This window comes from Streptomyces sp. NBC_00122, from assembly GCF_045160845.1.
Taxonomy (GTDB): domain Bacteria; phylum Actinomycetota; class Actinomycetes; order Streptomycetales; family Streptomycetaceae; genus Streptomyces.
The window spans coordinates 6,542,137-6,768,331 of record NZ_CP108191.1; the positions used below are offsets into that span (position 1 = coordinate 6,542,137).

Consider the following 226,195-nt stretch of genomic DNA (forward strand, 5'->3'; position numbering starts at 1 on the left):
CTGCTGCGGCTGGGCGAGAGCCGCCGGCCGGCCTGGCCGACCGCCTCGATCCGGACCCTGTACGTGCCGGACCGGTCCGCCGACCTCTTCGTGAAGTTCAGCCTCGACGTCCGGATCACCAACGACGTGCGCCGGCTGTGGCGGCACGACCTGCTGAAGCTGCGCCGTACCGACGCGGCGGTCGAGGCCGGCTTCGCCGCGCTGCGCCGGGCCGGTTCGGGAGCGGCCTGGCTCGCCGACCGCGGCTACCGGACCGCCGGCTTCGCCTTCGAGCAGCTCGCGGTGCTGGTCCGGGACGGCTTCCACGACGGGCACGCGCACGCCGCGCCCGGGGCCACCCCGCTGCTGGCGGCCGCGCTCGCCGAGGGCTACGCCGGAAGCCCGCTGGCGGGCACCGCCGACCCGGCCGCCTGGTGGCGGGCGTACCTGCGCCAGGTCGTGCCGCCGGTGCTGGAGCTGTTCGCCCGCCACGGTGTCGTGCTGGAGGCGCACCTGCAGAACAGCCTGGTCGCCGTCGACGCGGCGGGCATGCCGGTGCAGGCCCTCTTCCGCGACGCGGAGGGGGTCAAGCTGCTGCCCGACCTGGACCGCGCGGCGGCCTGGCAACGGCTGGTCTACTGCCTGGTGGTCAACCATCTGGCGGAGATCGCGGGGACGCTGTGCGAGCGGCATCCGGACATCTCCGCGCTCGTGTGGCCGGCCGTACGGGAGGAGTTCGTACGCTACGACACCACGCGCGGCCTGCCCGAGATCGCGCAGCTGCTCGCCGCCCCCGCCCTGCCCGCCAAGACCAACCTGCTGCTGCGCTGGACCCGTGCCGACGGCGCGGACGCCCGCTACCTGCCGCTGCCGAACCCGCTGCGGGGGTGAGGGGAGGGTGAGTAACCGGCCAAGGTGGTGCCCGGACCGCGTCCCGCTCTCACATAGAGGTATAGACCAATGCTACGTTGGGCGGGCAGACCGCGCAGTCCTTGACCACCCGTCAGAGGAGAAGCCATGCCCCCCTCCCCATCGCGGGGCGGCGGCCCGGCCGCCATGCCCAAGTACCTGCGGATCGCCGCGGCGTTGCGGCAGGAACTCGACCGCGTCGCGCACGTCCCCGGCGGCAGACTGCCCTCCGAACGCAGCCTGGCCGCCCGCTACCAGGTCAACCGGCAGACCGTCAGGGCCGCGCTCCGGCACCTGCGCGAGGACGGCCTCGTCGTCACCGGCCGCCGCGGCACCCGGTCCGTCGCCGTGGACGCCGCGGCTGCCGCACCCCTGTCCGCCCCCGTCCCCTCCCCCCTCCTCGCGCAGAGCTGGCTCACGCTGGTGACCGTGCCGCCCTCGCTCGCCGCGCTGCTCGGCATGAGCGGCGGGGAGCGCACCCTCGTCCTGCACCGGCGCGAACGCGGCCCGGCGGGCGAGGCGCTGCGGCACGCCGTCACCTACCTGAGCCCGGGCGCCGTCGCGCGCAGTCCCGAACTGGCCCGCTACCGCGACCGGCCGGCGCCGGTCCGCGACGAGGACCTGGACCCGCTGTACCACTGGCTCGACCGGGCCGCGGGGGACGGCCGGGTCGCCGAGACCCTCACCATGACCCGCACCACGCATCCGCCGGCCGCCGCGTCGCAGGCCGGCGGCCTGACCGTGCGCCGCACCCTGCACGACGCCTCCGGCCGGCTGCTGGCCGTCACCGATCTGGCCTTCCCCACCTGGGACCGGCTGACCTTCCACCGCGACCCCGAGCGCCCGTACTCCGTGAAGGGCTCAGAAACGCAGGGCCCATGAGTCGATGTAGCCGGTGTTGCCGCTCCGCGTGTCGAACACGCGCAGTCGCCAGACCCCGTTCGCGGTCCTTGAGGACGCGTCGATCGCGATGACCACGGTGTAGTCGGTCTCGATCCACGCCTCCCACTCGTCCTTGACGGGGTATGCCGTGCCGTCCGGGGCGATCACGTCGATCCGCAGGTCCCCGACGTCCGGATGCCTGACGGCGATCTCGACGTCGAGGTCCGCCGGGGCCGTACCGGACACCCCGCTCACGGTGATGGGGGAGTCGACCGTCGCCTGATCGGCCACCGGGTAGTCCGTGGTGTTCGCGAACCGCCGACCCGGCGGCCGCTGCGGTGAACCGCCCGCGTAGAGCAGCCGGTTGGCGGAGCCCGGGCCCGGGTCGATGACCGATCCGGTGCTGGCGTAGGCGGTGAGGGCCGCGCCGACCTGGGCCGGGGTCGCCGTCCGGTGGGTGGAGAGGTGGAGCGCCGCCACCCCGGTGACGTGCGGGGTCGCCATCGAGGTACCCGACATGGTCGTGTACCAGTCGTCGGAGAAGTACGCGGCCGACGAGATGGAGTCCCCGGGGGCGAACAGGTCGACCAGAGGCCCGTAGTTGGAGTAGGAGGCGCGGTGGTCGTAGTCGCCGACCGCCCCTACCGTCAGCGCCGCCTGGACCCGGGCGGGGGAGTGGCCCGAGGCGTCGATGTCCTGGTTGCCGGCGGCCACCGCGTAGGTGATCCCCGAGGCGATGGAGTTGCGGACGGCGGCGTCCAGTACGTCGTCGGGGTCCCCGCCCAGGCTCATGTTCGCCACCGCAGGCTTCGCCGCGTTGCGCGTCACCCAGTCGACGCCCGCCACCACCTGCTCCGTGGTGCCCTGGCCCGTGTAGTCGAGCACCCGGACCGCGACGATCTTGGCCTGTTTGGCGACCCCGTGCGTGGAGCCCGCGACCGTACCGGCGACATGGGTGCCGTGGCCGTGGTCGTCCTCGGAGCTCATGTCGTCGTCGACGGCGTCGTAGCCGTAGGAAGCGCGCCCGCCGAAGTCCTCGTGCGTGATGTGGACGCCGGTGTCGATGATGTACGCGGTGACGCCCTGCCCGGCCGAGTCCGGGTAGGCGTAGGCGGCGTCCAGCGGGAGACGCCGCTGGTCGATCCGGGACAGACCCCAGGAGGGCGGGTCCGGCTGGGTGGCGTCGAGCTTCAGCGTCCGGTTCTGCGCCACCTCGGCGACGGCAGGGTCCGCGGCGAGCCGCCTGGCCTGCCGCTCCGTCAGCTGTGCGGAGTACCCGTTCAGCGCGGCGTCGTACGTGCGGCGGATCTTTCCGCCGGAGCGTTCGACCACGCTCCGGCCCCGCGCGGTACGGGACGTCGCGCGGGCGGGGTCGAGGAGGACGAGGTAGCTGCCGGCGACGGCTCCCGGCGCGCCCGCGTAGCGGACGGACCCCTCCGGCGGACTCGCCGCCGAGGCCCCGGTGTGCAACCCGAGCGCGAGCGCGGCGGCCAGCGCGAAGGCGGCGCCGCAGCGCCGCCATAAATGCGGTCTCGTGTTCATGTGGCCAAGGCTGGGGCCGTTGCGGAGCAGGGCACAAGGGGGCCGGGGGCTGCTGGGGCGGGAGTGCGGAATGTGAGTGCGGGAACGGGCCTAAGCGTCGCTTAGGAGGGCTCCGCCAAGAGGTCCGGGACCGGAGCGATGCCCAGGAGCTCGGTGGCTTCCGCGTCGCTGATGTCAGGAGCCGGCGGCGGAGCGTCGGGGTCCGCGGAGGCGCCGGTCAGCAGGGCGAGCAGGCCGGCCACTTGGACACCCGCCTCGGCCGGGTGGCGGAAGACCGCGCCCGGGGAGATGTCGTACCGATTGCGTCGGCCGTCGCGGACGCGCCGCAGATATCCGTCCGTCTCCAGGTCGGTGACGATCGTCTGCACGGTCCGCTCGGTCAGTCCGCACACGGCGGCGACGTCCCTGAGCCGCACGGCCGGGTCCCGGGCGATGGTCACCAGAACGCGGGCGTGATTGGTCAGGAATGTCCAGTTTTGTCGCTGAGACATGCTCCCCATGCGGTCATGATGCGATACGCGATTCATGTGATGCAAGACGTGAAATGCATTTCCGGTAATTCTTGACGTACGACCAGAAGCGGTCCACCATCTACGGCAGTCAAGGTCCCGCGCCGCAAGCCGACCAGCCCAAGGAGCGAACCCCCATGCCGGTCCCTGCCCCGTCCCCCCATACCGCCACCGCCTCCGCGGCACTCCCCACCCCCCGTCGGAGCGCCGAAGCGGCCCGCCTCGCGGGCCTGCCCCGGATCGACGAGCCGCGCGAGGTGGCCCCGGCGGACGCGAGGGAGCTGTCGAAGGTCTTCTTCCGGCGGCTGCGCGAACTGACCGAGGGCACCGCGGAGTACCAGTACGTCCGCAACACCCTCATAGAGATGAACGCCTCACTCGTCCAGTACGCCGTGCGCCGCTTCCGCAACCGCGGCGACGGTGGTGACATGGACGACATCGTCCAGGTCGGCACCATCGGCCTGATCAAGGCCATCGACCGGTTCGACCCGGCCCGCGAGAACGAGTTCTCCACGCTGGCCATGCCGTACATCACAGGCGAGATCAAGCGGCACTTCCGCGACACCTCCTGGGCCGTCCGCGTCCCGCGCCGGCTCCAGGAGCTGCGCATCGACATCGCGAAGGCGAAGGAATCGCTGACCATCGAGCTCGACCGCTCGCCCACCGTCGCGGATCTCGCCGGCCACCTCGGCCTCTCGGAGGAGGAGGTCATAGAGGGCCTCTTCGCCGCCAACGGCCACACCAGCGGTTCCCTGGACGCCCCGCAGGCCGCGCACTGCGAGTACGGAGGCGGCCGGACGGAGGGGCAGACCCTCGCCGACGTCATGGGCGAGGAGGAGCCGGCCATGGAGCTGGTCGAGGACATCCAGACCCTGGCGCCGCTGCTGGAACAGCTCACCGACCGCGAGCGCCGGATGCTGCGGATGCGCTTCGGCGAGGAGCTGACACAGGCGCAGATGGGCGCCGCTCTCGGCATCTCGCAGATGCAGGTCTCGCGCCTGCTGACCCGGCTCCTGCAGCACCTGCGTGCCTCGATGCTGACGGACGAGCCGGAGGGCGCGGGCGCCGGACACACGTGAGGTAGATCACCTTTGCGTTTGCTCAGGTGAATACAGGGCACGAGCGCGGCTGGAGCGGAACCGTGCTCTCCGGCACATGGTGACGGAGAGCACGGCGCACGCGGGCGGATCCCGTCCCGCTCCACGGCCCGCGCCGGCCCGTCCGGCGCGCGCCGTACCCGTACGACCCGCGAGGTACATGTGTCCACGCTCCAGGCCGAGCACGTCTACAAGGTGTTCGCGAGACACCGCGACGACCAGGCGGCCGCGGTCCGCGCGCTCGAGGCCGGCACCAGCCGCGACGAGCTGCGCGCCGACGGAACGACGGCCGCGGTGATCGACGCCTCGTTCCGCGTCGAGCCGGGACAGATATTCGTCGTCATGGGTCTGTCTGGATCCGGCAAGTCCACGCTGCTGCGCATGCTCAACGGGCTCCTGGAGCCCACCTCGGGACGCATCCTCTTCGACGGCGAGGACCTCACCGCGCTCAGTCCGCGCGAGCTGCGCCGCGTACGCGCCACCAAAATCAGCATGGTGTTCCAGCACTTCGCGCTGTTCCCGCACCGCGACGTCCTGGAGAACGCCGGCTACGGACTGGAGGTCCAGGGCGTCCCCCGGGCCGAGCGCGAGCGCCGGGCCGCCGAGGCCCTGGCGCTGTGCGGGCTCGGCGGCTGGGAGAAGTCCTGGCCCGACGAGCTCTCCGGCGGCATGCAGCAGCGCGTGGGTCTGGCCCGCGCCCTGGCCACCGACGCCGACCTGCTGCTGATGGACGAGTCGTTCAGCGCCCTCGACCCGCTGATCCGCCGCGACATGCAGGACCAGCTCCTCGAACTCCAGCGGCGGCTGAAGAAGACGATCGTCTTCATCACCCACGACCTCAACGAGGCCATGCGCCTGGGCGACGGCATCGCCGTCATGCGCGACGGCCGCATCGTCCAGCAGGGCACCGCCGAGGACATCCTCATCCGTCCCGCCGACGAGTACGTCGCCTCCTTCGTCCAGGACGTGGACCGCTCGCGCGTGCTCACGGCCGACGCCGTCATGGACGAGGCGCCCGCCGGGGCGGACGCCTGCGGCTGCCCCACCGTCAGCGCCGGCACCGCGCTCGCCGACCTGTGCGCGGTCAGCGCCCGGGTCCCGCACCCGGTCGCCGTCACCGACGAGGACGGCGCCGTCATCGGCTCCGTACCGAAGGACCGCCTCGTCGCCTTCCTCGGTGACGAACAACGGCCCCCGATGGCCTGTGCGGAGGTGGCCGCCTGATGCCCCGCCTACACCTCGGCGCCTGGGTCGACAGCGGTGTCGACTTCCTCCAGCGCCACCTGTCCTGGCTCTTCGACGCCATCAGCGCGCTCGTCACCGGCCTCTACGACGGCATCGACGCCGCGCTCTCCGCCCCCGCCCCGCTGCTGTTCGCGGGCATCCTCGCGCTCGCCGCCTGGTGGCTGCGCGGGCTCCTCGCGGGGCTGCTGGCCTTCGCCGGCCTCGCGCTCGTCGACTCCGTCGGGCTGTGGTCCGAGGCCATGTCGACGCTGTCGCTGGTCCTGGTCGCCACCCTCGTCACGCTGTTCTTCGCGATCCCGCTCGGCATCTGGGCTTCGCGTTCCGACCGGGTCAGCGCCGTCCTGCGGCCCGTCCTGGACTTCATGCAGACCATGCCGGCCATGGTCTACCTCATCCCCGGCATCATCTTCTTCGGGGTGGGCGTGGTGCCCGGCATCATCGCGACCATCATCTTCTCGCTGCCGCCGGGCGTACGGATGACCGAGCTCGGCATCCGCCAGGTCGACGCGGAGCTGGTCGAGGCGGCCGAGGCCTTCGGCACCACCCCGCGCGACACCCTGGTCCGCGTCCAGCTGCCGCTGGCCCTGCCGACCATCATGGCGGGCGTCAACCAGGTCATCATGCTCGGCCTGTCCATGGTCGTCATCGCCGGCATGGTGGGCGGCGGCGGACTCGGCGGTGCCGTCTACCGGGCCATCGGCAACGTCGACATCGGCCTCGGCTTCGAGGCGGGCGTCTCCATCGTCATCCTCGCCATGTACCTCGACCGGATGACCGGGGCCCTCGGCCGCCAGGTCTCCCCGCTCGGCAGGCGCGCCCTCGCCAAGGCGCGGGCCGCCGCCACCGGCGCGGCCAAGGTGTGGAACCACCGCCCCCGGCCCGCCTACGCCGTCACCGGCGCCGTCGTACTCGCGCTCGTCGCGGGCGGGCTCGGCACCTTCGGCGGCTCCACCGCCGAGGGCGGACCGGCCGGTGCCGCGAACATCGGCAAGGGCCGCACGGTCTCCATCGGCTACATCCCCTGGGACGAGGGCATCGCCTCCACCTTCCTGTGGAAGGAGCTCCTGGAACGGCGCGGCTTCAAGGTCGACACCAGCCAGCTGGAGGCCGGCGCCCTCTACACCGGCCTGGCCGGAGGCCGGATCGACTTCCAGACGGACGCCTGGCTGCCCGTCACGCACGCCCAGTACTGGGAGAAGTACGGGAACAAGCTGGAGGACCTCGGTTCCTGGTACGGCTCCACCTCGCTGGAGCTGTCCGTGCCCTCGTACGTGAAGGACGTGCGCTCGCTCGCCGACCTCAAGGGCCGGTCCGGGGAGTTCAAGGGCCGGATCATCGGCATCGAGCCGAGCGCCGGCGCCATGTCCATCCTGAAGGACAAGGTCCTGGGCGAGTACGGCCTGGAGGGCGAGTACCAGGTCGTCGACGGCTCCACCCCCGGCATGCTCGCCGAGCTCAAGCGGGCCTACGACAAGAAGGAGCCCGTCGTGACCGTGCTGTGGTCCCCGCACTGGGCGTACTCCTCCTACGAGCTGACCAAGCTGGTGGACCCGAAGGGCGTCTGGGGCAAGGGCGACGGCATCCACACCCTGGCCCGCGAGGGCTTCGCCGCCGACGAGCCCGACGTGGCGCGCTGGCTGCGGTCCTTCAAGCTCACCGAGGAGCAGCTGACCGGCCTGGAGGCGAAGATCCAGGACACCGGGAAGGGCAAGGAGCAGCAGGCGGTCCGTGCCTGGCTGGCCGAGCACCCCGAGGTCGACAAGCTGCCCTGACCTCGAGGCGCACCGGCGCGGGCGGGGGACCGGCAGGCGCGCGCCCGGCCGGGCGCGGGACCGTACGAGGTTCCGCGCCCCGCCGGCGCTGCCCGCCGGTGCCGCCCTCCGGCCTGGTGGCGGCCTGCGGCGGGTGCGGTTGATCACCAAGTGCCCGCAAGTGGACCGGAATCCTCCTGCAGACCACACCTCTGACCAGCCGGAACTCTGGACGATTCGCCCGTGCGGCGGAGAGCCGCTCCATGGCACAGTGCGGTCAGGCCAACCGCACGACCAGGGAGCGTCCATGCGCGATCAGCACTCCACGCCGCTCGCCGCCGCACCCGGGTGCCGCGCGCAGCCTGCCCCGCTGCCCCGCTGTCCGGTGTGCGCGGGGATGCCGGAACGCATCTCGTGGCGACAGCGGCCGGGACAGCCGGTGGTGCTGGCCTTCGACCCCTGCGGTCACCGGTGGACCTCACCGGCCCCGCCGGTGCTGGCCGTCACACCGTGAGGAAGGCGGCGATGCGCTCGGCGAAGGCCTCCTCGCCGACGATCTCGATGCCGGCCTCCTCGGCCTTGGCCACCTTGCCACCCGCCTTCTCGCCCGCCACCAGCAGGGTCGTCCGCCCGGATATGCCGCTCGCCGACTTCCCGCCCGCCCGCTCGATCAGCTCCCGCACCTTGTCGCGGGTGTCGTACGCCGCCAGCGCGCCCGCCATCCGACCGGTGACCACCACGGTCTGACCGGCCAGTGGTCCCGGCCCGGCCCCGGCCCCGGCCCCGGCCCCGTCGCCGTCCCCTGCGGCGGCGGGTACGGCCTGCGGCTCCGTGAGGTTGACCCCGGCGGCCGCGAGCTTGTCGATGACCGGCCCCAGCTCCGCGACCTGCGCGACGATGGCGGCCGCCTTCGTGTCGCCGACCAGCTCCACCCCCGTCATCGCGGCCGCGTCGGCGGCCCGGACGGCCTCCATCGTCCCGAAGTGCCGGGCGATCCGCCGGGACATGCCCCGCCCCGTGCCGACGATGCCGAGCGCGCAGAACACCCGGGACAGCGGCCTGCCCTTCGCCGCCCCGATCTGCTCGACCAGCTTCGCCGCCCGCTTCTCGCTCCCGGCGGCCTGGGCGAGCCGCGCCTCGTCGAGGGTGAACAGGTCCGCCACGTCCCGGACGTGACCGGCCTCGACGAGCGCCCGTACGTACTTCTCGCCCAGGCCGTCGATGTCGAGCTGGTCCCGTCCGGCGGCATACAGGATCGCGGCGATCCGCCCGCAGTCGGCGGGCTGCGCGCAGCGCCACCGCTCCTGCGACCGGTCGATCTCCCCGGCGCAGCCCGGGCACACGGCCGGCGGCTCGATCGGCCGCTCCGCCCCGGTGCGCAGCTCGACCACCGGAGCCTCGACGCGCGGGATGACGTCCCCCGCCTTGTACACGGTCACGATGTTTATCTAGGGTTGTCAAGTGGTTCTCCAGCTCAGGCCCATAGAGCCGAATGAGGCACATGAGGGACGAGGCTGAGAAATAGGTTTACTCTGAGGTAGGCAGGGGCGTCTGCCCCAGCCGTCGCCGGACCACTCCACCGAGCAGGGCCATCGGCCCGGCTCTCGGACATACACTCGCCCCATGACGACTGATCGGCTCGTCGACACCCTGCTGTCCTGGGCGATGGACGAGAGTGGAGGCGACACCACGTGTCACCTTGGCCCCAACATCGGTGTCTCTCCCGTCCGGTTGCCGATGCCTGACGAATCTGCGGTTCAAGACGCCATTCGCGGATTGGTATCCCGGGGATGGGCCCACGTCGGTCCTCGCGAGCGCAACGCTGCCGGCGACATCGTCTTCTACACCTTGACATCCGCTGGTGTGCAGGAAGCCGAGCGACGTCGGAGGGCCCTCGGCAGCCGACGCGACCGCTTGGTCTATGCCGAGAACGCAGTTCTCACCTGGGTGTTCGAGACGGCCGAACCTGGCTGCCCGGTGGAGCTCATCGACTTCGTCAACTCAAACGAAAATTCCTTCTACGGCAGCCCACTGACGGCCGACGAGGTCCGCGCGGCATCGAGCAACCTGGTCGGGATGAAGATGCTCAGCGCGACCGGTGGGCCGCTGACCGGTGTCTGGCTTCAGCCCGAAGGGTATTCCTGCGCGATGTCAGGCCAGCCGGTCCGTAGCTACGTCGAGCCGAGAGCTCAACATTTCGAACAACACGTCCACCCAGGTGCTGCGGGAGCACAGGGCATCGAAGTCACCCAGAGGGCGGTCGAGTGGGAACCTGAGGGCTCATGACGGTCGACGACACAGCGGACGTGATGCTCGCCTGGCTCAGCAGCCACACCAATCGCGACGTCGGCAAGTGCGTTCCGCTGGAGGAGTTCGCCGGCAACGAGGAGCCGCTCGTTCAACGGGCTCAGGAAGCAGCCCGGCTGCTTGAGGAGCGCGGCCATGCTGAGGTGTTGGAGACCCTCGGCTGCGTGGCTGTTTCGATCACCTACAGGGGTTTGCGCGAGGCGGATCGGATTGTGGCCGAACGCGGTGACCACGGTGCGCGATTCGCCTACGTTCTGGATCGGTTGGTGTCACAGGCATTTGCCTCACCGGACGGCGTCGTCCCGCTTCAGACGTTCATCGCGACCACGATGTACCTGGGTGAACACCCGGAAATTGCGGTGATCTTGCGTGCAGCACGAAGTCTTCGCGACTACGGCCTGGCGGTGCTAACGCCCGCTGATGGCCACCACAAGACCCTGACACTGACCTCGCGCGGCGAGCACTGCGCAATGTCCGGACAGAAGGTGAACCAGTACGTGAGCGAGCAGACTCCCGCACCCGCGGGCCCGGTATTTACTCAGAACGTCTACGGCGGTACGGCCGCTCAGGGCGTGAACGTGACCCAGAACGTAGGCGTGCAGGCCGATCAGCTGGCCGACCTAGTGCGGCAAATTCGTGGGCTCGCCCCGACGCTCCCGCAGACCGATCAGGAGGACTTCCTGGTCGACGTTGAGGTGCTCGAGGACACGGAGCAGGCCCCTCAGGCACGCCTGAGCGCTGGGCAGCGGATCATGCTTGCGCTGAACGCGGCCCCCGGAGCCCAGGCGATCACCGCGATGGTGGGGCAGGTGATCGGTGCGCTCGGAGGGTGAAACCGCCGTGCACGGTCTCCCACTCTGAAACAACCGACGGTCGGCACCCGTTTCAGGGGTGTCGGCCGTCTGCCATGTGCGCAGAGAGGATTTTCTGAGGAATCCTTGCCTTCCACTAACCAGTCCCCCTGAGCCAGCCGTCCGTCGCGGCGTGGCTGACGGCGTGCAGGAGGGCTGTGCCCTCAGCCCGGAGTCCTCGGTGCGCCGCGCAGGGGCCATACGAGCACTCCGTTCACGATGCCCGAGCCGGGGTGCGGAGGAAGGCTGACGGCTGGCACCGCCTCGAGGTGCCAGCCGTCAGCCTTGCCTCTCAGTGCGCAGAGATTCCGTGAAACCGTCCCCTTCGGTCCCGTTAGTCCCGTCAGTCCCTCACTCGCGGTCGATCGACCAGGGGGTTGGCGAGGCTGAGCTGGCCGTTCATCGCGGCGAAGCTGTCCGCGTCGAGGAGAGTCGATGCGATGCGCAGCTGCGGGTCGGCGATCTCGTCGATGTCGTGCCAGGCGGCGCCGGACACATCTTCGGTCTGGAATTCACCGACGTCCGCGGTGGTGCGGAAGAGAAGGCGGAAATCGAAGTGCTGGTAGGCAGGCTCCTCCTTGTCGGGTCGGCGTCGATGGGGTGGCCGTCGATGTGGAGGGGGGTGGCTGTGCAGGGTGATGACGTGGGGCGGGATGTCGGGTTCCTCGATGAGCTCGCGGCCGGCGGCCTGGAGGAGGGTGCCGTCGGACGGTTCGAGGTGGCCGCCCTTAACGGGGCCTTCACGGGCAGATGCCGCTCCCGGTCCTGAGGTGTCTCAGAGGATCACGCTCGGCCTGCTGAGGTGGCTGTCCCCGGCTGCCCTCACAAACTGCGGCTGTTCTCCGCCGTCGCCCGAGTCGTCATGGCAGCTGGCGGTCTCCGCTCGCAGCGAGTTGATCGACGATTGTATCGAAGTGCCGGCCTCATCCTGGTGACGTCACGCCAACAAGATCCGAAGCGCCCGGTCCGACCCTAGCATCCTCACTCGTCCGGGCTATCTGAGGATGACTGTCACAGGGCCTGGCACATATCGTCGGCGTAAGTGACCGTACGCCACCTGAATGAGCCGATCACGAAGGATGAGCAGTCACGGCGACGAGATCGAAAGCAGGCCCAGAATCGCCAACCACCTTGCGAGTTAAGGCAGGCTGCGTCTCGAATCCGATGTCACTCGTGTTTGGGCCTCTTGAACGACGAGGCACCCGTTAGCGTGCCACACCGAAAGCAAGGGAACCGAAATGACAGACATCAATCAGCTCGTCGACGCATGCAGGAACGGGGCAACCAAGATGCGGCCAGTTCTCCCTCTTGGCCAGGCACTCTCCATTGGTTCCATCGGTTTTCTCGAGGATCACGCTTTTCGCTATCTGGGAACCGTGGAGACGCTTCTAGGAAAGAACACGGGAACCCCGATCCCTGGCGGCGGAATTTCCAGTTTTTACACGACTTCAAAAGACGGGTACTATAATAAAATCTACGCTTCAGGGGCAACCTCGGAGACCTTTGGTCAAATCGTCGGCGCCAACGCTGCGATCGAGCTCACGTTTGCGGGAGAGTCCGCCTTCATGCTTTCAGCGAAAAATATTACTATCCATACCATGGCGGACCCTGCCACGCTGCTTGCCGAAATTCTTAAGCGATACAAGACGGAAGCGTGGGAAAAGAGATATTGCCTAGTTTATCAGGTTGGAGTTGCAGCCAGCTATACCGCGGTGCTAGCTCGCCAGAGCGGCGCGAAATTGCTTCTGGGCGCTGACGCATCGTTCGGACAGGGAGATTTTTCCGTGGCCGACGCAGCGGCAGGCGCTCGCTTTGAACGTCAAATTGGCGCACTGGATCACGTTGTCGGCGCCAAAGATATCCCCGCCTTCTTTAGCGCGTATCGCGTGAAGGAGCGGTTCTTTAGATCGAATATCGTAAAGAGCGCAAGCGCTTTGCCGCCGAACGCTCCATCTGGCATCATTGCGCAGAAGCTGGAAATTACGGAAAATCCGTTCGAAGAAGCATGAGGGCCGTGGCCCCGCTGGACCGGCGGCATGACTCAGCTTTGGTGATGCGTCGTTACTCTGGGGCGGCCGTCTTCGACGGGCAGATGCACTCTGCTACCAGCGGAGTACTCCCACCCCGGGAGGCTGGCGACCAGGTGTTCGAGCCGCTCCTCGTCGGCGTCGACGATCAAGACGTCGCTTCTTGAAGCTACGACGGAGACAGCGGGCGAGCTCTTGATCCGGTCCAGATCGCCCGGGGGCGGATCATCGTCGCCAACGTAGTAGAGAAGGTAGTGGGGCATCAGGTGGCCTCCGCAGTCGCGCCTCATGCGCCTATGAGGCCTGTCCCCTCAAGGTCCATAGAGAATCCAAGGGTAACAGCTCGCCGTCGAAGTTCCGCAAGAGTCTTGTCTGCACGAGTCGGGGTCCGTGCCTCGTAAATCCATCCGGTTTCGCTGAGTACGCACGCTGCCAGGCCGGCGACGACAGGAGCGGCCTGGGAGGTACCGTCAAACACACCCCAGGCATCGTGCTTACTGGGGCTGGGGAGGGTAGAGATCACTCCGACGCCCGGTGCGATGAAGTCATGGGGCCTAACGCAGTTGGAAAACAATGCCACGAAGTTGTCCGGGTCGGGCTTACCTGGGGGAGGCCCAGCAGCGGATGCAGAACTTGTTCCACCAGGGAAAGTGCCATGCCTCCCGAGCGCCCCAACGGCCACTACGCCCTCTATCGAGGCGGGAAAGGCCAAAGGTCCACGGCCATTGTTCCCCGCTGCTCCTACTACGATAACTCCTTCGGCGATGGCTCGCCTGATTCTCCGCGATATATATGGCGCATTATTTTCGAACTCGATTGACAGATTTATTATGTCGCATTTGTCAGCCACTGCGTCGTCTATCGCCGCACCGATGTCATAAGGGCCAGCCGAAGGCTCCCGCTCAATGTAGATTCGGTAACTTCGGAGAGTGGCGCCCGGAGCGACTCCCAACCATGCGCTGTCGCCATTGGCGGCAATGATCCCTGCTACATGTGTCCCGTGTGGCGATCCTTCAATTGCCGTCCAGGGTCCGCGAGAATCATAATCGTACCCGTATCCGCCTTCCACTTTCAGGGCGGGATTCGGGCCGACTCCAGTGTCAATGATGCCAACACGGACACCACTACCAGCTGACGGCGCATAGGGATTGTAGTAATGGCGAAGCACATCAACGTGGCCCGCACTTATAGGGGTGACATCAACGTCTACGCGTCCGCTGTGCACCACCGGTGGGCGGGCACACCAAGACCAGTGCCCCGGAACGGGAGCGACCCAGAGTTCGCGGAGTTCTGATCCTGTGATGTTTAGCTCGGCCATCCCGTTAACGTCAGTAACTTGGGCATCAACCGTTTCGTCGGCCATTTTCCCTCTGACGACTGCGCCCGAGATCCCCCTACCGTTGGCGCTCGACCTAACTCGTACCTTCACGTACTCATTTACTGCCGTATTGTGCAGCAAGTATCTCTTCATTGCTGGAGGTTGCACCGAAGCGGGATAGGCTGGAACATCTTCGTAAATCTCGAAGCCAGCGGAACGGAGGCGCCACACTACATCCGATGAAGCCTCGACGAGAGCCGCGTCACCAGGTCTACGCGCTACGACGCATAGGCCTCTTTGTTCTTCTCGGGCTAGGGCCTCAAAAAGGACACCCGTGGATGTTTCTTTATTGCCACTCTCAGGACTCTCGTCCAGAATGTACCGTTGAGGGCCAGGGCGTGGTCCATAGCGGGTCATGTGAAAAACATCTTCCCGCCCGTGGCTAGGGGCGCCTGCTTGACGGAAGCCCGTGTGGCTGCGATCCGCCTTCAGATTCTGTCTTGGTGCGGGATGTTTCAGCTGCGGCGGTTGGGAGGCCACCGCTCGGGTGCGGACCCTGGAGTTTCGGCCACGAGCAGGACTGCGAGAGGCGAGGCTGTCTACCAAGTCTGAAGCCCATTCCGGCTTGTCGACGACCAGGGTCTCGGTCGTGAGCAGCAGGGAGGCGATGGAAGCAGCGTTCTCCAGCGCGGAGCGGGTGACCTTGACCGGGTCGATGACGCCGGCCTTGACCAGGTCGCCGTACTCGCCGGTGGCGGCGTTGAAGCCGTTGCCCTTCTCCAGCTCGGCCACCTTGGAGACGATGACGTAGCCCTCGTGGCCGGCGTTCTCGGCAATCCAGCGCAGCGGCTCGACGACCGCGCGGCGGACGATGGCAACGCCGATGGCCTCGTCGCCGCTCAGGCCGAGGTTGCCCTCGAGGACCTTGGCGGCGTGGACGAGCGCGGAGCCACCGCCGGAGACGATGCCCTCCTCGACCGCGGCGCGGGTTGCGGAGATGGCGTCCTCGAGGCGGTGCTTCTTCTCCTTGAGCTCGACCTCGGTGACGGCGCCGAGCTTGATCACACATACGCCGCCAGCCAGCTTCGCAAGGCGCTCCTGGAGCGTCCCGCGCTCCCAGTCGGAGTCGGTGTTCTCGATCTCGGCCTTGATCTGGGCGACGCGGCCCTGGACGTCCTCGGACTTGCCGGGGCCATCCACGAGGGTCGTGTCGTCCTTGGTGACCGTGACATAGCGGGCGGAGCCCAGCACGTCCAGGCCGACGTGGTCGAGCTTGAGGCCGACCTCCTCAGAGACGACGGTGGCGCCGATGAGGACCGCTATGTCCTGCAGCAGCGCTTTGCGGCGGTCACCGAAGCCGGGGGCCTTCACGGCGACGGCGTTGAAGGTGCCGCGGACCTTGTTGACGACCAGGGTCGACAGGGCCTCGCCCTCGACTTCCTCGGCGATGATCAGCAGCGGCTTGGAGGAGTTGGTCTGGATGACCTTCTCCAGCAGCGGCAGCAGGTCCTCGATGGACGAGATCTTGCCCTGGTGGATGAGGATGTACGGGTCGTCGAGGACGGCCTCCATACGCTCCTGGTCGGTGACCATGTACGGGGAGAGGTAGCCCTTGTCGAAGGCCATGCCCTCGGTGAACTCCAGCTCCAGGCCGAAGGTGTTGGACTCCTCGACGGTGATGACACCGTCCTTGCCGACCTTGTCCATCGCCTCGGCGATGAGCTCGCCGACCTGCTGGTCCTGCGCGGAGAGTGCGGCCACGGCGGCGATGTCGGACTTGTCCTCGATCGGGCGGGCGGTCGCCAGGAGCTCCGTCGAGACGGCCTTGACCGCGGCGTCGATGCCCTTCTTCAGGGCGGCCGGGGAGGCGCCGGCGGCGACGTTGCGCAGGCCCTCGCGGACCAGCGCCTGGGCCAGCACGGTGGCGGTGGTGGTGCCGTCACCCGCGATGTCGTTGGTCTTGGTCGCCACCTCCTTCACGAGCTGGGCACCCAGGTTCTCGTACGGGTCGTCCAGCTCGACCTCGCGGGCGATGGTGACACCGTCGTTGGTGATGGTGGGGGCGCCGAACTTCTTGTCGATGACGACGTTGCGGCCCTTGGGGCCGATCGTCACCTTGACCGTGTCGGCAAGCTTGTTGACGCCGCGCTCGAGGGCGCGACGGGCGTCCTCGTCAAACTTCAGGATCTTCGCCATAGGAACATTGGCCCATCCACTGTGGACTACGATGCTGTGGCCCAAAAACACGCACCGACAAGGTGGCGATTGCCTCACCCTGGTGGCACAGACGGCATAGTGACCACCTGATATCCATGCCCACCTACAGGTACATTCGACCACCAGCGGGGTAGCTCTGCTACTTGACAGTTCAGCCGCCGCGTGTACCAGCACCGCACCCGCCTGGCGGCCCTGGACGCCCCCGAGAGGACCAGATGGCTGTATCTATCCCCACTCACGAGCCCCAGGGCCGCCAGACCGCCATTCAGGACGCTCTGATCGCCGATACCGCCCTGGCCAGGCGACGGACCGCGGCGATGATGCGGCAGAAATACGGGCCAGCCGCCACTGGCCCGACCTCCAGACGGCTCTGGAACCGGTCTGGGCCGCGTTCGGCACCGGCCACACCGCAGCCGTCGCCGAGACTTCCACCCGCGTCATGCTGGACCTGCTGGGCTGGCCAGGCCGGGTGCTGACCGCAAGCCCGTTGCCCGCCCGACCCGAGCGGTCCCAGCGGCTCGCCGACCTCACCGACCAGGCCAGGGCTGCCGCGTATCTGTGCGGGACCGGCGGGATGACGTATCTCGACCCCGCCGCGTTCACCGCCCGCGGTATCACCGTCGCCCCGTTCCTGCCCCCGGCCTCCGGCATCTGGGTCTCCGCCCGGCGCGTCACCTCCCTGTGGGCCCTGGCCCACTTCGGCCCCGCCGACCTGGCCGCCCGGCTCATGACCGTCACCGGTGCCCCGAGCCCACTTCAGGCCGCCGCCTGAGCACGTATCTCTGTACTTCTCCCTTCCCTCGAGGGGGTAAGTGCAGAGATACGTGCTCAATCGCGTACGGATTTCGGTCTCAGGCCGGGGCAGGGCCCGCGTTCTCGGCCCGGATCATCCGCCGCAGACTGGACCGGGCCGCCGCCAGGTCTTCCTCGGCCTCCCGCAGGGTCTCTTCCAGCTCGGCCCTCTCCTGCCGCAACCGGTCTTTCTCGCCCACCAGGGCATCGTTCTGGCGGGTCAGCTCATCCACCCGTGCCACCAACTCCGCAGTGCCGACCTGGTCGAGCTGCTGACCCAGCTGCCTCCGCAGAGCGGCCTTCAGCTGGTCCCGCTCGGCCCGCAGGGCGGTGACCTGCTGCCGCGACAGCTCCAGGTCTGTCTGCAAACTGGCCGTACTCGGCGACAGCCCCGCCCCGGCCGTCCTGCGGGGCTGGCCCTCCTGCTTCTTGCGGGCGGCCTCGATGTGCTCGCGCACCCCCTCCGCATAGACCAGCCAGTTCGACACTCCGGCTGTCTTGGCGACGGCCGCGAAGGTGACCGTCTCGCCGCGGGCCGCCATCTGGTCCACGATCGCAAGGACCTTGGCCCGCTTCTCCCGGCTGTCCTTGCGGCGCGAGGCGGCCAGAACTTCGCTGGGAGTGCGCTTGGCGGTCACGCGCTCGGCTCCCGGCGGTTGATCACGGTCAGCGGCAGCATGGTGCGGCCCATGGCCGCCCTGGTCTTCCTCAAGACCTTCACCGACTCCATCAGTTCCTCGCGTTCCTGCTCTGGCAGCTTCTCGACCTGCTTGCGCATGTTCTCAGCGATCTGCTTGAACGAGTCGATCTGGTCCTGCAGATTGCGGACGACGTACTCCGCCGTGCCCATCGCCACCGCGGTCTCCTTGTCTGCCTTCAGGTCCCGGATCTGGTCTTCGATCGACGCAAGGTAGGACGGGTCGGGACGGTAGAAGCCGCAGCCGGCGCACTGGAAACGGATCGGGCAGGCATGGCCGCCTGCCTTCACGTTCGACGGCTCGACGCACCCGCCGAACGGCACCGCCACCGACCGCAGCTCGTAGGCCGAGTTCGAAGACATCGGTGCCGGATTGCCGTGCCGGTCCACGACATGCAGGCGCATCGTCTTGACCGCCTCCTGCTTCCGTTTCAAGGACACCTTGTAGTACCGGGCCGTGGTATCGGCGCTTTTGTGATCCATGAGCTCTTTGAGTACGTCGATCGGGACGTTGGCGTCCGCGTGTCGCTGAGCGTAGGAGTGTCGGAACGCGTAGGGGAAGATCTTGTTCTTGTCGAACGGGACGGGCAAGCCGTCCAGGCCAGTCCCCTCCGAGTCGAGTCTGTCGATGGAATGAACCCACTGGCGCATCGCTCGGGCGAGATAATTCGACGTCAGGTGAGGGTACTTACTGCCGTCGGATATGGCGGGGAACAGGTAGTTCTCGCTTCGCCTGGGCGTGGCCAGCCCGTCTCGACGGGCGGCCCAGCGCTGGATGTCCTCAGCGGTGTCCCAGGTGATCGGCAGCCGTCGCTTCAGCCGCTTGCCCTTGTAGTTGTTCCAGATCAAGAAGACGTCGTTGCCCGCGAACTCCAGGCAGTCTCGTTGCAGGCTCACCACCTCCCACGGCCGCCTGCCGGTGTCCCGAAGGGCTCGGTAGACCGCCTGAAACATGGCCGCGATGTCGTCTTCGGCATAGCCGCGGTAGGGAAAGCCGATGCCGAAGCTGTCCAGATGGTCATCGAGTTGGCGGATGACCGATTCGGGGATGGCCTTGCCGATCTCGTCCTCGTTGGACTCCTCCCGGATGATCCGCAGCGACTTGTGCCGGCCGAAGGTGCGGTGGAGGTCGTTCAGCAGCCCGGCCCGGCGACCAAAGTCCAGGACGTTGTGCAGCATGGACAGGCAGTCCGCCCGATGCTTGCTGGCGTGCAGGCTGCCGTCCCTCTTGGTCATGCCGCGAAAGCCCTCTACGACCAAGGTCATCTCCGCAAACCGCACCTGACTCGGGTCCAGTCCTCCACCAGGCTGACGGTGTAGGACTGTGGACGTCAGGACGCATGCCTCCATGTGACGGCGGAAGCGGCTGCTGTCCGGCTGGGTGGACCGGGCCCACTCCATCAGCGCATCCCGTAGCCACGGCTGCTTGATGACTGTGAAATCGACCTTGCCCGACCGAGAGCCCGGCCCAGAGCGCCCCGGACGGTGGCCGATCGGCCCGTGCACGGCTTTCATGTCCCAGATCAGCTTGTCGGTGGGCTTGATCCCCGTGAACTGCTCGCGTCCGCGCTCGATGATCCAGGCGATGTCCCGGATCATGGCCGTGCGGTTCGATACTTCGGGCCACCCGGCGGGAGAGAATGTCTCGGGCTTGGCGGTCAGCAGGCATTCCACTCCGGCGAGTTCCTTGACCACCGGGCGGATCGCGGAAGGCTGCACCATCAGTGTACGCAGATCGCGTTGCTGAAGCGCGTAGAGCACCTCCAGCCTGACCACGTCACTCAACGGCGCCAACGAGAATTGGTGGCTGGCTAGGTAGGGCGTTGTGTGCTCGATCCAGTTATCCAGGTCCGCGGCCTTCGCGATGCCCCTGTGCTTCGACCACCATTGGTAGTGGATCCGGCACAGAGCCGACTTCAGGGTGACCTGTTCAAGGGGACAACCAGCCACCGTGCAGTCCGGCCAGGCATCGAGTGGTTCGGCGACATCGCGGACCCACTCCTCAAGCGTCCCGTCGAATGGCCGCCGCTTGTCCGCCGCCCGACTGGCCTTGATCCACTGGACGCTGTGCCCGCGACACAGACCCTTGGAGTGCAGTTCGCGCTGGCACCGCGCGCCGTCCCGCTCGACGGTGCAGCGCATCGCCCGCAGGCAGATTCGGTTCCGGTTCGGCCGGTAGGTGGCTCTGAATTCCTGCTCGGTGAGCCCGCTGAGCCGGAAATGGTCCTCGCAGGACTTGCACCGCCGGTTACGGGCCTTGTGAATCACCGGGCATGCATCGATGATGCACGGCCATGCCACCGTTTTGTCACTGGTGAGATCGCCGGTGAACAGCCATGATCCGGCGTCCCACTCGCCTGCCCGCCAGTCCTCCAGCAGTTGCGACTTCAGCCAGGCCACCCAGGCGTTCAGGTCGGGTGTGGGTCGGCAGCCGGGCAGGTCGATGACCTCCGCGAGGTTCCCGTTCACGCCAGGCCCTGGCCCTTCTGGATCGCCGCGACGCGTTCGACGGCCTCCCGCTTGTCCTCGTCCGTCGCGTGGACGTAGGGCTCCATCGACGACTCCGAGACGTGCCCCATTAGGTTCTTCACGACATCGCGCGGCACCTTGTTGCGGACCCAGGTGGTTGCCGCGGTGTGCCGCAGCATGTGCGGGCGAGCCGCGAAGCCTGCTTGCTTCGCTAGCCGGTTGAACAGGTCCTTTGTGTTGTGGTAGGTCATCGCGCGGCCCAAGGGGCCCTTGAAGAGGTTGACGAACACCATGTCGGTGTCGGCGGCCTCGGCCACCTTGTCCCGCTCGAAGACGTAGTCCGCGTAGAGCGTCACCAGCTCGGCTGTCACCGGGATCCACCGCGGCATGCGGGCCTTGGCCAAAGCACCGTTGGAGTTGCGCCGCCGCCGAACGTGGACGTGCGGACCGGCGGCCTGGCAGCCGAGCCCGGCCGAGTTCGACAGGAAATGCATGTCCTCCCGCCGCAGTCCCAGAGCCTCACCGATCCGGACGCCGGTCCCGGCCAGCAGAGCCACCAGGAAGCGGTCCCTGGCATGCCTGGTCAGTCCGATGAGGGTCGTGAACTGCACGGGGTTCAGCCATTCGTAGCCCTCAACCGCGACCTCGAACTTGATTGCCTTCGTCCGCACCGTGCGGAACTGCCCCTCCTCGCCCGGGTCATAGATCGGCGGCAGATAGGACAGGTACTTCTGCTCGGACAACTGAGCGACCATCTCCGGCAACACCCATCCCTGCTGAGAGCAGAACTGAAGGAACCCGCAGACTGTCGTCATGATCGCGTTCGCGGTCCGCTTCTGCCGGAACCGGTGCTCCGTCGACTTCCTGGCGCTTTTCGCCGGAAGTGGCTCGTCCACCAGCCAGTGCAGGAAACGGGCCAGCCATGGCAGACCGGGCTTCCTCCAGTCCAGACCGTGGTCAGCGCAGTACGACAGATACAAGGCAACCCGAGGGGCGTACGTGCGCTCGGTGTTGATCGACCGGTCCGCCATCCGAAGGCTCGCCAGGTAGGCGCACGCCTCCACATGCAGTTCGTACGCCGAGGAGACCACCACCCACGACACGGAATCGTCGCGGGGGGAGACAGCGCGTTCGGCCGTGTACCGAGGAGGCATAGCGGCGAACGTATCAGACGTGACAGACACCTAGTAGATACCTCTCAGAGACATAAGAATGAGCCCGCAGCACTCATGTGCCAGAGGCTGTATGACTCCTATTGATAACGGTGTCGCCGAGGCGCAGCCCGCGGCGCTCGATGTCGGCGGGGTTGTGGAGCGTGGCGTGCCTGACCACCGAGCCGTCTATCTCCACCGGTTCGAGGACCGCGGTGGGCGCGAGCACCCCCGTGCGCCCCACCGACCAGGTCACATCGAGCAGCCGGGTACGCCGCTCCACGGCCGGCAGCTTGTAGGCGGTCGCCCAGTGCGGGTGGCGCGATCCGGTGCCGACCGCGGTCTGTTCGGCCAGGGCGTCCAGCTTGACGACCACCCCGTCTATCCCGAAGGGCAGCCCGGCGCGGAGCGCGGCGATGCGGTCGACCTGCTCCTGCACTTCGGCGAGCGTGGCCACCACGGCCAGACCGGCGGGGGTGGCCGCCGCGGTCTGGACGCCCGCCCGCGCGACATGGGCCATGACCTCGGAGTGGCTGGTGCCGGGAAGGGCGCTGCCGCCGTCGAGTTCGACCGCGCCGAAGGCCCAGAAGGTCATCTCCACCGTGTACGGGCGCCCCTTGGCACGCAGCGTGCCTGCCGCGCCGTTGCGGGGATTGGAGAACGGGCCGGCCCCGTGCTCGGCACGTATCGCGTTGGCCCGCTCGAACTGCTCAGCCGTCAGCAGGACTTCGCCGCGCACCTCGAAGGAGGCGTCCGTGGCCAGCTCCCTGGGCAGCCCGGCGATCGTGCCGATCGCGTGCGAGACGTCCTCGCCGCCGGTGCCGTTGCCCCGGGTGACGAGCTGGACCAGCCGGCCCCCGCGGTACCGCGCGGCCAGCGAGGCCCCGTCCAGCTTCGGTTCGACCGCGTACCCGCCCATGACCGGGGCCCCGAGCCGCCGGAGCACCGAGGCCTCCCAGTCGAGCAGGTCCTGCGGGCTGAACACGTTGCCCAGCGAGAGCATCGCGGCGGTGTGCGCCACGTCCCCGGCAGGTACGGCCCCGCCCGCCACCTTCCCCGTCGGTGTGGCGGGGTCGGTGTGCTCCGGGTAGCGCTCCTCGTAGGCCTTTATCAGGCCGAGGAGGAGGTCGAACGAAGCGTCGTCCAGGGCGGATTCCCCGGAGCCGTAGTACGCGGCCGAGGCCCTCAGGGCGGCGCCGATCGCGTCGGCGTACTCGTCGCGGTCGGCCAGGGCGGGAGCGGTGGTCGTCGTCATGTCCTGATCTTCGCGCAGGGGTCTGACAACGGCCCTGCGACGGCGGGTGCGTGGACGCGGTGGTGCGATGTGCATAAAGATGCTTGATGGGGTACGACTTCGAGCATCTTCCTTCAGGAATTCCCGGCGGAGCGCTATCTTGCCAGGTGCATGCCAAAGCGGTGTGTCCGCGATCCGGACCGCACGAGGAGCTGCCCCATGAGACTGCCAGGCATCCCCAGGACCCCAGGACGCCAGGGCCGCCCGGCCCGCACTCCCCGGCGGCGGCGCATCCCCGCCGCCCTGCTCGCCGCCGCCCTCGCCGTCGGCGGCCTGTCCGCCGCCGGACCGGCCGCCCCGCCCGCCGCCGCGTCCCCCGCCGCGCCCGCGGCCACGGCGGGCAACGTCACCGGCTTCAGCCAGGCCGGGAACACCTTCACCGTCACGGCCTCCAGCGGAGCCAAGGCCCGTGTGGTCGTCGCCCGCGCCGACATCTTCCGGCTCTGGCTCTCGCCCGACGGTGCCTTCACCAACGACCCCGCCGGCAGCGACCTCGCCCCCACGACCGACTTCGGCTCCGTCACGACGAACTGGGCCGACGCGGGCACCTACTACCGGATCACCACCGCGGCCCTGTCCATCCGGGTCAACAAGTCGCCCCTCCAGTTCTCCGTCTACCGGGCCGACAACACCACCCCCGTCTGGCAGGAGACCCAGCCCACCAGCTGGACCGGCAGCCAGACCACCCAGTACCTGGCCCGGGGGGCGGACGAGCAGTTCTACGGCACCGGCCTGCGCCTGGGCGAATGGGCGCTGCGCGGCAAGACCGTCCCCGTCGCGGTCGACAACAAGTGGCGCGAGAACACCAACGCCAGTCCCGCCCCCTTCTACATGTCGACCAACGGGTACGGCGTCATGCGCAACACGTGGGCGCCGGGTTCCTACTCCTTCAACGCCCCCACCGCCCTGACGCACGACGAGAAGCGCTTCGACGCCTGGTACTTCACCGGTGACTCCCTCAAATCGGTGCTCGACGCGTACACCGACGTCAGCGGCAAGCCGTTCATGGCGCCGATGTGGGGCTTCGAACTGGGCAACGCCGACTGTTTCAACGCCTCCAACCCCGACTACCAGGGCGACCACAACCGCGCCCGCCACCAGACCACCCCCGACGTCGTCGGGTACGCGGCCGACGCCCGAGCCGCCGACATGCCCTCGGGCTGGTTCCTGCCCAACGACGGCTACGGCTGCGGCTACACCGCGCCCCTCAAGTCGACGGTGGACGCGCTGAAGGCCAAGGGCTTCCAGACCGGTCTGTGGACCTCCACCGGCCTCGGCTCCATCGCCGACGAGGTGGGCACGGCCGGGAGCCGCGGCGTGAAGACGGACGTGGCCTGGATCGGCAGCGGCTACAAGTACGCCTTCAACGGGGTGCAGCAGGCCGTCGACGGCATCGAGAAGAACTCCGACGCCCGGCGCTACGTCTGGACCGTCGACGGCTGGGCCGGTACCCAGCGCAACGCCGTCGTGTGGACCGGCGACACCTACGGCACCTGGGACGACATGCGCTGGCACGTCCCCGCCATCGCCGGCGCGGGCCTGTCCGGCATCAACTACGCCTCCGGCGACGTCGACGGCATCTTCGGCGGCAGCCCCAAGACGTACACCCGGGACCTCCAGTGGAAGGCCTTCACCCCCGCCTTCATGACCATGTCCGGCTGGGGGGCGGTCAACCCGGCCGCCGGCTACCAGGACAAGCAGCCCTGGCGCTTCGCCGAGCCGTACCTCTCCATCAACCGCAAGTACCTCCAGCTCAAGATGCGGCTGATGCCGTACCTCTACACGATGAGCAAGGCCGCCAACGAGACCGGCGTGCCCAGCACCCGTGCGATGGTCCTCGAATACCCCGACGACCCGGTGGCCCGCGGGAACCTCACCAGCGGCCAGTTCATGGCCGGGGACTCCCTCCTGGTCGCACCCGTCGTCTCCGACACCGACGTCCGGGACGGGATCTACCTCCCCGCCGGCACCTGGACGGACTACTGGACGGGCCGTACCTACGCGGGCCCGGGCTGGCTGAACGGCTACCGCGCCCCGCTGGACACACTGCCCCTCTTCGTCAAGGGCGGCGCGATCGTGCCGATGTGGCCGCAGATGAACTACACCGGTGAGAAGCCGGTCTCCACCCTCACCTACGACATCCACCCCCGCGGCAACTCCTCCTTCAGCCTCTACGAGGACGACGGCCGCACCCGCGCCTACCAGTCCGGGGCCTACGCCCGCCAGCAGGTGGACGTCACCGCCCCGGCGGCGGGATCCGGCACCGTCACCGTCTCCGTCGGAGCCTCCACCGGCAGCTACACCGGCAAACCGGCCTCCCGCGGCTACGAGTTCACCCTTCACGTGGCCTCCGCGCCCACCGGCCTCACCGCCGACGGAGCCGCACTGACGCGCCTGACCTCCAAGTCCGCCTATGACGCGGCCACGTCCGGCTGGTTCTTCGACCCCTCCGACCGCTCGGGCGTCCTGTGGGTCAAGACGGGTACGAAGACGGGCGCGTTCAGCGTCTCGGCCACCGGCACCGGCATCCCGCCGGCGGGCGCCCTGCCCACGTCCGCCCCCATCGCCCAGTCGGGCTGGTCCCTGGTCTCGGCGGACAGCCAGGAGAGCAGCGCCGAGAACGGGGCCGCCACCAACGCCTTCGACGGGAACCCGGCCACCCTGTGGCACACCGCGTGGTCGTCCGCGAAGCCCGCCCCGCTCCCGCACGAGATCCAGATCGACCTCGGGGCCCGCTACGCGGTGGACGGCCTCGGCTACCTTCCCCGCCAGGACGGCGGGGTCAACGGCCGCATCGGCGGGTACGAGGTCTACGTCTCCGACACCACCGCCGACTGGGGCTCACCCGTGGCGAGCGGCACCTTCGCCGACACCGCCGCGGCCAAGACCACCGCCCTGTCCGTGAAGAGCGGCCGCTACCTGCGCCTGAAGGCACTCACCGAGGCCGGTGCCCGCGGCCCGTGGACCAGCGCCGCCGAGATCACCCTCACCGGCCGCCCGGCCCCGTTTCCGGCCGACGCCACCCTCGTCAACGCCGCCTCCGCGAGCTGCGTGGACCTGCCGCACAGCGCCACCACTCCGGGCACCGAACCCACCCTCTACACCTGCCACGGCGGCCCCAACCAACGCTGGACCCTCCAGTCCGACGGCCGCCTCACCGGCCTCGGAGGCGTCTGCCTGGACGCCGCGAACGCCTCCCGCGTGAGCATCCGGACCTGCGACGGCAGCGCCGGCCAGTCCTGGCAGGCGGGTCCCCAGAGCAGCCTGCGCAACGTCGGCCAATGCCTCACCCCGGCCGGTGCCGCCACCGCCAACGGTACCGTCCTCACCCGCGCCGCCTGCGACAACACCCCCGCCCAGCGCTGGACCTTCACTCCCTGACCGCGCTCACCCGCCGAGCACGGCCTGGCACTCCCGCCAGGCCGGCTCGCTCAGCAGACCCCGGAACCGGCCGAAGAGGGAGAGCAGTTCGCCGCCCCACGCCTCCCGGAAGGCGGGGTCGGTCCGCGCGAGATCGAGCTCGTTGGCGGCGGACAGCTCGGCGAAGTCCCGGCGCAACTGCGGGGCGGGGGAGTGGACGAGGCCGGTGAACCGGTCCCGTACGGCCGACTCCCCCTCGCCGAGCACCGGATAGGACGCCGCCCGGTCGAAAGAGGCGTAGAAGTACACGACGGCCTCGGCCTCGGCGCCGATGACCGCGGCCAGTTCGGCCCGCCGGGCGACCGGCAGCAGGGCGGTGGCGAAGCCGTCCGTCCCGTAGAACGCGTGGCACAGGCCGGCCTGTTGGAGCGCGGGCCGTGCTCCCCAGGCGGCGAGCAGCTCCCGTACGCGTCCCAGGTGGGCGAGGAGGGTTCCGCCGGGATGCGCGACGCGCTCGGCGCCGAGCTCCCGGAGCCATGCGACGGCTTCGTCCGGCACGGGACACGTCCCTTCGGGGGGTGGTGGTGGGTCGGCACCCGTCCCCGCCGTCGCCTGGGGTCCGGACCGTGGCGACGGCGGGGACGGGTTGCCGCCCGGGCCCTGCACCGATCTTGATCCAGCCCAAGTCCCAAGTCAATCCACCGATTTGCTCCCCACATCCAAGGGATACCTTGGATGTCGTGACCCTCGACGATCTCCGCGTGTTCGTGGCCGTCTGCCGCGCGGGCAGCCTCAGCGCCGTCGCCCGCGACCTCGGCCGCACCCAGTCGGCCGTCAGCCAGCACGTCCGCCGCCTGGAGAAGCAGACCGGCGCGAGCCTCCTGGAGCGCCACGCCCGCGGGGTCGTGCCCACCGAGGCGGGCCGCATCCTCCAGGCAGCCGCCGCCGACGGCATCGCGGGCCTCGATGGCGCCCTGCGCCGCCTGGACGACCTCGTACGGGGAGGAGGCGGCTCGGTGCGCGTCACCACCGGCGCGACCACCGTGCGGCACTTCATGTCCGAGGCCGTCGTCACCTTCCGCCGCCGGCACCCCGAAGTGAGCCTGGAGTTCCAGACGGAGAACTCCAGCCGCAGCTGTTTCGACGCCCTCGCCGCCGACGACCTCGACCTCGCCTGGATCACCATCGGCGCCCCGGTCCGCGGCATCGAGCAGCGTCCCGTCATGGCACTGCCCTGGGTGCTCGCGGTCGGCGCCGACGACCCGCTCGCCGCCCGCGCCCGGATCGACCCCGCCGACCTCGCCGGAATCCGCCACATCCGGCTGCCGGAGAACTCCGCCTCCCGCGCGCACCTGGACGCGGCCTTCGCGGAATTCGGCATCCGGGTGAGCTCGGACACCAGCGTCGCCGACTGGGACACCGCCCTGCTGCTCGCCGAACTAGGCCTGGGCCACGCCGTCGTACCCGCGCTGCCAGGCTGGCGGGTCCCCGGCACCGACGGGCCGCTGCGCCTGGTCCCCGTCCCCGGCCTGCCGCCCCTCAAGGTCGGCTGGGCGGTCCGCCGCTGGGCCGCCCTTACCCCGCTGGCCCGCGGCTTCGCCGACGAGGTCGCCCGCAGCTGCACGGCCCGCGCCGCGGCCGGGCAGGAGTGACGCCGGCAGCAGCCCCGCGGCGGCCAGCAGGGCCAGGGCCGTCGGCGAGGAGCCCGTCACCCCCGCGCCCGCGGCGACGGCGATCCCGAGGGCCGGGCCGATGTTCGCGGCCGTCTGCTTGAGCCCGCCGACCACACCCGCGTACCCGGCCGGGGCCTCCCCGACCACGGTCCCGGTGGCGGTGACCATCACGGTGGTGAACCCGGCGCCGAGCAGCGCGAATCCGAGCGCCGAGGCGGGCTCGGCGTCGAGCATCGCGATGCCGAGCACGACCAGCGCGGTACCGGTCAGCGCGGTCGGCCGCGGTCCCTGCCGGCGCGACGCCAGCCCCGCCACCGGCGCCCCTGCGACCATCAGCGCGGTCAGCGGCAGCACCCGCAGCCCGGTGTCGAGCGGGTCCAGCCCCTGTACGTCCTGGAGTCGGAAGGTCGCCGTGAACAGCGTGCCGAACAGCCCGGCGGAGACGGCGAGCAGTAGCGCCATCGAGGCCGCCACCGGCCGCGACCGGGCCACGGCGGGCGGTACGAGCGGCAGCGCGGCGCGCCGCTCGCGGCGCAGGAACAGGATCCCGAGCACGGCGGCGCCGCCGAACCCGAGCAGCGTCGGCGTACCGGTCCAGCCGTGCGCCGGCACACCGACCAGCGCGTGCACGAAGACGGCGAGGGACGCCGCCAGCAGGGCCGCGCCGGTGAGTTCGAGCCGCCCGGGCTCCGCGCGGGGCGGCGCCGGCGCCCGTACGGCGAGCGTCAGCACGGCGATGGCCAGCGCGAGCGGCACGTTGACCGCGAACACGGCCCGCCACCCCCACTGCGCGACCAGCACGCCCCCGAGCAGCGGACCGGCCGCCGCGGCCAGCCCGATCGCACCGGTCCGCACCGCGATCGGCGTGGCCAGCCGGTCGGGCGGGTACGCGAGCCGCAGCAGCGCCAGCGTCGCTGGCTGGAGCAGCGCCCCGAACACGCCCTGCACGGCGCGCAGTGCGATCACCCAGCCCACGCCGGGCGCGAAGGCGATGCCCGCCGAGGCCGCGGCGAATCCGAGGACTCCGGTGAACAGCAGCCGCTGGTGCCCGTACCGGTCGCCGAGCCGCCCGGCGACGACCAGGAAGGCGGCCACGGCCAGCAGATAGGCCGTGCTGGTCCACTGGACCTCGGCCACGCTCGCCCCGAGACCACGCCGCAGGCTCGGCTGCGCCACCGTCAGCACGGTGCCGTCCAGGGCGACGAGCGCGGCCCCCGAGACGCTGACGGCCAGCGCCAGACGCCGCCTCACGAGGACTCCGGAGCCGGACCGAGGTGCGCGTCGAGGGCGGCGTCGACGATCCGGTCCACCGTCGCGGCGGGCAGGACCAGCGGCAGACTGCCCCACGCCCACAGCTGCGCCACGCCGTGCAGGTTGGCCCACAGCGCGGCCGCGGTGACCTCGGGGTCGTCCGCCCCGCAGCGGGAGACGAGGGTGGCGAGCAGCTCGAACAGCGGCCGTGTCGACTCCCGCAGCCGTGGTCCGCCCGACGGCTCCTGGCCGGTGCTGTCCAGCAGCTCGTGCCGGAACATCAGCTCGAACATGCCGCGGTGCTCCAGCGCGTAGCCCACGTACGCGCCCCCCAGCGCCCGCACCCGCTCGCGCGGCGACGCGGCCCCGGCGCTCGCCGCCGCGAACCGGGCGCCGAGGTCGGCGAACCCGCGCCGGGCGATGGCCGACAGCAGCGCCTGGTGGGTGGGGAAGTAGCGGCGCGGCGCGCCGTGGGAGACCCCGGCCCGGCGGGCGATCTCGCGGAGCCCCAGCGCGGAACGCCCCTCGGTCAGTACGAGTTCCACGCCGACGTCGATCAACCGCTCGCGGAGCGGGCCCTCCTGGCTCTCCTGTGTCATAGACACTGTCTACCAAGATTCCTAGACAGTGTCTACTCGTCGGCGGTGGAGAGCCGGGAACCGCGGCATCCGGGTGTCGGCCTCCGGGACGCCGCGCTGCGGCCGAGTGGCCCCCGCCAGGGCCGCTTTCGAGTGACACCGCCGCTCGGCGGCGGGCGCGGCCCCGTCGGCGTCGCCGACCATCTCAGGCGGCCGGTCATGACGATTTCGAGGTCCCGCCCGGTCACGATCAGCCGGGGCGCCCAGGCGTCGCGGCTCCGGGCCGCCGCTGGGAGATCACGTGCACGTCCTGCTCGTCGCGAGCGCGTTCAACAGCCTCACCCAGCGCGTCCACGCCGAACTGCGGGACCGCGGTCACAGCGTGGCCGTCGAACTCGCCCTGCCCCATGTCCCGCTCGCCGACGCCGTCCGCCGCCACCGGCCCGACCTCGTCCTCGCGCCGATGCTGCGGACCGCCGTCCCCGAGGAGGTCTGGGCCGCGCACACCTGCCTGATCGTCCACCCGGGACCGGTCGGCGACCGCGGTCCCTCCTCCCTCGACTGGGCGATCCACGAGCAGGTGACCCGATGGGGCGTCACCGTCCTGCAGGCCGAGGCCGAGATGGACGCCGGCGCCGTCTGGGCCCACGTCGAATGCCCCGTACCGCCGGTGGGCAAGAGCGACCTCTACCGCGGTGAGATCGCCGACGCGGCGCTGGAAGCCGTACACCTCGCCGTCGACCGCTTCGCCTCCGGCACCTACACCCCCCGGCCGCAGGCCGCCGGACATCCGCGCCCCGCCCTGCGCCAGGAGCACCGCCGGATCGACTGGGAGGCCGACTCCACCGAGCGCGTCCTGCGCGCCCTGCGCGCCGCCGACTCACAGCCCGGCGTACGGGACGAACTGCTCGGCGCCGAGTGGTTCCTGCACGGCGGCCACGCCGAGGACCGCCTGCGCGGCCGCCCCGGGGAACTGCTGGCCACCCGGGCGGGCGCGATCTGCCGGGCCACCGCCGACGGCGCCGTCTGGATCCCCGAACTCCGGGCCCCGCGCGCCCCGGGCGGACCCGCCGCCCCCAAACTTCCCGCCACCGTGGCGCTCGCCGGCCGGCTGCCGGCACTGCGGGAACACCCCGCCCCGCTCCACACCGACCCGCGCCGGCGCACCTGGTCCGACATCGGCTACCGGGAAGAGGGCCAGACCGGCTTCCTGTCCTTCTCCTTCCCCGGCGGCGCCATGAGCACCGCCCACTGCCGGCGCCTGCTGAACGCCTACCGGATCGCCTGCACCCGCCCCACCACCGTCCTCGTCCTCGGCGGCGGACGGGACTTCTTCTCCAACGGCATCCACCTGGGCGTCATCGAGGCGGCCGCCGACCCGGCCGAGGAGTCCTGGGCGAACATCAACGCCATGGACGACTTGGTCGAGGCCGTGCTCACCACCACCGACCGGCTCGTCGTCGCCGCCGTCGGCGGCAACGCCGCCGCCGGAGGCGCCGTCCTCGCCCTCGCCGCCGACGAGGTCTGGTGCCGCTCCGGCGTGGTGCTCAACCCGCACTACCGCCTGATGGGGCTGCACGGCTCCGAGTACTGGACCTACACCCTGCCGCGCCGCGTCGGCACCGGCGTCGCGGACCGCCTCACGTCCGAGGCCCTGCCGCTGAGCGCCGAGGCCGCGCACCGGCTCGGGCTGGTCGACCGTACGGTCCGCTGCGCGCCCCAGGCCTTCGCCGCGGAGACGGCGCGGCTGGCGGCCCATCTGGCCGCCCTGCCCGCGACCGCCTCCCGGATCGCCCGGAAGAAGGCGCACCGCGACCGCGACGAGGCGCAGAAGCCCCTGGCCGCCTACCGGGAGGCCGAGCTGGCCCTGATGCGGCAGACCTTCTTCGACCCGGACGCCCCCTACCACGCCCTGCGCCGCGCCTTCGTCCGCAAGGAGCGGGCGACCGCGACACCGCCCCATCTGGCCCGTTCCGCGGCGGGGCGGCACACTGCCCCGCCGCCCTCCCGGCAGCGCCCGGTCACTGGACTGGCCGCACATGACGCGGCACGCGGAGCCGCGGGCTGTTAGCAAGAAAGGCGAGGCAGCAAACGCCGCCTCGCCCCCTAGTCCGCCCCGAGCCCCTCCCCAAGGAGGCATCCTCATGGATCCAGCGACGTCGGCCCCTGTGGAAGACCCTCCGATCCACATCCTCTGGATCAACGCGGGACTGAGCTGTGACGGCGACTCCGTCTCCCTGACAGCGGCGATGCAGCCCAGCATCGAAGAGATCGTGACGGGCGTACTGCCCGGACTGCCCAAGATCCAGGTGCACTGGCCCCTGATCGATTTCGAATGCGGCCCGGTCGGCGGCGCGGACACGTTCATCGAGTGGTTCTTCAAGGGCGAGCGGGGCGAGATCGACCCGTTCGTGCTGGTCGTCGAGGGCTCGATCCCCAACGAGAAGATCAAGCCCGAGGGCTACTGGTGCGGATTCGGCGACGACCCGGAGACCGGTCAGCCCATCACCACCAGCGAGTGGATCGACCGGCTCGCCCCCAAGGCCCTCGCCGTCGTCGCCATCGGCACCTGCGCCACGTACGGCGGCATCCACGCCATGGAGGGCAACCCCACCGGCGCCATGGGCGTGCCCGACTACCTGGGCTGGAACTGGACCTCCAAGGCCGGCATCCCGATCGTGTGCGTGCCGGGCTGCCCGATCCAGCCGGACAACTTCTCCGAGACCCTGACCTACCTGCTCTACCAGGCGGCGGGCTCGGCCCCGATGATCCCGCTCGACGACAAGCTGCGCCCGACCTGGCTGTTCGGCGCCACCGTCCACGAGGGCTGCGACCGCGCCGGCTACTACGAGCAGGGCCAGTTCGCCGAGACCTACGACTCGCCCGAGTGCCTGGTCAAACTCGGCTGCTGGGGTCCCGTCGTCAAGTGCAACGTGCCCAAGCGCGGCTGGATGAACGGCATCGGCGGCTGCCCCAACGTCGGCGGCATCTGCATCGCCTGCACGATGCCGGGCTTCCCCGACAAGTTCATGCCCTTCATGGACGAGCCTCCCGGCGCCAAGGTGTCGACCAAGGCCAGCGGCGCGTACGGGGCCGTCATCCGCAGGCTCCGCTCGATCACCGCGCACACGGTGGACCAGGAGCCCAAGTGGCGCCGCAGCGGCCAGAGGCTGACCACGGGCTACCGCCCGCCCTGGTGACGGACCCGCAGGTCCTCACCTCGCTCACGAACTCCGTACAGAAGAAGGGTCACGGCAGACACGATGGCACCGAAGACGAAGGCGGCCGGTGACGGCAGCGGCCTGGTGGAGATGGCCTGGGATCCGATCACCCGGATCGTGGGCAGCCTCGGCATCCACACGAAGATCGACTTCAAGCAGAAGCGGGTCGCCGAGTGCTACAGCACCTCGTCGGTCTTCCGCGGCTACAGCGTCTTCATGCGCGGCAAGGACCCCCGCGACGCGCACTTCATCACCAGCCGCATCTGCGGGATCTGCGGCGACAACCACGCCACCTGCTCCGTGTACACGCAGAACATGGCCTACGGGGTGAAGCCGCCCCACCTCGCCGAGTGGATCATCAACCTGGGCGAGTCGGCGGAGTACATGTTCGACCACAACATCTTCCAGGAGAACCTGGTCGGGGTCGACTACTGCGAGAAGATGGTCCGCGAGACCAACCCCGGGGTCCTGGAGCTCGCCGAGCGCACCGAGGCCCCGCACGCCGGCGACCACGGCTACCGGACCATCGCCGACATCATGCGCTCCCTCAACCCCATCGAGGGCGAGTTCTACCGCGAGGCCCTCCAGGTCAGCCGCTACACCCGGGAGATGTTCTGCCTGATGGAGGGCCGCCACGTGCACCCCTCCACGCTCTACCCGGGCGGCGTGGGCACCATCGCCTCCGTCCAGCTCTTCACGGACTACATGAGCCGCCTGATGCGCTACGTGGAGTTCATGAAGAAGGTCGTGCCGCTCCACGACGACCTCTTCGACTTCTTCTACGAGGCCCTGCCCGGGTACGAGGAGGTCGGCCGGCGCCGCGTGCTGCTCGGCTGCTGGGGCGCGCTCAACGACCCCGAGCACTGCGACTTCACGTACGCCAACATGTCCGACTGGGGCCGGAAGATGTTCGTCACCCCGGGTGTGATCGTCGACGGCAAGCTGGTCACCAACGACCTCACCGAGATCAACCTCGGCATCCGCATCCTGCTCGGCAGCTCGTACTACGACGACTGGGCGGGCCAGGAGCAGTTCGTCACGCACGACCCGCTCGGCAACCCGGTGGACCCCCGCCACCCGTGGAACCAGCACACCATCCCCGCCCCGCAGAAGCGGAACTTCGACGACAAGTACAGCTGGGTGATGTCACCGCGCTGGTTCGACGGCAAGGACCACCTCGCGCTCGACACCGGAGGCGGCCCCATCGCGCGCCTGTGGTCCACGGCCCTGTCCGGGCTCGTCGACGTCGGCTACGTCAAGGCCACCGGGCACAGCGTGGTCATCAACCTGCCGAAGACGATGACCAAGCCCGAGACGCGCTTCGAGTGGCAGATCCCGAAGTGGAGCAACGCCCTGGAGCGCAACCGCGCCCGCACCTACTTCCAGGCGTACGCCGCCGCCATCGCCCTGCACTGCGCCGAGAAGGGCCTCGCCGAGGTCCGCGCCGGACGCACCCAGACCTGGGAGAAGTTCGAGGTGCCGGACGAGTCCATCGGCGTCGGCTTCACCGAGGCCGTACGGGGCGTGCTCTCGCACCACATGGTGATCCGCGACGGCAAGATCGCCAACTACCACCCCTACCCGCCGACCCCGTGGAACGCCAGCACCCGCGACACCTTCGGCACGCCCGGACCGTACGAGGACGCCGTCCAGAACACCCCGATCTTCGAGGAGAACACCCCGGAGAACTTCAAGGGGATCGACATCATGCGCGCCGTGCGCAGCTTCGACCCCTGTCTGCCGTGCGGAGTCCACATGTACGTGGGCGGCGGCAAGACGGTGAAGTCGATGCACGTGCCCACCGGCCTGAGCGGACTGGGCGGATGAGCGCGGCCGTCGACGCCCGGCTGGCCGGGCAGCGGGTCGAGGAGGTCCTCGACCGGCTGGCCGCCACCGGCGACCGGGCGGCCTGCGAGGCCGCCGAGGAACTCGTGCGCGTGCTCATGGACTTCTACGGCGCCGGACTCGCCCGGATCGTCGAGCGGCTCGGCGGCGGCCCGCTCGAAGGGGTGCTGGACGACGAGCTGGTGGCGAGCCTGCTCTCGCTGCACGGTCTGCACCCCGAGGACGTCCACACGCGGATCGCACGCGCCCTGGACGCCGCGGAGGACCCCGTGGAACTGCTCGGCTTCGAGGAGACCACCGGCGTGCTGCGGCTGCGTCCCCGGGCCGCCGCCACCGGATGCGGCTGCGGCGGCAGCGGCCCGGAAACCGTCCGGCGGACGCTGGAGGACGCCCTGGTCTGCTTCGCCCCGGAGGTGACCGGGGTGGAGATGGAGCCCGCCGCCGCCCCCGGACCGCCCCTGCTCCAGATCGGCGTCCGGCCGCACACCCCGGTCCGGGTGCCGTGACGGGGCCCGCAGCCGCGACGGACCTGCGGCGCGGCCTGCGCCGGTTCACGGGCCCGCGCCCGCCCCGGCCGGAGCGCTGCGAACTCTGCGCGGTGGCGGTGCCCGAGGACGGCCACCGCCACCTGGTGGAGACCGAGAAGCGGACGCTGGTCTGCGCCTGCACCGCCTGCGCCCTGCTGTTCGACCGGCCGGGCGCGGCCACCGGGCGGTACCGGACCGTTCCGGACCGCTACCTCGCCGACCCCGGCCACCGGCTCGACGAGGGCGCCTGGGAACGGCTCCAGATCCCGGTCTCCGTGGCGTTCTTCTTCCGTAACGCCGCCCTCGACCGGCTGGTCGCCCTCTACCCGAGCCCGGCCGGAGCCACCGAGAGTGAACTCGACCCCGCGACCTGGGAATCCGTACTGGGCGCGAGCCGGCTGTCCGAGCTGCTCGAACCCGACGTGGAGGCGCTGCTGCTGCGCCGCTCGGCGGGACGCACCACCTGCCATCTGGTGCCGATCGACATCTGCTACGAGCTGGTGGGACGGATGCGGCTGCTGTGGCAGGGCTTCGACGGCGGCGCCGAGGCCCGGGCTGAGCTGGACGCCTTCTTCGAGCGGGTGGAGCGGCGGGCCCGGGCCGTGGCGGAGGACGGAGTCCGATGACGGACCTCGCCTTCACCTGCACCGGCGTGCGCGCCGACCCCTACGCGGCCGGTCCCACCCTCGTCTTCCGGCTGCGGATCACCGCAGCCGGGGACGCCCGGGTCCACGCCCTCGCCCTGCGCTGCCAGATCCGCATCGAACCGGCCCGCCGGAGCTACGGCCCCAAGGAGGCCGACGGCCTCGCCGACCTGTTCGGCGAGCGCGCCCGGTGGGGCACCACCCTGCAGCCCGTCCAGTTCGCCCAGGTCGCCGTCATGGTGCCCAGTTTCACCGGGGAGACCGAGACCGAACTGGTCGTGCCCTGCACCTACGACATGGACATCGCGGCGACCCGGTACTTCGACGCCCTGGAGGACGGGGAGGCGCCGCTGCTGATGCTGTTCTCCGGGACCGCCTTCACCGGCGCCGGCGGTTTCCGCGTCGAGCCCGTGCCCTGGGACCGCGAAGCCTCGTACCGGATGCCCGTGAACGTCTGGCGCGACATGGTCGAGCAGCACTTCCCGGGCTGCGGCTGGCTGCGGCTGCCCCGCGACACCATGGCAGAACTGCTCGCCTTCCGCTCGCGGCACGCCCTCGCCTCCTGGGAGTCGACCGTACGGGCCCTGCTCGACGCGGCCACCCCCGCCGAACCCCCGCCGCCGCCCGTCCGGTTCGGCTCCGTACCGCCCCGTGTCACCGAGAGGACCGCGACATGACCACGACGGCCACGACGGCCGCGGCGGACCCCCGCTTCGCCACCGCCCGGCAGGTGGCCGACGCCGTCCTCTTCGAGGGGTACGTGCTCTACCCGTACCGCGCCTCGGCCGCCAAGAACCGGCTGCGCTGGCAGTTCGGCGTCCTGGTACCGCCCGAGTGGGGACAGGCCCACGACGAGCACGCGCACCAGCAGACCGAGATCCTGATGGAGCCCAGGGGCGAGGCGAGCCTCTCCGTGGAGCTGCGCTTCCTGCACGCCCGGCGCCGCACCGTCCAGCGGGCCGGGGACGGCGGCACCTTCACGGAGGTCGCCGAACTCCACCTGGACGACCGGGTCCTCGTCCCCTGGGACGAGGGCACCGAGGAGCGCGTCGAGCTGTCCGCGACGACGGCCGAGCTGGTGGGCGAGGGCATCACCCTCCCGTTCCGCCGACCCGCCCGCGAGGACACCGAGGACGTGCTCGACGCCCAGGGCCGCACCGTGGGCCGCCTGGTGCGGCGCAGCGAGGAGATCGTCGGAGTCGTGCGGCTGCGGGCCACCGAAGTGCCCGTACCCTACCGGGTGTTCAAGCTCACCGCGGTCGTGGAGAACGCCAGCCCCTGGACACCTCGGCCCGGTTCGGACGACCGCGACGCCGCGCTGCCCCATTCGCTGGTCGCCGCCCACCTGCTGCTCGGCCTGGACTCCGGTTCCTTCCTGTCCATGACCGACCCGCCCGAGTGGGCCAAGGGCGCGGTCGCCTCCTGCGTCAACCGGCACACCTGGCCCGTACTGGCGGGTGAACCCGGCCGCGCCGACGTGGTCCTGTCCTCTCCGATCATCCTGGAGGACCACCCGGCCATCGCCCCCGAGAGCGCCGGCGCCATGTACGACGCCACCGAGATCGACGAGATCCTCGCCCTGCGCACGGCCGCCCTCACCGAGCAGGAGAAGCGCGAGGCGCGCGGTACGGACGACCGCGCCGCCGCCGTGATCGACCTGGCCGACTCCATGCCGCCCGAGGTGCTGGAGCGCCTGCACGGAGCGGTCCGCGCCCTGCGCGAGATCACCGACCCGGGCGCGGCGCCGCCGGACGTACCCGAACTGATCACGGAACTCCCGGACGAGGAAGCGGTGTTCAGGCCGGACACGCCCTGGTGGGACCCGGCCGGGGGCGACACCGCCGACCCGGCCCGCGACCGGATCACGATCGACGGCGTACCGGTGGGCGTGGGCAGCCGCGTCCTCCTCCGCCCGGGCCTGCGCCGCACCGACGCCCAGGACCTGTTCCTCCAGGGCATGGCCGCACGGGTCGAGGCGGTCCTGCACGACGTCGACGGGGGAGTGCACCTCGCCGTGACCGTCGAGGACGACCCGGGCGCGGACATCCGCCGCGAGCAGGGCAGATTCCTCTACTTCCAGCCCGACGAGCTCACCCCGCTGGAGGACGCGTGAGCGGCAGAACGCTGGTCGCCGGCATCGGCAACGTCTTCCTCGGCGACGACGGCTTCGGCGTCGAGGCCGTGCGCGGCCTGTCCGCGCACCCGCTCCCGGACGACGTCGAGGTGGTGGACTTCGGCGTGCGCGGAGTCCACCTCGCCTACCAGCTCCTCGACGGCTACGACACGCTGGTCCTGGTCGACGCCACCGCACGCGGCGGCGACCCGGGCACGCTCTACCTCATCGAGGCCGATGCGGGGGGCCCGGCCCCGCCGGGCGGCGCCGTCCTCGACGGCCACCACATGTCCCCCGACGCGGTCCTCGCGCTGCTGGACACCCTGTGCGCCGGCACCGGAAGCACCCCGCCCCGGCGGACGCTGGTCGTCGGCTGCGAACCCGCCTCGATCGAGGAGGGCATCGGCCTGAGCGCACCGGTGGCCGCGGCGGTGCCGCGCGCCGTCCGGATGGTCCTGGACCTGCTCCGGGCCGAGACCGAGACCGAGGCCGAGACCGAGCCCGCCGCTTCGACCGGATCCCCGACGGGATACGAAGCCGTCATGCCTTCCCGAGAACTGAGGAGTACCCCGTGAGCAAGGCCATCATCAGCGGCGTGACCGCCGCCATCACGGTCGTCGTACTGACGCAGCTGCTCCCCGACATCAAGCGCTACCTGCGCATGGTCCGGATGTGAGCCGGCGCCCGCCCCGGCGCCCGAATGGCGTACGGGGCGTGGCGCGCGTCGGCGTGCCCGACCGCACCGTCCCCGTCCTGCCGGTGTAATGAGCCCCGGCAGGACGGAGTCCTATGCACGAGATGTCGATCGCCACGGCCGTCGTCGGCCAGGTGGAGGAGGCGGCCCGGGCCGGCGGCGCGAGCGCCGTCACCACGGTCCGGCTCCAGGTCGGGGAGCTGGCGGGAGTGGTCCCCGACGCGCTGGCCTTCTGTTTCGAACTGGCCTGTGCCGGGACGGTGCTCGAAGGCGCCGGACTCGTCACGGAGACGGTCGCGGCCCGCGCACGCTGCGGCGCGTGCCCACGCGAGTGGCCGACCGGCATGCCCCCCGACCTGTGCTGCCCCGGCTGCGCGCGGGCCGGGGACGTGGAGCTGCTCTCCGGTCGTGAGCTGCAGATCGTCAGCGTGGACTGGGAGGACGGCCCGCCCTGCGCCCGTACCCGCGAACCGATCTCCGAGGAGGCCTGAACCATGTGCCGAGTGGTCGATCTACGGCAGGCGGTGCTCGCCAAGAACGACGAGGTGGCGGGCACCCTGCGCGCCGAACTCACCGCACGCGGAACCGCGGTCGTCAACCTGCTCTCCAGCCCGGGCAGCGGGAAGACCGCGCTGCTGGAGCGCGAACTGTTGCTCGCCCGGGAGCGGGGGGTGCCGGTGGCCGCGCTGACCGCCGACCTCGCCACCGAGAACGACGCGGTACGCCTGGCCCGTTCCGGCGTACCGGTCAAGCAGGTGCTGACCGACGGGCTGTGCCACCTGGAGGCGGGGATGCTCGGCCGGCACCTGGACGGGTGGCTGCCCGAGGACACCCGGATCCTCTTCGTGGAGAACGTCGGCAACCTCGTCTGCCCGGCCTCCTACGACCTCGGCGAGTCCCTGCGCGTGGTCCTCGCCTCGGTCACCGAGGGCGAGGACAAGCCGCTGAAGTATCCGACCGCCTTCGGGCTGGCTCAGCTGGTGGTGGTGACGAAGACCGACATCGCGGAGGCCGTCGAGTTCGACGAGGCGGCCTTCCGCGCGAACGTCCAGCGCGTCAACCCCGGCGTGGAGGTGGCGCTGACGTCCGCCCGCGCGGGGGAGGGCGTGGGCCTGCTTCTCGACCGGGCGCTGGCGGTCGGCGCGGGCGCGGCGGCGCACACGCCGGTCATGGCGCGCGATCCGCACGCACATGGACATCGGCATGGGCTTGGGCACGGACACAGTCACGGCGACGGGCACGATCACGATCACGGCGACGGGCACGGGCACGGGACCCCGCAGCCCGTGGCGCAGACCCGCTGATGGAGGCCGTCCAGCGCCGCCGCATCATCGTCCGGGGCGTGGTGCAGGGCGTCGGCTTCCGCCCGTACGTGTACACCCGTGCCACCGGCCTCGGCCTCGCCGGGCACGTCACCAACACCCCTGACGGCGTCGTCGCGGAGGTCGAGGGCAGGGCGGACGCGGTCTCGGAGTTCTGCGAGCGGCTCGCGGCGGAGGCGCCCCCGCTGGCCGTGGTGGACGCCGTCGAGCACTGCGAGGTGCCCGTGGCCGGCGGCGCCGGGTTCACCATCGTCGCCTCCCGGACCGGCGGCCCCGCCCGCACGCTGGTCTCCCCTGACGTGGCCACCTGCGCGGACTGCCTCGCCGAGCTCACCGATCCGGCCGACCGCCGCCACCGCCACCCCTTCATCACCTGCACGCACTGCGGGCCGCGCTTCACCATCGTCACCGGGCTGCCCTACGACCGCGCCCACACCACCATGGCGGGCTTCCCGATGTGCCCCGACTGCGCCCGCGAGTACGCCGACCCCGCCGACCGCCGTTTTCACGCCCAGCCGGTCGCCTGCCCGGCCTGCGGGCCCCGGCTGCGGCTCCTGGCGGGACACCCGCCCCGCGAGGTGACCGGAGCCGACCCGGTCGCCGCGGCCCGCCGGCTGCTGGCCGACGGGGCGATCCTCGCGGTGAAGGGACTCGGCGGCTACCACCTCGCCTGCGATGCCACCCGCGCCGGCGCCGTGGCGGAGCTGCGCCGCCGCAAGGACCGCGGTGACAAGCCGTTCGCGCTCATGGCCAGGGAGCTCGCCGACGTCGAGCCCCTCGCCCACATCGGCCCGGAGGAACGGGCCCTGCTCACCGGCGCGGTCAGACCGATCGTGCTGCTGCGCCGCCGGGGCGGGGACGCTCCGCGCGCCCTGGACGCCTTGGCCGAGGCAGTGGCCCCGCGCTGCCCCGACCTCGGCGTCATGCTCCCGTACACGCCCGTGCACCACCTGCTGCTCGGCCTGCCCGGCGACCCGCCGGGCCCCCGCGTGCTCGTCATGACCAGCGGGAACCTCTCCGGCGAGCCCATCGTCACCGACGACGACGAGGCCCTGGACCGGCTCGCCCACCTGGCCGACGCCTGGCTCACGCACGACCGCCCGATCCATGTGCCCTGCGACGACTCGGTCGTGCGTGTCTGCGACGGCGAGCCGCTGACCCTGCGGCGCTCCCGAGGCCACGCCCCGCTGCCCGTGCCGCTCCCGCTGCCGGTCCCGGCGACCCTCGCCGCCGGGGGAGACCTGAAGAACACCTTCTGCCTCGGCGAAGGACGCCGGGCCTGGCTGTCCGCGCACATCGGCGACATGGACGACCTCGCCACCCAGTACGCCTTCGAGCGGGCCGAGCGGCAGCTGGAGTCCATCACCGGCGTCACGCCCGCCCTGCTCGCCGCCGACCGGCACCCCGGCTACCGCTCCGGCCAGTGGGCCCGGCGTGCCGCCACCGGCCGGCCGCTCGTCCGCGTACAGCACCACCACGCGCACATCGCGTCCGCGATGGCCGAACACGGCCGGGGCGGCGACCGGAAGGTCATCGGTGTCGCCTTCGACGGCACCGGCTACGGCGACGACGGCGCGGTCTGGGGCGGCGAGTTCCTCCTGGCCGACTACGCCGGGTACACGCGCTTCGCCCACCTCGCCTACGCCCCCCTGCCGGGCGCGGACGCCGCCGTGCACCGCCCGTACCGCATGGCCCTGTCCCATCTGCGCTCTGCGGGCATCGACTGGGCGTCGGACCTGCCCTGTGTCGCCGCCTGTCCGCCGGATGAACTGCGCGTACTGCGCGGGCAGTTGGAGCGGAACCTGAACTGCGCGCCCACCTCCAGCATGGGCCGGCTCTTCGATGCCGTCTCCTCCCTGGCGGGTGTGTGCCACCGCTCGGGCTACGAGGCGCAGGCCGCGATCGAGCTGGAGTCCGCGGCGCTCACCGCCTCCGGTGCGCACGCCGGAGGCGCGTACGCCTTCGGCCTGCGCGATCCCGCGGACGGCGACGGCGACGGCGACGGCGACGGCGACGGCGACGGCGACGGCGACGGCGGCGACGCGACCGCCGCCCCCGTCACCGCCGACCCGGCGCCCGTGCTCGCCGCCGTCGTCGCCGACGTACGGGCGGGCGTGCCCACGGCGGTGATCGCCCACCGCTTCCACGCCTCCGTGGCCGCCCTCGTCGGCGAGCTCTGCGGGCTCGCCCGCGAGCGGCACGGCCTGGACACCGTCGCGCTGAGCGGCGGCGTCTTCGCCAACACCCTGCTCTCCTCGGCGTGCGCCCGCATCCTGCGCGAGCGGGGCTTCACCGTCCTGCGGCACACCCGCGTCCCGCCGAACGACGGCGGACTGTCCCTCGGCCAGCTCATGGTGGCGGCAGCGGTCCGCCCCACGCAACACCACCCCTAGCGAAGGAGAACCCATGTGCCTGGCGGTACCCGGCCGAGTGCTCGACATCGGGGAGAGGGACGGCACCCGCATGGCGACCGTCGATTTCGGCGGCGTGCAGAAGGAGGTCTGCCTGGAGTACCTGCCGGACCTCCAGGTCGGTGAGTACGCCATCGTCCACGTGGGATTCGCCCTTCAGCGCCTCGACGAGGAGTCGGCCAAGCAGACTCTCGAACTCTTCGCCCAACTCGGCATGCTGCAGGAGGAGTTCGGCGATCCCTGGGAGGCGGCCGCAGCGGCCGGAGGCGCCCCCTGGCCCTTCGACGACGAACCGGACGGCCTTGACGTTCCCGCCGGAGCGGCGCCGCACGGAGAGGTCCGGCAGGAGGAGATCCGCAAGTGAAGTACATCGACGAGTTCCAGGACCCCGAGCTCGCCCGCCGGCTGCTCGACGACATCCACGCCACCGTGACCCGCCCCTGGGCCCTGATGGAGGTCTGCGGCGGCCAGACGCACACCATCATCCGGCACGGCATCGACCAACTGCTCCCGGAGCAGGTGGAACTGATCCACGGTCCGGGCTGTCCGGTGTGCGTCACCCCGCTGGAGGTCATCGACAAGGCTCTGGAGATCGCCTCCCGTCCGGACGTGATCTTCTGCTCCTTCGGCGACATGCTGCGCGTCCCGGGCACGGGCCGCGACCTCTTCCAGGTGAGGAGCGAGGGGGGCGACGTACGGGTCGTCTACTCCCCGCTCGACGCGCTGCGGATCGCGCAGGACAACCCGGGGCGCGAGGTGGTGTTCTTCGGCATCGGCTTCGAGACCACCGCACCGCCCAACGCCATGACGGTGTACCAGGCGAAGAAGCTGGGCATCCGCAACTTCAGCCTGCTGGTCTCGCACGTCCGCGTCCCCCCGGCCATCGAGGCGATCATGCGGTCGCCGAGCTGCCGGGTCCAGGGCTTCCTCGCGGCCGGCCACGTGTGCAGCGTGATGGGCGTGGGGGAGTACCCCGAGCTGGCGGCCCGCCACCGCGTCCCGATCGTCGTGACCGGTTTCGAGCCGCTGGACATCCTCGAAGGCGTTCGCCGGGCCGTACGGCAGCTGGAGCGCGGCGAGCACACCGTCGACAACGCCTACGCGCGCGCCGTGCGCCCGGAGGGGAACCCGGCGGCCCTGGCCATGCTGGAGGACGTCTTCGAGGTCACCGACCGCGCCTGGCGCGGCATCGGCGTCATCCCGGACAGCGGGTGGCGGCTGTCGGCCCGCTACCGGGAGTACGACGCCGAGCACCGCTTCTCGGTGACCGGGATCAAGACCCTGGAGCCGGCCGAGTGCCGCAGCGGCGAAGTGCTCCAGGGGCTGCTCAAACCGCACGAGTGCGAGGCCTTCGGCACGCTGTGCACCCCGCGCAGCCCGCTCGGCGCCACGATGGTCTCCAGCGAGGGCGCGTGCGCCGCGTACTACCTGTACCGACGGCTGGAGCTCACTCCCGCCACGACCGCCGTATCGCCGGAGGCGAGCCCCGTTGCCTGAGACAACACTGCCCGGGACCGTACGGCCCGGGACCACGCTCGACATCACCGGCTGGACCTGCCCGGCCCCCCTGCGCGACCGGCCCCGCGTGGTGATGGGCCACGGCGGCGGCGGCGCGCTCTCGGCCGAACTCGTCGAGCACCTCTTCGCCCCCGCGTTCGGAGGTGAGGTACTGGCCCAGCTCGGGGACTCCGCCGCCCTGTCGCTCGGCGGAGTCCGGCTGGCCTTCTCCACCGACTCCTACGTCGTGCGGCCGCTGTTCTTCCCCGGCGGCAGCATCGGCGATCTGGCGGTCAACGGCACGGTCAACGACCTGGCCATGAGCGGGGCCGCAGCCGCCTACCTGTCCTGCGGGTTCATCCTCGAAGAGGGCGTCGAGGTCTCCGTCGTGGCGCGGGTGGCCGAAGCCCTGGGAGCGGCCGCGCGCGCGGCCGGGGTGGAAGTGGCGACCGGCGACACCAAGGTCGTCGAGTCGGGCCACGGCGACGGCGTGTACATCAACACGGCGGGCATCGGGCTGATCCCCGACGGGGTGGACCTGCGGCCCCAGCGCGTCGTCCCCGGCGACGTCGTGATCGTCAGCGGCGAGATCGGCCTCCACGGGGTGGCGATCATGAGCGTCCGGGAGGGCCTGGAGTTCGGCGTGGACGTCGAGAGCGACTGCGCGGCCCTGGGCGGTCTCGTACGAACGATGCTCGCCGTCACTCCGGACCTGCACGTCCTGCGCGACCCCACCCGCGGCGGTCTGGCGGCCTCCCTCAACGAGATCGCCGCCGCCTCCGGCACCGGCGTCGTCATCCACGAGGGCCGTGTCCCGGTCCCCGCCGCCGTCGGCAACGCCTGCGCGATCCTCGGCCTCGACCCGCTCTACGTGGCCAACGAGGGCAAGCTGGTGGCCTTCGTCCCGCGCGAGCACGCCGACGCGGTCCTCGACGCCATGCGCGCCCACCCGCTGGGCCGTCACGCGGCGGTGATCGGCGAGGCGGTCAGTGCACACCCCGGCCTTGTCGTGGCCCGCACGGGCCTCGGCGGCACCCGGGTGGTCGACCTGCCGATCGGGGAGCAGCTGCCGCGCATCTGCTGAGCCGGGCGGGGCAGGAGCGGGAAATACCGGAAACCGGTCGGCCGGGCCGCGCGGCGCGGTGCGGGTGATGATGGAAGCGGAGGGCCGCTTCGGCGAGGGCCGACCCGAGCGCGGAGGAGGTGTGCGTGCCATGACGGAGCACGATGGCGGTCCGTCGGCGCGGAAACTGGAGGAAGGCCGACTGCTCAAGGAGCTGGAGGCCATCCACCGCACGCGCCACGAGACCCTGCTGCACGGGTCGGACGACGCCCTGGTCACCCACACGCAGCGGATGAACGAGCTGGAGCGCGAGTACGTACGCCGCCACCCGCAGCGGGCCCAGACCGCCGGGCGTACCCGCTCGGGCGCCCGGGCCCGCATCACCGGGGATTAGAGCCGGGCGGAGAGCGGGGCCGGGCGTCAGTCCTCGCTGGTGTAGCGGCTGCGCGCCCACAGCGGCAGGACGAACCAGCACAGCAGGTACCACGCCAGCACCCCGGCAACCAGCCACGGCACGACGGTGTTGTCCGTGGCCACCCGCAGGATCAGGAAGAGCGCGGTCGTCAGGGTGGCCAGCAGCAGGACGAGGCCCGCGAAGGTGAGCCGTGAGGCCCAGACGACGGCCTGCGGCTTGATGCGGCGGCCCGAGACGATGCGGTGGAAGGCGACCGGTCCGATGAGCGCGCCGGTCGACAGGGACCCGAGGACGACGGTCACGATGTAGACCGTCTTCTCGGTCTGGGCCAAGCCCTGGAACTGCGGGGTGAACACCACCGTCAGGAGGAAGCCGAAGAGGATCTGCACGCCGGTCTGGGCGACGCGGATCTCCTGCACCAGCTCCTGCCACTGCCGGTCCGCGCGTTCCTGTTCGGTCTCGTTCCTGCCGTCGCCCCGTTCCGCGCCCTTGCCGTCGTCGCGCATGCGGTCTCCCGATGGGTGTGCCCACGGGGTCGCCTACCCGGGTGCCGTGCGCCCATGCCGTGCGCCAGAAGTGGGTCATGTTTGCCTCGCGTGAGACAATTTTGTATCGTTCGAGGCGAAGGAGGCTCATCGTCGTGCACGAGAACGAATTGCTGGACGGCGCGGCGCGCGTCCTCGCCGGAGATCACAGCGCCTCCATGGTGCAGATCGCCGCCGGGATCGGGACCAGCCGCGCCACGCTCAGCCGCCGCTACGCGACCCGCGAGGCCCTGCTGAAGGCGGTGGCGGTGCGGGCGATCCAGGTGGTCGACGAGTGTCTGACCCCCGCGGACCTGCCGGAGACCGCCGACGGCGCCGCATTCGACGCGGCACTGGAGGAACTGGTCATCGCCCTGATGCCCGCGGCGCACCTGTACGGCTTCACCTCGCGGGACGCCACCGTGCTCGCCGACCCCGAGTTCCGCGCCGGTGTCGACCGGCAGGACCGGCGGGCGCTGGCCTTCCTCGCCCTCGGCCAGCGGCTCGGGCGGCTGCGTACCGACCTGCCGCCGTACTGGATCTGGTACTCGCTCTGGGGTCTGCTCGACGCGGCCGCCGAGGGCGTTCGCGACGGGCACCTCGCCCCCCGGCAGATCGGCCACCTGGTCCTGACGTCCTTCGTCAGCGGGACGCGGTTCACCGCGCCCCCGCCCCCCGCGCAACCCTGATCGGAACCCCATGCACACCCCCTCGCAGGACCCCCGCCGGTGGATCGTCCTGGCGATCCTCTCCGGCAGTCTCCTGCTCATCTCCATGGACACCACGATCCTCAACGTGGCCTTCCCCTCGCTCGTCGGCGACCTCCAGCCGTCCGCCGTACAGCAGCTGTGGATCATCGACGTCTACGCCCTCGCCCTGTCCGGCCTGCTGGTCACCGCAGGCGCGCTCGGTGACCGCTGGGGCCGCAAGCGGCTGCTCATGGCCGGCTTCGGCATCTTCTCGCTCGCCTCGCTCATAGCCGTCCTCTCCACCGAGGCCTGGCACGTCATCGCGGCCCGCGCCCTCCTCGGGGTCGGTGGCGCGGCCATCATGCCCGCCACCCTGTCGATCCTGCGCAGCGTCTTCACCGACGCCAGGGAACGCGCCTTCGCCCTCGCCGTCTGGGCGGCCGTCTTCGGCGGCGGCATGGCCTTCGGTCCGGTCGTCGGCGGACTGCTGGTCCAGGACTACGGCTGGCACTCCGCCTTCCTCCTCAACCTCCCCGTCGCCGCCGTGATCACGGCGGCCGGCATGCGCTACCTCCCCGAATCGCGTGCCCCGCGCAGTACCGGCGCGTGGGACTGGTGGGGCGTCGCCCAGTCCATCGTCGGCATGCTCGCCCTCGCCGGAGGCATCAAGCAGCTCGGCAAGAGCGGCGTCGGTGACCCGCTCCCCTGGGCGCTGCTCCTGCTCGCCGCCGTCGCGCTCACCGTGTTCGTACGCCGCCAGCTGCGCGTGGACAACCCGTTGCTCCAGGTGCGGCTGTTCGCCAAGCCCGCCTTCAGCGTCGCGGCCACCGCGATCTTCCTGCCCATGGTGGGCATGGGCGCGATCCTGTTCCTGGTCACCCAGTGGTTCCAGTACGGCCAGGGCTACACCCCGCTGGAGGCCGGGCTTCGGCTGCTGCCCGCGCCGCTCGCCCTGATCTGCGCCTCGATGGCGGCCCCCGCCCTGATGCAGCGCTTCGCGATCCGGCACGTGCTGGGCGCCGGTCTGGTCGTCCTGGCCGCGGGCATGGCCATGCCCTGGACCCTCCAGCAGTTCACCGAACTCGGCTACCCCGCCTTCGCGGCAGCCCTGACCGTCATGGGCCTCGGCGCCGGCATGGCGACGACGGTCGCCTCGGTCACGCTGATCTCCGCGGCGCCCGCGGACGAGGTGTCCAGCGCCGCCGCCATCGAGGAGACCTGCTACGAACTGGGCTCGGCCATGGGCGTCGCCATCCTCGGCTCGACCGCGGCCGCGCTCTACCGGGGCAACCTGCCCGCCCTCGACCTGGACGGCCCGAGCGCCGCCGCCGTCCGGGACTCGGTCGGCGAGGCCGCCCACACCGCCGAGCGGCTGGGCGGCGCCCTCGGCCAGGCACTGCTGGACACCGCCTCGCACGCCTACACCCTCGCGATCACCCCGGCGTTCCTCATGGCCGGCGGCCTCGCGGTCACCGCCGCGGTGACGACCTGGGCGCTCATCCCGCGGGATCTCCAGCCCACCGAGAACCACTGACCCGGGCATCTCGGAACGCGGGTGCCACGGGCGCCGGGCCCAAGGTGGTCGTGCCCGGCGCCGCCCGGTGGCCCAGGCCCGTGCGGTACGCGTCCAGGGCGGCCTCCGTCCGGCCGGTCCGGCGCAGCAGGTCGCCCAGCATCCGGCACAGATCGGCCAGGTCGCCCGTGGCCCCGCTGCGTTCCAGCAGCGCCAGCGCCTGCACGTAGTGCTCCTCCGCGGATTCGGCCTCGCCCCGCTCCTCGGCCATCAAGCCGAGGAGCCGGTGCGCGCCGCCCGCGTGCACGGCGCCGTGGCTGTCCCCGAGCTCCAGCAGCGCCGACAGCAGCTCCGCGGCTTCCCCGTACCGGCCGAGCCGGCGCAGTACGTCGGCCAGCTCGACCTCCACCTGCGCCGTGTACAGGGCGGCGCGCCGGGCGGACAGCATCTCCCGGGCCGTACGCAACTCCCTCTCGGCCGAATCGAGTTCGCCGTTCTGGGCCTGTACGTAGCCGCGCATCCAGTGGCAGTGCGCCAGGTCGGTCCGCAGCCGCAGCTGCCCGTAGATCGCCTGGGCCTTGGCCAGTGAGGCGTCGGCGTCGGCCACCCGCCCCTCGGCGAGGAAGGTCCGCGCCACCTGCCGGTGCATCCCCGCCACCAGCGCCGGATCGCTGACCTGCGGGGCCAGGGCGAGGGCGAGCTCGGCCGCGTGGGCGGCGCGGGCGTGGGCGCCCATGTCCATGTACGGCCCGATCACCGCCGCGTAGAGCAGGACCAGCGCCTCGGGGTCGGCCAGTCCGCTCGTGCTCAGCTCGTCGATCGTGGACTCCAGCAGGTAGCAGGCGTAGCGCAGCTCTCCGGCGAGCAGGTGTGCGACGGCGCGGCCGCGGATGGGGCGGGCGCGGCGGGGCAGCGGCTCATCGGCCAGCAGCCGCTCGGCCGCCTCGAAGTGGCGGATCGCGCCCTGGAGTTCGCCGGATTCCAGGGCGCAGTCGCCCAGTCCGAGCAGCGCCTCCGCCTGCTCGGGGGCCAGCGCGAGTTCCTCCGCTTCGTCGAGCAGCTGCCGGTAGCGGACGGCGGCCTCGTCGGCGGCGCCGGTCGTGAGCGTCTGCTGGGCCTCGGCGAGGGCGAGCCGCACCTCGGTGGCCAGGTGCGGGGGGCGGCCGGTGGTCAGCTCCTCGTACGTGGTGCCCAGGCGTCCGGCGAGGAAGCGCAGCGCGGTCTCCGAGGGGCGGACCCTGCCCGACTCCAGCGTGGAGATGTAGGCAGGGGTGTAGTTGGGCTCTGCCAACTGTCTTTGGGTCAAGCCGAGTTCGCCGCGCATGCGCTGAACTCTGAGGCCGATACGGGCTGGTTCGTCCATGGATTCCCCCTGGTTGCTCGAACTCCCAAGTATTCAGCGGGAACAGGCCATTGCGCACGCCCCGCGCGCGACCTAATTTAAGCAACCAGTTCAACAGGCTTATTCCGATGCTTAACTTCCTTTCCAGGGGGATGACTTCATGCTTCGAGCCAGACATCCGGCCGCCCGTCCGGCCGTCCGCACCGCTCTGCGCGGAGCCGTCGCGGCGGCCTGCGCCACCGCCGTACTGGTGGCCGCCGGGCCCGCGCGCGGGGCCGACGCGCCAGCGAAGGCCGCGGTGGGGACGGGGGTGGAGGTCGAGATACCGGGGCCGGAGCACGGCGGCGACGCCGGATCCGGCCACACCCGTGTCCCGGCCGCCGGTGCCCCGGCGAAGAGCGCGGGAGGGCTCTCGGCCGCCGAGCGGGAGGCCGACGGCGAGGTCACCAAGATGATCGACAACGGCTCCACCGCCGACCGCCTCGACGTCGTCGTCATCGGCGACGGCTACACCGCTGCCGAACTGGAGCGCTTCCACGCCGACGCGCGGCAGAAATGGGACGAGGTGACGGCCGTCGAGCCGTACACCACCTACCGGAACCTCTTCAACGTGTGGACCGTCGACGCCGTCTCCCGCGAATCCGGCGTCTCAGGCGACCCGGACGCGGCCACCGTCCGCGACACCGCCCTCGGCTCGTACTTCTGGTGCGAGGAGATCGAGCGGCTGCTCTGCATCGACCAGCCCAAGGTCGACGCGTACGTGGCCAAGGCGCCGGCCGCCGACCTGGTCATCGTGCTGGCCAACAGCGCCAAGTACGGCGGAGCGGGCTACAACGAGCGCAGCGCCACCCTCGGCTACGAGGGCATCTCGACCGCTTCGGCCGGCCACGCCAAGTCCGGCCAGGTCGCCATCCACGAGACCGGCCACTCGCTCGGCAAGCTCGCAGACGAGTACTTCTACGTGGGCGTCCCGGGCTACGAGAAGTACACCGGCCCCGAGCCCGGCGAGTCCAACAGCTCCACGCTGGCCGCCGACCCGATGGCCGGACAGCGGGCCAAGTGGTACCGCTGGCTCGGCGAGCCGTCCCCGGACGGCGGCACGGTCGGCGCGTACGAGGGCGGCGGCTACTACGTCTCCGGCCTGTACCGGCCCACGGACAACTCGATCATGCGGGTCCTCGGCAAGCCCTTCAACCTCCCCGGTGTCGAGGCGATGATCGGCGGCTTCTACCAGCACGCCAGGACCGTCGCGCCGATCACCCCGACCGACCGCACCCTGCGGGCGCGCCACACCGCGAGGGCGGCCGTGCCGAAGCTGGCCGGCGCGGACGGCCGCCAGCTCGTGGTCAAGTGGTACCTGGACGGCCGGGAGCTGAAGCGGTTCGAGGGCCGGACCGAGGTGGCGGTGGCCGAACTGTGGCTGTTCGATTTCCGCACGCACCGGCTGTCGGTGACCGCGGAGGACCGCACGCCCTCGGTGCGCGACCCCAGGATCGCCCGCACCCTGAGCTCCACCGCGCAGTGGACGGTCCGGCTCTAAAGGGTGTTGCAGAAGGCTTAGTTCTGGGCATTTTGCCTGCATGGGTGGGGTGTTGCGTGCTGAGCCGGTGTGAGTGGAGACGTTCACGGGCTTGCGGATGGAGCGGTTCGCGAAGCTGGTGAAGGTGGTGCGGGAGCGGGGCGGGACGGTCCGGGTGGCGGCCCGCCGTGGTGTCTGCCGCTGGCGGACCGGGTCTTCGCCCGCATGAAGAACTGGAAGATCCTCCGCGACTGCCGCCAGAGGGGCGACGGCCCCCACCACGCCGTCCAGGCCGTCGCCACCATGCACAACCTCACCCTGGCACGGTGAAACAGCAGGCCAGACACCACCCTGGCCTGCCCGAGACAGACCTTCTGCAACGCCCTTTAGGTGTATTGACCTGAATCGTCGGTCAGAGCAGCCGCGGTCAAGGTGAGGTGCTGGACCAAGAGTGCGGCTGCGGTGTCGGCGTGGCGGGCCAGCGCCGCCTCCTCCAGCCTGCGGTGTTCCTTGGCGCCGTCCCGGCCGGGGTTGCGGTGCGCCGACGGGGTGGGCGTGCGGAAATGGCGTCCGGGCGGTCGGCGCGCGGACGAACGGGGCCGTGGTGTGGCTCCGCTGGCTCATGCGTGCTGTTTCGGGCCGTCGGCCGGACGGACCCACCCGGGCCTCGCCGTCGGGCCTGGAGCTGTCTGGCCCCGGGACCGGCCTGGCTCCGGGCGGGTCGAGGGTGTTCGATCAGGCCGTGCCGGACGCCAGTCCGGCGCGGTGGGCGAGGACGACTACTTGGACCCGGTCGCGCAGGCCGAGTTTGGCCAGGATGCGCGAGACGTAGGTTTTGATTGTTTCCGGGGCGATGAAGAGGGCTTCGGCGATCTCCGCGTTCGAAAGGCCCTCGGCCACCTGTTGGAACACGTCCAGCTCGCGCGGGGTCAGTGCCTTGACGACCGTTTCGCGTTCGGGGTTGGTGGGGCGGATGTGCTCGGCGAAGTGGCCGATGAGGTGGCGGGTGACGGCGGGAGCGAGCAGGGCCTCGCCCCGGGCCACCGTCCGGATCCCGTTGACCAGCTGGGCCGGTGGTGCGTCCTTGAGGAGGAAGCCGCTGGCTCCGGCCTTCAGGGCGTCGTACACGTACGCGTCGACGTTGAAGGTGGTGACGACCAGCACCTTCGGCGGATTCTCGGCATCGGGGCCAGCCAGTTGGCGGGTGGCCTGGATGCCGTCGAGCAGGGGCATGCGGATGTCCATCACGACCACGTCGGGGCGCAGTCGGCGTGTGGCCTGGACCGCCTCGTGCCCGTTCTCGGCCTCGCCGACGACCTCCATGTCGGGCTGCGCGGAGAAGATGGTGACGTAGCCGGTGCGCACCAGTGCCTGGTCGTCACAGACGAGTACACGGATCGGCGGCGTCGCGTCGCTCTCGCTCACGGGGCTACTCCTGGACGGGCTTGGTGGGAATCGTGGCGCGGACCTCGAACCCGCCCTCGGGCCGGGGACCGGCCTCAAGTTCACCATCGAGCATCCGCACCCGTGCACGCAGCCCGGCAAGACCCCGCCCGCCCCGCGAACCCGGCACCTGCATGACCGGTGGGTCGGCCGGGGGGCTGTCGGATCCGCCGGTGACCACCGTGATCTCGAGGTGCTCCCCGCCGTGGCGGGCCGAGACCCGGGTCGGCTGCCCGGCCGCGTACTTCATAGCGTTGGTGAGTGCCTCCTGCACCACCCGGTAGGCGGCCAGCTCCACGTCCACCGGCTGCGGCTGCCGCTCGCCCTGCTCGCTGAACTCGACCGGCTGGCCGGACCTGCGGGCCTGCTCGATGAGGTCCGCCACCCGTCCCAGGGCCGGGGCCCGGTCCGCACGCGCCGGATCGGCGCTTTCGCCGGTCGCCTCCAGCACGCCGAGGAGGTAGCGCAGCTCCGTCAGTGCCCGCCGTCCGGTGTCGCTGACGGCCACAAGTCCTTCACCGGCCTGCTCCGGCGCGGAGGTGATCAGGAACTGTGCCGCATCGGCCTGGACCACCATGGCCGTCACGTGGTGGGTGACCACGTCGTGCAGCTCGCGGGCGATCCGCGCCCGCTCGGTCGCCGTGGCCACCTCGGCGGCCAGCCGCCGCTGCTCCGCTTCTTGTGCCCTGCGCATCCGCACGCTGCTCCCTACCAGCCAGATCGCGGCCAGAGTCAGATAGAAGGCGGCATAGTCCGCAATGCCCTGCGGTGAGCCCAGACGGTGCAGCACCAGGGCCAGGGCGAAGTAGCCCGCACTCGCCGCGGCCGCCAGGCGCCGGCGGAAGCGGACCGGGTAGGCCCCGGCCGAGTACAGCGCGCCGTACAGGCCCAGGCTGCCGAACGTCGTCGCGAAACCCAGCGCCTGATGCGCGGCGAACGCGCCCGCGACCACGGCCAGAGTGGCGGCGGGCCACCGACGGCGGGCTGCCAGCGGCAGCGTCTGAGCCAGGGTCAGCCCGATACCCAGCGCGTCCACCGGCCGCTGGGGCAGATCACCGATCTGCGCGCCGATGTTCGACAGAGTCGGCGTGAAGGCGAGCAGCGCGAGCACCACGGCCACAAGGCCGTCCTGGAAGGCGGCGCCCCGCTCCCTCCACCGGTCGAGCGGCGCCTGGAGCCGCAGGGAGCTCCAGGGCGCCTGACGGGACATCACTTCCGTATCCTCCGGTCGACCGGTCTCAATGCCGGGCCCGCCGCCGGGGCAGCAGGCCGCCGCCTCGACGGGCCAGGACAAGCATCGGAACGGTGATCAGCACACTGAGGAGCACGGGCACGACCGACGCCTCCAGACCGAAGACACCCCCGGTCAGCGCCGCCGAGCCATGGGCATCGACGGTGAACAGCCCCTCCGGGGCATGCCCGGATACCGGAACACCGGCCAGCTGCTGAACGGTGTTCCACGCGAAGTGCAGACCCGCGACGAACCAGATGCTGCGCCTCCACATGTACGCGGCACCCAGCATCACACCAGCCTGCAAAGCGATCGCCAGCGCACTCCACAGGTTCGCCCCCGCCCCGCCCAGGTGGGCGGCTCCGAAGAACACCGCGGTGACCGCGATCGCGATACCGCGCCCCCACCGCTGCTCCAGGGCCTGCAAGAACAGACCCCGGAACATCAGCTCCTCAGTGACCGCGGTACCGATCTGCACCATCACCGCGGACCACACCACCGACATGAAGCCGCTGCCCGCCCAGGAGAACGAATACCCCCCGAACAACGTGATCAACAAAAGCGCCGCCAGGATGAACCCCAGACCGATCACCCCGCCGAGCAGCGCCTCACTCGCCGCCCCGGACCGGGCTATCTCCGGCGTGGCACGTCCCGCGATCCGGCGCATCACCAGTGCGTACACGGCCACCGCGGCGGCCGCGCCCAGCACCGGCACCGGACCCGGCCCCGTGGCCGTCAGACTCGCGACCAGAGCGACTGCGACCAGCCCGGTCACCGACCAGCCGAGCGGCGAGCGCAGGATCCGGCCGAAACGGCCGCCCCAGCCGGCCGGCCCCGTGTCCGGACCGGCGTCCGCTTCGTGCCCGTACTTGGCAGTCGATGTCGTGCTCATGATGGCCTCCCCTGTGGCGGTGGTCGCACCAGCGGCGACCTGGCAACCACGCTAGAAACCAACCGGCATCCGCGAATCACCCCCGGAGGGACAGCCCGCGTAGCTCTCACGGGGGATGCGCCACTCCCGCCCGACCACTCCCAGCCCCCACCGCCACGCAACGCAGCCGCGACACGAACAGCAGCGGGCACCCTACGAGGCTCTCTTACAGCCGGACGGCGGTACCGGGCTTGAGGCGGTCGATCGGGGTGCCGGTCAGGCCCTTCTCGCCGAGGAGATTGGCGGTGGAGTGCTGGCCGAGGTCGCTGAGCATGAGTTCGTGGATCTGGATGATGCGCTCGGGCTTGACGGTTCGGACGTAGTCGGCGGCTTCGCTGAGCTTTGTCCATGGGCCGCTGGTCGGTAGCAGGAGGGTGTGTATGGGAGCGTCGGGCGCGAAGTAGGCGTCGCCGGGGTGGTAGACGGCTCCGTTGTCGAGGAGGTAGCCGACGTTGTCGGGGCACGGGATGTCGGCGTGGATCAGCGCGTGGCGGTGGCCGTGGACGGTGGCGGTGATGGAACCGACGCTGAAGGTGTCGCCCGCGGCGACGGCGTGAACGCGGCCATCGTGGCTGCCGAGGGTGGCTGCGACCGTGGTTGTGCCGTAGACCTGCAGCCCGGGCTGGGCTTCGAGAGCGGCGGCGACGAGCTTTTCGTCGAAGTGGTCGAAGTGTTCGTGGGTGATCAGGACGGCGTGAGCCTGGGTGACGGCTTCTGCCGCGTCCGGGGTGAGGGTGCCGGGGTCGATGACCAGGCGGGTGCCGTCCTTCTCGAGTGTGACGCAGGCGTGGGCGTGCTTGGTGAGCTTCACAGCGGGTCCTTTCCGAGCCGACCAAATATCCACAACCAAACTGTACAACATGGTTGTAGATATCGCGCCGTGAGCGTCGACTGCGACTCGACTCCGGCGCTCCCGCCCCTCGTTACGGCGAGGGCCTGCGGACGCTCTTGTAGCACCAAAGCAAACAATGGAGCCAAGGTGTACAGTTTGGTTGATCGGTGTGGGTAAGCTGGCATCATGGACGAGAATGGGCTGGCTGAAGAACTTCGCCTGACCATCGGACGGCTCGTACGCACGGTGCGCACTGCCGACAAGATGCCGCCGGGCGAGGCCGCCGTCCTCGGCTACCTGGACCGCAGCGGCCCGCTGACCACCGCCGATATCGCACAACAGCGGGGAGTCAGTCACCAGTCGGCTGCCAAGGCGGTCAAAGAACTCCTGGCTCAGGGCCTTGTGCATGCCGAGGCGCACCCCAGCGACGGGCGCAAGCTGTTGCTCCACCTCACGCCGACGGGAAGTGGCCGTCTGGCCGAGGAGCGCCGAAGGCGTGCCGACTGGCTCGGTACCGCGATCAACGATGTCCTCAGTTGCGACGAACGAAAGACGCTTGAGGCGGCGCTGCCTCTGCTATCACGCCTGACCACACACTTGAATGGCAAGTAGCCCAGGGGCTGTCATTTGGGTCATCGAGCGCTGTGCATTGTGAAGTTGCAGGTCACGAGTCTGGTGTGCGTGATGTCCGGGATGCTCATGCTGGTCGCGCACGGATGAGTTCGGCGAAGATCGTCTGTCACCGGGAGACTTCGCGCTTGCCGTGCACCGCCACCTGAAGGCCAGGGCTTCGGCGTAGTCGGATGGTGTCCGGTTCATGAGGGTCAGTCGGGTGGGGAGCCCTGGGAGTAAGACAGTGCCGGACGGCCCCGGATCCCACGGCCCGGCAGGGTGATCGTCGCCCCTACGGCACGCACCACAGCAGCCGCGCCTCTGGGATGGTGCGGAATCTGATGCGGAGCCTGGGTTTCGTGCCCGAGGCCGCCGATCTGGCGATCGATGCCTCGGGCAACAGAGAACGGGCCTTTGTGGGCGGCGAGTCGGGCCGGGGCCGTCTGCGCGCCCCGCTGGATCTATTCGGCCCAGGCGCGCTCCAACTGGGTGCGGAAGGCGGCAGGCTCCCGCCCAATCAGCTCGGCCAACGTCGAGTCGACCGTGCTGAACTCGCCATCCCGCGCCGCGCCGAAGATGCTCAGCATCAGGTCGGCGATCGGGGCCGGGGTGCCGTGTGCCAGGACCTGCTCGCGGAAGGCGTCGTCTGGGACGACGCTGCGGGTGAAGGGCCGTCCGGTGGTCTGCGACGCGATCTCGGCGACGGTGTCGAAGTCGAGCGCCGCCGGGCCGGTGAGCGGCGGGGTGGGCCCGTCGAAGCGGCCCTCATCGAGGATGATCGCCGTGGTGGCCTCGGCGAGGTCGTCGTGGCCGGTCCAGGCGACAGGGCCGTCGGCGGGAAGGGCGATATCGCCGGTGTGGCGGGCGGACTCCAGGAACTGCAGGGCGCTGGCCGCGTAGAAGCCGTTGCGCAGCGCGGTCCAGGGCAGGCCAGTGGCGCGCAGCAGGTCCTCGGTCCTGGCGTGGTCCCGGCAGGCCTGGAAGCGGGAGTCATGGGCAGCGCCCATCTGGCTGGTGTAGAGGATGCGGCCGACCTTGGCCTTCACGGCGGCGTCGACGGCAGCACGGTGGCCGCTGACGCACTCCTCGCCCGTGCGGTCGAGGGAGACGAGGAGCAGCTGCTCGGCCCCTTCGAAGGCGTGCATGAGCGAGTCGGGGTCGTCGAAACTGCCCTGCCGGACACGGACGCCGCGGTCGGCGAGGTCCTGGGCCTTGCGGGGGTCGCGGACGCTGACGCCGAGGCGGTCAGCGGGGACGCGCTCCAGGAGGCGCTCGATGGTGCGGCGGCCGAGCTTTCCGGTGGCTCCGGTAACGATGATCATTGGGTTCTCCCGACGCTGCTTCCGGTGGAATCGCTTCAACGGTAACACTGGAAATTCCGATGGAAACAGTTCCTCGGTACCATCGGTTCATGCCTACACGCGACTCAACCGACAACCCTCGGCGCCGCATCGTCGAGGCAGCCGTCGAGCTGCTGGAGAATGGCGGCCCTGGCGCGGTGAGCACCCGCGCGGTCGCCGCCGCGGCCGGAATGCAGCCGCCAGCGATCTACCGCCTCTTCGGCGACAAGGAGGGGCTCCTTGAGGCCGTCGCCGAGCACGGCTACGCGCAGTTCCTGGAGAGAAAGCGCGCGCAGCTCGACCCCGCCCCGCAGGACCCGGTGGAGGAGCTGCGTCGCGGCTGGGACGTGGTGGTCGAGTTCGGGGTCTCCCGCCCCGAGTTGTTCGCGGTGATGAACCGGGCCATCGGCCTGGGATCGGACGCAGCACACCGCTCGGGCTTGGAGATCCTCCATGGGCGGGTGCGTCGGCTGGCGGCCGGGGGATGGCTGCGGGTCGACGAGGAGCTGGCCGCCCAGATCATCCAGGCAACTGGCCAGGGCGCAGTCACCACCTGGCACTCCACGCCCGCGGACCGACGCAATCCAGCGCTGTTGACCGTCCTGCGTGAGTCCATGGTCGCGGCCGTCACTCGCGCCGAGCCGGCGATTCCCGCCGCGGAGTCCGGTCCCGCCGCGGCGGCCCGCGCGTTGCGCGCCGCCCTCCCCGACGACTCCGATGTCCTGAGCGACGCGGAGCAGCGCCTTCTGCATGAGTGGCTCACGCGCCTGGCGGCGGACGGTGGCGCTCCACGTGCCTGATCGCGCGTCAAGCGCCCTCGTGCAGGTTGAAGCTCACAAGGAGAGATCGTGCGATGAAGCAGCCTCACCGCCCGACTGTTAACAACGCTCGTGGTCAATACACCTAGACCGAGCCGTCAGGCTGCCTCAGCCCCGGCGCCCGAGAGCGCGCCGGCCGGTGGCCGCGGCGACGGGGATCGCGGCGGCCACCGGCCGGTGTGCCTGAGGACCCGGGACGGGCTACATGGGGTCCATTCCCCGGTCGTCCATCCGGCTCTCCTGCTGGCTCTGCTCCATGAGGCGGCGGGCCTTGTCCCGCAGACGCTGCCGCTCCTCCGCGTCCTGCGAACGGTCGGCCGCCTCGTTCAGCTCCTGGGCCTTGGCACGCATCTGCTGGGACCGGCCGCGGGACTCGCCTGAAACGCTCATTGATCGCTCCTTGGGTCTGTGGGGGAGAGCGGGCGGATTCAGCGAACCAGCAGCGCTGTGCACCCGCATCTCGAACCGTCACCGAGCGTGACCCGTACGGACGGCCAGGCGCGCCCCATCCCGCCGACTGGCTTAGGCTCGGACCAGGCTGAAAAGGGGATGGTGTCCATGTGTCGCTGGCTCGCCTACTCGGGTTCGCCCCTGACGCTCGACGCGGTGCTCTACCGTCCGGAGCATTCGCTCATCAACCAGAGCCTCCACGCGCGCATGGGCGTGGAGTCGACCAATGGTGACGGCTTCGGCATCGGCTGGTACAGCGCGGACGGCAGCGGTGACGGCACGCCTGCCGTCTTCCGGGACATCGCACCGGCGTGGAACAACCGCAACCTGCGCGAGCTGGCCGGGCACGTGCGCTCGCCGCTCTTCTTCGCGCACGTCCGGGCCTCCACGGGATCGGCGATCCAGCAGACCAACTGCCACCCCTTCCGGCACGGGCGGTGGCTGTGGATGCACAACGGCGCGATCATGGACTTCCAGCGCTTGCAGCGGGACCTCTGCATGGCCGTGGACCCGGCCCTCTTCCCGTCCATCGAAGGATCGACGGACTCCGAGGTGATGTTCTACCTCGCGGTCACCTACGGCCTCGACCAGGACGTGCCGGGCGCGGTCGCGCGGGTGGCGGGCCTGGTCGAGCGGCTCGGCAAGGAGCACGGTGTGCCCGACCCGCTCCAGATGACGGTGGCGGTGAGTGACGGCGAGCGGCTGTGGGCGTTCCGCTATTCCAGCGAGGGGCACTCGCGATCGCTGTTCTACAGCAGCAAGGCCGATACCGTCCGCCACCTCCACCCCGAGCTGGACTTCCTCAGCGAGGTCTCCGACGCGACCCGGCTCGTGGTCTCCGAGCCCCTGGGCAATCTCCCCGGGATGTGGAACGAACTGCCCGAGGCGAGCTACACGGTGATCCCCGCCGTCGACGGGGAGGACTACCTCCCTTTCGTCCCGGAGCTCCCGTGACGTCACCATCCCGTGGCCGGGTCGGCCGGGCGGGTCGGCCCGGGGCAGCCCTGGTCAGCCCGGGTCCGCCGCGAGGGACGTCGTCAGGGTGAAGAGGGCTCCGTCGGGGTCACGGAGCGCCACCCACCGCTCAGTGGCGTTCGACGTGATGTCCGAGACGGCCCGCCCGCCCAGTGCCTCGGCGGCCTCGATGGCGGGGCGGAGCGCGGGGACACGGAAGTGCACGTGCCAGCGCGGCCTGGTGTGCGGGGAGTAGGAGGCGAGCTCGACCGGTCCGCTGTTGAGGCGGGCGACGGGCTCGCCGCCCTGCCGCAGGACGACCTGGTCCTCCTCGTAGGAGACCTCGCAGCAGCCGGAGCGGCCGGTGGCCCACTCCAGCACCGCGCCGTAGAAGATCGCCGCGTCGAAGGCGTTCCTGGTCCGCAGCTCCAGCCAGGCCGGCGCGGGGCCCTTGCCCACCCGCCAGTGGGCGGAGACGGAGCCCTGCCAGATGCCGAAGACGGCGCCGTCGGGGTCGGCGGCGAGCGCCGCGCGGCCGCCGGAGACGAAGGAGACCGGGCCGACCGCGATGGTGCCGGTGCGCTCCCGGATCCGGTCCACCGCCGTGTCCGCGTCGTCGACGGCGAAGTACGGGGTCCACGCCACGGCGACCCCCAGGTCGGAGGCGAGCGCTCCGATGCCCGCCACCGGGACGCCGTCCAGCTCGGCGACGGAGAAGGCGTCGCCGAGCCGGGCGCGCCGGAACCTCCAGCCCGCGACCGCGGCGTAGAAGCGCTGCGCCGCCTCGAGGTCGCGGGCCATCAGGCTCACCCAGCACGGAGCTCCGAAGACCTCCTTCGTCGAAATCTCCACGACTCGCTCCGTCCCTCATGAGCTCCGGCCCTATGGACCCATTCTGGTCCTTTTCGGGATGCTCTACGTGGTCACCGCCGCGGGTGTCGGCCGTCACCACCGGTAAGCGTGATGCTCCGGCGTCCTCGCGAGGGAGGGGCCGCCCGGGCGATAGCCTCGGATCCGGACGCCCCCGCTGGCTCGGAAGGCAGGTCTCCCGTGGTGCAATCCCAGGTTCCCGTGATCGATCTCGGGCCGTGGCGGTCCGGTGGACCCGACGACCGCGCGCGTACGGCGGCCCGCGTCGACGAGGCGCTGCGGGCGGCGGGCTTCCTGCTGGTGACCGGCCACGGGGTGGACCCGGCGCTGCCCGCCAGGATCCGGGAGGCGGCGCGCGGCTTCTTCCGGCTGCCCGCCCAGGTGAAGGCGCCGTACGCGGTCGCCGTCGGCGGGCGGGGCTGGCTCGGCCCGGGCGCCGAGGCCAACAGCTACGCGGAAGGAACGGCGTCGCCGCCCGACCTGAAGGAGTCCTGGTCATGGGCCGCGGAGGAACCCACCGGTGTGCCCGGCGTGGACGCCGAATGGTTCCGTCCCAACACCTGGCCGGCACAGGCGCCCGCGCTGCGGCCGCTGGTGACCGAGTACCTGAGCCTGATGCGGGCCCTCTCCGACGAGCTGCTGGAACTGCTCGCCACGGCCCTCGGCCTCGACGAGGACCACTTCACGCGCCACACCTCCCACCCCACCTGGGGTTTCAACCTCAACTGGTACCCGGGCACCGAGGTCGTCGGCCGGCCGCTGCCAGGCCAGTTCCGCATCGGGGCGCACACCGACTTCGGCACGGTCACGATCCTCGACCGCCAGCAGGGCGCGGGCGGCCTGCAGATCCACACCGACGCCGACGGCTGGCAGGACGCCCCGTACGACCCGGCCGCACTCACGGTCAACATCGGTGACCTGATGGCCCGTTGGACGGGGGACCGATGGCGCGCGGGCCGCCACCGCGTACTGCCGCCGCCCGCCGACGCGCCGGCCGAGGAGCTGATCTCGCTCGTCTACTTCTACGAGTGCGATCCGCACACCCGCGTGGAGTCGCTGCCCGCCCCCGTAGGGCGCGTGGTGCACGACCCGGTCGACTCCCACACCTACCTGCGGGAGAAGCTCCGTGCCATCAGCGTCACCACCGAGGGGACTACGACTTCCGGGTGAGCAGGGACCTTCCCAGGTGGGAGAGGCCCGTCCTCCTGTGAGCTGACGATCCGGCAGGTCCCGCTCAGTAGCTTCGGATCCATGAACCGACGCCGAGCGGCATCCGCCGCCGTCTTACTCGCCCTCCTCCTGCCGCTCCCGCTCGCCGGCGCGGGCACCTCGGCGGCCGCCGATGCCCCGTCCGCGGCCGAGAGCCGCCGTACCACGCTGGAACTCCCGCGCCCCACCGGCCGCTTCTCCGTGGGACAGGAGACGCTCCACCTCGTGGACCGCAGCCGGACCGACCCCTGGTCCCGGTCCGGGCCGCGCGAGCTGATGGTGACCATGCGCTATCCGGCGCAGCGCGGCACCGGCGGTCCCGTGCGCTACCTCACCCGCGAGGAGGCCAGGCTGCTGCTGGTCGACCGGGGCCTGGACAAGGTGATCCCGGCCGAGACCCTGGCCGGTACCACGGCCTACTCCCGGTCCCACGCCCGTCCCGTCGCGGGGCGCTATCCGCTGATCGTGCTCTCTCCCGGCTTCACCGTCCCGCGCGCCACCCTCACCGCGCTGGCCGAGGACCTGGCCTCACGCGGCTACGTCGTCGCCGCGGTCGACCACGCGTACGAGAGCGCGGGGACGGCCTTCCCCGGCGGGCGCGTGCTGGAATGCCTGGCCTGCGAGAAGGTCGAGGCGGCGGGCGGCATGCACCTGGTCAGCGACACCCGCGCCCGCGACGTGTCCTTCCTCCTGGACCGGCTCACCGGACGCGACCCGGCCTGGCGCCACGCCGGCCTCATCGACGCGAGCCGCATCGCGATGGCGGGCCACTCCATCGGCGGTGCCTCGGCGGCCGCCGCGATGGCGACCGACCCGAGGGTCCGCGCCGGGGTCAACATGGACGGCGGGCTCGCGACGCCGGTCCCGGAGACCGGGCTCGGCGGGCGTCCCTTCATGCTGCTCGGCGCGCAGGGCCGGGGCCCGGGCGGCAATCCGAGCTGGGACCGTGACTGGCCGAAGCTCGACGGCTGGAAGCGCTGGATCACCTTCGCGGACTCCGGCCACTTCACCTTCAGCGACTTCCCGGTCTTCGGCGATCAGCTGGGCCTCCCGGACGCCGAAGCCCCGCTGTCCGGCACCCGCTCGGTCGAGCTGACCCGGCGCTACGTCGCAGCCTTCTTCGACCAGCACCTGGGCGGCGTGCCCCAGCCCGTCCTGGACGGCCCCTCCGCCGACGCGCCGGAGGTCCGCTTCCACACCCCGTGAGCCGCTCCTCGCTCAGACCACCGTCACCGGGTGCCGCACGACCGCGTCGAAGAGGTAGCCCTGCGTGTTGTGGGCGGCCGTCGCGGGCTGCGTGCGCCCGGTGGCGTCGGTCGCCCGGGCCAGCAGCGCCGTGGCGCCGGTGGCCCGCGGGGTCCACGGCAGCGACCAGCGCACCCAGCTGCCCCGGCGCGGCGCGTCGTGCAACCGGGCCCGCTGCCAGCGGACCCCGCCGTCGGTACTGACCTCCACCCGCAGCACGGGGGCCGCGCCCGACCAGGAGCGGCCGGTCAGCAGCCGCGTCCGGTGCACGGGAACGGTCGCTCCCAGCTCCAGCTCGAAGGCGCTCTTGAGGGTCTGCCGGGTGAACGGGGCGCCCTCCGCCGGATACCCGGGCCCGAACAGCTGATAGGTGTCGGTGTTCCACGGCGAGTACAGCGCCCGGCCGCTCACCTCGATGTCACCGACCCACTTGACCGAGGAGATCCCGGTCCACTCCGGTACCACGAGGCGGACCGGACCGCCATGGTCGGGCGGCAGCGGCCGCCCGTTCATCTCGTAGGCGAGCAGTACGTCGTCCAGCGCCTTCGAGACCGGCATCGGGCGCCGCACCCGCCCGAGGTTCACCCCGTTCGTGACCACCTCGTCGTCCAGACCGCGCGGCAGGATGTCGACGGCGCCGCGCGTCACCCCCGCCAGCCGCAGCACGTCCGACAGCCGCGCCCCGCGCCAGTGGCCGACACCGATTCCGCCCAGGGTCCAGGCGGTGCCGCTGACCGGCTGGCCCTGCTGGGTGGCGTAGAAGCTGCGGCCGTTGCCCGCGCACTCGATGAACAGCGTCCGCTCGACCGCCGGCAGCGCGCGCAGCCGGTCGTACGAGAACTCGACCGGGCCGCCCGCCAGCCCGTCGCCCCACACCTTCAGCTGCCATCCGCCGGCTTCGATCCGCGGGGTGGAGGTGTGGTTCCGTACGAAGAACCGGTCGACGGGAGTGAGCGGGCCGGTGCCGCGCAGGGCGGCGAAGTTCGTCTCCGCGTTGGTGCCGCGGATGGTGAACAGCTCGGGCGGCAGCGGCTTGACGATTCCAGGCGACGCGGCCCCGTCGTCTGCGGTGGTCGCGTCGGTCGCGGCCGAGGCCGTCCCGGCCGCGCCCAGCCCCAGGGATCCGGCGGCGGTCCCCGCCGCGAACAGCCTGAGCAGGTCCCGGCGGTCCACTCCGGCGGAGCGGGCGTGGCCGCGCGCCCACTGCCGCAGGCGCGTGCGGTCGTACCGGATCTCGTCCGACGGGTCGAAGGGCATGACGGTGGCACTCCTCGGTCGCGGTTTCCCCACGGACCGCGGGGGCCCGGGGCGAGCTGCGAAAGACATTCCCACCGTGATCGCCACGCATCCACACCAAGGCGGCAATGGCCGATTACCGCTGGTCCGCCGACTTTCGGCAGGATGTGCGGCATGACCGAGATCCGTACCCCCCGACTCCTCCTCCGCCGCTGGACCGACGACGACCTCGTCCCCCTGTCGGAGATCAACGCCGACCCGGAGGTGATGCGCTGGATCGGTGACGGCTCCACCCGCGACCTGGACCAGACCGCCGAGGACATCGAGCGCTGGGAGGAGGAGTGGGACGAGGAGGGCTTCGGGCTCTTCGCGGTGGAGCTCCTCGGATCCGGCGAGCTCATCGGCGTCGTCGGCCTCTCGGTGCCCGAGTACCTGCCCGAGGTGATGCCCGCGGTGGACATCAGCTGGCGGCTCGGCCGCCAGTACTGGGGCCAGGGCTACGCGTCCGAGGCCGCTCAGGCCACGCTGGAGTTCGCGCTCCAGGACCGCGGACTCGACCGGGTCATCGCGGTCAACCGGGCGGGCAACGACGATTCCGAGAACGTGATCCGCAAGCTCGGCATGGTACTGGACCGCGACACGACCGAACCCGAGCACCACTACCTCCTGCAGGTCCACAGCATCGACCTGACCGAGTACGAGGCCTGATTCCCCGCAGCCCCGCCGTCGCCCAGCCGCCGCGCCGAGCCGCCGCTCAGGCGGGGGCGGTGCCCGGAGCCTGGGCCCCGTGGCCCGCGCGGATCGCGGTGAGGGCAGCGGCGTGCAGGGCCGCAGGGGCGCCGTGGTGGGGGAGGGGGCTGCCGGTGAGCGTGTACCACTCGTCGGCGTCGGTGTACTGGACGTCGAACCGGGCCAGGCCACCGGCCGCCGCCGTGGTGCGCAGGGTGAGCGGGCCCGTGATGACGCCGACCTCGTCGGTCATCGCGCCGCCCGGCCCGGCCAGCACCCGGTCCTGCCACTGCTGTCCGTCCGTCATGAGGTACAGGTGTCCAGCATGGTGGCGAGCATCTTCTTCTCCGGTTCGGTGACGGTCAGCGCATAGGTGGATTTGACGGTGGTCCAGGCCCGTCCGTACTGGCACCAGGCGGCCTTGTCCGGCGGCTGCCAGAGGTCCGGGCTCTGGTCGCCCTTGGAACGGTTCGAGGCCGCGGTCACGGCCAGCAGCTGCGGGTGGGTCAGGTCGTTGGCGAAGGCCTTGCGCCGGGCGGAGTCCCAGCCGGCCGCGCCCGAGCGCCAGCCCTCGGCGAGCGGCACCATGTGGTCGATGTCCATCTTCGCCGCGTCCGTGACCTGCACCCCGTCGTAGAAGCTCTTCCAGGTGCCGGAGACGGCGCGGCACTCGGAGTCCCGTGCCACGTCCGTGCCGTCCCGCTGGAGGACCACCTCGCGGGTGTCGCACTTGTCGCCCTGCTGTGCCCAGTGCGTGAACTTGTCGCGGCTGTACCCGGCCATCGTCCCGGCCGGCGCCACCTTCAGGGCGGCCAGCTGGGTCCGGGCCACGGCCGTCGTGACCATGCCCGGCAGCACGTCCCCGCCGGCGGGCTTGCCGTCGGCCGGTACGGAGGCCTTGGGGGTGGCGCGCGGGGCGGAGGGCTTCGCGTCCGGGTCCGTTCCCGACGGGGCCGGACCGGAGCAGCCCGCCACGGTCAGCAGCAGCGACGCCAGCAGGACCGCGGCAGGCACCCGTATCTGACGAACCATGAACCCCACCCCGAACCGACTTCGCGTCAATGTTCCCTGAACACTACCCAGAACCGGACATAAAACCGACCTCCCACCCTCCGGCGGGCGTTGTCAGTGGCGCTCGCTAGTCTCCCGGCATACCGCAGCTCAGGGGGGCTTTGACCCCCGTGTCAGGGCTGCGCGGACATGGCCGGGACAGGCGGAGGGACGCGGGCTGATGGCATGGGTGGCGGCAGGCGAGGGGTACGAGATCGCCCTGGTGGAAGGGCGGGTGGCGGCACGGCCGACCACCGGCCGGTCGGCGGGGCGGCAGCTGAAGACCCTGCCCAAGGCGCTGAAGGACCATCCCGAGGTGGACCGGCTGCGCAGGCTCGCCGAATGGCTCGACCGGCACGCGGCCGCCTGCGTCGCCCAGGTCGACACCTGGATGGTGTCCTCGCTGCCCGTGCCGACCGCACTGCTCGCCCGCGTGTGGCCGGACGAGGCCTGGCAGAGCGCCCTTCGCGACCTGGCCGTGGTCGGCGACGACCCCGACGAGGTGGGCTTCCTGCGGGACGCCACCGAGTCCGGTGAGCTGAAGGTGGTCAACCTCGACGGCGAGACCGTACGGCTGTCCCCGCGCACGGTGACCCTGCCGCACCCGGTGCTGCTGCCCGACCTGGAGGACGTACGGGACTTCGCGGCCGAACTGGGCATCGTGCAGCGGGTCGAGCAGATCCACCGCGCCACGTGGCGCAAGCCCGCCGGGCTCGCGCCCACCGCCACCGAGGTACGCGACTACGCGGGCGGGGTGTTCCCCACCCGCTTCAGCCTCGCCGCCCGGGCGACCGGTCTCGGCTACCGGGTCTCCGGCGGCTACGCCACCTGCAAGGTCCGCGACACCGGCCGGGGCACGGAGGCCGCGGTGTGGATCGGCGAGCCCTACTACGACGACGAGACCACCACGGGCGCACTGACCTGGCACGGCGAGGACGGCCGGGCGGTGCCCCTGACCGAGGTCGGACCGGTCGCCTGGTCCGAGGGGATGCGGATGGCCGCGGCGCTGTACGCCGGGCGCAAGATCGAGGAGGGCGGGGACGCGTGAGCACCACCGACAGCAGCACCGAGAACACCATGACCAGCGACAGCACCACCGACAGCACCACCACGGGGAAGGACGGCGTGTCCGTGAGCGAGGCCGAACTGCTGCTCAAGGCCGGGGCGGTACTGCCGCACGGAACCGAGGGCGCGGGCCCCACCGCCGTCGACCTGACCGCGCGCGCCTACCGTCACCCCGCCCTCGGCGACGACCGCGTCGTCGTCCGGCTCGCCGCCGCCGAACTGGGCCCGGCCGAGGACCTCGCCGCCGGCTTCCTGGGCCTGGTGCCCGAGGAGGGCGAGCCGCCCGTCGTCGGCCTCGGCCACCGCCAGGCACTCGGCTTCCCCGAATGGGTCCTGGTCCACCACCCCGAGGACGGCCACCACGCCCTCGCCGTCGTGCCCGAACTCGACCGCATCGCCCGGCAGGCCAAGACGAAGCCCAAGGCGGCCCTCGACGCGTGCCACGAGCTCGCCGGGCGGCTCGCCGCCGCCGTCCCGCACTTCCTGCCGGTCTTCCACGAGCAGGCCGCCCGTATCTTCCTCGCCGTCGAGAACACCACGTACGCCGCCCAGCTGTTCGGCCGCGCCCGCACCGCGGAGGCCCAGCACGGGCTGAGCGTCGACGAGGACCGGCTGGACGCCGTCTTCCTCGAATTCGCCCTGGCCGGCGCCCTGCCGGTCAAGGTGCTCACCGGCTACGGCAAGGAACTGGCCGTCCGCGTCAGCCCCGCCGAGGCCCACGAGCGCTTCCGCCGCCTGTGCGTGCGCCGCACCGCGGGCGGGCTGCCGCCCTCCGCGCAGGCCGCCACCGAGCTGCGCCGCCTGGCCCGCGCCGCCGGCCTGACGGGCACCGAGCCCGAGCAGGACTACCTCGCCGAACTGCTGCCGCTGCCCGCCACCCTGCGCGCCGCGACCGGCTGGTGGAAGGCCCACCGCGGCGCGCTCGTCGCCCTCGCCCGGCGCGTTCCCTCCGTACGCGGCACGCTCCTGGACCTGACCCCGCCCGGCGGCGGTGACAGCGTCGCACTCACCGGCCTGTGGCTGGACATCCTTCAGGAGTCCGGCGCCACCGCCGGGCTGGAATCGCAGGACCTGCCCGCGGAGCAGCGGTGCGCCGACGGCGCGGCCGGCTGGCTGGAGCGCTTCCACGCCGCCCGCCACGCAGGCTGGGGCACGCGCCCCACACCCCCCGCGCTGCTCGACGTCGTCACCCGCTGCGCGGCGCAGCTGCGCACCGAACTCGCGCGCCCCGGACGGGAGGCGGGCCTGCGGGTGGGCGTCGAGGACGCCGACCTCCTCGACCTGTTGCTCACACTGGAGGTCCCGGTCGCCGATCCGGACCCCGAGGACAAGAGGTACCAGCACAACCAGCTGAACGTGCGCGACTGGGCCATGGCCGACCAGCGCCGCGACCTGGCCGCGGTCGCCGCCGACACGCGCTTCCACCCCGCCTTCCACCGGGCCCTGAACGCCTTCGGCGACGCCGCCGGCGGGACCACCGTCGTCCGGCGCGTCGCCGCCTCGACCGGCACCCGCCCGCTGCTGGCCGAGTGGATGCGCGGCGTCGCCCGCGCCTCCACCGCGGCCGGCCTGCCCGGCGTGCCCGACGCCATCCAGCGGCTGACCTGGCTGCCCGCCGAAGCCCTGGAACTCGCTCCCGAGGAGGTCGCCGCCGCGGCCGCCACCGATCTCGGCGAGACCCTCGCCCGCACCCTGCGGGCCGGTCTCTTCGAGGAACTGGTCTGGCCCGCCTGGGAGAGCGCGGTCGCCGATCTGACACCCGGCCAGGGGCGTCAGGGACTCACCGTCGTCGAGGCCTGGCCGTACCTGATCGTCGCCAACCAGACCCAGGTCCGCGTCATCGACGCCGACACCACCGTCCTCACGCACGACCTGCGCGTCCCCACCGGGTCCAACTACCGGTACGGATTCCACTACGTCGACGGCGACCTGCTGGTCTTCTGGTCCGCGTGGAGCGCCGACCGGACCGAGGGCTACTGGCACTCCTCGCCCGGCACCGTCTTCACCCTGGACACCGACCGCAACCACTGGTCGCTGCGGACCGAGCACGTCTCCCTGCCGCTCCCGGACGGCGGCCGCACCACCGGCGGCGGCGTCCTGCACCGCGGGGACACCGCGCTGCCGAGCGAGCTGCCGGTACTGTCCGACGGCACCTCGTACTGGGTGTGGCAGCGGCGCGACCATTCCTCCGAATGCGACGGGTCCTGCGGGAACCCCGGAAGCGGATGGCGCGAGTACGACCCCGCCGGCAACGCGCTGGGCCGGTTCTCCCTGCCCGGATTCCTCTCCGACGCGCTGCGCGCCCACCCGGAGGACGATGTCGCCACCGGGCAGTCCGGCTGGCTGCGGCCCGCGCCCACCGTCGAGGGCTCGGTCCTCGGCGCACCCGCCGACGGCCTGCTCGGCTGGCGCGCCGTCCGGATCCCCGGCCACGGCTGGCAGGGGACCGACACCGGCGGCCGCACCGTCACCGTGCCCGAAGGCGGCGACTACCCGATCGCCGCGCTCACCTTCCCCGGCGACGACCGTCCGCGCGCCCTGTCGCACCGCTGGCGCGAGCTGAGCATCAGCGACCCGGAGGGCGTGGTCACCGCCCAGTCCCGGGGCGACCACCGCAAGGCGGCCTTCGCCACCGGCAGCGTGGACCTCCCGCCGCTCTCGCACTGGTACGCCCTGCGCCCGCGCGACCCGGAGGGCTCCGCCGCGCTGCGCACGGCCGACGGGGAAACCATCGGCACCCTCCTGAAGGCCGCCGCGGCGGCGGACAAGGCCGCCGACCTGCCCGACCTGGTGAGTGCCGCCCTGCCCCGGGTCACCGCCCCCCGGCTGGTCGGCGGCATCGTCGAGGTCCTGCGCTTCGCCCTCACCCAGCAGAAGGCCCTGGACGCGGTCGCGGCCCGGCTCCACCCGGACGCGGGCCCCGCCGAGGAGACCGTGCAGGGCCCCACCGACCGGATCCTCGACGAGGCGCTCAGCGGACTCACGGGCGCCTCGTACTACCGCAACGGCGCGGACTCCGATGTCGCCCACCGCCTCCTGCGCGAACTCGCCGCCGCCTGCGCGCGGACCGACGCGGCCGAGGTGCCCGGCCGGCTCCACTTCGACGTGCCCGCGCTGCCGTACTCCAACCTGCGGTGGACGCCGCTGCTCGACCAGCCGGCCGCCGTCGCCTACCGGGCCGTCGCCGTCGGCGCCACCGACGAGCAGCGCGAGGCCCTCCTCGGCCTGCTCGGCGCGGTCGACGCCCTGGGCCTGGCCTCGGCCGAGGCCTCCGCCGACCGCTGGCGCCGCGTCCTGCTCCACCTCGACCAGCGCCACCTGCGCACCCCCGACGGCATCGAACGCACCCTCTACCAGCGCAGCGTGCTCCCGCTCGGCGGCGGCGCCGTCATCGCCCTGACCGAGCACAGCGAATCCGTGCCCGACGGGCAGGAGTTCGGCGCCCTGCTCCACGACCCCACCGGCCGCTTCACCGTCCCCGGGCCCTACTCCGTGCGCGGCGAGGCCCCACTCGGCGACCCGTCGCGCGACGCCGGCTGGCTGGCCGCCTTCCTCCAGGAGGCCGCCCGCCGCGGGGCCGCGCCGTTCGTCCCCGAGGCCGCCGAGGAGTTCACCCGTCTCACCGGAGTGCCCGGCGCCCTGGCCCGGCTGGTGATCGCCGGCCTGCCCCACGTCGACACCTGGCAGAGCAACTTCCTGCCCGCCGACCTGCGGACCGCCCTCGGCGTCAAGGCCACCGAGGCCGCTCACGCCCGCAACGAGCTCAGGAGCCTCGACAGCGGGGTACGGCAGGCCGTGGTCGCGGCGCTCCTGCCCGCCGACCCGGCACGGCTGTGGACCGAGGGACCGGACGCGGCCGCCGCGGCCGACGTGTGGAACCGGCGCGTGGGCCGCCGTACGCGAGTGCCCGACTGGCTCCTCGCCGAGGCCGCACGGGCCGTGCGCAGCGGCTGGGCCGCCCACTGCGCCCTGCCCGCCGTCCTTGACCCGGCGGCCTCGCGCGAACTCTCCGCCGACGTGGAGTGGACGGTACGGGGCGACCACGCGGAGCCCGTCCAGCCGGCCACCGAGCCCTTCACCTCGGCCGTGCTGACCGGGACCATGGCCATGGCGGCCTGGCTGGCCCACCGGCTGCCCGCGGGTGATCCCGTACGCGCCGCCCTGCCGCCCGCCCTGACCGCCGTCCGGCAGCGGCTCGCCGCGCCCGGACTGCTGCTCTGCGTCGGGCACTTCACCAGCCTGTCCGACTTCCGCAAGGCGGCGGGCACACCCACCGAGACCGGCGAGGACCACGAGCGGTACGGCGCGGTCGTCATGGCCACCCACGACGGGCAGCCCAAGCCCGCGCTGCGCCCGGCGCTGCTCGACTCCACCGGCTCCGACCCCTACTTGCCGCTGCTGCGCGGCGACGACCAGCGGATCTCGGGAGTCGAGGCGGCGCTGCTGACCGCACACGACCCGCGCTTCGCCGCCCTGCTCGCCGACCCGGGCGCCCCGGCGGCCGGCGCCGTCGACAAGGACGGCACGTGGTGGCCGCAGGACCCGAGCAGGTCGGTCCCCGAGCTGGTCGCCGAGGTCGCCGCCGAGCACGGGCTGGGCGCGGACGCGGCCGCCCTGTACCTCGCGCTGCTCGCCATGCCCGACCCCACCGACCGCAACACCGCCCGCTGGACCGGCTGGAAGCCGGCCCGCCTCAAGGCCGCCCGCGCCGAACTGGCCGCCACCGACCTCGTGGTGTCGGCCGGCCGGAGCCGGGCCGGGCGCTCGCTGTTCCTGCCCGGCGGGTGGGCGGACATGGCCTCCCCGGCGCTGCCCGTGGAGCGGTGGAAGCTCCCGATGTACGGCCACACCCTGCCGGGCATGCTGCTGCCCGCCGAACCGGCCTCGGAGCTCTACCGCCGGGCCTGGCAGCGGGTCCGCGAAGGCGACGTACCGCGCCTCGAGGAACTCAAGGTGAAGCGCACCCGCGCCCGCCGCCGCTGACCCCGCACGCACGACTTCCCCCTACCAAGGACTCCGTATGACCGTCACCGAACAGCCCGTACCCGCCCGGCAGGCGCTGCCCGCCGAGGAGCGGTACGCCGCCGAACTCGCCTTCCTCGCCGCCCAGGACCCCGGCCCCCGCCCGCCCGGCTGGGCGCTGACCCCGCGCGCCGTCGTCACCTTCGTCTGCGGCAGCGACGGCGCCGAGCTCACCCTGCCCAAGGGCGGCGGCAAGCTCGCCATCGCCCCCAAGTTCGTCGGCGAACGGGCCCTGGTGGAGCGGTGCGTGGTCACCCTCGCCGGAGAACGCGGGCTGCTGCTCACCGGCGAGCCCGGCACCGCCAAATCGATGCTCAGCGAGCTGCTGGCCGCCGCCGTCTGCGGCACCAGCGCCCTCACGGTGCAGGGCACGGCCGGAACCACGGAGGACGCCTTCCGCTACGGCTGGAACTACGCGCTGCTGCTGGCCGGCGGGCCGAGCGCGGGAGCCCTGGTCGACTCGCCGGTGCTCTCCGCCATGCGGACGGGGCGGGTGGTCCGCGTCGAGGAGATCACCCGCTGCCTGCCCGAGGTGCAGGACGCGCTGGTGTCCATCCTGTCCGACCGGCGGGTCAGCGTGCCCGAACTGACCGCCACCGAGGACGCGGTGGTCTCGGCGGCGCCAGGCTTCACGGTCATCGCGACCGCCAACCTGCGCGACCGCGGCGTCTCCGAGATGTCCGCCGCCCTCAAGCGGCGCTTCAACTTCGAGACCGTCGCCCCGATCGCCGACGCGGACGCCGAGGCCACGCTGATCCGCCGCCAGGCGGTCGCCGCCGTCCAGCGGGCCGGCGCCGCCTTCGCCGTCGACGACGCGGTGCTCGACGCGCTCGTCACCGTCTTCCGGGACCTGCGTTCCGGGCGTTCCGCCGAGGGCTGGGACGTGGAGCGCCCCGGTACGGTCATGTCCACCGCCGAAGCCGTGCAGGTGGCGGCCTCGCTGGGGGTCTCGGCCGCGTACCTGCCGGGCGGGGACGTGCTGGACCTGCTGCCGGGGCACCTGCTGGGCGTCGTACGCAAGGACGACCCGGCCGACCACGGGCGGCTGCTGGGGTACTGGGACGGCCCGGTGCGCCGCCGGGCCGAGGACGGCTCGGCGATGTGGCGCCGCCTCTGGGACCTGCGCGGGAGCCTGCGGTGACGAAGACCGATCCGCGGGCCGCGGTGGACGCCCTCGCCGCGTCCGGCGAGCCGTACCTGCTCGGGGTACGCCACCACAGCCCCGCGCTGGCCGCGATGGTCCCCGCCCTGCTGGACGCCTCGGGCGCGGACGTGGTCTGCGTCGAACTGCCGACGGACTTCCAGCCGTGGCTGGAGCACCTGGCCGACCCGGAGACCGTCGCCCCGGTCGCCCTCGCGGGCACGGGCGGGGACGGCCGCCTGGCGTTCTACCCGTTCGCGGACTTCTCCCCGGAACTGGCCGCGATCCGCTGGGCCCGCGGGTCCGGCGCGGCCGTCGTCTGCTGCGACCTCCCGCTGTCCGACCGCGGCTGGACCGCGCCGGACGCCGCCCCGGGCCGGGACGCCGCCCTGCTCCCGGCTCCGGGCGCGACCCGGCCCGCGGGTCCGGCGGCGGGCTCGCCGCCGGACCCGGCCGCGGGGGCCGGCCGTACCTTCGGCGACGGCCTCACCGCCGCCGGGACGGGCCGCGACGGTGACGACCTGTGGGACCGCGCCGTCGAGGTCCTGGCACCCGGCTGCTCCCCGGAGGCCGTCCGGCGGGCGGCCCTCGGCGTCGGTTGGGCCCTGCGCCAGGACGCGCCGGCCGTACCGGAGACGGACCTGGCCCGCGAGGCCCACATGCGGGACGTCATCGGTTCCGCCACCGCCGCGGGCCACCGGGTGGCGGCGGTGATCGGCGCCTTCCACGCCCCGGCCCTCCTGGGCACCGGCACTGTGCCGCGTCCCCGCTCCGGCGAGGCCGGGGCGGGCGCCGGCGCGTGCGCGGACCCGGCCGTCACCTCGTTCGTGCCGTACTCCTTCGACCTGCTCGACTCCCGCTCCGGGTATCCCGCCGGGATCCGGGATCCCCTCTGGCAGCAGGCCGTCCTGCGTGCCGCGGGCGACCCCGGGCGCCTGCGGGACGCGGCCTCCGTCGCCGTCACCGGACTCTGCCGGGAGCTGCGCCGCGCCGGGCACACCGCGGGGACGGGCGAGGCCGCCGAGACCCTACGGCTCGCCTGCGACCTGGCCGCCCTGCGCGGACTCCCCGCGCCCGGGCGCGGGGAGCTCCTGGAGGCCGTCACCACCGTCCTCGGCCAGGGCGAACCCCTCGGCCGCGGCCGGGCGCTGGCCCGCGCCCTGGAGGCGGTACTCGTCGGCACCGCCCGCGGGCGGATCACCCCGCACGCGCCCCGCTCCGGCCTCGGCCCCTCCGTCGAGGCCGAGCTGGCACAGCTGCGGCTGCCCGCACCGGACGATCCCGCCCCCCGCGAGGTCCGCCTCGACCCGCTGCGCTCCGCCCTCGACGGCCGCCGCGAGGTTCTCCTCCAGCGGCTCCTGGTCTGCGGCGCCTCCTACGGCGAGCCCCTCACGGTCGCCACGACCGGCGACGGGACCGCCCTCGGTACCAAGTGGCGGCTGTCCTGGACGCCTTCCGTCCCGGCCCGGCTCGATCTCGCCGGGGTCCGCGGCGTCACCGCCGCCCAGGCGGCCGCCGGCACCCTGCGTGACACGGCGCGCCGCGCCGCCGCCGACGGCGGGCCGACCCCGGCGCAGATCCTCGCCGGGCTGGCCGCCGCCGCGCGGTGCGATCTGCCCGAGCTGGTCGACGTACGGCTCCAGGAGGCGGCCACCGTCCTGCCGCAGACCGCGGCCCTGCCCGAACTCCTCGAGGCCCTCGACCTCCTGGAGTCCCTCCGCCGCGGCCATCTCCCGGGCACCCGCGCCGAGTCCCGTACCGCCGCCGCCGCGCTCGGCGGCGACCTGCTCGAAGCGGCGGTCCGGTCCCTGCCCGGCCTCGCGGGAAGCGACGACCCCGCCGACGCGGCCGCTCTCGTGGCCCTCGCCGACCGCGCCTCCGCGCACCACCTCGGGCTGCGCACCGACGCGGCCCTCGCGGCCCTGGCCGCCTCCGCGTCCCCGCTGATGCAGGGCGCGGCCATGGCCGTACGGGTCCTCCTCGACCTCGATCCGGCCGCCCGGCTCGGCGACCGGGCCGCCGGCTGGATCGACGGCGCCGCCACCGCCGACGGCCGCCGCGCCCTGACCCGCCGCCTCGCGGGACTCCTCACGGCCGCCGGACCACTGCTCCAGTCCTCCCCGGCCGCCCTCGCCCCGCTCCTCGACCGCGTCGAGCACCTCACCGACCGCCTCTTCCTCGATCGTCTGCCCGCCCTGCGCGGCGGCTTCGACGCCCTTTCCCCCGCCGCCCGCGACCGGTTGCTGGACACGGTGGCCGAGCGGCTGGGCGACCGGATCGACCTCGCGCTCGACGCGCCGCCCGCGCTGCTCGCCCTCTGGGCCGCCGCCGACGCTGCCGGGCTCGCCGCCCTGGGTGAACTCCCGCTGCCCGCCGCGGACGCGCCGCCGCTCCCGATGCCGCAGACCACCACGGCCGCCGAAGCGATCGAAGCCGTCGAAGCGGTCGACGCCCCGCGCGCACCCGCCCCCACCGGCCTGCGGCTCGCCCCCGCCGACCGCTGGCGGCTGCTGCTCGGCCGCGAACGCGACCGCCTCCCCGCGGGCGCCCGCCGCTACGCCCACGCCCTCGACGAGCTGTACGGCGCCGGCCGTGGCGAAGGCGCCTCGGGCGTCGACGGCGGCCAGGGCGGCGGCCAGGAGGCCTCGTTCCCCACCGCCCGCGAGTGGTCGCAGGAGCTGGAGGCGCTGTTCGGCGCCGACGTACGGGAGGAAGTGCTGGGCGAAGCGGCCGGAGCGGGCCGCACCGACGTACTGGCCCAGCTCGACCCGGCGACCGTACGCCCCTCCGTGGAACTGCTCAGCTCCGTCCTGTCCCTCGCCGGCGGGCTGCCCGAAGCCCAACTGGCCCGGCTGCGCCCCCTGGTCAGGAGACTGGTCGACGAACTCGCCAAGGAGCTGGCCACCCGGCTGCGCCCGGCCCTCTCCGGCCTCGCCACCCCGCGTCCCACCCGCCGCCCCGGCGGCAGGCTCGACCTGGCCCGCACCCTGCGCGCCAACCTCGCGCACACCCGGCGGCGGCCCGACGGAAGTGTGGTCGTGGTCCCGGAACGGCCGGTCTTCAGCACCCGGGCGAACCGCGAGAGCGACTGGCGGCTCATCCTCGTCGTCGACGTCTCCGGCTCGATGGAGGCGTCCGTCATCTGGTCGGCGCTCACCGCGGCCGTACTGGGCGGCGTACCGACCCTGTCCACCCACTTCCTCGCCTTCTCCACCCAGGTCGTGGACCTCACCGACCGGGTCGAGGACCCGCTCTCGCTCCTGCTGGAGGTCCGCGTCGGCGGTGGCACGCACATCGCCGCCGGACTCGCGCACGCCCGCTCGCTGATCACCGTTCCGAGCCGCACCCTCGTCGTCGTGGTCAGCGACTTCGAGGAGGGTGCCCCGATCGGCGGGCTCCTCGGAGAGGTCCGCGCACTCGCCGCCTCCGGCGCCCAACTCCTGGGCTGCGCCGCGCTCGACGACACCGGCACGCCCCGGTACTCGGTCCCGGTCGCCCGGCAACTCGTCACGGCCGGCATGCCGGTGGCCGCCCTCAGTCCGCTCGCCCTTGCCCGCTGGGTCGGCGACCGCCTCCGTGGAGAATCCCGTTGACCAGCACCGACACCCAACTGCCGCCCGTCGCACCCGAGGTGCTCGCCGAGGCGGTGGAGCAGCTCAGCGCCCGACTGCGCAAGAAGCTGGACGCCGCCACCGAGGGCTGCGCCGCCCTCGCCGTGCGGACGGCGGACGGCGAGGTCGTCCTCGGCTTCGGGGAGGACGCCGTGGTCACGCTGCGCCCCGGTCCCACGGGCGCGGTCACCCTCGCCGAACAGGCCGCGTGCACCTGCCTGTTGGCCCCGCGCTGCCTCCACCGCGCCGCCGCCCTGGGCGCCGCCCCGCTGGCGGACGCCGGGCCGTCGGCGGACGCCGGGCCGCCGCCGCCCGTACCGGAGGGGCGGACGGCGGCATCCGAGCCCGATGCGGTGTCCGTCTCCGTCTCCGTGTCCGAGGGCGAGCCCGAGCCCGAGTCCCGGCCCGAAGCCACGCTCACCGACGCGCAACTGCACGCGGCGCACGCCCTCTGGCAGGCCGCCGCCGAGGCCCTCGCCGCCGGGGCCACCGCCGGGGGCGCCGTCGTCCAGGCCGAGCTGCTGCGCACCGCACACACCGCCCGCCTGGCCGGGCTGCCGCGCGCGGAGGCGGCCGCCCTGCGCGTCGTACGCGGCTTGCGCGCCGCCCGGGAACGCCGGGCCGCCCAGCGGCTCGGCGATCTCACCACGGCATTCCGTGAACTCCTGCGCACCGCCGCCCTGCTGGCCGCCGGATCCGCCTCCCCCGCGCTGACCGGCACCTCCCGCCGCGCCTACGCTCCGGGCGGCAGCCTCCAGGTGTACGGCCTGTGCCGGGAGCCCGTGCTCTCCGCCACCGGGTACGGGGGAGTGGTCACCCACCTGCTGGCCCCCGACGGCGCCGGCTACTCGGTCTCCGACGTGCGCCCGGGCGGCCTGGCCCGGGCACGCGGCGCGGGTTCGGCCTCCGTCGCCCTCGGCGGCGCCGCCCTCGACCACGCCGGGCTGGCCCGCGGTGGCCTGCGCATCGCCGGCGCGACCGTCTCCCCCGAGGGCAGGCTCGGCGCCGGAGGCGGGGTCCAGGCGACCCCGCTGCGCGGAACACCCTGGAGCGAAGGACCCGCCGCGGCGCTCTTCGCCCGGCCGGCGGCCGAGGCGGTCGCCCGCGCGCTGGCCGAAGCGGACGAGGCCGAGCCCGCCCTGCTCGGATGCGACGTCACGGTCGTCGGTGCGGCGGGCGAAGACCTCCTCGTCCGCGAGGCACGTCCCGACGGACCGCTGCTCCGGCTGCGGCCCGCCCACCCCCACCCGGAGCTGCCGCACACGGAGAACCTGCGCCGCCTCGCCTCGTACCCCGGCCTGACGCTGCGGATCCTGGGCCGCCCCGACCTGGACCGGGCCGCGACCCTGCGGCCCCTCGCCGTCGGACCGGTGCCCGGCGCCGAGCACACGCTGCGGCTGCCCGAGGAATGGCTGGGCCGCGCGGACCTCGGCTACGACCGGCTCCAGGGCGGCCACTTCCCGCCGCGGACCGCCTGCCCGGCCCCGGAGCCGGCTTCCGTCGGACCGGACCCCCTGGCCGACTCCCCGCTGTGGCGCGTACGCCGCCTCCTGGAGACCGGGGTCGCGGGCGGCCGCCGCGCCGTGGCCGAGGCCGCGCGGGGCACCGAACCCCTCGCCGCGTACGGTCCGCTGCGCCGGGCCGGGCTCACCGCGGGGGCGGAGCTGGCCACCGCCCTCGCCGCCGAGGCGGACCGCCGCCCCCGCGACGTCTTCGGCCGGCTCGCCGACTCCTCGGCCGAGGCCTACGCCCGCGCCTGGCTGGCGGCCGCCGCCTACCTGGCCGCGGCGGAACGCTCCCTGGTCCGCGCGTCCTGGACCTGACGGGCCCGCACCGCGGCCGGGGTGCTCCGACGGTTCGGAGCCCCCGCCCCGCGGCCCCCCCGATCTAGCGGCCGCCCTTGCGCTCCTGGGTCGCCGCCCGGATCTCCTCCGTCGCCTCACGGAACGCGGGGGCCGCGCGCGTGAAGTAGTCGAAGAGCAGGTCCAGTTGCTCCGGCGTGTACCCGGCGAGTACGTCGGCGATCCGCCTCCGGGCCGGGCCCACGGCCGCCTCGACTTCCGCCAGCGTGCCGGGCACGGCCTCGACCACGACCTTGCGCCGGTCCGCCGGGTCGGCGGTACGGCGTACGTAACCCGCGCGCTCCAGCCGGTCGATCAGCCGCGTCGTGGCGCCCGTCGTGAGCCCCGTCCCGGCCGCGAGCTCGCCCGAAGTGAGCCCGCCCGCCAGGGTGATGCGGCTGAGGGCGTACCACTCGGACGCCTGGAGGCCAGCTGCCTCCGCGCCCGCCATGCCGTGCAGCCCCACGGCATCGATGTAGTCCCGAAAGACCGCACGCCGGTCGTCCTGCTCCGCCATCGCGACACCATCCCCTTGCCATTTATCTGCACGTGTGCAGATACTGCATCTATGCAGTTGCTGCCTCAGTGTAATCAATGGGGCGGCGGCCGTCATCCACCCGCACGCGCCGATCGAGAGGCATCCCGTGAACACCAGGACCGTCAAGGCCTTCAAGACCGTCAAGCGCGCCACGCTCGCCACGGCCGCCGTCCTCACCCTCGGCGCCGCCGGCGCGTATCTCTACCTCGACACCACCTCCGACGTGCGGCGCCCCGGCACGGAAGCGTGCGCCGACGTCATCCCGGCGGGCGCGAACCGCGCGGACGGCGAGGCCGTCTGCGCCACTCTCGACGCCCTCACCGCCGCCTGGGGCCGGGGCGACGCGGACGCGTACGGCCGCCAGTTCACCGAGAACGCCACGTACACCACCTATGTCGGCAGCCACTACGAGGGCCGCTCCGACATCACCGAGGGCCACCGGGCGCTCTTCGAGGACTTCGTCAAGGGCACCGAGCTGGCCGCCTCCTACCTCGACCTGCGCTTCCTCGGAAAGGACGCCGCCGTCCTGACGGGCCGGGGCGACGACTACAGCGGCAGCAAGCCCGGCCCCGCCGAGCTGTCCAAGGTCCAGACGTACACCCTGGTCCGCGACACCGACGGCACCTGGCGCATCGCGGCCTTCCACAACACCCAGCGGCACAACGTCATGGAGCGGTTCTCGTTCCTCTACTCCCCGGCCACGGCCCCGAAGGCGGAGAAATGACCACCGCGGTCCGCCGCCGTGTCCGGGATCCTGGTGTCCAGCCAGCCACGCAGCACGGTGAGGTCGGCGGCGGCCAGACCCCGCCCCGCGTCCACCCGGTGGAGCAGGGCCCGACCGGGGTGGTGGGAGGCCACCCAGGCCCGGTCGGGGTCGGTGATCTCGTCGTCGACCCAGATGAAGGGGCGGCCCGCCGCGTGGTCGAGGAGCGCGGGGGTCTTCCAGTGGATCCCGGCCCGGATGTCGTCGTCGCCGGATTCCGGCCACGCCACCACGGGCAGCTCCGGCAGGCCGAGCCGGGGCGCGACGCACTCGTTCGCGTCCGCCCCCCAGGTCGTCGCCCACACCAGCTCGCACGGCAGGGCCGCCAGACCCGGCCCGAGCGCGGGATCGATCCTCGCGAGCAGGGGATGGGCGTCGTCCCCCTGCGGGTACGGGCCCGCCCCGAACGGGATGAGCGGCCCGTCGACGTCCAGGAAGAGCAGAGGGCGGGCCTCGGAGCCGGTCATGACAGCACGCTAGCCCGCGATCCGGCGGCGAGGGAACCTCCGCCGGTGGATTCGCCTCTTGAGGTGCGAGGGGGACGATGACGATGGCGATGACGCCGATGACGACGAAGACGGCCGGCCGGGTGCTGGTGGCGGGACTGCTGTGCGCCGTACTCGCGGGCTGCGGGACCCAAGGGGCGGGCCAGGCCGCGGGACCCGCGCCCGTCCCCAGCCTCACGCCGCAGAAGTGCGCGCTCGACGTGCCGACGGAGGAACAGACCGGCGGTTACGCGGGCCCGCCGACGGACCAGGAGACGGGCGCGTACGCCGGGCCGCCGACCGATCAGGAGACCGGAGCTTACGCGGGGCCGCCGACCGATCAGGAGACGGGCGCGTACGCCGGTCCGCCCACGGACCAGGAGACCGGCGGCTACGCAGGCCCGCCGACCGATCAGCAGACCGGCAGCGCCGCGCCCTCGGGTGACGCGGCGATGACCAACGGCGGCGGCCCGTGCGGTCCGGCGGACTGGTTCGACATGACCCGGGACTTCACCGCCTACTGGACCGCGCACAGCACCGATTTCGAGGACGTCGTCATCAAGGAGACCCGCGTCCGCAAGGTCCGCACCGTCGGCGAGGCGAGGATCACCTTCAGCACCGGATCGGTGGGCAAGGGCCGCGGGGACGACGCCCGCCAGATCGCCAAGGTGTTCGCCGACTGGCGGCGCGGGGTCTACGGCGACAGCGGCGACCTCGTCGTCCGCACCGCCGACGGGGTCGTCGTCACCGAGAAGTGGTGACCGGGGGCCACCGCGCGTCCCACAGCGCGCAGTGGTGTTCGGCCCGGGCGTCGACCGTACGGATCCCGCCCGTGCCGGGCGCCAGGGACAGCACCGAGGCCGGTGAGCGGTAGCGCGGCCACCGCGGCGCTCCCGTGGCCGCCGGTACGCCGGTGCGGGCGAAGCCGGTCCAGTAGTCACCCATCCGGTCGGCCAGCTCCTGCTGCGGGCCCGCCAGCGGTACCACCGGGAACAGGTAGGGCAGTTCGAAGCCGTGCGAGGCCCCGTACGGCAGCCCCGGCACCTCCGGCAGGCCCGTGAAGTTCGGCGCGTCGCCGTCGCTGAACCGGTAGCCGTACGTCGGCACGCGGCGGGCCAGCGCACCGCTGTCCCGCAGGGCCGGGCAGGTGAACGACGCGTCGGACAGCAGGGTGGCCCACGCCACGGCCGGCGTCGGGTAGGCCGAGACCGGATAGCTCGCCTCGACCGCGCGGGCCGCCCCGGCCCCGAACGACCGCTCCAGCCGGGCCCGGTACGTGGCTTCGTCGCCGACCGGGTACACCGCCAGGGTCTGCGCCACGAAGATCCGCATCTCGTCCCGCGTCGTTCCCTGCACCACCGGCACCCGGTGGAACCGCCCGGCCTCCAGGGCCCGCCGGGGTTCCACGGGCAGGTGGGCGCCGCCGTACGAGACCTTGGAGAAGGTCTGCGTCAGTTCAGGCGTCACGAGCGTGCCGGTGTCCAGCCGGCGCAGGCAGTCCAGCGCAGCCGCCGAACCGCCGCAGCCGAGTCGGGCCGTCGCCAGCACGCCGTCCGCGACCGTGCGCCGTTCGGGCACGAAGGGTTCGTACGCACCGAGCGTGGGCAGCAGGGACCACGGCGGCACCGTGGTCGAGCACGATCCGCTCTGCACGATCGCCTTGTGGAACAGGTCCGCCGACGCCGGTGAGGTGAGGTGCGCGCAGACGCTGAGGGCGCCCGCCGATTCGCCGAACACGGTGACGTTGCGCGCGTCCGCGCCGAAGCGCTCCGCGTTCGCCCGTACCCAGCGCAGCGCCGCCCGCTGGTCGGCGAGGGCGAAGCCGGGGGCGCCGCCGAGCTCGGGGTGGCCGAACAGGCCGAAGACGCCCAGCCGGTAGTTGACGGTCACGACCACGACGTCACCCCGGACGGCGAGCCGTTCGGCCGGGTACAGGTCGCCCGCGCCGTTGACGAACCCCCCGCCGTGGAACCAGACCATGACGGGCCGCCGCGTGCCCGGGGCGGCGGCCCCGGCGGGCGCGGTGACATTGAGGTACAGGCAGTCCTCCGAGCCGCTCGGCCCGCCGGGCCCGACCGCGGGCAACTGCACGCAGCGGGAGCCGGGGGCGCCCGCGTCGCGGACCCCCTCCCACCGGGGCGCCGGCTCCGGAAGCCGCCAGCGCAGCGCGCCGGTCGGGGGAGCGGCGTACGGGATGCCCTCGAAGGTGGTGTACGCCCCGTGGGACCGGCCGCGTACCCGTCCCCGGTCGGTGTCCACCACGGGCCGCGCCGAACCCTCCGCCGCGGCCGCGGCCACCGGGATCAGTGCGAGGGGCAGCGTCAGCGCCAGCGGCAGTGCGCACCGGCGCCAGAACATCCGCACGTCAAGCACGGTCTACGCCCTTTCTCCGCGGGCCGGACGGGCCCCCGTCTGCCCGCCCCGAATGGCGCAGTGAGCGGAATTGGCAGTAAATGTAACAAATCGTATGCTTCCCGTGACGCACGATGACCGGCTCGCGATGTGCAGACCCGCGTGTCGGCGAACGGAGCTTTCCATGACAGACCCCATACCCTTCGCGGCGACGGACCATGAAGACCGCCGCGAGATCCCCGGCACCACCGCTCCGGGCGCTCCGGGTACCCAGCCCGTCCGCGCCGGGCCGGAGGCCGTCCCGGCCGGTTCCGGCTCCCCGGTGCTGCGGCACGTCCTGCGCCAGCCGGTCGCGGTCGCCCTGCTGGTCAGCGGCGCGCTGCACCTGCCCAGAGACTTCGCAGCCCTGTCGGCGGCGGCCCCCCTCGACTTCCTTCCCCTCCTCGCCACCGTGCTCTGCCTCGGCCTCGGGGCGCTCCTGGCGCTCCGCGACACCGCGGTCGTGTGGCGGGCCGCAGCGGCCGCGGCCGTCGGAGTCGTCGCCCTGCACGTCGTCGGCGGCGTGGCGGGCTTCGACCCGCTCGCCCGGGCGGTGGGCGGGTCCCTGGCCTGGGCCGGGGTCGTCGCGGTGCTCTGCGCGGCGGTCGCGGCCGTCCTCGCGGGCCTGGCCCTGAGGAACCGTCAGGAGGACCCTGCCTGAACCGGCGGTGAGGACGAGCGGCACTCCGCGCCCAGCGCGGGGTGCCGCTTGCACTTCCACGCGTGACCGCGCGCGCTCACGCCAGGAGGTTCACCGCCCCCGTGAACACGCGCGGGAGCCGGGCCGCCAGTGGGACGATCTGCCGGGCGAGCCGCGGCCGGTGGCGTGCCCAGAGCAGGGACTCGGTGAGCGTGCGGTAGCTGCGCGACAGCTCCCGCCAGGCCTGCTCGTACGCCTGCGGCCGCCCCGCCCGTACGCAGCGGACCAGCTCGCCGGCCGCCGTCACGGCCAGTGTCAGGCCCTCACCGGTCAGCGCGTCCACGTACCCCGCAGCGTCACCGACGAACAGCACGCGCCCCGCCACCCGTACGCGGGCCGCTTGGCGCAGCGGCCCCGCCCCGCGCACCGCCGCACCGGGGGACGCGGGCAGCCGCGCCGCCAGCAGCGGGAAACGGGCGAGCTGTACGTCGAACGGGGCCTGCTCCGCGGTCAGCAGGGCCACCCCGATCCGGTCGGGCCCGAGCGGGGTGACGTACGCCTCGCACCGGGCCGACCAGTGGACCTCGACGAGGTCGCTCCACGGCTCGGCGGCGTAGTGGCGGCGCAGGCCGTAGCGCGCCGGCCGGGCGGGCGCCGGTGGCGCGCACAGACCGAGGCGGCGCCGGACGGGGGAGTGCAGGCCGTCCGCCGCGACGAGGTAACGGGCCGTGAAGCCCGCCGCGTTGACGCTGTCGCCGTCCTGGCCGATCCCCTCGACCCGCCGGCGGACCACGCGCACGCCCAGCTGGCCGGCGCGTTCGGCCAGCGCGGCCTGGAGCGCGGTGCGCCGGATGCCGAGGCCGGGGCCGGAGCGGAACAGCCCCTCGGCGTGCCGCCCGGTCACCGCGTCGACGTAGCGGATGCCCCGGAAGGGCTGCCCGGTCGCGGACACACCCAGCTCCAGCAGCCGGCGGACGGCCCCCGGCATCAGCCCCTCCCCGCAGGCCTTGTCGATCGGGGTGGGCCGCGGCTCCACGACGACGACCTCCAGACCGGCCAGTGCGCCGTGGATGGCCGTCGCCAGGCCCGCCGGGCCGCCGCCCGCGATCAGCAGGTCGATCACGAGCGGGAGCCCGACGTGGGAACGGAGGCGGGGGCGCGCAGGCGTCCGCCGTCCGTCAGCGCGGCCTCCTCGCAGCCGATCCGCACGCGCAGCAGCATCAGGTTGAGCGCGGTGAAGCCGAGTGCGGTCAGCCAGGCGGTGTGCACCAGCGGCAGCGCGAAGCCCTCCACCACGACGGCCACGTAGTTGGGGTGGCGCAGCAGCCGGTACGGGCCGGCCGCCACCAGCGGCAGTCCGGGGACCACCACCACCCGGGTGTTCCAGCGCGGTCCCAGGGTGGCGATGCAGCACCAGCGCAGGACCTGCGCCGCCAGGACGAGGGCGAGGGCGGACCAGCCGAGTACGGGGACGAACGGGCGGTCGGCGGCCAGGGGTTCCACCACGCAGCCCGCCAGCAGCGCGGTGTGCAGGGCGACCATGGCCGGGTAATGGCCGCGGCCGTACTCGCGGCCGCCCCGGGCCAGGCTCCACGCCGTGTGGCGGCGGGCCGTGACCAGCTCGACGAGGCGTTCGGCCGCGATCAGGCCGATGAGCAGCAGGTACAGGGTCATGGAGGGGGCCATGGACGAGGACATGGGCATGGAGTCACCAATCAGCGGTCACCAGCGGAGCAGGACGAGTTCGGAGGCGAAGCCAGGCCCGAAGGCCAGCATCAGGCCGACCGATCCGGGGGGCGGCGGCCCCGCGGTCTGGATGCCGCCCAGGATGTGCAGGACCGAGGCGGAGGAGAGGTTCCCGGCGGCCGCCAGCGAACGGCGGCTCGCCGCGAAGGCCGACTCGGGCAGGCCCAGCGCGTCCGCGAGCGTGTCGAGGATCTTCGGGCCGCCCGGGTGGCAGATCCACGCGTCGACGTCGGCGGGCTTGAGGTCGTGCGCGGCGAGGAAGGTTTCGACCTCCTCGGCCACGTGCAGCCTGACCAGGTCCGGGATTTCACGGCCGAGGACCATGCGCAGGCCCCAGTGGCCGATGTCCCAGCCGAGCAGGTGCTCGGTGCCCGGGTAGAGGTGGCTGCGCGCGGCCACCACCGCGGGTCCGGCGCCGGTGGCGTGCAGGGGATGGTCGCGGCCCACCGCGACGAGCGCGCCGGCCCCGTCGCCGAAGAGGGCTCCGGCCACCAGGTTCGCCATGGAGGTGTCCGTGGGCTGCAGGGTGAGCGAACAGAGCTCGGTGGACAGCAGCAGGGCCGCGTGGCCGGGCCGGCCCGTCAGGTAGTCGTGGAGATGGCCGACGCCGGCTGCGCCGGCCGCGCAGCCGAGGCCGAAGAGCGGTACCCGCTTCACGTCGGGCCGCAGCGCGGCGTGCGGGGCGAGGCGGGCCTCCAGCGAGGGCGTCGCGAGCCCGGTCACCGTGGTGGACATGACGAGGTCGATCTCCGGCGCCGTGAGACCGGCGGCGGCGAGGGCGTGTTCGAGAGCCCGGCCGGCCAGCTCCAGGGCGGCTTCCAGGAAGAGGGCGTTCGTCGTGCCGAAGTCGTTCGACGGCCCGTACCGCTCCAGCGGGAGCGCGAGATGGCGGGTCTCCACGCGCACCGAGGCGTGGACCCGGCGCAGCAGCGCGGTATCGGAGCCGGACGGCAAGAAACGGGCGAGCGCTGCCGTGATCTCGGCCTGCGGATGGCGATGCGGCGGGAACACGCTGCTCACTGCCAGGACACGTGTCATTGATTCACCATAGGAAACAACTGACACATCGTTATGAATCAGGCGAACCGGGCGCGGCGCGGCTTAGCGTGACGGTGTGCCCGCGCGAACCGCAGAGACAGGACGGCCGCCCAGGCCCGCCGTCGCCTTCGCCGTCGCCCTTCGGTGGCGTACGGCAGCCGTGGGCCTGCTGGCAGCGTGCCATCCCCTGCCGGCGGCGGCCGTGACCCTCTTCACCGCGCTGCTCGCGGCCGCGGCGGGGCGAAGCCTCCCGGGCGCGGCGGCCACGGTGGGCGCGGTGGCCGCCGGGCAGCTCTCGGTCGGCTGGTGCAACGACCGGGCCGACCTGCGGCGGGACCTCGCCGCGGGGCGGCGGGACAAACCCCTGGTGGCCGGTACGGTGCGGCCCGCGGCCGTGACCCGCGCGGCGGCCCTGGCGCTGCTGGTCTGCGTCCCGCTCTCGCTGGCCGGCGGGCTGCTCGCGGGCGCGGTCCACCTCGTGTGCGTGGCGGCCGCCTGGGCGTACAACCTCAAGCTGAAGGGGACGGCCGTCTCCTGGCTCCCGTACGCCCTGGCCTTCGGACTGCTTCCCGCCTTCGTGACCCTCGGCCTGCCCGGCGCGCCGTGGCCGCCGCCGTGGCTCACGGCCGCCGCGGCCCTGCTGGGCGCGGGCGCGCACTTCGCCAACGTCCTGCCCGACATCGCCGACGACCTGGCCACCGGGGTCGTGGGCCTGCCCCAGCGGCTCGGGGCTCGGACCTCGGCCGCGCTCGCTGGGCTCCTCGTGCTCGCCTCGGCCGCCGCGCTGGTCGTGGGGCCGCCGGGGCGGGTGACGGCGTACGGCTGGGGCCTGCTGGCCGCCACGGCGGCGACGGTGCTCCTGGGAGGCCGGCGCCCGGCGGGCCGGCTCCCGTTCCGCGCGGTGATGGCCGTCGCCGGAGCCGATGTCCTGCTGCTGGTGGTCCAGCTCAGACGGTCCTAGTACGGGTCCACTCGAGGAGCCGGTCCGCAGGCCAGGTGTTGACGACGCGCCCGGCCGGGACCGCGCACGCCGCGGCCCGTTCGCAGCCGAGGATCTGCCAGTCCAGCTGGCCCGGCGCGTGCGCGTCCGTGTCGATCGCGAACAGGGTCCCGGCATCGACGGCGAGGCGCAGCAGCCGCCGGGGCGGGTCCAGCCGCTCGGGCCGACTGTTGATCTCCACCGCGGTACCGGAGCCGGCGCAGGCGGCGAAGACGGCCTCGGCGTCGAACCGCGACTCGGGCCGGGTCCGCCCGGTCACCAGCCGTCCCGTGCAGTGGCCCAGTACGTCCAGCAGCGGATTGCGCACGGCCGCCAGCAACCGCCGGGTCATCGCGGGTGCCTCCATCCGCAGCTTCGAATGGACGGAGCCGACGACCAGGTCGAGCTGGTCCAGCAGCTCCGGTTCCTGGTCCAGTGAACCGTCGTCGAGGATGTCGCACTCGATGCCCGTCAGGAGTCTGAACGGCGCCCAGGTCTCGTTGAGCTCCGCCACCACCCGCAGCTGTTCCCGCAGCCGCTCCGGGGAGAGGCCGCGGGCGACGGTGAGCCGCGGCGAGTGGTCGGTGAGCACGGCGTACTCGTGCCCCAGCGAGGCCGCCGCCCGGCCCATCACCTCGATCGGGCTGCCCCCGTCCGACCAGTCGGAGTGCACGTGGCAGTCCCCGCGCAGCGCCGCCCGCAGGGCGGTGGCTGCTGTGGTGGCCGGGGGGCCCTCGGGGAGCGCGGCGGCCTCGTCCTCCAGCGTCTGCAGGTACGCCGGCACCGACCCGTCGAGGGCCTCGCGCACCACCTGGGCCGTCGTGGGGCCGATGCCCTTCACGGCTTCCAGGGAACCGGCCGCCGTGCGTGCGGCGGTCTCGTCCTCGCCCATCTGCCGGAGGGCGGCCGCGGCCGTCCGGAAGGCCCGCACCCGGTAGGTGGGCGCCTGGGCGCGCTCCAGCAGGAAGGCGATCCGGTCCAGCGCGGCCACCGGGTCCATCGCGTACCTCCTGGACCCAGTGTGGCGGCGCGGCGGTGATCGCGCCGGACGGGTCTCACGCCTCCTGCGGGACCGCGGCGTCGAGGGCGGCGGTGAGGCGGTTCAGGCGGGTCTGGAGGTCGAGGATCTCGGCCAGCTCGAAGCCGGTCGCGGTCGCGATCCGCCGCGGTACCTCCACCGCGCGGGCGCGCAGCGCGGCGCCCTCCTCGGTGAGGTGCGCGTGCACGGAGCGCTCGTCCTCGGCGCTGCGCTCGCGGCGGACCAGACCGGCCGCCTCCAGCCGCTTGAGCAGCGGCGACAGTGTCCCGGAATCGAGCCGGAGGTGCTGCCCGATCTCCTTGACCGGCAGCTCGCCGTGCTCCCACAGCACCAGCATGACCAGGTACTGCGGGTAGGTCAGGCCCAGGTCCTTGAGGACCACGCGGTAGAGGCCGCCGAAGGCGCGGCTCGCCGCGTTCAGCGCGAAGCAGATCTGGCCGTCCAGGCGCAGGAAGTCCTGGTCGGGGTGGGTTGCGGTCGGCTTCTCGGTCATGAGGGCCAGTGTACCCGGGGCAGACTTGCGAGGCATTGAATTGTGCACAACTCAATTGTGTGCTCTAATGGTGGAGCGAGGCCGACCGACGGCCGCCGCAACGGTTCACTTCTGCGAGAGGAACTCCGATGGACGCGCTGTACACCGCTGTCGCCACCGCCAACGGCCGCGAGGGCCGCACCGTCAGCTCCGACGGCCAGCTCGACCTCGCCCTCGCCATGCCCCCGGCGCTCGGCGGCAACGGGCAGGGCACCAACCCCGAGCAGCTCTTCGCGGCCGGCTACGCGGCCTGCTTCGCCAGCGCGCTCGGCCTGGTCGGCCGCCAGGCCAAGGCCGACACCAGCGAGGTGTCGGTCACGGCGGAGGTCTCCATCGGCAAGGACGGCGCCGGCTTCGGCCTGGGCGTGGTCCTGCGCGTCGAGCTCCCCGAGTCCCTGGCGGGCGAGACGGGCACCCTGCTGGTCAAGCAGGCGCACGAGGTCTGCCCGTACTCCCGTGCCACGCGCGGCAACATCGACGTGGACCTCGTGATCGAGTAAAGATGCCGGACGCCGGGCGGGCGGCCACGATGGAGGGAAACCGACTCGTACGGGGGCCGCTCGCCAGGAGGCGCCGATGGCGCACACCTACGCAACCGACGTACTGGTCGCCGGAGCCGGCCCGGTCGGACTGACCGCGGCGCTGGAGCTCCGCAGACGCGGAGTCTCCTGCCGGATCGTCGACCGGCTGCCCGCCCGCCTCCCGTTCGCCAAGGCCGTGGGCATCCAGCCGCGCACCCTGGAGATCTGGGACCGGATGGGACTGGTCCGCACCGTCCTGGACGCGGCCGTCCCGATGCGCGGCCAGCTCGCGTACGTCAACGGCGCCGAGCAGGCGCGCATCGAGCTCGCCCTGCCGCCCGAGGTTCCGTACGGGTTCGCCGCGCTGCCCCAGTACGAGACCGAGCGCATCCTCGACGAGTTTTTGGCCCGGTTCGCCACCTCGGTCGAGCGCGGCACCGAGCTGGTTTCGTTCACCCAGGACGCCGACGGGGTGACCAGCCGGCTGCGCACCCCTTCCGGCGCGGAGGATGAAGTACGGACCCGCTTCCTGATCGGCTGCGACGGCGCGCACAGCATCGTCCGCAAGGGGCTGGGGCTCGGCTACGAGGGCGGAGCCTTCCCCGAGGAGTTCATGCTCGGCGACGTCGAACTCGACTGGGACCTGCCGCACGAGTACGGCGTGCGCTCCATGCACCGGGGCGAGGACGGCACGATCGACGACACGCTGGTGTGCATCCCGCTGCCCGGCCCCGGCAGGTACCGGGTGTCGATGACGGTGCCGCCCGAGTTCTCGGCCGCGCGGCAGGACGGGGCCGCCTCCGACGGGGTCGCCCACGGCCTGGAGAGAGGCCGGGCCCCCGGACTCGCCGACATCCAGACCGTCCTGGACCGGCTCTCGCCGCACCCCACCACGGCCTCCAACATGCGCTGGACCTCGGTGTTCCGCATCAGTCACCGGATCGTGGACCGCTACGGCGACGGCCGCATCTTCGTCGCCGGGGACGCGGCGCACATCCACCCGCCCACCGGCGCCCAGGGCATGAACACCGGCATCCAGGACGCCTGGAACCTGGCCTGGAAGCTCGCCCTCGCCATCGACGGCGGCGCCCGTCCCGACCTGCTCGCGAGCTACGACGTCGAACGCCGGCCCGTGGGCGAGGAGGTCGTCAGCCGCACCGTGCGGCACGCCGCCGAGGGGGTCCAGGCCGACCCGGAGGACAAGGCGACGCTGCTGATGCGCGAGGCCCAATTGCTCGTCGGCTACCGGGGCAGCCCGCTCGTCGACCCGCCGGGCGAGGGCCCCGGACCCCAGCCGGGCGACCGGGCCCCGGACTGCGCCGGCCTCACCGCACCGATTGCCGCCTACCCGCTGCGCTTGTACGACGTCCTGCGCAACCGCGGACACCTGCTGGTGCTGTACGGGGGCGGGAACGGGTCCGCGGGCGGGGCCGGGGCGGGGGACGGCCGGTGGATCGACGAACTCGCGCGGACGGCACGGGAGTCGTCAGGGGACCGGGTGGAGACCTGCGTGGTGCTCGAACCCGACGCCCCGGCCGCCGCCTGCCGGGGCGGCCTACCCGCCTACCGCGACACCGGCGGCGAGTTCGCCCGCCTCTACGCGGCCGACCGGCCGACGGCCTTCGTGATCCGCCCCGACGGCTACCTCGGCGCCCGCCTCTCGCCACCCACGGCGCAGGCACTGCGCACGCACCTCGCGGGCACCTTCGCCGCCACGGACCAGGGGTAGTCCCACCGACCGGTCATGACCGGCCGTCCCCGCGGGCGGCCTCCCGGCGCCCGCGCTTGCCCAGCGGGGCCTGCGAGAGGTCCTGGGCCGTGGACTTGAGCCGCTTGAACCCGTACCCGCGCTCGGTCAGCCAGCTCTCCGCCGCGAGTTCGGCCCGGGCCGTCGCGTCGAGGATGTCCTCCTCCGCCTCGCCCGAGTCAAGGAAGCGGAAGGTGAAGGAGGGGCGGACGGCGACGTCGTCGTACGTGAGGTGCCCCTCGGTGGTGAAGGCCGCGTACAGCACGTCGTGTTCGGGAGCGGCGGCCGTCAGCTCGGCCCGCTGGTCGGCCGTGAGGTTGTCGAAGGAGCCGCGGACGGTGATGCGGAAGGTACGGGAGCTCATCTCGGCACCCTAGAACGCACCTTTGGCCCCCGCACCGGGATATTCCGCGCGGCGGCGGCCGCGTCCGCCCCGGCGCCGGGGGAACGGCCGAAGCCCGGGACCCGCAGCACATTTTGGATTGGCGGACGATCCTCAATACGATCCGGCGATGATCACAACAAAACGGCTTGCGGCCGGGGCGTGCGGCCTGCTCGCCGCCCTGGCCGTCGGGCTCTTCCCGGCGAGCGCCACCGCCGCCGACGGACCGACGGCGAAGGAACCCCCGAAGGTCGACCTCGTCCTCGACGTCAGCGGCTCCATGCGGGCCACCGACATCGACGGCCAGTCCCGGATGGTCGCCGCGAAGCAGGCCTTCAACGAGGTCATCGACGCGGTCCCGGGCGAAGTACGGCTCGGCATACGGACCCTGGGCGCCACCTACCCCGGTGAGGACAAGGCGCTCGGCTGCAAGGACACCAAGCAGCTGTACCCGGTCGGACCGCTCAACCGGACGGAGGCGAAGACCGCCGTCGCGACGCTCGCCCCCACCGGCTGGACGCCGATCGGCCCCGCCCTGCTCGCCGCGGCCCAGGACCTGGACGGCGGTGACGCAACCAAGCGGATCGTGCTCATCACCGACGGCGAGGACACCTGCGCCCCGCTCGACCCGTGCGAAGTGGCGCGCGACATCGCCGCCAAGGGCATTCACCTGGTCATCGACACCCTCGGCCTGGTCCCGGACGCCAAGACCCGGGCCCAGCTCACCTGCATCGCCGAGGCAACCGGCGGTACGTACACCTCGGTGCAGCACACCGCCGAACTCTCCGGCAGGGTCAAACAGCTGGTCGACCGGGCCGCCGACCCGGTCGTCAACCCCGTGGCCACCGAGGGCGCCAAGCAGTGCGCGGGCGCCCCCCAGCTGAAGCCCGGCCTCTACAGCGACCGCGAGACCTTCGGCGAACACCGCTGGTACCGGGTCGACGTCCGCCCCGGCCAGGAGCTGCGCGCCTCGGTGAGCATCGCCGCCGACCGCGCCGTCAACAACGACTACGGCGTCCTGCTGCGCGCCACCACCGTGCACGGCCGCGAGATCGTCCGGGGCTCGGAGGCGGGTGACGGGCGTACCGACGTCCTGTCCACCGGCCTGCGCTACCCGAAGGCCGAGATCGACGGCGTGGACGAGGAGGCCGCGGAGGCGACGGAGACCGTCTGCATCCAGGTCAGCAACTCCTTCTCCGCCCCCGCCTCCGTCAAGACCACCCCGGGCATGCCCGTCGAGCTGACCATCGACGTGGTCGACGGACCCGACGAGGCGTCCGACGCCGCCTCCTTCGGCCTCGGCCGCGGTTGGTGGCTGCTGGCCGTCCTGGTGCTCATCGGGCTGGCGGCCGGTGTGGTGTGGGGATGGATCTCACGCTGGCGCATCTCCGTCTGGAGGACCAACTGATGCGTACCGTACGCACACTGACCGCCGCCCTGCTGACCGCGGCCGCCGCCCTCACGGTGGCGGGGACGGCCGCGGGGACGGCCGCGGCGGACACCGCGACGGCGAGCCCCAGCCCCGGTAACGGCTCGAAGTCCGGGCAGGGCGAGGCCGCCCCGACCGAGGCCGGTACGAGCTTCCGTACCGCCACGGCGATGCGCCCGGGCCAGCGGGCCACGGCCGGCGCGTCCACCGGCGACTACCTCTACTGGGTCCTTCCCGTCGACGCGCAGCAGCGCGCGACCGTGAAGGCAACGGTCACGCTGCCCGAATCCGCGAGCCGGCACGGCGCCGCGACCTGGCAGCTCGACGTGTACGACGGGCTGCGCCGCAGGCAGGCGTGCACCTACGGCACGCAGACCAGGGCCGCGGGCAAGGACGCGGCCTCGGTGGAGCTGTCCTGCACCCTGCGTACGGTCCGGGCCGCGGCCGAGCAGTGGGCCAACGACCCGCTGCCGGGCAGCTACTACGTGCGCCTGACCGTCGTCAATCTGCCGGAGGAGGACCTCGGCCTGCCGGTACGCGCGGCAGTGGAGGCCTCCGTGCAGGAGACGGGCGGCGCCCACGCCGTGGACGGCGCCCTCGCCACGCCGCTGGTTCCGGCCACCGTGACCGGGTCGCTGCGCGAGCCGGAGGACGGCTGGTCCGGCGGCTGGTGGTCGGACCGCTGGCTCTGGACGGCGGCAGGAGGGATCCTGGGCGCCCTGGCGGGCATCTTCGGCTACTCCCTGACGCGCGGCGCGGGCCGCCCGTCCCGGGTGCCGCCCCGCGCCTGACAACCGGCCGCGGCAGGCGGCCGCGGTCCCGGGGACGCCTCCCGGGGCTGCGGCCGTCCGCGTGGATTGACGCGTTCCACGGGTATGGCGCGGCCTCGCCGGGGCAGACGCCGAGCATGAGCTTCCAGCATCCCGCGGAGAAGGGGAAGGGCGACGGCGGGATCGGCCGCTTCGAGAAGCTGGCCGAGCTCGCCTCCAACTTCACGAGTTCCGCCTTCTTCTCGATGCTGTGCGTGGCCCTCGTGGCGGCTTTCGTCGCCGTGCACGTGGCCCATATGCCGATGGAATGGCAGCACCTCGCGGGTGACGCGATGGGCGCGGTCGCGCTTCTCCTGCTGGCCCTGCTCAAGAACTCCGAGCGCCGGGCCGAGCACGCCATCCAGCGCAAGCTGGACGCCATCGCCGCCGCCCTCCTGGAGCAGCAGCAAGGCGAGCCGGGCCAGGCCCACGAGGACCTGGAGAAGGCGATCCGGATGGAGGAGCGCCAGTAGCGAGGGCCGACGGACATGGCGCCCGGGCCCTATGCGCGGGCCGCTTCGCTTCCCAGGAGTTCCGCGCCGAGCGGAGTGATGGTGTGCACGACCGACTTGCCACGCCGGCTCGTGGTGATCAGATTGGCGTTGCGCAACACCGTCGCGTGCTGGCTCGCCGCCGCCACCGAGACGTTCAGACGCCGCGCGAGCTCGGTGGTGCTGCACCCCTCGGCGGCCACCTTCAGCGCGGCGGCCCGGGTGCGCCCCAGCAGTGCGCCCAGCGACTGGTCGGCCGCTTCCCCGGCACCCCACAGCGCGGCGCCGGCCTCGGCGTCATTGATGGTGGGGATCGCGAGGGTGGGTGCCGAGTCGGCTCCCACAGCAGCCTCGCGTCCCGCCACAGGAAGACCGTCGGAGCGATGACGAGACCCCGTCCCCCGAGGTGGACCTCGACGTCCCGGTGGTAGCGCATCTCCAGAACGGGCGCCCGCCACCGCACCAGCGGAACGCACATTCCCTCCAAGAGCCGTTCGACCCCGCCGTCGAGCAGCGTCCGCGCGAAGGTGGTGCGTACCCCCTCCATATGGGTCCTCGCCCGGCTCCAGTAGGGAGCGATGATCGCCTCGTTGCAGGCGGCGAGCCCCGCGGCGAAGTGGCGGCGGGCCTCGAGGCCGCCCTCCGCCAGGGTCCGGGCCCACGACAGCTGTGAAGGGTGGAAATCGATGTGCTCGAGCTCGGTCCGTATCCGGTCGGGCGATGCGCGCAGCAGGTTGTCGATCCCTTCCTCGATGGACGGCGAGTTGCCCATCAGCATCGTCAGATCGATGTCCGGGCCGTCCACGGACAGCAGGCTCGTCACCGGGCGGGTCGCCGCCCCCAGCCGTCCGCGCGCCATCGAGTGCCAGGGGCGGAAGGGCAGGGCGTTGGCGGCGCAGTCGCGCAGCAGTTTCAGCCCCATCATGGTTTCCGTGGCCGCGCCGAGCGTCGCGGCCACCCGGGTCCGGGCCAGATCATCGGCGGTGAAATGAATGCGCAGCACCGAGCGTCCCCCGTCGCCGTCGACCCGGCGCCACTGGAACGCCAGCCGCAGTCTGCGCCGTGCCCAGGGCCTCGTCCAGCGGTTATTGAGCCAGGACTCAAGAGCTGTCCGCCGCGGACGGCAATCGAGTGGGGGAGCTGGGGGTGGCTAAGTGGCCTCGGGGACGTAGGGCACGTCCCCGCGCCTCCCCCAGCTACCGCTGGGAGGTGCCCCCAGGCACGGCACCTCGCCGCGTTGTCGCAGTGCCCGAGTACGTCCAGTACAAGGGCACTGCTCCGCCTTGCGATGCACCGCACCGGACGACGCGGAAACGCACCCCACTTCCCCGAGGCCGCTTAGACCCAATGCCGTTGCTTTATGGCGGTTGGATCACGATGGCGTCGTGTGAGGGCCGGGTTGGCTGGGGCCAGTCGCGGTGGCGACTGGCCTTGGCCTTGTAGTTCGACATCTTGCGTTTGACGACCCGGGGCTGGCTGCGCAGTCGCCTCGGGGGCAGGAGCCGCTCGGTGACCTCGGCGCGGAAATGCCGCCAGGCCCTGTGCAGGTGGTCAGGGGGAAAAAGAGCCGGGCAGGATGGTCACGGTGCGGCGGGCCGCCCGCAGGGCGGTGGTGAAGGAGAGCCGGTCGCAGTCGACCGGCTCGGGACTACCGGCCGCCGCTTCGGCCATCAGTGCGCGCAGGGCGTGGTGCACCAGCAGGTGGGCATAGATCTCCTGGCGGACGCCGGTGGGGGTCTTGCTGGCCAGGACAACGGTCTTGGCGCCGCGCTGATGGGTCTTGATCTCGTCCAGGACGCTCTCGCACTCCCAGCGTTGCGGGTAGAGCGCGGCCAGGTCGGCGGCCGGGGCCCGGACCGGGTCCAGGACCGAGGTCAGCAGCACGTACTGGTCCTCGCCGGGTCGTCCCGGGTCGTCCAGGCGGTAGCGGATCACGCGGACCGCCACCGGCTCGCGGCCGGCCTTCTTGTCGTCTCCGGCCTGGATCACGGTGAGCCAGGACCCGTCGGGCAGTGTTTGCAGGACGGGCAGGCGGCGGTTGGTCTTGGCGCGGAAGCACAGGTCAGCGCCGCTGCTGGTCAGGGCTCGCCATAACCGGGTCGAGGGCAGGTTGCGGTCGCCCAGGACGAGCATGTCCTCGGTCAGTGAGCGTTCCAGGTCCTCGGCGAGGCGGACCTCGCCGTCATGCCAGCCGCCGAGCACCGCATCGACGACGGCGTGGGTGCCGCATTCGACCAGAGCGACGACCTGGACCTGCGGATATCCGCCGGTGCCTTCCCCGCGGCCGGTCCCAGGGCGGCCGAACTCAGCGGCGTTCGCCGCACTGTCGGCGACATCGAAACGGGTGCCGTCGATGGCCATCAGCCGCCAGCCCCTCCAGAACACCCCGGGCATCGCGGGCGTGCCCAGCGGTCGGGCGCATCTGTCGAACAGCGCGGCCATCGGTTCGACCCCGAGCCGTCCACGCGCCCGGAAGATGGCAGCCTTGCTCGGTGGATGCCACGACCCCCACAGCCCCGCCCACCGCAGGCCCTCAGCAAGGTGCCGCATGACCTCCAGATACGGCGCGGGCGAGAACAATGCCATCGCCAGCAGGAAGTACACCACCAGCCGGGCCGGCAACAGCCGCCGACGCTTCTCCGTCCGGTCGCACTGGGCCACGACCTCGTCCACCAGCCACGGCGGATACATCCGGGTCAGCACACCCACCCCGGCCAGATCCGGCAGAGACGACGCCATGCCACCACCCCCGATGACGTCGTCTCACCGATCCAGATCAATGTCAACGGCATTGCGCTTAGACCGGCCCTTCCTTGAGGCGGCCGGTCACCACCAGGTTGCCGTCCGGGGTGAGCCGCGCGAGGACGCCGGTGCGGAAGTAGCCGTCGGTGGTGAAGGAGCGTGCGTTGTGGTCGGGGGCCCGGTAGTAGCCTCGCAGGGTGTACGGACCGCGGGCGAGGAGCTCGCCGGGCTCCCCGTCGGGTACGTCCTCTCCGTCGACGTCGACGATGCGGATCTCGTCGTCGGGCGAGAGCGGGCGGCCCTGCGTGGTGAGCACGGTCTCTTCCGGATCGGCGGGCCGGGTGAGGGTGAGCAGCCCCTCGGCCATGCCGAAGACCTGCTGCAGGCGACAGCCCAGCGCGGGGCCCAATCGCTCGGCGGTCGTCCGGTGCATGGGCGCGCCGCCGATCTGCACGAGGCGCAGACTGCTCAGCTCCGTCTGGACCGTGGGGAGTGCGTCGAGCCAGAGCTGGGCGACGGCGGGCACCACCGAGGTGATGGTGACCCGCTCCCGTCCGATGACCGGAAGGCATTCGGCGGGTCCCGGGTTCTCGGCCAGGACGACCGTGCCTCCGGCGGAGAGGGTGCCGACGATGCCGGGGCAGCCGAAGGCGAAGGTGGACTCGGCGGGCTGCGCGGCGAGATACACGTCGTTCTCGGTGAGCGACACCAGCTCGGCGGCGGCCCGCGCCTGATAGGCGTAGTCGTTGTGGGTGCGCGGAATGAGCTTGGGCGGCGCGCTGGTACCGCCGGAGAGCAGGAAGAAGGCCACCTGGTCGGCGCTCTGCGCGAGCGCCGGCTCGGGCGGGGCGTCGATCGAGCCCAGCGGGCTGTACTGGCAGCCCGACGGGTCGGTCGTGAGGCCGCCGTACGGGGACGGGGCGCCCGGTGCCTCAAGGGTGAACACCCGCCGCAGGAAAGGCTCTTGGGCCGCGATGTCCGCGGCCATCGCCGTGTGGTCGAAGCCCTGGAACGTCGAGGGGCCGACGTAGCCGACGGCCTGGGCGACCCGCACGAGGTGGGACACCTCGGACGCTCGGTGCGAGACCGGGCAGAACACGGGGACCCCGCCGGCGCGCATCAGCGCGAACACGGTGACGACGAACTCGGGAACGTTGGGTAGCTGGACGACGACCCGCTGCCCGGGCCGGAGGCCGCGCAGCCGGAATCCTGCGGCCATGCGGCTCACGCGCCGGTTCAGGGCCGCGTACGTGATGCGGGTGCCGGCGTGCACGAGCGCGGTCCGTGGTCCGTACTGCAGGGCCCAGCCACGCAACAGGTTGTCCAGCGTATTGCCACGCCAGTGCCCGGCTGCCCAGTAGCGGTCGACGAACTCCTCGGGCCAGGGCGTGCAGCCGTTGAGCATGGACGTCATTCGCTTCCTTCGGTACTGGTCACACCCCGCCGCCTTGACCTTGGCATCCAATCCGTCAACACGCCCGCACACAATGAGCCTTCCCGACCATGGACGCTGAACTCCCTCGGCAGAAGGCCCAATGGGCGCCGCTGACCAGGAGGAATGGCGGCCGGCTAGTCGTCCGAGCCGGTGGCCGACGGCGGAACACCGACGACGAAGAACAGGAAGGTGGTTTTGCTCGAAAGGTCATGGAAGTCGTCGGGGAACAGTTCACGGGCGGCCGGGTCGGGCTGCGGCTCGCTGATGACGGCAAGGCGAAAACCGGCGGTGGTGAAGGCATCGGTCATCGCGTGCAGTGGCTTGCGCCAGAACCGCATCGGGACGGACTGCCCGTTGAACGTCCAATCGAAGGCATAGCTGGTGGTCGCAAAGTAGTCGGGCCGAGGATCCTGGATCGTGTAGGCCACGAAAGGGTGGTCCACCGACGCGATCAGCCGACCGCCGGGCCTGAGCACTCGCCGCAACTCGGCCAGCGTCGGCCCCCAGTCCTCCAGATAGTGCAGCACCAGCGATGCGACCACGTCGTCGAATGCACCATCGGGGAACGGCAGGCGGTCGCGCAGGTCGGCCACGTGCAGGGCTGCGTCGTCACCGAGCCGCCGCCTTGCCAATGCCAGCATCCCGGCGCTGGCGTCGATGCCGGTGACGACGGCACCGCGGTCGCGCAGTGCGGCGGACAGGGGGCCCGAGCCGCAACCGGCGTCCAGGATCCGGCGGCCGGCCACGTCTCCGGCGAGGGCTAACATCGCAGGCCGCTCGTAGTACGCGTTCACCAGGTTGTTCTCGTTCTCCGCCGAGTACGCCTCGGCGAAACCGTCGTAGTCATTCACCTGGTCCCGATCCGCGGACTGGGCGAAGTTCTCAGGCACATCGGTTCCATGTTCCATCGTCGCAGCCTAGTGCCGCATCAGGCAACGTTTGCCCTGGTGACGACTTCGCGTAGGTGGTGGTCGCCGGCGTTTTTGTTCCGCCAGATGATGTAGCGGCGGATCATGCTGCCCTGGGCCTTGTGGCTGGGGTGGTCGGTGCCGTCGAGGGCGAAGTAGCGCAAGGCTGTGAACTGGGCCTCGATGCGGTTGAGCCAGGAGCTGTTGGTGGGTGTGTAGGCGATCTCGACGTTGTTCGCCGCTGCCCACGTCCCGACTCGCTGGCACCGCTTCGTCGTCAGGTGCGGCGAGTAGTTGTCACAGACGATCGCAATGCGCACGTCCGCCGGGTGCAGGGAGCGTAGGTAGCGGCAGAACTCCAGGAACTTCGATCGGTTCTTGGTCTTCTTGATGTGGCCGTAGAGCTGGTCCTTGGCGAGGTCGTAGGCGGCGAACAGGTGCCGCACCCCGTGCGGGCGGGTGTAGGTCGCCCGGCGGCGGGGCCGGGGATCCCGGCCGGGATCCTTGTGTCGGCCCCCGCGCTCCGCCCACTGCCTCCCGGGGTGGGGCTGGAGGTTGAGCGGCCCGAACTCGTCCATGCAGAAGACAACTTCGGGTTCGCCTTCCTCGGGTATGACCTCGCCGTCGGCGATCGCATAGAGGTGCTCGACTCTGGCCTTCTTGGCGGCGTAGTCGGGGTCGCGGGAGGTCTTCCAGGTCTTCACGCGTTGAAACGAGACGCCTTCCTCGCGGAGCAGGACCCGAAGTCCCTCGTGGCTGATGTCGTCGACCACCCCCTCGGCGACCAGGAAGTCGGCCAGCTTGGCCAGGCTCCAGGTCGAGAACGGCAGGCCGTGCTCGGCCGGCTTGGACTTGGCGATCTTCTTGATCTCCCGGCGTTCGGGCAGTGTGAAAGTCCTGGGCCGGCCGCCTTTGTACTTGGGATAGAGCGAGTCGAAGCCGTCGGAGTTGAAGTTGTGGATCACGTCGCGAACCCGGTCCGCGCTGGTGAACGTCACTTCCGCGATCTTCGCCACGGGCATGCTCTGCGCTGATAACAGCACCATCTGGGCCCGCCGCCAGGTCACCACCGACCCAGTTCCTCTGCGGACAATCCGCAGCAACCGTCTGCCCTCGTCATCGTCAATCTCCCGGACCCGCACACGCTCAGCCACGTGATCATTCTGACCGTCCAGTGCCCTCCAGCGCAGCAAACCGAACGATGCTTCACTCGGGGCGAACGTTGCCTGAAGCGGCACTAGTAGTCACATGATCCACCGGACAGGCGCCACCAGGTCAGGTCAACGAAGTGATCCGGGTCGCGCGACGAAGCGGGCGAGCTCGTCAGCGGCGCCGCGGGGCAGACCGGCGACTGCTGCGTCCGGCAGTGTCGTGATCACGGTGCACAGCTGCGCGGCGAGGTCTGGCAGCGGGGACCAGGCAGAAGCGGGGGCATTGACGGCGGCAAGCAGCAGGTCGCCCTCGTAGAAGCAGGCGTCGATCGACGGCTCCTCAAGCAGCAGGCGCACCGCGAGCGGAAGGACGTACGGCAGCGCCACCTGCTGTGAGATGAGGGTGCGCAGATCCGCCGGACCGAGTTCGCCCAGCGGAACATGCCGCAACGTATGCACCTTGCGGACCAAATGCGTCGCGTCAGGGGCAGGAGGCGCCTCGACATCGGCTACCGGCTCGTCATTGCTGACCTGTAGCCACATCGACAAGGTCAAGTAGTGGTGCGGTCCGGCCGCTTGGTACGACCGGACCGCCACCATCTACCTGGCCGGACCACACCTCGCGGGCCTCTTCGGCCTAGCCGAGCCGGGTGACTCGCGTGCCGAACGAGGGCTCGGCCAGGGCGCCCTGGACCGCCACCGGTACGCTCTTCGCCCCGTCTCCTACGCCCGCCGTCAGCACGCCGATCTCCGACCCGGCCTTCGCGGTGTGCGGAACCGGCGTCGCCCCGGCTTCGAGGGTGAGCTTCAGCCGCTGACCCGGTACGCCGATCACGTTCAGGTCCTTCGTGGCGACCAGCGGTGTGCGGCCGCCGAGCCCGTCGTCCACGTACCCCACCTGCTGGCCCTTGCGGATGACCGGAGCCGACGCGAGCGCCTCCCGTACCGCTTCGATGATCTTCTTGCTGTTCGCCTTCACCAGGGTCAGGCTGTTCCGGCCGTCCGGGTCCGGTCCGTCCACGTGCTGGTCCATCAGCGTGCCCAGGATCAGCGGGGTTTCGTCGCCGATCGACTTGTAGGCCGCCCACATCAGGGTTCCGCCGGCGGGCGTGCTGGACCCGGTCTTGATGCCCCTGATGCTCAGGCCCTGGGCCGTGAGGAGGTTGCCGTTGTTATTGGTGATGGGCTGGGGCAGCCCCTTGATCGTGGCGCTGGGCAGGGCGACGATCGCGCGGAACGCCTCGTCCTTCATGACCGCCTCGGCCAGTGCGAGCTGATCGGCGGCGGTGCTGACGGTCCCCGCGTCCAGGCCGCTGGGGTCGGTGTACGTGGTGCTCCGCATGCCGAGTTCCCTGGCGGCGGCGTTCATCTTCTCGACGAACGCCGTCTCGGAGTCGCTGCCGGTGTCCCAGCGCGCCAGCAGGCGGGCGATGTTGTTGCCCGAGGGGATCATGAGCATCTTGAGCATGTCCGTCTGGCTGAACTTCGAACCGGCGGTGAGTCCTTCGATGCGGGACTCGTGCTCGGACGTGCCGTCCGCCACCGCCTTCGCGTCGACCTCGATGGAGGGGCCGGGGTCGTTCTTGCGCAGCGGGTGGTTCTTGAGGATGACGTAGGCCGTCATCACCTTGGCGACGCTGGCGGTGGGGACGGGCTTCTGCTCGCCGAAGGTCCCGATGTCACCGGACCCGGGGACGCGGACGGCCCCTTGCCCCTTGGCGGGCCAGGGGATGGAGAACTGCCCGGCGAGGGTGTGGTCCGGCTCGGCGGCGACGATGGCCGGGGCGGGCAGCGGGCGCAGCAACTGGGCGCCGGTGAACGCGCCTGCGAGGAGGAGCAGGATCGGGGTCCACACCTTGACGCGCCGCACCAGGGTCCGGCGGGGGGTCTGCGGCGGGGGAGCGGTGTTGGTGAGCTCGGCCAGCAGTTCCAGCGGGGGCAGCGGGGCCGCGACGGCCGACGCCTTGGCCTCGGGCCACGGTTGGGGCTCGGACTTGGCCGGGGACGGGGTGGGCGCCGGGGTGTCCAGCGGCTTGAGCGCGACGAACTGACTGGTCTTCTCGGAGTCGCTCTCGGCCCCCTGAGCCCAGGAGGGCACCCGCCGGGGCGGGTCCGCCGCCTCGGCGTCGTCCTTCTCCTCGGGCGCGGCTTCGGTCTCGGTCTCGGCCGCCGGAGCGTCGGTCTGGGCGTCGGCGTCGACCTCGTCGGGAGCCCCGGCCTCCTCGGGGGCCTCGTCGGACGGGTCGTCACCGTCGTCAGCGTCGTCTGGTACGTCCGCCTCGTCGGGTACGACGGCGTCCTCGGGGTCCGCGCTGTCGGCTGCCGGTGCGGTGTCCTCGGCTTCGTCGGAACCGGCCGGTGAGTCCTCGACTGACTCGACGTCCGCCTCGGTTTCGGCGTCGGGTTCGGCGTCTGCGTCGGGCTTGAGCTCGGCCTCCGCCTCGGGTTCGGCCTCCGCCTCGGGTTCGGCCTCAGGCTCGGCCTCCGCCTCGGTTTCGGCCTCAGGCTCGGCCTCCGCCTCCGCCTCCGCCTCGGCCTCGGTCGCGGGCTCGACGTCCGCCTCGGTTTCGGCCTCCGCCTCGGCCTCGGCCGCAGGCTCGACGTCCGCCTCGGTTTCGGCCTCACGCTCGGCCTCCGCCTCGGTTTCGGCCTCACGCTCGGCCTCCGCCTCCGCCGCGGCCTCCGCCCCCGCGGCCTCCGCCTCCGCCTCCGCGGGTTCCTCGACGACCGTGTCGGGTTCCGCCTCCGGGACCGTCTCCTCTTCGGTCTCCGCCTTCTTCGAGGAACCGCCCGCCACCGTTTCCGCCTTCATCCCAGCCCCGCCTTGCCGCTCACACCCGACGGCCGCCCGCCACCGCCCACGCGGTGGCGGGCGGCCCGCCGGTCTTGCCGATACGTCGGGCGAGGCCCTCCACGGAGCCTCGCCGATCACCTAGATGCCCCCGGCCACCCACCCGTTCCTCCCCGTGGATCCTGTGACCATTCGGTCATATTCCCTGGCCGGGAGGAGTGCGCACGCAGGGCACGTCGCTTCACCCAGGGACGGTGAGTAGGGCTACTCATGACCGCTGCGCCGCCTCGGCCGACCATGGACGACACCACCACCGTGCCACCCGAACGGGGACGTCCATGCTCAGCCGAATCGCCGCCGCCGTCGTACCCGCCTGCGGGACCCTGACGGTCACCGCCGACCCCGGAGCGCGGACCGCCGCCGGCAGCATCCTCGTCGCCAACCACACCTCGCTCGCCGACCCCGCCGTGGTGGTCGCCGCGCTGCGCCGGTACGGGATCGAGCCGGTCATCCTGGCCACCAGCGGGCTGTGGCGGGTGCCGCTGCTCGGGTCCGCGCTGCGGCGCGAAGGGCACATCGCCGTCCACCGCGGAACCCACCGGGCCGCCGATTCTCTCGATGCCGCGGCCGTCGCCCTCGCCTCGGGCCGCAGCGTGCTGCTCTACGGAGAGGGCCGGCTGCCGGGCCGCCGCGACGCGGGGGAGTCCGCCCCGGGCCCCTTCCGCAGCGGCTTGGCCCGGCTCGCCGCCGCGACCGGCGCCCCCGTCGTACCCGTTGGCCAGGCAGGCGCCCGCCGCCTGTGCTCCGGCAGCAGCGCCAAGCAGCTCGCCGGAGCCCTCACCGCCCCGCTGCGCAGGCCCTGCCTCCACGTGCACATCGGCTCGCCGCTCCACCTCCCCGACCGGGTCCCGGAGGCGACGGAGCGGGCCCGTGAGGCCGTCACCGCCGCCTGGCGCACCGCGGCCCTCTCCCTCGGTGAACTCGCCGGGCCGGGTCAGGAGCCGTCGCGGGGTGACCACTCCTAGCGCGTGCTGTGGGACAGGACCACGTGGGCAGCGACCCCGTCGGCGTCCGTGTCGATGATGGACACCACCAGCGGGCTGCTGCCCGTCGGCCCGCCGGCCGTAGCGCGCATCCGGTAGCGCTCCACGCGCACGCCCTCGCGGGCGAGCGGACCGCCGCCGGCGTACATCGACTCCGGCATGCGGTCGTTGGCGATGCGCAGCGCCGCCGCGCGCCAGGTTCCCGAGGCCTGGTCGAAGCGCTCCAGCAGGAAGCCCGGTCCGCTGCCCGGCCGGTCGCCCGGTTCGCCGACGAGGATCTCCATCTGGAAGGCGACCAGCAGGTGCCGGTACTCGGAGGAGTTGCCGTTCCGCAGGGTGACGGTGAACTCCTGAGCCGCGCCTCCGCGTACGAGGGCGAGTCCGCCGCCCCGGGTGTCGACCGCGACCTTCAGCCGGGTCGGGGCGGCGGGCGGCGCGGCCGGGGTCGTGGCGGAGGCCGACGGCGCGGAGGAAGCGGCGGCGGGAGTCGCGGACGGGGACGCGGAGGCGGACACGGGCGGCGAGGCGGCGGACTCGGTGGGCGTGGCCGACGGGGACGCCGATCCGGAAGCGGAGGCCGACGGGGACGCGCTGCCCGGGGTCCCGCCGTCCTTCTTCCCGCATCCCGTCAGGCCGGTCAGGCCCGCCAGCAGTACGGCGGCCGCGGTCGCGGCGGTCAGGACCCGGCGGGGTCCGGCGGATGCGGGCATGAGATCGGTTCCCCTACAGGTCGGCTGAGGCCGGAACCTAACAAGCGGGCACCGCGCCGACGAGCCCGGGCGTGCATCGAAGCGGCGACGGTTGGGTCACGGCCTAGCCGCGAAGCATCAGCTCAGAGGCTTCTCGAAGTTGAACGCGGTCACTGCCATCCGCTCACGGAAGTAGAACCGGTGGGCGTCGGTCCGCTGGGTTCCGGAGTCCAGGGTGAGCGAGGTGCAGCCGGCTGCCCTGGCGCGCTCCTCGAGGTGCGCGAGGAGCGCGCGGCCCACACCGGTGGAGCGGGCGGCCGAGGTGGTGACCAGGTCGTCGACGTAGAGCTTGCGGACCTGGCAGGTGTTCGCGACGATCCGCCAGCCGGCCGCGCCCACGCACACGCCGTCGGCGTCGTAGGCCGCGGTGAAGCGCAGCCCCTGGCCCTGTCCCTCGGCGAGGACGGAGAGGAAGAGGTCTTCGGTGAGGTGGGGGCGCAGTTCGAGCAGTACGGGGAGCAGGTCCTCGGTCAGTCGCGAGTCGCCGGGCTCAAGGTCGATGATCTTCATTGGGTCAGCGTAATCGGCCCCTGCGGGTGCGCAGTCGGGTGGGTGGGACGTCCGCCAATCGGCTTGGACTTGGCCGTGCTCGGCCGGGTGCCGGGACACGCGTCGGCTCCTTCTTTAGGTTCTTGGGTGTCCCCAGCCTCCTCGAAAAAGGTGGATCCATGCGTTCTGTGCGCTCCGCGCTCTCCGTCCTCGCCGCCGGCGCGATCGTCCTCGGCGGCGCGTCCGCGGCCGCCGCCGACGTGAACGTCTACGCTCCGTCCGAGAACTCGTACACGTTCGTCTTCGGCGACTGGTTCCAGATCGCCGGCGACGACGTGTTCAACGCGGGCCACGACAACACGGTCGGCTCCAACAACTGACGACGCGGCGAGGCGGCCCGCCCCACGTGGGGCGGGCCGCCTCGCGCGGCCTCGCCCGGCATGTTGCAAGGGGAGGGGATCGGGAGAGCAAGGGGGAGGGACCGTTACCGGCGGCAGGAGTGGCACCTCATGAAGTACATGCTGATGGTCCTGGGCAAGCAGGCCGACTACGAAGCCATGAGCGGCAAGGCGAGCGGTGACAGCCCGGCCTGGTCCGCGGCGGAACTCAAGGCGATGTTCGACCACATGGGCGCGCTGAACGACGAACTGGCCGCGGCGGGCGAGCTGGTCGACGCGCAGGGACTGGCCGAACCCCGCCAGGCGCGTCTGGTGACCGCCGACGCCGACGGCGCCCCGGTGGTTTCCGACGTGCCGTACGGGGAGAAGAGCGCGGTCATCGCCGGGTACTGGGTCGTCGACGTCCCCGACTTCGGCCGAGCCGCCGAGATCGCCGCCCGCGCCCAGGCCTGCCCGGTCCCCGAGGGCGCGCCCACCTACCCGGTCGTCGTCCACCCCGTCGGCGGCGCCCCCGAAACCGCGAAGTGACGACCCGGCCCATCCGCGATCCGGAAGCCGGTGTCCGCATGCCGGACGCCCGTCACGGTTGTCAGACCTCCCGCCTACTCTTGATCACGTGAGTCCGACCCCTGACAACCTCGCCCCCGAGCGTCCCCTCGCTGAGATCAACGCCGACATCCGCGGCTTGTTCGCCCGAGCCGACGGCCGCCTGTCCGACGCCGAGCGCGTGCGGCACGCGATGCTGCTGGCGGAGTGGGCCGCCGCGATACGGGCGTCGGTCGTCCCCGCGGCGTAGCGGGCTCGCCAGGCCACCGTCCGGCCCACCGACCCACCGTCCACCCGCCACCGGCCGCAGCCGATCGCGGTGTGGCGTGCCGTGTCGTGTCGGACCGATGAATTCCCGGTCCGGCGGCAGTCTTCCCCACGGGCTCCCGCGCCGGCCCCTTCGTTCCGGCGCTCCGCACGCACGAGAAGGTGGACGATGAGCGGTCTGCGCAGGCTCCTGGAAGCCCACGTCGGTGACGGCCGACTGCCCGGCGCGGTGGGTCTGGTGGCCCGGGGCGATGACATCGAGGTGGCGGCCGTAGGCTCCCTCGACACCTCCGGCGGCGCCCCGATGGAACGCGACTCCCTCTTCCGGGTCGCCTCGCTCACCAAGCCGGTGATCGCCGCGGCCGCGATGACGATGATCGAGGACGGCCTGCTCGCCCTCGACGTGCCGGTCACCCGCTGGCTGCCGGAACTCGCGGCGCCGATGGTCGCCCGTACGCCGTCCTCACCCGTCGACGACGTGGTTCCCGCCGAGCGCCCGATCACCGTCGAAGACCTCCTCACCTTCCGGGCCGGCTACGGCTTTCCCGCGGACTTCTCGCTGCCCGCCGTCCGGCTGCTCTTCAGCGAGCTGGGGCAGGGACCACCGCAGCCCCAGCAGATCGCGGCGCCGGACGAGTGGATGGCGGCCCTCGCACGGATCCCGCTCCTCCACCAGCCGGGCCGGGCATGGCTCTACAACACCTGCTCCGACATCCTCGGAGTGCTCATGGCCCGCGCGGCCGGACAGTCCCTCCCCGACCTCCTGGCGGAGCGCGTCTTCGAGCCGCTCGGCATGCGTGACACGGCGTTCGCGGTACCGCACGACCGGCTCCACCGGTTCACCGGCTGCTACCGCGCCGCGCCGGACGGCGGCCCGCTGCAGCTCGTCGATCCCGCAGACGGGCAGTGGAGCACCCTGCCCGCCTTCCCCTCCGGGGCGGGCGGGCTGGTCTCCACCGCCGACGACTGGCTCGCCTTCGGCCGGATGCTGCTCGCGGGCGGCGCGTACGGGGGCGGGCGCCTGCTCTCGCCGGAGTCCGTACGGCAGATGGCCACCGACCACCTCACGGCGGAGCAGCGCGAGGGCGGCGCCCTCTTCCTGGAAGGCCAAGGCTGGGGATTCGGCGGCTCGGTCGACGTGGCGCCCCTCGATCCGTGGAACGTGCCCGGCCGCTACGGCTGGATCGGCGGCACCGGCACCGCCGCCCACGTGGTCCCCGCCACCGGCGCCGTCACCATCCTCCTCACCCAGCGCGAAATGAGCGGCCCGGCCTCGCCCCCGCTGATGCGGGAGTTCTGGACCTACGCCGCGAAGGGTTAACGCCCTTCACCGGCCGCGCGGTCCCGCAGGCGGCGTTTGTCCGGCTTCCCCCGGGCGGTCAGCGGGATCGCGTCCTCCCAGAACACCGTGGTCGGCCGGTGCGCCGGAGACAGCTCCCGCCCGACCAGGGCGCAGGCCTCGGCCGCCATCTCGGCGCCGGGCGCGCACCCGGGCGCCGCCACCAGGAACGCGCAGACCTCCTCGCCCGTCAGATCGCTGTGCCGGCCGACCACCACCGCCTCGGCCACGGCCGGATGCCGGGCGAGCGCGGCCTCCACGGGCACGCAGTACACGTTGTCCCCGTCGACCATCACCACGTCCTTGACCCGGTCGTCGAGGTACAGGTAGCCGTCCTCGCCGAGGTGCCCGAGGTCCCCCGTCCGCAGCCACCCGTCGCGCAGGACCGACGCGGTCAGTCCGGGACGGCCCCAGTACCCGGCCATCATCGCCGCCGACCGCATCCACACCTCCCCGGTGCGCCCGGCGCCCACCGCGGCCCCGCCCCCGTCGCGCACCTCGACCTCCACCCCCGCCACGGGCCGCCCCACGGAGGCCAGCAGCTCAGGCCGGTCCGCCACCGCCGCCTCGTGGTCCGCGGGCGTGAGGCGGCAGATCACCGCCGCCTCGTTCATGCCGTAGCCCTGCTGCCACCGCCCGCCCCAGCGGGTCACCGCCTCGCGCAGCCGGGAGGGCAGGACGGGCGAGTCGCCGTACGAGACCACCTCCAGCCCTGGCACACCCGCGGCGGTCCCGGGGTCGTCCAGCAGCCGGTACACCATCGACGTCGTCAGGTACGTCGACACCCGCCCCAGACGCCGGCAGGCCGCGGCGAACTCCCGCGGCGAGAAGGGGGCGAGAACCTCCACCCTGCCTCCGGCCAGCAGCTGTTCCAGGGAGCGCCCGCCGGACCTCTGGGCCAGTGAGGTGACCGACAGGTACACCGGCTCCGCCCACCCGGCCGTGCGTACGGTGTTGCGCGCCGCCATGGCGCCGAAGGTGGAGGCCACCCCCTTGGGCAGCCCCGTCGTCCCGCCGGTGTAGGTCACCCGGGCCACGTCGTCCTCCCGCGCCCGCACGGCCACCGCCGCCGCCTCGCGCCCCGCAGCCCGCCGCAGCACCTCGTCCAGGCCCAGCCGGGGCGCGCCCGTATCGGGCACCGGGACGTCGTGCAGCACCAGGTCCGGCCGGCAGTCCCGCAGGATGAACTCCAGCCCGTACAGGGCCGGTCCGGCCAGCACCTGGGTCAGCCGCGCCCCCAGGAGGTGCGCGGCGAGCCGTACCAGCAGCACCTCTGGCCGGTTCCCGCCCGCCACACAGGCCAGCCCCGATCCGCGCCCGACCCCCGCCTCCGCCAGGGTTCCCGCAAGCCGCCAGGTGTTCTCCCGTACGTCCGAGTACGTCATGACGGCGGGCCCCACACCGATGGCGGGCCGGTCCGCGTACCGCTCCAGGGCCTCTGCCAGTTCCGTGACGTACCGTGCCCGCGCCATGCGCAACCCGCCTCTCCGCGTCCCGCCGACGTACCGTACAACCCTCGCCCAGTGCCCGGACCCCCGATCCCCCGGCATCATGGACGGTATGACGACCGAATCCCGTGCTCGTTCGTTCAGTGCCGCGGCTGCCCGCTACGCCGACCACCGCCCCTCGTACCCGCCCGAGCTCCTCACCGCTCTGGCCGATCTGGCCGGTTTCCCGCCGGCCGGGGCGCGGGTCGCCGACGTCGGGGCGGGCACGGGCATCGCCACCGCCCTGCTGGAGGCGGCCGGGGCCCGTGTGGTCGCGGTGGAGCCGGGCGAGGGCATGGCCGCCGAGTTCCGGCGCCGCAATCCGCGGACGCCGCTCGTACGCGGCGACGGCAACCGACTGCCCCTCGCCACGGGCTCGGTGGACCTGTTGACCTATGCGCAGTCCTGGCACTGGACCGACCCCGCCCGCTCGGTCCCCGAGGCACTGCGCGTGCTGCGCCCCGGCGGGGCGCTGGCGGTCTGGTCGAACGATCCGGACGTCTCCGTCGGATGGATCTCCGAGCAGCAGGACCGCATCGAGGAGCGGTTCGGCCCGGGCTGGTACATCAACGAACGGGCCCGCTCGCAGGGGGGATTGCGCTTCACCACCCGCCTTCTGCCGTGGTCGCGCCGCGTCCCGGTCGACACGCATCTGGCGAAGCTGTCCACGCACTCCCTGTTCCTCGTCGGCGCGCCCGGCACGGACGCCTTCCTCGCCGACGAACGGGCCCTGCTCATGGGCCGGTTCCCGGACGGCATGGTCGAGGAGCACTACGTGGTCGATCTGAGCGTGGCCGTCCGCGGCGGTGCGTGACCGTGAAAGGACCGGGCCGGGGGCTGTTCGGGTGAACCGGCGGAACCTGTGGCGGGTCCGGCCGTTGATCAAGGCACTCACCACCATGCACTCGTGCACACAGAAAGACCCATGATGATCAAGAAGATTATGGCCACCGCCGCCGCCACCGCTTCCATCGTCGGCGCGGGCGCCGCCGTGGCCGCCCCGGCCATGGCCATCGGCAACGACAACGGGGTCAACACCGTCAACGGCAACAACTCCCAGCAGATCTACGGCAATCAGAAGACCCACGGCGACCTGAGCCCGCAGCTCGGCCTGGTCCAGGGCACGCTGAACAAGCCCTGCATCGGTCTGCCGGCCAAGGTCAATGCCCAGTCGATCCTTGCCTTCGTCAACATCGGTGTCCAGGACATCAACGTCCTGTCGAACCCGCAGAACCAGCAGTGCACCGAGAACTCCACCCAGGCCAAGGGCGACGAGCCGCTCTCGCACATCCTGGACAACATCCCGGTCCTCTCGGGCAACATTTCGCAGGGCAGCTGACGCAGTCCCCTCTGCGAGCCGGGGCCTCAGACGCCTGCGCGAGTGCCCACGGGGCCCCGGCTTGTTCCACCCGGATCCGCGGATCCGCCCCTGCCGCAGGCGTGCGGCGGCCGACAGGCCGTCGAGATGGGCATCGGTCCTCACGTCGGAGAGCCTCCCGTCCCACCGGACGGGAGGCTTTCCGACGTTCCGGAGGTGTTCCGGTCCGTCAGAAGGGCTTGGTCGGAAGGTACTTGCCGTCCAGGGTGATGACCGCGCGCTCGCCGCCCTCGGGGTCGGTGACCTTACGGACGTCCAGCTTGAAGTTGATCGCGCTGATGATGCCGTCCCCGAACTGCTCGTGGACCAGAGCCTTCAGAGTGGTCCCGTAGACCTGGAGCATCTCGTGGAAGCGGTAGATCGTCGGGTCGGTCGGGATGCCGCCGGGGACCGAGCCGCGGGTCGGGATCGTCTGCAGGAGCGCGACCGCGTCCTCGTCCAGGCCGAGCAGCTCGGCGACCGGCCTCGCCGCGGACTCGGGCAGCGGATGCTGGCCCAGCAGCGCGGCGGTCACGAACGCGACCGACAGGCCGGCGGAGTCGCCGAGCTGCTGCCACGAGAGGTCCTTGCGGGTCTTGGCTTCGACGACGGCGACGGCGAGGGCCTGGCGGGCGGTGGGGTCGAACTGGGCGTGCGGCATGGGGAGACGTCCTTTCGGGAGCGGGGAACGGGGGCGGGGCATTGGGAAGCGGAACAGCGAACGGGGAGGGAACCGGGGAGGGGCGGGGCGGGTCAGAGCGCGACGGCGGCCGTGGGGCCCGATACCTCCGCGACACCGCCGGTGGGGATGTCGTAGACCCAGCCCCGCAGGGTGAGCCGCCCCTCGGCCGTGGCGCGGGCGACCGATGGATGCGTGGCCAGGTTCGCCAGCTGGGCACGTACGTTCTCGCGCACCAGAGCGGCCACCCGGCCGGGCCCGGCGCCCGCCGTGCGGGCCACCGAGGCGTCCGCGTGCCGCAGCCAGCGGGCGACCGACGAGGCGGCGCTCAGGTCCGTGCCCTCGGCGAGCGCGGTCATCGCCCCGCAGGCGGAGTGCCCGCACACGACGATCCCGGTGACGCCGAGGACAGCGACGGCGTACTCGATGCTGGCCGTCACCCCGTCCGGGCCCGGAGCGTAGGCGGGCACCAGATTTCCGGCGGTGCGGATGACGAACAGCTCGCCCGGCTCGCTCTGGGTGATCAGCTCCGGCACCACGCGGGCGTCCGAGCAGCCGATGAACAAGGTCGTCGGCCGGTGGGCCTCGGCCAGCTCGGCGAAGAGCCGTGCCTTCGCCGGGAACACCTCTTGCTGGAAGCGTGCGACGCCGTCCGAAAGGCCGTCCGAGAGATCGGGCATGGTCACTCCCTCTGGTGGGATGCGCCCCGGGGGGCTTGACGTGTTCCACCATGCATGAGCTGCATCTATTGTGTCCAAGACGCGATAGCCATGCCTGCTATTGCTCTCATCTATAGTTGCTCTCATGGCTCTCGAACTGCGTCACCTGCGCTATCTGATCGCCGTCGCCGAACACGGCAGCTTCACCCGCGCCGCCGAAGAGCTGCGGATCTCCCAGCCCACCCTGTCCCAACAGGTCCGGCAGCTCGAACGCACCGTGGGGGCCCAGCTGTTGGACCGCACCGGCCGCACCGTGCGGCTCACCGACGCGGGCGCAACGTACGCCCACTACGCGCGCGGCGCCCTACGGGACCTGGCGGCGGCCGAACGGGCCGTGACGGACCTGGCCGACCTCTCCCGCGGCCACCTGCGCCTCGCGCTGACCCCCACCTTCACCGCGTACCTCGTCGGCCCGCTCACCGCCGGGCTCCACGCCGCCCACCCCGGCATCACCGTCGAGGTCCGCGAGATGCCCCAGGACCGCATCGAAGCCGGGCTGCTCGCCGACGACCACGACCTCGGCCTCGCCTTCGACCGGCCGCACCTGCCCGGCATCGCCGCGGCCCCGCTGTTCACCGAGACCCTCGGCCTGGTCGTGGCCGCCGACGGAGCCGGGGACTATCCGCCCGCCGGTGAGGCGCTCTCCGTACGGGATCTCGCGGAGCGCCGACTGGCCCTGCTCAGCGGGGACTTCGCCACCCGCGGACACGTCGATGCGTACCTTCGCGCCCACGGGGTGCGGCCGCACGTCGCCGTGGAGGCGAACTCCGTCCAGGCCCTCACCGAGATCGTCCGGCGCACCCCCCTGGCCACCGTCCTGCCGGACGCCGTCACCGACGACCACCCGCACCTGCGCCCGGTGCCGCTGGACCCGGCCATCCCGCCACGGACCGTCGTCCTGCTGCGCCGGGAGAGCGCGTACGAGAGCGCGGCGGCGCGCGCCTTCACCGGACTCCTCCGGCGCCTGGTCAGCGCCCGCGGATACCGCCCGGCCTAAGCGCGGCCTAAGCGGCCTCGACCGCCGGCCGGGCCAGGCGCTCGACGCGGGTCAGGAACTCCCTGGGGTGGAAGGGCTTCGCGAGGCAGTCGTCCACACCGGCCTCCAGCGCGCGGGCCGTGCGCTCCGGGTCCGCGGGCGGCAGCGCGAGGATCGGCACCCGCCCGTGACCGGGGGAGCGGCGGATCTCCTCGAACAGCGCGACCTCGTCCAGCCCCGGCCGCCGTCACTGTCTAGCAGGGCCACGGTGTCCGCCCCGGTTCCGCCGTCGACCACCGCGAAGCCCCGCCCACGAGGAGGCGCTCCAGCAGCGTCCGGAGCGTACGGTCCTTCGCCACGAGAAGGATCTTGTCCGGGGAAGCGCTGCTCATGGTGGCCTTTTTCCATCCGATGCCGGCCGGTCACAGAGCCGACCTCGTGACTTTTGCCCGCCGTAGTCCTCACAGAGCGTACGGGTTCTTGCATGCCCGGAGTGACGGTGTCTAGCGTCGGGCCATGACCACCGAGCCGCAGCGCTTCGAAATCCTGTTGGTGCCCGAGCACGTCAAGAACCGGGCCGGTGCGCCCGCGCCCCAGGTGGACCATCCCCTGAGATCGGCCGTGGTCGAGGCGACCGGCGCCACGGGTGCTTCCGGGTACCCCCGCTACACCGGGGAGGGGATGGAGGCCGACATCGACCCCGTGTCGCGTACGGTCGAGGCCCTGCTCGTCGACGGCTACGAGCTGGACCCCGGCATGACGGCCCTGATCGCCCCCGAACCCCAGAAGGGAACACGCCGGAAGCACTAGGTCACACCGCCCGTCCGTCCGTCCGCCCGCCCGTCCGCCGACGCGGATGCGGCGATGCCCGGGCTGTCGGCCCCCGGCTCCGGCCGTGCGACGTGCGTCCGGCCCGGCCCCCGCAGTGCGGGGACCGGGCCGGACTTCAGGCTGTCAGGCGGGCGTCAGCTCACCTGGACGGTGACGTCGTCCACGACGAAGGAGGTCTGCAGTGACTGGTCCTCCACGCCGTTGAACTTCAGGGTGACGGTCTGGCCGGCGAACGCCGAGAGGTCGTACGACTTCTGCGCGTAGCCGGAGTTCGCGTCCAGGTTGGAGAGGGTCGCCAGGGTCTGGCCGCCCACCGAGACGGTGAACCGGTCGTAGGCGACGCTCTCGTTCTCGTCCGTGTCGATGTGGAGGAAGAACGCGAGCTGGTACGAGGTGCAGCCCGACGGGATCGTCAGCGACTGCGAGGCGCTGTCCGTGTGGGTGAACCCGTACCCGGTCAGCCACGCCATGTAGCTGCCGCCGTGCGGGGCCTGCCCGGACTGGTTGGTGATCACGCCCGCGGTCGCCGTCCACGGGCTGGCGCCGCTCTCGAAGCCGCCGTTGGCCACGAGCTGGCGCGGGGTGCACGTGCCGCCGCCTCCGCTGACGGTCAGCGTGTACGTGGTGCTGTGGCTGACGGTGCCGGTGCCGGTGACCGTCAGGGTGTAGGTGCCGGGCACGGTGCTCGCGCCGACCTGGACGGACAGCGTCGAGGAGCTGCCGGACTGTACGGACGTCGGGCTGAGGGTGGCGCTCACCCCGGCCGGCGCGCCGGACACGGACAGGGCCACCGTCTGCGCGGCGCCGCTCACGGTCTGGGTGTTCACCGTGGCGGAGGTGGAGCCGCCGGGAGCAGCGGTGCCCGCTGACGGGCTGGTGCCGAGGGAGAAGTCCTGCGCGGGCGTCTCCCCGCCGACGGCCTGCTTCCAGACGGCGTACGCGACGCCGTCGGCGCTGCGGTCCAGGACCGTGGCGTTGATGTTGTTCGCGGTGTCGCAGGCGCTGTGGTAGCAGGAGTCGTAGGCGGCGTTCGCGGTGCCGCCCCACTTGGTCGCCTGCGCCGAGGTCTTGCGGGCGCTGGCCCCCGCCGCGTAGCCGGAGGTGGGGATGCCGGCCTGCTGGAAGGAGTAGTCGTCGCTGCGGCCCTGGCCCTCGGTGTTCTCCTCGGGTGCCAGGTTCAGCGAGGTCCAGTACGCCTTGAGCGGGGTGGCGGTGGCCGAGTTGACGTTGTTGATGAAGTAGCCGCCGTTGGGGGAGCCGACCATGTCGAAGTTGTAGTAGCCCTTGATGGCCGCGCGCTGGGCGCTGCTCAGCTGGCCCACGTAGAACTCGGAGCCGTTGAGGCCCTGTTCCTCATCGGTCCACCAGGCGAAGCGGACGTGCTTCGTCATGGTGGGGTTCTTCTGGGCGAGGACGAGCGCGTTCTCCAGCAGGGTGGCGGAGCCCGAGCCGTTGTCGTTGATGCCGGGACCGGCCGACACGCCGTCGAGGTGGGCGCCGAACATGACCGTCTGGTCGGCGGGGCCGCCCGGCCAGTCGGCGATCAGGTTGTTCGACGGGTAGGTGCAGGAGGTGCAGTTCTGCTCGGTCACCGTGTAACCGGCGGCCTGCAGCTTGCCCTTCACGTACGCCAGCGACTGGGTGTAACCGGGGCTGCCCGCCCGGCGGTTGCCGCCGTTCTGGGTCGCGATCGTGTTGAACTGGGTCAGGTGCGCTTGCACGTTGGCGACGCTGATGTCCGGCGGGTCGTTGGGAGGCTGGGTCCCGCCGACGTTGAGCGAGTAGTCGACGGTGTGGGAGAGGGTGCTCCCCTGCCCCTTGACGACGACGGTGGACGCGCCGGGCGCCGCGTTGGCGGTGGCGGTCAGGGTCAGCACCGAGGACTGGCCGGACTGCACGGTGGCCGGGTTGAAGGAGGCGCTCACCCCGGTCGGCAGGCCGGAGGCGGTCAGCGTCACCGACTGCGCGGTGCCGGTCGTGACGGTGGTGCCGACGGTGGTGGTGACCGTAGCGCCCTGCTGGACGGTGCCCGACGACGGGTTCAGCGCCATCGAGAAGTCGTTGTTCTGGCCGCTCGGCGTACAGGTCGGGTCGGCGGACTGGGCCGGGACGGTGATGGCGTCCCAGGCGGCCTTGGTCTTGTTGAACAAGTCACAGGTGGTGTCGAGCGACTTGGCCGAACTGAGCGTCGCCGTCCGGTACTTCTTGTACGACATGCTGCTGGTCTTGAGCAGCATCCCGCCGTAGAAGATCTTGCCGGCGTTCTGCACGCCCACGCCGGTGACCGCGGCCTGGTTGCAGGTGGGGCTGTTCGGCTTGCCGGCGCCCGGGCTGCTGCCCTCGGCCAGCAGGTAGAACCAGTGGTTCAGCGGACCCGCGGCCTTGTGCACCTCGGTGCCGGGTATCGCGGAGCTGTAGCAGGCCGGGTCGTTGTTGACGGCCGGCGGGTTGTACATGTTCCGGATCGGACCGTTGCCCTGGAGATTGATCATCTCGCCGACGGTGTAGTCCGGAGTGTCGTACGGGGCCGGCTCGTTGGCGTAGGCCTCGGTCAGCGCGCCGAAGATGTCGCCGGTGGCCTCACCGAGCCCGGCCTCCTGGCCGCTGGTGCCGCCGGGCGTGTTGGAGTCGATGGCGTGCCCGTACTCGTGGCCCACCACGTCTATTCCGGCGATCCACTCGTTGGCGCTGTTGTGCCCGATGGTGACCGAGCTGCCGTCCCAGTAGGCGTTGAGGTCGCCCAGGCCGACCTTGCCCGGGAAGCTGCGCCCGTTGCCGCTGACGCCGTTGCGGCCCAGCCACTGGCCCAGCATGTCCCACTGTTTCTGCGCGGCGAACATGAGGTCCACGCAGCCGGTCTCTTTGCTGGTCGGGTTGCCGGTGCCCCAGGAGTCGGACGACTTCGTGAAGACCGTGCCGGTGCTGTAGTCCGCGCAGCTCAGGCCGGTTCGGTTCGGGTCGCGCAGCGTGTAGGTGGAACCCGAGTTGGTGGTGTCGACGGTGAGCGGGTTCGGCCCGTTCCACTTGCTGCTGCCGGAACCGGCGACCACGTCGTCGTAGCTGTCGACGAAGGCGCCGCTGCGGGCGTCCACGAACACGTGCAGTTTGCTGGGCGCCGTCCGAGTCCGCCCGGTCAGGACGGTCTCCCAGGCGAGCAACGGCTTGTCGTCCTTCAGCCGGACGGCGAGCCGGCTGCTCTCGACCTTGTCGACCGAGGCCAGTTTCGCCCGCGACGTGGCCTCGGCGTCCTTCGCGGTGACGGAAGGCCGGGTCGCCACGTCGATGCGTACCGAGGAGGCCGACTGGAGGGCGCGTACCTTGCCCGCGCCGTCCGCGAGTACGACCGCGTCGCCGCCGACGACCGGAAGGCCGCGGTAGCTGCGCTCGTACGCGACGGAAAAGAGGTCCTTCACCCAGGGGGTGACCAGGCGTCGTTCGTACCGCTCCTGCGAGGAGTTGACCAGGGAGTCGAGACCGCTGTCGACGGCCTGGTCCGCGGCCGCGACCGCGCGTGCGGCCGGTGTGTCCTGCTGGGACGGTGCGGGCTGCGCGTGCTGCGCTGCCGATGCCGTCCCGGCCAGGGTTCCGGCGAGGCTTGCGGTCAGCGCCATCGCTGCCACGGCCGCCGTCCATCTGGTGGGCTGCAACGTCCACTCCGATCGTGGGGGTGGGTGGGGAGTGCGTGCACGTTCGCGGCCGAGTATGAGCGTGTATATGACGGGATTGGGACATCCCGGCGGGCATAAGGTCCGCGTTATGGTGCGTTGGCGGCGCGCTGCGTACGCTGCCCGGATGCAGCTGGAGTTGAGGCATCTGCAAGCTGTCTGCCGGATCGCCGAGGCGGGCAGTCTGGGGGGAGCGGCGCGGCGCCTCGGGGTGTCCCAGCCCGCGCTCTCGGCCCAGCTGCGCCGCATCGAGCGGGTCACGGGCGGCGAGCTGTTCGTGAGGGGGCGCAGCGGGGTGGAGCCCACGGCGCTGGGCCAGTTCGTACTGGCCAAGGCGCGCCGGGTGCTCAGCGAGATGGACGCGCTGGGTGCGGAGGCGCGGGCCATCGACACCGGGACCCCGCTGCGGCTGGGGTGCATCCTGCTCGTGCTGATCGACGGTCTGCTGGCGCAGACCGACCTGCTCCTGTCCGGCCAGGAGATCACGGTCGACCTGGAGGACTCGGTGACCGCGCTGACCCGGATGCTCGGCGCCGGCCGCTACGACGCCATCGTGTACGGCGAGGTCAACGACCACGAGGTGCCGCTCCCCGAGGGGGCCCTGGCGAGGACGCTCATCGCGAAGGAGCCGTTCTGCATCCGGCTGTCGGAGAAGCACCACCTCGCGGGCGCGGACCGCATCGAGCTCGCCGACCTCGCCGGCGAGTCGTGGATGACGCTGGTGGAGGACGACGACGGCGGCCCCGAAGCCCTGGTCGCCGCCTGTGCGAAGGCAGGGTTCAGCCCGTCACTGCGCTACCGGATCACCGACCGCAAGATGCACTACGACCTGATCGCCGCGGGCCGCGCGATCTCCCTCAGCCAGCCCACGGCCCCGGCGGCAGAGGGCACGGTGATGCGCCCGCTCGTCGGGGCCCCGGTCACCGGCCGGATCCGGCTCGCCTGGAGCCGCTGCGCGGTCTCGGCCGGCCAGGCGGAGCTGCTCTACCGCGCCGCGGCCCGCGCGTATGTGGCCAATGTCGGCAACAACGCGTTCCACAAGGAGTGGTGGGACGCCCACCCGGAGGTGCATCCGGCGGTGGAGTGAGCGTACGGGCGTTGCGATCAGCCCTGGCGATGGGCGGTGAGCAGCAGGTACTCCCACTCCATGGCGCCGTCCCGCAGGTGCTCGCCGGCGAGGGCGTCGAGATCGGCGTCCAGGGCGGCAACGCGCTCGGGGTCGTGGCCCAGGCTGCGGTAGACGGCGACGGTCGGCCCGTAGCAGGCCTTGAAGAACTCGCGGAAGTCGGCGGGCCGCGCGAACCGGTCCACGTGGACGGTCTCCCGGCGGGCGTCGACGTCGGTGACGCGATCGCCGAGGAGCTCGTGGACGTGCTCCTCGTCCCCCCACAGCGGTGGCGGCTGCGCCCCGGGCGGCGGCGGGGGCGCGTAGGGCTTCATCGCGGCGAACATCCGGCCCACGAATCCCTGCGGAGTCCAGTTGACCAGCCCGACCGTGCCGCCGGAGCGGCAGACGCGCAGCATTTCGTCCGCGGCCGTCTGGTGGTGCGGGGCGAACATGACGCCGACGCACGACATCACGACGTCGAACTCGCCGTCCGCGAAGGGCAGCGCCTCCGCGTCCGCCTCCCGCCACTCCAGCCGGGCGCCCCGCACGGCGGCCAGGTGCCGCCCGATCTCCAGCAGCTCGGGAGTGAGGTCGGACGCCACCACGTCGGCCCCGGCCAGGGCGGCCGGAATGGCCGCGTTGCCGGAGCCCGCCCCGACGTCGAGGACGCTGTCGCCCGGCCGTACACCGCACTCGCGGACCAGCAGGGCGCCCAGCTCCGGGATGACGTGGGAGGCGACCGACGGGTAGTCGCCCATCGCCCACATCGTGCGGTGCTTGGCCTTCAGGGCGCGGTCGGCCTGGACCGCATCGCTCGGCTCGGTCATGACAGCCGCCCTCCAGGGGCCTGAGCAGCCCCTTTCTCCGAGCATAAGGAGCTTTCGCCGGCCCAGCCTGTCGGCCGGAGCCGGGGAAGACCGCCATGTTGGAAATGAAAACGATTCCCGATAACGTCTCTCCTGGTCCGGTCGCCCAAGAGTCGGCACGGCGGTCTGAGAGGAAGTCCCGTGGGTCATCTGCTGGTTGTCGAAAGCTGGGTGGGGTCGATGAGCGGGCTCCTGCCCCGGGCGATCCGCGAAGGCGGGCACGAGTTCACCTTCCTCACCCGGGACCTGCACCACTACCTGCGCGCCGCCCCCGCCGACGGCCCGCACCTGCTGCTCGCGGCGCGCAACATCGTCACCGCCGACACCAACGACACCGACGCGCTGCTGCCGCTCGCCCGGCGGCTCCATGCACTGTTCGCCTTCGACGGCGTGGTCTCGTCCTGTGACTACTACCTGCCCGCCGCGGCCCGCACCGCCGAGCGGCTGGGCCTGCCCGGCCCCGCCGCCGGAGCCGTCGAGAACGCCTGCCGCAAGGACCTGACCCGCCGGGTACTGGCCCGGGCCGGGATGGCAGGCCCGCGCTTCGCCGTCTGCGCCGACGCCGCCGAGGCCGTCGCCGCCGCCCGCGGGATCGGCTACCCGCTCGTCGTCAAACCGGCCGACCTGTGCGCCGGGATGCTCGTCCGCGAGGTGCGCGACGAGCGCGAGCTGGACCGGGCCTGCCGGGCGCTCGCCGAGTTCCCCGTCAACGCGCGGGGTCAGCGTCGCGCCCCGGTCCTGCTCCTCGAAGAGCTGCTCACCGGCCCCGAGGTCAGCGTCGAGACCGTCTCCCACGGCGGCACCACGCACGTCATCGGCGTCACCGACAAGAGCATCGGTGGTGCGCCCGCCTTCATCGAGACCGGCCACATGTTCCCGGCCGACATCGCACCGGACGTCGCACGCGAGGCCGCCGAGGCCGCCGTTCTGGCCGTCGAGGCGCTCGGGCTGGACCAGGTCGTCTGCCACACCGAACTCAAACTGACCCCCACCGGGCCGCGCCTGATCGAGGTGAACCCCCGCCCGGCCGGGAACCGCATCACCGAGCTGGTCCGCCACGTCGCGGGCGTCGACCTCGCGGCCGCCTGCGTGGACACCGCCCTCGGCCGCGAGCCCGACCTCACCGTCCGCCCCACGGGAGTGCGCAGTGCCGCCATCGCCTTCCTGCTGCCCGACGCCGCCGGCACCCTCACCGGCATCGACGGCGCGGACGAGGTGCGGGGCCGTCCCGGGGTCCTGGAACTCACCCTGGCCGGACCGGGCCGCACCGTGCGGGCCGCCGACAGCAACAACGCGTACCTCGGCCACGTCATGACCGCCGACACCGAAGGCGCGGGCGCCCGCCGGGCGGCCGAGCTGCTGCTCGCCGACCTGCGCCCCTCCTACGCGTGCCACGACCTGACCGCGGCGGTGGACGCGTGAGCGCCCCCACCCTCCACGAGCCGTCCGTACGGACCGTCGACGACCTCTTCGGATACGTCCTGGCCGGCGCCTACGGACCCGACCCCGCCGCCCAGCGCGTCGCGCTCGCCTTCACCACCGCCCAGGCCGTCCGGCACGAGGGCCGCTCCGGCGGCTACCGCAACGAGGTGCTCAGCCTGCGCCTCGCCGCGGCCGTCGGCTCCTGTGCCGTGGAACCGGGCGCCCTGCCCGCCGCCGCGCTCGACGACTGCGTGGGCGCCACCGTCGCCGACCTGCTCGGGCATCCGCTGCTGCCCGTACGGATCGCCGCGCTGGACGCCTACCTCATGCACGTACGCCCGCACACCCCCGGCAGCGGCGCCCGCCCGTACGCGATCCCGGCCGGGAGCTCGCTGCACCGCTCCCGGGCGCGCGCCCGCGCCGTGGCCGGCCTCCTCCCGCAGGCCGGCATCGAGCGGGTCCTGGTCGTCGGCGTCGTCAACTCCCTGCTGGAACAGCTGCGCGAGCGCGGAATCCCGTACGCCCCGTGCGACCTCAAGGGCGGCGCCACCGAATGGGGCGAGCCCGTCCTGACCGGCACCCACGCCGAGCTGGAGCGCTGCGACGCCGTCCTCGCCTCCGGCATGACCCTGGGCAACGGCACCTTCCAGCCCCTGCTCGACCACGCCGCCGCCACCGGCAAGCCCCTCGTCATGTTCGCCCAGACCGGCAGCGCCGTACTGCCGCGCTTCCTCGGCTCAGGGGTCCACGCCGTGTCCGCCGAACCGTACCCGTTCTTCTGGCTCGACGGCGGCCCCGGCACCATCCACCACTACGGAGGCGCCCGGTGACCATCGCCCCGCCCTTGCCCCGCCCGGCGGCGGCCACCGCCGCCAACCCCGACCTCCTGCCGCTGCTCGGCCGCACCCCGCTCGCCAGGATCCGCACCGACCTTCCGCACCGCCAGCCCGGCTTCTGGGCGAAGCTGGAGTGCCTCGGTGCCGGTGGGATGAAGGCCCGGGCCGCCGTCTCCATGCTGACCGGCGCCCGCGCGCGCGGCGAACTGCTCCCCGGCGCCCCCGTCGTGGAGTCCACCTCCGGCACCCTGGGCATCGGCCTCGCCTTCGCCGGCCAGGCCCTCGGCCACCCCGTGATCCTCGTCGGCGACAGCGAACTCGAACCGTCCATGCGGCAGTTGCTGCGCACCTACGGAGCCCGGCTCGAACTCGTCGACCGACCGGCCGCCGAAGGCGGCTGGCAGGCCGCCCGGATCGCCCGGCTGCACGAGGTCCTGCGCCGCACGCCCCGGGCCTACTGGCCCGACCAGTACAACAACCCTGACAATGCGGCCGGTTACCTCTCGCTGGCCGCCGAACTGACCGCCCAGCTCGACCACCTGGACGTCCTGGTGTGCAGCGTCGGCACCGGCGGACACAGCGGCGGACTCGTCGGCCCGCTGCGCCGCCGCTGGCCCCGGCTGAAGGTCATCGGCGTCGACTCCGTCGGCTCGGCCATCTTCGGCCAGCCCGCCCGGCCCCGCCTCATGCGCGGTCTCGGCAGCAGCATCCACCCGGCCAACGTCGCCCACGAGGCCTTCGACGAAGTGCACTGGGTGGGGCCCGCCGAGGCCGTCGACGCCTGCCGCCGCCTCGCCCGCTCCGCCTTCGTCAGCGGCGGCTGGAGCACCGGGGCCGTCGCCCTCGTCTCCGCCTGGGCCGCCCGGGTCGAACCGGGCGCCGTCGTCGCGACCGTCTTCCCGGACGGCCCGCACCGCTACCTCGGTACCGTCTACGACGACGAGTTCTGCCGTGCCCACGGCCTGGACTCGGCCGTCCGCGCCGTCCGCCCCCTGGAGATCCCGCACCCCCGGGCCGTCGAGGCGGCGGGCTGGGCCCGCTGCACGTCCGTACCCGTCCCCACCCGCGGAGGTGCCGCGTGAAGCTCACCTGGCGCACGGCCGACCTGCGGCTCGCGGAACCCCTGCGCATCTCCCGCTCGGTGATGTCGCGGCGCGACGCCGTCTGGATCGCGGTCGAACACGGCGGAATGCGCGGCTGGGGCGAGGCCGTCAGCAGCGACCACCTCGGGCTGCCCACCGCTCGGATCCTGGAGAACCTGGAAGCGGTGCGCGCCGCGACCGAACGCTTCCCCGACCCGGAGACCGCATGGGCCGAGACCGGCGGCGGCCACCCGGCCTGGCGCGGGCTGCCGCCCGGGGTACTGGCCGCGGTCGAGGCCGCCGTCCTGGACCTCGTGGGCAAGCGGGCCGGCGAGCCCGCCCACCGGCTGCTGGGCACCGAGGCGGCCCCGGCCGCCGCGACCGCCCGTACGATCGGCATCACCGCACCCGTACGGGCCGCCGCACGGGCGGCCCGCCTCGCGCGAGCCGGCTTCACCGTCCTCAAGGTCAAGGCGGGTTCGGCCGATCCGGCCGAGGACCTCGCCCGGGTGGAGGCCGTACGCGCCGGGGCGCCGGGGGCGAGTCTGCTGCTCGACCCCAACGGGGCCTGGACCGAGCGCCAGGCCGTCCACCTGCTGCCGCGCTTCGCCGCCCTCGGCGTCACCGCCGTGGAGCAGCCGATCGCGCCCGGCCGGCCCGACGTCCTCGCCCGCGTCGCCGGAAGATCCCCGGTCCCCGTCATCGCCGACGAGGACGCCGTCTCGTACGAGGACGCCGTCGCGCTCGCCGGGCGGGTCCACGGAGTCAACGTCAAACTCGCCAAGTGCGGCGGCGTACGGGCCGCCCTGCGCATCCACGAGGCGCTGCGCGGCACGGGTACCGACCTGATGCTCGGCTGCCTCACCGCCAGCTCGCTGGGCATCGCCCCCGCCGTGCACCTCGCCGACCGGGCCCGCTGGGTGGACCTCGACGGACACCTGCTGCTCGCCGGCGACCCGTGGACGGGCATCGGCGGAACCGACGGCACCGTACGCGCTGCGGACCGGGCCGGCCTCGGCGTCAGACCCTCCGACCCGCAGGCCCTACGGTGAACCGCGATGGGGGAGCGCCGCGCCGATGACGGTCAGCTGCGGCTGTTGAGGAACCCGATGGCGACGGCGCCCCACCAGGCGACCTGCGAGACGGTCGCGGTCACGGCGCCCCGGAGCAGGAGCGGGCGGGTGGCGGGCCGGCCGTCGAGGTCGGCCAGCCGCCGGTGCAGGACGCCCGCCTGCACGCCGTTCAGGGCCAGGACCAGGATGAGGCCGAGTTTGACGCAGGTGAGGGGCGAGGAGAGGTCCGGGTGGAGGAAGGCCCCGCTGGCGATGAGCCCGGCCAGCCCGGCCCAGACCGGCAGGTGCAGGGGGGCGGTGCACTCGACCACGTCGCGCAGCGACTTGCGGCCGCTGAGCCAGAGGGCCCCGTAGTAGTCGATCATGAGGACCCCGCCGAAGCCGACGACGAGGGAGGCGAGGTGGACGAAAAGGGCCGCGGTGTGGAGCGTGGTGTCGGCTCGGAGGTGGGTGGCCACCCAGGTGCTGGCTCCCCATCCGGCGCACACGGCGAGCGAGGCCAGGGCGGGTGCACACCACTGCGGAACCTGGAGGAGATCGGACGGCTGTCCGGATCTTCGTCGGATCGAGGCGGCATCTGCGGTGGACATGGTGCTCCGATGGCGGGGGAGGTGCAGGTGAGGGTGCGTCCGCGCCTTTGACGGCGCGAGCGAGGTAAGGCTGCCCTAAGCACCGGATTTCGTCAATGTGGCGTCACGTGGCGTGATTCCGCCCCTCGGGATGAATGGGCGCGGGCGTCCCTTCGCCCACGGCACCGGCCCGGACGAACTGTCCCGTTCCACCTGAAGAGCCGCACAGCGGGACTTCCGGAGCACACGCTGCGTGCACGGCCGGCGACGCTCCGGCGGCCGGCCGGCGAGGGCGCCTCACGCCGCGCGGGGGCCGGAGGGTCCGGGGCCGAAGTCGTGCTCGAACCCCTCGCGGAACCCGGGCCGCGCGACCGCCTTGTCGAAGGCACGTGCGGCGCGGGCGAGGGCGGCCTCGTTCTCCTGGGCGGCGGTCAGTTCGGCCAGGTACGCGCGCAGGCTCAGCCCACGGGCCGCGGCGAGGGCGGCGAGCCGGTCGTGGACATCGGTGTCGACCTCGACTGTGGTGGTGTCAGCCATGGTCCGAGTATGCGCGGTCCGCAGCGGCGGCGGGGTGGTTACGGCTCTGGTTACGGGGCAGGCGCGATGTGCGGCGGAAGGACCCGCCGCCCGATCGAGGAGGAGTTGTTTTCGCGTGACTGAGCACGTGTGGAGTTACCGGCCGACCGCGCGCCATCTGGCGGGCACCGACCTCAGCGGCTGGAAGGTCGCGGCCACGGACGGCGCCATCGGCAAGGTCGACAAGCACAACGACGAGGTCGGCGACGCCTACCTGGTGGTGGACACCGGTGTGTGGATCTTCGGGAAGGAAGTCCTCATCCCGGCCGGCGCCGTGATCGACGTCGACCTGGAGAACGAGACCGTCCACGTGGACGCCACGAAGGAACAGATCAAGGCAGCTCCGGAGTTCCACCGGGACAAGCACCTCGGCGACGCGGGCTACCGGGACGAGCTGACGACGCACTACGGAATCGGAGGCCCGTACGGCGGGCCGCTCGGAGGTCCGTTCGGCGGTTCCCACCGCGCCTGAAGCCCCGGCCGCACCGCCTTGGCGGGGCACGGCCGGGACGGGGATCAGCGGCGGAACCGGCGCGTCACAGTGAGAGCGGTGCAGGTCGCCCCGCCGGAGTCCTCGACCGGCGCGGCGGGAGCGGTGTCCACGGCTACCGCGCCGAGGCACTCACGGCCCTGTACCGCGCGGCCCAGGAAGGGCGCCCGCCGAGCCGGGACCCGTACGGCTCAGACGTAACGCGGTGCGGGTTCGAGCAGCTTCTCGCGCAGGGCGGCGACGAGGGTGTCGTCCACGCCGAGCAGGTCCGCCGCGTACTCCCGTACGGACCCGTGTTCGCGGGTCACGGCCGCGAGGAACAGGCTCATCACCTCGGCGGGCGCCCGCCCGTAGCCCGGCCAGACGGGCTCCTGGCCGGGGTGGTCCGCCCGCCAGTCCGCGAGCAGCCGGTCGGTCGCGAGCCCGGTGAGGGCGAAGTCCTCGACGATGACGTCCTCGGGGACCCCCAGCAGGGCCAGGACCAGCGCCGCCAGCAGACCGGTGCGGTCCTTGCCGGACGCGCAGTGGAAGGCCACGGGACCGTCCTGGCCGGCGATCATCTCAAGGGCGGCGCGCAGTTCCACGACACCGTCGTGGGCGACCTCCATGTACCGCTCGGCGAGGTACGGCCCGGTCGCGACGTCCGGGCCGAGGGAAGACTGGTCGTAGGGCCGGTGCTCGATGCTGAGGTGGTGGTAGGCGAGTGACGGATGCTCGGGCACCCGGCCCTTCGCGTCGATCTCCCAGGAGTACCGCAGGTCGATGACGGCCTCGACGCCGAGTTCCAGGAACCGCTCCCAGTCCGGACCCCGCAGCTTGCCCAGGGAGTCGGCGCGGAACAGCCGGCCCCACCTCACCGCGTGCCCGCCGTCCGCGGTCGTATAGCCGCCCAGATCACGGAAGTTGTGCAGTCGCTCGAACGATATGTGTCGGTCCATACGCGGACCCTATGCGGTGATCGTTCAGCCGGCCCAGCGTCCGGTGAGGAAGGTGAGGGCGACCGTCGTGGCCAGCGGGGCGGCGACGCACAGGTAGGCGCTCTGCACCCGGGGGCGCCGCAGGCTCCAGGAGGCCAGGCCGATCCACAGCGGCCACCACAGCAGCGTCGAACGGGGAACGGACGTGTACCAGTAGGAGGTCCCCAGCGCCCACAGGGTGAGGCCGGTGTACAGGGCCTCGGGCCAGCGGCGGCGGCGTACGAGCAGGGCCAGGAGCACGACGCCGACCAGCATGGCCAGGAGCTCGGCCTGCCACATCAGCGCGTAACCGGTGGGCTGGACGTGATGGAAGGCGGCGTCCCAGGTGTTCGCCCAGGCTTCCCACGGCCAGTGGAAGTCCCGGTACCAGCCGCGTTCCTGGGCGTGCTTCCAGGCCGTCCAGTCCCCGGTCCGTGCGTGCAGGTACCAGCTGAAGAGCGCGGGGGCGAGGGCGGGCAGGCACAGCCAGGGCGCCGCGCTCCAGGCGTGTCGCCCGCGCGCCGTGAGGGCGAACTGGAGGACGAGCGCGCCCAGGAGGAAGAGCCCGGTGACCCGCACGGAGCAGGCGAGGCAGGCCAGGACCGCGGCCGCCGGCCAGTTCCGTCGCAGGGCCGCCAGCCACGCGGGCAGGGCCAGGGCCAGGAACAGTGCCTCGGTGTAGCCGGCGGCGAGGAACACGGCGCAGGGCGAGCACAGGAAGAACAGCACCGTCCGCCGCCCGGCGTCCGGGTCGGGCAGCTGGAGGCGGGCGATGCGGGCCAGCGCCAGGACGGCGGCCCCGCCCGCGACGAACGAGATCAGCGCTCCGGCCGCCGCCCAGTGGGGGACGACCGCGTGGACCGCGCGCAAGGTGAGGGGAAAACCGGGGAGGAAGGCCTCCCTGTTGTCCCAGCCGGCCGTCCAGGGACCGGCCTGGCCGGGGAAGTAGCCGTCCTTGGCGATGTGGAGGTAGTGCCACCAGTCCCACTGCTGCCAGGGGGACAGGAGCGAAGGCGGCCGCCGTCTGTCGCCATCGGCGGGGAACAGCCAGCGGACGGATTCCGCCGTGGTCCACAGGCCGACGCGGGTCAGCAGGTAGAGCCACAGCACCTCGCGGTCCGCACGGCCGGGGCGCCACGGGAACGCCCGGCGCGCGGCGGGCCTGCCGGGCGTTTCGACGGGCCGGGGCGGGGCGGAAACGGACATGACGGGATCTCCTGATCGGCAGAGGGCGCGCGGAACCGCCGACCGTGGTGGCGGGGCCGGTGTCCGCCGTCGACGGGGCGGGTGGGCTACGGAGCGCGCTGTGTGGGGGTGGGGGACATGCTCGGATCCGCTGTCGCGCTGGGAGGTGGCGATGGCGTCGTGGTCGTGGTCGTGCTCGGGGAGGTCGGCAGGGAGGACGGCAGGGAGGACGGCACGGCGGACGGCGGCCCGGGAGAGGGGATGGGCGTGGTCGCCGGGAGGGTCGGGCCCGCCTCGCGCGGCAGCAGGGTGGCCAGGGCGGCCCCGGACCCGCCGAGGACCAGGCAGCAGGCGACGGCGATGCCGGCGATCCGGCGACGCCGGGCCCGCTCGCCGCGCCGGGCGATGACGGAGACGGGCGGCAGGCCGGCCCCGGACCGCCCCGCGGAGGCCGCTTCCCGGAACAGGGACCGCAGCGGATCCTGGGAGTCAGGCATCGGGCGCCTCCTCAATGCGGGGGTCCTGCAGATGGCGGGAGAGGGCGGCCCGGCCCCGGGACAGGTGCGTCTTGACCGTGCTCGCGGACAGGGAGGTCTCGGCGGCGATCTGCTCGACCGTCAGATCGCACACGTAGTGCAGTGCCAGCGTCCGGCGCTGCTTGGGGGGCAGGTGCCGCAGCGCCTCGACGAGCGAGACCGCCTCCGGCCCCGGACCCTCTACATGGCCCGCGGGGGCAGTGCGCTGCCAGGCGTCGGCGGTACGGCGGCGTACGCGCCACCGGCTCACCGCGAGCCGCCACGCGACGGTGCGGATCCACGCCTCGGGCCTGCCGTCGTTGTCCAGCTGACGCCGGCGTCCCCACCCCCGGACGAACGCCTCCTGGACCACGTCCTGCGCCTCATGGTGATCGCCGAGCATCACGTACAACTGGCCTGTCAGCCGTCCCGCCGCCTGCGCATAGAACTGTTCGAACTCCTCGACGGTCAAAAATCGCTCCTGGATCCATGTGTCCCTCTCATGGGGCATACGCCCGCCGCACCGCATCCGGTTGACATGGGACACCGGAAGTTTGTGTGAGTGCCGTCACACCCGAGCCGCCCGGACACGCGTCCGGGCGGCTTCCGTTCTCCCGGCGGACCGGGGCGTGACTCAGCGGGCAGCCGAGTGGAGCCGCTCCAGGAGGGACAGTTCCGTCTCGGAGAGGCGCAGTGCGCCCGCGGCCACATTGGCGGCCAGGTGATCGGGGTTGCCGGTGCCGGGGATGGACAGCACGTGCGGTCCGCGGTGCAGCGTCCACGCGATGCGCACCTGCGCCGCGCTCGCCCCGTGCGCCCGCGCCACCGCGAGCACCTCCTCGCTGTCCGCGCCGGTCACGCCCGCCTGGCCCCCGGCGCCCGCGATCGAGTAGAAGGGGACGAACGCGACCCCCAGTTCACCGCAGGTACGCAGCAGCTCGTCCTGCTCGGGCCGCACGCCGAGGCCGTACGGGTTCTGTACGCACACCACGGGCGCGATGGCCCGCGCCTCGGCGAGGTGTTCGGGCGTGACGTTGGAGATGCCCAGGTGGCGGATGAGCCCGGCCTCGCGCAGCCGGGCCAGCGCGCCGAAGCGTTCGGCGATCGAACCGGTTCCGACGACGCGCAGGTTCACCACGTCGAGGTGGTCGCGGCCGAGCTGGCGCAGGTTCTCCTCGACCTGGCCGCGCAGTTGCTCCGGGGTGGCGTGGGGCGCCCACTCGCCGGACGGGTTCCGGCCCGGCCCGACCTTGGTGGTGATGACGAGGTCGTCCGGGTAGGGGGCCAGTGCCCGGTTGATCAGTTCGTTGGCGGAGCGCAGCGGGGAGAAGTAGAAGGCGGCGGTGTCGATGTGGTTCACGCCGAGCTCGACGGCGCGGCGCAGTACGCCGGTGGCCCGGCCGCGGTCGCTCGGCTCGGCGTCGGTCCTGAACGCCTCGCCGTTCTGCGGCAGGCGCATCGCGCCGAATCCCATTCGGTTGATCTCCAGGTCGCCGAGCTTCCAGGTGCCCGATGCCGCTGCGCTGATGGTCTCTGAGGTCATGCCGGAATGATCGCCACGAGGTACGCTCGCCACCATTGATTCAGCTCCAACCGAATCCTCACGAGGTGGTCGCCCTGCAGGAGTTGGCGTTCTCCGCAAGCGATCTGGCGCAGACGCGGTTCGCCGTCTCGCCGATGTGGGAGGTCGGGACCAGCTTCCGGCTGCTGAGTTCCGGCTCCGCCCATCCCGTGCACCGGACCTGGGCCGAGCAGGTCCGGCCCAGGGTGGCGGCCGCCGGCCTCGACCGGGGCTGGCTCGCCGAACTGATCCCGCCGTCGGGCTACGTCGCCGACTTCCTCAACCCGGCTCCGGCCGGTCCGGCCCCCACGCTGGCGGGCGAGCTGGCCGGGATCCTGGCCGCTCCCGCCGCCCGGGTCCGCCACGACCTCGACCGCCTGGGCCGGGAGCAGGGGCGTCAGGGCCCCAGATCGCGGAGCCTGTACGCGGATCCGGAGGCACGCCTGCCCCGGGTCGTGGAAGAGATCGAGACGTACTGGGAGCTGGCCCTCGCCCCCTACTGGGCGCGGATCCGGTCGGTGCTCGACGCCGACGTCTTCCACCGGGCCCGGCAGGTCGCCGAGTACGGCGCGGTCGGCTTGTTCAAGGACCTGCACCCCTCGGTGAGCTGGGACGCCGACGAGCTGCTGCTGATCCGCCGCAGGTGGGCCATGTCCCGTAGAACCGCGGGGGCGGGGCTGCTGCTCATCCCCTCGGCGTTCACCGGGCCCGGCGTGCTCACCCGGGTGAGCCTGCCGGAGCCGCCCCAGCTCGCCTACCCGGCACGCGGTGTCGGCGCCCTGTGGGAGCCCCGGCCCGTCACCAGGACCGCCGCGGTCGCCGCCGTACTCGGCCGCTCCAGGACGCTGCTGCTGACCGAACTGGAAAGCCCGGCCTCCACCACCGAACTGGCGCGCCGTACGGGTCTTTCACCGGCCGGGGTGTCCCAGCACCTCATGGCCTTGCGGGACGCGGGCCTGGTCACCGCCCACCGGGCCGGGCGCTCGGTGCTCTACGCCCGCACCTCGGTCGCGGAGTCCCTGCTCGCGGCGGCCCCTTCGTAGTCCGGGCGCATCGGGGTCAGGCCGGCTCTTCGAGCACGGACAGCACGTTGCCCGCGGGGTCTTTGAACCAGGCGATCGACGGCCCTTCGTCCTGCTCCCTGACGATGCCCTTGGCGTCGTGGTCGAAGCCCGGATAGCGCTCGAAGCCCACGCCGAGCGCAGCGAGGTCGTCGACGGTCTTGTCGATGTCGGTCACCGGGAAGTTGAGCACGGTGAAGTCCGCCGCCCGGTGGTTGTCCTTGGGGTACAGCAGAACGGTCCCGCCGCCCCCGAGGCGGAGGAAGAGCATGCCGTTCTCCTCCGAGACCCGCAGGCCGAGCGTCCCGCCGTAGAACTCCTTGGCCTTCCCGATGTCGTCCACCGAGTACCCGCTGAATGCCTTGGTGTCCTGGAACATGATCACTCCCATGTGCCGCAGCGTCCCTCTCCCATCCTGCCCCCGGCGGCGTCAGCCCGCCTCGGGGCCGAGCGGGCCCAGCGCGTCCTGAAGGCTCAGCCCGGTCTCGTTGTCCCGGACCGCCGGGTCCACTCCGGCGGCCAGCAGGGCCGCCACCCCCGGGGCGTCACCGTGCCGCGCGCGTTCGAAGAGTTCCCGCCGCAGCGGCCGCAGGGCGCGCGGCAGCCGGCCCCGCCCCGAGGCCCAGGCCCGCTGGACGGCGAAGCAGCCCCCGACGGCGCCGCCGAAGGCCCGCACGGCCTGCTCGCGCTGCTGCTCCCGCGCGCTGTGCGGGATCCGGAGTTCCCCGTCGCGGAAGGCGATCAGGTGCCACGCGCCGCCGCATCGGACCCGTACCGGCTCCAGGGCGGCGGGTGGTCCGGGCGGCCCGTACGCGGGACCCGCGGCCGGGAAGAGGGCGGCCGCCACCAGCGGGTGGAGTTCCTCCGGTGCGACGCGCCCGGTGCGGACCAGCTGGAGGTCGGGCAGGCGCCGCCACGCGGTCCGCGGGACCGTGGGCGCGGAGCTGTGCCGGTAGAGCTCACGGGCGCGGGCGCGGAGCGGGACGTGAGCGCCGGGGCCGGCCGGTTCCAGCAGGATGTTGCCGCCGTACGCGCCGGGAATCCGGAACCGGTCGGCGATACCGGCCGAGACCAGGCGCCGTACCTCACGGACCATTCGGGGCAGGTCCAGGGGAAGCCCCGCGATGACGTCCGAGGCGCGCGGCAGGGTCGTCAGATCCGCTTCGACGCCCGCTGCGGCGAAGGCGCCGACGATGTCCCCGCGGGCCTGGAGGACGGCGACCCACTCCTCCCGCGCGGCCGGATCGGTGTCGGCGGGATCGGCGGCGGGGTCGGTGTCGGGCAGCTCCCGTGGTCCGAGCGGAGTGCCGTCCGCGTGGAAGAAGGGGAGCCGTCCCGCGCCGCCGCCGCACCGCTCGCGCAGCTCCGGGGCGTGCCGGGCGTCCCAGAGGTGGCGCGACAGGGTCCAGTTCTCGACGACGCTCCCGCTCACCACTTCGGCGGCGTCGGCGGCGAGGAAGTCCAGGACCGGCCGCTGCGGACCGTCGTACCGCGCGGGGGTGAGGACGGCCAGGTACGCCGCCTCCGTATCGGCCGGGGAGCCGTGGCGGGCGAGGAGGATCACCCGGCGCGGAGCCAGCACGGTGCCGTACACGACCCGGGGCAGGTGCCAGCGCAGCAGGTCCGGGGCCAGGTGTGCGAGGTCGTCCGCGACCGAGTCCCGTACCGCGGCGCCGTAGCGCTCCCCGATCCGCGCCAGGTCGAGGGCGACGTCCACGGCCGAGACCGCGCAGGCCGACCGCCAGTCGCCGGCCGACCGGGCCTCGGTCGCCCCCTGGATCATCCATCGCGGTACCGCGTACCGCCGGGCCCGGTGCCACAGGGCGAGCTCCTCGACGGGCAGCCCGCCCACCAGCGGTCGTCTGCTCACAAGTTCATCGCCGATCGGGGGAGGAGCGGGAGGGTGGCAGGACCGGTCGGATTCGAACCGACGTCCTCCGGCTGTGCAGGCCAGGTGCGACGACCTCTGCGCTACGGCCCTGCCGCGGTGATCGTAACGAGCGACGGCCGGGATCGATAGGTAGGAAATTCCCTACGGTTGACGCGTAGGAAATCGCCTACCTATTGTGGAGCCATGAACATCACGCACGCCTCCTTCGTCACCCTCCCCGTCACCGACCAGGACCGGGCCCTCGCCTTCTACACCGGCGTGCTCGACTTCGAGGTCCGCGCGGACCGCCAGGTCGGGCCCATGCGCTGGCTCCAGGTCGCGCCGCGGGGCGCGCAGACCGTCTTCACGCTCTCCGGACCGGGGATGGGCGATTTCACGCCCGGCTCCGCCCGGGGGATCATGTTGGTGACGGCCGATGTCGATGCCGACTGCGCGCGGCTCGTGGCGGCCGGTGTCGAGGTGAGCGGTCCGGACGACGCTCCCTGGGGGCGGATGGCCGGTCTCCGCGACCTCGACGGCAACGGCCTGATGCTGCTCACCGAGAAGGAAGGCTTCTAGCCCCATGATCACGACGGCTGCCGACGAGGACCGCGTGTTCGCCGCGCTCGCCAACGGCACCCGCCGTGAAGTCCTGCGACTGCTGCGCGAGCGCGGCCCGCAGCCGGTCCAGTCCCTCGCCGACCACTTCGACATGCGCCGCCCCAGTCTCTCGGAGCACCTGAAGGTGCTGCGGGAGGCCGGGCTCGTCTCGGAGGAGCGCGCCGGCCGCCAGCGCATCTACCGTCTCGAGGCCGCGCCGCTGGCCGACGTGCAGGACTGGCTGCACCCGTACGAGCGGTTCTGGCGGGACCGCTTCAAGGACCTCGGCGCGCTCCTGGACCGCCTGCCGGACGATGAGACATGACACCAGCATCCGACCACGGGCACGACCACGACCACGGGCGCGACGACGGGAACGGCCTCGAAGCCGGCGGCCCCGACGACCTCACCACCGTCCGGGTCGACCAGTTCCTGCCGCACCCGCCGGCCAAGGTCTGGCGCGCCCTCACCGAACCCGAGCTGATCGCCCAGTGGCTCATGCCGTCGGACTTCCGCCTGGAGGTCGGCCACCGCTACACGATGACCTCGCCGCCGCGCCCGAACACGGGTTACTCCGGTACGACGGCGGCGGAGGTCCTCGCCTACGAGACCGGACGGATGCTCTCGGTCCGCTGGACCGACGCCTCCGCCGCGAACACGGCCGACTGGACCATCACGTGGACGCTCGCACCGGAGGGCCGCGGGACCAGGCTCTTCCTCGTCCACGAGGGCTTCGACCCGGACGACCCGGCGCAGATGCTGGCCCGCAAGATCATGGGCGGCGGCTGGCGCGGCTACGTCATGGACGCCCTGGGCGCCGTACTGGACCGGCTCTGAAAGAAGCCCGAAAGAAAGACGAAGGGCCCGGATCCGTGAAGATCCAGGCCCTTCGCCGTTCAGTAGCGGGGACAGGATTTGAACCTGCGACCTCTGGGTTATGAGCCCAGCGAGCTACCGAGCTGCTCCACCCCGCGTCGGTAGACACAAGCCTACGGCACTGCGGAGCAGTCACCGACCACCCCCGGTACGGGCGGCCTAAATCGGATGGCAATGCCCGGCCGGGCCGCGACAATGCGTCCATGCGCATACGAGCAGCACGCCTCGACGAAATGCCCCTGCTCCAGGACATCGAGAGGGCGGCCGGGCTGTGCTTCCGGGACATCGGCATGCCGGAGATCGCCGACGACGAGCCGCTCCCGCTCGATGAACTCGCCCGCTACCAGCGGGCCGGGCTGGCCTGGGTCGCCGTCGACGAGGCCGACGCCCCCGTCGCGTACCTGATCGCCGACCGCGTCGACGGCGGCCTCCACGTCGAGCAGGTGTCGGTGCACCCGGACAGCGCGCGCCGCCGTGTCGGCCGGTCCCTGCTGGACCACCTGGCGGACGGGGCCGCGCGCGACGGCCTGCCCGCGCTGACCCTCACCACCTTCACCGACGTCCCGTGGAACGCCCCGTACTACGAGCGCTGCGGGTTCCGGCCGCTGGACGAGGGCGGGCTCACGCCCGGCCTGCGGGAGATCCGCGAACAGGAAGCGCGGCACGGCCTGGACCGGTGGCCGCGCGTCTGTATGCGCCGGGCCCTGTGATCACGGCTCAAGGCGGCCCTGTACCGGCCGACCCTGGAGGAGGGAGGTCCGCCCGGCGGTACGGTCTCGCGTGAGGCGGCGAAAAGCAGTTGCGGCCCGGGAGTTCGACTGGCAGCCTGCCGCGGTGAATCGCGAAATGATCTCTCTTCTGGCCCATACCCACCACCCCATCGCCGCACCGCTCTCGGACAGCTCGGTGCACGGTCTGCTGGAGCGCGGCCTGCCGCGCGGTGACGAACGGGTCCTCGACCTCGGCTGCGGCGGCGGTGAGTGGCTGCTGCGCTGCCTCGGCATGCACGAGGGCGTCCGCGCCCACGGAGTCGACATATCGGAGCCGGCCCTCGACCGCGCCCGGTCCGCGGCGGAGCGGCTCGCCGTCGCGGACCGACTGACGCTCCACCACGGACCGGCCGCGGACCACACCTCCGCGGACCCCTACGACCTCGTCCTGAGCGTCGGCGCCGCCCACGCCTTCGACGGCTTGCTGCCCACGCTGGAGGCCGCCCGCAAGCATCTCGCCCCCGGCGGGCACGTACTGATCGGCGACGGCTACTGGCAGCAGGAGCCCTCCGCCGAAGTGGTGGAGATGATGGGCGACTTCGCCGATCTCGCCGGCACGCTGGACAACATCACCGCGGCCGGCTGGACGCCCGTGTTCGGCCACGTCAGCAGCCGCGAGGAGCTCGACAACTACGAGTGGTCCTGGACCGGCTCCCTGGCCGCATGGGCGCTGGACCACCCCGAGGACCCCGCCGCCGCCGACGCCCTGGCCACCTCCGCGCAGCACCGGCGGGATTGGCTGAGCGTCTACCGGGAGTCATGGGGCTTCGTCACGCTGCTGCTCCGTGCGGACGCGCCCCGCTGACCGAGGCGGTCAGCGGCACAGGACGGGCACCTGCTGAACGAGGTTGTTGCCGAAGCCGCCCCGGTTCCAAGGCTGTTCCAGGGGCTGGGTGCGGCCTTCGGCGTCCGTGGCGCGGGCGAGGAGGGTGTGGCTGCCGGGCGTGGCGGTCCAGGTGTGGTGCCAGGCCTGCCACGCCCAGCGGTGCGCTCCCTGCGGCGCGAGATCGGCCTCGCTCCAGGAACTGCCGCCGTCGGAGCTCACCTCCACCCGGGCCACCGGCCCGTATCCCGACCAGGCGCGTCCCTCCAGCCGTACGGGCCCGGCGGGTACGACGCGGACGCGCGACATGAAGTCCGGGAATCCCGGCGGGACCATCAGCGCGCGCGGCGCGATCCGTGTCACCGGCTCGCCGGGGTCGTCGGGATCCTGCCGGTAGCGGTAGGCCACCGCCTGCTGGAACCCCGTGAACGGGGCGTCGACCAGCGTGATCTCCCGCAGCCACTTCACGTGCGCCATCCCGTACCAGCCGGGGACGACCAGGCGCAGGGGACAACCGTGCTGCGGCGGCAGCGGCAGGCCGTTCATGGCGTACGCGATCAGCACCTCCGGATCGTCCCCGGTGGCGACCGACAGCGGCAGACTGCGCTGGTAGTCCTGCTCGACCCCGCGCTCCACGCCGTGGTCGGCGCCCGTGAAGACGGCTTCGACGGCGTCCCGCTCGACACCGGCCTCGGCGAGGACGGCCCGCAGCGGGACGCCCGTCCAGTCGGCGGTGCCCACCGCCTCGACGAGCCAGGGCTGGCTGACCGGGCGTGGGGACAGCCGGGCCCGGCCGTTGCCCGCGCACTCCATGGTGACCCGCCGGGTGACGGCGGGGAGCGCGCCGAGGGACTCCGGGGTCAGGGTCAGCGGCGTACGGACCCGGCCGCCGACGACGAGGTTCCAGCCGTCGGCGGCCGCGGCCGGGATGTCGTAGTGGACCAGCACGTAGTGCAGGCCCGCCGGGGTGACCTCGTAACGCAGGGCCTCCAGCGGAAGGCCGTGGTTGCGGGCCGCGAGCGCCAGCTCCTCGTGGCTGAGGCCCTCACCGGGGTCCGCCACCCGCGCCGGCGTGCTGACATCGCTCAGGGACGCCTCCATGCCCCCATGGTCCCGCTCCTACAGGTTCCGTACAAAACGGAGGCCCGGGCGGCCGGTCACCTCCGTCTCCCCGGCGGGGAGGAAGCCCGTACGGGCCAGTACGGCGCGGGACCCGGCATTGTCGAGCGTGGTGACGGCCGTCAGCGTGGTCAGTCCGTACTCCGCACCGGCCAGGCCGCAGATCTCGTGGACGGCCGATGTGGCCAGCCCCCGGCCGGCGGCCCGCTCGGCGATCCGGTAGCCGAGCTCGGCCGAACCGTCCGCCACGTCGACCAGGTTGACCCGTCCCATCACCTCGCCGCTGTCGCTCACGAGGAGGTGGAAGAGGCACGCCCCCGTGGCCTGCTCGGCCAGCAGCGCGCGGTGGCGTGCTTCAAAGTCGGCGAAGTAGCCGTCGCCGCGGTCGGGTACCGACGCGGCGAAGTAGGCCCGGTTCTCCCGCTCGAAGGCGAGTACGGCCTCGGCGTGGTCGGGGCGCAGGAGCTGGAGCCGGACCTGGTCGTGAGAAGAGGGCATGCCCGGATGCTACGCAAGGCTTCCGGCCGTCGCGCGGACGGGGCCCGGAGCCCGAAGTGTGCTCCGTACGAGTTCTCTTGGGGTGCCCGTTCGGCCGCAGAGCCGAGTTCATGATCATCATTTTGGCTCCCGATCGTTTTGATACTGCCATCCGGCCGTGTGAGATCTGAGAGGGCTGTGTGGCTATGTCACCGACGCGAGGAAAGCGACCGACGAAGGCGTGGGGCGTGGTGGCCGCCGTGACGGGGGCCATGCTGGTGGTCGCGGCGGCGCCGGGCCAGGGTCAGGACGCGGACACCGTGCGATCCACGGCGGGGAGCGGGCCGAAGGAAGCGGCGGTCACGCTGCTGGTCGGCCGGGCGGTGGACGAGGGCGCCCGGGCGGCCGCGGGACGGTGCGCCGTCCACACGTTCCGCCCGGGCCTGTGCGGCGGCTGGCGGGAGCAGCGGGTCCAGGCCACCTCCCGCGGCACGGGATCCGTCCTGCGGATGAGGGCACTGGGCGACGCGTCGCGCGCCGCCCGCGCGGACGCGCTGCCCACCGACGCCGACGCGCCGCTGGAGATCGCCCTCGCGGACCGCGGACGGCTCACCGACGTGACCGTGACCGACGGGCACGGCCGCCACCTCGCCGGCGAACTCGGCGCGGGCAGCGGGTACTGGCTGAACACCGAACCGCTGCGGGCGGGGGAGACGTACACCGTGCAGGTCGGCGCCCAGGACGCGGCCGGCACACCGGTCGGGGTGACCATGGCCTTCAGCACCGCCCCGCCCGCCGACGGGGGCCGCCTGACGGCCGAGTTCGGTCCCCGCCCCGGCACGTACGGCGCGGGGGAGATCGTCACGGCGGACCTCAGCCGGCCGGTACCCGCCGACGACCCGATGGCCCGCGCCCGGGTGGAGCAGGCGCTGCAGGTGACCTCCGAGCCGCACGTCGAGGGCGCCTGGCACTGGGTCGACGATTCGACTCTCCACTACCGGCCGCGTACGTACTGGCCCGCCCGCACCGTGGTCCGCGTGAGCAGCGGTCTCGACGGGGTCGAGGTCGGCGACCTCGGCTACGGCGCCCCCTCCGAGCCGTTGGAGTTCACCGTCGGGGACCGGATCGAGGCCCTGACCGACTCCGCCACCCACGAGATGACCGTACGCCGCAACGGACGGGTCATCAGGACGATCCCGGTCACCACCGGGAAAGCGGGGTTCAGGACGCGCGCCGGCATCAAGGTGGTGCTGGGCAAGGAGCCCAAGGTGCGGATGCGCGGGGACACCGTCGGCATCAGGCGCGGAACCACGGAGTTCTACGACCTGCCCGTGCTCTACGCGACGCGCGTGACGTGGAGCGGCGAGTACATCCACGCCGCGCCCTGGTCGGTCGAGGCGCAGGGCGAGGAGAACGTCAGCCACGGCTGCACGGGTATGAGCACCGAGAACGCCGCGTGGTTTTTCGACACGGTGCGCGAAGGGGACATCGTCGAAGTGGTCAACAGCGGCGGTGCGAAGATGGCCCCCTTCGACAACGGCTTCGGTGACTGGAACCTGGACTGGCCGGCCTGGCTGGAGGGCAGCGCCCTGGCCGCCTCCGACGGCGCGCGGCCGCAGAGTTCACCGCTCTCCCCGTCCCGCCTGCACCCGACCACCTGATCCGGGAACGCCGAATCGGCGGCGCCGGATGCCGTCCGTTGGCATCATGGTCGCGCCGGGTCGGTGTGGACGGGGTGGGGTGGCGGCGCCGTGGGCGGTTGGGAAATGCGCGCGCGGGATCTGCCGCAGCGCGAACTGGCGGAACAGGTGGCCCTGCTCGCGGACCGGGCCGGGGCGGACTCGGCGGCCTCGCTGATCCGCCGCGCCGCACGCCGGGCCGAGTCACCACTGGCCCGCATCTGCGTCATCGGCGGCAGCAACGTCGGCAAGTCACGCCTCGTCAACGAACTGATCGGCACGGACTGCCTGCCGGTGTCCGTCCACGCGACGAACGGGCCGCCCGTCGTCGTACGGCCGACCGGCGCCGAGGGTCCGGAGGAGGCCGGCTCCGAGGAGGCCGAGCCCGCGGACGCGGTGGCGGCGGGGCACCGCACCGTACGTCTGCAGGTGCCGGCCGATTCCTGGCCGGCCCGGGTCGGCGTGGAACTCGTGGACACGCCCGGCTGGGAGGGCTGGTCCGGCGTACGGCAGCCCGACAGCGCCGCCCTCGCCAGGATCGTGGCCGACTGCGACGTGGTCGTCGTGGTCACCGAGGCGCGCCGCGCGATGCTCGCCACCGAACAGGCCCGGATCAAGGCGCTGGCCGCCGCCCCGCACACGCCACCGCTCGCGATCGTCGTCACCAAGCTCTCCGAGGTCGAGGACGAGGCGGCCGAAATCCTGCGGCGGGTCAACCACCTCGCGGGACAGCTGGCTCCCGAGGCGCTGGTGCTGTCCGGACCGGTACGCGTACGCACACCCGGCACCTCCGGCGCCCCGGGCCCGGCACCCGGCGCCGAGGCCGCCGCCCTGGACGGGGTCGACCAGCTGCGCTCGGCACTGGCTCAGCTGGCCGGCGTCCGACTGCGCCGCGCGTTACGCACGATCCGCCGCCTGTACCTGCTCGCGGCCAGCTGCGACCTGGTGGCGGAGGCGGCCGACCGGGCACTGACGGACGCGCACTGGACCGACCCGGTCAGGGCCCGCGCCGCGCAGATCTGGCACACGGCGCACGAGAGCTCCCGCTTCCACTGGATCGTGCTCAGCGCCGACGCGGGGGAGTGGCGCGCCGCGCTCGTGGCGACGATCGCCGCGGAGGCGCGCAGGCGCCGGGCCGCCGCCGTACGCGAACTCGCGGCGCGCTTCTCCCGGATGCTGGAGACCCCGGAGGAGCAGCACTTCATCCGGCTCCACACGATCCCGTACACCGCCGAGGCCCTGCAGCACTTCGAATCCTGGATCACCGTGACCGTCGACCGGGTGCTCGAACAGGACACCGGCCGGCTGCGCGACGCGCTGCTGCGCAACCGGCCCGGAGAGGAGCTGTTCCAGGGCCTGGCCGCCCCACCCGCCCAGCGGGTCGTGCCGACGGCGGCGCTGCCCGGGGTGGCGGGCACGGCGGCGGCCGCGGAATCGCAGAACGCGACGGGCTGGGACGCCTCCTGGCTGCCGGAGTTCGTCGGCACCGCCATCGAGAGCGTACTGACACCCGTCTCGACCGAGGTCGTCGCGCAGATCGCCGGGGCGGCCGGCACGGCACTGGTGACGGAGGCGCTCGAACACGGCCAGGGGGAGCGCCGCGAGCGCACCATCGACGATCTGGAGCGGATCGTCGAAGCCGCCTTCACCGAACAAGTGGCCCGTACGGACACGCGGATCGGCCAGGTGTACGAGCGCCTGCTGAGCCAGGCCCGGGACCGCGACGAGCAGTGGTGGCGGCTGCACACGACGGCGGTCGCCGCCCAGCCGGACTCGATCGGACACTGGCGTTCACTCCAGAGCACGGCGCGGTCGCTGAGCCGCTCCGTGCACGCTCACCTATCCCTCCTGGAAGGGGCCTGATGGCGCACGACAACCGGCAGTTGGCGGCCGGCCAGGAATCACCGGCCGCGCAGTTCCGCGGCTGGAGCGACAACATAGGCACACTGCGCTCGTACTATCAGAGCCTGCAGCAGGTGGCCGGTGAGGCGGCGGCGGCCATCGCACCGCCCGGAGCCCCGGGCGGACTGCTGGACCTCGGCATCAACGGAGCGGTCTTCGAGCGCGAGACCTTCCGCATCATGGTGCTCGGCGAGTTCAGCAGCGGCAAGAGCACGCTGATCAACGCCCTTCTGGGGAAGAAACTGCTCCCCACCAAGGCCAATCCGGCCACCGCCTTCACCACGGTCCTGCGCTGGGGCGAGACCGAGCGGGCCTGGCTGTACCGGGACACGGACCGGCGGGGCGGCGAGACGGCCGTCACGACGGAGGAGTTCAAACGCGAGGTCTCCCTGCAGATCGACGCGCACGGAGCGCCGCGGACCCCGTCGTTCGCCCTCGCCGTCGTCGAGCAGCCGCTGGAGCTGCTCCGCAGGTCCGTGGAGATCGTCGACTCGGCCGGGATCAACGAGAGCCCGGACCGCGAGCTGGTGACCCTGAGGTACCTGGAGGAAGTGGACGCCGTCGTCTTCGTCACCGACGCGGGACGGCCGTTCACCCTCCACGAGACCGAGAACTACCTCACGCGCGTCAAGAAACTCGGGCACCGTGACATCTTCTTCGTGGTCAACCAGTTCGACCGGATCGAGGAGGAAGAACGGGCCGAGGTGATGAGCCGGTGCCGCAACGCGGTGGCCGAACTCTCGGGGGACAGCGGCTCGGCCGCCGCTTCCAACGTGTTCTTCGTCAGCGCTCTCCAGGCCCTGAAGTCGCGGCTGGACGGGGACGAGGAAGGGCTGCGGGCCTCGGGGATCGGAGGGCTGGAGGACGCCCTGGAGGTCTTCTGCATGCGCGACGCGGCCCGGGTGAAGTTCGTCCGGCTCGCCGAGTTCCTGCGGCACAACGCCGTGAACCTGCGCGTGCGGCTGCACGACGAGGGCGCGATCCTGATGAAGTCGACGGCCGAGCTGCGCGAGCTGCTCGACCGCAGCCAGGCCACCCAGGACCAACTGCGCGCCAGCGCCGACGCGATCCGCGACATCGTGGCCACCAGGGTTCTCGACATCGAGAACGAACTACAGCTGAAGTTCAGCGCGTTCCTGACCACCATCAGCGGCGAGATCGCCAACTGGCACGTCACGACCGGGCCGGGGCGCCTGAGCCGGGCCGTCCGGTCCTTCACCAAGGGCGGCCGGGTGGCGGCCCAGCACGAGCTGCGGGAGGCGTACACGGTCCAGCTCCAGGAACGCATGCAGGTCTTCTGCACGGAGAGCCTCGACCGCCTCATCGAGCAGCGTCAGGCGGACCTGCTGCGCCAGCTCGAACCGCTGATCCAGGCGCACGCGACGCTCCTCGACAAGCTCCGTGCGGAGCTCACCGGCGCGCAGTCGGTCCGGGACCAGGACCACCTGCTCTACACGCTCGCGGTCGTGGCGGGGAAGGGCGACGGCCGCGGCGGGCGGTACCACCAGGACGACGTGCCGCTGCTGTTCCGTCCCAGCTCGCTCATGGCGATCGGCGCGGGCACCGGTGCGGCGGTCGCGGGCGGTGCGGCCGTGGCCGCCACGGCCGGCCTGATCACCCTGGGGCTGGCCATGCCACCGGTCGGCATCGCGGCGGCCATCGGAGCCGCCGTCGGACCGCTCATGGCCTCCGGGGCGGTCCTCTTCGCAGACGGCAAGCTGCAGTCCCGTGCGGCGCAGGAGTTCTCCGACCACGTGAGGGATTCGGCGGGCCTGACCGCCCGTCAGTACGCGGACAGCCGTGCCGCCGATCTGCGCGCCGTGTGGGGCGGCATCAGCGGAGCGCTCCACACACAGCTGCAGGACCTCATCGGCATCGTCCAGCGCAACATCGAGGAGTCCCGGTTCGACGAACAGTCCAAGGCGGGGCTGAGGGACCAGCTGTACGTGTACGAGCAGCGGATCACGGAGGTGGAGCAGCTCATCGGAGTCTTCCTCCAGCCCTTCGTGTCGGAGGCGGAGCGCGAGCAGGCTTAGGGGCGGCGGCGTGGCAGGTGGAGAAGAGGCGGTGGCGGGCCGATAGTGAGGCGGTGAGCGACTCGTCGGAGGAAACCGGGCGACCCGGGGTCGGAGAGGGCGCCGCCTGGTCCGGCCGCGAGGGCGCACAGGCCTTCGCGGCCGTGGAGGCGGCCACGGACTGGCTCCTCGGATATCCGTTCGTCTTCCGGGCCCTGAGCCGCCGGCTCGGCGCCGGCGAGGTCCTGGTGGACTACGGATGCGGGCCGGGCAAGGTGGCCGATCAGGCGGCCCGGCGGCTGGGGGCGCGGGTGCTGGCGGTGGACACCTCGCCCGAGATGCTGGCGCTGGCGCGCGGTTCGGGCTCGGCGGTGGCGGAGTACCACCTCGTCGAGAACGGGCGGGCGACGGGCCTGCCGGACGGCTGCGCCGACGCGGTGATGTGCAACCACGTGCTCGCCTCGCTGCCGACCGAGGACGCGGTGCTCGCGGTGTTCACCGAGATCCGCCGGCTGCTGCGGCCCGGGGCCCCGTTCGTCCTGCTGGCCACCGATCCCGACTGCGGCGGAACGGACTACGCCTCGCTGCGCATCGGCGAGGCGGGGCAGGCGTACCGGCCGGGCGACCCGCTCACCGTACGGCTCCGGCGCACGGACGGAACCTGGCAGGAGGTCCGCAACCACGCGTGGCCGGTCGCCGTCATCCCCGCCCTGCTGGAGCGCACCGGCTTCCGGGGCGTCGTCCAGCAACGTCCCTCGGTGGACGAGGCACTCGCGCTCGCGGACCCGGAACTGGCGAACAGCCGCACCTGGTCGGCGGAGCGGGCCAGACCACCGCTGGTGATCACTTCGGCTTCGGCGGCCTGACAGCTCTCGGCTCTTCAGGCTCACTGCTCACTGGCCACTGCTCTCCCCTCTCCCCTCTCCGCTCTCGGCGAAGAGGCGTGCGCCGGGCCCACGGCCCGTGTTGGGTGGGCCGATGGAGATCTTGATACTGGGCGGGACGGCATGGCTGGGCCGCGAGGTCGCGCGGCAGGCAGTGGCACAGGGACACCAGGTGACCTGCCTGGCCCGCGGGGAGAGCGGAGCGGCCGCCGAGGGCGCGGCACTGGTCACCGCCGACCGGCGCGACCCGTCGGCGTACGAGGGCGTGGCGGGCCGGGACTGGGACGCCGTGGTCGAGGTGTCCTGGCAGCCCGGATTCGTCCGCGGGGCACTCGCCGCGCTCGGCGCGCGGGCGGGCCACTGGTCGTACGTGTCGTCGGTCTCCGCGTACGCCTCGCACGCGGACCCGGGCGCGGACGAGACGGCCGCACTGCTGCCGGCGGCGGAGCGGGACGAGGCCGGCCGCGAGCAGTACGGCGAGGCCAAGGCGGCCTGCGAGGAAGCCTCCACGGCCGCGGTGGGGGACCGGCTGCTCATCGCGCGGGCCGGACTGATCGGCGGACCGGGCGACCACAGCGGCCGCACCGGGTACTGGGTCGGCCGCGCCGCCCGCGAGCCGCTGGCCCCGCTGCTGGTACCCGACTCCCCGGACGTGCCGACGCAGGCCGTCGACGTACGGGACCTCGCGGCCTGGCTGCTCGACTGCGCGCGCAAGGGGACGACCGGCACGTACGACGCGGTCGGCCCGGTCGTGCCCTTCGCGGAGTGGGTCGCGCTGTCGCGGGAGATCGGCGGGCACACCGGGCCGGTGGTGGAGGCGGACACCGACTGGCTGCTCGGGCAGCAGGTGGGCCAGTTCATGGGTGAGGAGTCGCTCGCGATGTGGATGACCGACCCGGAATGGGCCGGCTTCAGCGCGCGCACCGGCGCCGCGGCGCTCGCGGCAGGCCTGCGCCACCGCCCCCGGGCGGAGCTCCTGGCGGACACCCTGCGCTGGGAGCGGGAAGCGGGGCTGGACCGGCCGCGCCGGGCCGGGCTGAGCGCAGCACGCGAGCGCGAACTCCTGGACCTGCTGCGCTGAGGGCCGTCCCGCGGGGTCCGGGCGGGGCCGACCGATGGAAGATCGCCCCCGCCGTCGGCGACGCTCCGCGTGGCACGCCGCACACCGGGCTCCGCGACGGCATGGTCGACGGGTAACGGAGACACGGAGGGAGCCGGCGGTGGCGAGTGCGACAGAGTCCCATACCTCCCGCGTCACGCTCCGCGTCAACGGCACGGACCACGTCCTCCCGCTCGACCACCGCGTCACCCTGCTCGACGCCCTGCGCGAGCACCTCGGCCTGACCGGCGCGAAGAAGGGGTGCGACCACGGTCAGTGCGGCGCCTGCACGGTGCTCGTCGACGGGAGGCGGATGAACAGCTGCCTGCTGCTCGCCGTGGCCCAGGACGGCGCGCACGTCACCACGGTGGAGGGACTCGCCGCCGTCGCCGCGACCGACAGCACCGACAGCACCGTCAGCACCGTCGGGGCACTGCATCCGCTCCAGCAGGCGTTCATCGACCGGGACGCCTTCCAGTGCGGCTTCTGCACGCCGGGCCAGCTCTGCTCCGCCGTCGCGGCGATCGAGGAAGCCGCCTCGGGCCACCCCTCGCACGTCACACCCGACGACGTCCTCGCCGAGCCCGGCCGCCGCGTCACGCTGACCGCGCCGGAGATCAGGGAACGGCTCAGCGGCAACATCTGCCGCTGCGGCGCCTACCCCCGCATCGTCGACGCCGTGCTGGACGTGATCGAGTGAAACCCTTCTCCTACGTGCGCGCGACCAGCCTCCAGGAGGCGACGGCCGCCCACGCCCGGCTGCCCGGCTCCCGCTATCTCGCCGGCGGCACCAACCTCGTGGACCTCATGAAACTGGGAGTCGAGAGCCCCGGCGCCCTCGTCGACCTCTCCGGGCTGCCACTGGCGGGCATCGAGCTGCTGCCCGCGGGGACGCTCCGCATCGGCGCCACGGCACGCAACAGCGACGTGGCCGCCCACCCCCTCGTACGCGCGCACCATCCGGCCCTCGCGCAGGCACTGCTCGCCGGAGCGTCGGCGCAGCTGCGCAACGCCGCCACCACCGGCGGCAACCTGCTGCAGCGCACCCGGTGCTCCTACTTCCAGGACGTGTCGGCGCCCTGCAACAAACGCGACCCGGGCTCCGGCTGCGCCGCGCGCGACGGGGTCCACCGCGATCACGCCGTACTCGGCCACTCCGCGCACTGCGTCGCCACCCACCCCTCGGACATGGCCGTGGCCCTCGCCGCGCTCGACGCGGACATCGAGCTGTACGGACGCGAGGCCACCCGGACCGTGCCCGCCACCGCCTTCCACCGGCTCCCCGGCGAGCAGCCCGAGCGGGACACGGTCATCCGGGACGGGGAGATCGTCACCGCCGTCCTCCTGCCCGCCGCCGGACCCGGCGCCGTCTCCCTCTACCGCAAGGCCCGCGAGCGGGCCTCCTACGCCTTCGCGCTGGCTTCGGTGGCCGTCGTGCTCGACCTCGACCCCGCAACCCGTCGTGTGCGGCGCGTCGCCGTCGCCTTCGGCGGCCTCGCCCACCGGCCCTGGCGCGCCGCCACGGCCGAGGAACGGCTGACCGGCGCCGAGCCGACCCCCGAGGCCGTGCGGGAGGCCGTCGACGCGGAGCTGGCCCAGGCGCAGCCCCTGCCCGACAACGCCCACAAGATCACGCTCGCCCGCAACCTCGCGTGCGACGCACTCGCCACGCTCGCCCGGCGGGCGCAGGACGGACGCCCCCGCACCCCGTAGGAGCAGGAATGTGCCCCGACCGTCCCGACCGCGCCGCCCCCGCCCTCGGTACCCCCGCACCCCGGACCGAGGGGCCCCAGAAGGTCACGGGCGCCGCGCACTACGCCACCGACCGCACCCCGCCCGGTCTCGTCTACGCCTGGCCCGTGCCCGCCACCGTGCCCCGCGGCCGCGTCACCGCCGTGGACACCGGCCCCGGCCTGGCGCTCCCGGGTGTGCTGGGCGTCCTCACCCCGTACGACGCGCCCCGTCTGGGAACCTCGGACGACCCCACCCTCCAGGTGCTCCAGAACACCGAAGTCCCGCACCGCGGCTGGTACGTGGCCCTGGCCGTCGCCGAGACCCCCGAGGCGGCGCGGGCCGCCGCGGAAGCGGTACGGATCACCTACGCGACCGAGGCGCACGACGTCGGCCTGCGCACCGACCACCCCGAGGCCTACGCGCCCGAGGAGGTCAACGCCGGGTACCCCGGCCTGCGGGAACGGGGCGACCCGGACGCGGCCCTCGCCGCCGCCCCCGTACGCGTCGACTGCTTCTACACCGTGCCGCCCCTGCACAACCACCCCATGGAACCGCACGCCGCCACCGCCCGATGGGACGTCGTGGACGGCCGTGAGCACCTGACCGTCCACGACTCCAGCCAGGGCGCTGGGGCGGTTCGGACGGCGCTGGCCTCGCTGTTCGGCCTGCCCGAGGAGGACATCACGGTCGTCAGCGAGCACGTCGGCGGAGGCTTCGGTTCCAAGGGCACCCCCCGCCCCCACGTGGTGCTGGCCGTCATGGCCGCCCGCCACGTCGGACGCCCCGTCGTACTCGCCCTGCCCCGGCGCCACCTGGCCGCCGTGGTCGGGCACCGTGCGGAAACCCTCCACGAGATCAGCCTGGGTGCCCGCACCGACGGCACCCTGACCGCGCTCACCCACGACATCACCACGTACACCTCCAGGGTCCGGGAGTTCGTGGAGCAGGCGGCCGTCCCCGCCCGCGTCATGTACGCCGTACCGGACAGCCGCACCGCCCACCGGGCCGTAGCCCTGGACGTCCCCACGCCGTCGTGGATGCGCGCCCCGGGGGAGGCGCCCGGCATGTACGCCCTGGAGTCGGCCATGGACGAGCTGGCCGAAGCGCTGGGGGTAGACCCCGTCGAGCTGCGCATCCGCAACGAGCCCGCGAGCGAACCCGACACCGGCCGGCCCTTCAGCAGCCGGCACCTCGTGGACTGCCTGCGCGAGGGCGCGGCCCGCTTCGGCTGGGCCGCATCGCGTACGCCGCGCAGGGAAGGGCCGTTCCTCCGGGGCACCGGGGTGGCCTCCGCCACCTACCCCGTCTACATCGCGCCGTCGGCCGCCCGGGCCCACGCCCGGCCCGACGGGAGCCACCTCGTCGAGATCAACGCCACCGACATCGGGACGGGCGCCCGTACCGTCCTTGCCCAGGTAGCGGCCGACGCCCTCGCCGTCCCGCTGGACTCCGTGACGGTGGCCATCGGCAGCACCGACCTGCCACCGGCCATGCTCGCCGGCGGATCCGCCGGAACGGCTTCCTGGGGGTGGGCGGTGCACGAGGCCTGCACCGCGCTGGCCGCCCGCCTGGCGGGCCTGCGGCACGGCGTGCCCGCCGAGGGGCTGTCGGAGACGGCCGACACCACGCAAGCGGTCCGGCAGGAGCAGCCGTACGCCCGCCACGCGTTCGGTGCCCACTTCGCCGACGTCCAGGTCGACACGGTCACCGGAGAGGTACGCGTACGCCGTCTGCTCGGTGTCTTCGCCGCCGGGCGCATCCTGAACCCGGTGACGGCGCGCTCCCAGTTCACCGGCGCGATGGTCATGGGCATCGGGATGGCACTGACGGAACGGAGTACGGCCGACCCCGTCCTCGGCGGCTTCGTCGAAGCCGACCTCGCGGCCTACCACGTGCCGGTCCACGCGGACGTGCCCGACATCGAGGTGCACTGGATCGACGAGCACGACGAACACCTCAACCCGATGGGCAGCAAGGGAATCGGCGAGATCGGCATCGTCGGCACGGCGGCCGCGATCGGCAACGCCGTGTGCCATGCCACCGGGAAACGCCTGCGCGACCTCCCCCTGACCCCGGACCGGGTCCTGCCGGCCCTGGAGGGCTTGTAGGCCGTACGGCCCACACCGTCCCCGCCCCCGGCGCCCGCCCGGACGCTGCGCGGTCGATTTGGAGGGACGATGAAAGCCAGCCGGGAAGGGAGCGCCGTTGATGGATGCGACCGATGCCTTCGCGACGGGCGGCGCAAGGCGCGCCGAGGCCGGGGTTTCCCCGCCGAGCGGGCTGCTCGACGTCCTGAACGTCGCGGCGGTCGTCCTCGACGCCGAGGGGCGGGTCGCCCTGTGGAGCCCGCAGGCCGAGCAGCTGTTCGGGTGGCCGGCCGAGGAGGCCCTCGGACGGCCCGCCGCCCGCCTGCTGGCGTCCGAGGACCACGTGGACCTGGTCGTGGAACTGTTCGCGCGGGTCATGGGCGGCGCGGGTGACTGGGCCGGAGCGTTCCCCGTACGGCACAAGGACGGCAGCACGCGCCTGGTCGAGTTTCGCAACATGCGGCTCCTGGACGAGCGCGGAGACCTGTACGCCCTCGGGATCGCCACGGACCGCACACGGCTGCGGCAGCTGGAGCGGGACCTGGCCCTCTCCGCCCGTCTGGTGGCCCAGTCCCCGATCGGGCTGGCGGTCCTGGACACCGACCTGCGCTACGTCCTGGTCAATCCGTCGCTGGAGCGCATCAACGGGCTCCCCGCCTCCGAGCACATCGGACGGGGTGTCCGCGAGGCCCTGTCCTTCCTCGACGACGCGGCCGCCGTCGAGGCGGCGATGCGCCAGGTCCTGGCCACGGGCACGCCACTGGTCGAGCAGTTCACCGCCGGACACACCCACGGCGATCAGCATCATGAACACGCCTGGTCGGTGTCGTACTACCGGCTGGAGGACGCCACCGGGCGGGTCCTGGGCCTGGCGACCTCCGTGGTGGACGTCACCCAGAGCCACCTGGCGGCCAAAGAGATCGCCCGCAGCCGACGCCGCCTCGCCCTGATCGCGGACGCGACGGTGCGCATCGGCACCACCCTCGACCTGGATCAGACCGCCCGCGAACTCGCCGAGGTCGTCGTGCCCGAACTGGCCGACATCGCCGCGGTCGACATCCTCGACTCCGTCCTCGAAGGCCGGCCGAGCCTGAAGTCCTCCGCCCACGAACCGGCGGTGTTCCGGGCCCTGGCCGTGGCCTCCGCCTATCCCAGCGAAGCCGTCCGCGCAGCGGACCCCCCGGGCGACATCGCCCGGTACGCGGCGGACCGCCTGGTCACCCGGTCCGTGACGACCGGCCACCCGGTACTGGTGGCGCACGTGCACGCACACGACATCTCGCGCATCGCCCGGGACGACGACGCGGCCGCCCTGCTGGCCCGCGCCGGCCTGCGCTCCTACCTGGCCGTGCCGCTCATCGCCCGCGGCGAGGTGCTCGGCGCCCTCGACCTCAAACGCACCCGCAACCCGCTGCCGTTCAACGACGACGACATCATCCTGGCGGGCGAACTGGCCGCCCGCGCCGCCGTGTGCATCGACAACGCCCGCTGGTACCGCAACGCGCACCACACCGCCCTCGCCCTCCAGCACCACCTGCTCCCGCACCACCCGCCGCCCACCCCCGGCCTGGAGGTCGCCTACCGCTACCGGCCGGCCGCGGCCACCAGCGAGATCGGCGGTGACTGGTTCGACGCCATCGCCCAGCCGGACGACACCACCGTCCTCGTCGTCGGAGACGTCATGGGCAGCGGGATCAACGCCGCCGCGGGCATGGGACAGCTGCGCACCGCCACCCGCACCCTCGCGGAACTGGCCCTCGAACCCACCCGCGTACTCGAACAGCTGGACCGCACCACCAGCGCCCTGGAGGAGACCATCGCGACGTGCGTCTACGCCGTCTACGACCCCCACCGCGCGCAGTGCCGCATCGCCGTCGCCGGACACCTGCCCCCGGTCCTCATCCGTTCCGGCCGGGCCCCCCAGCTGCTCGACCTGCCCACCGGGACCCCGCTGGGCGTGGGCGGCATCCCCTTCGAGGCCACCTCCGTGCGGATGGAGCCCGGCGACCAGCTGGTCCTGTACACCGACGGCCTGGTCGAGACCCGGGACCAGCCCATCGACGAGCGCCTCGGCCTCCTCCTGGAGCTGCTCGCCGACACCAGCCGCCCGCTGGAGGAGACCTGCGACAGGCTCCTGGACACGCTGCGCCGACCGGATGACCACGACGACGTCGCCCTGGTCATCGCCCGCGCGAAACCGCTGTGAGACCGGTGGCCGGCCAGTGGTGGTGGTGCTGGTCGATGACGTAGTGGTGACCGTGCCGCCAGCCGCCCGCCGCGGGGCGGGCGTCGGCCAGGTGGGGGTGGCCGGGAGGCAGGTCGGGGTGGACGTGTTCGAGCCGGGACGGGTCGCGGGCGGGCCACAGGGCGGCGGCGGCCGCGGCGGCGGCCAGGGAGACGGCGCCGAGGACCATCGCGGTCACCGGAAGCCCGGCTCCGGCGGCGAGCCAGCCGGCCAGGGGGTACGTCAGCAGCCAGCAGCCGTGGGAGAGGGAGAACTGCGCGGCGAACGCGGCGGGCAGGTCCGCGTCGGCGGTGGAGCGGCGGATCACGCGGCCGCCGGGGGTCAGTACGGCGGAACAGGCGGCGCCGATCAAGGCCCAGAGCAGCAGGATCGCGGTCCATGACCAGGCGGCCGGTGACGTCGAGGTGACGGCGGCGACGGCGGCCAGGACCACCGGCAGGGCGAGGGCGGCCGGGAGCATCAGGGCGCGGTCGGGGACGCGGCTCAGCAGGCGCGGCAGCAGCAGCGCGGTCAGCGCGGATCCCGCGCCGTAGGCGCCGAGGGCGAGGGAGACGGCGCCCGCGGGGCGGCCGAAGTGGTCCCGTACCAGGACGACCGTGTCGACGAAGACGATGGCTCCGGCGGCAGCCACCGCGAGGTCGAGGGCGAGCAGGGCCCGCAGGCGGGGTGTCGCCCGGAACAGGTGGGCTCCGAAGGCGGCCTTGGCGTAGGCGCCCGCGGTGCGCTCGACGGGCGCGGGCCGGGGCAGCACGGTGGCCAGGACGAGGGCCGCGGAGGCGGCGAAGCCGATGGTGGTCCCGGCGAACAGCCAGCCGTAGGAGACCAGGGTCAGCAGGGCCGCGGCCAGCGCCGGGCTGAACAGGCTCTCCAGGTCGTAGGCGAGCCGGGACATGGACAGGGCCCGGGTGTAGTCGCGCTCGGCGGGCAGCACCTCGGGGACGGTCGCCTGGAAGACGGGCGTGAAGGCCGCCGAGGCCGCCTGGAGCAGGAAGATCAGCAGGTAGATCTCCCAGACCTCGGTGACGAAGGGCAGGGCCGCGGCGACCGCGGCCCGGGTCAGGTCCGTCGCCACCATCAGGGTGCGGCGCGGGATCCGGTCGGCGACCGCGCCGACGAGCGGGGCGATGGCGACGTAGGCGGTCATCTTGATCGCCAAGGCCGTCCCGAGCACCGCCGAGGCGTCGTTCCCGGCGATGTCGTACGCGAGCAGGCTGAGCGCGACGGTCGCGAGCCCGGTGCCGACCAGGGCGACGGCCTGGGCGGTGAACAGGCGCCGGTAGGTGCGATTGCGCAGTACGGACAGCATCGGTCCCGTCCCGGGTCGGGTCGGCGGCGTGGGGAGTCCCCTGACCCCACCACCATAGCCAACATGTGCGTACCTGTGCACATGTCGGTTACGGGACCGGCGCGCGGTCGGTCGGCGAGCCGGTCGTGCGTCCGGCCGTGCGGTCAGTCGTGCGGCGGAAGGGAGCGCAGCTGGTGGTCGGCGACGCTCAGGGCCTCGTCCACCAGACGCCGCAGATGCCCGTGGCGCAGGGCGTAGACCACGCGGCGGCCGTCCTTGCGGCTGGTGACGAGCCCGGCGAGGCGGAGCTTGGCGAGGTGCTGGCTCACGGAGGGCCGGGCGGCCCCGCAGGCCTCGGTGAGCGTGCCGACATCGGCCTCGCCGCGCCCGAGCTCGTCCAGCAGCGCCAGACGGGTGGCGTCGGCGAGCAGCGCGAGGACGGACACGGCGACCGCGAGGCGCTCGCCCTGATCCTGCTCCTGCGAGCTCTCTGCACCTGCCAGGTGCGTGCTTGCGCTCATGCGCACATGGTAGGCGGGCCCGTAGGCCCGTACGGAGGATCTCAGGGCGGATGCGGGGGCGGTGGCGCCCGGAGCGGATACGGATGGGGTGCGTATCGCCGTGTGCGCCGTGTGCGCAGCCACCCATCCGCGAGGAGACCCCCGATGAGCCGCATCAACCGACGTGACCTTGGCCTGCTGGCGCTGCGGGCCGGTACCGGCGCGGTGCTGATGGCGCACGGCACGCAGAAGCTCTTCGGGTGGTTCGGCGGCGCGGGTCTGGAGGGAACGGCGGCCGCGATGGAGCACATGGGTTTCAGGCCCGGGCGGGAGAGCGCGATCGCGGCCGGTCTGGGTGAGGCCGGCGGTGGGGCGCTGCTGGTCCTGGGTCTGGCCACGCCGGCTGCCGGCGCCGCGGCGGCCGGAGCAATGGCGGGCGCCGTGTCCGTACACGCGCCCGCCGGGTTCTTCAACCAGGGCGGCGGGTTCGAGTACCCCGCGTTCCTCGGGTTCACCGCGGCCGCCGTCGGCCTCGCCGGACCGGGCCGCTACTCCGTCGACCACGCCACCGGACACTGCTTCGACCGGCGGTGGACGGTCGCGCTGGCCTTCGCGGCCAGCGCGATCGCTGCCGCCGCGGTGGTCGCCCGACGCGCCGGGGCGCAGCAGGGCGCCGCCCCGGAGGCTGCTGACGAAGAATGAGCGGCTCGATCCGGTCCGGATGCCGGGGTGTCAGGCGCGGGGCTTGGCGCGGACGTGCATGCGCTCGCCCTGTCTCCCGAAGAGGCTGAGGATCTCGACGGGCCGCCCGTCCGCGCTGCTGAACCAGTGGGGCACCCGGGTGTCGAACTCGGCGGCCTCACCGGGGCCGAGGACCAGGTCGTGCTCGGCGAGGACGATGCGCAGCCGGCCGTCCAGCACGTACAGCCACTCGTAGCCCTCGTGCGCACGGAGTTCCGGCTCGCCGCCCCGGTCATTGATGATCATCTTGTATGCCTGGAGGGGGCCCGTGCTCCGGGTGAGGGGGAGGAACGTACCGCCCCTCGGCAGGGTGCCGGGTGTCAGCCTGACCCGGGGATCCCCCACCTCGGGGGCACCGACGAGGTCGTCCAGGGGTACGTGGTAGGCGCCTGCGAGCGGCAGCAGCAGTTCCAGGCTCGGGCGGCGCTGACCGGATTCCAGCCGGGAAAGGGTGCTCTTGGAGATGCCGGTCGCCTCGGAGAGCGCGGCCAGGGTGAGCCCGCGCTGGGCGCGCAGCCGCTTGAGCCGGGGGGCGACCTCGTCGAGGACCGCCTGGTACGGCGGTGGTGTGTCCATGGGGGCATTCCACTCCGCCGTCCCGGAATCGGCAACAAAGTTTGCCGCCACCGTCCGGCGGGCGCACCCTCCTGCGCATGAGCCCACACAGCGATTCCGGCCACGGCCGCCACAGCACCGACCACATCCGCAGCGTACGAAAGGAGGAGGCCGCAGCCGCAAGTACCCCGGGGACGCCCGCCGTTCGGTGGGCGCTCGCCGGACTCTCCCTGTCCATGCTGCTGTCCTCGCTCGGCACCAGCATCGCCAACGTCGGCCTGCCGACCCTGGCGCAGGTGTTCACCGCCTCCTTCCAGCAGGTCCAGTGGATCGTCCTCGCCTACCTCCTCGCCATCACCACCCTCATCGTCAGCGTCGGACGCCTCGGCGACATCGTCGGCCGCCGGCGGCTTCTGCTGGCCGGGATATCCCTGTTCACGGCCGCCTCGGTGCTGTGCGGTCTCGCGCCCACCCTGTGGTGGCTGATCGTCGCCCGCGCGGTGCAGGGCCTCGGAGCGGCCGTCATGATGGCCCTCACCATGGCCTTCGTCGGCGAGACGGTGCCGAAGGCGAGGACCGGCAGCGCCATGGGGCTGCTCGGGACGATGTCCGCGATCGGTACCGCCCTCGGTCCCTCGCTGGGCGGCGCCCTGATCTCCGGCCCCGGCTGGCGGGCGATCTTCCTCGTGAACGCGCCGCTCGGCATCCTGACCCTGCTCCTCGCCCACCGCCACCTGCCCGTCGACGGGCGGGATCCCAAGAAGGACCGGGCGGGCTTCGACCACCTGGGCACGCTGCTGCTCGCCCTGACGCTCGCGGCCTACGCACTCGCCATGACCCTGGGGCGCGGCGGTTTCGGCCCGCTCAACACGGCTCTGCTGCTGGCTGCCGCCCTGGGAGCGGGTCTCTTCGTACGCGTCGAGGCGCGAGCCGCGTCACCGCTGATCCGGCCGGCGGTCCTCCGTGAGCCGGCGCTGAGCGCGAGCCTCGCCACGAGCACGCTCGTTTCGACGGTGATGATGGCGACGCTGGTGGTCGGGCCGTTCTACCTCTCCCGAACGCTGGGCCTCGGCGAGGCCATGGTCGGGCTCGTCCTGTCCGCCGGCCCGCTGGTGGCCGCGCTGACCGGTGTGCCGGCCGGCCGCATCGCGGACCGTTTCGGTGCGGTGCGCATGACCCTCGCCGGGCTCACCGCCATGACGGCCGGCTGCCTGCTGCTGTCCGTGATCCCGGCGACGCTCGGCGTCCTCGGCTACGTGGCCCCCCTCGCGGTCGTCACCGCCGGCTACGCGGTGTTCCAGACGGCCAACAACACGGCCGTCATGGCGGATGTCCGCCCGGACCGGCGGGGTGTCGTCTCCGGCATGCTCAACCTGTCGCGCAATCTCGGGCTCATCACCGGCGCCTCGGTCATGGGCGCCGTGTTCGCGTTCGCCTCGGCGACCACCGACGTGGCGACGGGACGCCCCGAGGCCGTTGCCACCGGTATGCGGATCACGTTCGCGGTCGCGGCGGCCCTGATCGTCGCCGCCCTCGCCATCGCGGCGGGAAGCCGGGCCCTCACGCGACGCGCTGCCGGTGAATGACCCCTGAACGACGGCGTGTTCACCGTCAGGGGGCGGCCGCCTCCGTGAGGAACCGACGGAGGTCGATGATCTCGTACTCGTCGTCCTGGGCCGCCTCGATGATCCGGGGCAGCGCCTGGGCGTCGATGACGACGCCGTCGCCGGTACTGCCCACGTGCATCTGGATGATCGCGCCGGGGCAGAGGGCGTCCACGGCCCGCGCCACCGCCTCGTCCACGGTCATGCCGCCCGCCGGGCCGAGATACCCCTTGGTGTCCTGGGTGAACTCGATGGCCGCGTAGCCGAGGTCGTTGACGTCGGCCACGCAGTCCGCGGTGGTCGCGCTGTAGGGGAAGCGGAAGAGGGGCAGGGGCTCGGCCCCGGATGCCCTGCGGATCGCCGCGTCGGCGCGGCGCACCTCGTCCGCCCGGTCCGCGGCGCTCAGGTCGGCGAAGTAGGGGTGGCTGTACGAGTGGTTGCCCAGGCCGTGCGACGCCGCCATGGCGCGCACCGCCGCGGGGTGGGCATCGGCGAAGCGGCCGGTCGGGAAGAACGTGGCCGGCACCTTCCGGCGCCGCAGTTCGCCCAGGACGGTGTCGATCCCGCTCTCGTCCCATGCGGCGTTGAAGGTGAGGGCCACGACCCTGCGGGCGGTGGGCAGCCGGCGGATCTCGCTGCCGAGCAGCGCCGTCGGCGGCCGCGGGCCCGCGCCCGCCGCCCGTCGCGGCCCGTCGTCCCACATGCACCGTCGACCCTCCCTCTCCGATGCCACGACTATGCGAGAGAGGGGAGCGGACCACGCTCGGACAGCGCCGGGCATCCGGGTGGTCAGGAAGAGGACGGGCGCCGGCGCAGGTGGGTCGTCAGGTGGTGCTGGAGGGGTTGGCCCACGGCCGCCATGTCGTGAGTGACCGTCATCTCCTCGCCCTGCAGCGCGTAGTGGCGCCGCGTGCCGGTGACCTCCTTGGCCAGGGGCGTCAGCGCCACGTCCTTGGTCTCGATCTCGATCTCCGTGGCGGACACCCGCCCCACGTACGTCTCGACGATGCCGGTGGGGTGGGCGAGCACGACTTCCAGGGACGCGTCGGGCGTCACCCGCCACCACCCGGCCTCGCGCCCCGCCGGGCGGACCGGGGTCCCGGACTCGTCGATCAGCCACGCGCGTGCCTCGTAGCGCAGGAAGGGGCGGCCGTCGTGGCTGAAGGTGATCTCCTGCTCGTACCGGAAGTCCTGCTCCAGGGTCGGGTACTCACCGCGGCCGCGACCGTGCCAGCGCCCCAGCAGGGGCAGTACGGGCCGCAGCAGCGGGTGCGGATCGGGGCCCTCACCGAGGACGTGGCTGTCGGGGTACGGATTGTCCTGCGGCGACTCGAACATGTGCACCTTGCCTGTCTGCGGATACCACCAGAGGTGCAGCCTAAGCGGCCTCGGGGAAGTGGGGTGCGTTTCCGCGTCGTCCGGTGCGGTGCATCGCAAGGCGGAGCAGTGCGGACGTCCCTTGTACTGGACGTCCCTTGTACTGGACGTACTCGGGTACTGCGACAACGCGGCGAGGTGCCGTGCCTGGGGGCACCTCCCAGCGGTAGCTGGGGGAGGCGCGGGGACGTGCCCCACTTCCCCGAGGCCGCTTAGGGCCCGGGCCGTGCGAGGCCCCGGACCGCCCCGCCCCCCCCGTGGTGGGGGGGGGCGGGGCGGCCGGTCCGGCGGTTACCGGGTCAGCAGGGCCGCCGCGACCGAGGCCGGGACCGGCGAGAGGCCGGCCGGGCGGGTGGTGAAGGCCCCCCGGCCCTGGGTGCGGCCGCGCAGCCGGGACGCGTAGCCGAACAGCTCGGCCAGTGGCACGGTCGCGCTGATCACCGCGGTGCCGGACCCGGAGGTGGATCCGCTGACCCGTCCGCGGCGGGCCGCGAGGTCACCGAGGACTCCGCCCACACCGTCCTGCGGGACGGTCACCGTGACCTCCACGACCGGCTCCAGCAGCTCCACCGTGCTGACGCGCAGCGCCTCGCGCAGCGCGAACCGGCCCGCCGCCCGGAACGCCATGTCAGAGGAGTCCTTGGAGTGGGTCGCCCCGTCGGTGAGCGTGACCCGGAGCCCCGTCACCGGGAAGCCCCCGAGGGGGCCCTCCGCGAGGGCGTCCCGGCAGCCCGCCTCCACGGCGCGCGCGTACTCCTGCGGCACGCGGCCGCCGACGACCGTCGACCGGAACTCGAAGCCCACCTCCTCCAGCGGCTCGACATCGATGACGACGTGCGCGAACTGGCCCGCGCCACCCTCCTGTTTGACATGCCGGTGGACCAGCCCGGTCACCCCGCGTACGACGGTCTCCCGGTAGGAGACCTGCGGCCGCCCGACGACGACCTCCACCCCGTGGCCGCTGCGGATCTTCTCCACCGCGACCTCCAGATGGAGTTCGCCCATCCCGGACAGCACGGTCTGCCCGGTTTCCGGGTCGGACCGCACCACCAGGGAGGGATCCTCCTCGGCGAGCCGCGCCAGCGCGGCCGAGAGGCGTCCGGTGTCGGAGCTGCGGCCGGCCTCGACCGCCACCGACACCACCGGATCGGCCACCGTGGGCGGTTCGAGGACCACGGGCGCGCCCGGCGCGCACAGGGTCGTGCCCGCCCGGGCGGCCTTCAGCCCGATCACCGCGACGATGTCACCGGCGACCGCCTCCTCCCGCTCCTCGTGGCGGTCGGCCTGCACCCGCAGGATCCGGCCGACCCGCTCCGTACGGCCCGTACCGGCGTCCAGCACGGACTCGCCCTTGCGGAGCGTGCCCGAGTAGACGCGCAGGTAGGTGAGCCGCCCGGTCGGTGTCGCCGTCACCTTGAAGGCGAGGGCCGCGAACGGCTCCGCCGGATCGGGTGCGCGCTCCTGCTCCGCGCCGTCGGCAGTGCCGCGTACCGGCGGCATGTCCGCGGGCGACGGCAGGTACGCCAGGACCGCGTCCAGCAGCGGCTCGACACCGCGGTTGCGGTACGCCGAACCGCACAGCACCACCACGCCGTCCCCACGGAGCGTCAGCTCCCGCAGGGCGCGGGCCAGGGTCTGCCCGGTCAGTGCCGATGTCGCGCAGAACTCCTCCAGGGCGTCCGCGTGGAGCTCGGCCACCGTCTCCTCCAGGAGTCGGCGGCGCCGCTGTGCCTCCTCACGCAGCGGCTCGGGCACCGGCCCCGTCTCGTACGAGTCGTGGCCGGAGCGCCAGAGCAGCGAGCGCATTTCCAGCAGGTCGACGACGCCGGTGAAGGCGTCCTCCGTCCCGATGGGCAGCTGGACCACAAGGGGAACCGCGCCCAGCCGCTCCCGGATCGAGGCGACGGCCGTGTCGAGGTCGGCGCCCGCCCGGTCCAGCTTGTTGACGAAGGCGATCCGCGGCACACCGTGCCGGTCCGCCTGCCGCCACACCGACTCGCTCTGCGGCTCGACCCCGGCGACGGCGTCGAACACCGCGACCGCCCCGTCCAGCACCCGCAGGGACCGTTCGACCTCGTCGGAGAAGTCGACGTGGCCCGGGGTGTCGATCAGGTTGACGCGATGTCCGTCCCAGGTGCAGCTGACGGCCGCGGCGAAGATGGTGATACCGCGGTCGCGTTCCTGGGCGTCGAAGTCGGTGACGGTCGTGCCGTCGTGCACCTCGCCACGCTTGTGGATGGCACCGGTCGTGAACAGGATGCGTTCGGTGATCGTGGTCTTGCCGGCGTCGACGTGGGCGAGGATGCCCAAGTTGCGGACGGTGGTGGTGGCGGGGGAAGTCGTGGCGAGAGGTCGCCGGTTGGTGCGCATGGCCCGAGGCCTTTCGAATGATTCGAAGATGAGGAAGAGGGCAGCGCGATTCCCGGACGCGGTCCCGCCCCGCTCCGCCCCGCGCGGCTGCGCCGCCGCCCTGCCCGGCACACGGTCCGGGGAGGCGTCGTAAGGGAAGCGGGGGGAAGGGGAAGGAAACTAACAGTGCGTCACGGGCATACGGTGACGGCCGCGCAGCCGGCACCGCGCGCCGTGAGACACCGGGATCACGTCGTACCGGGACGGGGGAGCGACGGCGGCTGCGGTGCGGTTGGTGCACATGGCCCGGCTCCCCTTCTCTTCACTCGGCATGAGGCGTACGACGCCGCCCTGCCGGCGGCGCGTACGGCGAGTGTAGTGAGCCGTCCGGCCGAGGGCATGGCATTTTCCGGGGCCCCGGAAGGTGCGCCGGTATCCCTGTAAATGGGCATACTCCGGGTAGGCGGACCAGATCCTCGACCGGAAGGGGTGTGACATGGCACGGCTGTGCGTCGACGGCGACGATCTGGTGGTCCGCCTTGCGTGGTGGGAGAGGCCGGCGGCCCGACGCGGTGACGTACGCGTCCCGCTGACGAGTCTGACCCACGTGGAGGTCACGCCGGACTGGTGGCGCGCCCTGCGCGGCGTGCGGGCGCAGGGCACGCTCATTCCCGGCGCGCTGTGCCTGGGGAGGTGGCGGCACGCCACGGGCGAGGACTTCGTGGCGATCCGGCGCACGCATCCGGACGTCGTCCTCGTCGAGCTGTCGCCGCCGTCGCCCTTCGCCCGGATCACCGTCAGTGGCCCCCACTCCGACCGCGTGGCCGCGACCGTGCGGGAGGCCATGGCATGACCGAGGGCCCGGGGGTGATGGATTCCCCGGGCCCTGGGCCGCGTACACCGCGGGGGACGCGGGTGTGTATCTGCGACACCCAGAGAAACGATCCGCCACGCCCGAGGTTACGGGGTCACGCCGCCGGATCAGCGTGGCGTGACGATCCGGAAGCGGAGAGTGTGCGAAGAAGAGGGTCATGGGCGAGAAGAAGACGATCACGGTGTTCGGCGCGACCGGCTCGCAGGGCGGTGGCCTGGTGCGGGCGATCCTGGCGGACCGGGAGAGCGAGTTCGCGATCCGGGCGGTGACCCGTCATACGGACTCCGAGAAGGCCCGGGAGCTGGAGCGGCTCGGGGTGGAGGTGGTCCAGGCCGACATGGACGACGAGGCGAGCCTGGCCCCCGCCTTCGAGCACGCGTACGGCGCCTACCTGGTCACCAACTTCTGGGAGCACATGTCCGCAGAGCGGGAGAAGGCCCAGGCGCTGGCGCTCGCCCGGGCCGCCTCGCACGCCGGGGTCCAGCACGCGATCTGGTCCACCCTGGAGGACACGCGCGACTGCATCCCGCTGGAGGACGCACGGATGCCCACGCTCCAGGAGCGCTACAAGGTGCCGCACTTCGACGGCAAGGCGGAGGCCGACCACTACTTCGCCGAGGAGGGCGTACCGACGACCTTCCTGCGCACCACGTTCTACTGGGAGAACCTGATCGGCACGTTCGCCCCGCAGCGGGCGGAGGACGGCGTGCTCCAGTTGGTGCTCCCGATGGGGGAGAGCAGGCTCTCCGGCATCGCGGTGGACGACATCGGCAAGACCGCCCTGGCCGTGTTCAAGCGCGACACCGACCTCATCGCCGCCACCGTGAGCATCGCCGGCGAACACCTCAAGGTCGCCGACATGGCGTCGGCGCTCTCGCAGGCCATCGGCGAGCCCGTTCGGTACCAGTCCGTCACGGCGGACGCCTTCCGGGCGCTGGGCTTCCCGGGCGCCGACGAGGCGGGGAACATGTTCCAGTTCTACGCCGACTGCGAGGCGCGCTTCACCGCGGCCCGCGACCTCACCGCCGTCCGCGACCTCAATCCCGCGCTCCAGGACTTCCGCACCTGGCTCGCCGCCCACGGTGACGCACTGCGCGCCGCGTGGAAGTGAGGCCCGTGGGCGCCGGGGTCCAGGAGTTGCGCGGATCTGCAACCGTGGAGGTCACAAGGCGTGAGGGGTTGAGTCTCCCGTAGGGGGAGACGAAAAGGTGGGGGCATGGACAGCGACGCGCTCTACTCCATCGGGGAACTGGCCCGGCGGACCGGCCTGACGGTGAAGACCGTCCGGTTCTACTCCGACGAGGGGATCGTGCCGCCGACCGACCGGAGCCCGGCGGGCTACCGGCTGTACGACGCCGACGCGTCGGCCCGGCTGGACCTGGCCCGGACGCTGCGCGAACTCGGGCTCGACCTGGGCACCGTACGGAAGGTACTGGACCGGGAGGTCTCCGTACCGGACGTCGCGCGGGCCCATGCCGACGCCCTGGACGTACAGATCCAGACCCTTCGCCTGCGCCGGGCTGTACTGCGTGCAGTCGCCCGACGCGGCGCCACCACCATGGAGTTGAAGCTCATGCACCGACTTGCCGCCCTCTCGGAAGCGGAACGGCACCGGCTGGTCACCGACTTCGTCGACGACACCTTCGGCGGCTTCGACGCCAACCCCGAATTCGTGGCCCTGATGCGATCGGCCATGCCCGTACTCCCCGAGGACCCCACGCCCGAACATGTCGAGGCCTGGGTGGAACTCGCCGAACTCTGCCAGGACACCGGCTTCCGTGAGGCCGTCCGCCGGATGGCCGCGTACCAGGCGGAAGAGCACTCCCAGGGCGACACCGGCGGCCTGCACCACGAACTCAACGAAGCGGTCCGCGAACGGATGGACGAGGCCCTCGCGGCCGGTGTCCTCCCCACCTCCGCCGAGGCGGTGCCGATCACGGACTCCCTGGCCGCGCTGTACGCCCACGCGTTCGAGCGTGCTGACGACGGTGACCTGCGTCGCTGGCTCCTGGCTCGCCTGGAGACCGCCGCCGACCCGCGCACCGGACGCTACTGGGAGCTCATCGCCACGATCAACGGCTGGCCGGTGTCGCCAGGCCTCGCCCCGGTGTTCACCTGGTTCACCACCGCCCTGAGCCGGTACCGGTGATCGGCGCCGGGGCCGGCTCGGGGCGGGGCCGACGGGGTCGGTGACGGGGGCGCAGGGCATTCTGAGCCGGTGCAGATTCCGCAGCAGGTTCTTCAAGTCCCGGCCACCGCAGGCCGGATGGTGGTGTGCGGTGACGACGGGCTGGCCCGCAGGCTGGCGGCCGAGCTCGGCGAGGTGTACGGGGAGCGGGTGACGCTGGTGGTGCCGACCGCGAGCGAGCCGCCGCTCGCCGTCGGCCGGCCCGCGTGGCGGGGGCGCTGGGGACGCGTCCCGTCGGCCAGGGCGCTGCGCGCGCCGGCGGGGGAGCCGGCCGCGGAGGGGCCGCAGGTCGTGGAGGCGGCGGAGCCGGACGAGGAGGTGCTGTCCGCCGCAGGGGTGGCCGGCGCCGCCGCGCTGGCGCTCGTCTACGAGGACGACGACAGGAACGTACGGGCCGCCCTCGTGGCCCGGCGGCTCAACCCGACGCTCCGGCTGGTGATCCGGCTCTACAACCGCAAGCTCGGCCAGCACCTGGAGGACCTCCTGGACCAGGCGGCCATCGTCGCCGAACCGGGGCTCGATCCGCGCGAGCGGGACTCCGCCACGACCGTGCTGTCCGACGCCGACACGGCCGCGCCCGCCCTGGCCGCGAGCGCGGTCGCGGGGACGAGCAAGGTCGTCCAGGCGGACGGTCTGCTGCTGCGGGCGGTCGAGCGGATGCCTCCGGGCAGGGGCGAGACCGCCGATCCGGGCCTGTGCACCCTCGCGTTGCTGTCCGCGACCGCCACCGACCCGGCCGGCAGCGAGAGTTCCGTACTCGGCGGTGAACGCGGGCTCCAACTCCTGCCCGACGACCGCGCGGTGGCGGCCGCCACGGGACGCGGCACCGTGGCCCTGGAAGCGGTGGCCCACACGGGCCCGGCGCAGGCGGCGCCACGGCTCGGAGCGGCATCGCTGCCGGTGGCCTCGCTGTTCTCCCGGCGGCTGCGCTGGTCGCTGGGCGGCATCGTGGCGGCCGTGACCGCACTCGCCGTGGCGTCCTGGCTGACCACGGGCGACCACCCCCTGCACGCCGCGTACATCACCCTCCTCGACATCTTCGCGATCAACGATCCAGCGGTCGGGGCCCCCGCGCAGCGGCAGGTGCTGCAGATCCTGGCCGGATTCGTCGGCCTGCTCCTCCTGCCGGTGCTCGTGGCGGCCGCGCTCGAGGCGCTGGGGGCGTTCCGCACGGCCACCGTTCTGCGCCGGCCGCCCCGCGGGCTGTCCGGGCACGTGGTGCTGCTGGGGCTGGGCAAGATCGGCGCCCGGGTGCTGGCGCGGCTGCGCGAACTCGAGATCCCGGTGGTGTGCGTGGAGTCGGACCCGCAGGCCCGAGGCGTGGCACTCGCCCGCCGCCTGCGGGTGCCGGTGGTCGTCGGCGACGTCACCGACGAGGGCGTACTGGAGGCCGCCCGCGTCCATCGTGCGCACGCGCTGCTCGCCCTCACCAGCTCGGACACCACCAACCTGGAAGCCGCCCTGTACGCCCGCGGGGTCACACCCGACCTCCGGGTCGTCATGCGCCTGTACGAGGACGACTTCGCGACGGCCGTCTACCGCACCCTGCGCGTCGCCCACCCCGACGCCCTCACCCGCAGCCGCAGCGTCACCCATCTCGCCGCGCCCGCCTTCGCCGGGGCGATGATGGGCCGGCAGATCCTCGGAGCCATAGCGGTGGAACGCCGGGTGCTGCTCTTCGCCGTCGTCGACGTGGCGGGCCACCCGCAACTTGAAGGCCGGACGATCACCGAGTCCTTCCGCCCGGGTGCCTGGCGGGTGATCGCCCTCGACACCGCCTCTCCCGAAGACCGCCGCCCCGACCTGGCGTCCCTCCCCCGCGAGGGAGCGGACCCCAGCCAGGGGCTGGTGTGGGACCTGCACCCCGGTTACATCCTCAAGCCCGAGGACCGGGTCGTGCTGGCCGCCACCCGCCGCGGGCTGGCTGAGCTCCGCGCCCGCACCGGCGCACCTGCCGCACGGCCCTGACGGGGCCGTGCGGCAGGTGCGCCGGTCGGCGGGGGAGGAGCGGCGCTGCTAGTAGTAGTGGCGCCTGCCTCCGACCGAGTGGCCGACGGCTCCCAGAATCCACAGGACGACGCCGACGACGAGCAGGATGACCCCGATGGTCCAGAGGATGGAGATACCGGTCAGGAAACCGATGATCAGCAGGATGACGCCAAGGACGATCATGATGTTTTCTCCCATCTCACATTCGGCTCCTGCCCCGTTTCTGCCGACGCATGCGCCGCTCCGGAATGCCGCGCACCCGCCCGTGTACGGCCCGTACCCGTCCCGCAGCCCGCTGTGCCCGCTCCGTGCGGCCGGGTCGGACGCACGTCTCGTGGCAGACTGCTGCCTTGATCACGAGGGCAACGGGCCCCGTGCACACGGGAATGGGATGAAGTGCGCAAGGCGAGGTGGGCGGCCGCGGCTGCCGGTGCGGTGCTGCTGGTTGCGGGTTGTGGCAGTGAAGGCGGTTCGGACAAGGCCAAGGAGGGAGCAGCTCCCGCGTCGGGCTCCTCCGCCCCGGCCAAGGCGGGGTCGTCCGGCGCCCTGGACGCCGCAGCGGTGAAGAAGGAGATCGAGGGCGCGGCCACGGCAGCCGGATTCGCCGAGAAGGCCGGGGACGACGTCCCGGCGGCCCTGAAGTCCTGCATGGTCTCCTGGGTCGCGGACACCAAGAAGGCCGCCGACTCCAAGAAGTCCTACGACGACACGGTCGCCGCCCTGACCAAGGGCGGATGGAAGGAATCGCGCACGCTCGACCAGCAGATCTCGGTCGTCAAGACGCTGGACAAGAGCGGCTGGAGCATGAAGGCCAGCCACCACGGCAAGGCGGGCGCCATGCTGATGGTCTCGTTCATTGCCACGGACACCGGCCCGGCCTGCGAGAAGCTGTTCCAGGAAGACCTGGCGAAGAACAAGCAGTAGGCGCCGGCACCGGGGCCGGAGGCGTGAGCTCTTGCTCGTGGCCCCGGCCCCGGGGTCACGGCCCCGGGGTCCCCGCCGTAGGCGTCGCGGGCCTCTGACCGACCTGGTTCCGGCCATGAGAAGCGGAAAAATTTTCTAGAACTAGACTCCAAATCGGCACGGCGTCTGGTCCACACTCGGCCCATGGCCCACAACTCGCCCGGAACATCCCCGACGAGACCGCTCTTATCCGCCCGGCTGCTGCGCGCGGCGGCGGCGGTCTTCGCCCTGGTGACCGCCGTGCTCCTGCCGGGCACGCCGCCCGTCCACGCCGACCCTCAAGGCCCGCCCGCGATGACGGACGGGTCCGGCCTGACCCAGGTCTCCGCCGCGACCGGTACCGCGACCAACTTCGTGGTCACCGTCTCCACACCCGAGGTCGCGGGCGAGCACCGCATCCGGATCCTGCTGCCCGCCGACTACGCGGCCGACCCCGCCAGGCGCTACCCGGTCCTCTACTTCCTGCACGGTGCGTCGGACGACCCCGGCAACCCCGCACTGGCCTACCCCGCGCTCACGGCCGCCCAGTCGATGATCACGGTCATTCCGGACGGGGGCCGCCGCGGCTGGTACGCCAACTGGCTCGACCAGAAGACCGCCGCGGGGGCGCAGAACTGGGAGAACTTCCACATCAACCAGGTGATCCCCTTCATCGACGCCAACCTGCGCACCGTCACCGGCAAGCAGGGACGGGCCGTCGCGGGCCTCTCCATGGGCGGATTCGGGGCCCTGCACTACGCCCAGCGTCACCCCGGCCTGTTCAGCCAGGTCGCCACCCTCTCCGGCGCCAACGACCTGTCCAGGAACCACGCTGTCATCCGCGCGGCCGTCGTCGCCACTCTGACCAACGTCGGTGCCCCGCTGTGCGGTTCCAGCTCCGCATCCGCCTGCAACCTCGAATTCGGGCCCGCGGTCTCCAGCGACGCCGTCTTCGGCACCCCGTATCCGGTGTTCGACGCCGACTGGCGCTGGAACGCGGCGGATCCCATCGCGCACATGGCAGCCCTGGACGGCATGGGCATCGCCGTCTACACCGGCACCGGCAACAGCAACCCCGCCGACTTCGAGTTCTGGGCCGAGTCGGCGGCGCGGCACACCAAGGTGCGCCTGGACGCCCTCGGATTCCCGTACCACTACGTGAACTACGGCAACGGCTCCGGTTGGGGCGACAGCTGCCAAGGCGGCCACACCAGCGGCTGCTGGAGCCAGGACCTCGTGGACTACGTACCGCGCCTGGAGGCGGCGTTCGCCGCCGGCGCGGCCGCATGACGGTCCGCCACGACCCGGCCGGCCCGGTCACTCCGGTCAGCCAGGTCACCCCTTCCCGTCCGACAAGAAAGGTCCCACCCATGACCTCGACCCCGGCCCCCGTGCGGGAACGCTCGACGGCGTTCCTGCGCATGCTCGCCGCGGCCCTGGCGACGTGCTGCGTCGCCCTGGGCATCATGGCCTCCCCCTTGGCGTCGGCCACGGCCCACGCGGACGAGACCTGCGGCTCCCCGCTCCAGTGCGTGAGCCTCAAGTCCGTCAGCAACGGCCGCCAGCTCGACGTACAGAACGGTTCGCGCGACGACGGGGCCTACATCGTCACCAACTCCGCTCCCGGCTACCACCAGTCCTGGAACCTGAACGTCGACCCGGCGGACTACAGCTTCACCATCGTCAACGGCACCACGGGCAAGTGCATCGACCTCAGCTGGCCCGCACTGCGGCAGCAGACCTGCCGCGGCCAGAAGAGCCAGAAGTGGTACTTCCAGCCCGTGGCCGGCTCCACCACCGCATTCATGATCCGCAACGAGAGCGACAACTCCTGCCTCGACCTCGTGGGCAACGCCCAGTACGACGACGCGTGGACCGGGAAGTCCAACTGCCACGCCGGTATCAACCAGCGCTGGAGCACGAACTCGGCCGCCGCGCTCAACCTGGCCGTGGACCACGGCGCCCGGGCCTGCCAGAAGGACCCTTCGAGCTGCTCCTGGGCGGTGAAGAGCGAGGCCCCGGCCGCGCCCCTGCCGAAGGTCTGCGCCTCCGCCGTCTGGTACAACAACTCCGGCTCGCCGGTCGCCCAGTCCTTCTCGGTGACCAAGACCACCGGCTGGCAGAGCGGCATCACGACCCAGCTGTCGGCGGACCTCAGCGCGGGCGCGGCCCCGGCACTGATGACGCGGGTCAGCTCCAGCCTGTCGTTCACCAACGTCTGGCAGGGCTCCACGAGCGTCGGTGACGCGATCCAGGTGTCCGTCCCGCCCGCGCAGTACGGGTGGGTGACCCTGTCCGTGCTGGCGAAGAAGGTGACCGGTTCCTGGACCTTCGACGCGCGAGGATTCCCCTGGAAGGCCGACGACACCATCACCGTCCCGGTCAAGGACGACCCGGCCGGCGGTGCGACGCTCTACATCGCCAACACCAGCCCGACCTTCACGTCCTGCTCCTGATCCGGTCCGCGCCGCCGTTCGGGGGACGGTGGCGCGGACCTGCCCGCCCCTGTCGCCCGCCGGGCGACAGGGGCGGGCGCACCACGGCCCGCGCCGGGGCCTACCCGGCCCGTCGCATCAGGTGCGTCGTGAACCAGTCGCGGGCGAGGCCCGCCACCGCGTCCAGCGTTCCCGGCTCCTCGAAGAGGTGTGTGGCGCCGGGGACGATCTCCAGGCGGTTCTCGCAGCGCAGCTGAGCCTGGGCCTGCCGGTTGAGGTCGAGCACCGTCGTGTCGCGGCCGCCCACGATGAGGAGGGTCGGCGCCCGTACGCCGGCGAGCCGTGGCCCGGCGAGGTCCGGACGGCCGCCGCGGGAGACCACGGCGCCCACGTCCGGGCTGGTGCCCGCGCCCGCGTCGGCGCCGGCGCGGGCGGACGCGGCCCACAGCGCGGCGGCGGCCCCGGTGCTCGCCCCGAAGTAGCCGATGGGAAGGGCGTGTTCACGGCGCCGTAGCCAGGCCGTGGTCTCCGTCAGCCGCCGGGCCAAGGTCTCGATGTCGAAGACGTTCGCCCGGTCGGCCTCCTCCTGCGGCGTGAGCAGGTCGAAGAGCAGGGTGCCCAGGCCAGCCTGCCGCAGGGCCTCCGCCACCGACCGGTTGCGCGGGCTGTGGCGGCTGCTCCCGGAGCCGTGGGCGAAGACGACGACCGCCCCGGCGTCCGGCGGCAGGACGAGGTCACCGGCCAGAGCGACGCCGTCGGCGTCCACCACCACCTCCGCCTCGCGGGGCGCGGAGCGGTCCGCCGCGCGGGCCAGCAGGGAGACGACCTCCTCGTCGGGGGTCTGGGAGAAGTCCTGGTACCACTCGCCGACCGCGGAGAACCCACGGGGCGTGGACAGGCACACGACCTCGTCCGCCACGGTGCGCAGCCAGGCGACCGCGTCCGGTGGCGCCACCGGTACGGCCAGCACCACGCGCGCCGCGCCCATCTCCCGTACCACCTGGCAGGCTGCCGCGGCCGTGGCGCCGGTCGCGATCCCGTCGTCGACGACGATCACCGTCCGGCCGTCGACCGGCACCCGGGTCCGGCCTGCGCGGAACCGCCCGGCCTGCCGTGCGAGCTCCGCCTCCTCGGCGTGCTCGACCGCGGCCAGGTCCTCCCTGCGGACCCGGGCCATGGCCACGATGTCCTCGCTGATGACCCGCACGCCTCCCTCGCCGATGGCGCCGAACCCCAGCTCGCGGTGGTACGGCACCCCGAGCTTGCGGACCACGGTCACATCGAGCGGGGCTCCGAGGGCCTGCGCCACCTGGAAGGCCACCGGGACCCCGCCGCGCGGCAGGCCCAGGACGACGGGGCCCTCCTGCGCCAGGTGCCGGAGCACTGAGGCCAGACGCCGGCCGGCGTCCGCGCGATCGGCGAAGAACACGGTGGTGCACCCCCAGACCGAGGGGAGACGGAAACCACGTACGCACCTACTTCGAACCAACACCGGATACGGGCTCTTTGCAAATCGGCGGCAGCCCCGCACGGCCCCCCGGGAGAGGCGTCGGCCACGGCCTCGCTGGCGCCGCTGGTTCCGGCAGGTCCTGGCCCGGCAGGAGGTGGCTCCGCTCTTCTCCTCGCAGGCCGATCCCGACGGGGATTTAGACGGGGCGCGGTCCGGTGACAGCGGCGGCGGCCCGGCCGGGTGACCGCGGCCCGGCCGGGTGATCGCGGTCCGGCCGGGCGGCTGCGTGCGTGGGCGACGGGAGCTCCGGTCAGAGCTCCTCGTCGTTCATGTCGTCCTTGTCGCGCATCCGGTCTTCCTCGCGCCGACGGCTCATCTCGTCGGGGCCCTTGCCACCGGGGCCCTGCTCGCCGGAGGACGGTCGGCTCGGCTCGGGGTGGACCGGGTCCTGGCCGGGGCGCATCATGCGCTTCTGCTCCTCGCGGCCCTTGCCCGGCTCCTGGCGCTTGGCCTTGCTATCGCCCATGAAGTGACTCCTTGGATGCGTGTGGAAGGGGTTCGTGCTCCACCACGCTGACACGGAAGGCAGCCGCACGCTCCTTTTGCTCACCCGGTGCCGAAACGGCGGACGCGGGGGACCATGAATACGTGCCGCACCGAACGGACGGGCCATCGTGACCTCCGTGACCAAGGCAAGCCCGGGCCTCTTCACCACGCGGGAGCGCGCTGTGATCGCCGCGGCAGCCCTTGCCATGCTGCTCGTGGAGATGGACTGGTTCGCCCTCAACCTGATGCTTCCGGTGATCGCCGACGAGTTCGGCACACCGGCGACCGACCTGCAGTGGCTGGTGAGCGGCTACATGCTGGCGCTGGGCGCGCTGATGATCGTCGGCGGCCGGGCCGCGGACCTGCTGGGCAGGCGCCGGGTGCTCGTGTGGGGGCTGGTGGGCTTCGCCGTGCTGTCCGTGGTGTGCAGCGCCGCCCAGAACGTGGGATGGCTGACCGCCGGCCGGGTCGTACAGGGCGCCGCAGCGGCGTTCGTCTTCCCGGTGGCCGTCGCCGTCGTCACCGCGTACTTCCGGGACGACCGCCAGGGCAGGGCGGTGGCCACGGTGCTCGCGTTCAGTGCCGTCGGGATCGCGCTGGGACCCTTCGTGGGCGGTGCGTTCGCCGAGCACGTGAGCTGGCGCGCCGTCTTCCTGCTGAACGTGCCCGTCTGCGTCCTGGCAGCCGCGCTGATGCTGCGCTTCGTGACGGAGACGCGTGACGAGCAGGCGGTGCGCGGGCTCGACATCCCCGGCGTCGTCACGCTCGCAGGAGGTATCACCGGCATCATGCTCGCGGTGGACCAGGGCGCGCACTGGGGGTGGGCCTCCCCGCCCACCCTGCTCTGTCTGACCGGTGGCGCCGCGCTGCTGGCAGCCTTCGCCGTGATCGAGCGCCGCACGGACGAGCCCCTGCTGGACCTCGGGTTGCTGCGTAACGGCCCGTTCGTCCTCGTCACGGCCGCCGGTTCCGTGTCCAACGTCGTGTACTGCCTGGTCGCCGTGTTGTCCGCGCTGTACCTGCAGCAGGCCCGGGGGCTCTCGCCCCTGGAGTCGGGGCTGGTGTTCCTCGCGCTGTCCGGTGGTGCCGGAGCCGCCAGCTACTGGTCGGGGGCGCTGGCCCGGCGGTGGCGGCCCGAATCGCTCATGGCGGCCGGGATGCTGCTGAGCGGAGTCAGCCTGTTCGCCCTCACCTGGGCCACACCCCTGGCCCTGTATACGGCGGTCTTCGCCCTCGTCGGCATCGGGGTGGGCCTGGGATGGGCGCTGACCCAGGTGGCGACCCAGTCCTACGTCCCCGCCTCCCGCCTCGCGGCGGCCTCCGGCTTCGTCCTCACCTCGTTGGTGCTGGTCGGCGCCGTGGCGGTCGCCGTGGCGGCCACCGCACTCGAAGCGGTCAGCGACTCCGCCGCCGACGCGGCCGCCGACGGGTCCGCTGTCGAGGCGGTCCTGCGGGTGACAGCCGCCCTGGCCCTCGCGGGCGGGGCCGCCCTCGCCGCCCTCGTCCGGCCGAGGACCGGGTGAATCCCGTTGGAGGCACCGGACTTGTGCAGCATGCTGGTCCGGGGTCCGGAGGCGAACCGGGCCGTGGACCGTGCTGGACGGGGGCTGGACGTGCCGGAATTACCGGTGACCGAGGTGGCGGCCGCGACCGAGAGGCTCGTGGCCCTCGACGTGACCGCCGGGGCCCGGTGGGCGGCGGGAGCGGCGCTGGACGCCGTGCGCACCGTCGGCCGGGGCCCCGCGCGCAGTGACGCGGAGCGGGCCGCGCTCGCCGAGCTGTTCCAGGTCGCCGCCTGGATCACCTTCGACGCCGAGCAGCACGACGTCTCGTACCGCCTCCACGTCCGGGCACTGCGACTGGCCCGTGGCGGCCGGGACGGAACGGCCCCGGCCCCCGTGGAACCGCTGATCCTGGCCGTACTCGGCATGCAGGAGGAACACCTCGGCCGTCCCGCGCGTTCGCTGCGGATCGCCTCGTCGGTCCTGGCCCGCGAGGACCTTCCGGGTCGCGTGGAGGCGATCTTCCAGGTCCGCGCCGGCCGCGCCCTGGCCCGCATGGGGCGTGGGCCGGAGGCCCTGTGGTCCCTGCGCACCGCCGCCCAGCTGCTGGCGGACGGTCCCACGGACCGGGACCCCGCCTGGGCCTGGTGGTTCGACCAGCGTGAACTCGACGGCCACCACGGACTGGCGCTGGCCGCACTGGGGGAACCGGACACGGCGGCCGCGCTCCTCCACGGCGCGGCACACGCCGACGACGACGGCCCCGCCTACCGTGTGCTGTTCGCCGCCGAACTGGCCAGGGTCCTGGCCCGGGCCGGCGACTGGCGCGAGGCCGACACGGCCATGTCGACGCTGATGGGCGCCGTACCGGCCGTCGGCTCGATGCGCGCGCTGCGCGCGATGGGGCATGCGGCCCGGCTCGTGGTGCACGGCCACCGCGTACCGCGCCGGGCGCGCGACACCGCCCGCCACCTCACGTCGCTGCTGCCGGAGCTGCGCCGGGGTCCGGCCTGAGGGATCAGGTGCGCAGGCGGCTGCGGGGGCCGTCCTGGTCGCCGGCGGTCTCGTCGTTGAACCAGTAGTCGCCGGCGGCCAGGTACCGGAAGGAATGGGTCCGCTCGCTCGGCAGCTCGACGGCCACCGCGTGCGTGCCGTCCTTGCGGGGTCGGAGCGTAGGGGTTCCGGGCTGCCGGTCGTTGAAGCCGCCCACCATCATGCAGTGTGACGACGGCGCTCGGGGTTCGCGAAGCCGACCAGGTTCAGGGGGAGTTGGCGCCAGAGGCCGCCGGCACGCCGTGGGCGCGGCCGGCCCCGCCCAGCGGGGGCTTGGGCGGGGCCGTGGACCTCTCCACGGGGGAGCGGAGGAGATCACCGCCGTCACAGCATGGCACTAGTTTCAGCCAGACAACAAGGGTTCTGGCCGAAACAAGTTGGTCATTCCCGGGGGCAGGTCAGGACACCGTGCCCTCGAGCCCCTCCAGGCTGTCCATGAACGAGCTGACCGAGAACACCGCACGGCCGGGACCGGCCGGGCCGTAGCCGGGCGGGGAGCTGAGGCCGTACTCCTCGAGGGTCGCCCGGTAGGTCTCCAGCAGCCGGATGTGGTATTCGAGCGGTGCGCCTTGGGGATTGGCCTTGCCCAGTGGCGTCGTCGGCTCCGGGCACCAGGTCGTGAAGCGCGGAACGACCCCGTTCGACATGAAGAACCGCAGGCCCTCGGCGGTCGACTCGATCGCCTCGCTCACCTTCGTGAAGCCGAAGGGCTCGGCCATCTCGATGCCCGCCACGAAGTTGGGGATCACGTTGCGCGGACCGAACACCTCGGTGGAGTCCAGGATCCTGCGGTGCCATTCGTCGCGGCCGACGTAGCGTTCCTTGCCCGGGCAGTGCAACTGGAACAGCCGGCGGTCCCACACCTCGAAGTTGGGGTGGTAGATCCGGATGCCGTAGTCGTGGAAACGCTGCACGTCCTCGCGCGGCAGCGCCTGGGCGACGACCTTGCCGATCCAGCGGCCCGGGAACCGCTCCTCGATGGCCTTCGCGTAATGACCGTAGAAGTCGGCTTCGTCGCGGCCGGCGACCTGGGAGGTGATCGATCCGCCCGTGAGGGTGTAGGCGCGGGAGGTACCGGCGGTGTCGTAACGGTCGATGATCTCCAGGGCCTCCAGCACCTCCTCCACCGGCTTCACCCCGGTGTAGGGCCGTCCGGCCGCCTTGTGCTGGCGCCAGTTGTGGTTGATGTCGCAGAACTGGCACTCCTCCTTCGCCCCGAAGTACTGGCACACCCGGAAGACCGTCAGGTAGACGAGGTAGCCCCACTGGATGGTCGGCGCCACCTCCATCACCGACTTGCCGTTCGACAGCGTGTGCCGGTAGTACTCCGGCATCGGCGGCAGCCCGACGTCCGCGATCCGTACGCCGTCCAGGTACAGGCCGAGCGTGCCGTCCTCGCCGCCCCGCACGACGTACGGGGAGTCCGGATTCACCCGTACGGACACCACGGTGCGGCGCAGCTCGTACGGGCCTCCCGTGAGCACGATCTCCTCGGGCGGCCGGTTCAGCGCGGCCGCACCGAGCTCCGGCAGCGTGCGGTGGTCGAAGGAGAAGATGAAGTACGACTTCGGCTTGACGTCGCCGGACGCCCCGTCGGCGGTGCCGCTGAGCGCGGACTCGTCGAAGGCCATGCCGCCGCGCAGGAGGTCCTCTTTGATCACGGCTTCCCGCGGGACGTGCGGGAAGCGCCCCATCAGGTCCTCGACCAGCGCGGTACGGCTGATGCTGTCCACGTGTTGCTCCATTCCTGACCGACCCGCTGAGGCCGTGTGGTCATGCGGTCGTGTGGGTGTGTGGTCGTGAGGCCGGGCGATGCGGGTGCGGGCCCCTCACTGCTTACGGGCGTGGAGCACGCGCATACCCCGCGCGCCCGTGGCATCGTGGGCGACCGGTGTCCCCGGCGGTGCACTGGTCGGCGATCAGGTCCTCATAGTGGTCGGTCACTGTTGCCAGGAGAACTCCCGTGGTCGGGCAGCGGAGGGGTCTCTCCGTTACGGACCCAGTTGGCGAGGTCGGCGAGATGGACGTTGGCCCGGGCCGCGTCGAGTTCGGCGCCCAGGGCGGCCCGGTAGGTGGACGTCGCCGCCGCGTAGCGTTCCCGCCCGGCGTCGGTGACGGCGGCGGTCACCGCGCGGCCGTCGCCGGTGCCGGGGGTACGTTCGGCCAGTCCCTGGGCCTCCAGTCGGGCGATCAGGCGGGTGGTCGAGCTGTCCTTCATCCCGATGCGCTCGGCCAGTTCGCCCATTCTCAGTGCACCGCCGCTCTCCGGTCGGCTCAACGCGCACATGGCCCGGTACTCGGAGAGCGGGAGGGCGTGGCGCCGTTGCAGTACGTCGTCGAGCTGACGTTCCATCCGGCCCAGCAGCCGCACCGCCGTGCACCAGCGGTCGTCCTCTGCGTCATCGGCAGGGGGAGAGGTGAACTCCCCGGATTCCAGGGGCAATTCCATCGCCCCAAGGTATCTGCTTGCTCATGCAGGAATCAATGGGAACGGCCTGCTACGGGGTGCGCGTGAAGGAGCGGCGGTAGGAGCGGGGCGGGACCCCGCGGCGGCGCACGAACTGCTCGCGCAGGACGGCGGCGCTCGTGTAGCCGACCGTGCGGGCGATCTCCTCGACGGGCAGATCGGTGGTCTCCAACAGCTCTTCGGCACGGCTCAGCCGCAGATTGACCAGCCACGCGTGGGGGGTCGTGCCCGTCGCGGCCGCGAAACGGCGTGCGAAGGAACGCTTGCTCATCACGGCCCGCCGGGCCAGCTCGGCGACGGGAAGCTGCTCGTGGAGGTGCTCGCGGGCCCAGTCGAGGACCTCGGTGAGGCGTTCGTCCTGCGAGTCCTCGGGGACGGGCGCGGCGAGGTACTGCGCCTGTCCGCCCTCACGGTGCGAGGGCAGCACGAGGTCGCGCGCGATGGCGTTGGCCGTGGCGGCGCCGTGCTCCCGCCTGAGCAGATGCAGGCAGAGGTCGAAGCCCGCGGCCGCCCCCGCGCCCGTGATGACGCGGCCCTCGTCGACGTAGAGGGCGTGGGGGTCGACGGAGACCTCCGGATGGCGGCGGGCCAGGAGTTCGGCGAACCGCCAGTGCGTGGTGGCCCGCCGCCCGTCGAGCAGCCCGGCGGCGGCGAGCGCGTAGGTTCCGACGCAGTGCGCCGCGACCAGGGCGCCGCGGTCGTGGGCGGCGGACAGTGCCTCTAGTACGGCGGGTGCGGGCGGCGTCCGGAAGTCGGCCCAGGGCAGGGCGATCACCAGATCCGCGGAGGCGATGCGGTCCAGGCCGTACTCGACGGCGACCGCGACCCCGACGTCGGTGGACACCGGCCCGGGCCGGTCACTGCACAGGGCGAAGTCGAAGCGGGGCAGCCCCGCACGCTCGCCGAACACCTCGGCGACGACACCGACCGCCAGCATGCCGACACCGGGCGGGGCGTAGGCGGCGATGGTCACGAAAGGCGGCATGCGGGGAGTGTGGCACGTTTCCCGCGATCGGCGGCAACCTGACGGCCGGGTGCCACCACGGAATCAAGGTCCGGGCGGGGGCCACGCCCGGACGCGCTGTCGGGCAGGATGCGGACGTGGAGACGACGGAACTCGTAGCGCGGGCCCGCGCGCTGGCCGGCCGGGCCGACCGGGGCGGCCGACGGATTCTCGGGATCGCCGGGCAGCCCGGGGCCGGGAAGTCGACGCTGGCCGAGCGGCTGGCCGCGGCGCTGGGGCCGGCGCTGGCCGTCGTGGTGCCGATGGACGGGTTCCACTTCGCCCAGGCCGAACTGGAACGGCTGGGCCGGGCCGACCGGAAGGGCGCCCCGGACACCTTCGACGCGGCCGGGTACACCGCCCTGCTGCACCGGCTGCGCGAACCGGACGGCGGTACGGTCTATGCGCCCGCCTTCGACCGCGGGCTCGAAGAGCCGATCGCCGGAAGCATCGCCGTCGGCCCCGCCGTACCCCTGGTGATCACCGAGGGGAACTACCTGCTGCACGACGCGGGGGAGTGGGCGCGGGTGCGGCCCCTGCTCGACGAGGCGTGGTACCTCGCCCCCGACGACACCCTGCGGATCCGGCGGCTGGTCGACCGGCACGTGCGCCACGGCAAGGACCAGGTCGGCGCGCGCGCCTGGGTGGCCCGCTCGGACGAGGCCAACGCCCGCCTCATCGCCCCGGGCCGCGACCGGGCGGATCTCGTCCTCGACGTCGGCTGACGCGCGTCCCGCGCCGGCGTGGCCTGACCGGGTTTCAGCCGCCCAGGCCCAGGAACGCCGAGGTGACCGCCACGAACCGGCCGGCGTCGTCGAGCCAGGGGTAGTGACCCGCTCCCGGCTGCACGACGAGCGTGGAGTCGGGGAACAGCGAGCCGAACTCGGTGACCGTCGGAGGGGGACTGTTCAGGTCGAACTCCCCGGCGAGCAGCAGGACCGGGACCTCGCAGGCGGCGAGCGCCGCACGCGTGCCCTCCGGGTCGAAGGCCCCCTCGGCCGCGAACAGGGCGACGGCCTCCATGTTGTCCGGCCGACCGGCCGCGTGGTGCCGTTCGGCCGGAGCGTCCCAGCGGCCGTAGAAGAAGGGGGCGATGGCCTCCCAGTCGCTGCCCGTACCGTCGGTGATCGCCTCCAGGGCGGCGAAAGCCGAGGGGAACCACGGCTCGCCTCGCCGGAGCCGCGCGAGCGCGCGTCGCGTCTCTGCGGTGACCGGGATGCCGACGGCCCGGGCGCCGGGGGTGATCAGGGCGAGTCTGCGGACGTATCCCGGACGGCGGGCCGTGTACTGCGTCGCGATGTTCGCGCCGGCGGAGTGGGCGAGCAGGTCCATCACGGGGAGTCCGAGGTGTTCCCGCAGGGCCTCGAGGTCCTCCGCGAGGCGGTCGCAGCGGTAGGAGGAGGCGTCTTCGGGAACCGCCGACCGGCCGGTGCCGCGAAGGTCCGGGACGATCAGCCGGCGATGTCCGGACAGACCGCCGAGGTCGCCGAGATAGCGGGAGTCCGCGGGACCTCCGGGGACGCAGACGACCGGATCGCCGTCTCCGAGTACGCGATAGGCGAGCAGGGTTCCGTCGTGCGCGGTGAAGGTGGGCATGGCGTGGATGGTGCCAGTCGCGGCGTCGGTGGGGCAAGGGATATTGAAAATGAACGACCAGGTCAGGCTACCTATAACCAGGTTGTACAACCTGGTTGTGGTGGTGGCGTGTGCGGGTGTACAACCGAGGTGTGGCAGGAGAAGAGAGCGCGCCCCGGAACCCGGAGGCGCTGACCGAGGAACAGGCCGGGCGGATGCTCGCCGCAATGAACGACATCATCCGCGCGGGCGAGGAGATGCGGGCGCTGCGGTCCGAGATGATCAAGCTGTTCGCCGGCTTCGGCTGGACCCAGGACAAGATCGCCCGGCTCGCCGGGATGAGTCAGCCCGCCGTGTCCAAGCAGGTGGCGAAGTGCAGGACGGGCGACCCGGAGCCCCCGATGGAGTTGTCCCTCGACCAACGCGACACCCCATGGCTCGAAGGGCGTCTGTGGGGCCTTGCCGAGGAGATCTCCGAGTCCTTCCCCGGCACCGCGCACTGCATCTCGTACCTGAACGCCATCGCCCGGGGGCGCAGGCGCTTCACGCCCCAGAACGTCGACGACCTGCGGCGGCTCGTCGAAGAGGACCTGCGGCTGCACCGTGCGGAGCTCCCCCGCGGCTACCGGGAGGCGTACGACGAGATCAGCCGTGGCCTGGACGTCCCCTCGAAGGCGGCCGCCACCGCATCGGCGTCCGTGCGCCGCGCCCTCGGCTGCCAGGTCCAGCGCGACCGGCTCGGCAGCGGCTCCCGGGCCTGACGCGCGCGGCGAAGGCCGTGGCGGTGCTGAGCGGCGGGGCTCCGTCGGGGCGCAGGCTCTCCGCGCCGCCGCCGGTGCGGGTGGCGGCGGCCCGTTGATATAGCGTGATCCCCTCAATAGGACATGTACACGCCCACGGGGGACTCCTAGATGACTTATCCGCCGCAGCAAGGCCCTGGTCCGTACGGCCAGCCCGGCCCGTACGGACAGCAGCCGCCGCAGGGGTACCCGCCCCAGCCGGGGCCGCCGCCCGGATACCAGCAGCAGCAGATGTACCCGCCCCAGCAGCAGATGCCGATGCAGCCTCAGCAGTGGGGCGGGCCCGCGCCCGTACCGCCGCCCTCGCGGAGCGGGGGCCTGGGTTTCATGAAGATCCTCAAGATCATCGGTGTCGTGCTCGCTCTCATCGCCTGCGCGGTGGGTTACTTCCTGAGCCGGGACGACGCCGACAAGGCGAAGGTCGGGGACTGCCTCAAGAACAACGGGTCCACGGTCACTCCTGACCTTCAGGTAGTGAAGTGCGGGGGCGCCGACGCCACGTACAAGGTGGTCGCGGTGATCCCCGACACGCTGGACACCTCCAAGTGCGAGGGGAAGTCGGACATCGGCTACCACGAGCAGACCCGAGGCTCCCGCCGGAGCTCGGGCAAGCAGTTCGTGCTCTGCATCAACGAGGTCAAGAAGTAGCCGCAGCCGCCCCGCTCGTCCGCGTCGCGGACGAGCGGGGCGGCTGCCCGGGTCTCCCGGGCCGCGGAGTCCGTCGGCGTCAGGCCGACGCGGCCACCGATTCGATGACGCCGCGCCAGGTCCGGCGGTAGCCCTCGCGCAACGGTCCGCCGACGAGGTCGAGGACCTCCGACGCAGCACCGGTCATGAGTGACGGGTCGCCCGACTCGCACAGGGACAGGTGCCCTTCGAGCAGGGCGGCCCCGCGTCGCGCGTCCGCCTCCAGAAGGCGCCGCGGCAGCCACTTCCCGCCGCCGGTCCACGCACGGTGGTGGTCGAAGAGAAGATCGGCCGCAGAGCCCAGGACGAACCCGGCCACCGCGAGACGCTCCAAGCGGTCGTCCGCGTCGGCGAGGTCGTCCAGCGCGTCCGTCAGCCCGTACCTCTTGGTCTCGACCGTCTGCTGGTCCAGCGCCGGCGGACCCTGGTGGAGGTCCGCTTCGGCCAGCGCCCGGGCCCGCCCGGCCTCACCGTCCGTGTCGAGCAGGACGATGCCGGTGGCGTACATGCTCTGCATGACCGCACGGCGTGCGGCGACGTCCGCGGCGAAGAGCTCCGCGAGACCGGCGCGGGTGTGGAAGAACAGCTCGGCGACACGTCCCTCGAACCGGACGGTCTCCCGGCCGGTTTCGCCACCGTCCCCGATGAGCACGGCGATGTCCAGGTCGCTGCCGGGTGTCGCCCGTCCGGCAGCCGTCGATCCGGCGAGGATCACGGACAGCGCGTCGGGGAAACGGCCATGGGCGAGACGTCGCGCTTGGCCGACGGGATCAGCGTGCATGCGGGTCAGCCTTTCCGAGGAGGGTGATCTCCGCCTTCACGGCCGCGAGTTCGTCGTGGCGGCCCATGAGGCTCAGCTGCTCAGCGTAGTGGATCAACGCGGTGAGGAGCAGCGGCGCCCGCTCGGGCTCCAGCGCGTGCATGCGCCGCGCGGCGGCGACGGACTCGGCCCGCAGGGCCAGCGCCGTGCCGGGCTGATGGGCGAACTCCTGGCGGCTGTATTCGTACAGAGCTTCCGTCAGGAGGGGAAGATACGCCAACGGGCTCACCTGGACGAGAACGCGAAAGGCTGCGACCTGCTGCCGGACCGGCAGCGTCTCCGATCCGAGGAGGGCCACCCGGGCCCGCAGTACCGCGTCGTGATTGATGTGCGCCGTGTGATTCATGAGGGTGATTCTGAAAGCCGCACCGGTGCCCAAACAAGGGCATTCGGCTGTGCCCTTCGTCCTACGAAAACGCCGTCTGACCTGTCATGATGGATACGTCTTCACCCCTGCGCCCGCCCCGGACGGTCTGTCAGCCGCCGCGATGGCGTTGGCGCGTAGCTCGGAGCCCGGCTTCCCGTGACGTCCCGCGGCTTTCCGTCCCTTCTTGAGCGTTCACGAATGTGAGCCATGCACCGACCCTTGACAGAGAATTTGTTCACTTCTTAAATCATGTAATGAACTAAGTGCCCACCCCCCCTCGAACCCTGGCGTGCAGGCCTGTCATGTGCATGCCGAGGAAGGGAGATTCATGGACTTCCCGCGCTTAACCCGGCGCTCCCTCCTGTCCCTTGTCCCGGTTCTCGCCCTCGTGTCGCTGTCCACCGGCCTGGCGCAGGGCTCGCCCGCGCAGAACGCCCCCGCACCGGCGGCCGCCGTCACGTTCTCCGACGAGTTCGACGGGCCCGCGGGCGCCGCCGTCGACGGGGCGAAGTGGCAGATCGAGACGGGCGACAACGTCAACAACCACGAGCGGCAGTACTACACCCAGGGCAACCGCAACGCCGCCCTCGACGGCCAGGGCCATCTCGTCGTCACCGCCCGTCGGGAAAATCCGGGCAACTACCAGTGCTGGTACGGAAAGTGCGAGTACACGTCCGCCCGCCTGAACACGGCCGGCAGGTTCACCGCGAAGTACGGCCGCGTCGAGGCCCGGATGAAGATTCCGCGCGGGCAGGGAATGTGGCCCGCCTTCTGGATGCTGGGCGATGACATAGGCCAGGTCGGATGGCCCGCCTCGGGCGAGATCGATGTCATGGAGAACGTGGGATTCGAGCCGTCCACGGTCCACGGCACCCTGCACGGCCCCGGGTACTCCGGCTCCGGCGGTATCGGCGCGGGCTACACCCTGCCCGGCGGGCAGGCGTTCGCCGACGCCTTCCACACCTTCGCCGTCGAGTGGAGCCAGGACGCGATCACCTGGTCCGTGGACGGCGCCGTGTACCAGCGGCGCACCCCCGCCGACCTCGGCGGGCGCCAGTGGGTCTTCAACAAGCCGTTCTTCCTGATCCTCAACCTCGCGGTCGGCGGCTACTGGCCCGGCGACCCCGACGGCAGCACCGCCTTCCCGCAGCAGCTGCTGGTCGACTACGTCCGGGTCACCACCGACAGCGGCCGGCCCGGTGGCGCCATCACCGGGATCGGCGGCAAGTGCGTGGACGTGGCGGGGGCCGCCACCGCCAACGGGACGCCCGTACAGCTCTACGACTGCAACGGAACGGCCGCCCAGCGGTGGAGTCTCGCCGGCGACGGAACGATCCGCGCGCTCGGCAAGTGCCTGGACGTGGCATCGGGCGGCACGGCCGACGGTACGAAGGTCCAGCTGTGGGACTGCAACGGAACGGCCGCCCAGCAATGGGCCGTTCCGGCAGCACGCGACATCGTCAACCCACAGGCGAACAAGTGCCTCGACGCCGCGGGCAACAGCTCGGCCAACGGCACCCGGCTGCAGATCTGGACCTGCACGGGAGCCGCCAACCAGAAGTGGACGGTGACCCCATGACCCGGATCGCCGGGCCATGGGTCACGGCCTTCGTGGCCGCGGCCTCGGCCGCCTCGGTCCTCACCGCCGTCCAGCCCACCCAGGCGGCCACTGCGCAGGCATCGGCCGGGGCGGCCGCCGCCCTGCCCACGGGCTGGTCCACCGTGGTGAACGCCGGCAGCGGCAAGTGCCTCGACGCGCGCTCGGCAGCGACCGCGAACGGTACGGCGGTACAGCAGTACGCCTGCAACAACAGCGCCGCGCAGCAGTGGAGTTTCACGCCGGCTGGCGACGGCTTCGTCCGTATCGGCAACCGCAACGATGTCAGCCAGGTGGTCGACGTGAGCAACACGTCCACGGCGGACAACGCGGCCTTGCACCTGTGGACGTACGGTGGCGGCGACAACCAGCAGTGGCGGGCCGTCGAAGAGGGCGGCGGCGCCTACCACTTCGTCAGCCGGCACAGCGGCAAGTGTCTGGACGTGCCCGCAGCCTCGACCGCCGACAGCGTCCAGCTGGTGCAGTACACCTGCAACGGCACGGCGGCCCAGCGCTTTCAGGTCGCACCGGTGAGCACCGGGCCCGGCGACGTCGATCTCGGCCCGAACGTCGTCGTCTTCGACCCGTCGATGCCTTCCTCCACGATCCAGAGCCGGCTGGACTCGATCTTCCAGCAGCAGGAGACCAACCAGTTCGGCCCCCAGCGCTACGCGGTGATGTTCAAGCCGGGTACGTACAGCAACGACGTCAACGTCGGCTTCTACACCCAGGTCCTCGGCCTCGGCCAGTCGCCCGACTCGGTCACCGTCAACGGCGCCGTGCACGTCGAGGCCGACTGGTTCCCGCCGAACAACGCCACCCAGAATTTCTGGCGCGGCGCCGAGAACCTGTCGGTGAACCCGGCCGGCGGAACCGACCGGTGGGCGGTGTCCCAGGCCGCGCCTTACCGGCGCATGCACGTCCGCGGCAACCTCGCGCTGGACGACGGAGGCTGGGCCAGCGGCGGATTCATGGCCGACAGCAAGATCGACGGCCAGGTGCGGTCAGGGACCCAGCAGCAGTGGCTGACCCGCAACTCCCAGCTCGGCAGCTGGAACGGCGCCAACTGGAACATGGTCTTCGTGGGCAGCCAGGGCGTGCCGGGCAACAGCTTCCCCAACCCGCCGTACACCACGGTGAACCAGACCCCCAAGGTCCGCGAGAAGCCCTTCCTGTACGTGGACGGCGCGGGCGCCTACAGGGTGTTCGTGCCCTCGCTGCGCGCCGACTCCTCCGCCACCACGTGGGCGAACGGGAACGCGGCGGGCACCTCGCTCGGCATGGACCAGTTCTTCGTCGTCAAGTCCGGGGCGAGTGCCGCACAGATCAACGCTGCCCTGGCCGAGGGCAAGAACCTGCTGGTCACCCCCGGTGTCTACCACCTGGACCAGCCCCTTCGGGTGACCCGGCCGGACACCGTCGTCCTCGGTCTCGGCCTCGCGACCTTCATTCCGGACAACGGTGTCACCGCCATGACGGTCGCCGACGTCGACGGCGTGAAGGTGGCGGGCCTGCTTTTCGACGCCGGTCCCGCCAACTCGAAGACGCTGATGGAGGTCGGCCCGGCCGGCTCCGCCGCCGGCCACTCGGCGAACCCCACCTCCCTGCACGACGTCTTCTTCCGCGTCGGCGGAGCCGCCGTGGGCAAGGCGACCACCAGCCTCGTCGTCAACAGCGACGACGTCATCGGCGACCACATGTGGATCTGGCGCGGCGACCACGGCAGCGGCATCGGCTGGAACAGCAACACGGCGGACACGGGACTCGTGGTCAACGGCGACAACGTGACCATGTACGGACTGTTCGTCGAGCACTACCAGAAGCACCAGACCGTGTGGAACGGCAACGGCGGGCGCACGTACTTCTACCAGAACGAGATGCCGTACGACCCGCCGGACCAGGCAGCCTGGATGAACGGCTCCACGCAGGGCTACGCCGCGTACAAGGTCGCCGACAACGTGACCAGCCATCAGGGCTTCGGACTCGGCAGCTACTGCTTCTTCAACGTCAACCCCGGCGTGACCGCGGAGCGCGCCTTCGAGGTCCCGGTCCATCCCGACGTGCGCTTGCGGAGCATGGTGACGGTCTCGCTCGGCGGCACCGGCACCATCCGGCACGTCATCAACGACAGGGGAGGACCCTCCAACTCGTCCACCAACGTGGCCGATCTGGTCAGCTATCCGTGAACGGTGTCCGGGCCGGGCGGGACACCCCGCGCGGCCCGGGCGGCCGTCCGGGCTTCAGGCCCCGTTCACCCGCGGCTGTCACCGTTGCCGGATGGCTATCAGTAGACGAGAACTGCTGGCAACCGGAGCGGCCGCGGCCGCCGGCCCCCTCATCCCCACCGGCCAGAACACGGCCGCCCGCACCCTGCGCGGCACGATCGCGCCCGGCGCCCCGGACTGGGTGTACGTCCCCCTGGAAGTCCCGCCAGACCTCGTCGAGTTACGCATCTCCTACACGTACGACAAGCCGTCCGTGCCGCCGGGCACCCCCGGTAACGCACTCGACATAGGCATCTTCGACCAGAGAGGGACCTCGCTCGGGGGCCGCGGCTTCCGGGGCTGGTCCGGCGGTGCGCGCAAGGAGTTCTTCCTCCGCACGGACGACGCCACCCCGGGCTACCTGCCCGGCCCGATAGAGCCGGGCCGGTGGTACCTGGCGCTCGGCCCGTACACGGTGGCCCCCGGCGGCCTCCCTTACGAGATCACCGCCACCTTCACCTCCGGCGACCCCGCCCCGCCCGCGGTTCCCGCCCACCCGCCGCAGCGGGCCCGGGGCCGCGGCCGGGCCTGGTACCGCGGCGACTGCCACCTGCACTCCGTGCACTCCGACGGCCGGCGCACCCCCGCCGAACTCGCCGACCTCGCACGGGCGGCGGGCCTGGACTTCATCAACTCCTCGGACCACAACACCCACTCGGCGCACGCGGTGTGGGGCCCGGCCGCCGAGGCCGCGCCCGGACTGCTCGTACTGACCGGCGAGGAGGTCACCACCCGCACCGGCCACGTCCTCGCGGTAGGTACCGCACCGGGCACCTTCGTGGACTGGCGCTACCGGGAACGCGACCACCGATTCGGTCGTTTCGCACACGCGATACACCAGGCCGGAGGACTGGTCGTCCCCGCCCACCCGCACGCCACGTGCATAGGCTGCGCCTGGAAGTTCGGCTTCGGTGAAGCCGACGCGGTGGAGGTGTGGAACGGACCCTGGACCCCGGACGACGAGGTCGCCCTCGCATCGTGGGACGCGACCCTGCGCGGCGGCGGTGAGCGGTGGCTCCCGGCCATCGCCTCCAGCGACTACCACCGGGATCCGGACCGGGTGGGCACACCGCAGACGGTGGTCCTGGCCGACGACCTGTCGCGCGAGGCGATCCTGGCCGGGCTGCGGTCCGGCCACAGCTACGCCGCCGAATCCGCCGCCGTCTCCGTGGCGTTCGACGCGATGACCGCACGCGGGGCGCACGCCGGGATCGGTGAACGGATCCAGGTCCCGGACGACATGGAGATCCTGATCCGGCTGAGCGTTGCCGGAGCCGAGGGATGTGACCTGAGGCTGATCACCGACCAGGGCGTGGCCTTCACGGCTCCGGCGGCCGCCTCCCTGGAGTGGCGCACCACGGCCTCCCGTACGACCTACGTCCGCGCGGAGGTCCGCCGTCCACCCCAGATCCCACCCCTGCCGGGACCCCCGGCGGCGCTGACCAACCCGATCTGGCTGGCCTGAATCGAAGAAACGATTATGCGTGTGGCGGCCCCGAGGCGGCGCACGGCGGCAGGTGGTGGATGTGTGTCCACCGTTCGACTGGCATATGCGCACGTCTGGACGCAGAGGCGCATGATCGGACCGCCCGTTGGTGAAGCTCGTGGCGTCCGGCAGCCGCCGCTGTCACCGAACGAAAGGTCGGCACGCCCATGCTGATCGTCCAGCTCGCCCTCGTATCAGAGACCCAGACCAACCAGATCTCCCCCTCGCAGCTCACCCGGGTGGCCGCTGCCCTGCAGAAACAGGCGACCCGCGACTTCGGGCCGATCTGGGACGTCAACGCAACCGTGGACGCCTTCGACAGACTGGAGGACGTGCCCGTCGGGTACTGGCCGCTGATCGTGGTCGACGACGTGCCCGACGCGGCGGGATTCCACACGGACGAGAACGGACAGCCGTTCTCCCTGATCGAGTTCGGCGACAGCTGGTCACTGACGGCGAGCCACGAGATGCTGGAGATGTGCGCCGATCCCTTCGGGAATCGTCTGGTGTCCGGCAAGTCTCCGAAAGAGGACCAGGGAATGGTCGAGTTCCTGGTGGAGGTCTCCGACCCCTCGGAGGCCGAGGAGTTCGGCTACACCATCAACGGCCTGCTCGTCTCGGACTTCTTCACCCCGAGGTTCTACGACCCGGTTCTCGTCGACGGTGCCCGCTACAGCTTCGGCGGTCACATCAAGGAACCCAGGAAGGTACTGCCCGGCGGATACATCAGCTGGCGCGAACCGGTGTCGGACGAGTGGTGGCAGCAGACCTGGTTCGAGGGCGACGAACCGAAGTTCCGCAACCTGGGGCGCCTGACCGGCAGCGGAAGTCTCCGTGCGGCCATCGACGCCAAGACCAAGACGGTCAGCCGCCTCGCCCGCAGCGGTCCGACCTCCGAGCGCTACCGCACCGCGAAGGCACTTACGGCGCGGGCCAAGGAGTCCACCGGCGCCCGGGCCGCAGCATGGCGCGTCCAGATCGAGGGCCTGAAGGTCGCGAACCCCGCGGCAAAAGCGTGGAAGGGAAAGGCGAAGGGCAAGGGCAAGGGGAAGTGACGGTGGCCGCCACCGCATGCGGCCCCCGGCCCGACCATCAAGGAGGCCGTCGTGAGCGATGACGCCCAGCAGCGCAAGGCTCGCGCGGACAGAATCCGCCAGAAGATCCACCGGCCGGGGGCCGATGCCCCGGGACCGGCACCGGCGGCCGACGAGCCGCCGGAGGGGGAGAGCCCGAAGGAAGGCGTCGAACGCCGGATGCGCGAGCTCGACGAAGCCGAGGGCGACGAACACGCACCGTCCTCGGGCGATGACGGAGAAGCCCCTGGCGGCAGCTGATCCGGCCGTTCGACCTGGACCCCGCCATCGGCAGGGCCCGGCCTCCTGCCACCGCTTATGCCGAACAGTGTTCACCTACCGGGGGGTTTACGCTCTGCCCGCGAATACCGGAGCGTGTGATTCGGTCAAGGGCCTTGTGGTGTCGGTCGGGAGGGGGGCACGCTCGGGGGATGAACACAGCTAGACTCGCCAGTGAACAGCTGATGCGTTGGTCTGCCCTGAGCGAAGGCCCGGCCCTTTGCGGCGCGGGGTTCGGGCTGAACGCGGGTCTGCGGGAGATCGTTCACTTTCACGGCGATCACGAAGCCGATGTCCACCTGAGCCACGCGATGATCACGAAGCTTCGGCCGGCTCTCGCCGGGTCGTCCGCGATCCGCCTGCGGGCCGGATCCGAGTGGGTGACGCTGCGCCTGGACATCGGGTCCGACATCGACCTGTTGGCCACCCTGGTCAGCGCGGCGCTCGCGGCCGGGGCCCGGGCCGAAGCCGAACCCGGCGGCGGCCACGTCCGCGGCCCGGCCCCGTGCACACGCCTCGGGAAACCGGCTGCGGCCGTCCTGTCCGGCTGCCTGTAAGTCCTGCGCGGGTCGCGGGACATCGGGGACCCGGCGGGCGCTCGGAGCGCCCGCCCGCCGGTGAGCCGCAGGCCGCCCGGCCGCCCGACGCCTACACCCGGCCCCCGTGGGCACAAAGATCTGGGGAGGGCACCGACCGGGGGGAGCGGATGACAGTGAGTCGCGGGAGCCGAGACGGACGTATCGTCACCTTCTATTCCTACAAGGGCGGCGCGGGGCGCACCATGGCGCTGGCCAACACCGCCTGGATCCTCGCCGCCAACGGCAAGCGGGTGCTCGCCGTGGACTGGGACCTGGAGGCCCCGGGCCTGCACCGGTACTTCCACCCCTTCCTCGACCCCGCCACGCTCGGAGCCACCACCGGGGTCATCGACCTGATCAGCGAGTACGCCTGGGCGGCGACCAGCCCGGCGCAGCGCGCCGACGACTGGCACAAGGACTACGCGCGCATCCAGCCGCACGCGGTCTCCCTCACCCCCGAGACCCTGGGCTGGGAGTTCCCCGACGGCGGCACGCTCGACTTCGTCTCGGCGGGCCGGCAGAACCGCGAGTACTCGGCGACCGTCTCCACCTTCGACTGGGACAGCTTCTACGACCGGCTCGGCGGCGGCCTCTTCTTCGATGCCTTACGCGCGGACATGAAGCGGAACTACGACTACGTCCTGATCGACAGCCGCACGGGGCTCTCCGACATCGCCGACATCTGCACCGTGCACCTCCCCGACGCCCTGGTGGACTGCTTCACCCTCTCCGACCAGTCCATCGACGGCGCCGCCTCCGTCGCCCGCCAGATCGACGAGCGGTTCAACGACCGCGGCATCAAGATCTACCCGGTCCCGATGCGCATCGACGAGGGCGAGAAGGAGAAGGCCGACGCGGGCCGCGCGCTCGCGCGGATCAAGTTCGACAGCTTCCCCAACGGCCTCGTGGGCGACGAGCTCACCTCGTACTGGGGCGCGGTGGAGATCCCGTACCGGCCGTACTACGCCTACGAGGAGACCCTGGCCACCTTCGGGGACGAGGCGGGGCTGACCAACTCGTTGCTGTCCGCCTTCGAGCGGCTCACCGCCGTGGTCACCGAGGGCGGGATCACCTCCATGCCGGCCATCGGCGAGGAGGTCCGGCTGCGGATACGCGACGCGTTCACCCGGCGGCGCCCGGCGCTGCCCGCCGACCTGTTCCTCTCCTACGTCGCCGAGAACCGGATGTGGGCCGACTGGATCGAGTCGGTGCTCACCCGGGCCGGGTTCCGCGTCGTCCCCAAGGACGTCTCCGCCGAGCGCGCCCCGGGCACCGCCCCCGGCGACACGCTGAGCGCGGGCATCAGCGTCGACACCGCCGCCCGGACCGTGGTGCTGCTCTCCAGCGCCTACCTCAAGTCGGCCCGGGCGGTGGACGTCTGGGAGCGGGCTGCCGCCGAGGACCCGAGCGGGGGCCGGCGGCAGCTGGTGCCGCTGCGGGTGGGCGACGTCCGCCTGTCCACGCCGTACATCGACCGCAACCCGGTGGACCTCTTCCGGCTCGACGAGGTGCACGCCACCACCGCCCTGCTGCGCGCGGTGGAGCGGCCGATGGCGCTGCCGGACAGCGTCGCCAGCGCCTCCCCTCCCGGCCCCCGCTTCCCGGGGACCGTGCCGAAAATCTGGAACGCGCCGCCGCGCAACCCCGGGTTCACCGGCCGCAGCATCGTGCTGGAACGGATGCGCGACCAGCTCGGCAGCGGGATGGCGGTGGTGCTGCCGCAGCCGCAGACCCTGTACGGGCTCGGCGGCGTCGGCAAGACCCAGGTGGCGCTGGAGTACGTCCACCGGTTCATGGCGGACTACGACCTGGTGTGGTGGATCTCCTCGGAGCAGACCGACGACGTGGTCGCGGCCCTCGCGGAGCTGTCCGTACGGCTGGGCGCGCAGACCGGCGAGGACATGTCGGCGGCGTCGCAGGAAGCGATCGACCTGCTGCGGCGCGGGGTTCCCACCTCGCGGTGGCTGCTGGTCTTCGACAACGCCGACGACCCCGAGACACTCAAGCGGTTCTTCCCGCCGGGCGGCCCGGGCCACGTGCTGGTGACCTCCCGCAACCAGTCCTGGTCGCAGTACGGGGACGCGCTCCCGGTGGACGTGTTCCTGCGCGAGGAGTCCATCGAGCACCTCCAGCGCCGGGCCCCCGGCCTGACCAAGGACGACGCCGAGCAGGTGGCCGTCGCGGTGGGCGACCTGCCGCTCGCGGTCGAGCAGGCGGGCGCCTGGATCTCGGAGACGGCGACTCCGGCGGCCGCGTACCTGGACCAGCTGGGCCGGCAGACCGCCCGCGTGCTGGGGCTGAACCAGCCGCCCGGCTACGCGGATCCGGTCGCCGCGACCTGGAACGTGTCCATCGAGCGGCTCCGGTCCCGCTCGCCCGCCGCCGTACGGCTGCTGCAACTGCTCGCCTTCTGCGGGCCGGAGCCGGTCTCGGCGAACCTCCTCTACAGCAAGGAGATGATTGACGCGCTCAAGCCGTACGACTCCTCGCTCCAGGAGAAGCTGGTGCTGGGCCGGGTGATCCGGGAGATCGGCCGGTTCGCGCTGGCCAAGGTGGACCAGGCCAGCAACAGCATCCAGGTGCACCGGCTGGTGCAGGCGGTGATCAGGGCGCAGCTGTCCGAGGAGGAGCAGCGGGAGGCCCGGCACGCGGTGCACCGGATCCTGGCCGGGGCCCGGCCGGACGACGACGAGCCGATCGACAACCCGGAGACCTGGCCCCGGTTCAACACGGTCTGGCCGCACCTGTCGCCGTCCGGAGCCCGGCTGTGCCGGGAGCCGGAGACCCGCCGGCTGATGATCGACCGGGTCCGCTACCTCTGGAAGCGCGGTGACTTCAAGGCCGCGTACGCCCTTGGCGAGGAACTGCGCGAGGCGTGGAAGGAGACCCTCGGCACAGACGACCTCCAGTACCTGTACCTGTGCTTCAACCTCTCCAACATCCTGCGCTCACAAGGCCGGTTCGTGGAGGCGAAGGAGCTGGACGAGGTCACGCTGGAGCAGCAGCGCAGCGTGCTCGGCACCTCGCACCCGCACACATACATGACGACCAGCGGTCTGGCGATGGACCTGGGCGCACTCGGCCGGTACGGCGAGGCGATGGACCTGGCGAAGGCCGCGTACGAGGGCTTCGCCGCCATCTTCCACGAGACGCACCCGTGTACCCTGGCCGCCGCGAACGACCTGGCGCTGAACCTGCGGATGGTGGGGCAGTACGCAAGGTCCAGGGAGATCGACCAGGAGGTCTTCGACCGGCGTACCGAGGTCCTGGGCACGGACCACCCGCACACGCTGTCCTCGGCACAGAACCTGGCGCGCGACCTGCGCGAGGTGGGCCGGTACGAGGATTCGGTGCAGTTGCTGAGCCGGACGTACGAGATCTACATGCGGCAGCTGGGCCCGGGGTTCCCCGGCACCCTGTCGGCCGCGAAGAACCTGGCCGTGTCGCTGCGCCGGGCCGGCCGGCTGGAGGACGCCTTCCGGCTGACCACGGCCACCCGGGCCCGCTACCGGGCCAAGTACACCTCCGTCACCCCCGACCTGCTGTTCTGCGAGCTCAACCTGGCCTCGGACCTGTTCGCGACCGGGGACCCGGGCGGGGCACGGGACCTGGCGCAGGAGGTGGTGGACGAGTACATGAAGGTGCCGGGTGAACGGCACCCGTACACACTGGCCGCGGTGAACAACCTGGCGGTCTTCCACGAGGTCACGGGGGCGGCCGAGACGGCCGGGACGATGCTGCGGCAGACGATCCGGTGCATGCGCGAGGTGCTGGGCGACAACCATCCGCATACCGTCTTAGCCCACCTCAACCTGGCCAACGCCCATGCCGGGCAGGGTGATCCCGAGGGCGCCCTGGAGCTGGAGCGGACTGCCGTGATGCGGCTGCGCGAGGCGCTCGGGGCGCATCACCCGGAGACCCTGGCGAGCGCCGCCAACATGGCGGTCAGCCTGGAGGCGATGGGCCGCGGGGAGGAGGCGGTACGGATACGCGCGGAATCGGTGACCGAACTGGCCCGGCTGCTCGGCGAGGACCACGCCCTGACCCGCCGCGCGCGCGACGGACGGCGGTTCCACCGCGACCTGGAGCCGCTGGCCCCGTGATCCGGAAGCGTACCCCGGATGACCGTCGCCTGCGGGAGCGGTCCGGCTCCATGACCGAAGCCGGGACCGACTTCGCCCTCCCGGCACTGCGAGACCCGGACCGCGTCCCCTTCCCGCTCGGAGTCCACGCCGTCCGGGCCCGCAGGCCGCCCAGGCCCTGGGGGCTGCCCCCGGTCAGCCGGTGAAGCCGGTGGTGATGGAGGTGAACTGCCAGTCGTTCTGGGCGATGCCGGAGCAGCTCTCCTGCAGCCCGCCGCCGGCGCAGCCACGGTCGCGGTTGACGGACCAGAAGGCGAGACGGGCGATGTGGTGGGAGTTGGCCCAGTTGCGGATGTCGGTCCAGTTCTGGATCGTGGTGGTCTCCTGGGTGTCGCTGACGCCGTTCATGCCGGAGATGCCGATGTGCGAGTAGGCGGTGGCGTCGTCCCAGCCGAAGGTGGACTTGAGCTTGGTCTTGAGGCCTTCGGTCGCGCTGACGGTGCTGGCGTACATGTCGGTCGAGGCGTTGCCGAAGTCGAACGGCATGATGGTGAACACGTCGATGTCCGCGCCCTGCGCCTTCGACTGTTCGATGAGGCGGTTACCCCACGAGGTGGGTCCCGCCGTGCTCGTGCCGAAGGTCAGGATGGTCCTGAGACCGGGATTGTTCTGCTTGACGATCTTGAGCGCGCCGATGATGCGGTCCTGGACCACGGCGTTCTCGAACTCGTCCGTGTTCTCGATGTCGACGTCGATGGCCTTGAGGCCGTAGGCGTCGATCACCCGCTGGTACGCACCGGCCAGCGCCTCGGGGGTCGCGCAGTTGGGGCCGAGCTTGTTGCCCTGCCACCCGCCGATGGACGGAACGATGTCGCCGCCGGCCGCCCGGATCGAGCTGATGGTGCTCTGGTCCGCCCCGCCGGTCAACGGGCGCTGGCCGTCCCAGGCCGGGTTGCATCCGCCGGAGGAGAGGATGAAGGCCATGGTGAACCACTTCGCCCCGGTCGCGTTCATCACCGTGGTCGCGCTCGGCGGATTGCCCCAGCCCAGGTAGAGGTACGGCGCCGCCTGCTTGAAGCCGGTCGGCGTGGTCCCGTTGGCGGTGGTGACGGTGGCGGCGTTGGAGGCCGGTGAGGTGTTGCCCGCCAGGTCGCGTGCGCGGACGGTGAACGTGTACGCGGTGTTGGGGCTCAGCCCGGCGACCGTCGCGCCGGTCGTGGTGGACGTGGCCACCTTGGCGGCGCCCTGGTAGATGTCGTAGCCGGTGACGCCGACGTTGTCGGTGGAGGCGGTCCAGGCGAGCGAGACGCTGGAGGAGGTCTTGCCGGTGGAGGTGAGGCTCCCCGGTGTGGTCGGGGCGACGGTGTCGGTCCCGCCGCCGGGGCCCTCTAGGACGACGTCGTCGGCGTAGTAGGTGCCCTGCCCGTACCAGCCGTTGAGGTAGATCTCGGCACTGGTCTGGGAGGCGCCGGTGGTGAAGGAGACGGTGAGCTTGGTGTAGGCGGTGGCGGAGGGCGTCCAGGTGGACGCGCCGCCGGTGACGCCGAGGTACGCGTAACTGCCGCGGACCCATGCGGAGAGCGTGTACGAGGTGCCCGGCCGGACCGCGACGGTCTGGGTGCACTTGGCGTTGTCCGAGGCGCTGGCCGCCCCGGCCAGCGCCTTGCCGCCGCCGTGTACGGGGGAACCCACGACGGAGCCCAGGCCGCCGCTGCAGGACCAGCCGGCCGTTGTGCCGCCCTCGAAGTCGCCGTTCGTGAGGAGGTTGGCGCCGAAGGCGGCTCCGGGGGCGCTCAGCACGGCGGCCGCGCCGAGCACGGTGGCGCCGAGGCCGCAGGCCAGGCGGGTTCGGGTTCGAGTGGTTCGGGTGCGGTTGGGCATGGGAGTGCCTCCATCGAGGTGGGGGGAAGGTGAGCAGCCCGGAACGTGACGTGCGGCGTGGCCGGGAACTTATGCCTCCGGATGCGTCGCCGTCAACTGGTCTGGACCAACTTGGCGCAATGGGAAGGATTCCCAACTGTTGGGGTTGACACGGGTGTTGTCCGAAACGCAGCATCGGGGGCGGGCCGCCGGGGGCTTACGATCTCCGCGGACGGTCTCGTCCCGCGACCGCCGCCAGCCCCGCACCCGTGGAGGTCACCCGTGTTCCGGACCGCCGAAGGACGCCGCACCCGCCGCAGCAGTCACCGCAGCAGTCACCGCATCCGTGCCACGGTCGCCGCCGCCGCGGGAATGTTCCTCGCCGCCGGCTGCTCCTCCGGCGACGGCGGCCCGGGAGAGGCCGCCGGAGGCGTGCCTGTCGTCGAGAAGGGCAAGCTGACCACCTGCACCCATCTGCCGTACCCGCCGTTCCAGTTCGAGCAGGGCGGCAAGGTCGTCGGCTTCGACGTGGCCCTGATCGATCTGGTCGCGCAGAACCTCAAGGTCGAGCAGAAGATCCTCGACACCCCGTTCGAAAACTTCAAGACCGGGGCGTTCCTGAACTCGGACCAGTGCGACCTCGCCGCGGCCGGCATGACGATCACCGACGAGCGCAGGAAGAACGTCGACTTCTCCGTCCCGTACTTCGAAGCGACCCAGGCGCTCCTCGCGACCGCGAAGAGCGGTGTCACCTCGCTCGCCGACGTCAAGGCGAAGTCGAAGAAGCTGGGCGCGCAGGCCGGGACCACCGGCGAGAGCTACGCCAAGGGGCAGGGCTTCGACCCGGTCGCCTTCGAGAGCTCGGACGCGGTGCTGAACGGGCTGCGCACGGGCCAGGTCGACGCGGTCGTCATCGACTACCCGGTCGTCCAGGGCTGGCTGGGGGACAAGGCGAACGCCTCGGAGTTCGTCCTCGGGCAGAACATCGAGACCGGTGAGAAGTACGGCTTCCCGGTGAAGAAGGGCAACACCGCCCTCCTCTCCGAGATCGACAAGGTGATCACGGCCGCCAAGGCCGACGGTACCTACAAGAAGATCTACGAGCAGTGGATCGGCCCGCTGCCCCAGGCCGCGTCGTGACCTTATCGCTGACCCGGCGGCAGCGGCGCCGCCTCTGGCAGGGCATCCAGTACGCGGTCTTCGTGGCCGTGCTGGTCCTGATCGGTGTCCTGGCCGACTGGGGCCGGCTGCAGAACCAGTTCGCACAGACGGACCTCGCCCTCCGGCTCTTCCCGAGGATCATCACCACCGCCCTGCGCAACACCGTGGTGTACACGACGTCGGGGTTCGTCTTCGGCTTGGTGCTCGGTCTCGTCATCGCCATGATGAGGCTGTCGTCGGTGGCCCCGTACCGGTGGGTCGCCGGCGTCTACATCGAACTGTTCCGGGGCCTGCCCGCCCTGCTGATCTTCATCTTCGTGGGTGTGGCGGTGCCGCTGGCGTTCCCCGGGACCGAGATCCCCGGCGGAACGTACGGCAAGGTCGCGCTCGGTCTCGGTCTCGTCGCGGCCGCCTACATGGCGGAAACGATCCGGGCCGGCATCCAGGCGGTGCCCAGAGGGCAGATGGAGGCGGCCCGCTCGCTGGGCTTCTCGCACGGCCGGGCCATGGTGTCGGTGGTCATCCCGCAGGCATTGCGCGTCGTCATCCCGCCGCTCACCAATGAACTGGTCCTGCTGTTCAAGGACTCCTCGCTGGTGCTCTTCCTGGGCGTGACGCTGCAGGAGCGCGAACTGACCAAATTCGGCCGGGACCTCGCCAGCGAGACCGCCAACTCCACCCCGATCCTGGTCGCCGGCCTGTGCTACCTCCTCGTGACCGTGCCGTTGGGCTTGGTGGTGCGCCGTCTCGAGGCCCGCGCGGACAAGGCCACGTGAGGACGAGATGCCACAGGAGACGGGAGCGGTGGACATGACAGCAGTGGATCGCCCGGAGATCGAGATCAGGGGGCTGCACAAGTCCTTCGGCGCCAACCACGTCCTGCGAGGCATCGAACTGGACATCGCCCGTGGCGAGGTGGTCTGCGTGATCGGGCCGTCCGGCTCGGGCAAGTCGACACTGCTGCGCTGTGTGAATCTGCTGGAGGAGCCGGACGAGGGCCAGGTCTTCGTCGGCGGTACGGAGGTCACCGACCTCGATGTCGACATCGACGCCGTGCGCCGCCGCATCGGCATGGTCTTCCAGCAGTTCAATCTGTTCCCGCACGTGAGCGTCACCGAGAACCTCACGCTGCCGCAACGGCGGGTGCTCGGCAGGGACAAGGCGCAGGCCGCCGCCGTCGCCCGGGAGAACCTGGAGCGCGTCGGCCTCGCCGACAAGGCGGACGCGTTCCCGGCGCAGCTGTCCGGCGGTCAGCAGCAGCGGGTGGCGATCGCCCGGGCCCTGTCGATGGGGCCGGAGGTGATGCTCTTCGACGAGCCGACCTCGGCGCTCGACCCGGAACTGGTCGGCGAAGTGCTCTCGGTGATGCGCGTGCTGGCGAACGAGGGCATGACGATGATGGTCGTGACCCACGAGATGGGCTTCGCCCGCGAGGTCGCGGACCGCGTCGTGTTCATGGACGGCGGAGTGATCGTCGAGCAGGGGCCGGCGGCGCAGCTGGTCGCCCATCCGCGGCACGAGCGGACCAGGATCTTCCTCCACCGCGTGCTGGACCCGGTGGCGGCCGAGGCACCTGCCGCCGCTGACGGCCCCGGTCCGGGGAAGCCTGCCGACGGGCCGCCCGAGCGATGAGGCAGGTGCGTCGTTCACCGCATTCCGCGTCGTGATCTATCGAAGGCCGCCGCCGGTCGTGGCCCAGGGTGCCGGAGCGATCACCCGTGCCAGCTCCCTGTGGATCTGTTCCGCCTCGCGGCGTGTCTGGCCGGGCACGTCACCGCGTTCCCTGATCAACTGGGCATAGATGGGCGCTTCGTTGGCAGTGTTCAAGGTCTGGCGCTCCCCTTATCGGGCCGGGTGCCCGCAGCCGGGCTGACCGAGTGAGTGTAGGGGGGCGTGACCGGTGGGCGAGACGGCGGCCCCCCCCCGATACTCACGGAACCTGCGGGGTGCTGGTTAGGCTTCCGCCGTGACCAGCGCAGACGTGAGCCGTCGACGGGTGATGGGCGCCGGGCTCCAGGTGTGCGCGGGGGCGCTGGCGGCCGGATGCTCGGCGGGCCCCGCTCCCGTACGGCGGCTGCGGCTCGCGACGGGGCCGGAGGGAGGACCGTACAACGCCTTCGGGAAGGCCCTGGCGCAGGCCGTCGCCGCGAGCGGCCGTCGGCTGGAGATCGTTCCGGTGAGCACCGCGGCGAGCGTGAACAACCTGCGCGAGCTCGACGACGGCTCGGTCGACCTGGCCCTGGCCATGGCGGACGTGGCCGAGGACGCGGTGCTGGGGCGTGAGCCGTTCCCCCGTCCGGCCGCGGTGACGGCGCTGGCCCGGGTCTACGTGAACTACACGCACCTGCTCGTCCCGGCGGACGGGCCCGTGACGTCGGTCCACCAGCTCGCCGGCCGTCCGGTCGCGGCAGGTGCTGCGGGGTCGGGGGTGCAGGTGGTGGCGGGCAGGGTGCTGCAGGCGGCCGGGCTGAACGACGGCCCCTCGCCGGCGGCCCCGCGGCAACTGAGCCTCGCCGCGTCGGCGAGTGCGCTGCGCGAAGGAGCGGTCGACGCGCTGTTCTGGTCGGGAGGCGTGCCCACGCCCGCGCTGTCGGGTCTGGCCCGCGAGCTGCCGGTGCGGTTCCTGCCCCTGGACGGCTACGTGGGCGCGTTGCGGGAGCGCTATGGCCCGGTCTATACGGAGGTCACGATTCCGGCCGTGGTGTACGGGCTGACGGTGCCCGTGGGAACCGTCGGGGTCGGCAACTACCTCCTGGCCCGTGACGACGTACCGGACAGCGCCGTGCGCGAACTGCTCCAGGTGGTGTTCGAGCGGTGGCGTGACCTGCTGCGGGAGGTGACGGCGGGGGCACGGCTGGAGCCCCGGTTCGCCATCTCGACCGGGCGAGTGCCGCTCCACCCGGGAGCGGTGGCGCACTACCGGTCGGTGTACGGCTGATGGGTGGGTCACGGGGGCGGGAGCCGGAGTTCCACCACGAGGCCGTGCGGAGCGTTGGCGCCGACGTCGAGCCGGCCTCCGCTGATGCGGGCGATCTCGTCGGCGATGGCCAGTCCCAGTCCGCTGCCGTGCACGTTCTGGTGCTCGGGGGAGCGCGCGAACCGCCTCAGCAGCAGGGGCAATTGGTCCTGCGGCACACCCGGGCCGTCATCGGTGACCCGTACCACCGCCGTCCCGTCCGCCCCGTGCGCGGCGCTGACCTCGACGCGGCCGTCGCGCGGCACGAACTTGACGGCGTTGTCGAGGACCGCGTCCAGGATCCGGCCCGCCGCGTCCGGCAGGGCGCGGGCCCGCAGGCCTTCCGGGAGCCCGGTGGCCGTCAGTTCCAGTCCGGCGTGTCCGAAGACCGGAGTCCAGGCCGTCACCCGTTCCCGTACCGCCCGCGACACGTCCTGGTCCGTCAGCTCCGCCGTGGCGGACTCCACTCGCGCCAGGGCCAGCAGGCCGTCGAGCAGCTCCTCCAGGCGTTCCGCCTCGTCCAGGGCGCGCGTGTGCTCGGCCCGGCCGGGACCCGGGGCGATGTGCGGTTCGACGTTCTCCAGCTGCAGCACCAGCGTGGCCAGTGGATTGCGCAGCTGGTGGGAGGCGTCGGCGACGAAGTCGCGCTGGCGGCCGATGGAGTCGGCCATCGCCTCCGCCATGGTGTTGAAGTGCTGCCGCAGACGGCGCAGTTCCGGCGGCCCGGTGTCGGACACGGCGCGGGCCTGGAGACTGCCGGCGGTCAGCCCCTCCACCGCCCGGTCCAGATCGAGGACCGGCCGCATCAGCCAGCGCGCGATGCCGGCCGCGACCAGGGCCGCGGCCGCGAAGGCGGCGGCCGCCCCGGCGGCGATGAGCGACCAGCGGACCGTCACGTCCCCGCGGGCGGCGTCGGTGGGTACGGCCAGCAGGACCGCCCCGCTGACCCGCTCGTCCCGGCCCACCGGCTCTGCGAGCACGACGGTCGGCGGACCCCAGGGGCGCACGGTGGGCAGCCGGTCGGTCGAGCGGCCGGTGAGGGCGCGCCCGAGGGCGTCCGCCGCGCCGGCGAAGGGCCTCGTTCCGGCCCGTGCGACCGTCGCCCCCGTCGTGTCGACCACGACCACCCCGGTTCCGTACAGCTGCGCGTACCGGCTGATCTCGGCGGACAGCTCCGACCGGTCGGCGTCGGTGCGCATCCGGTCGGCGAGATCGGCGAACCTCGCCGCCTCCGAACGCCGTTGCAGGAGCAGGTGCTCGGTCCGTCCCCGCGCGTACGCGTCGGCCAGGGGGACGCAGAGCAGCAGCGCCGCGGCCCCCATGAGCACCATCAGCACGGCGAGCAGCCTGCGTCTCACCGCTCGTCGTCCCGGGCCGCCACGGCGCCGAGCTGGTAGCCGAACCCGCGGACGGTGCGCACCAGGCCGGAGCGGCCCGTCTTGGCGCGGATGCCCGCCACGTGGACGTCCAGTGAGCGGGAGGCCGCGAGGAAGGCGTCACCCCAGATCCGGTCCAGGATCTCCTCCCGGGAGTGCACTTCGTCCGGGCGGGCGGCAAGGAAGGCGAGGACGTCGAACTCCCTGCGGGTCAACCGGACTTCGGCGCCCGCCACCGTGACCGTACGGCCCGCCAGGTCGACCTCGACGTCCCCGCTCCGCACGGGCCGGCCCGCGGTGGCGGCGGAGTCGGCCGCGTGGGCTTCGAACCGGCCGGACGAGGCGCCCGTCCGGCGGCGTACGGTGTCGATGCGGGCCATCAGCTCGGCCATCCGGAACGGTTTGACGACGTAGTCGTCGGCCCCCGCCCGCAGCCCCTGCACGATGTCGCGCTCCTCGCAGCGCGCGGTCACCACGATCAGCGGCGCGTCACAGACGGTACGCAGCCGACGCAGCAGATCGAGCCCGTCCAGGTCGGGCAGTCCCAGATCGAGCAGGACGAACTCGGCTTCGCGGACGAACCGCAGGGCGTCCAGGGCGCGGCCCACCCTGCGGACGGTGTGCCCGCGCTGGGCGAGGGCGGTGCCGAGGGCCTGGGCCATCCGGTCGTCGTCCTCGACGAGAAGCGCGTGCATAGACAGTTCCCTCGCCACCTGTGACCCGGGGCATCAGCTTACGGGAGCCGCCGAGGGCTGCTCGCGGCCGGCGTCGGCGTCCTCGTCCGCCTCGGCGCGGCTGAGCGCCGCATTGCGCGTGTCCGGCATCAGGACGTAGGTGACGAGGGAGATGAACGCGCACCCGGACACGTACCAGAAGAACATCGTCTCGTGGCCACTGCTCTTGAACCACAGGGCCACGTACTCCGCCGTGCCGCCGAAGAGCGCGTTGGCGATCGCGTACGGCAGCGCCACGCCCAGGGCGCGCACCCGGGTCGGGAACAGCTCGGCCTTGACCGCCGCGTTGATCGAGGTGTAGCCGGTGACGATCACCAGGGCCAGCAGGGACAGCCCCAGCGCGGACCAGTACGAGGAGGCCGACCCGAGGGCGGTCATGATCGGGTACGTGCCGACGGTGCAGCCCACCGCGAAGGTGATCAGCAGGGGACGGCGGCCGATCCGGTCGGACAGCATCCCGGCGAAGGGCTGCAGCACGGCGAAGAGGGTCAGAGCGGTGAAGCTGACCAGTGTGGCGGTCGTCTTCGCCATGCCCGCGCTCCCGACCAGATACTTGGTGAGGTAGGTGGTGTACGTGTAGTACGCGACGGTGCCGCCGAGGGTGAGCGCCATGACCAGGCCCGCCTGCCGCCGGTGCTGCCACAGGACCTTGAGCGTGCCGCGCGTGCTCTCGTCGTGCGCGTCCGCGTCCGACGACTCCTCCTTGAACGCGTCGGTCTCCTGAAGCCGCCGCCGCAGCCAGAAGACGACCACCGCGAACAACGCCCCGACGACGAACGGGATCCGCCAGCCCCAGCTCGACAACTGGGCGGTGGTCAGCGTGTGCTGCAACGTGATGAGGATCCCCAGACCGAGCAGCTGCCCGCAGGTCATCGACACGTACTGGAAGGACGAGCCCAGGCCGCGCCGGTTGCGGGCCGACGCCTCGGTGAGATACGTGGCGCTGGCCGCGTACTCGCCGCCGATGCTCATGCCCTGGAGCAGACGCGCGAGGAGCAGCACCAGAGCGCCGAAGTATCCGGCCTGGCCGTAGGTCGGGGCGACGGCGATCAGCAGGGCGGCCACCGACATCATGGTGACGGTGAGCGTGAGCGCGCTCTTGCGCCCGTGCCGGTCGGCGGCGCGGCCGAGGACCCACCCGCCGACGGGGCGCATCAGGAAGCCCACGGCGAAGATCCCCGCCGTGTTCATCAGCTGCGTGGTCGGGTTGTCGCCGGGGAAGAAGGAATCGGCGAAGTAGATCGCGAAGCTGGCGTAGACGAACCAGTCGTACCACTCGACGAGGTTGCCGAGCGATCCGCCGATCAGAGCGAGGCGGCGCTTCCCGCGCTCCTCCCCGAGCGGCGGTGCGGGCGTGGCGGCGGACGAGGTCATGGCGGCTCCAGACGGAAGTCCCTGCTGAGGGACGGGGGGAATGCCCCGGCGCGCTCCGGCGGTGGGCAAGCTCCCAGAGCATGCTTCCGCCACCGCACCCGGACAAGGTCCGTCACCCAGATCTAACGTTCCGCTAAGAAAGCACTCGGCTCTGCCAGGATGGGTAGATGGACGGGGACGTCCCTGTGCACCCGCGCGACGAGGAGGCCGCAGTGGAAGAGCAGATGGAGGCGAAGGGCCCGAAACTGCCGCCGTCGCACCCGCCGAGGACACCGCCGCCGCAGAAGAAGCCGGTCGAGGCTCCGCGGCCGCAGCCCGCGACGAAGCCGAAGGGGGTGACGAGCCTCCAACTGCCCCCGCCCGACGGGCGGAAGGTCGCCGCCCTCGCTCGCACCCGCATGGCCATCCGCAATCGGCGCGTCGCCAACTGGTCGCTCACGGGCGACCGTTGGGCCGCGAAGAAGTCCGTCGCCCGGGTCCTGGAGACCATCCGGAACTGGGGTTACACCCGGCCCGAGGACGCCCCGGTCGAACAGATGGTGGCGCTGCTCGTCGGCGCGGCCGTCGCCGACTCGGGCAAGCGGATCAGCCTGCACGTGGCCGACCAGGAGGAGATGCTCCTCGTCGTCGTACTCAGCCACACGGCAGCGGAACCGGACGAGGACGTCCTCGTCCGGCTGGCGGCCGTGCCGGGTGTTTCGAGCTGCGGTACGGACGCCGGACCGGACGGGCGCCGGGTGTGGGCCCTGATGGAGACGACCCCGCCACGCCGCCGGACACCGGCGGCGTGACACGCCGCGGTGCCGCTACGGCGCGATCGGCAGCTGACGCTTGTGCTCGGTGAGGCGGTAGCGGCGCACGATCGTGTCGAAGGCCCGCTCATCGACCGGCTTGCCTTCCAGGAAGTCGTCGATGTCGTCGTACGTGACCCCGAGCGCGTCCTCGTCGGCCTTGCCCGGGTCGAGGGTCTCCAGGTCCGCCGTGGGGGTCTTCCAGACCAGCTCGGCGGGGGCGCCCAGCACGTCGGCGACGGCCCGTACCCGGCGCTTGGTCAGGCCGGTCAGCGGGACCAGGTCGGCCGCGCCGTCGCCGAACTTCGTGAAGAAGCCGGACACTGCCTCGGCCGCGTGGTCGGTGCCGACGACCAGGCCGTCGTGCGCGCCCGCCACCGCGTACTGGGCGATCATGCGCTGGCGGGCCTTGATGTTGCCCTGCACGAAGTCCTGGTGGTGGGCGTCACGGAAGACGGTGCCCCCGGCCAGCGCGGTCTCCAGCGCGGCATCGCTCGCGGGCTTGACGTCCACGGTCAGCACCCGGTCCGCCTCGATGAAGCCGAGGGCGAGCTGGGCGTCCTTCTCGTCGGCCTGGACGCCGTACGGGAGCCGCATCGCGTGAAAGGTCGCGTCGTGGCCGGCCGCACGGGCCCGCTCCACGGCGAGCTGGCAGAGCCGGCCGGCGGTGGTGGAGTCCACGCCGCCGCTGATCCCCAGCACCAGGGAGCGCAGGCCGGTGGAGGTGAGCCGCTCGGCGAGGAAGGCCACGCGGCGCTCGATCTCCTGCTGGGCGTCGAAGGTCTGCGTCACCTGGAGTTCCAGGGCGATCTCCTGCTGCAGGGCGGTGGACGCCGGCTGGCTCACTGCTGCTCCTCGTGGTCGTGCGTGGCGGGGTGGTGCGCTGTCCCGTCGACCCTAGTCGAAACGGCTGGTCCGGGAGCCGGCCGGGTCGCGGTCCGGGGTGACCCCGCCGATCACCGGGAGGAGCGGGGTGGACCGGTGCCATCTTCGGGCCGGCGCGGCCTGTACCCGGCGTGCACGCACGGAAACGCCACGCGGGCCGCTGCGGCATGCGCAGCGGCCCGCGTGGCGCGGACGGGCGTCAGATTCCCAGGGCCCTGCGGAGTCCGAACCGGTCGGTGCCCAGCTTGGTGAAGACCGCCGAGAGCAGCTCCGAGACCCCCTGGACGTCGGTGTGCATCTCCTTGGCGATCTCGGAGTTGCCCAGGCCGAGAGCGGCGTGCCGTGCGGCCGTGTTCTCCGCGACCGTCAACGTGTCCTGCTCGGAGGTGTGCAGACGGCGCGGGCGCAGCCCGGCCGACGCCAGCTGGGCGCGGGCACGGCTCGCCAGGGCGTCGGCGCCGCAGGCCGCGGCCGTCTCCATGCCCCGGTAGAGCTGCTGGGCCGCCTGGTGCGGATCACCGATGGTGTGCAGCGTGGTGCCGTGGTCGACGAGCGCGTGGGCGAGCTCGCAGGCGGCGGGGGACTGCTCCAGGTGGTCCACCGCCTCCTGCAGCAGATCCACCGCCTGGGACGGGTCCGTGGCCGCCGCCGAGACGCGCAGGGCGTGACCGATCGTGCTGGACGCTCCGAACACTCGGGCGCGTGACACGGCCTCGGCAGCCGTGGCGCGTGCCAGAGCGGTGTCGTGGGTGACCTGTGCGAGGGCCAGGTCCAGCTGCCAGGGACACCACGAGGGGTTGCGCGTACCACGGAGGTCCAGCCGCTTGCCCGCGGCGGCGAGGTGCTGTTCCGCCTCCTTGATCCTGCCCTGCGCCAGGAGGAGCTTGCCCCACACGGCTTGGGGGTCCGGGTAGACGACGGCGTTGGGGAAGCCCTCCGCCAGCTTGTAGGTACGGGCGACCTGCTCGGCCTCGGTGACGTTCCCGCGGGCGAGCAGCGTCTCGATGAGGGTGCCGATCGCGTACCACTGCGCCGGGGTGCCCTGTCCGACGCGGTCGGCGATCTGCAGGCCGGTGCGGACGAGGTCCTCGGCCTCGGCGAGGCGTCCGCGCCGGAAGCGGACGTAGGCCAGCAAGGTGTAGACGAACGACAGGTGCGCCCCGCGCCAGCCCTTCGCCTCGAACTCGATGATGCCGGTGTTGAAGAGCTCCTCGGCGCGGCCCGGCTGGTCGCAGTACATGAGGGTGACCGCCACGACGGCCGGTACCTCGAAGCCGAAGTCCTGGTCGGTCCAGCTCAAGCCCCCGTCCAGCGCCTGCTCCGCGAACTCCAGGGCGGTGGCCGAGGGTTCGCCGCGCACGGCGGCGTCCCAGGCCCGCAGGCCCAGGATGTGCCGCTCGGCCAGACCCCGGCCGGTGAGCCGCTTGGCGAACTGGGCGAGGAGCCGCGAGCGGGCCGGTGAGTTCTCCTCGTCCACCCGGACCGAGTTCCACTTGAACTGCTCGGCCTGCATGCGCAGCCGGGTCCGGGAGCTCGTGGCACGGCGGGCCTCGTCGGCGAGCAGTCCGGCGGCCTCCGCCAGCTGGCCCGTGTGGGCGAGGGCCTGCGCGAGCCGGTACGTGATCGCTTCCCGCAGGCCCTGTTCGGTCTTGGGCTCTTCCAGCGCGGTCCTGAGCTGGTTGATGGTGTTCACGGGATCGTGCAGGAGGTTGGCGGAGCCGAGCTCGAACAGCACCTCGGCCCGGTCCTCCACATCCGGCGGTTCGCGCAGCGCCCGCGCCAGATAGCGCCGTGCGGCATCGGGCGCTCCTGCGGAGAAGCTGTCGCGTGCGGCCTGGCGCAGCTGCTGCACCACCCAGGGGTCGCCCTCGGGGTGCATCTCCAGCAGGTGACGGGCTGCGGCAGCGGAGCCGTGCCCCTCGTCGACCAGGGCCTGCGCGGCCATGCCGTGCATGGCGACGCGGACACCGGGCGGAATCGACCGGTACACCGCGGTGGCGATGAGGGGGTGGAAGAACTCGACGACCTCCTGGCGCCGCACGCTGGTGAGCACGGTCAGGATGCGCGCGGCGCGCAGTTGGTCGATGGCGTCGGCGGTCTGCGCCTCACCGAGCGCCGCGACGCTTCCGACGATGCCGGTCGGGATCGCCGTGCCCAGAACCGCGGCCGCCCAGGCGAGCCGGACGGTGGACGGTCCGAGCTGTTCGAGGCGGTCGATCAGGCCGCTGCCCTTGATGGCGGAGGCCAGATCGCGCAGCTGGGGGATGCTGTCCTGGTGCGGCTTCAGCCCGCGATCGCGGCCCTTCATCGCCAACTCGACGACCTCGAAGGGGTTTCCGCCGGTGATCGCCCAGCACTCCCGGCAGAACACGTCGTCGGCGCTCTCACCGAGGGCGTCCCGCACGATGCGTGCCACCGCGCTCGTGGTGAGGGGAGCCAGTTCGTGCGGGCGCGTCCCCTGACGCCCCATCAGGGCACGGAGCGGGGCGGCGTCGGCGGGGATCTCGTCCGGCCGGCAGGCCACCATGATGAGCATGGCCAGTTCCTCGGCCCGCGCGGCGAAGGCGGTCAGCCATGCCAGCGATTCCGCGTCCGCCCAGTGCGCGTCGTCGAGGACCAGGACGACGGGAGCGCTCCGTACCGTCAGGTGGGTGACGACCCAGTCCAGGCCGTCCCGAACGCCTTGTGGGTCGGGCGCCGTCGGGCCGTTCGGGGCGGCGGTCAGGCCGAGCGCCGGGGCGACGATGTTGTACCAGTTGCCGAGGACGTCGAGGCGCTCGTCCTGGCTCATGGCGGCGAACGTCGGCTGTATGAGCTGCCGCATCACGTGGAACGGCACCTGCTTCTCCTGCTCGCCGCCACGCGCGAACAGCACGGTGCAGCCGCGCTCGGCGGCGTGCCGACGGGCCTCGGCCAGCAGGGTGGTCTTGCCGATGCCGGCCGATCCCGCGAAGGTCAGTACGCCCCCACGGCGCGCGACCGCACCGCTGTCCGAGGCGCCGCAGAGATCGTCCACCGCGCGGTGGATCGCCAGGATTTCGGATTCTCTTTCGAGCGGAGGCTGGGAAGCCCATCCCCGCGGTTCCGTGCCGTGTGACATTCTTGCCCCCTCATGCGCGTGCGGCCGAGTGTACGGCTCGGGGCCAAGAAGTTGCCGAGTAAAGATGATATTGGGGTATCTTGCCACTCGTACGAGGACATTGCTGTACCCTTGGCCGACTTCATTGCCGCGCGGTCTCCGAGAGTTGGCGAGAATCCGCACGGAATCGGTCGGGTTCGATTGGATTCCGTCAACGGCGTGCGACAGGAATCATCGGCAGCTCGCTGGGCTGGGGGATTCCCGCGGGAACCTCGCGCACCGTGACACCCGGCGCGGGCGTCAACTGCCACCGGGACACCACGCTCGCCACCGCGGTGAGGATCTCCGCCACCGCGAACGAGTCGCCGATGCACTTGTGCGCACCGGCGCCGAACGGCACGTACCTGTGATCGCGCGGTCGCTCCGCCCCCTCCCGCCAGCGGTCCGGATCGAAAGTCGTCGGACTGGGGAACAGCGCCGGGTCCCGGTGCAACGCGTACGGGCTGTACGCGATTTCCGCTCCGGCCGGGATCGAGACGCCGCCGAGGGTGACGGGAACCAGGGCGCGCCGGGTGAAGAGCAGGGGCGAGTGCAGGCGCAGCGCCTCCTGGAACACGCGGTTCGTGTACGTCAGTTCGCAGAGGTCGGCCGGGCGGACGGGGCGGTCGCCCACCACCGCGTGGACCTCGGCGTGCACGCGCTTCTCCACCTCGGGGTGACGGCCGAGTTCGTGGAAGATCCAGGCCAGGGTGGTCGCCGAGGTCTCCGTACCGGAGAACATGATGGCGATCGCCTCGTCCCGTACCTGCTCGGGGCTCATCGTCGCGCCCGTTTCGGCGTCCACGCTGGACAGGAGCAGTGAGAGCAGGTCGTGACGGTCCTCCTGCGCGGCGCCGTCCCCTCCCGCTCCCGCCGTTCCGTACTGCGCGATCACCTGGTCGATGATCTGGCGCAGGCGGGCGGCGGCCGTGTCGAACCGCCGGTTGAGCGGGATCGGCAGCCGGTCCAGCGACTTGGGCATGACCGCGCGCAGGAGCATGCCCTCCAGGACGACGGGCAGCGAGCGGTGCACCTCGGCGACGGCGGGCCGGCTCAGGTCCCCGGAGAAGATCATCTCGGCGACCGAGGACAGCGCGTACTGGCGTGTCTCGGTGACCATCGAGACTTCGCGGCCCGCCGTCCACGACGCGGACATAGCCTCCGCCTGCCGGCACATCACCTCGGTGTACTCGGCGATGTGGTTCCGGTGGAAGGCCGGCTGGATCATCCGGCGCTGTTTGCGGTGGAACTCCCCGTCGGTCGTCACGATGCCGTTGCCGAACATCGGGCGGAGCCGGTCGAAGACCCGGCCGCGGCCGAACCGCTGCGCCTGCTGGACCAGTACGGCGTGGACGTGGTCGGGGCTCGTGAGGACGTGGACGGGCCACGTGCCGATGTCGAGCCGCACGACCTCGCCGTGGTCCCGCAAGGACTCCAGGAACGCGATCGGCTGCCGCCACAGTTGCAGCGCGTGGCCCAGGAGCGGTAACCGTCCCGGAACGACAGGGGCGTTGACGACGGGGCCGGGGTGTTCCGCTCGCTCCATGGACCGACTCCCTGTCATGCCACCGAAACCAGGCCCGGGCGGATGTACTCGGACTCCAGCCCGGCCGCGAACCGTTCGTCGCTGTACCGGGTGCACTCGTAACGCTGCCACAGATCCGCGCCGATCATCCAGTCCTCGTAGCTCCGCACGCATCGGGACACCGCGGCGCGCAGCGACGGGTCCGTCTCCCCGCGGGCGTCCAGGGCCTGGAGCAGGAGCCGCTGTGCGGCCAGGAACTCGTCTATGCGGACCTGGATGCGGTCCTCGACCGTGCGGACCGCGTCGGGAAGCGAGCACCGTTCCCAGGAGGATATGAGGGAGACGAGGTTGTTGTTGTCGCCGCAGGAGTGCTCCTTCGGCAGCGAGAACACGTCGTTCCCCCACGAGATGACGTCCACGGCGCTCGCCACGACCTCCTGGAACTCGGGGAGGTCGTGGATGCGTTGCGGCAGGTCGATGCCCAGCCCGGCCTCCACCATGTCCATCATCGGCAGCATCTGGGAACTGTGCCGGCGCATGAGGATGTAGTCCTGGACCGCGGGGCGCCCTCCGGGCCCGCGGTTGCCCGCCTCCTGGTCCAAGGAGCGCAGCATGAGCGGCACATGGGAGCGGTAGCGGGCCGCGGTGCCCTCGGACATCCCGGCCAGGATGCGGTCGCAGAGGTCGATGAACCCGGTCACCAGCGGATTGGCCGGCGACGACGCGCTGCCGCTCCTTCCCGTCTCCAGGTATCCGGTGATCGCCGCGGTGACGGGGCCCCAGGCAGCCACCTCACCGGTTCTGATGAGGTGGTCGTGCTGGTCGTCCAGGACGAACGACCAGGCCATCCACTCGGCGAGCAGGACGATCCTCTCGTACGGGACCTCGCCGCTCACCCGGCCCGCGAGGTGGCCGAATCCGATCCCCGCGAACTGCTCGACGGCGTCGGTGACGAGTTCGTGGCGGACCACCCACGAGGTGGCCTCGGCGTTGGCCTGTGCGGCCTGAGGATGCTTGGAGTTCCCGAACGGAAGGTGAAAATCGGGAACAGAGAAAGAGTTGAGCTGGGTCATTGATCCCCCGTAAAGAGTCTACTTCGCCAATACCCGCTCAATTCGCGATCGCGATTGTCGCGACGCTTCGGGACACACCCCCTCTGCTGCACCTTCGTCGCAGCGGCACGCTGCGGCTCCTGGAATGAACCGATCGCGGAGCGACCAGATTCCGCCGACGCACGACCACATCAAGCCACCCATGCAGTAATTAACTCTCAGGGTGCAGCGCACTGTCAATGTAGGGCGAGTGGAGACACTGAATTAATCCGGAAAATTCCGAAAGTGTATTCGCTCAGAATATGCAAAGCGCATAGTCGGCGCCGCGTGGGGCGTCCGGACAGGCGCCGGCGGGGGTACGGGCCCTCCTCGGAAGGGGAGTTGTCGGCGAACGTGCGCGCCGCAGAGCCGGCCGTAGACCTCTTCCAGCCACGGGTGCGTACACCGGAAACGGTGCATCCAGGGGGGTGTTGCTCCTGCCGGGGCCGAACTCGTCCGCGCAGCGGCCCTGTTCGCATGCGGGACGGGCCGTGCGCAGTCCGGAAACGGCCGGGAACGCACAGCGGCGGGCGAGTGGCCGAAGAGCGCCGTGGAAGTGACCGGCGCTGCCTACACTGCGGGTGGACACGGTCGTCCGGGCAGGGGTGGAACATGCGCGAGTCCGATCCGGCAGACCTGGGCGACGGCTGTGAGGCCGATGTCCTGGGCGCCTACCTGGAGGTCCTGCGGGCGCGGCTGAACGGGGAGCGGTTCGAAGCGCTCATCCGCGCGGTCCAGCTCACCTGCGCCCTGCTGGGAGACGGCCGCCGGCCGGTCCTGGAGGTCCCCGGAGAGAGCGACCTCGCCCCCGACCTGCAGTGCGAGTACCTGTCCCTGATGGCGGTGATGATCACGGGCCACCTCGACCACCGCCTGGTCGAACTCGCCGCCCCCGACGGCGCCCGGGGCTGGGCCGTCGTGGAGAACATCCGCTCCCGTCAGGCGCGCGAGGCCGACCGGGCGTGGATCGAGAAGGAACTGGAAGGCATCGTCCGCGCCGGCGACGCAACGCCATCGTGACGTCCCCGGCGGGCAGGAGCGGACGGGCTGTTCGTACACTCGTGCGGTGAGTGGCGTGAGGTGTACGTACTGCGGGGCCGTCGGGCTCGAACCCGGATTCGTGGAGGACAGCGGCGAAGGGGCCCGCGGCTATGCCCGGTGGATCGCCGGGCCCTTGGAGCGCGGGTTGTTCGGCGGGGCGAAGCGGATGGGGAGGCCCCGCCGGCAGATAGAGGCCTTCCGCTGTCAGCGGTGCGGTCACGTGGAGCTCTTCGCCACTCACCCCGTCTGAGCGTCAGGGTTGGACGCGGATGCGGACGCGGACGCGGGTTCCGGCCGGGCAGGTGTGCCGGCGCAGCGGAGGCTGTCGGCGGTGACGGGGGCGCCGTCGGCGACGTTGCGGTCGTAGGTGACGGGCTTGACCCGGACGGGCTCGGTTCCGACCGTCACGTCGAAGAACTTGTCGTCCTTCGGGACCGCGCGCAGGCGGGAGCCGGGCAGGGCGGCCGCGAGGGTGGCGGCGTCCTCCTCCAGGCCCGCCGGGTAGCTGATGACGGGCGGCCCGCCGGGGCGTACCGCGGGCGCGGACTGCGAGGTGTCGGTGACGGCGAACCCGCTGCCGCGCAGGGCCCCGGCCACCGCGCTGTCGTCCACACGGACCGCGATGCCGGCCGGGTTGGTCGAGGCGGGGTTCTCCGGGACAGGCTGGATGCGGGTGTCGCCGGTGATGGGACGGTCCGCGCGCAGCGCCTCCCAGAGCGCCGCGGATCGCGGCTCGTCCCACACCAGCGTGGAGCCCACACCGGGAACGCGGTGGTCGAAGAGCCGGATCGGTACGGTCGCGAACTCGGTGCGGTCCGCACGCAGCCGGCCGAGCGCCCAGCCGATGCGGACCAGGTCCCGCAGGCCGGTGCCCTCGTCGGTGCGTACGGACTTCAACAGGGCCCGGGCGGTGCGCGCCGTGTTCACGGGGCCGTCCAGCGCGCCCTCGGCGGTGAGCCGGGCCAGCAACCCGGTGACCACGCGCTGCTGGCGCCGGACCCGGCCGAGGTCCCCGGGCCGCTGGTTGACGTGCCGGGCCCGGACGTAGCGCAGGGTGCGGTTTCCGTCGGTGTGGTGGACACCGGTGCCGATGTCGAGACCGGAGTTCTCGTCCTGGAGGGGCCTGTCCGTGCACACGGTCGCACCGCCGAGGTTGTCGACGGCCTGCTCGAAGCCGGTGAAGCCCGTTTCCAGGTAGTGGTCGACGCGCAGGCCGGTGACCTTCTCGACGGTGCGCACCGTCAGCGGGCCGCCGCCGAGCGCGTACGCGCCGTTGATCTTGCCGAGGCGGGGCGGGCCGCTCGGGCCGGTGGCGCCCGCCGTACCGGCGTACTCGACGTAGGAGTCGCGCGGGATGGAGACGACGCTCGCGCGCCGACGGTCCCGCGACAGGTGCACGAGCATCATCACGTCGGTGCAGTTGCATCCCTTGCCGCCCACGTGGAGCCTCTGCTTCTCGGCGGAGGAGAGGCCGGCGCGGCTGTCGATGCCGACGACCAGGATGTTCGTGCCCCGGCCGTGGCTCGGGACCGTGCGGTCGGCCGATACGGCCTGCTGGCCGGGGAACGAGCCGGATCCCAGGGCCGCCAGCAGGGCAAGGGCAACAGTGAGACGACGCAACGCACACCCCATAAGTCGGCAAACCGGAACAGAACCGGAGGTTAGTGGGTGGGTGTGCGCGCCATGGGACTACGCGCCGGGACGGGCCGCGCCCGCCCCCGTCCGGCAGCGGGAGGTCCTTGTAGGTTCTGCCCCATGACCCTCACCACCCCGCCGCGGCCGCTGGACGTCGAGGCCCTGTTCCCGGATCTGGCCGCCCACCGGGGTACGGCAACGCGGCTGCACCCCCGCGCCGGTTCCCCGGGGGCGGGCGACAGCCACGTGGGCGGGCCGCTGCTGTGGCCCGCCGACGAGCCGTGGCCGACATGCGACGAGCCGCACGAACACAGCGGGCCGCTGCTCGCCGTCGCCCAGCTCTACAGCCGGGACGTCCCGGACCTGCCCGCCGGTCCCGACGGCTGCGATCTGCTCCAGGTGTTCTGGTGCCCCTTCGACCGCCACGGTCCCACAGGTCACGGCATGCACGTGCGGCTGCGCTGGCGCCGGTCCGCAGAGGTCCGCGAGGCCTTGGCGGAGCAGCCGCGGGCGACGGTCGTCGGCTTCGACGGCTACGTGCCGAACCCGTGTGTGCTGCACCCGGAGCGGGTCACCGAGTACCCCTACATCGAGCTGCTGACCGGAGAGCTCGGTGAGCGCGTCGAGGAATGGGAAGACGCCCAGGAGGAGGCCGCGTACGAGGAGGCCGCAGACGAGGAGGCCTCCGACGGGGAGGACGAGGACTCCTCCGCGTGGCCGAGCTACCAGAGCGACCTGTCCATCGCCCCCGGCTGGAAGGCCGGAGGGCACGCCGCGTGGAACGTCACGGGCCCCGGGACGATGGACTGCCGCGGCTGCGGCCACGGAATGGAGCTTCTCCTGACGATCGATACGTACGAGTGGCGCTCCGACAGCACCAGTTGGCGGCCGGCGCAGCAGGCCGGGGCCGTCCCCGGGACCGACTCGAACCGCCCGACCGGGGTCGCCGTCGGCAACTACGGCAAGCTCAACATCTTCGCCTGCCCCGAGGACCCCGCCCACCCACACGGTTTCGCCGTGCAGTGACCGGTGCCTGCCCGGCGGACCGGCCGGCCGCTCGGACGGCCGGTCAGGATCGGCCCCCGGCGGTGATCTCGTCGCGGATCAGATTGCGGTGCTCCTCGTACAGGAGACGCGCGTCGTCGCTCGCGAGCGCTTCGGTGCCGAGGCCGCACGCGCAGGTGACGACGGCGAGGTCCGATGCGGCCCGCCGGCTATTGCCCTCAGGGGCGGTACAGCCGTCGCCCTTCACGTTCTCGAAGCGGAGGCGGTGGCGGGAGACGGGTGGGCGCCGTTCGTCGGGAGTGACCGTCGAGTCGCCGTAGTCGAGGGTGAACCGGTGTTCGTTCATGCGTCCATCATCGCTTCTCCGACTGGCTCGGCACCGGTTGCGGCGCGCCCCGCGCACACCGTCGCCGGGGAGCGGCCGGGCGCTGCGTTCCCGTATGCGGACGGCGTCGCGACGTAGGCTCGCCCGTATGAGTACTCGTCACCTCGCGCGCACCTGGGAGATCTTCCCCGACAGGGGGTACTCGACGGCCTGGCTCGGCCTCACCGGCAGCCGCCTCGCCGCGCGCGGGCGGTCCGTGGGCCTGGTTCCCGAGCCGTACTGGGTGACGTACTCGCTGGAGACCGCCGACGCGTACGTGACCTCGCGCCTGCACGTCACGGTCGAGACGGCGGCATCGTCCCGGACACTGGACCTGCGCAACGAAGCGGGCCGTTGGACGGCGAACGGCGAGTACCGGCCCGATCTCGACGGCGCCCTCGACTGCGACCTGGGCCTGTGCCCGGTGACCAACACCATGCCCGTACTCCGTCACGGCCTCCACCGGCAGCCCGGAACCGCCCCGCACCACTTCCTGATGGCCTGGGTCTCCGTCCCCGGCCTCGACGTCAGCGCGAACCGGCAGACGTACACGCACCTCGCCCGCGCCGAGCACGGCGCGCGCATCCGCTACGAGTCCGGCGACTTCCGCAGCGACGTCGAGTTCGACGACGACGGGCTGGTACTGGACTACCCGCTCCTGGCGACGGCGCTCACCCGCTGACGCCCGCGCCGCGGGGCGGCTGCCGGGTTCGCGAGGCGACTCCCGCGTACGCGAGGCGGCGCGCGCGGGTGTGAAGCGGCGCGCGTGGGTGTGAGGGGCGCGCGAAGGGCCGGATGCGCCCGATCCGGAAAATTTCCGGACAGCGGCGTGCACGAACGGGCGCTTTCTTCGATGGGGTGGTCCGTAGGGGGCGCTCGACGCTCCACAGCTGCCGCGCCCGGGGGCAGGCACGCCCGTTTCGCACACGCCATTTGAAGGGTTTCCGCCGACGTGAATGTTGCCGAGATCGCCGCCCTCGTGCTGATAGACGCCACCGTGTCCCGGGTGTTCGCCGTTGATGTCAGCTGTGGAGGAGTGCATGAGTGAGGGCGAGTTCGACCCATCCGGAGACCGGGCGGTCTCCAGCGAGCTGGTGGGGGTGCTGCCGGTGGACTTCACCGCCTTCCACTCCCAGCACCACCGGGCCTACCTGCGCTACGCCCATCTTCAGCTGGGCGGCCGCAAGGACGCCGAGGACGTGGTCGACGACGTCTTTACCTTTCTGCTCAAGGTGTGGCCGCACGCCCTGAAGGAGGCAAGCCTGCACGCCTTCGCCTGGGCCGCGCTGCGGGAGCACGTCGAGCGGCGCATGGCCGCCCTGAACCGGCCGGTGGCGATGGTGGAGACGGCCTGGTTCGCGGCTCTGCGCCGTTCCTCCCGGGAACGGCTGGAGCTGCTGGAGTCCAAGCTCGGCCTGTACTCGGCCATCGCCGACCTGCCCGAGCGTCACTACGACGTGGTGCTGCTGGCTTTCCTGCTGGGCAACGAGTACGACACGGTCGCCCGGATGATGGGCATCGCCCCCGCGACCGTCCGCTCGCACATCCGCGGCGCACGCCGAACCCTGTCCCGCAAGCTCGGGGTGGACTGGATCCCGGGAGAGGAGAAGGCCCAGTGAGCGATATGACACGCGACCGCGACATGGAGTTGTGCGAACTGGACGCGGCCCTGGAGAACGCGACGGTACTGGCGGAGGAGTACGCCGGATACGACGAGTACGCCGCCCGCCGCCGGATCGCCCGCCGCGTCGTGGCCGACCGCGCCCGCCAGACGAAGGCCTGCGCGGGGGGCGCCGCGCCGCTGCCCGGACAGGGGACCTCGGTGTCGGCCGATCGCCTGGTGCTCGACGCCGCCTGCCATGTACGGGCCGCGAGGAGCCTGGAGGACCTGACCCGCCGCCTCGTGGAGAACAGGGCCTTCGCCCAGCTCGCCCTGGCCGCCGGATCCTGGCCCCACAGCATGGAATCGGCGCTGCTCTTCGGCAGCCTCCTGCACCTGGCCGGCAAGACGGAGGGGGCGCAGTTCTGGTTCCGTTACGCGGCCGGAGCCGATTCGCGGACCGGTGCCCACTGCCTCTACCTCCACCACCTCGCCCGCGCCGAGGTCGCCACCGCCCGCCACTGGAAGCGCCAGGCCGGGCTGCTGCCCGCGGACGAAGGCCTGTCCGCGTTGCCCGGGATCCCCGATGACCTGGAGGACGCGCTCGGGGCATCGGTCATCTGGAGCACCCCGCCCATCACCACCCAGGACCTCACCACCCTCGCGGGCGGTCCCGGATGCTGCGGGCACACCGGCTACCGGCTCCCCGTACAGCTGCGCGGGGCCGTCACCGCACTGCTGTGCTCGGTGGACCCGGACCTCGGCGAGGTCTTTCACCCGGGCCCGCACGTCGCGGTCGCCGTCGCCCAGCACGCCCGGCTCAATCCCCTGCGCCTGACCGACGAGGCGAACGCGTGGGCGCACGAGGCACTCAAGCCGCCCCGCCCGACCCAGGCCGGACGCAGGTTCCCCGAGGGACGGCCGGCGTCCGCCGCGCTCGAATCCGTTCACCAGGCCTTGCGTGTCCTGGAGATCATCAACCGCCACTCGGGCGGCGTGAGCCTGACGCAGGTCGCCCGTGAGACGAAACTGCCCCGGTTGGTGCTGGCCCGGGTGATGGAGCGGCTGACCGGGGCGAACCTCGCCACCGCGATCGGGCCGGGCGCGTACGTGGCGGGTGGGGCCCTGTTGCCGACCGGTGCGGTGAACGCGGACCGGCGCGGGCAACTCCACGAGGCCCTGGTGTGGGTGAGGGACGCGGTCGGCGCCGCCGTCTACGTGGCCCGGTACACCGATGGCGACATTTCCATCACCCAGTATGCCGACGGCCCGGCCACACCGCTGGTGGAGGAATGGGTGGACTTCAGGACGGCGGCGCACGCCTCCGCCGTCGGCAAGGCGTTGCTGACGCAGCTCGACCACGAGGGCCGACGGGACCACCTGTCCCGGCACGGGGCCGTCCGGTTCACCTCCCACACCATCACCAGCCACCAGACGCTCTTCCACCAGCTCGACGCACGCGAGCCCGACCAACCCCTGCTGGACGTGCAGGAATACGCGCTGGGCACGGTGTGCGCCGCGGTCCCCATCACCGCCGGCCGGAACGCCGAGTGCCTCGCCCTGTCGCTCCCCGCCCCGGATCCGTACCGTCTCCAGCAGGCCGCGCGGATCCTGCAGAGCGAGGCCGCCACCGTGCTGCTCGCCCTCGTCGTGGCCGGCAGCGCCCCGAGCCGGACAGCCCGCGCGGGCGAGCCGGGGAGCGGCCTCCTGGCCACGGTCTTCTAGGCCGAGAGAAGGACAGGCCCGCCGCGAACGCGTGACGGGCCGTCCGCTGTTCAGCCAGGCGGACGCCCGCCCGGGACACGGCGGCTCGGGGTGCGCCGTCCGCCCGGATGGGGGAAGCTGGGCATGGCCGAGCAGCGTGGACGGTGGGACAGACGAGGAGGGTCTCGTGGTGACTTCAGGAGACGGCCGGCTCGCCAGTGCACCCCGCCCCAGGGTGCGGACGGCCACCTTGTTGTGCGCGGCAGTGGCCCTCGTGGCGGCCGCCGTTCCGGCCTCCGCGCAGCCGGGGGCCGCACCGGCCCCGACCCCGAAGCCGGGAACGGTCGTGGTCGCCGACTGCTTCGACCAGGCCCAGGTGCGACCGGAGGAATACCTGCTGGCCTGCGGGGACGGCAACAACCGCCTCGTGGAGCTGCGCTGGGACACCTGGGGGCAGCGGACCGCGACGGCCACCGGTACCGACATGGTGAACGACTGCAGCCCCAACTGCGCCGCAGGCCGCTTCCACCCCTACCCGGTGACCGTGACCCTGAGCAAACCGCAGCCCTGGCCGGAACGCGACCATGTCCGGCGCTTCACCATGATCCGGCTCGTCTACCCCGACAACGCGCCGTACCCGGACGCGAAGAAGGACGTGTCGTACAAGCTCGTGTACTGACGGCGCGGCCGCGAGGCGGCGCAGCAGTCAGGCCGATGGGCGCTGGGGGCTCATCACGGTGAAGAGGGCGCCCTCGGGGTCGCCGAGGGTCACCGAGCGCTCGGCGCTCGTCGTACGGACGGGACCGGCGATCCGGCCGCCCAGTGCGGTGGCGGCGTCCGCCGCACGCTCCAGATCGGGTACGTGGAAGTGGACGTGCCAGCGGGGGCGGACCAGCGGGTCGGGGGCCTCCTCCAGAGCGCCACCGTTGATCCGCGCGACGGTTTCGTGACCGTGCCGCAGCACGACGTGGTCGTGCTCGTAGGAGACGGTGCACGAGCCGGGCCGCTCGGCGGCCCAGTCGAGGACCTCGCCGTAGAAGATGGCCGCGGCGAACGCGTCGCGCGTACGCAGTTCCAGCCACGCCGGAGCGCTTCCCCGGCCCACCGCCCAGTCCGGGATGACCTCGCCCTGCCAGAAGCCGAAGACGGCCCCGGCGGGGTCCGCTGCCAGGGCGGCCCGCCCGGTGCCGAAGGCGAGAGGGCCGACGGCCATGGTCGCGCCGCGTTCGCGGATGCGCGCGGCGGTGGCGTCGGCGTCGTCGACGGCGAAGTACGGCGTCCACGCCACCGGCACACTGAGGCCCTCGGCCAGCGCGCCCATGCCCGCGACGGGAGTTCCGTCGCGCAGGGCGACCGTGAAACCGTCACCGATGCGCGTGCTGCGGAATTCCCAGCCCAGCACGGCGCCGTAGAACCGCCGGGCGGAGTCCAGATCCCGAGTCATCAGGCTGACCCAGCACGGTGCACCAAAGAGTTCATGGCTCGACGTCGACACAGCTGTCAGCCTCATCTGCAGGTCGCAGGGCGGGGGACTTCCTCACCGTAGCTCCGGCGCGGGCGACCGGCCGCGAGGCTCGGCCCGCACCGTCCTCGGCGCCTCCCAACGGCTCCCGCCGGGCGAGCCGTTGATGCGGAGCCGGCCCTGGCGCCGGCCGTGCCGTGCCCTGTGGCGGCGCGTGCCGCGCGTGCAGCGGGCGGGTGATACGACGCGGTCACCGCTCTACTCGGCGATCTCCGTCCGCTCCCACCACTCGTACACGGGCAGCTCGCCCTCCGGTCCGGCCCGGTGCCGCGACGTGGGCCTGAAGTGCTCGTATCCGCCGAGGTGCGGGATCTTCAGGTCTTCTCCGGGGGCGGGGGCCGGGACGATCCGCTCGCGCAGGTCGTCCGGGCCGCCTTCAAGCGCTGCCTTGTCTGCCATGTCTCCAGTCTTCCGACCTGCGGGACCGCCCGCATGTCGAATCAGGCCTGCTGGGCGCTGATGTTGACCATCCAGGTGATGCCGAAGCGGTCCGTGCACATGCCGAAGACGTCGCCCCACATCTGCTTGTCCAGCGGGACCGCGACCGTGCCGTCGGCGGAGAGACCGTCCCAGTAACCGCGCAGTTCGCCGGCGTCGTCACCGCTCAGGCTCACCGCGATGTTGTTCCCGGGCTTGTGCGTCGTTCCCGGTGGGTTGTCGGCAGCCATCAGGGTGAATCCGCTGTCGGTCTCGAGGATGCCGTGCATGATCCTTTCAGCGGCCTCGCCGGGAGGCCCTCCGGCGTTCCCGGCCTCCTGCCCGCCGAAGTCACCGTACGTGTTCAGCGTGAGGATGCCGCCGAAGGTCCTCTTGTAGAACTCCATGGCCTGGCGGGCGTTGCCGTCGAAGCTGATGTAAGGATTAAGTCGAGAAGGCATGACATTCCCCTTTCCTCATGAGATGTCAGTTCTCGCAGACTAGGCGATGCGCAATACCGTTCCTTCCCAGCCACGCGCAAGGGTTCAACCGGAAAATCCTTGACGACGCACTAGACTGGAGGGCTGTTTGGCGCTGGACCGGAACAACCTGGGCAAACCCGGGCTCCGCCCGGCGACCCGGAGGTTTTCCGGAAACGAGACACGAGGGCCGATGGCAGCCACACCTGAGCGTGGTGAACTCACTCTGCTCGACGAGGGTGAGACGCACCGGGAGACGCACGAGGAGTCGTACGAGGGGACGTACGAGGAGTCCGGCAAGTCCGCCCGGTTGTCCGCCGGGCCCGCCGCCCCGCCGCGTACCCTCGTCGACGTCTTCGAGGCCTCCGTACGGGAGTACCCCGACGAGCTCGCCCTGGACGACGGCTCCGCCCGGCTGACCTACCGGACACTGGCCGTCGAGGTCGAGCGCCGTCGGCGCGCCCTCGCGGCCGCCGGAGTGGGGCTCGGTGACCGGGTCGGCGTACGCGTGCCGTCCGGGACCAACGAGCTGTACGTGGCCATCCTCGCCGTCCTCGCCGCAGGTGCCGCCTACGTGCCCGTCGACGCCGAGGACCCGGACGAGCGCGCCGAGCTGGTCTTCGGCGAGGCCGGGGTGCGGGCCGTGCTGGGCGCCGGAGCGCGCATCGACACCACCGGCCACGCGGACGCCCGTACCCCTTCCGCCGCGCGGCCCGGCCCCGAGCACGACGCCTGGATCATCTTCACCTCCGGCTCCACCGGCAAGCCCAAGGGCGTCGCCGTCAGCCATCGCAGCGCCGCCGCCTTCGTGGACGCCGAAGCCGCGCTGTTCCTCGCCGAGGAGCCGATCGCACCCGGCGACCGGGTCATGGCCGGACTGTCCGTGGCCTTCGACGCCTCCTGCGAGGAGATGTGGCTGGCCTGGCGCCACGGAGCCTGCCTCGTGCCCGTACCCCGCTCCCAGGTGCGCAGCGGCGCCGACCTCGGTCCCTGGCTGGTGGAACAGGAGATCACCGTGGTCTCCACGGTGCCGACACTGGCCGCGCTCTGGGAGCCGGACGACCTGGGTGAGGTCCGGCTGCTGATCTTCGGCGGCGAGGCCTGCCCGCCCGAGCTGACCCAGCGCCTGGTCACCGAGGGCCGCGAGGTCTGGAACACGTACGGCCCCACCGAGGCCACCGTCGTCGCCTGCGCCTCGCTGCTGACCGGCGAGGAGCCGATCCGGATCGGCCTTCCGCTGAACGGCTGGGAACTGGCCGTGGTCGACGAGTCCGGTGAGCCGGTGCCGATGGGCGGCAGCGGCCAGCTCGTGATCGGCGGCGTCGGCCTGGCCCGCTACCTCGACCCCGAGAAGGACGCCGAGAAGTACGCCCCACTGGAATCCCTCGGCTGGGAGCGCGCCTACCGCAGCGGTGACCTCGTCCGCGCGGAACCGGAGGGGCTGGTCTTCCTCGGCCGCGGCGACGAGCAGATCAAGCTGGGCGGCCGCCGGATCGAGCTGGGCGAGGTGGATTCCGCACTGCAGGCCCTGCCCGGCGTCGCCGGCGCCGCCGCCGCCGTGCGCACGGCGCGCAGCGGCAACCAGCTGCTCGTCGGCTACCTGGTCACCCAGGAGGGCTGGGACCGCGCGGCGGCCGTGGAGCGGCTGCGCGCCGAGCTGCCCGCCGCCCTCGTACCGCTGCTCGCGCCGGTCGACGAGCTGCCGACCCGTACCTCCGGCAAGGTGGACCGGGACGCGCTGCCCTGGCCGCTGCCCGAACTGGAGACCACCGGCCCAGTCGAACAACTGTACGGAACCGAGGCCTGGCTCGCCGAGCAGTGGAGCGAGACCCTCGGCGTGGCCGTCACCGGCGCCGCCGACGACTTCTTCGCGATCGGCGGCAACAGCCTCGCCGCCGCCCAGCTCACCACCCGGCTGCGCACGCGCTACCCGAGCGCGGCGGTGCTCGACATCTACCAGCAGCCCACCCTGCGCAAGCTGGCCCGGCGGCTGGAGAAGTCCGTACAGGACGACGGCGCGGCCCGGACCATCCTCCCGGTCCCGCTGCGGTCCAAGGTGATCCAGTCGCTCCTGCTGCTCCCGCTGTTCACCCTGGTCGGCCTGCGCTGGACCGTGGCGCTGCTGGCCCTGGGCAACGTGCTGCACCTGTTCGGGCCCTTTCCGTGGGCGCCGACCGCCTCCTGGTGGCTGGTCGCCGCCGGCGTGGTGCTGCTCTTCAGCCCGCCGGGCCGCCTCGCGATCGCGGCCGGCGGCGCTCGCCTGCTGCTGCGCGGGGTGAAGGCGGGACGCCACCCCCGCGGCGGAAGCGTCCACCTGAGGCTGTGGACGGCCGAGCGGCTGGCGGAGTACGTCGGCGCGACCTCACTCACCGGGTCCTGGCTGGAGCGCTACGCACGCGCTCTCGGTGCCAAGATCGGCCCCGAGGTGGACCTGCACTCGCTGCCCCCGGTCACGGGCATGCTCAAGCTCGGCCGCGGCTGCGCCGTCGAGTCCGAGGTGGACCTCTCCGGGCACTGGCTGGACGGCGACCGCCTCGAAATCGGCCCGGTCAAGGTCGGCGCGGGCGCCGTGGTCGGCACCCGCAGCATCCTCTTCCCCGGCGCGCGCGTCGGCAAGCGCGCCGAGGTGGCCCCCGGCTCCGCCGTGGTCGGCCAGATCCCCACAGGCCAGCGCTGGGCCGGAGCGCCCGCCGGCAAGCTGGGCAGGGCCAAGCGGAACTGGCCCAAGGAACGCCCGCCGCGCGGGCTCCCCTGGCGGGCCGCATACGGGGCGGCCGGCTTCGGCCTCACGGCCCTGCCCGTGCTCGCCACCCTGCCCGCCCTGCTCGTGCTGAGCCGGTTCGTGCCGGCCGACGCGAGCCTTGCCGACGCCCTGCGCGGGGCGCTGCTCGCCGTGGTGCCCGGGGCGCTCGCGTACGGGTTCGCGTACGCGCTGCTCCTGCTGGTCTCGGTACGGCTGCTGAGCCTCGGGCTGCGTACGGGAAACCATCCGACGCACAGCCGGATCGGCTGGCAGGCCTGGACGGTCACCCAGCTGATGGACCTGTCCAGGGAAACCCTCTTCCCGCTGTACGCCGGGCTGATCACACCGGTGTGGCTGCGGCTGCTCGGCATGAAGATCGGCCGCGGCGCGGAGGTGTCCACCGTGCTCGCGCTGCCGAGCCTCACCACCGTCGGCGAAGGCGCCTTCCTCGCCGACGACACCCTGACCGCCCCGTACGAACTGGGCGGCGGCTGGATGCGGATCGGACACTCCGAGATCGGCCGCCGGGCCTTCCTCGGCAACTCCGGAATGACCGCGCCGGGCCGCAACGTACCGGACGACGGGCTGGTCGGCGTGCTGTCCGCCACCCCGAAGAAGGCCAAGAAGGGCAGCTCGTACCTGGGCCTGCCGCCGGTCCGGCTGCCGCGTTCCGCCTCGGATGCCGACCGGAGCCGGACGTACGACCCGCCCGCGCGGCTGCTGTGGGCGCGCGGACTGGTGGAGCTGTGCCGACTCGTCCCGGTGTTCTGCTCGGCCGCCCTGGCCGTGCTGACCGTGGCGGCGCTCTGCGCGCTGATCACGGCGAGCGGCCTGGGGATCTGGGGAGCGGCGCTGCTGTCCGGAGCGACCCTGCTCGCCGCCGGTGCGGCCGCGTGTGCGGTCGCCGTGACCGCGAAGTGGCTGCTGGTGGGCCGGCACCGAACGGGGGAGCACCCCCTGTGGAGCGGCTTCGTATGGCGCAACGAGCTGGCCGACACCTTCGTCGAGGTACTGGCCGTGCCGTGGCTGGTCGGATCGGTGCCCGGTACGCCGCTGCTGGCCCTGTGGCTGCGCGGACTCGGGGCGCGGATCGGCCGGGGCGTGTGGTGCGAGAGCTACTGGCTGCCCGAGACGGACCTGGTGGTGCTGGGCGACGCCGTCAGCGTGAACCGTGGCTGTGTGCTCCAGACCCACCTCTTCCATGACCGGATCTTGAGGACGGATACTGTGGTTCTCCGTGAGGGCGCCACCCTGGGCCCGGGCGGAATCGTCCTGCCCGGGAGCACGGTCGGGGCCCGCAGCACACTGGGTCCCGCGTCACTCGTGATGGCCGGGGAATCCGTCCCCGCCGACACCCGCTGGCTGGGCAATCCGATCGAGGCGTGGCGGTCCTGAGAACGGCGGCCCGTCCTCGACAGAACCAGCACGTCGTACGAGCACAGCGCAGGGAGCGGAAGCGGCAGTGAGCGGCCAGAAGACAGCGGCATCGGACCCGTACTTTCCGGCCAACGGAGACCCCCGTTACCGCGTGCACCGGTACGAACTCGCTCTGGAATACCGTCCCGGCCCCAACCGGCTCGCCGGGTCGGCCCGGCTCAGCGCGATCGCCGGGCGGGCGCCCCTCACCGAGTTCCACCTCAACCTGGCCGAGTTCAAAGTGGGCCGGGTGCTGGTGAACGGCCGGGCCCCGCACTACGCGCACCGGGGCGGCAAACTCCGTATCCGGCCGGCCAAGCCGCTTCCGGCGGGCGCCGCCTTCACCGTGGAGGTGCACTGGGCGGGCAACCCCAAGCCGGTGCGGAGCCCGTGGGGCGGCCTCGGCTGGGAGGAACTGACCGACGGGGCGCTGGTCGCCAGCCAGCCGGTCGGCGCGCCCTCCTGGTATCCGTGCAACGACCGTCCCGCCGACAAGGCCTCGTACCAGATCTCCGTCAACACGCCCTCCGCCTACACGGTGGTGGCCTGCGGCCGGCTGCTCACCCGGACGACGAAGGCCAGTACCACCACCTGGGTGTACGAGCAGTCCGCGCCGACCTCCAGCTACCTGGTCGGCCTGTCCATCGGCATGTACCAGACGGTGCTGCTCGGCGATCCCGGGCTCGGTGGCGTTGCGCAGAGCGCCCACGTGCCGGCGCACCTGCTGCCGCGGTTCTCCCGCGACTTCGCCCGGCAGCCCGCGATGATGCAGCTGTTCGAGGAACTGTTCGGGCCCTATCCCTTCGGCGAGTACGCGGTGGTCGTCGCCGACGAGGAACTCGACGTCCCCGTGGAGGCCCAGGGCCTCTCCCTGTTCGGCGCCAACCACGTGGACGGCGTACGCGGTTCGGAGCGCCTGATCGCCCACGAGCTCGCGCACCAGTGGTTCGGCAACAGCGTGACCATCGCCGACTGGCGGCACATCTGGCTGAACGAGGGCTTCGCGAAGTACGCGGAATGGCTCTGGTCGGAGCGCTCCGGCGGACGCACCGCGCACGAGCTGGCGGCCGCCGCACACCGGCTGCTCGCCTCGCAGGCACAGGACCTGCACGTGGTCGACCCGGGCCGCAAGCTGATGTTCGACGACCGCCTGTACCAGCGCGGGGGGCTCGCCGTGCACGCGATCCGCTGCGCCCTGGGCGACGGCGCGTTCTTCCGCATGCTGCGTGACTGGGCCACCATCCACCGCCACGGAGTGGTGACCACCGCCGGCTTCACCAACCATGTGGTCCGGTACGCGGCCACGCCGATGGACGACGTGTTCTCGGCCTGGCTGTACGAGCCGTCCCTCCCGCCGCTGCCCTCGGCGCCCTCGGCGCCCGCGCGGCCGTCGATACCGGCGAGGCCGGAGTACCCGCCCACGAACGGCGGGCCCACGGGCCGGGGCAGGGCTTCCGCGTAGCGGAATTCCGCCGAGGAGGTCCGGGCCGGCCGGCGGGGCCGGCCCGGACCCGCTGATCAGGCGAGGTCGAACCGGTCGAGGTTCATGACCTTGTCCCACGCCGCGACGAAGTCCTTCACGAACTTCTGCTTCGCGTCATCGCTCGCGTAGACCTCCGCGAGCGCGCGCAGCTCGGAGTTCGACCCGAAGACGAGGTCGGCACGGGTGCCCGTCCACTTGACCTCGCCCGTGGCGGCGTCGCGGCCCTCGAAGGTGTTCGCGTCCCCGGACGTTGCCGTCCACGCCGTGCCCAGGTCGAGCAGGTTGACGAAGAAGTCGTTCGTCAGGGACCCGGGGGTCGTGGTGAAGACACCGTGCGCGGACTGCTGGTGGTTCGCGCCGAGGACGCGCAGGCCACCGATGAGGACCGTCAGCTCGGGGGCGCTCAGGGCCAGCAGGTTCGCCCGGTCGAGCAGCAGGTACTCGGCAGGCAGCCGGTTGCCCTTCCCGAGGTAGTTGCGGAACCCGTCGGCGGTCGGCTCCAGCGCGGCGAAGGACTCCACGTCGGTCTGCTCCTGCGAGGCGTCCGCGCGGCCCGGTGCGAAGGGGACCGTGATCTCGGAGCCGGCGTCCTTGGCGGCCTGCTCGACGGCCGCGCCGCCGGCCAGCACGATGAGGTCGGCGAGCGAGATCCGCTTGCCGCCGGTCTGCGCGGCGTTGAAGGCTTCCTGGATCCCCGTCAGGGTCCGCAGGACGGTGGCGAGCTCGTCGGGCTCGTTGACCTCCCACCCGCTCTGCGGCTGGAGGCGGATGCGCGCACCGTTGGCGCCGCCGCGCTTGTCGCTGCCGCGGAAGGACGAGGCCGCCGCCCACGCGGTGGAGACGAGCTGGGACACCGACAGGTCCGACGCGAGGATCCGGCTCTTGAGGGAGGCGATGTCCGCGGCGTCGACGAGCTCGTGCGTGACGGCGGGCAGGGGGTCCTGCCACAGGAGCGTCTCGGCCGGGACCTCGGGGCCGAGGTAGCGCACGACCGGGCCCATGTCGCGGTGGGTCAGCTTGAACCACGCGCGGGCGAAGGCGTCCGCGAACTCGGCGGGGTCCTCGTGGAAGCGCCGCGAGATCTGCTCGTAGGCCGGGTCGAACCGCAGCGACAGGTCGGTGGTGAGCATCGTCGGGGCGTGGCTCTTCGACGGGTCGTGGGCGTCGGGCACGGTGCCCGCCCCGGCGCCCTCCTTCGGCCGCCACTGGTGGGCGCCGGCGGGGCTCTTGAACAGCTCCCACTCGTAGCCGAACAGGATGTCGAAGAAGCTGTTGTCCCAGGCGGTCGGGGTGTTCGTCCAGATGCCTTCGAGACCACTGGTGATCGCGTCGGCGCCCTTGCCGGTGCCGTAGGCGTTCTTCCAGCCGAGGCCCTGCTCCTCTATCGAGGCGGCTTCGGGATCGGCGCCGACGTTCTCCGCGGGACCCGCGCCGTGGGTCTTGCCGAAGGTGTGACCGCCCGCGATCAGGGCGACGGTCTCCTCGTCGTTCATCGCCATCCGGCGGAAGGTCTCACGGATGTCGCGGGCCGCGGCGAGCGGGTCCGGGTTGCCGTTCGGGCCCTCGGGGTTGACGTAGATGAGCCCCATCTGGACCGCGCCCAGGGGGTTCTCCAGCTCGCGTTCGCCGGTGTAGCGCTCGTCGTCGAGCCAGGTGGTCTCGGGACCCCAGTAGACGTCCTCGTCGGGCTCCCAGACGTCGGCGCGGCCACCGCCGAAGCCGAAGGTCTCGAAGCCCATCTGCTCCAGGGCGACGTTACCGGTGAGGATCATCAGGTCGGCCCACGAGAGGCTCTGGCCGTACTTCTTCTTGACCGGCCACAGCAGACGGCGGGCCTTGTCGAGGTTGCCGTTGTCCGGCCAGCTGTTCAGGGGGGCGAAGCGCTGCTGGCCGGCCCCGGCGCCGCCGCGGCCGTCGCTGATCCGGTAGGTGCCGGCGCTGTGCCAGGCCATCCGGATCATGAACGGGCCGTAGTGGCCGAAGTCGGCGGGCCACCA

General features: G+C 72.2%; 208 protein-coding genes, 2 tRNA genes and 6 pseudogenes (2 of these 216 running past the window's edge). 119 read left to right on the plus strand and 97 right to left on the minus strand.

Annotated elements, in window-relative coordinates; genetic code table 11:
* Together OG737_RS29770 and OG737_RS29775 are read left to right on the plus strand one after the other, a co-directional pair.
* Nucleotides 1–870, plus strand: the 3' portion of a protein-coding gene (locus OG737_RS29770) for an IucA/IucC family protein (protein ID WP_328929303.1). It extends 690 nt beyond the left edge of the window; 870 of the gene's 1,560 nt are visible here — the last part of the coding sequence; its start codon lies off the left edge, out of view; it ends in the stop codon at nucleotides 868–870.
* A gap of 126 nt (nucleotides 871–996) precedes the next feature.
* Nucleotides 997–1,770, plus strand: a complete 774-nt coding sequence (locus OG737_RS29775) for a GntR family transcriptional regulator (RefSeq protein ID WP_328929304.1) — start codon at nucleotides 997–999, stop codon at nucleotides 1,768–1,770.
* Here OG737_RS29775 and OG737_RS29780 read toward each other — a convergent pair.
* Complete coding sequence (locus tag OG737_RS29780; protein WP_328929305.1) at nucleotides 1,750–3,312, minus strand: S8 family serine peptidase; 1,563 nt, start codon at nucleotides 3,310–3,312, stop codon at nucleotides 1,750–1,752. The genes OG737_RS29775 and OG737_RS29780 overlap by 21 nt on opposite strands.
* Nucleotides 3,313–3,413: 101 nt before the next feature.
* Nucleotides 3,414–3,803, minus strand: a complete 390-nt coding sequence (locus tag OG737_RS29785; protein ID WP_405676960.1) for a MarR family transcriptional regulator — start codon at nucleotides 3,801–3,803, stop codon at nucleotides 3,414–3,416.
* Nucleotides 3,804–3,958: 155 nt separating this feature from the next.
* Between OG737_RS29785 and OG737_RS29790 the strand changes: the two genes are divergently transcribed.
* The 4 genes from OG737_RS29790 to OG737_RS29805 all read left to right on the plus strand — a co-directional run bounded on the left by OG737_RS29790 (nucleotide 3,959) and on the right by OG737_RS29805 (nucleotide 8,428).
* Nucleotides 3,959–4,900 (plus strand): SigB/SigF/SigG family RNA polymerase sigma factor, encoded by a 942-nt coding sequence (locus OG737_RS29790; protein WP_328929307.1) that lies wholly within the window; start codon nucleotides 3,959–3,961, stop codon nucleotides 4,898–4,900.
* A gap of 180 nt (nucleotides 4,901–5,080) precedes the next feature.
* Nucleotides 5,081–6,142, plus strand: a complete 1,062-nt coding sequence (locus OG737_RS29795) for a betaine/proline/choline family ABC transporter ATP-binding protein (RefSeq protein ID WP_328929308.1) — start codon at nucleotides 5,081–5,083, stop codon at nucleotides 6,140–6,142.
* Nucleotides 6,142–7,935, plus strand: a complete 1,794-nt coding sequence (locus OG737_RS29800) for an ABC transporter permease/substrate binding protein (protein WP_328929309.1) — start codon at nucleotides 6,142–6,144, stop codon at nucleotides 7,933–7,935. The genes OG737_RS29795 and OG737_RS29800 overlap by 1 nt, the downstream gene beginning before the upstream one ends.
* A gap of 286 nt (nucleotides 7,936–8,221) precedes the next feature.
* On the plus strand, nucleotides 8,222–8,428 hold the full coding sequence (locus tag OG737_RS29805; RefSeq protein WP_328929310.1) for a hypothetical protein: 207 nt from the start codon (nucleotides 8,222–8,224) through the stop codon (nucleotides 8,426–8,428).
* Here the strand turns inward: OG737_RS29805 and OG737_RS29810 are convergent.
* Complete coding sequence (locus tag OG737_RS29810; protein WP_405922195.1) at nucleotides 8,418–9,353, minus strand: helix-hairpin-helix domain-containing protein; 936 nt, start codon at nucleotides 9,351–9,353, stop codon at nucleotides 8,418–8,420. The two genes, OG737_RS29805 and OG737_RS29810, sit on opposite strands and share 11 nt — an antisense overlap.
* 184 nt (nucleotides 9,354–9,537) lie before the next feature.
* Between OG737_RS29810 and OG737_RS29815 the strand changes: the two genes are divergently transcribed.
* Entirely contained in the window at nucleotides 9,538–10,200 is a 663-nt protein-coding gene (locus OG737_RS29815; RefSeq protein ID WP_405922196.1) for a hypothetical protein, read from the plus strand.
* Entirely contained in the window at nucleotides 10,197–11,054 is an 858-nt protein-coding gene (locus tag OG737_RS29820) for a hypothetical protein (RefSeq protein WP_405922197.1), read from the plus strand. The genes OG737_RS29815 and OG737_RS29820 overlap by 4 nt, the downstream gene beginning before the upstream one ends.
* A 361-nt stretch (nucleotides 11,055–11,415) precedes the next feature.
* Here OG737_RS29820 and OG737_RS29825 read toward each other — a convergent pair whose 3' ends face one another.
* Nucleotides 11,416–11,568, minus strand: coding sequence for a hypothetical protein (locus OG737_RS29825; RefSeq protein ID WP_405922198.1), 153 nt, complete (start codon nucleotides 11,566–11,568; stop codon nucleotides 11,416–11,418).
* A 12-nt stretch (nucleotides 11,569–11,580) separates the two neighbouring features.
* Nucleotides 11,581–11,742, minus strand: a pseudogene (locus OG737_RS29830) (NUDIX hydrolase); the annotation flags it as partial.
* Between the two features lie 568 nt (nucleotides 11,743–12,310).
* Between OG737_RS29830 and OG737_RS29835 the strand changes: the two are divergent.
* Nucleotides 12,311–13,081, plus strand: a complete 771-nt coding sequence (locus OG737_RS29835; RefSeq protein ID WP_405922199.1) for a hypothetical protein — start codon at nucleotides 12,311–12,313, stop codon at nucleotides 13,079–13,081.
* 32 nt (nucleotides 13,082–13,113) lie between these two features.
* Here OG737_RS29835 and OG737_RS29840 read toward each other — a convergent pair whose 3' ends face one another.
* The 3 genes and pseudogenes from OG737_RS29840 to groL all read right to left on the minus strand — a co-directional run.
* Nucleotides 13,114–13,362, minus strand: coding sequence for a hypothetical protein (locus tag OG737_RS29840; RefSeq protein ID WP_405922200.1), 249 nt, complete (start codon nucleotides 13,360–13,362; stop codon nucleotides 13,114–13,116).
* A 23-nt stretch (nucleotides 13,363–13,385) separates the two neighbouring features.
* A complete protein-coding gene (locus OG737_RS29845) occupies nucleotides 13,386–14,834 on the minus strand; it encodes a S8 family peptidase (protein ID WP_405922457.1) in 1,449 nt (482 codons plus the stop codon).
* Between the two features lie 201 nt (nucleotides 14,835–15,035).
* Nucleotides 15,036–16,613, minus strand: a pseudogene (gene groL, locus OG737_RS29850) (chaperonin GroEL); the annotation flags it as partial.
* A gap of 391 nt (nucleotides 16,614–17,004) precedes the next feature.
* Between groL and OG737_RS29855 the strand changes: the two are divergent.
* On the plus strand, nucleotides 17,005–17,406 hold the full coding sequence (locus OG737_RS29855; protein ID WP_405922458.1) for a WbqC family protein: 402 nt from the start codon (nucleotides 17,005–17,007) through the stop codon (nucleotides 17,404–17,406).
* Between the two features lie 79 nt (nucleotides 17,407–17,485).
* Here the strand turns inward: OG737_RS29855 and OG737_RS29860 are convergent, their stop codons facing one another.
* From OG737_RS29860 to OG737_RS29875, 4 genes are all read right to left on the minus strand, one after another.
* Nucleotides 17,486–18,064, minus strand: a complete 579-nt coding sequence (locus OG737_RS29860; RefSeq protein ID WP_405922201.1) for a DUF6262 family protein — start codon at nucleotides 18,062–18,064, stop codon at nucleotides 17,486–17,488.
* Nucleotides 18,061–20,592 carry a tyrosine-type recombinase/integrase gene (locus OG737_RS29865; protein WP_405922202.1) on the minus strand — a complete coding sequence of 844 codons (2,532 nt, stop codon included), beginning with the start codon at nucleotides 20,590–20,592 and terminating at the stop codon, nucleotides 18,061–18,063. Before OG737_RS29865 ends, OG737_RS29860 begins: the two co-directional genes overlap by 4 nt.
* Nucleotides 20,589–21,686 (minus strand): tyrosine-type recombinase/integrase, encoded by a 1,098-nt coding sequence (locus OG737_RS29870; protein WP_405922203.1) that lies wholly within the window; start codon nucleotides 21,684–21,686, stop codon nucleotides 20,589–20,591. Before OG737_RS29870 ends, OG737_RS29865 begins: the two co-directional genes overlap by 4 nt.
* 133 nt (nucleotides 21,687–21,819) lie before the next feature.
* On the minus strand, nucleotides 21,820–22,998 hold the full coding sequence (locus tag OG737_RS29875; protein WP_405922204.1) for a hypothetical protein: 1,179 nt from the start codon (nucleotides 22,996–22,998) through the stop codon (nucleotides 21,820–21,822).
* A gap of 198 nt (nucleotides 22,999–23,196) precedes the next feature.
* Here OG737_RS29875 and OG737_RS29880 point away from each other — a divergent pair, with 198 nt between their 5' ends.
* Nucleotides 23,197–26,418, plus strand: coding sequence for a TIM-barrel domain-containing protein (locus OG737_RS29880; protein WP_405922205.1), 3,222 nt, complete (start codon nucleotides 23,197–23,199; stop codon nucleotides 26,416–26,418).
* A gap of 6 nt (nucleotides 26,419–26,424) precedes the next feature.
* Here the strand turns inward: OG737_RS29880 and OG737_RS29885 are convergent, their stop codons facing one another.
* Nucleotides 26,425–26,955, minus strand: coding sequence for a DUF6817 domain-containing protein (locus tag OG737_RS29885; protein WP_405922206.1), 531 nt, complete (start codon nucleotides 26,953–26,955; stop codon nucleotides 26,425–26,427).
* Between OG737_RS29885 and OG737_RS29890 the strand changes: the two are divergent.
* Nucleotides 26,934–27,956: pseudogene (locus OG737_RS29890) on the plus strand (LysR family transcriptional regulator); the annotation flags it as partial. The gene OG737_RS29885 and the pseudogene OG737_RS29890 overlap by 22 nt on opposite strands.
* Here OG737_RS29890 and OG737_RS29895 read toward each other — a convergent pair.
* Nucleotides 27,837–29,321, minus strand: a complete 1,485-nt coding sequence (locus tag OG737_RS29895) for an MFS transporter (protein ID WP_405922207.1) — start codon at nucleotides 29,319–29,321, stop codon at nucleotides 27,837–27,839. The pseudogene OG737_RS29890 and the gene OG737_RS29895 sit on opposite strands and share 120 nt — an antisense overlap.
* Nucleotides 29,318–29,920 carry a TetR/AcrR family transcriptional regulator gene (locus tag OG737_RS29900; RefSeq protein WP_328929314.1) on the minus strand — a complete coding sequence of 201 codons (603 nt, stop codon included), beginning with the start codon at nucleotides 29,918–29,920 and terminating at the stop codon, nucleotides 29,318–29,320. Before OG737_RS29900 ends, OG737_RS29895 begins: the two co-directional genes overlap by 4 nt.
* Nucleotides 29,921–30,200: 280 nt before the next feature.
* Between OG737_RS29900 and OG737_RS29905 the strand changes: the two genes are divergently transcribed.
* The 16 genes from OG737_RS29905 to OG737_RS29980 all read left to right on the plus strand — a co-directional run bounded on the left by OG737_RS29905 (nucleotide 30,201) and on the right by OG737_RS29980 (nucleotide 45,630).
* Nucleotides 30,201–31,970: an enoyl-CoA hydratase-related protein gene (locus tag OG737_RS29905; RefSeq protein WP_328929315.1), complete on the plus strand. Its 1,770-nt coding sequence runs from the start codon at nucleotides 30,201–30,203 to the stop codon at nucleotides 31,968–31,970.
* Between the two features lie 73 nt (nucleotides 31,971–32,043).
* The gene (locus tag OG737_RS29910; RefSeq protein ID WP_328929316.1) at nucleotides 32,044–33,099 is read left to right on the plus strand and encodes a hydrogenase expression protein HypE; all 1,056 of its coding nucleotides are present in this window, start codon (nucleotides 32,044–32,046) and stop codon (nucleotides 33,097–33,099) included.
* A gap of 63 nt (nucleotides 33,100–33,162) precedes the next feature.
* Nucleotides 33,163–34,947, plus strand: coding sequence for a nickel-dependent hydrogenase large subunit (locus OG737_RS29915; protein WP_328929317.1), 1,785 nt, complete (start codon nucleotides 33,163–33,165; stop codon nucleotides 34,945–34,947).
* Nucleotides 34,944–35,471, plus strand: a complete 528-nt coding sequence (locus tag OG737_RS29920) for a hypothetical protein (RefSeq protein ID WP_328929318.1) — start codon at nucleotides 34,944–34,946, stop codon at nucleotides 35,469–35,471. The genes OG737_RS29915 and OG737_RS29920 overlap by 4 nt, the downstream gene beginning before the upstream one ends.
* On the plus strand, nucleotides 35,468–36,118 hold the full coding sequence (locus OG737_RS29925; RefSeq protein WP_328929319.1) for a DUF5947 family protein: 651 nt from the start codon (nucleotides 35,468–35,470) through the stop codon (nucleotides 36,116–36,118). Before OG737_RS29920 ends, OG737_RS29925 begins: the two co-directional genes overlap by 4 nt.
* Nucleotides 36,115–36,813 carry a DUF6084 family protein gene (locus tag OG737_RS29930; RefSeq protein ID WP_328929320.1) on the plus strand — a complete coding sequence of 233 codons (699 nt, stop codon included), beginning with the start codon at nucleotides 36,115–36,117 and terminating at the stop codon, nucleotides 36,811–36,813. Before OG737_RS29925 ends, OG737_RS29930 begins: the two co-directional genes overlap by 4 nt.
* Complete coding sequence (locus OG737_RS29935; protein WP_328929321.1) at nucleotides 36,810–38,249, plus strand: hypothetical protein; 1,440 nt, start codon at nucleotides 36,810–36,812, stop codon at nucleotides 38,247–38,249. The genes OG737_RS29930 and OG737_RS29935 overlap by 4 nt, the downstream gene beginning before the upstream one ends.
* A complete protein-coding gene (locus OG737_RS29940; RefSeq protein WP_328929322.1) occupies nucleotides 38,246–38,824 on the plus strand; it encodes a hydrogenase maturation protease in 579 nt (192 codons plus the stop codon). The genes OG737_RS29935 and OG737_RS29940 overlap by 4 nt, the downstream gene beginning before the upstream one ends.
* Nucleotides 38,821–38,925 carry a DUF6893 family small protein gene (locus tag OG737_RS29945; RefSeq protein ID WP_405676951.1) on the plus strand — a complete coding sequence of 35 codons (105 nt, stop codon included), beginning with the start codon at nucleotides 38,821–38,823 and terminating at the stop codon, nucleotides 38,923–38,925. Before OG737_RS29940 ends, OG737_RS29945 begins: the two co-directional genes overlap by 4 nt.
* 113 nt (nucleotides 38,926–39,038) lie before the next feature.
* A complete protein-coding gene (locus tag OG737_RS29950) occupies nucleotides 39,039–39,434 on the plus strand; it encodes a hydrogenase maturation nickel metallochaperone HypA (RefSeq protein ID WP_328929323.1) in 396 nt (131 codons plus the stop codon).
* Between the two features lie 3 nt (nucleotides 39,435–39,437).
* Nucleotides 39,438–40,247, plus strand: a complete 810-nt coding sequence (gene hypB, locus OG737_RS29955; protein ID WP_328929324.1) for a hydrogenase nickel incorporation protein HypB — start codon at nucleotides 39,438–39,440, stop codon at nucleotides 40,245–40,247.
* Entirely contained in the window at nucleotides 40,247–42,658 is a 2,412-nt protein-coding gene (hypF, locus tag OG737_RS29960; protein ID WP_328929325.1) for a carbamoyltransferase HypF, read from the plus strand. Before hypB ends, hypF begins: the two co-directional genes overlap by 1 nt.
* Nucleotides 42,659–42,671: 13 nt before the next feature.
* Nucleotides 42,672–43,040, plus strand: a complete 369-nt coding sequence (locus OG737_RS29965) for a HypC/HybG/HupF family hydrogenase formation chaperone (protein ID WP_328929326.1) — start codon at nucleotides 42,672–42,674, stop codon at nucleotides 43,038–43,040.
* Nucleotides 43,037–44,173 carry a hydrogenase formation protein HypD gene (hypD, locus tag OG737_RS29970; RefSeq protein ID WP_328929327.1) on the plus strand — a complete coding sequence of 379 codons (1,137 nt, stop codon included), beginning with the start codon at nucleotides 43,037–43,039 and terminating at the stop codon, nucleotides 44,171–44,173. Before OG737_RS29965 ends, hypD begins: the two co-directional genes overlap by 4 nt.
* Nucleotides 44,174–44,267: 94 nt before the next feature.
* On the plus strand, nucleotides 44,268–45,257 hold the full coding sequence (hypE, locus tag OG737_RS29975; RefSeq protein WP_328930517.1) for a hydrogenase expression/formation protein HypE: 990 nt from the start codon (nucleotides 44,268–44,270) through the stop codon (nucleotides 45,255–45,257).
* Between the two features lie 130 nt (nucleotides 45,258–45,387).
* Nucleotides 45,388–45,630, plus strand: a complete 243-nt coding sequence (locus tag OG737_RS29980; RefSeq protein WP_328929328.1) for a DUF6158 family protein — start codon at nucleotides 45,388–45,390, stop codon at nucleotides 45,628–45,630.
* Nucleotides 45,631–45,656: 26 nt separating this feature from the next.
* On the opposite strand, the gene OG737_RS29985 is transcribed toward OG737_RS29980, so the two are convergent.
* Nucleotides 45,657–46,157 carry a DUF6328 family protein gene (locus OG737_RS29985; RefSeq protein WP_328929329.1) on the minus strand — a complete coding sequence of 167 codons (501 nt, stop codon included), beginning with the start codon at nucleotides 46,155–46,157 and terminating at the stop codon, nucleotides 45,657–45,659.
* A 134-nt stretch (nucleotides 46,158–46,291) separates the two neighbouring features.
* Between OG737_RS29985 and OG737_RS29990 the strand changes: the two genes are divergently transcribed.
* Together OG737_RS29990 and OG737_RS29995 are read left to right on the plus strand one after the other, a co-directional pair.
* Entirely contained in the window at nucleotides 46,292–46,864 is a 573-nt protein-coding gene (locus tag OG737_RS29990) for a TetR/AcrR family transcriptional regulator (RefSeq protein WP_328929330.1), read from the plus strand.
* A gap of 10 nt (nucleotides 46,865–46,874) precedes the next feature.
* The gene (locus OG737_RS29995) at nucleotides 46,875–48,398 is read left to right on the plus strand and encodes an MFS transporter (RefSeq protein ID WP_328929331.1); all 1,524 of its coding nucleotides are present in this window, start codon (nucleotides 46,875–46,877) and stop codon (nucleotides 48,396–48,398) included.
* Here the strand turns inward: OG737_RS29995 and OG737_RS30000 are convergent.
* Entirely contained in the window at nucleotides 48,361–49,740 is a 1,380-nt protein-coding gene (locus OG737_RS30000) for a tetratricopeptide repeat protein (protein ID WP_328929332.1), read from the minus strand. The two genes, OG737_RS29995 and OG737_RS30000, sit on opposite strands and share 38 nt — an antisense overlap.
* A gap of 139 nt (nucleotides 49,741–49,879) precedes the next feature.
* Here OG737_RS30000 and OG737_RS30005 point away from each other — a divergent pair, with 139 nt between their 5' ends.
* The 3 genes and pseudogenes from OG737_RS30005 to OG737_RS30015 all read left to right on the plus strand — a co-directional run.
* The gene (locus OG737_RS30005; protein WP_328929333.1) at nucleotides 49,880–51,259 is read left to right on the plus strand and encodes a M64 family metallopeptidase; all 1,380 of its coding nucleotides are present in this window, start codon (nucleotides 49,880–49,882) and stop codon (nucleotides 51,257–51,259) included.
* A gap of 73 nt (nucleotides 51,260–51,332) precedes the next feature.
* Nucleotides 51,333–51,454, plus strand: a pseudogene (locus tag OG737_RS30010) (IS5/IS1182 family transposase); the annotation flags it as partial.
* Nucleotides 51,446–51,568: pseudogene (locus OG737_RS30015) on the plus strand (IS5/IS1182 family transposase); the annotation flags it as partial. The pseudogenes OG737_RS30010 and OG737_RS30015, both read left to right, overlap by 9 nt.
* Before the next feature lie 56 nt (nucleotides 51,569–51,624).
* Here OG737_RS30015 and OG737_RS30020 read toward each other — a convergent pair.
* The 5 genes and pseudogenes from OG737_RS30020 to OG737_RS30040 all read right to left on the minus strand — a co-directional run.
* Nucleotides 51,625–51,783 (minus strand): annotated as a pseudogene (locus tag OG737_RS30020) (GntR family transcriptional regulator); the annotation flags it as partial.
* Between the two features lie 190 nt (nucleotides 51,784–51,973).
* Nucleotides 51,974–52,663: a response regulator transcription factor gene (locus tag OG737_RS30025; protein WP_328929334.1), complete on the minus strand. Its 690-nt coding sequence runs from the start codon at nucleotides 52,661–52,663 to the stop codon at nucleotides 51,974–51,976.
* Nucleotides 52,664–52,667: 4 nt separating this feature from the next.
* Entirely contained in the window at nucleotides 52,668–53,891 is a 1,224-nt protein-coding gene (locus tag OG737_RS30030) for a histidine kinase (protein ID WP_328929335.1), read from the minus strand.
* Between the two features lie 28 nt (nucleotides 53,892–53,919).
* On the minus strand, nucleotides 53,920–54,804 hold the full coding sequence (locus tag OG737_RS30035) for a CPBP family intramembrane glutamic endopeptidase (protein WP_328929336.1): 885 nt from the start codon (nucleotides 54,802–54,804) through the stop codon (nucleotides 53,920–53,922).
* Between the two features lie 205 nt (nucleotides 54,805–55,009).
* A complete protein-coding gene (locus OG737_RS30040) occupies nucleotides 55,010–55,654 on the minus strand; it encodes an MBL fold metallo-hydrolase (RefSeq protein ID WP_328929337.1) in 645 nt (214 codons plus the stop codon).
* A gap of 207 nt (nucleotides 55,655–55,861) precedes the next feature.
* On the opposite strand from OG737_RS30040, the gene OG737_RS30045 reads away from it, so the two are divergent.
* The gene (locus tag OG737_RS30045; RefSeq protein WP_328929338.1) at nucleotides 55,862–56,287 is read left to right on the plus strand and encodes a helix-turn-helix domain-containing protein; all 426 of its coding nucleotides are present in this window, start codon (nucleotides 55,862–55,864) and stop codon (nucleotides 56,285–56,287) included.
* Between the two features lie 461 nt (nucleotides 56,288–56,748).
* Here OG737_RS30045 and OG737_RS30050 read toward each other — a convergent pair whose 3' ends face one another.
* Nucleotides 56,749–57,609, minus strand: a complete 861-nt coding sequence (locus OG737_RS30050; protein ID WP_328929339.1) for an SDR family oxidoreductase — start codon at nucleotides 57,607–57,609, stop codon at nucleotides 56,749–56,751.
* An 89-nt stretch (nucleotides 57,610–57,698) separates the two neighbouring features.
* Here OG737_RS30050 and OG737_RS30055 point away from each other — a divergent pair, with 89 nt between their 5' ends.
* Nucleotides 57,699–58,427, plus strand: coding sequence for a TetR/AcrR family transcriptional regulator (locus tag OG737_RS30055; RefSeq protein ID WP_328929340.1), 729 nt, complete (start codon nucleotides 57,699–57,701; stop codon nucleotides 58,425–58,427).
* A gap of 219 nt (nucleotides 58,428–58,646) precedes the next feature.
* On the opposite strand, the gene OG737_RS30060 is transcribed toward OG737_RS30055, so the two are convergent.
* The gene (locus OG737_RS30060; RefSeq protein ID WP_328929341.1) at nucleotides 58,647–58,835 is read right to left on the minus strand and encodes a DUF6381 family protein; all 189 of its coding nucleotides are present in this window, start codon (nucleotides 58,833–58,835) and stop codon (nucleotides 58,647–58,649) included.
* 168 nt (nucleotides 58,836–59,003) lie between these two features.
* Here OG737_RS30060 and OG737_RS30065 point away from each other — a divergent pair, with 168 nt between their 5' ends.
* Nucleotides 59,004–59,849, plus strand: a complete 846-nt coding sequence (locus tag OG737_RS30065) for a class II glutamine amidotransferase (RefSeq protein ID WP_328929342.1) — start codon at nucleotides 59,004–59,006, stop codon at nucleotides 59,847–59,849.
* Nucleotides 59,850–59,903: 54 nt separating this feature from the next.
* On the opposite strand, the gene OG737_RS30070 is transcribed toward OG737_RS30065, so the two are convergent.
* Entirely contained in the window at nucleotides 59,904–60,650 is a 747-nt protein-coding gene (locus OG737_RS30070; protein WP_328930518.1) for a VOC family protein, read from the minus strand.
* A 249-nt stretch (nucleotides 60,651–60,899) separates the two neighbouring features.
* Here OG737_RS30070 and OG737_RS30075 point away from each other — a divergent pair, with 249 nt between their 5' ends.
* Complete coding sequence (locus OG737_RS30075; protein ID WP_328929343.1) at nucleotides 60,900–61,889, plus strand: 2-oxoglutarate and iron-dependent oxygenase domain-containing protein; 990 nt, start codon at nucleotides 60,900–60,902, stop codon at nucleotides 61,887–61,889.
* An 81-nt stretch (nucleotides 61,890–61,970) separates the two neighbouring features.
* Nucleotides 61,971–63,134 carry an alpha/beta hydrolase gene (locus OG737_RS30080; RefSeq protein ID WP_328929344.1) on the plus strand — a complete coding sequence of 388 codons (1,164 nt, stop codon included), beginning with the start codon at nucleotides 61,971–61,973 and terminating at the stop codon, nucleotides 63,132–63,134.
* A 12-nt stretch (nucleotides 63,135–63,146) separates the two neighbouring features.
* Here the strand turns inward: OG737_RS30080 and OG737_RS30085 are convergent, their stop codons facing one another.
* Complete coding sequence (locus tag OG737_RS30085; RefSeq protein WP_405922208.1) at nucleotides 63,147–64,430, minus strand: sulfite oxidase; 1,284 nt, start codon at nucleotides 64,428–64,430, stop codon at nucleotides 63,147–63,149.
* 153 nt (nucleotides 64,431–64,583) lie between these two features.
* Here OG737_RS30085 and OG737_RS30090 point away from each other — a divergent pair, with 153 nt between their 5' ends.
* Nucleotides 64,584–65,117 (plus strand): GNAT family N-acetyltransferase, encoded by a 534-nt coding sequence (locus OG737_RS30090; protein ID WP_388553303.1) that lies wholly within the window; start codon nucleotides 64,584–64,586, stop codon nucleotides 65,115–65,117.
* A 46-nt stretch (nucleotides 65,118–65,163) separates the two neighbouring features.
* On the opposite strand, the gene OG737_RS30095 is transcribed toward OG737_RS30090, so the two are convergent.
* A complete protein-coding gene (locus OG737_RS30095) occupies nucleotides 65,164–65,445 on the minus strand; it encodes a hypothetical protein (protein ID WP_328929347.1) in 282 nt (93 codons plus the stop codon).
* The gene (locus OG737_RS30100) at nucleotides 65,442–66,170 is read right to left on the minus strand and encodes a DUF1524 domain-containing protein (RefSeq protein WP_405922209.1); all 729 of its coding nucleotides are present in this window, start codon (nucleotides 66,168–66,170) and stop codon (nucleotides 65,442–65,444) included. The genes OG737_RS30095 and OG737_RS30100 overlap by 4 nt, the downstream gene beginning before the upstream one ends.
* A 199-nt stretch (nucleotides 66,171–66,369) precedes the next feature.
* Between OG737_RS30100 and OG737_RS30105 the strand changes: the two genes are divergently transcribed.
* The 5 genes from OG737_RS30105 to OG737_RS30125 are packed head-to-tail and all read left to right on the plus strand — an operon-like array spanning nucleotide 66,370 to nucleotide 78,850.
* Nucleotides 66,370–67,236, plus strand: coding sequence for a DUF4132 domain-containing protein (locus OG737_RS30105; RefSeq protein ID WP_328929349.1), 867 nt, complete (start codon nucleotides 66,370–66,372; stop codon nucleotides 67,234–67,236).
* Entirely contained in the window at nucleotides 67,233–72,236 is a 5,004-nt protein-coding gene (locus OG737_RS30110) for a DNA-binding protein (RefSeq protein WP_405922210.1), read from the plus strand. The genes OG737_RS30105 and OG737_RS30110 overlap by 4 nt, the downstream gene beginning before the upstream one ends.
* 37 nt (nucleotides 72,237–72,273) lie before the next feature.
* Nucleotides 72,274–73,416: an AAA family ATPase gene (locus OG737_RS30115; RefSeq protein WP_328929350.1), complete on the plus strand. Its 1,143-nt coding sequence runs from the start codon at nucleotides 72,274–72,276 to the stop codon at nucleotides 73,414–73,416.
* Entirely contained in the window at nucleotides 73,413–77,009 is a 3,597-nt protein-coding gene (locus OG737_RS30120; RefSeq protein WP_328929351.1) for a DUF5682 family protein, read from the plus strand. The genes OG737_RS30115 and OG737_RS30120 overlap by 4 nt, the downstream gene beginning before the upstream one ends.
* Entirely contained in the window at nucleotides 77,000–78,850 is a 1,851-nt protein-coding gene (locus tag OG737_RS30125) for a hypothetical protein (protein ID WP_405922459.1), read from the plus strand. The genes OG737_RS30120 and OG737_RS30125 overlap by 10 nt, the downstream gene beginning before the upstream one ends.
* Nucleotides 78,851–78,914: 64 nt before the next feature.
* Here OG737_RS30125 and OG737_RS30130 read toward each other — a convergent pair whose 3' ends face one another.
* Nucleotides 78,915–79,385: a MarR family transcriptional regulator gene (locus OG737_RS30130; protein WP_328929352.1), complete on the minus strand. Its 471-nt coding sequence runs from the start codon at nucleotides 79,383–79,385 to the stop codon at nucleotides 78,915–78,917.
* Nucleotides 79,386–79,512: 127 nt separating this feature from the next.
* Between OG737_RS30130 and OG737_RS30135 the strand changes: the two genes are divergently transcribed.
* Nucleotides 79,513–80,130 (plus strand): SgcJ/EcaC family oxidoreductase, encoded by a 618-nt coding sequence (locus OG737_RS30135; RefSeq protein ID WP_328929353.1) that lies wholly within the window; start codon nucleotides 79,513–79,515, stop codon nucleotides 80,128–80,130.
* On the opposite strand, the gene OG737_RS30140 is transcribed toward OG737_RS30135, so the two are convergent.
* Nucleotides 80,094–80,636: a hypothetical protein gene (locus OG737_RS30140; RefSeq protein ID WP_405922211.1), complete on the minus strand. Its 543-nt coding sequence runs from the start codon at nucleotides 80,634–80,636 to the stop codon at nucleotides 80,094–80,096. The genes OG737_RS30135 and OG737_RS30140 overlap by 37 nt on opposite strands.
* Before the next feature lie 77 nt (nucleotides 80,637–80,713).
* Here OG737_RS30140 and OG737_RS30145 point away from each other — a divergent pair, with 77 nt between their 5' ends.
* Entirely contained in the window at nucleotides 80,714–81,415 is a 702-nt protein-coding gene (locus tag OG737_RS30145; protein ID WP_328929354.1) for a hypothetical protein, read from the plus strand.
* Here the strand turns inward: OG737_RS30145 and OG737_RS30150 are convergent.
* Nucleotides 81,399–83,027: a carboxylesterase/lipase family protein gene (locus OG737_RS30150; protein WP_405676933.1), complete on the minus strand. Its 1,629-nt coding sequence runs from the start codon at nucleotides 83,025–83,027 to the stop codon at nucleotides 81,399–81,401. The two genes, OG737_RS30145 and OG737_RS30150, sit on opposite strands and share 17 nt — an antisense overlap.
* A gap of 163 nt (nucleotides 83,028–83,190) precedes the next feature.
* Between OG737_RS30150 and OG737_RS30155 the strand changes: the two genes are divergently transcribed.
* Entirely contained in the window at nucleotides 83,191–83,706 is a 516-nt protein-coding gene (locus OG737_RS30155) for a hypothetical protein (RefSeq protein ID WP_328929356.1), read from the plus strand.
* A 76-nt stretch (nucleotides 83,707–83,782) separates the two neighbouring features.
* On the opposite strand, the gene OG737_RS30160 is transcribed toward OG737_RS30155, so the two are convergent.
* From OG737_RS30160 to OG737_RS30170, 3 genes are read right to left on the minus strand one after another with little or no spacing between them, the layout of a single operon-like run.
* Entirely contained in the window at nucleotides 83,783–84,808 is a 1,026-nt protein-coding gene (locus OG737_RS30160; protein ID WP_328929357.1) for an NAD(P)/FAD-dependent oxidoreductase, read from the minus strand.
* Complete coding sequence (locus OG737_RS30165) at nucleotides 84,805–85,359, minus strand: isoprenylcysteine carboxylmethyltransferase family protein (RefSeq protein WP_328930522.1); 555 nt, start codon at nucleotides 85,357–85,359, stop codon at nucleotides 84,805–84,807. Before OG737_RS30165 ends, OG737_RS30160 begins: the two co-directional genes overlap by 4 nt.
* A 48-nt stretch (nucleotides 85,360–85,407) precedes the next feature.
* The gene (locus OG737_RS30170; RefSeq protein WP_328929358.1) at nucleotides 85,408–86,469 is read right to left on the minus strand and encodes a 3-oxoacyl-[acyl-carrier-protein] synthase III C-terminal domain-containing protein; all 1,062 of its coding nucleotides are present in this window, start codon (nucleotides 86,467–86,469) and stop codon (nucleotides 85,408–85,410) included.
* A 76-nt stretch (nucleotides 86,470–86,545) separates the two neighbouring features.
* Between OG737_RS30170 and OG737_RS30175 the strand changes: the two genes are divergently transcribed.
* The gene (locus OG737_RS30175; protein ID WP_405676930.1) at nucleotides 86,546–87,430 is read left to right on the plus strand and encodes a UbiA family prenyltransferase; all 885 of its coding nucleotides are present in this window, start codon (nucleotides 86,546–86,548) and stop codon (nucleotides 87,428–87,430) included.
* Here the strand turns inward: OG737_RS30175 and OG737_RS30180 are convergent.
* Together OG737_RS30180 and OG737_RS30185 are read right to left on the minus strand one after the other, a co-directional pair.
* Nucleotides 87,417–88,448 carry a PHP domain-containing protein gene (locus OG737_RS30180; protein WP_328929360.1) on the minus strand — a complete coding sequence of 344 codons (1,032 nt, stop codon included), beginning with the start codon at nucleotides 88,446–88,448 and terminating at the stop codon, nucleotides 87,417–87,419. The genes OG737_RS30175 and OG737_RS30180 overlap by 14 nt on opposite strands.
* Nucleotides 88,449–88,503: 55 nt before the next feature.
* Nucleotides 88,504–88,980: a MarR family transcriptional regulator gene (locus tag OG737_RS30185; protein ID WP_328929361.1), complete on the minus strand. Its 477-nt coding sequence runs from the start codon at nucleotides 88,978–88,980 to the stop codon at nucleotides 88,504–88,506.
* A gap of 128 nt (nucleotides 88,981–89,108) precedes the next feature.
* Here OG737_RS30185 and OG737_RS30190 point away from each other — a divergent pair, with 128 nt between their 5' ends.
* Nucleotides 89,109–89,519, plus strand: coding sequence for an organic hydroperoxide resistance protein (locus tag OG737_RS30190; RefSeq protein ID WP_328929362.1), 411 nt, complete (start codon nucleotides 89,109–89,111; stop codon nucleotides 89,517–89,519).
* Nucleotides 89,520–89,595: 76 nt separating this feature from the next.
* Nucleotides 89,596–91,269, plus strand: a complete 1,674-nt coding sequence (locus OG737_RS30195; RefSeq protein WP_405922212.1) for an FAD-dependent monooxygenase — start codon at nucleotides 89,596–89,598, stop codon at nucleotides 91,267–91,269.
* Between the two features lie 13 nt (nucleotides 91,270–91,282).
* Here OG737_RS30195 and OG737_RS30200 read toward each other — a convergent pair whose 3' ends face one another.
* Nucleotides 91,283–91,651 carry a DUF6204 family protein gene (locus tag OG737_RS30200; protein ID WP_328929364.1) on the minus strand — a complete coding sequence of 123 codons (369 nt, stop codon included), beginning with the start codon at nucleotides 91,649–91,651 and terminating at the stop codon, nucleotides 91,283–91,285.
* A gap of 148 nt (nucleotides 91,652–91,799) precedes the next feature.
* Between OG737_RS30200 and OG737_RS30205 the strand changes: the two genes are divergently transcribed.
* The 3 genes from OG737_RS30205 (at nucleotide 91,800) to OG737_RS30215 (ending at nucleotide 94,380) form a co-directional block, all read left to right on the plus strand.
* Nucleotides 91,800–93,077: a VWA domain-containing protein gene (locus tag OG737_RS30205; protein WP_405676922.1), complete on the plus strand. Its 1,278-nt coding sequence runs from the start codon at nucleotides 91,800–91,802 to the stop codon at nucleotides 93,075–93,077.
* A complete protein-coding gene (locus OG737_RS30210) occupies nucleotides 93,077–93,889 on the plus strand; it encodes a hypothetical protein (RefSeq protein ID WP_328929366.1) in 813 nt (270 codons plus the stop codon). Before OG737_RS30205 ends, OG737_RS30210 begins: the two co-directional genes overlap by 1 nt.
* 116 nt (nucleotides 93,890–94,005) lie before the next feature.
* Nucleotides 94,006–94,380 carry a hypothetical protein gene (locus tag OG737_RS30215; RefSeq protein ID WP_405676919.1) on the plus strand — a complete coding sequence of 125 codons (375 nt, stop codon included), beginning with the start codon at nucleotides 94,006–94,008 and terminating at the stop codon, nucleotides 94,378–94,380.
* 29 nt (nucleotides 94,381–94,409) lie between these two features.
* Here the strand turns inward: OG737_RS30215 and OG737_RS30220 are convergent, their stop codons facing one another.
* The 8 genes from OG737_RS30220 to OG737_RS30255 all read right to left on the minus strand — a co-directional run bounded on the left by OG737_RS30220 (nucleotide 94,410) and on the right by OG737_RS30255 (nucleotide 103,446).
* Nucleotides 94,410–94,601, minus strand: a complete 192-nt coding sequence (locus tag OG737_RS30220; protein ID WP_405922213.1) for a winged helix-turn-helix domain-containing protein — start codon at nucleotides 94,599–94,601, stop codon at nucleotides 94,410–94,412.
* Nucleotides 94,602–94,603: 2 nt separating this feature from the next.
* Entirely contained in the window at nucleotides 94,604–95,401 is a 798-nt protein-coding gene (locus OG737_RS30225) for a transcriptional regulator (protein WP_405922214.1), read from the minus strand.
* Nucleotides 95,402–95,949: 548 nt separating this feature from the next.
* The gene (locus tag OG737_RS30230; protein ID WP_328926695.1) at nucleotides 95,950–97,137 is read right to left on the minus strand and encodes an IS4 family transposase; all 1,188 of its coding nucleotides are present in this window, start codon (nucleotides 97,135–97,137) and stop codon (nucleotides 95,950–95,952) included.
* 58 nt (nucleotides 97,138–97,195) lie between these two features.
* The gene (locus OG737_RS30235) at nucleotides 97,196–98,554 is read right to left on the minus strand and encodes a (2,3-dihydroxybenzoyl)adenylate synthase (protein ID WP_405676915.1); all 1,359 of its coding nucleotides are present in this window, start codon (nucleotides 98,552–98,554) and stop codon (nucleotides 97,196–97,198) included.
* A 155-nt stretch (nucleotides 98,555–98,709) separates the two neighbouring features.
* Nucleotides 98,710–99,483, minus strand: a complete 774-nt coding sequence (locus OG737_RS30240; protein WP_405676913.1) for a class I SAM-dependent methyltransferase — start codon at nucleotides 99,481–99,483, stop codon at nucleotides 98,710–98,712.
* 20 nt (nucleotides 99,484–99,503) lie between these two features.
* Nucleotides 99,504–100,637 carry an IS630 family transposase gene (locus OG737_RS30245; protein ID WP_323179150.1) on the minus strand — a complete coding sequence of 378 codons (1,134 nt, stop codon included), beginning with the start codon at nucleotides 100,635–100,637 and terminating at the stop codon, nucleotides 99,504–99,506.
* A 126-nt stretch (nucleotides 100,638–100,763) separates the two neighbouring features.
* The gene (locus OG737_RS30250; protein WP_405922215.1) at nucleotides 100,764–101,234 is read right to left on the minus strand and encodes a contact-dependent growth inhibition system immunity protein; all 471 of its coding nucleotides are present in this window, start codon (nucleotides 101,232–101,234) and stop codon (nucleotides 100,764–100,766) included.
* Between the two features lie 37 nt (nucleotides 101,235–101,271).
* Nucleotides 101,272–103,446: a serine hydrolase gene (locus tag OG737_RS30255; RefSeq protein WP_405922216.1), complete on the minus strand. Its 2,175-nt coding sequence runs from the start codon at nucleotides 103,444–103,446 to the stop codon at nucleotides 101,272–101,274.
* Between the two features lie 317 nt (nucleotides 103,447–103,763).
* Here OG737_RS30255 and OG737_RS30260 point away from each other — a divergent pair, with 317 nt between their 5' ends.
* A complete protein-coding gene (locus OG737_RS30260; RefSeq protein WP_405676908.1) occupies nucleotides 103,764–104,450 on the plus strand; it encodes a lysophospholipid acyltransferase family protein in 687 nt (228 codons plus the stop codon).
* On the opposite strand, the gene OG737_RS30265 is transcribed toward OG737_RS30260, so the two are convergent.
* Both OG737_RS30265 and OG737_RS30270 read right to left on the minus strand, forming a co-directional pair.
* Nucleotides 104,447–105,178 (minus strand): hypothetical protein, encoded by a 732-nt coding sequence (locus tag OG737_RS30265; RefSeq protein WP_328929374.1) that lies wholly within the window; start codon nucleotides 105,176–105,178, stop codon nucleotides 104,447–104,449. The two genes, OG737_RS30260 and OG737_RS30265, sit on opposite strands and share 4 nt — an antisense overlap.
* A gap of 117 nt (nucleotides 105,179–105,295) precedes the next feature.
* Nucleotides 105,296–105,727 carry a GNAT family N-acetyltransferase gene (locus OG737_RS30270; protein ID WP_328929375.1) on the minus strand — a complete coding sequence of 144 codons (432 nt, stop codon included), beginning with the start codon at nucleotides 105,725–105,727 and terminating at the stop codon, nucleotides 105,296–105,298.
* 158 nt (nucleotides 105,728–105,885) lie between these two features.
* On the opposite strand from OG737_RS30270, the gene OG737_RS30275 reads away from it, so the two are divergent.
* The 4 genes from OG737_RS30275 (at nucleotide 105,886) to OG737_RS30290 (ending at nucleotide 108,238) form a co-directional block, all read left to right on the plus strand.
* Nucleotides 105,886–106,086 carry a hypothetical protein gene (locus OG737_RS30275; RefSeq protein ID WP_328929376.1) on the plus strand — a complete coding sequence of 67 codons (201 nt, stop codon included), beginning with the start codon at nucleotides 105,886–105,888 and terminating at the stop codon, nucleotides 106,084–106,086.
* Between the two features lie 129 nt (nucleotides 106,087–106,215).
* A complete protein-coding gene (locus OG737_RS30280) occupies nucleotides 106,216–106,632 on the plus strand; it encodes a YciI family protein (RefSeq protein WP_328929377.1) in 417 nt (138 codons plus the stop codon).
* Between the two features lie 88 nt (nucleotides 106,633–106,720).
* Nucleotides 106,721–106,900, plus strand: a complete 180-nt coding sequence (locus OG737_RS30285; RefSeq protein WP_328929378.1) for a hypothetical protein — start codon at nucleotides 106,721–106,723, stop codon at nucleotides 106,898–106,900.
* Nucleotides 106,901–107,086: 186 nt separating this feature from the next.
* Complete coding sequence (locus tag OG737_RS30290; protein ID WP_328929379.1) at nucleotides 107,087–108,238, plus strand: serine hydrolase domain-containing protein; 1,152 nt, start codon at nucleotides 107,087–107,089, stop codon at nucleotides 108,236–108,238.
* On the opposite strand, the gene OG737_RS30295 is transcribed toward OG737_RS30290, so the two are convergent.
* Nucleotides 108,235–109,728, minus strand: a complete 1,494-nt coding sequence (locus tag OG737_RS30295) for an AMP-binding protein (RefSeq protein WP_328929380.1) — start codon at nucleotides 109,726–109,728, stop codon at nucleotides 108,235–108,237. The two genes, OG737_RS30290 and OG737_RS30295, sit on opposite strands and share 4 nt — an antisense overlap.
* A gap of 88 nt (nucleotides 109,729–109,816) precedes the next feature.
* On the opposite strand from OG737_RS30295, the gene OG737_RS30300 reads away from it, so the two are divergent.
* Together OG737_RS30300 and OG737_RS30305 are read left to right on the plus strand one after the other, a co-directional pair.
* The gene (locus OG737_RS30300) at nucleotides 109,817–110,557 is read left to right on the plus strand and encodes a class I SAM-dependent methyltransferase (protein WP_328929381.1); all 741 of its coding nucleotides are present in this window, start codon (nucleotides 109,817–109,819) and stop codon (nucleotides 110,555–110,557) included.
* A gap of 114 nt (nucleotides 110,558–110,671) precedes the next feature.
* Nucleotides 110,672–111,082 (plus strand): rodlin, encoded by a 411-nt coding sequence (locus OG737_RS30305; protein WP_328930523.1) that lies wholly within the window; start codon nucleotides 110,672–110,674, stop codon nucleotides 111,080–111,082.
* 208 nt (nucleotides 111,083–111,290) lie between these two features.
* Here OG737_RS30305 and cynS read toward each other — a convergent pair whose 3' ends face one another.
* Both cynS and OG737_RS30315 read right to left on the minus strand, forming a co-directional pair.
* Complete coding sequence (gene cynS / locus OG737_RS30310) at nucleotides 111,291–111,761, minus strand: cyanase (RefSeq protein WP_328929382.1); 471 nt, start codon at nucleotides 111,759–111,761, stop codon at nucleotides 111,291–111,293.
* Nucleotides 111,762–111,853: 92 nt separating this feature from the next.
* A complete protein-coding gene (locus OG737_RS30315) occupies nucleotides 111,854–112,459 on the minus strand; it encodes a carbonic anhydrase (protein ID WP_328929383.1) in 606 nt (201 codons plus the stop codon).
* Nucleotides 112,460–112,583: 124 nt separating this feature from the next.
* Here OG737_RS30315 and cynR point away from each other — a divergent pair, with 124 nt between their 5' ends.
* Entirely contained in the window at nucleotides 112,584–113,495 is a 912-nt protein-coding gene (gene cynR, locus OG737_RS30320) for a transcriptional regulator CynR (RefSeq protein WP_405922217.1), read from the plus strand.
* A gap of 7 nt (nucleotides 113,496–113,502) precedes the next feature.
* Here cynR and OG737_RS30325 read toward each other — a convergent pair whose 3' ends face one another.
* Both OG737_RS30325 and OG737_RS30330 read right to left on the minus strand, forming a co-directional pair.
* Nucleotides 113,503–113,655: a hypothetical protein gene (locus tag OG737_RS30325; RefSeq protein ID WP_328929385.1), complete on the minus strand. Its 153-nt coding sequence runs from the start codon at nucleotides 113,653–113,655 to the stop codon at nucleotides 113,503–113,505.
* A gap of 73 nt (nucleotides 113,656–113,728) precedes the next feature.
* Nucleotides 113,729–113,866: a hypothetical protein gene (locus OG737_RS30330; protein ID WP_328929386.1), complete on the minus strand. Its 138-nt coding sequence runs from the start codon at nucleotides 113,864–113,866 to the stop codon at nucleotides 113,729–113,731.
* 124 nt (nucleotides 113,867–113,990) lie between these two features.
* On the opposite strand from OG737_RS30330, the gene OG737_RS30335 reads away from it, so the two are divergent.
* Complete coding sequence (locus OG737_RS30335; protein ID WP_328929387.1) at nucleotides 113,991–114,284, plus strand: hypothetical protein; 294 nt, start codon at nucleotides 113,991–113,993, stop codon at nucleotides 114,282–114,284.
* Nucleotides 114,285–114,439: 155 nt separating this feature from the next.
* On the opposite strand, the gene OG737_RS30340 is transcribed toward OG737_RS30335, so the two are convergent.
* Nucleotides 114,440–117,916 carry a M28 family peptidase gene (locus OG737_RS30340; protein WP_328930524.1) on the minus strand — a complete coding sequence of 1,159 codons (3,477 nt, stop codon included), beginning with the start codon at nucleotides 117,914–117,916 and terminating at the stop codon, nucleotides 114,440–114,442.
* 181 nt (nucleotides 117,917–118,097) lie between these two features.
* On the opposite strand from OG737_RS30340, the gene OG737_RS30345 reads away from it, so the two are divergent.
* On the plus strand, nucleotides 118,098–119,057 hold the full coding sequence (locus OG737_RS30345; protein ID WP_328929388.1) for a LysR family transcriptional regulator: 960 nt from the start codon (nucleotides 118,098–118,100) through the stop codon (nucleotides 119,055–119,057).
* 17 nt (nucleotides 119,058–119,074) lie between these two features.
* Here the strand turns inward: OG737_RS30345 and OG737_RS30350 are convergent, their stop codons facing one another.
* The gene (locus tag OG737_RS30350; protein ID WP_328929389.1) at nucleotides 119,075–119,905 is read right to left on the minus strand and encodes a class I SAM-dependent methyltransferase; all 831 of its coding nucleotides are present in this window, start codon (nucleotides 119,903–119,905) and stop codon (nucleotides 119,075–119,077) included.
* 180 nt (nucleotides 119,906–120,085) lie between these two features.
* On the opposite strand from OG737_RS30350, the gene OG737_RS30355 reads away from it, so the two are divergent.
* From OG737_RS30355 to OG737_RS30370, 4 genes are read left to right on the plus strand one after another with little or no spacing between them, the layout of a single operon-like run.
* Nucleotides 120,086–121,366, plus strand: a complete 1,281-nt coding sequence (locus OG737_RS30355) for an ATP-grasp domain-containing protein (protein WP_405922218.1) — start codon at nucleotides 120,086–120,088, stop codon at nucleotides 121,364–121,366.
* Entirely contained in the window at nucleotides 121,363–122,196 is an 834-nt protein-coding gene (locus tag OG737_RS30360) for a Rossmann-like domain-containing protein (RefSeq protein ID WP_328929391.1), read from the plus strand. Before OG737_RS30355 ends, OG737_RS30360 begins: the two co-directional genes overlap by 4 nt.
* A complete protein-coding gene (locus OG737_RS30365) occupies nucleotides 122,193–123,284 on the plus strand; it encodes a PLP-dependent cysteine synthase family protein (RefSeq protein WP_405676899.1) in 1,092 nt (363 codons plus the stop codon). Before OG737_RS30360 ends, OG737_RS30365 begins: the two co-directional genes overlap by 4 nt.
* Nucleotides 123,281–124,336 (plus strand): enolase C-terminal domain-like protein, encoded by a 1,056-nt coding sequence (locus tag OG737_RS30370; RefSeq protein ID WP_328929392.1) that lies wholly within the window; start codon nucleotides 123,281–123,283, stop codon nucleotides 124,334–124,336. Before OG737_RS30365 ends, OG737_RS30370 begins: the two co-directional genes overlap by 4 nt.
* A gap of 32 nt (nucleotides 124,337–124,368) precedes the next feature.
* On the opposite strand, the gene OG737_RS30375 is transcribed toward OG737_RS30370, so the two are convergent.
* Both OG737_RS30375 and OG737_RS30380 read right to left on the minus strand, forming a co-directional pair.
* The gene (locus OG737_RS30375) at nucleotides 124,369–124,947 is read right to left on the minus strand and encodes a hypothetical protein (protein WP_328929393.1); all 579 of its coding nucleotides are present in this window, start codon (nucleotides 124,945–124,947) and stop codon (nucleotides 124,369–124,371) included.
* A gap of 276 nt (nucleotides 124,948–125,223) precedes the next feature.
* A complete protein-coding gene (locus OG737_RS30380; protein ID WP_328929394.1) occupies nucleotides 125,224–125,463 on the minus strand; it encodes an antitoxin MazE7 in 240 nt (79 codons plus the stop codon).
* A 115-nt stretch (nucleotides 125,464–125,578) separates the two neighbouring features.
* On the opposite strand from OG737_RS30380, the gene OG737_RS30385 reads away from it, so the two are divergent.
* Nucleotides 125,579–125,974: a PRC-barrel domain-containing protein gene (locus OG737_RS30385; protein WP_328929395.1), complete on the plus strand. Its 396-nt coding sequence runs from the start codon at nucleotides 125,579–125,581 to the stop codon at nucleotides 125,972–125,974.
* 209 nt (nucleotides 125,975–126,183) lie between these two features.
* On the opposite strand, the gene OG737_RS30390 is transcribed toward OG737_RS30385, so the two are convergent.
* The 5 genes from OG737_RS30390 to OG737_RS30410 all read right to left on the minus strand — a co-directional run bounded on the left by OG737_RS30390 (nucleotide 126,184) and on the right by OG737_RS30410 (nucleotide 130,191).
* Nucleotides 126,184–126,930, minus strand: coding sequence for a tyrosine-protein phosphatase (locus OG737_RS30390; protein ID WP_328929396.1), 747 nt, complete (start codon nucleotides 126,928–126,930; stop codon nucleotides 126,184–126,186).
* 24 nt (nucleotides 126,931–126,954) lie between these two features.
* A complete protein-coding gene (locus tag OG737_RS30395; RefSeq protein ID WP_328929397.1) occupies nucleotides 126,955–128,154 on the minus strand; it encodes a mannosyltransferase family protein in 1,200 nt (399 codons plus the stop codon).
* Nucleotides 128,155–128,240: 86 nt separating this feature from the next.
* The gene (locus OG737_RS30400; protein WP_328929398.1) at nucleotides 128,241–128,630 is read right to left on the minus strand and encodes a hypothetical protein; all 390 of its coding nucleotides are present in this window, start codon (nucleotides 128,628–128,630) and stop codon (nucleotides 128,241–128,243) included.
* Nucleotides 128,623–129,159, minus strand: a complete 537-nt coding sequence (locus OG737_RS30405) for a SigE family RNA polymerase sigma factor (protein WP_405676895.1) — start codon at nucleotides 129,157–129,159, stop codon at nucleotides 128,623–128,625. Before OG737_RS30405 ends, OG737_RS30400 begins: the two co-directional genes overlap by 8 nt.
* A gap of 123 nt (nucleotides 129,160–129,282) precedes the next feature.
* On the minus strand, nucleotides 129,283–130,191 hold the full coding sequence (locus OG737_RS30410; protein WP_328929400.1) for an aldo/keto reductase: 909 nt from the start codon (nucleotides 130,189–130,191) through the stop codon (nucleotides 129,283–129,285).
* A gap of 65 nt (nucleotides 130,192–130,256) precedes the next feature.
* Here OG737_RS30410 and OG737_RS30415 point away from each other — a divergent pair, with 65 nt between their 5' ends.
* Nucleotides 130,257–131,252, plus strand: a complete 996-nt coding sequence (locus tag OG737_RS30415; RefSeq protein WP_328929401.1) for a DUF5937 family protein — start codon at nucleotides 130,257–130,259, stop codon at nucleotides 131,250–131,252.
* Nucleotides 131,253–131,268: 16 nt separating this feature from the next.
* Here OG737_RS30415 and OG737_RS30420 read toward each other — a convergent pair whose 3' ends face one another.
* From OG737_RS30420 to OG737_RS30430, 3 genes are all read right to left on the minus strand, one after another.
* Nucleotides 131,269–131,649: a VOC family protein gene (locus OG737_RS30420; RefSeq protein ID WP_328930526.1), complete on the minus strand. Its 381-nt coding sequence runs from the start codon at nucleotides 131,647–131,649 to the stop codon at nucleotides 131,269–131,271.
* A 51-nt stretch (nucleotides 131,650–131,700) separates the two neighbouring features.
* On the minus strand, nucleotides 131,701–133,140 hold the full coding sequence (locus OG737_RS30425) for an ankyrin repeat domain-containing protein (RefSeq protein WP_328929402.1): 1,440 nt from the start codon (nucleotides 133,138–133,140) through the stop codon (nucleotides 131,701–131,703).
* 34 nt (nucleotides 133,141–133,174) lie between these two features.
* Nucleotides 133,175–133,251: transfer RNA gene (locus OG737_RS30430), tRNA-Cys, on the minus strand.
* Nucleotides 133,252–133,344: 93 nt separating this feature from the next.
* Between OG737_RS30430 and OG737_RS30435 the strand changes: the two genes are divergently transcribed.
* From OG737_RS30435 to OG737_RS30445, 3 genes are read left to right on the plus strand one after another with little or no spacing between them, the layout of a single operon-like run.
* Entirely contained in the window at nucleotides 133,345–133,719 is a 375-nt protein-coding gene (locus OG737_RS30435; protein ID WP_328929403.1) for a VOC family protein, read from the plus strand.
* Nucleotides 133,720–133,723: 4 nt separating this feature from the next.
* Nucleotides 133,724–134,065: a metalloregulator ArsR/SmtB family transcription factor gene (locus tag OG737_RS30440; protein WP_328929404.1), complete on the plus strand. Its 342-nt coding sequence runs from the start codon at nucleotides 133,724–133,726 to the stop codon at nucleotides 134,063–134,065.
* On the plus strand, nucleotides 134,062–134,577 hold the full coding sequence (locus OG737_RS30445; protein ID WP_328929405.1) for an SRPBCC domain-containing protein: 516 nt from the start codon (nucleotides 134,062–134,064) through the stop codon (nucleotides 134,575–134,577). Before OG737_RS30440 ends, OG737_RS30445 begins: the two co-directional genes overlap by 4 nt.
* Nucleotides 134,578–134,640: 63 nt before the next feature.
* Here OG737_RS30445 and OG737_RS30450 read toward each other — a convergent pair.
* Nucleotides 134,641–134,714 (minus strand) — tRNA-Met (locus tag OG737_RS30450).
* A gap of 105 nt (nucleotides 134,715–134,819) precedes the next feature.
* On the opposite strand from OG737_RS30450, the gene OG737_RS30455 reads away from it, so the two are divergent.
* Nucleotides 134,820–135,326: a GNAT family N-acetyltransferase gene (locus OG737_RS30455; protein ID WP_328929406.1), complete on the plus strand. Its 507-nt coding sequence runs from the start codon at nucleotides 134,820–134,822 to the stop codon at nucleotides 135,324–135,326.
* Between the two features lie 124 nt (nucleotides 135,327–135,450).
* Nucleotides 135,451–136,191 (plus strand): class I SAM-dependent methyltransferase, encoded by a 741-nt coding sequence (locus tag OG737_RS30460; protein ID WP_328929407.1) that lies wholly within the window; start codon nucleotides 135,451–135,453, stop codon nucleotides 136,189–136,191.
* A gap of 9 nt (nucleotides 136,192–136,200) precedes the next feature.
* Here OG737_RS30460 and OG737_RS30465 read toward each other — a convergent pair whose 3' ends face one another.
* Together OG737_RS30465 and OG737_RS30470 are read right to left on the minus strand one after the other, a co-directional pair.
* Nucleotides 136,201–137,310: a sulfite oxidase gene (locus OG737_RS30465; protein WP_328929408.1), complete on the minus strand. Its 1,110-nt coding sequence runs from the start codon at nucleotides 137,308–137,310 to the stop codon at nucleotides 136,201–136,203.
* 18 nt (nucleotides 137,311–137,328) lie between these two features.
* A complete protein-coding gene (locus OG737_RS30470) occupies nucleotides 137,329–137,826 on the minus strand; it encodes a GNAT family N-acetyltransferase (RefSeq protein WP_328929409.1) in 498 nt (165 codons plus the stop codon).
* A 227-nt stretch (nucleotides 137,827–138,053) separates the two neighbouring features.
* On the opposite strand from OG737_RS30470, the gene OG737_RS30475 reads away from it, so the two are divergent.
* From OG737_RS30475 to OG737_RS30515, 9 genes are all read left to right on the plus strand, one after another.
* Nucleotides 138,054–139,466, plus strand: coding sequence for an Ig-like domain-containing protein (locus OG737_RS30475; RefSeq protein ID WP_405922219.1), 1,413 nt, complete (start codon nucleotides 138,054–138,056; stop codon nucleotides 139,464–139,466).
* A 105-nt stretch (nucleotides 139,467–139,571) separates the two neighbouring features.
* The gene (locus OG737_RS30480; RefSeq protein ID WP_405922220.1) at nucleotides 139,572–141,347 is read left to right on the plus strand and encodes a dynamin family protein; all 1,776 of its coding nucleotides are present in this window, start codon (nucleotides 139,572–139,574) and stop codon (nucleotides 141,345–141,347) included.
* The gene (locus tag OG737_RS30485) at nucleotides 141,347–143,422 is read left to right on the plus strand and encodes a dynamin family protein (RefSeq protein ID WP_328929412.1); all 2,076 of its coding nucleotides are present in this window, start codon (nucleotides 141,347–141,349) and stop codon (nucleotides 143,420–143,422) included. Before OG737_RS30480 ends, OG737_RS30485 begins: the two co-directional genes overlap by 1 nt.
* 53 nt (nucleotides 143,423–143,475) lie before the next feature.
* On the plus strand, nucleotides 143,476–144,267 hold the full coding sequence (locus OG737_RS30490; protein ID WP_405922221.1) for a class I SAM-dependent methyltransferase: 792 nt from the start codon (nucleotides 143,476–143,478) through the stop codon (nucleotides 144,265–144,267).
* 112 nt (nucleotides 144,268–144,379) lie between these two features.
* Entirely contained in the window at nucleotides 144,380–145,366 is a 987-nt protein-coding gene (locus OG737_RS30495) for an NAD-dependent epimerase/dehydratase family protein (RefSeq protein ID WP_405922222.1), read from the plus strand.
* A 139-nt stretch (nucleotides 145,367–145,505) separates the two neighbouring features.
* A complete protein-coding gene (locus tag OG737_RS30500) occupies nucleotides 145,506–146,084 on the plus strand; it encodes a 2Fe-2S iron-sulfur cluster-binding protein (protein ID WP_405922223.1) in 579 nt (192 codons plus the stop codon).
* The gene (locus OG737_RS30505; RefSeq protein ID WP_405922224.1) at nucleotides 146,081–147,097 is read left to right on the plus strand and encodes an FAD binding domain-containing protein; all 1,017 of its coding nucleotides are present in this window, start codon (nucleotides 146,081–146,083) and stop codon (nucleotides 147,095–147,097) included. The genes OG737_RS30500 and OG737_RS30505 overlap by 4 nt, the downstream gene beginning before the upstream one ends.
* A gap of 8 nt (nucleotides 147,098–147,105) precedes the next feature.
* Complete coding sequence (locus OG737_RS30510; RefSeq protein ID WP_405922225.1) at nucleotides 147,106–149,226, plus strand: xanthine dehydrogenase family protein molybdopterin-binding subunit; 2,121 nt, start codon at nucleotides 147,106–147,108, stop codon at nucleotides 149,224–149,226.
* 100 nt (nucleotides 149,227–149,326) lie between these two features.
* A complete protein-coding gene (locus OG737_RS30515) occupies nucleotides 149,327–151,411 on the plus strand; it encodes a SpoIIE family protein phosphatase (protein ID WP_328929418.1) in 2,085 nt (694 codons plus the stop codon).
* Here OG737_RS30515 and OG737_RS30520 read toward each other — a convergent pair.
* Nucleotides 151,386–152,756: an MFS transporter gene (locus OG737_RS30520; RefSeq protein ID WP_328929419.1), complete on the minus strand. Its 1,371-nt coding sequence runs from the start codon at nucleotides 152,754–152,756 to the stop codon at nucleotides 151,386–151,388. The genes OG737_RS30515 and OG737_RS30520 overlap by 26 nt on opposite strands.
* Before the next feature lie 143 nt (nucleotides 152,757–152,899).
* Entirely contained in the window at nucleotides 152,900–153,256 is a 357-nt protein-coding gene (locus OG737_RS30525; protein WP_328929420.1) for a metalloregulator ArsR/SmtB family transcription factor, read from the minus strand.
* Between the two features lie 144 nt (nucleotides 153,257–153,400).
* Between OG737_RS30525 and OG737_RS30530 the strand changes: the two genes are divergently transcribed.
* On the plus strand, nucleotides 153,401–153,937 hold the full coding sequence (locus tag OG737_RS30530) for a DoxX family protein (protein WP_328929421.1): 537 nt from the start codon (nucleotides 153,401–153,403) through the stop codon (nucleotides 153,935–153,937).
* Between the two features lie 30 nt (nucleotides 153,938–153,967).
* On the opposite strand, the gene OG737_RS30535 is transcribed toward OG737_RS30530, so the two are convergent.
* Entirely contained in the window at nucleotides 153,968–154,552 is a 585-nt protein-coding gene (locus tag OG737_RS30535; protein WP_328929422.1) for an XRE family transcriptional regulator, read from the minus strand.
* Between the two features lie 77 nt (nucleotides 154,553–154,629).
* Between OG737_RS30535 and OG737_RS30540 the strand changes: the two genes are divergently transcribed.
* A complete protein-coding gene (locus OG737_RS30540; protein WP_405922226.1) occupies nucleotides 154,630–156,117 on the plus strand; it encodes an MFS transporter in 1,488 nt (495 codons plus the stop codon).
* Nucleotides 156,118–156,142: 25 nt separating this feature from the next.
* Here the strand turns inward: OG737_RS30540 and OG737_RS30545 are convergent, their stop codons facing one another.
* The 3 genes from OG737_RS30545 to fusA form a co-directional block, all read right to left on the minus strand.
* Nucleotides 156,143–156,838 (minus strand): polysaccharide deacetylase family protein, encoded by a 696-nt coding sequence (locus OG737_RS30545; RefSeq protein ID WP_405922227.1) that lies wholly within the window; start codon nucleotides 156,836–156,838, stop codon nucleotides 156,143–156,145.
* Nucleotides 156,839–156,924: 86 nt separating this feature from the next.
* Nucleotides 156,925–157,473, minus strand: a complete 549-nt coding sequence (locus OG737_RS30550) for an FABP family protein (RefSeq protein WP_328929425.1) — start codon at nucleotides 157,471–157,473, stop codon at nucleotides 156,925–156,927.
* Between the two features lie 330 nt (nucleotides 157,474–157,803).
* Complete coding sequence (fusA, locus tag OG737_RS30555; protein WP_328929426.1) at nucleotides 157,804–159,882, minus strand: elongation factor G; 2,079 nt, start codon at nucleotides 159,880–159,882, stop codon at nucleotides 157,804–157,806.
* Between the two features lie 475 nt (nucleotides 159,883–160,357).
* Between fusA and OG737_RS30560 the strand changes: the two genes are divergently transcribed.
* From OG737_RS30560 to OG737_RS30575, 4 genes are all read left to right on the plus strand, one after another.
* Nucleotides 160,358–160,714: a hypothetical protein gene (locus tag OG737_RS30560; protein WP_405922228.1), complete on the plus strand. Its 357-nt coding sequence runs from the start codon at nucleotides 160,358–160,360 to the stop codon at nucleotides 160,712–160,714.
* 178 nt (nucleotides 160,715–160,892) lie between these two features.
* A complete protein-coding gene (locus OG737_RS30565) occupies nucleotides 160,893–161,846 on the plus strand; it encodes an NmrA/HSCARG family protein (protein ID WP_328929428.1) in 954 nt (317 codons plus the stop codon).
* 105 nt (nucleotides 161,847–161,951) lie between these two features.
* Complete coding sequence (locus OG737_RS30570) at nucleotides 161,952–162,884, plus strand: MerR family transcriptional regulator (protein ID WP_328929429.1); 933 nt, start codon at nucleotides 161,952–161,954, stop codon at nucleotides 162,882–162,884.
* Between the two features lie 117 nt (nucleotides 162,885–163,001).
* Nucleotides 163,002–164,891 carry a potassium channel family protein gene (locus tag OG737_RS30575; RefSeq protein ID WP_405922460.1) on the plus strand — a complete coding sequence of 630 codons (1,890 nt, stop codon included), beginning with the start codon at nucleotides 163,002–163,004 and terminating at the stop codon, nucleotides 164,889–164,891.
* Between the two features lie 48 nt (nucleotides 164,892–164,939).
* Here OG737_RS30575 and OG737_RS30580 read toward each other — a convergent pair whose 3' ends face one another.
* Complete coding sequence (locus tag OG737_RS30580) at nucleotides 164,940–165,095, minus strand: DUF6131 family protein (protein WP_328930528.1); 156 nt, start codon at nucleotides 165,093–165,095, stop codon at nucleotides 164,940–164,942.
* A gap of 213 nt (nucleotides 165,096–165,308) precedes the next feature.
* On the opposite strand from OG737_RS30580, the gene OG737_RS30585 reads away from it, so the two are divergent.
* From OG737_RS30585 to OG737_RS30595, 3 genes are all read left to right on the plus strand, one after another.
* Nucleotides 165,309–165,836, plus strand: coding sequence for a hypothetical protein (locus OG737_RS30585; RefSeq protein ID WP_328929430.1), 528 nt, complete (start codon nucleotides 165,309–165,311; stop codon nucleotides 165,834–165,836).
* Between the two features lie 183 nt (nucleotides 165,837–166,019).
* Nucleotides 166,020–167,144 carry an alpha/beta hydrolase gene (locus OG737_RS30590; protein WP_405922229.1) on the plus strand — a complete coding sequence of 375 codons (1,125 nt, stop codon included), beginning with the start codon at nucleotides 166,020–166,022 and terminating at the stop codon, nucleotides 167,142–167,144.
* Nucleotides 167,145–167,224: 80 nt separating this feature from the next.
* Nucleotides 167,225–168,310, plus strand: coding sequence for an RICIN domain-containing protein (locus OG737_RS30595; RefSeq protein WP_328929432.1), 1,086 nt, complete (start codon nucleotides 167,225–167,227; stop codon nucleotides 168,308–168,310).
* 100 nt (nucleotides 168,311–168,410) lie between these two features.
* Here the strand turns inward: OG737_RS30595 and OG737_RS30600 are convergent, their stop codons facing one another.
* A complete protein-coding gene (locus OG737_RS30600; protein ID WP_328929433.1) occupies nucleotides 168,411–169,718 on the minus strand; it encodes a phosphoribosyltransferase family protein in 1,308 nt (435 codons plus the stop codon).
* Nucleotides 169,719–170,049: 331 nt separating this feature from the next.
* A complete protein-coding gene (locus tag OG737_RS30605; RefSeq protein ID WP_328929434.1) occupies nucleotides 170,050–170,265 on the minus strand; it encodes a hypothetical protein in 216 nt (71 codons plus the stop codon).
* A gap of 157 nt (nucleotides 170,266–170,422) precedes the next feature.
* On the opposite strand from OG737_RS30605, the gene OG737_RS30610 reads away from it, so the two are divergent.
* Nucleotides 170,423–171,808 (plus strand): MFS transporter, encoded by a 1,386-nt coding sequence (locus tag OG737_RS30610; protein ID WP_405922230.1) that lies wholly within the window; start codon nucleotides 170,423–170,425, stop codon nucleotides 171,806–171,808.
* Nucleotides 171,809–171,871: 63 nt separating this feature from the next.
* Complete coding sequence (locus tag OG737_RS30615; protein ID WP_405676880.1) at nucleotides 171,872–172,801, plus strand: hypothetical protein; 930 nt, start codon at nucleotides 171,872–171,874, stop codon at nucleotides 172,799–172,801.
* A gap of 4 nt (nucleotides 172,802–172,805) precedes the next feature.
* Here OG737_RS30615 and OG737_RS30620 read toward each other — a convergent pair whose 3' ends face one another.
* From OG737_RS30620 to OG737_RS30635, 4 genes are all read right to left on the minus strand, one after another.
* Nucleotides 172,806–172,997, minus strand: a complete 192-nt coding sequence (locus OG737_RS30620; RefSeq protein ID WP_405922231.1) for a hypothetical protein — start codon at nucleotides 172,995–172,997, stop codon at nucleotides 172,806–172,808.
* Nucleotides 172,998–173,238: 241 nt separating this feature from the next.
* Complete coding sequence (locus OG737_RS30625; RefSeq protein ID WP_405676877.1) at nucleotides 173,239–174,573, minus strand: radical SAM protein; 1,335 nt, start codon at nucleotides 174,571–174,573, stop codon at nucleotides 173,239–173,241.
* A gap of 194 nt (nucleotides 174,574–174,767) precedes the next feature.
* Complete coding sequence (locus tag OG737_RS30630) at nucleotides 174,768–175,289, minus strand: MarR family transcriptional regulator (RefSeq protein WP_328929439.1); 522 nt, start codon at nucleotides 175,287–175,289, stop codon at nucleotides 174,768–174,770.
* A gap of 49 nt (nucleotides 175,290–175,338) precedes the next feature.
* Complete coding sequence (locus tag OG737_RS30635; protein ID WP_328929440.1) at nucleotides 175,339–176,292, minus strand: helix-turn-helix domain-containing protein; 954 nt, start codon at nucleotides 176,290–176,292, stop codon at nucleotides 175,339–175,341.
* A gap of 116 nt (nucleotides 176,293–176,408) precedes the next feature.
* On the opposite strand from OG737_RS30635, the gene OG737_RS30640 reads away from it, so the two are divergent.
* The gene (locus OG737_RS30640; RefSeq protein WP_405922232.1) at nucleotides 176,409–177,035 is read left to right on the plus strand and encodes a nucleoside/nucleotide kinase family protein; all 627 of its coding nucleotides are present in this window, start codon (nucleotides 176,409–176,411) and stop codon (nucleotides 177,033–177,035) included.
* A 34-nt stretch (nucleotides 177,036–177,069) separates the two neighbouring features.
* On the opposite strand, the gene OG737_RS30645 is transcribed toward OG737_RS30640, so the two are convergent.
* Nucleotides 177,070–177,906, minus strand: coding sequence for an alpha/beta hydrolase (locus OG737_RS30645; protein WP_328929442.1), 837 nt, complete (start codon nucleotides 177,904–177,906; stop codon nucleotides 177,070–177,072).
* 131 nt (nucleotides 177,907–178,037) lie between these two features.
* Between OG737_RS30645 and OG737_RS30650 the strand changes: the two genes are divergently transcribed.
* Together OG737_RS30650 and OG737_RS30655 are read left to right on the plus strand one after the other, a co-directional pair.
* Entirely contained in the window at nucleotides 178,038–178,646 is a 609-nt protein-coding gene (locus tag OG737_RS30650) for a sigma-70 family RNA polymerase sigma factor (protein ID WP_328929443.1), read from the plus strand.
* A 150-nt stretch (nucleotides 178,647–178,796) separates the two neighbouring features.
* The gene (locus tag OG737_RS30655) at nucleotides 178,797–179,333 is read left to right on the plus strand and encodes a hypothetical protein (RefSeq protein ID WP_328929444.1); all 537 of its coding nucleotides are present in this window, start codon (nucleotides 178,797–178,799) and stop codon (nucleotides 179,331–179,333) included.
* A 79-nt stretch (nucleotides 179,334–179,412) separates the two neighbouring features.
* Here OG737_RS30655 and OG737_RS30660 read toward each other — a convergent pair whose 3' ends face one another.
* Together OG737_RS30660 and OG737_RS30665 are read right to left on the minus strand one after the other, a co-directional pair.
* Nucleotides 179,413–180,153, minus strand: a complete 741-nt coding sequence (locus OG737_RS30660) for a nucleotidyltransferase domain-containing protein (RefSeq protein WP_328929445.1) — start codon at nucleotides 180,151–180,153, stop codon at nucleotides 179,413–179,415.
* Nucleotides 180,143–180,538: a hypothetical protein gene (locus OG737_RS30665; RefSeq protein ID WP_328929446.1), complete on the minus strand. Its 396-nt coding sequence runs from the start codon at nucleotides 180,536–180,538 to the stop codon at nucleotides 180,143–180,145. The genes OG737_RS30660 and OG737_RS30665 overlap by 11 nt, the downstream gene beginning before the upstream one ends.
* A gap of 349 nt (nucleotides 180,539–180,887) precedes the next feature.
* On the opposite strand from OG737_RS30665, the gene OG737_RS30670 reads away from it, so the two are divergent.
* From OG737_RS30670 to OG737_RS30705, 8 genes are all read left to right on the plus strand, one after another.
* Nucleotides 180,888–182,138: a ricin-type beta-trefoil lectin domain protein gene (locus OG737_RS30670; protein ID WP_328929447.1), complete on the plus strand. Its 1,251-nt coding sequence runs from the start codon at nucleotides 180,888–180,890 to the stop codon at nucleotides 182,136–182,138.
* Complete coding sequence (locus OG737_RS30675; protein WP_328929448.1) at nucleotides 182,135–184,342, plus strand: RICIN domain-containing protein; 2,208 nt, start codon at nucleotides 182,135–182,137, stop codon at nucleotides 184,340–184,342. The genes OG737_RS30670 and OG737_RS30675 overlap by 4 nt, the downstream gene beginning before the upstream one ends.
* Nucleotides 184,343–184,433: 91 nt before the next feature.
* Nucleotides 184,434–185,885: a CehA/McbA family metallohydrolase gene (locus tag OG737_RS30680; protein ID WP_328929449.1), complete on the plus strand. Its 1,452-nt coding sequence runs from the start codon at nucleotides 184,434–184,436 to the stop codon at nucleotides 185,883–185,885.
* A gap of 188 nt (nucleotides 185,886–186,073) precedes the next feature.
* Nucleotides 186,074–186,961, plus strand: coding sequence for a hypothetical protein (locus OG737_RS30685; protein WP_328929450.1), 888 nt, complete (start codon nucleotides 186,074–186,076; stop codon nucleotides 186,959–186,961).
* A gap of 51 nt (nucleotides 186,962–187,012) precedes the next feature.
* On the plus strand, nucleotides 187,013–187,240 hold the full coding sequence (locus tag OG737_RS30690) for a hypothetical protein (protein ID WP_328929451.1): 228 nt from the start codon (nucleotides 187,013–187,015) through the stop codon (nucleotides 187,238–187,240).
* Nucleotides 187,241–187,410: 170 nt separating this feature from the next.
* The gene (locus OG737_RS30695) at nucleotides 187,411–187,815 is read left to right on the plus strand and encodes a luciferase family protein (RefSeq protein WP_328929452.1); all 405 of its coding nucleotides are present in this window, start codon (nucleotides 187,411–187,413) and stop codon (nucleotides 187,813–187,815) included.
* Nucleotides 187,816–187,964: 149 nt separating this feature from the next.
* Complete coding sequence (gene fxsT, locus OG737_RS30700) at nucleotides 187,965–191,939, plus strand: FxSxx-COOH system tetratricopeptide repeat protein (RefSeq protein WP_405676871.1); 3,975 nt, start codon at nucleotides 187,965–187,967, stop codon at nucleotides 191,937–191,939.
* 50 nt (nucleotides 191,940–191,989) lie between these two features.
* Complete coding sequence (locus OG737_RS30705) at nucleotides 191,990–192,124, plus strand: hypothetical protein (protein ID WP_328929453.1); 135 nt, start codon at nucleotides 191,990–191,992, stop codon at nucleotides 192,122–192,124.
* Here the strand turns inward: OG737_RS30705 and OG737_RS30710 are convergent.
* On the minus strand, nucleotides 192,114–193,799 hold the full coding sequence (locus OG737_RS30710) for a carbohydrate binding domain-containing protein (RefSeq protein WP_328929454.1): 1,686 nt from the start codon (nucleotides 193,797–193,799) through the stop codon (nucleotides 192,114–192,116). The genes OG737_RS30705 and OG737_RS30710 overlap by 11 nt on opposite strands.
* Nucleotides 193,800–194,060: 261 nt before the next feature.
* Between OG737_RS30710 and OG737_RS30715 the strand changes: the two genes are divergently transcribed.
* The 4 genes from OG737_RS30715 (at nucleotide 194,061) to OG737_RS30730 (ending at nucleotide 197,877) form a co-directional block, all read left to right on the plus strand.
* Nucleotides 194,061–194,918, plus strand: a complete 858-nt coding sequence (locus tag OG737_RS30715; RefSeq protein ID WP_405676868.1) for an ABC transporter substrate-binding protein — start codon at nucleotides 194,061–194,063, stop codon at nucleotides 194,916–194,918.
* Complete coding sequence (locus OG737_RS30720) at nucleotides 194,915–195,715, plus strand: amino acid ABC transporter permease (RefSeq protein ID WP_328929455.1); 801 nt, start codon at nucleotides 194,915–194,917, stop codon at nucleotides 195,713–195,715. Before OG737_RS30715 ends, OG737_RS30720 begins: the two co-directional genes overlap by 4 nt.
* A gap of 34 nt (nucleotides 195,716–195,749) precedes the next feature.
* Nucleotides 195,750–196,571, plus strand: coding sequence for an amino acid ABC transporter ATP-binding protein (locus OG737_RS30725; RefSeq protein WP_328929456.1), 822 nt, complete (start codon nucleotides 195,750–195,752; stop codon nucleotides 196,569–196,571).
* 334 nt (nucleotides 196,572–196,905) lie between these two features.
* Nucleotides 196,906–197,877 carry a TAXI family TRAP transporter solute-binding subunit gene (locus OG737_RS30730; protein ID WP_328929457.1) on the plus strand — a complete coding sequence of 324 codons (972 nt, stop codon included), beginning with the start codon at nucleotides 196,906–196,908 and terminating at the stop codon, nucleotides 197,875–197,877.
* An 8-nt stretch (nucleotides 197,878–197,885) separates the two neighbouring features.
* Here OG737_RS30730 and OG737_RS30735 read toward each other — a convergent pair whose 3' ends face one another.
* From OG737_RS30735 to OG737_RS30745, 3 genes are read right to left on the minus strand one after another with little or no spacing between them, the layout of a single operon-like run.
* Complete coding sequence (locus tag OG737_RS30735; protein ID WP_328929458.1) at nucleotides 197,886–199,253, minus strand: HAMP domain-containing sensor histidine kinase; 1,368 nt, start codon at nucleotides 199,251–199,253, stop codon at nucleotides 197,886–197,888.
* The gene (locus tag OG737_RS30740) at nucleotides 199,250–199,966 is read right to left on the minus strand and encodes a response regulator transcription factor (RefSeq protein WP_328929459.1); all 717 of its coding nucleotides are present in this window, start codon (nucleotides 199,964–199,966) and stop codon (nucleotides 199,250–199,252) included. The genes OG737_RS30735 and OG737_RS30740 overlap by 4 nt, the downstream gene beginning before the upstream one ends.
* 33 nt (nucleotides 199,967–199,999) lie before the next feature.
* A complete protein-coding gene (locus tag OG737_RS30745) occupies nucleotides 200,000–201,379 on the minus strand; it encodes an MFS transporter (RefSeq protein WP_328929460.1) in 1,380 nt (459 codons plus the stop codon).
* A gap of 167 nt (nucleotides 201,380–201,546) precedes the next feature.
* Between OG737_RS30745 and OG737_RS30750 the strand changes: the two genes are divergently transcribed.
* On the plus strand, nucleotides 201,547–202,170 hold the full coding sequence (locus OG737_RS30750; RefSeq protein WP_328929461.1) for a hypothetical protein: 624 nt from the start codon (nucleotides 201,547–201,549) through the stop codon (nucleotides 202,168–202,170).
* A 15-nt stretch (nucleotides 202,171–202,185) separates the two neighbouring features.
* On the opposite strand, the gene nadE is transcribed toward OG737_RS30750, so the two are convergent.
* The 4 genes from nadE to OG737_RS30770 all read right to left on the minus strand — a co-directional run bounded on the left by nadE (nucleotide 202,186) and on the right by OG737_RS30770 (nucleotide 208,771).
* Nucleotides 202,186–203,016 carry an ammonia-dependent NAD(+) synthetase gene (gene nadE / locus OG737_RS30755; protein ID WP_405922233.1) on the minus strand — a complete coding sequence of 277 codons (831 nt, stop codon included), beginning with the start codon at nucleotides 203,014–203,016 and terminating at the stop codon, nucleotides 202,186–202,188.
* 238 nt (nucleotides 203,017–203,254) lie between these two features.
* Nucleotides 203,255–206,155 (minus strand): ATP-binding protein, encoded by a 2,901-nt coding sequence (locus OG737_RS30760; RefSeq protein ID WP_405922234.1) that lies wholly within the window; start codon nucleotides 206,153–206,155, stop codon nucleotides 203,255–203,257.
* Nucleotides 206,156–206,345: 190 nt separating this feature from the next.
* Nucleotides 206,346–207,719 (minus strand): cytochrome P450, encoded by a 1,374-nt coding sequence (locus tag OG737_RS30765; protein WP_405922235.1) that lies wholly within the window; start codon nucleotides 207,717–207,719, stop codon nucleotides 206,346–206,348.
* A gap of 14 nt (nucleotides 207,720–207,733) precedes the next feature.
* Nucleotides 207,734–208,771: a lyase gene (locus tag OG737_RS30770; RefSeq protein ID WP_405922236.1), complete on the minus strand. Its 1,038-nt coding sequence runs from the start codon at nucleotides 208,769–208,771 to the stop codon at nucleotides 207,734–207,736.
* Between the two features lie 630 nt (nucleotides 208,772–209,401).
* On the opposite strand from OG737_RS30770, the gene OG737_RS30775 reads away from it, so the two are divergent.
* Entirely contained in the window at nucleotides 209,402–209,809 is a 408-nt protein-coding gene (locus OG737_RS30775) for a hypothetical protein (RefSeq protein ID WP_328929466.1), read from the plus strand.
* Between the two features lie 46 nt (nucleotides 209,810–209,855).
* On the plus strand, nucleotides 209,856–210,080 hold the full coding sequence (locus tag OG737_RS30780) for a hypothetical protein (RefSeq protein ID WP_328929467.1): 225 nt from the start codon (nucleotides 209,856–209,858) through the stop codon (nucleotides 210,078–210,080).
* Here OG737_RS30780 and OG737_RS30785 read toward each other — a convergent pair.
* Complete coding sequence (locus OG737_RS30785; RefSeq protein WP_405676859.1) at nucleotides 210,068–211,450, minus strand: LCP family protein; 1,383 nt, start codon at nucleotides 211,448–211,450, stop codon at nucleotides 210,068–210,070. The genes OG737_RS30780 and OG737_RS30785 overlap by 13 nt on opposite strands.
* Before the next feature lie 135 nt (nucleotides 211,451–211,585).
* Here OG737_RS30785 and OG737_RS30790 point away from each other — a divergent pair, with 135 nt between their 5' ends.
* Nucleotides 211,586–212,491: a hypothetical protein gene (locus OG737_RS30790; protein ID WP_405676857.1), complete on the plus strand. Its 906-nt coding sequence runs from the start codon at nucleotides 211,586–211,588 to the stop codon at nucleotides 212,489–212,491.
* Nucleotides 212,492–212,534: 43 nt separating this feature from the next.
* On the opposite strand, the gene OG737_RS30795 is transcribed toward OG737_RS30790, so the two are convergent.
* Nucleotides 212,535–212,816 (minus strand): hypothetical protein, encoded by a 282-nt coding sequence (locus OG737_RS30795; protein ID WP_328929470.1) that lies wholly within the window; start codon nucleotides 212,814–212,816, stop codon nucleotides 212,535–212,537.
* A gap of 127 nt (nucleotides 212,817–212,943) precedes the next feature.
* Between OG737_RS30795 and OG737_RS30800 the strand changes: the two genes are divergently transcribed.
* The 4 genes from OG737_RS30800 (at nucleotide 212,944) to OG737_RS30815 (ending at nucleotide 216,817) form a co-directional block, all read left to right on the plus strand.
* Nucleotides 212,944–213,516, plus strand: a complete 573-nt coding sequence (locus OG737_RS30800) for a putative glycolipid-binding domain-containing protein (protein WP_328929471.1) — start codon at nucleotides 212,944–212,946, stop codon at nucleotides 213,514–213,516.
* 358 nt (nucleotides 213,517–213,874) lie between these two features.
* Nucleotides 213,875–214,453, plus strand: coding sequence for a sigma-70 family RNA polymerase sigma factor (locus OG737_RS30805; protein ID WP_328929472.1), 579 nt, complete (start codon nucleotides 213,875–213,877; stop codon nucleotides 214,451–214,453).
* A 938-nt stretch (nucleotides 214,454–215,391) separates the two neighbouring features.
* Nucleotides 215,392–216,159: an IclR family transcriptional regulator C-terminal domain-containing protein gene (locus tag OG737_RS30810; RefSeq protein WP_328930531.1), complete on the plus strand. Its 768-nt coding sequence runs from the start codon at nucleotides 215,392–215,394 to the stop codon at nucleotides 216,157–216,159.
* Nucleotides 216,160–216,325: 166 nt separating this feature from the next.
* Nucleotides 216,326–216,817: a hypothetical protein gene (locus OG737_RS30815; RefSeq protein WP_405922237.1), complete on the plus strand. Its 492-nt coding sequence runs from the start codon at nucleotides 216,326–216,328 to the stop codon at nucleotides 216,815–216,817.
* A gap of 27 nt (nucleotides 216,818–216,844) precedes the next feature.
* Here the strand turns inward: OG737_RS30815 and OG737_RS30820 are convergent, their stop codons facing one another.
* From OG737_RS30820 to OG737_RS30830, 3 genes are all read right to left on the minus strand, one after another.
* A complete protein-coding gene (locus OG737_RS30820) occupies nucleotides 216,845–217,582 on the minus strand; it encodes a VOC family protein (RefSeq protein WP_328929474.1) in 738 nt (245 codons plus the stop codon).
* Nucleotides 217,583–217,858: 276 nt separating this feature from the next.
* Complete coding sequence (locus OG737_RS30825) at nucleotides 217,859–218,059, minus strand: DUF5988 family protein (protein ID WP_328929475.1); 201 nt, start codon at nucleotides 218,057–218,059, stop codon at nucleotides 217,859–217,861.
* Nucleotides 218,060–218,100: 41 nt separating this feature from the next.
* Nucleotides 218,101–218,538, minus strand: a complete 438-nt coding sequence (locus OG737_RS30830; RefSeq protein ID WP_328929476.1) for a VOC family protein — start codon at nucleotides 218,536–218,538, stop codon at nucleotides 218,101–218,103.
* A 211-nt stretch (nucleotides 218,539–218,749) separates the two neighbouring features.
* Here OG737_RS30830 and OG737_RS30835 point away from each other — a divergent pair, with 211 nt between their 5' ends.
* Nucleotides 218,750–222,694 (plus strand): Pls/PosA family non-ribosomal peptide synthetase, encoded by a 3,945-nt coding sequence (locus OG737_RS30835; protein WP_328929477.1) that lies wholly within the window; start codon nucleotides 218,750–218,752, stop codon nucleotides 222,692–222,694.
* Between the two features lie 67 nt (nucleotides 222,695–222,761).
* Entirely contained in the window at nucleotides 222,762–224,177 is a 1,416-nt protein-coding gene (locus OG737_RS30840; RefSeq protein ID WP_328929478.1) for a M1 family metallopeptidase, read from the plus strand.
* Nucleotides 224,178–224,233: 56 nt separating this feature from the next.
* On the opposite strand, the gene katG is transcribed toward OG737_RS30840, so the two are convergent.
* On the minus strand, nucleotides 224,234–226,195 hold the 3' portion of the coding sequence (gene katG, locus OG737_RS30845) for a catalase/peroxidase HPI (RefSeq protein ID WP_328929479.1). Its footprint extends 270 nt past the window's final position; only the last 1,962 of its 2,232 coding nucleotides appear in the window; its start codon lies beyond the right edge, outside the window; it ends in the stop codon at nucleotides 224,234–224,236.

Coding starts and splice junctions, on each gene's coding strand:
- OG737_RS29775 (WP_328929304.1), top strand. CDS start 997: ATGCCCCCCTCCCCATCGCGGGGCGGCGGCCCGGCCGCCATGCCCAAG.
- OG737_RS29780 (WP_328929305.1), bottom strand. CDS start 3,312: ATGAACACGAGACCGCATTTATGGCGGCGCTGCGGCGCCGCCTTCGCG.
- OG737_RS29785 (WP_405676960.1), bottom strand. CDS start 3,803: ATGTCTCAGCGACAAAACTGGACATTCCTGACCAATCACGCCCGCGTT.
- OG737_RS29790 (WP_328929307.1), top strand. CDS start 3,959: ATGCCGGTCCCTGCCCCGTCCCCCCATACCGCCACCGCCTCCGCGGCA.
- OG737_RS29800 (WP_328929309.1), top strand. CDS start 6,142: ATGCCCCGCCTACACCTCGGCGCCTGGGTCGACAGCGGTGTCGACTTC.
- OG737_RS29805 (WP_328929310.1), top strand. CDS start 8,222: ATGCGCGATCAGCACTCCACGCCGCTCGCCGCCGCACCCGGGTGCCGC.
- OG737_RS29815 (WP_405922196.1), top strand. CDS start 9,538: ATGACGACTGATCGGCTCGTCGACACCCTGCTGTCCTGGGCGATGGAC.
- OG737_RS29820 (WP_405922197.1), top strand. CDS start 10,197: ATGACGGTCGACGACACAGCGGACGTGATGCTCGCCTGGCTCAGCAGC.
- OG737_RS29835 (WP_405922199.1), top strand. CDS start 12,311: ATGACAGACATCAATCAGCTCGTCGACGCATGCAGGAACGGGGCAACC.
- OG737_RS29840 (WP_405922200.1), bottom strand. CDS start 13,362: ATGCCCCACTACCTTCTCTACTACGTTGGCGACGATGATCCGCCCCCG.
- OG737_RS29845 (WP_405922457.1), bottom strand. CDS start 14,834: ATGACCCGCTATGGACCACGCCCTGGCCCTCAACGGTACATTCTGGAC.
- OG737_RS29875 (WP_405922204.1), bottom strand. CDS start 22,998: ATGACGACGACCACCGCTCCCGCCCTGGCCGACCGCGACGAGTACGCC.
- OG737_RS29880 (WP_405922205.1), top strand. CDS start 23,197: ATGAGACTGCCAGGCATCCCCAGGACCCCAGGACGCCAGGGCCGCCCG.
- OG737_RS29900 (WP_328929314.1), bottom strand. CDS start 29,920: ATGACACAGGAGAGCCAGGAGGGCCCGCTCCGCGAGCGGTTGATCGAC.
- OG737_RS29910 (WP_328929316.1), top strand. CDS start 32,044: ATGGATCCAGCGACGTCGGCCCCTGTGGAAGACCCTCCGATCCACATC.
- OG737_RS29915 (WP_328929317.1), top strand. CDS start 33,163: ATGGCACCGAAGACGAAGGCGGCCGGTGACGGCAGCGGCCTGGTGGAG.
- OG737_RS29920 (WP_328929318.1), top strand. CDS start 34,944: ATGAGCGCGGCCGTCGACGCCCGGCTGGCCGGGCAGCGGGTCGAGGAG.
- OG737_RS29930 (WP_328929320.1), top strand. CDS start 36,115: ATGACGGACCTCGCCTTCACCTGCACCGGCGTGCGCGCCGACCCCTAC.
- OG737_RS29935 (WP_328929321.1), top strand. CDS start 36,810: ATGACCACGACGGCCACGACGGCCGCGGCGGACCCCCGCTTCGCCACC.
- OG737_RS29950 (WP_328929323.1), top strand. CDS start 39,039: ATGCACGAGATGTCGATCGCCACGGCCGTCGTCGGCCAGGTGGAGGAG.
- hypB (WP_328929324.1), top strand. CDS start 39,438: ATGTGCCGAGTGGTCGATCTACGGCAGGCGGTGCTCGCCAAGAACGAC.
- hypF (WP_328929325.1), top strand. CDS start 40,247: ATGGAGGCCGTCCAGCGCCGCCGCATCATCGTCCGGGGCGTGGTGCAG.
- OG737_RS29965 (WP_328929326.1), top strand. CDS start 42,672: ATGTGCCTGGCGGTACCCGGCCGAGTGCTCGACATCGGGGAGAGGGAC.
- hypE (WP_328930517.1), top strand. CDS start 44,268: ATGGGCCACGGCGGCGGCGGCGCGCTCTCGGCCGAACTCGTCGAGCAC.
- OG737_RS29980 (WP_328929328.1), top strand. CDS start 45,388: ATGACGGAGCACGATGGCGGTCCGTCGGCGCGGAAACTGGAGGAAGGC.
- OG737_RS29985 (WP_328929329.1), bottom strand. CDS start 46,157: ATGCGCGACGACGGCAAGGGCGCGGAACGGGGCGACGGCAGGAACGAG.
- OG737_RS29995 (WP_328929331.1), top strand. CDS start 46,875: ATGCACACCCCCTCGCAGGACCCCCGCCGGTGGATCGTCCTGGCGATC.
- OG737_RS30000 (WP_328929332.1), bottom strand. CDS start 49,740: ATGGACGAACCAGCCCGTATCGGCCTCAGAGTTCAGCGCATGCGCGGC.
- OG737_RS30005 (WP_328929333.1), top strand. CDS start 49,880: ATGCTTCGAGCCAGACATCCGGCCGCCCGTCCGGCCGTCCGCACCGCT.
- OG737_RS30030 (WP_328929335.1), bottom strand. CDS start 53,891: ATGTCCCGTCAGGCGCCCTGGAGCTCCCTGCGGCTCCAGGCGCCGCTC.
- OG737_RS30035 (WP_328929336.1), bottom strand. CDS start 54,804: ATGAGCACGACATCGACTGCCAAGTACGGGCACGAAGCGGACGCCGGT.
- OG737_RS30045 (WP_328929338.1), top strand. CDS start 55,862: ATGGACGAGAATGGGCTGGCTGAAGAACTTCGCCTGACCATCGGACGG.
- OG737_RS30050 (WP_328929339.1), bottom strand. CDS start 57,609: ATGATCATCGTTACCGGAGCCACCGGAAAGCTCGGCCGCCGCACCATC.
- OG737_RS30055 (WP_328929340.1), top strand. CDS start 57,699: ATGCCTACACGCGACTCAACCGACAACCCTCGGCGCCGCATCGTCGAG.
- OG737_RS30060 (WP_328929341.1), bottom strand. CDS start 58,835: ATGAGCGTTTCAGGCGAGTCCCGCGGCCGGTCCCAGCAGATGCGTGCC.
- OG737_RS30065 (WP_328929342.1), top strand. CDS start 59,004: ATGTGTCGCTGGCTCGCCTACTCGGGTTCGCCCCTGACGCTCGACGCG.
- OG737_RS30070 (WP_328930518.1), bottom strand. CDS start 60,650: ATGGCCCGCGACCTCGAGGCGGCGCAGCGCTTCTACGCCGCGGTCGCG.
- OG737_RS30080 (WP_328929344.1), top strand. CDS start 61,971: ATGAACCGACGCCGAGCGGCATCCGCCGCCGTCTTACTCGCCCTCCTC.
- OG737_RS30085 (WP_405922208.1), bottom strand. CDS start 64,430: ATGCCCTTCGACCCGTCGGACGAGATCCGGTACGACCGCACGCGCCTG.
- OG737_RS30090 (WP_388553303.1), top strand. CDS start 64,584: ATGACCGAGATCCGTACCCCCCGACTCCTCCTCCGCCGCTGGACCGAC.
- OG737_RS30095 (WP_328929347.1), bottom strand. CDS start 65,445: ATGACGGACGGACAGCAGTGGCAGGACCGGGTGCTGGCCGGGCCGGGC.
- OG737_RS30100 (WP_405922209.1), bottom strand. CDS start 66,170: ATGGTTCGTCAGATACGGGTGCCTGCCGCGGTCCTGCTGGCGTCGCTG.
- OG737_RS30105 (WP_328929349.1), top strand. CDS start 66,370: ATGGCATGGGTGGCGGCAGGCGAGGGGTACGAGATCGCCCTGGTGGAA.
- OG737_RS30115 (WP_328929350.1), top strand. CDS start 72,274: ATGACCGTCACCGAACAGCCCGTACCCGCCCGGCAGGCGCTGCCCGCC.
- OG737_RS30130 (WP_328929352.1), bottom strand. CDS start 79,385: ATGGCGGAGCAGGACGACCGGCGTGCGGTCTTTCGGGACTACATCGAT.
- OG737_RS30140 (WP_405922211.1), bottom strand. CDS start 80,636: ATGACCGGCTCCGAGGCCCGCCCTCTGCTCTTCCTGGACGTCGACGGG.
- OG737_RS30145 (WP_328929354.1), top strand. CDS start 80,714: ATGACGATGGCGATGACGCCGATGACGACGAAGACGGCCGGCCGGGTG.
- OG737_RS30155 (WP_328929356.1), top strand. CDS start 83,191: ATGACAGACCCCATACCCTTCGCGGCGACGGACCATGAAGACCGCCGC.
- OG737_RS30165 (WP_328930522.1), bottom strand. CDS start 85,359: ATGACCCTGTACCTGCTGCTCATCGGCCTGATCGCGGCCGAACGCCTC.
- OG737_RS30170 (WP_328929358.1), bottom strand. CDS start 86,469: ATGACACGTGTCCTGGCAGTGAGCAGCGTGTTCCCGCCGCATCGCCAT.
- OG737_RS30180 (WP_328929360.1), bottom strand. CDS start 88,448: ATGGACCCGGTGGCCGCGCTGGACCGGATCGCCTTCCTGCTGGAGCGC.
- OG737_RS30185 (WP_328929361.1), bottom strand. CDS start 88,980: ATGACCGAGAAGCCGACCGCAACCCACCCCGACCAGGACTTCCTGCGC.
- OG737_RS30190 (WP_328929362.1), top strand. CDS start 89,109: ATGGACGCGCTGTACACCGCTGTCGCCACCGCCAACGGCCGCGAGGGC.
- OG737_RS30195 (WP_405922212.1), top strand. CDS start 89,596: ATGGCGCACACCTACGCAACCGACGTACTGGTCGCCGGAGCCGGCCCG.
- OG737_RS30200 (WP_328929364.1), bottom strand. CDS start 91,651: ATGAGCTCCCGTACCTTCCGCATCACCGTCCGCGGCTCCTTCGACAAC.
- OG737_RS30205 (WP_405676922.1), top strand. CDS start 91,800: ATGATCACAACAAAACGGCTTGCGGCCGGGGCGTGCGGCCTGCTCGCC.
- OG737_RS30210 (WP_328929366.1), top strand. CDS start 93,077: ATGCGTACCGTACGCACACTGACCGCCGCCCTGCTGACCGCGGCCGCC.
- OG737_RS30215 (WP_405676919.1), top strand. CDS start 94,006: ATGAGCTTCCAGCATCCCGCGGAGAAGGGGAAGGGCGACGGCGGGATC.
- OG737_RS30230 (WP_328926695.1), bottom strand. CDS start 97,137: ATGGCGTCGTCTCTGCCGGATCTGGCCGGGGTGGGTGTGCTGACCCGG.
- OG737_RS30235 (WP_405676915.1), bottom strand. CDS start 98,554: ATGACGTCCATGCTCAACGGCTGCACGCCCTGGCCCGAGGAGTTCGTC.
- OG737_RS30240 (WP_405676913.1), bottom strand. CDS start 99,483: ATGGAACATGGAACCGATGTGCCTGAGAACTTCGCCCAGTCCGCGGAT.
- OG737_RS30250 (WP_405922215.1), bottom strand. CDS start 101,234: ATGGTGGCGGTCCGGTCGTACCAAGCGGCCGGACCGCACCACTACTTG.
- OG737_RS30255 (WP_405922216.1), bottom strand. CDS start 103,446: ATGAAGGCGGAAACGGTGGCGGGCGGTTCCTCGAAGAAGGCGGAGACC.
- OG737_RS30260 (WP_405676908.1), top strand. CDS start 103,764: ATGCTCAGCCGAATCGCCGCCGCCGTCGTACCCGCCTGCGGGACCCTG.
- OG737_RS30265 (WP_328929374.1), bottom strand. CDS start 105,178: ATGCCCGCATCCGCCGGACCCCGCCGGGTCCTGACCGCCGCGACCGCG.
- OG737_RS30270 (WP_328929375.1), bottom strand. CDS start 105,727: ATGAAGATCATCGACCTTGAGCCCGGCGACTCGCGACTGACCGAGGAC.
- OG737_RS30275 (WP_328929376.1), top strand. CDS start 105,886: ATGCGTTCTGTGCGCTCCGCGCTCTCCGTCCTCGCCGCCGGCGCGATC.
- OG737_RS30280 (WP_328929377.1), top strand. CDS start 106,216: ATGAAGTACATGCTGATGGTCCTGGGCAAGCAGGCCGACTACGAAGCC.
- OG737_RS30290 (WP_328929379.1), top strand. CDS start 107,087: ATGAGCGGTCTGCGCAGGCTCCTGGAAGCCCACGTCGGTGACGGCCGA.
- OG737_RS30295 (WP_328929380.1), bottom strand. CDS start 109,728: ATGGCGCGGGCACGGTACGTCACGGAACTGGCAGAGGCCCTGGAGCGG.
- OG737_RS30300 (WP_328929381.1), top strand. CDS start 109,817: ATGACGACCGAATCCCGTGCTCGTTCGTTCAGTGCCGCGGCTGCCCGC.
- OG737_RS30305 (WP_328930523.1), top strand. CDS start 110,672: ATGATCAAGAAGATTATGGCCACCGCCGCCGCCACCGCTTCCATCGTC.
- cynS (WP_328929382.1), bottom strand. CDS start 111,761: ATGCCGCACGCCCAGTTCGACCCCACCGCCCGCCAGGCCCTCGCCGTC.
- OG737_RS30315 (WP_328929383.1), bottom strand. CDS start 112,459: ATGCCCGATCTCTCGGACGGCCTTTCGGACGGCGTCGCACGCTTCCAG.
- cynR (WP_405922217.1), top strand. CDS start 112,584: ATGGCTCTCGAACTGCGTCACCTGCGCTATCTGATCGCCGTCGCCGAA.
- OG737_RS30330 (WP_328929386.1), bottom strand. CDS start 113,866: ATGAGCAGCGCTTCCCCGGACAAGATCCTTCTCGTGGCGAAGGACCGT.
- OG737_RS30335 (WP_328929387.1), top strand. CDS start 113,991: ATGACCACCGAGCCGCAGCGCTTCGAAATCCTGTTGGTGCCCGAGCAC.
- OG737_RS30340 (WP_328930524.1), bottom strand. CDS start 117,916: ATGGCGCTGACCGCAAGCCTCGCCGGAACCCTGGCCGGGACGGCATCG.
- OG737_RS30345 (WP_328929388.1), top strand. CDS start 118,098: ATGCAGCTGGAGTTGAGGCATCTGCAAGCTGTCTGCCGGATCGCCGAG.
- OG737_RS30350 (WP_328929389.1), bottom strand. CDS start 119,905: ATGACCGAGCCGAGCGATGCGGTCCAGGCCGACCGCGCCCTGAAGGCC.
- OG737_RS30375 (WP_328929393.1), bottom strand. CDS start 124,947: ATGTCCACCGCAGATGCCGCCTCGATCCGACGAAGATCCGGACAGCCG.
- OG737_RS30380 (WP_328929394.1), bottom strand. CDS start 125,463: ATGGCTGACACCACCACAGTCGAGGTCGACACCGATGTCCACGACCGG.
- OG737_RS30390 (WP_328929396.1), bottom strand. CDS start 126,930: ATGGACCGACACATATCGTTCGAGCGACTGCACAACTTCCGTGATCTG.
- OG737_RS30395 (WP_328929397.1), bottom strand. CDS start 128,154: ATGTCCGTTTCCGCCCCGCCCCGGCCCGTCGAAACGCCCGGCAGGCCC.
- OG737_RS30400 (WP_328929398.1), bottom strand. CDS start 128,630: ATGCCTGACTCCCAGGATCCGCTGCGGTCCCTGTTCCGGGAAGCGGCC.
- OG737_RS30405 (WP_405676895.1), bottom strand. CDS start 129,159: ATGCCCCATGAGAGGGACACATGGATCCAGGAGCGATTTTTGACCGTC.
- OG737_RS30410 (WP_328929400.1), bottom strand. CDS start 130,191: ATGACCTCAGAGACCATCAGCGCAGCGGCATCGGGCACCTGGAAGCTC.
- OG737_RS30420 (WP_328930526.1), bottom strand. CDS start 131,649: ATGTTCCAGGACACCAAGGCATTCAGCGGGTACTCGGTGGACGACATC.
- OG737_RS30435 (WP_328929403.1), top strand. CDS start 133,345: ATGAACATCACGCACGCCTCCTTCGTCACCCTCCCCGTCACCGACCAG.
- OG737_RS30440 (WP_328929404.1), top strand. CDS start 133,724: ATGATCACGACGGCTGCCGACGAGGACCGCGTGTTCGCCGCGCTCGCC.
- OG737_RS30445 (WP_328929405.1), top strand. CDS start 134,062: ATGACACCAGCATCCGACCACGGGCACGACCACGACCACGGGCGCGAC.
- OG737_RS30455 (WP_328929406.1), top strand. CDS start 134,820: ATGCGCATACGAGCAGCACGCCTCGACGAAATGCCCCTGCTCCAGGAC.
- OG737_RS30465 (WP_328929408.1), bottom strand. CDS start 137,310: ATGGAGGCGTCCCTGAGCGATGTCAGCACGCCGGCGCGGGTGGCGGAC.
- OG737_RS30470 (WP_328929409.1), bottom strand. CDS start 137,826: ATGCCCTCTTCTCACGACCAGGTCCGGCTCCAGCTCCTGCGCCCCGAC.
- OG737_RS30480 (WP_405922220.1), top strand. CDS start 139,572: ATGCGCGCGCGGGATCTGCCGCAGCGCGAACTGGCGGAACAGGTGGCC.
- OG737_RS30485 (WP_328929412.1), top strand. CDS start 141,347: ATGGCGCACGACAACCGGCAGTTGGCGGCCGGCCAGGAATCACCGGCC.
- OG737_RS30495 (WP_405922222.1), top strand. CDS start 144,380: ATGGAGATCTTGATACTGGGCGGGACGGCATGGCTGGGCCGCGAGGTC.
- OG737_RS30510 (WP_405922225.1), top strand. CDS start 147,106: ATGTGCCCCGACCGTCCCGACCGCGCCGCCCCCGCCCTCGGTACCCCC.
- OG737_RS30515 (WP_328929418.1), top strand. CDS start 149,327: ATGGATGCGACCGATGCCTTCGCGACGGGCGGCGCAAGGCGCGCCGAG.
- OG737_RS30520 (WP_328929419.1), bottom strand. CDS start 152,756: ATGCTGTCCGTACTGCGCAATCGCACCTACCGGCGCCTGTTCACCGCC.
- OG737_RS30525 (WP_328929420.1), bottom strand. CDS start 153,256: ATGAGCGCAAGCACGCACCTGGCAGGTGCAGAGAGCTCGCAGGAGCAG.
- OG737_RS30530 (WP_328929421.1), top strand. CDS start 153,401: ATGAGCCGCATCAACCGACGTGACCTTGGCCTGCTGGCGCTGCGGGCC.
- OG737_RS30535 (WP_328929422.1), bottom strand. CDS start 154,552: ATGGACACACCACCGCCGTACCAGGCGGTCCTCGACGAGGTCGCCCCC.
- OG737_RS30540 (WP_405922226.1), top strand. CDS start 154,630: ATGAGCCCACACAGCGATTCCGGCCACGGCCGCCACAGCACCGACCAC.
- OG737_RS30545 (WP_405922227.1), bottom strand. CDS start 156,838: ATGTGGGACGACGGGCCGCGACGGGCGGCGGGCGCGGGCCCGCGGCCG.
- OG737_RS30550 (WP_328929425.1), bottom strand. CDS start 157,473: ATGTTCGAGTCGCCGCAGGACAATCCGTACCCCGACAGCCACGTCCTC.
- fusA (WP_328929426.1), bottom strand. CDS start 159,882: ATGCGCACCAACCGGCGACCTCTCGCCACGACTTCCCCCGCCACCACC.
- OG737_RS30560 (WP_405922228.1), top strand. CDS start 160,358: ATGGCACGGCTGTGCGTCGACGGCGACGATCTGGTGGTCCGCCTTGCG.
- OG737_RS30565 (WP_328929428.1), top strand. CDS start 160,893: ATGGGCGAGAAGAAGACGATCACGGTGTTCGGCGCGACCGGCTCGCAG.
- OG737_RS30570 (WP_328929429.1), top strand. CDS start 161,952: ATGGACAGCGACGCGCTCTACTCCATCGGGGAACTGGCCCGGCGGACC.
- OG737_RS30575 (WP_405922460.1), top strand. CDS start 163,002: ATGGTGGTGTGCGGTGACGACGGGCTGGCCCGCAGGCTGGCGGCCGAG.
- OG737_RS30580 (WP_328930528.1), bottom strand. CDS start 165,095: ATGATCGTCCTTGGCGTCATCCTGCTGATCATCGGTTTCCTGACCGGT.
- OG737_RS30590 (WP_405922229.1), top strand. CDS start 166,020: ATGGCCCACAACTCGCCCGGAACATCCCCGACGAGACCGCTCTTATCC.
- OG737_RS30595 (WP_328929432.1), top strand. CDS start 167,225: ATGACCTCGACCCCGGCCCCCGTGCGGGAACGCTCGACGGCGTTCCTG.
- OG737_RS30605 (WP_328929434.1), bottom strand. CDS start 170,265: ATGGGCGATAGCAAGGCCAAGCGCCAGGAGCCGGGCAAGGGCCGCGAG.
- OG737_RS30630 (WP_328929439.1), bottom strand. CDS start 175,289: ATGGAATTGCCCCTGGAATCCGGGGAGTTCACCTCTCCCCCTGCCGAT.
- OG737_RS30635 (WP_328929440.1), bottom strand. CDS start 176,292: ATGCCGCCTTTCGTGACCATCGCCGCCTACGCCCCGCCCGGTGTCGGC.
- OG737_RS30645 (WP_328929442.1), bottom strand. CDS start 177,906: ATGCCCACCTTCACCGCGCACGACGGAACCCTGCTCGCCTATCGCGTA.
- OG737_RS30655 (WP_328929444.1), top strand. CDS start 178,797: ATGACTTATCCGCCGCAGCAAGGCCCTGGTCCGTACGGCCAGCCCGGC.
- OG737_RS30660 (WP_328929445.1), bottom strand. CDS start 180,153: ATGCACGCTGATCCCGTCGGCCAAGCGCGACGTCTCGCCCATGGCCGT.
- OG737_RS30665 (WP_328929446.1), bottom strand. CDS start 180,538: ATGAATCACACGGCGCACATCAATCACGACGCGGTACTGCGGGCCCGG.
- OG737_RS30670 (WP_328929447.1), top strand. CDS start 180,888: ATGGACTTCCCGCGCTTAACCCGGCGCTCCCTCCTGTCCCTTGTCCCG.
- OG737_RS30675 (WP_328929448.1), top strand. CDS start 182,135: ATGACCCGGATCGCCGGGCCATGGGTCACGGCCTTCGTGGCCGCGGCC.
- OG737_RS30680 (WP_328929449.1), top strand. CDS start 184,434: ATGGCTATCAGTAGACGAGAACTGCTGGCAACCGGAGCGGCCGCGGCC.
- OG737_RS30685 (WP_328929450.1), top strand. CDS start 186,074: ATGCTGATCGTCCAGCTCGCCCTCGTATCAGAGACCCAGACCAACCAG.
- OG737_RS30695 (WP_328929452.1), top strand. CDS start 187,411: ATGAACACAGCTAGACTCGCCAGTGAACAGCTGATGCGTTGGTCTGCC.
- fxsT (WP_405676871.1), top strand. CDS start 187,965: ATGACAGTGAGTCGCGGGAGCCGAGACGGACGTATCGTCACCTTCTAT.
- OG737_RS30705 (WP_328929453.1), top strand. CDS start 191,990: ATGACCGAAGCCGGGACCGACTTCGCCCTCCCGGCACTGCGAGACCCG.
- OG737_RS30710 (WP_328929454.1), bottom strand. CDS start 193,799: ATGCCCAACCGCACCCGAACCACTCGAACCCGAACCCGCCTGGCCTGC.
- OG737_RS30725 (WP_328929456.1), top strand. CDS start 195,750: ATGACAGCAGTGGATCGCCCGGAGATCGAGATCAGGGGGCTGCACAAG.
- OG737_RS30740 (WP_328929459.1), bottom strand. CDS start 199,966: ATGCACGCGCTTCTCGTCGAGGACGACGACCGGATGGCCCAGGCCCTC.
- OG737_RS30745 (WP_328929460.1), bottom strand. CDS start 201,379: ATGACCTCGTCCGCCGCCACGCCCGCACCGCCGCTCGGGGAGGAGCGC.
- OG737_RS30750 (WP_328929461.1), top strand. CDS start 201,547: ATGGACGGGGACGTCCCTGTGCACCCGCGCGACGAGGAGGCCGCAGTG.
- OG737_RS30760 (WP_405922234.1), bottom strand. CDS start 206,155: ATGTCACACGGCACGGAACCGCGGGGATGGGCTTCCCAGCCTCCGCTC.
- OG737_RS30765 (WP_405922235.1), bottom strand. CDS start 207,719: ATGGAGCGAGCGGAACACCCCGGCCCCGTCGTCAACGCCCCTGTCGTT.
- OG737_RS30770 (WP_405922236.1), bottom strand. CDS start 208,771: ATGACCCAGCTCAACTCTTTCTCTGTTCCCGATTTTCACCTTCCGTTC.
- OG737_RS30775 (WP_328929466.1), top strand. CDS start 209,402: ATGCGCGAGTCCGATCCGGCAGACCTGGGCGACGGCTGTGAGGCCGAT.
- OG737_RS30790 (WP_405676857.1), top strand. CDS start 211,586: ATGACCCTCACCACCCCGCCGCGGCCGCTGGACGTCGAGGCCCTGTTC.
- OG737_RS30795 (WP_328929470.1), bottom strand. CDS start 212,816: ATGAACGAACACCGGTTCACCCTCGACTACGGCGACTCGACGGTCACT.
- OG737_RS30800 (WP_328929471.1), top strand. CDS start 212,944: ATGAGTACTCGTCACCTCGCGCGCACCTGGGAGATCTTCCCCGACAGG.
- OG737_RS30805 (WP_328929472.1), top strand. CDS start 213,875: ATGAGTGAGGGCGAGTTCGACCCATCCGGAGACCGGGCGGTCTCCAGC.
- OG737_RS30820 (WP_328929474.1), bottom strand. CDS start 217,582: ATGACTCGGGATCTGGACTCCGCCCGGCGGTTCTACGGCGCCGTGCTG.
- OG737_RS30825 (WP_328929475.1), bottom strand. CDS start 218,059: ATGGCAGACAAGGCAGCGCTTGAAGGCGGCCCGGACGACCTGCGCGAG.
- OG737_RS30830 (WP_328929476.1), bottom strand. CDS start 218,538: ATGCCTTCTCGACTTAATCCTTACATCAGCTTCGACGGCAACGCCCGC.
- OG737_RS30835 (WP_328929477.1), top strand. CDS start 218,750: ATGGCAGCCACACCTGAGCGTGGTGAACTCACTCTGCTCGACGAGGGT.